This window comes from Streptomyces bathyalis (assembly GCF_015910445.1).
Lineage (GTDB): Bacteria > Actinomycetota > Actinomycetes > Streptomycetales > Streptomycetaceae > Streptomyces > Streptomyces bathyalis.
Genome location: NZ_CP048882.1, coordinates 6,507,974 through 6,731,839, shown reverse-complemented (window position 1 = coordinate 6,731,839; position 223,866 = coordinate 6,507,974). Strand labels below are relative to the sequence as shown.

Here is a 223,866-nt window from a genome sequence, read left to right as displayed (position 1 = left end):
GGATACACCCTGCCTTCCATCCTCGGCGACTCCTCGTACCAGAGGGTCACCGGCAGCAGCATCGCCCCGGTCTGCTGTGCGAGCAGGGCCGGCCCCGCGGGCATCCGCGTGCGTTCGCCGAAGAAGGTCACCTCGACCCCGGAGGAGGACAGGTCCCGGTCGGCCACGAGGCACACCAGGCCGCCGTCCCGCAGCCGCCGCGCGAGCGTGCCGAAGGCGCTCCCGCCGGAATGCGGCAGCACCTCCATCCCGAGCCCTTCCCGGTAGGCGACGAAGCGGTCGAAGAGCGACTCGGGCTTGAGACGTTCGACGACCGTGCTGAAGGGCGTCTTCAGGGCGGTGGTGACGTACGCCCCCGCCAGGTCCCAGTTGGCCAGGTGCGGCAGGGCGAGGATCACTCCGCGGTCCGAGGCGATGCCGTCGGTCAGCAGCTTCACGTCGTGGATGTGCACGCTGTCCTGTATGTGCTGCTCACGCCACGCGGGAAGCCGGAACGACTCCATCCAGTACCGCAGGTACGAGCGCATCCCGGCCTGTGAGAGCTGCCTGAGGCCCTCCGGCGAGGCGCCGGGCACGACACGGGCGAGGTTCGCCTCGAGCTGGCTCACGCCCTTGCCACGCCGCCTCCAGACGGTGTCCGCGATGCTCCGGCCCAGGGCCGCCGCGGCCGGTTCCGGGAGCCGGCGCACGCCGGCCCAGCCCAGCCCGTACAGCGAGTCGGTCAGCCGCTCACTGGCTTTGCCGCTCACGCCGTGCCCGTCCCTTCCGCCTCGGCCGCCTCGCGCCGTACGGTCACCACCCGCTGCCCGAGTGTGACGAGACTGCCGAGCGCGACGATCCACAGCGCGATGGGCAGCAGCACGCCGATGTAGGGCACGCCGAAGGTCGTGAAGCCCGAGAACCCGGCAAGGACGAGCGTGATGACGAGCCGCTCGGCGCGCTCCACAAGGCCGTTGACGTTCACCGGCAGCCCGATGCTCTCCCCCCGCGCCTTGGTGTAGGAGACGACCTGGCCGCTCGCGAGGCAGAAGATCGTCACGCCGCACATCAGGACGCTGTCGCCGCCTCCCGCGTACCACAGCGCGATGCCGCCGAAGACGGCCGCGTCCGCGACGCGGTCGAGGGTCGAGTCGAGGAAGGCCCCCCACCGGCTGGAGCGCCCCAACTGCCGTGCCATGTTGCCGTCCACGAGATCGGAGAAGACGAACAGCGTGATGACCACGGTGCCCCAGAAGAACTCGCCGAGCGGGTAGAAGACCAGCGCTCCCGCGACCACTCCTCCGGTGCCGATCAGGGTGACCGTATCCGGGCTCACTCCCAGTCGCAGCAGCATCGTCGCGAAGGGGGTGAGGACACGCGTGAAGAACGCACGCGCGTACTTGTTCAGCATGGTCGTCCCGTTGATCGAAGGCGGGCCCGGCAGCGGATACGGCCACCGGCTGGCCCATGTTAGCCAGGCGCGCAGGCCCGCGGTTCCAGGGCCGGCGGCGCTGCCCTGCGCTACGTATGGACGCGTGCCCGGAGCGGTGGAAAGCTCGAAGTACCGCGTTGTTTATCGCGACGAAGCCAGACGGACACCGCAGGTGTCGACCGGAAGGCGGGACACATGGGCGACAAGGCGAGCACACACCCCGGAGCCGCCGGCAGGGCAGCGGCGGCCGACCACCCATCCAAGCTGCGGAACGTGGTACTGGTCGGCCACAGCGGATCGGGAAAGACCACCCTCGTCGAAGCACTCGCGCTGGCCTCCGGGGCAGTGACGAGAGCGGGAAGGGTGGAGGACGGCGGATCCCTCTCCGACTACGACGAGATCGAGCATCGTCAGCACCGCTCGGTGCAGCTCTCTCTGGTGCCGGTCGAGTGGGAAGGCATCCGGATCAACGTACTGGACACCCCCGGATATGCGGATTTCGTCGGGGAGTTGAGGGCCGGTCTGCGGGCAGCGGACGCGGCCCTTTTCGTTGTCTCGGCGGCCGACGGCGTCGACGGCGCGACGCGGCTGGTGTGGGAGGAGTGCGCGGCGGTCGGGATGCCGCGCGCCATCGTCGTGACTCATCTCGACGCCGCACGCGCCGACTTCGAGGAAATGGTCTCGGTCTGCCAGAGCGTCTTCGGCGGGGACGACCCCGACGCCGTGATCCCGCTGTACCTGCCGCTGCGCGGTGAGGAGGGCGCCGACGGACACGCGCCCGTCGACGGCCTCATAGGGCTGCTCTCCCAGCGCGTCTACGACTACTCCTCCGGAACACGCACCGAGCGGGACCCGGACCCCGAACAGCTGCCGCAGATCGAGGAGTCCAGGAACCGGCTCATCGAGGGGATCATCTCCGAGAGCGAGGACGAGACCCTCATGGACCGCTATCTCGGCGGCGAGGAGTGCGACGTCCCGACGCTCATCCAGGACCTGGAGAAGGCTGTCGCGCGCGGCGTCTTCCACCCCGTGCTGGCGGCGGCGCCCGCCGCGGAAGGCGCACGGCACGGACTGGGCACCCTGGAGCTGCTGGAGCTGATCACGGGCGGCTTCCCCTCGCCCCTGGAGCACGAGATCCCGGCCGTCACCACGCCGGAGGGCAAGCCGCGCCCGACGTTGACCTGCGACGCCGACGGCCCGCTGGCCGCCGAGGTCGTCAAGACCTCATCCGACCCCTACGTCGGCCGCATCTCACTCGTCCGTGTCTTCTCCGGCACGCTCCGTCCCGACGAGGTCGTGCACGTCTCCGGTCACGGGCTGGAGGACCGGGGGCATGAGGACCACGACGTCGACGAGCGGGTGGGAGCGCTGTCCGTGCCCTTCGGCAAGCAGCAGCGCCCGCTGTCCAAGGCCGTGGCCGGCGACCTCGCCTGCGTGGCCAAACTGAACCGCGCGGAGACAGGTGACACCCTGTCCGCGAAGGACGACCCGCTGCTGATGGAGCCGTGGGTGATGCCGGATCCGCTGCTGCCTGTCGCCATCGAGGCGCACACCAAGGCCGACGAGGACAAGCTCTCGCACGGGCTGTCCCGGCTCGTCGCCGAGGATCCGACGATGCGTCTGGAGCAGAACCCGGACACGCACCAGCTCGTCCTGTGGTGTCTGGGCGAGGCGCACATGGGCGTCGCCCTGGAGCGGCTGCGCACCCGCTACGGAGTCAACGTCGATTCCGTGCCGCACAAGGTGTCGCTGCGGGAGACCTTCGCCGAGGGCGCCGACGGCCGCGGCAGGCACGTCAAACAGTCCGGCGGGCACGGGCAGTTCGCTATCTGCGAGATCACGGTCGAGCCGCTGCCGGGCGGTTCGGGCATCGAGTTCGTCGACAAGGTCGTCGGAGGCGCCGTACCACGGCAGTTCATCCCTTCGGTGGAGAAGGGCATCCGTGCTCAGGCCGCCAAGGGCGTCGCCGCCGGCTACCCCCTGGTGGACTTCCGGGTGACGCTGCACGACGGCAAGGCCCACTCGGTGGACTCCTCGGACGCGGCGTTCCAGACGGCGGGCGCGCTCGCGCTGCGCGAGTGCGCCTCCAAGGCGCGCATCCATCTCCTCGAACCCGTCGCGGAGTTGCAGGTGGACGTCGAGGACGAGTACGTCGGCTCGGTGATGAGCGACCTGTCCGGAAGGCGCGGAAAGGTCTCCGGCACCGAGCAGGCAACCGACGGGCACACGCTCGTACGGGCGCAGATCCCCGAGATCGAGATCAGCCGGTACGCGGTGGAGCTGCGGTCGCTCTCCCACGGGACGGGCCGCTTCGCCCGCTCCTACGCGTGCCACGAACCGATGCCGCAGCAGCTGGCCGGCAAGATCCTGGAAGCCGCCCAGAACGGCGGCTGACTGCGGTTACGCTGGACAAAGGCACGTGAAGAGGTGTGCCGGCCACGGCAGTTGGGAATGTGCTGTGGTCGGCACCGCACGTGGGCGGGCAGCGCCGAAGCTTGACGAAGTGGGGGCTCAGTGGCCGGGTTCGAGGATTTCGAGGGGATCGAGGCCGCGTCCGACTTCAGTCCGGGCGCCCAGGTGCCCCTCTCGGGCTCGGGCGGGCAGACCGCTGCCACGCAGGCCCTCGCATCCGCCGCGTACCGGGACGGCCCGATCACGGACCTGATCGCCGCGAACGACGGCGCGAAGGTGAAGGCCCCGCGCGTCTCCCTCTTCGAGCCGAACCTGGGCGAGGCCTTCTCGCGCGCGGTACAGGCGCGCCTGCTGGGAGGAGCCCGCAAAGCACTCATCCAGTCCTTCGGCATCGAACCGCAGACGGTGGTCGAGCACTGCCTGGCGGCCACCCGCATCCGTAAGGACCGCGACACCCGGCTGACCGTCATCATGGTCATCTTCGGGGTGCTGTTCCTGCCGGGGACGCTGCTGTGGCTGCTGGCCTTCCAGCTGCGCCGCGCGATCGCCGGCGCGCAGGACAAGCGGATGGGCGCGTTCGGCATGGCCGCCATGGTCGCGCTGGGCGGCCTGGCAGTGCTGTTCATGCTCAAGCTTCCCTTCAGCGGGATCCTCGCCATCTATCTGCGGGCCATGTTGATCGTCCCGGTGGTCGGCTGGCTGTGGGCGAAGCAGGTCTGCGAGCGCTCCGCCAAGATGCTGCGCGGCCAGTGGGGGCAGCTGCTGGGTGGCAGCGGCGTGGGAGCGAAGATCCCCGAGGCCGTCCCGCAGGACCCGGGTGACAAGGGCGCCGAGCGCATCCGGCTCGGCCTCGCCAAGCTCAGCGCCGAGCAGGCCAGCAACCTCGTCTACTACGCGGGCCCCAAGGGGATACTCGGCATGGGCACCCGCTGGGGCAGCTGGCAGCTCGCCGAGGAGCTGATCCCCAAGGACCCCGAGGCCGACATCAACCCCTTCCGCAGCTGGGACGTGGTGCGCGCCATCCACGACCAGTTGCGCCGGCTCGAGCGCGGCCCGCTGCACACCGGCGGATTCCCCACGCCTTCGATACGGCACTGGGTCGTCTCCCCCATCGGCGAGGGCGCCACCGAGGTCACGCGTCCCGAGGGCCAGGAGGTCGAGGGCTACCGCATCAAGGACTTCGAGATACAGCGCATCTGCAACGAGCAGCAGTTCGGCAGCGGCAACAGGCACTATCTCGGCGTCCAGTTCGTGCTCTGGGACGGCCAGTTGGTGATCACGCTGCTGATCACCGTGACGGTGCTCCACCACACGCTGCGCATCGAGGTCACAGGCCATGCCCTCGGGCCCGTGCACCCGCTCTTCACCACGAAGCCCAAGGCGAAGACCAAAGAGGTCTCCAAGAGCGTGAAGTTCTGGGAGACCAAGGAGGTCAACCTGCCGCTGGTGGAGGCCAGGGAGGTGGTGCGGCTCTCGGCCCGCGCGCCCTTCACCTGGTTCCCCCCGGTGCTGGACTTCCTCGGCGGCAAGCTGACTCTTCCGGAGCCGTTCGGCCTGCGTCACGCCTGGGCGGACAAGCCGTGGCGGCACCGCTTCATGGCCGACGACGCGCTGCGCGCGGCCACTCCGGTGCTGCGTGTCGTGCACTCGGCGGCGATGCGCGTACTCGAGGAGAACGGCTGCGACGTCGAGCAGTTCGGCGCCCGCTCCCTCGTCCTCAGCGGTCTGGTGCAGGGCGCCGAGCCCAAGAAGGCCGACGCCTACGACGCATGAGGCGGCGGGACGGCGGCGCTCCGCACGGGCGCGCCGCCCTACGTGGCTCGCGTGTGTCCCCGCTCAGGTGGTTCGTCACCGGCTGCCAAGTACCGTGCGCGGAGGCGGGTGAAGGCCGTGGTCGCCGGCCGCCGCGGGAGGAACTCCTTGATCAGCTCGGCGCATTCGCGGGGGCCCGCCGTGCTGGTATCGCATTCGAAGTCGTAGTCGCCGTGCTGATGGACGATGTCGTACTGGAGCGCCGCCAGGCCCGATGGACGGTCGCCACGGGCCTCTTCGCGGCGGGCCAGTTCGGCCGGTGAGCAGCGGACGCCGACGAACAGCACGTCCTCCGGGCGCAGCACGGTCAGGCAGTCGATCAGCCGCCACGGCTCGCTGAGGACATGGTCGACGACGACGTCGTTGCCCACCTCGGCCATGGCCGCGATCGAGCGGTGGAAGCCCATCCTTGTCCGCCGCAGAGCGGTGTCGAGGTCCTCCTGCGTGAGGTTCCGCTTCGTGCGCATCGCATTGAAGCTGTCGACCGACAGGTGGAAGAAGACACCGTCGTCGAGGATGCCGAGCAGCTCCCGGGCGATGCTCGACTTCCCCGAACTGGACGTGCCGTTGAGAAAGATGATCCGGCCACCTGCCATGCGGACATGATCACATGACGACGCCTGGCAGAGGCCGGAACGGCTACGGCCTCGACCCCGGGTCCGTGGGTGAACAGCTGGTCCTCCCGGGCCCCTGCCGGCGCGGGCGGACTCCCGGACCGGCAGGGCGGTTTGAGCATCTGTATGAAGCGAGGCCGCTGACGTCGGACATCCGTCCATGGGCAACAGGGCGGTCCGCTTCTACCTTCTGCGTACGTGAGTTTCACGTGCCGGGCAATCCCCGTCACTCACTGCCGCCGTGCCCCCGCATTCCCGCAGGAAGACATCCGGCCCGGAGTGTGACGCACCGCCCGCATCCCGCGAGGGAGCGATTCCGGCGGTGCGGTCAGCCGGTTCCCGAATCGACCGGCCACGGCTGCGTGCCGCGTACTGCGTCCCCATGTCACGGCGTCTTCGGGGCTTCGTTCCCCGCAGACCTCCAATCTCCTACGCCCGTGCACGGCCTTGCGGCCGGCCCGCGGCCTACTCCGGCTCTGCACGCCCGAGGCCATCAGCTGATCAGGAGTAACCGATGAGTGTTCTCGACAAACCCGGTCCACGGACCGGCGTATTCCGCAGGCAACCGATCACTGACGATTCCGGTGGGGGCGAGTCCTCCGGGCTCAAGCGCACGCTGGGTCTGTGGCAGCTCACCGCAATCGGGCTCGGCGCGATCATCGGGGCGGGAATCTTCACTCTCGCCGGAACGGTGGCCAACGGCACCGCGGGCCCCGCCGTCAGCCTGTCCTTCATTCTGGCCGGTGTGGCGAGCGCCGCGGCGGCGCTCTCCTACGCAGAGTTCGCGGGACTCATCCCCCGGTCCGGATCCGCCTATACCTACAGCTATGCCGTGCTGGGTGAGCTCGTCGCCTGGCTCATCGGATGGGATCTGCTGCTGGAGTACACGGCGATCGTCGCCGTCGTGGCCATCGGCGTATCCGGCTACTTCTCGTTCCTGCTCGAGGGGCTCGGCGTCGATCTGCCCGCGTGGATGCTGGGCGCACCGGGCACGGGCGACGGACACCGCATCGACCTGTTCGCCGCGCTGCTGTGCCTGCTGATCGCCTGGCTTCTCAACCGCGGCATGAAGACCAGCGCCAGGGTCGAAACGGTTCTGGTGTTCGTGAAGATCGCCATCGTCATCGCCGTCATCGTCGTCGGAGCCTTCTACGTCAACTCCGGAAACCTCACCCCGTTCCTGCCGTACGGCTTCGGCGGTGTGGTCACCGGTGCGGCGACGGTCTTCTTCGCCGTGTTCGGCTACGACGCGATGAGTACCGCCGCGGAGGAGTCCAAGGACGCCCAGCGCAACCTGCCGAAGGCGATCGTGCTGTCACTGGCCATCGCGATGGTGCTGTACCTGCTCGCCTGCGCCGTGCTGACGGGCATGCAGCACTACAACAAGATCGACGCGGAAAGCCCGTTCGCGACCGTCTTCCAGTCGGTGGGCCTGCCCGTCTTCGCCGACATCATCGCGATCGGTGCGATCGTCGGCATCCTCACCGTGCTCTTCTCCTTCATGCTCGGCGCGTCCCGGGTGTGGTTCGCGATCAGCCGGGACGGCCTGCTGCCCGGTTGGTTCGCGAAGGTTCACCCGCGGACCGAAGTACCGCACCGGCCCACCTGGATCATCGGCATCGTCTCGGCGTGCATCGCGGGTCTGATGCCGATCGCCGAGGCCGCGGAGCTCACCAACATCGGCATTCTGCTGGCCTTCGTGGTCGTCTCGGCCGCGGTCATCGTTCTGCGTTACCGCTCGCCGGAGCTTCCGCGTACTTTCCGCTGCCCCGGAATGCCTCTCGTACCCCTCGTCGGCATCGGCTTCTCGCTGTGGCTCGTCGCGCAGTTGCAGACCATGACGTTCATCCGCTTCCTCATCTGGTTCGCGCTCGGCCTCGCGGTCTACGGCGTCTACGGCTACCGGCACTCCAAGCTCGGACAGGGAGCGGGGAAGGCGGGCGGCGCCGGCGGACCCTCCCAGCCCGCGACCGCCGCGGGCTCCGGTGCTGACGCCGCTCCCAAGGGTGGTGACTCGTGATCGTCAAAGCGGACAGGCTCGGCGGCGTCCGGCCCATCGGCTCCGACGGTGCCGACGGTGCCGACGGTGCCGGTGAGACCGCCGACCCCCGCCACTGCCACTGCCACTGCGGCGAGCCACTCCAGCAATGCGGCGACTGCCCGGATCTCCGCTGCCTGCGGTGCGACCCCTATCGTTCCGATGACTGCCGTTCCGACCGCTGATCACTCCCCTGCCGGTTCCCGTGACAGCCTCCGCACCGAGGAGGGGCATCCCCCCTCCAGGTGCGGGGGCCCGGCGGAATACCACGTGGTGATCGGCGGCGGGGATGTGGCGCGCAAGGTCTGCGGCTCCCTGGAGTCGTCGGGGCACCGCGTACGCCACCTCATGCACCCCACGGACGAAGCGCTGCGCGAGGCGCTCGATGGCGAAGTGGCGGGCGTCGCGGTCCTGTTCGACAGCGACGCCGAGTCCCTGCGCTATGCCCTCGCAGTCGAGCACATCCACCCCGACGTGACGCTCGTGGCGGCGGTGTTCGACCGCACGGTCGCCGATCAGCTCGTGCGCGTGGTCCCCAACTGCCAGGTCGCTTCGCCCGCCGAGGTCGGCGCTCCCTCCTTCCTGGCCGCCTGCCTCGAACCGGAGTTGCTGGCGATCACCCGCACACCCTCGGGCTTCCTCGGTGGCCGTTGGGACGGGGAGACCGTGCACCTCCAGCCCTACCGGCCACCGCGCTCGCTGAGGTACCGAGCACGGCTGGGGAAGGTGCGAGGACAGCTGAGACCGCACGACGGCAGTTCGCGGATCATGCTGGCCGGCCTGACGGGGATCTTCGGGGTGCTGCTGGCGGACTGGATCTGGTCGGTGGCACTCCGCCATCGCACACCCGTAGAGGCGCTCTTCGAAGCCGCGCGGACAGTTTCCGCCGTCGGCCCCGCAACCGCGCACGGGTCGGACGCCTATCTGGTGTTCGCCTCTCTCGCGATGCTCGGCACCATCGTCTTCACCGCCGTCTTCACGGCAGGCATGGTGGACCGCCTGCTGGCTCCGCGCCCCGTCGGAATCGTGGGTCCCAGGACCCTGCCCCGTGGCAGTCATGTGGTGGTCGTGGGGCTGGGCCAGGTGGGGCTGCGGCGTGCACCCAGTTGCAGGCTCTGGGCATCGGCGTGGTCGCGGTCGAGCGGGATCCGACGGCCCCGAATCTGCGCCTGGCAAAGGCACTTGGCCTGCCCGTCGTCGTCGCCGACGCGACGGACAGGTTCGTACTGCGCAAGCTCGGCCTCGGGCGGGCGACGGCAATGGCAGCCGTCGCCTCGGACGACCGGGACAACATCGCGGTCTCGGTTGCGGCTCTCGCAGTCGCGCCCGAACTGCGCGTGGTCATGCGCGCGGGCGACCACGAGGCCATCGCGGAGACGCGTTCACTGTTCAGGATCGGCCTGGTCCACGACCTCAACAGTCTGAGCGCCGCGTACACGACCGCGGCCATGTGCGGACTGCGGCCGTACGGTGTGATGGCGCACGGCAGACAGCTCCTGGTGGAGCGCGCGGCAGGGGATGTCGTGCCGTGGCCACAGATGGACCGGTGCGACCACCAGCCGACGGCGGCGAGCCTGGGCCGGTGACGCCCGGCACTCGCTCGCGCCGGCGCCGGACCACCGCGTGGCAAGGGGCACTTGGCGCATCGTCGGCCTGAGCGGCTCCAGCCTCAACCCCGGGTCCGTGGGTGAGCTATTCCTGCCAGGCGTCTGCCAGCATCGCGCGGGTCTCACCCAACAGCTGCGGCAGGACCCGCGTGTGCCCGACGACCGGCATGAAGTTGGTGTCGCCGCCCCACCTCGGCACGACGTGCTGGTGCAGATGCGCGGCGATCCCTGCGCCGGCGACCGAACCCTGGTTCATGCCGATGTTGAAGCCCTGCGCCGCGGAGGCGACCCGCAGCGTCTTCATGGCCCGCTTGGTGAACTCGGCGAGCTCGGTGGTCTCCTCGTCCGTCAGCCCCGGATAGTCCGCCACGTGCCGGTAAGGGATCACCATGAGGTGGCCGCCGTTGTACGGATACAGGTTGAGCACCGCGTAGACGTGCTCACCGCGGGCGAGGATCAGCCCGTCCTCGTCGCTCTTGGCCGGAATCGAGCAGAAGGGACAACCGTCGTCCTCGCCGGGGCCCGTGGGCTTGTTCTCACCCTGGATGTACGCCATGCGGTGCGGTGTCCACAGGCGCTGGAACGCATCCGGCGTCCCCACCCCGATCTGCTCTTCCGGCTCGCTCGTCATGCGGGCCAGCATAGGACTTACCAGGTACGGGGCAGGGCTCCAGGGTGTCTCCGGAGCCCCGCCCCGCACGGCGTCCGCGGGCGGGCGGGACGCGCCGCCGCGGCTCTACGAGCTGGGACGGGCGGCCTCCAGCAGCTCCGCCACGGCCTCGTTCTGAGGCACACCGTTCTTCTGCGTACCGTCGCGGTAGCGGAAGGAGACCGCGCCCGCGGAGACGTCCTCGTCCCCCGCGATGATCATGAAGGGGACCTTGGACTTCTGAGCGTTGCGGATCTTCTTCTGCATCCTGTCCGAGGACGAGTCGACCTCGATGCGCAGACCCTTCTTCCCGGCCTCCGCCGCGAATTCCTCCAGGTACGGAACGTGGGTGTCGCCGATCGGGATGCACACGGCCTGCACCGGGGCCAGCCACGCCGGGAACGCACCCGCGTAGTGCTCCAGCAGCACGGCGAAGAACCGCTCGATCGAACCGAAGAGAGCGCGGTGGATCATCACCGGCTGCTGACGCGAGCCGTCGGCGGCGGTGTATTCGAGCGCGAAGCGCTTGGGCTGCTGGAAGTCGACCTGGATGGTGGACATCTGCCAGGTGCGCCCGATGGCGTCCTTGGCCTGCACGGAGATCTTCGGCCCGTAGTAGGCGGCGCCGCCGGGGTCCATCACCAGCTCAAGGCCCTGCTTGCCCGCGGCGAGGCGCAGTTCCTCGGTGGCCTCCTCCCACTCGTGGGGCTCCCCGATGAACTTGGGGTTGCCCTCCTCGCGGGTGGACAGCTCCAGGTAGAAGTCGCTGAGCCCGTAGTCACGGAGCAGGTTCAGGACGAAGGTGAGCAGGCTGTCCAGCTCGTCGGCCATCTGCTCCTTGGTGCAGTAGATGTGCGAGTCGTCCTGGGTGAAGCCCCGGGCGCGGGTGAGTCCGTGCACGACACCGGACTTCTCATAGCGGTAGACCGTGCCGAACTCGAAGAGTCGCAGGGGCAGTTCGCGGTAGGAACGGCCGCGCGCCTTGAAGATCAGGTTGTGCATCGGGCAGTTCATGGCCTTGAGCCGGTAGTTCTGCCCCTCGAACTCCAGCGGCGGGAACATCGACTCCGCGTAGTTCGGCAGGTGACCCGAGGTCTCGAACAGCTGCTCCTTGGAGATGTGCGGGGTGTTGACGAACTCGTAGTCCGCCTCCTCGTGCCGCCGCCGCGAGTAGTCCTCCATGACCTTGCGTACGACGCCGCCCTTGGGATGGAAGACGGCCAGCCCCGAGCCCAGTTCCTCCGGGATGGAGAACAGATCGAGTTCGGCGCCGAGCTTGCGGTGGTCGCGCTTCTCGGCCTCGGCCAGGAACTCCAGGTGGGCCTTGAGCTCGTCCTTGGTCGGCCACGCGGTGCCGTAGATGCGCTGCAGCTGCTTGTTCTTCTCGCTGCCCCGCCAGTACGCGGCGGCGCTGCGCATGAGCTTGAACGCGGGAATCGCCCGCGTGGTCGGCAGGTGCGGGCCGCGGCACAGGTCCTTCCAGCACAGCTCGCCGGACTTCGCGTCCACGTTGTCGTAGATGGTCAGTTCGCCGGCGCCGACCTCCGCGGAGGCGCCTTCCGCCGCGTCGGCCGCCGAGCCCTTCAGGCCGATCAGCTCCAGCTTGTAGGGCTCGTCCGCCAGTTCCTCGCGCGCATCCTCGTCGGTGGTGACCCGGCGTGAGAAGCGCTGCCCCTGCTTCTGGATCTGCTGCATCTTCTTCTCGATGAGCTTCAGATCGTCGGGGGTGAACGGCTCCGGGACGTCGAAGTCGTAGTAGAAGCCGTCACGCACGGGCGGGCCGATGCCGAGCTTGGCCTCGGGGAAGAGCTCCTGCACGGCCTGCGCCATGACGTGAGCGGTGGAGTGCCGGAGGATGTCGAGCCCGTCCTGGCTGGCCAGCTCGACCGGTTCGACCTCGTCGCCGTCGGCGACCTCGTACGCCAGGTCCTTCAGCTGGCCAGCCACACGCGCGGCAACGACGGAACGCTCCCCCTCGAAGAGAGCGGCGGCAGTCGTGCCCGTCGTCACCACGCGCTCTTCCCGCTCGGAATCGCGTTGGATGATCACACGGACATCGGTCACCGGTCTCTCCTGACTCTTGTTTCGCTGAGCGCCGACGTGCGCCGAGCGCCGCTGGAATCGTACCGAGAGCGGTCCCCTTCCCGCGAAACGGTTACGGGCTCCTCGGCGCCCGCGACCGCCACCCCGGGCCGATTCCCGCGCGGGTGACCGTGATTGACGTGCCGCGGAGTGCGGTATCAGCAGCGCGGGCGCCCTTACCGACAGGAGTGCTGCCATGACCCAGTGGTACGAGGGACCCCTCGCGGCACTCGCGCTCCGGGCCCACCGCCCTGAGCCGGAGCCGGGCGCAGAGGGCGCCGACCCCGAACGGGACCGTCTCAGTGCCGCCGCGGTCGTCACCCAGCAGGCACCGGGCGCACCGGTGGAGCTGCACATCCCGCCCGGCGCCCCCGGGCTCCCGGCGGGACCGATGGCCGACTGCGTGGCGCGCTTCCTGGCGGCCCATGCCGCCGGCAGACCTCTGGTCGTCATGAATGCTCCGTACGATCTGACGCTGCTCGACCGGGAGTTGAGACGTCACAGGAACATGCCGCTCGCGAGCTGCCTGGGCGGCCGCGGCATGTGCGTACTCGATCCCGTGCTTCTCGACAGGCGCCTCGACCGCCCGTCGGCAGCAGCGGACCCGCACCGCGGGCTCGCGCGGCTCTGCGACCGCTACGGCATTTCCGCGCCCGTCGAGACCGTCCAGGACGAGGCTGCCGCAGCGTTGGCGCTCGCGAGAGCGCTCGGCCGCCACTTCGCGCCACGGCTCGCCGGACTCACACCGGCCGCACTGCACACCCTCCAGGCGGTCTGGTTCGCCGCCGAAGCGGGCGGCCCCACGGCCTGGTTCACCAGCGGCGCGCGGCGGGCGGCGGACCACATCTGGCCGCTGCGCCCGATGACGGCCGCCTGAGACGCGGACCTCCGGGGGCCAACGCACACGAAGAGGCCGACCCGTCGATGTGACGGACCGGCCTCTTGAACACGTGGGCGATACTGGGTTCGAACCAGTGACCTCTTCGGTGTGAACGAAGCGCTCTCCCGCTGAGCTAATCGCCCGCTCGCGGCACGTGCAGAACCATACAGTGCGGCTCAGTCATCATCCAAACCCCCTTCGAGCCACCGCTCCAGGCCTCGCCGTCCCGCCCGCATCATCAGCGCGTGGTTGGCCCGGAAGAAGGGGCGTGCGGGCACCGCCAGCTGACGCAGCAGCGGCTTGCGCACCTCCACTTGCTGCTCGTACACGGCGACGGTGCCGCCGGAGCGGGAGGCTTCGTCCCTCCTCAGCGCCCAGCGCGCCCAGCCGGCCACATCGCCGGTGATCTCCATCTCCAGGACGCCGGCGTCGGGATCGTGCCGCGTCGCCCTGCCCGTGATCCACAGGTCGAAGGGAAGGACGGAACGGATGCGCGCCGTGCCCGACATCCCGTCCAGCGCGTGCACCTCCCGCACTTGGGGCCACCAGAGGGGGTACTCACCGGCCCGCTCGAGCACCGCGTAGACCGCTTCGGGGGACTCGTCGAGCCGCCAGACGCTGCGGAAGACGAAGCGGTGGCGCCTGGACGTCATCGGCACACTCCTCACGATCCTCCGCACGGACCGCCGTTCGCGCCCGCGGTCCGAGGGCCTTCCCGCATCCTGTCACCAAGGCCGGCGCGGTACGCGAAGTGCCGGTCTTCGAATTCGCCTGTTCCGGCGGGACTTCACGGACCGGTCCCAGCGGAATACATCCATCCGTAATTACCGATGAAGTGAATTCCCGCCGTATCTCCACTCCGTCGAGAAACACCGCGGGCCCGCACAGAAGACAGGAACACTCGCGTGCGGCGGCACAAGAACGGGGCCCTGGGCTTTCACCCGGACCCCGCATGAAGCGGTGGGCGATACTGGGTTCGAACCAGTGGCCTCTTCGGTGTGAACGAAGCGCTCTCCCGCTGAGCTAATCGCCCGCTGCGCGCACCAGATTACCGCATGTGAAGTCGTGCTCCAGACCTCGCGGGAACTCCCCGCCCCTACCGCACGTACTGCTTCTCCTTGATCTCCTTGCGCCGCCGGCGCTCGTGCCGCCGGGCCTGGAACCGGTGCGTCCACTCCAGGACCTGTCGCTTCGTCCAGCGCAGCACACGCTGTGCCCAGGGGAACTCCGTCGCCCACAGACCGATGCCCGCGAAGATGATCAGCCAGCCGGGACCGGGAAGCGGAAGGAGCACCACCCCGCCGGCCACTATCGCCAGACCCAGAACGAAGATCAGCACCTGCCAGGTTCGGTGGAGGGGCCTCGATGCCTTGATGAACCGGGGGGCTCGAGACCCCAACGGTCGCTGGTCACTCTCTGCGTACATATCCCCAACGTAACCGAACTCGACGGCGTCACCGGAATAGCCGTACGCCACAAAAACGCCGCAGGCCATATCAAGGGCTGCATTACTCGCAAAACGGTCAGAGGGGTTTACAACCGACGAGTACGTGGCATGTCGATTTCGCCGACGTGCGAACCCCCGAGCGCACACTGAGCGAAAGGCCCTGGCGCTTATGAACACCACGGTCAGCTGCGAGCTGCACCTGCGCCTCGTTGTTTCGAGCGAGTCATCACTGCCGGTACCCGCGGGGCTGCGGTACGACACGGCCGATCCCTATGCCGTCCACGCCACCTTCCACACCGGCGCCGAGGAGACCGTCGAATGGGTCTTCGCGCGCGATCTCCTCGCCGAGGGGCTGCACAGGCCCACAGGCACCGGTGACGTCCGCGTATGGCCCTCCCGGAGCCACGGTCAGGGAGTCGTCTGTATCGCCCTCAGCTCTCCCGAGGGCGAGGCTCTGCTCGAGGCCCCGGCGCGGGCCCTGGAGTCCTTCCTCAAGCGAACCGACGCTGCCGTGCCGCCCGGCACCGAGCACCGACACTTCGACCTCGACACAGAGCTCTCGCACATCCTCGCCGAGAGCTGAGTCCACCGGTCCCGCGCAGCCGTCCGACTCGGGGCGACGGCTGCGCCTCCCTCGGCCCAGCAGGGCACGCAGGCAACGCCGTCACCCCCGGACCCGTCCTCAGCGGGCTCCGGCGGTGGCGGCGTCGCCGTGCGTCCCAGGCGTTAGTCTCTGCGCACCGGACCCCGCTGGGCTGACCCGAGGAGCGACCCGTGCAGATCAACCACGACACCCGGTGCGCACTCGATGACGTCGTGGACCTGCTCAACACCGCGGCCGACGGCGACCGCCCCGACCTGCTGGTCTCGGTGACGCACCTCAGGGCGTACGTGGAGCGCAACAGCCTCAGCGACGTCGGGACGCTCACCGACGCGGATCTGGACGCGGTGCGGTCGGTGCGGGAGCGCTTCACGGAGGTCTTCGGCGCGAGCGACGTCCGTACGGCCGCCGAGCTGGTCAACGCGCTCGTGGCCGAGGCGGGGACGACCCCGCAGCTGACCGATCACGACGGCTACGACTGGCACGTGCACTACTTCGCGCCGGGCGCCTCCGTGGCCCACCACCTGGCCGCCGACGGCGGCATGGCTCTGGCCTTCATCATCGTCTCCGGGGAGCGGGACCGGCTGCGCAGGTGCGCCGCTCCCGACTGCCGGCGGGCCTTCGTGGACCTCTCGCGGAACCGCTCACGGCGCTACTGCGACAGCCGTACGTGCGGAAACAGGCTCCACGTCGCCGCCTACCGTGCCCGGCAGCGGGAGTCCGCGGAGGAGACGGCTCAGGGCTGAGCGACCTCTCCGGGCCTCCCGCCGTGTCCGCCCCGCTCAGTCCAGGAAGAGATCATGCGCGCCCGTGATGGCGAGAAGCATGGCGATGAACGCCAGGAAGAACATCAGCGGCGGCTGGGAAAGGGCGTAGAGGCAGCCCTTCGGCTCCGGCAGCGGCACCTCGGGCAGGGCCGGGACGTGGACGGGCTGGGCGGTCGCGGCAGGCGCGGAGGGCGGCTCGGCGAGCTCGGCCGGGGGATTCGGCGTCATGTCCATCTCGCGGTGATGATGACGCAGCCCGCACCCCGGTGATGGTCAACACGCCCACGTCACGCTGGAGTTCATGGGTAAGCCGGTGCCGTGGTGAAGATCGTGGTAAGCGACCGCCCGGTGGGCGCGGCTGCGACGTACTGATGTTGCTGGCAGGAGCGTCAGATGCCGTGCTTCTTGAGGATGGCCTCGATGTCTGAGAAGTCGTCGGCGTCGCCGCCGGAGGAGGCCTTCCCCTGCTTGCCGGCGGCCTGTTTTCGCTCCTGTCCGCCCGAGGGTGCCGGTGTGCCGGAGCCGAGGGCGGGGGCGTTCGCCGTGCCGGGGGCGGCAGCGCGGCCGGGGGACGTCGCGGTGGCGCGGGGCGCCTCGCGGGACTTCCGGCGCGAGTGGCGGCTCGCGACGCGGCCGATGACGTACAGCACGAACGCCACGGCCAGAACAGCGAACCCCGCCCAGACGGAGGGCTTGAGCACGAGGTCCGCGGCCCAGGTGCCCACCGCCTTGACGATCTTGCCGCCGAGGCCGATCAGGCCGGACATCGCGAGCCCGACCGGTACGAGCGAGAACGCCGCGATACGGACGGCGGCGGCGAAGCGCCGCCGGAAGGCCGTCAGGAAGGCGACGGCCAGGCCGGCTGCGGAGAGTGCGGCGCACACGGTCGTGGTCAGCATGTGCACCATCTTGCTACGCGCGCACGTCACAGGCCATGCCCGTCCCTCCGATTCAGGGGAGATCTCCGGGTCATCGGCCTTCGGTGCGGCTGAGAGACTGTCGCCATGGACGATGTCTCCTCCCGCCCCGTGCTCGATTACTGGTGCGAGCTTCAATGCCCCGACTGTCACCGCGCTCAGGGGGACCTGGCCGCGCTGCGGGAGCGGTACGGGGAGCGGCTGGAGATCCGGCTGCGGCACTTCCCCCTGGAGAAGCACAAGCACGCTTACGCCGCGGCGCAGGCGGCGGAGGAGGCGTTCGCCCAGGGACAGGGCGATGTCTACGCGGCGGCCGTGCTGGCTCGCAACGCCGAACTCGCGAAGCGTGGCGAGGAGTTGCTGCTGGAGGTGGCGCGCGAGCTCGGGCTGGACGACGGGGAGTTCGAGAGCGCGCTGATCGACGGGCGGCATCTGCTGATCGTCGACGCCGACCAGGCGGAGGGAAAGGCGATCGGGGTCAAGGGCACCCCGACGTATGTCATCGGCGGGCAGCTGCTGGACGGCGGGAAGAGCCAGGAAGGGCTGAGGGCCCGCATCGAGGAGATCGCGGACGGTCTGGTCGGCGGCGCCTGACCCTCTCGGGCCACGGTCCGCACGTCTGGCAGGGAGGATCCTCCCCGGCCGTCAGAGCAGCGGCTTGCGGAAGTGGTGCTCGGCCACCTGGTAGCCCAGTGACGAATACAGGCGTATCGCCGGGGTGTTGGCGGTGAGGACGTGCAGTCCGAGCGTGTGCGCTCCGGCCGCCAGCGCTTCCCGCTCCGCGACGAGCATCAGGGTGCGGCCGTGGCCGTGGCCGCGCAGTTCCTCCTCGACCTCCACCTCGTAGACGTAGGCGTCGCAGTCGGGGCGTGGGCTGCGTTCGAGTTCGACCCAGACCCTGCCGACGTCCGTCCCTTCGTGGACGAGGACGCGCAGCGCCGCACCCGGCGTCGACGCCCCGCGGGGAAGCAGTTGCTCGAACGACGTGGCGGCTCTGCGCCCGGCCTCGTCGGCGGGCATGCCCCGCTCCGTCATCGTCTCCAGCAGCCGGGGCAGTCCGCTCTCGCGCCAGGCGGGGAACTCCGCGTCGGTCATGGGACGAACGGTGCTGCCGCGGGGAAGCGGCGGCTCCTCCCCCAGTTCCTTGAGCATGCTGCGGCTGCGTTCGCCGTAGCCGAGGCCCGCAGCGAGTCCGAGTGCCGCGCCGGCCTTCACCGGGACGCTGATCTCGACCGCCCGGCAGCCCCAGTCGCGCAGCACCTCTTCCGCGGCGAGGGCGGCGACCGCACCGCGCCCGCGCCGCCGTTCACGCTCTTCGACGACGAGCTGCGCCACCCGTCCCGTCACCGGGCCGTGCCTCGGGTCGACGGTCAGCCGGAGGAGGCCCACCGGGCGGCTGTTGACGCAGATGTCGTACGAGCGGGAGCGGATGCCGTCGGCGTCGTACTGGTCGGGGCCGGTCGGGCGCAGGGTCGTCGTCACGCTCGTGTTCTACCCGGCCGGGCGGCTCCCCGTCACGCGCCGTGCGGTCGGCGGCGACCCGCAGGGGTGCTCGTCACGGGTCGATGTCGGCCGCGGAGCGTTCGGCGAAGAGCTTCATCGCCTCGCGGGTGACCGGGCCCGGGGCGCCCGGCAGTTCGCGGCCGTCGACGCGGTTCACGGCCTGGACGTCGCGCAGGGAGGAGGTGAGGAAGACCTCCTCGGCCCGCTCCAGCGCGTCCAGCGGCAGGTCGGTCTCCCGCGCGCCCGACCACTCGGCGACCAGGGCTCGCGTGATCCCCGCGAGACAACCCGACTCCAGTGGCGGCGTGTGCAGTTCGCCGTCGAGGACGACGAAGACGTTCGTGCCGGTGCCCTCGCACAGGCGGCCCTGCGTGTTGGCGAAGAGAGCCTCACCGGCGCCCTGCCGGTGCGCGCGGGCGAGCGCGAGGACGTTCTCGCCGTACGAGGTCGTCTTCAGCCCGGTGAGCGCGCCCCGCTCGTTGCGTGTCCAGGGGACGGTGATCACGGCGGTGCTGTCGGGACGCCGGTGCGATTCGCTCAGGACGACGACGAGGGTCGGCCGGACATCACCACGGTCGGAGCCGAGCGGTGAGGGCCCGCCGGTATAGGTGATGCGGAGCCTGCCGAGCGGGACCACCTCGGCCTGGGTCACGGCGGCGCAGGCGCGACGCACCTCGTCGGGATCGGGTTCCGGCAGGCCCATGCCGCGGGCCGACCTGCCGAGGCGTTCGATGTGCCGCGTGAGGGCGAAGGGCGTGCCGTCGGTCGTCTTGACCGTCTCGAAGACCCCGTCTCCTACGGTCAGTCCGTGGTCCAGAACGGAGACGTGCGCGTCGTCGACGTCCCGGAGTCCGCCGTCGAGCCAGATCCTCACAGGGCTCCCCTTCCGTTCGTCGCCGTGGGGCCGGGCACCTCGTGGTGCCGCATGTCCGACGCTACCTTGAGCAGCCCGGATGCCTTGAGTTCCGTCTCCGCCCACTCCCCTTCCGGGTCGGATCCCCAGGTGATCCCGGCGCCCGTTCCGAAGCGGAGCACGGCGCTGGCGCCGGTCCGGGTTCCCGTGGCGCTTCCGGCGGGAGTGCCGCGTTCCATCCAGAAGGTCCGTATGCCCACCGCGAGCTCGCCCGTGCCGCGGTCGGCTTCGACCCAGCCGATGGCTCCGCAGTACGGGCCGCGCGGCGTGGGTTCGAGCTCGCCGATGATCCGCAGGGCACTGAGCTTCGGGGCGCCGGTGACGGAGCCCGGCGGAAAGGTGTCCCGCAGCAGATCCGGCCATCCCGCCCCGGCCGCCAGTTCGCCGCGCACGGTGGAGACGAGGTGGACGAGCCCGGGGTGCGGCTCGACCTCGCACAGGCCCGGCACGGTGACCGAGCCGGCTGCGCAGACTCGGCCGAGGTCGTTGCGTACGAGGTCGACGATCATCACGTTCTCGGCGTGATCCTTCTCCAGCAGCTCCTCGGCCGTACGGGCCGTGCCCTTGATCGGACCCGAGGTGACGGTGCTGCCCTCGCGGCGCAGATACAGCTCCGGGGAGGCCGTGGCCACCTCCACGCCGTGAGCGGGGAGACGGACGGCGCCGGCGTACGGGGCGGGGTTGCCGCGCGCCAGCAGGGCCGAGAGCCCGGCGAGGTCCGAGGCTTCCGGCGAGGGATCGGGCAGCGGCGCGCTCAGCACGCGGCAGAGGTTCGCCTGGTAGACGTCACCGGCGGCGATGTGCTCGCGTATGCGCCGTACCCCGCTGGTGTAGGCGGTGCGGTCCATGGAGCTGGTCCACGCACCGGGTACCGGGCCGCGCCATCGCGAGGCCGCGGGGGTGTTCGGTGCCCCCGCGTACGCGCCGGGCCTCGGTGTCTCCCGTACGTCGCCGAAGCGCGCGCACAGCACCCGGCCCTCGAAGTCGGCGACGACCGCCCACCACCCGGAGGATTCCAGGGCCGAGGGGTCGCTTGTGACGTCGCGCAGGTCGGTGGCGAGGAGAGAGCCGAAGCGGGCGAAGGGCGACGGAGCGTACACATGACCGAGTCTATGGTGCGGGTGCCGGAGTTCTGCGGGCGTCCCGTACGGGCACCTCTGAGCGGCCCCGGCGAGGCTCGAGGACGGGGTGCGGCGCTGCTCGGCGGAGCCGGCCGGACGGTCACGCAGGGCAAACAGAATTTGAGCTGGCAGGGATATCAGCTAGAGTTCAACCCGTCGCCGGGAACGCGTAAGCCGACCCGGACGGCAACACCTGCGGACGTGGCTCAGTTGGTAGAGCATCACCTTGCCAAGGTGAGGGTCGCGAGTTCGAATCTCGTCGTCCGCTCTGCGTGGGAGTTCGTGCAACTCCCACCTCGGTGGAGTGGCCGAGAGGCGAGGCAACGGCCTGCAAAGCCGTCTACACGGGTTCAAATCCCGTCTCCACCTCCAAGGACGATTAGCTCAGCGGGAGAGCGCTTCCCTGACACGGAAGAGGTCACTGGTTCAATCCCAGTATCGTCCACGCAGATCAGAGGCCGTCCCCCGACGAGGGGACGGCCTCTGGCATTTCGTGAGGATCCCCAACCGCGCGACTGCGGGGTGGACTTGGGGTCCTGGCGAGCGAACTCGGGCCGGAGTGGCCGTACTTCGGGTGCTTCGCGGCGCGATGTGGCCGAGGAACGAGGAGTTCACGTTCCGCTGACACCTGCTCGCGCCCGTAGCGGACCTCGCCCCTGTGGCGCGGTCGCCGAAGGCCCGGATGTTTCGGCCCGGATTCTCAGGAGGCGGCTGCCGGGTGCGGATCGCCGAGGTACGGGAACCGGTCCAGGATGTCGGTGTGCGGGCTCAGGCCGGTGGGAGGGGCCTCGTTCTTGGTGAGGAACGCGACGCGGATGTCGATGACGTCTTCCGTGAACATCCGGCCGTTGGGGTAGACGGCAGGCTTGGCGGGGTCGAAGTGGAGCACGTCCGGCAGGATGCCCTCCTCGTCGAGTGCCCTGATCGACTCCTCACGCGAGTAGTCGCCGGTGTGGCCCAGCAGATGCACGAACTGGTCCGTCCACCTCTCCCGGTCGTTGACCGGCTCGCTGGCGTTGTACTCCTCTTTGGTGTCGTCCGTGTTGAAGAAACTGCTGACCGAGGGGTGCCCTGCCCGGTCCGCATGGATGAGTTCGCCGTCGCGAAGAACGCTGCAGCGACCCCAGATGCGCAGCTCGGGGTCGGGGGCCAGCTCCGAGGTCGGCAGTTCGATGGCCATGGAGAAGACGTTGGCCGTGGTGTTGGAGTCGACGCCGGTCCACGGTGACTTCCCGTCGAGATGGGGTGCCGTGAAATTCCGCTTGCCGCTGGTGTCGAACAGATTCGTGATGCCGTCGAAGTCGAAGAAGAAGGCGTCACTGCGGCTGCCGGCGGCCACCTTGTAGTCGCCGTTGCTGACCACATTGGCATGTGGGCCGAAGGAGACGGCGGACTCCGACACGATCTTGGTTCCCACCGCCTCGGGCCTGCGGGATTCCGTGCCGGTCGCCATGAAGACGCTGTAGGTCTGGGAGCCGTCGGATGCTGCCGGGCTGAAGACCCAGCTGAAGGCGACGTCGGTCAGATAGTCGCCGTCGTTGTCGATGTTCAGCCGGTACACGGCATCGGGGTGAAGAGCATCGGCGTTGGGATTGGCGTTGAGGATGAGAACGGTCCTGCTGGAATCGCCGGGTGCCTGGAAGGCGTACAGGTCGCACAGGTCGAGCCGCTGGTCGCCCAGTGGTGATCCAAGGCTGAGGCCGGTGAAGTGGTTGGACATGTCGGGCCCTTCATCGATTGCTCCATGAACGCCAGAGCGCACGAAACGGCCACTCCGCAATTCACAAAGGCCCCTGCACCCTGGAAATTCAGACGCTAGCCCGCCACACCGGCCCGGCATCGGATAGAAAGGTTGCCGCTTTCAAACAACCCTCGAACAGCTCAGCCGCCCGCATTCCGACGGTCCCGGCCGCTGGTGTCCCGCGGCGCGGCAGGGCGGTCAACCGCGACGAACGGAGAAGTCCCGGACGGGTGGAGACGATGCACGAGGGCGCAAGCCACTGGGGCTCGTGGCGGCGCCGCTGGAGACAGCGGGGCGGGCGCGGGGCCGCGATGCCCGCTCCAGCCTCATGATGCCTTCGCTCATCGAGCAGTCGTAGGCGACGATCACCGGGCTCATCCCCGGCCGTGTCCGCGCGAGTCCCCGGGGTCTCATGCCTCGAACTCGTCGAGGGCCACGTCGAGTTCGCCCTGCATCGGCTCCGGTCCGAGCTCACGGACGCGTTCCGCTCGCAGGCCGTACCTCGCGCCGGGGGACGGAACAGCCCCGGACGCCCACGCACTCCAGCGGATTTGTCTTGCAGGTCAGAGCGTGACAATATCTCTGACGCAACAGCCCGCGCGGTTAGCTCAGCGGGAGAGCGCTTCCCTGACACGGAAGAGGTCACTGGTTCAATCCCAGTACCGCGCACAGTGAGAGTGCCCCGGCCGATGGCGGCCGGGGCATTTCTGTGTCTCACGCGACGGGCCTTGTGCCCGGATCAACCCCACGCCGGGGCTGGGCTCATGACGAGAAGAGCATGTGGCCGAAGCCGCGCTTGTGCCCGTGATGGCCGTGATGCCCGTGGTGCCCGTGGTGCGAGCCGCCCCAGGCGGGCGCGGCGGGGTATGCCTGCGGGGCGTGGCCCTGCTGGCCGTACGGGGCTGCCGGAGGCGGGCCCGAGGGCTGCGACCACTGACCCTCAAGGCGTGTGAGCGCCTCGAGTTCGCCGTAGTCGAGGAAGATTCCCCGGCAGCCGCCGCACTGCTCGATCTGGACTCCGTTGCGATTGAACGTCTGCATCGGCGCACCGCACTTGGGACACTGCATGGTCAACTTCCTCTCCACGTCGGTGTGATCACCGCTCGGCTACTGCGAATCAAGACTAAAGCCCGGGTCGCCGGGTTGTCCGGATGCGGCCGCGGCGATGCGGTCGCAGGCCGCGGCGCACTCCTCCTCGGCCTCGTCCAGTGGGCGCCGGGCAGCATGCGCCTTGGCCACGGCGATCGCGGCCGTCTGAACGGTCAGGGCCCGCGCCGGCGCATCGAGGCGGGGCCAGGGGTCCACCGCTTCCGTGCCGGATTCGGCCTGGTAGGCGTGCAGGAACGTGCTCCAGGACGCCGCGGGCAGCAGCCCCGTGGCGAACCAGGCGGCGGGCCTGGCGAGGTCCCACGCCGGATCGCCGAGGCCCAGATCGTCGACGTCGATGAGCTGCCACGGCCCGCCGCCGGCCGGGTGCCTGATCAACTGACCCAGGTGGAAGTCACCGTGGCAGAGAGTGCCCGCAGTTGACGGCTCCTGCGGCTCCTCGTCCCTGCACCAGGCGGGCAGCGTCGCCCAGGCGGCCTCGGCGGCGACGGCCGCAGCGGTGAGTGCGGGAGCGGCGGTGCCGTCGCCGAGCGCGGTCCGCATCCGCTCGACCGCTCGTGCCGCCTTCGCCGGGCCTCTCATCGCCGGCAGCGGGCCCGGGAGTTGTGCGGCCAGCGCGTCCGCGGGGACGGAGTGCAGGCGGGCGAGGAGCGTGCCCGCCGCCTCCCAGGGGGCGGCGTCGGGTGCATCCGGATCCACGGGCTCGCCGCGGGGCCAGACGGTCACGGGACGCTCCCCGTCCAGGAGCAGCGGACGTGTCTCCGTGGTGGGTTCCGCCGGGCTGCCGCCGGGAGCGAGCGGCGCCAGCATGATGCCCGTGAGGCGGGGGTGCGCGGCGACGCTCAGGCGCACGGTCAGTTCCCGCACGCCGGCTTCCGACGCGGCCGGGTGTGCCTTGGCGACGACGTCGCCCCATCCGACGACCGTGCCGTCCGGACGGTCGGCGAGCAGGGCCGCCGTGGCCTGAGCCGGGACGGCGGACCGGTCGCGCGACGCGGCCGCGTCCCGTGCGAGTTCGCGCAGCCGCTCCGTGAGCGAGAGTGTCGTCGGCACTGTCCCCCCAGCGACGGAAGCGGTTCGGAATCGGGGAACGGGGCCGGGTCCGTCGCTCGTACGGATCGCGGCGGCCACCCTTCGTGGGATCGTACGCGCGGACGCGCCCGCACAAACGTGAGGTCCGGGCAGCTCCCCAGCTGCCCGGACCTCAATGCCGTCCGTCGCACCCCCGTCCCCACGGGGCTGATCGCCGGGTTATCCCCGACTCGGGCCGCTCTCCCGAGCCTGGAGCACGGATCAGTGCCCCAGCATTCCGGCCACGGACGACGCCTGTGTGACCACCGCTTCCACCGCACCGAAGGCGATGGCCAGAACGATGGCCAGGGGCAGGACCATCGCGGCCGCCACCAGCGGGTGGCGCCGGCCGCTCCCACGGGTGCCGATGTCGGCGATGGCCGCCAACCGTCCCCGCGCTCTGCGTGCCGCGCGCTCTGCCGTGTGCGCCATGGTCCGCTCCCGTCTCCTCCTGGGGCGGCGGGCGACTGACCTCGGGGGACGAGTGCTTCGCCCGCCGCTTGCAGAAAGATTAGGCGCGGGGGCACCTGCGAAGCGTCATGCCCGCGTATCGACTGCGGGGCCTCCCCCAGGATGACGGCGGGGCCCGCCGGATACTCCCCAGGGTGGAGGCGGACGCCCCCTGTCCGGGGGTCTTCCCGGAGGGGTACCCGCGCAGCGGCGCAGCAAGGCCGCCGGAGCCGCGCCGGCATGCTCCGCCGCAGGGCACGCGCCGGTGGGAAGGGGTGTGGCACGGCGCTTGCGTCGGCGCGGGAACCCGGTCGTGTGAACAGGTGACATCGCTCACCATCGGTGCACCGGCTGCCGCACCGTCACCTCGTCAAGTCCCGTCTCCGGCCCTCCAGTACACCCGTCCGGGGATGGCACCCGTGACATTCAGACGTCTGCTCGCCAGGTGACTCCCGGGCCGTCAAGTCGCTTGCGAGAAGAGGACGTTGGGCCGTGTCGTGGAGGCTCCGTCCGGACGGTGCACGCCAGTTGAGCCGCTCGGACGGCGGGTTTCCCGCCCGGGCAACAGGTGAAGCGCCGCGTGCGCGGCCTGTCGTCGCCGCGTGGCAGCAGTCCGTAAGCTGTGCCTCGTCAGACGGACGCGCTAGGAAAAGACCAGGGGGTCCACCCGTACCGGTCGGGGTATCCCCGCTGGGGCAGGCAGACCTCACCACCGCAGGCAGGGGAACACATGGCGATGATGCGGCTCCGACGCGAGGATCCGCGAGTCGTCGGCTCGTTCAGGCTTCACAGGCGGCTGGGGGCCGGCGGGATGGGCGTCGTCTACCTCGGCTCCGACCGCCGGGGGCAGCGGGTCGCACTGAAGGTGATCCGTCCGGATCTCGCGGAGGACAAGGAGTTCCGCTCGCGCTTCGCCCGCGAGGTGTCCGCCGCACGGCGGATCCGCGGAGGCTGCACCGCCCGTCTGGTGGCCGCCGACCTGGAGGCGGACAGGCCCTGGTTCGCCACGCAGTACGTGCCGGGTCCGTCGCTGCACGACAAGGTCACCGAGGCCGGTCCCCTTCCCGCGAGCCAAGTCGCCTCCATCGGGGCGTCGTTGGCGGAGGGGCTGGTCGCCGTGCACGAGGCGGGCGTCGTGCACCGTGACCTCAAGCCGTCGAACATCCTGCTCTCCCCCAAGGGCCCCCGCATCATCGACTTCGGCATCGCATGGGCGACGGGTGCGAGCACGCTGACGCATGTGGGCACGGCCGTCGGCTCCCCCGGCTTCCTGGCGCCCGAGCAGGTGCGGGGCGCACTGGTGACCCCCGCGACCGACGTGTTCGCGCTGGGGGCCACGCTGGCGTACGCGGCGACCGCCGACTCCCCCTTCGGGCAGGGCAGTTCCGAGGTGATGCTCTACCGCGTGGTCCACGAGGAGCCGCAGCTGGAGAGTGTCCACGCGGCTCTCGCTCCCCTCATCCACGCCTGTCTGGTGAAGTCGCCGGAGGAGCGCCCCAGTCCCCTTCAGCTCTCCCTCCGGCTCAAGGAGATCGCGGCACGTGAGGCGCGCGGCCTGTCGGAACAGACGGGCGGTGCGGCAGGTACGGGTACGGACACGGCGGGCAGGGGCGGCGCCTCGACCGGCTCCCACGGCTCGTACGGCTCCGACCGGCCGGGCGGCAGGGGCGCCGCCGGCAGCGGGGCGGGCTCCGGCGGCGGGCAGGGCGCCGGCACGCGGCCCCCGGCCGCCAGGGCCACAGGCGTCAACACGAACGCCAACAGGCCGGGCTCGTCAGGCGGTTCGGCCGGGTCCGGCGCCCGGGGCGGAATGGTTCCCCGGTCGAGGCCGCCGGGCGACCGTCCCCGCCTCCGGCGGTCCGAGGAGCGCCGGCGGCAGCGTGCCGACGGCACCCGCAAGGACCGGCACCGCGAGCACCAGCGTGACCACGGCACCTCTGACGGCTCATCGTCCGGTGCCGGGGGCCATGTGGGCTCGCCGCGCGCCTCGACGCCCCGCACCGGCGAGCGTTCCGCGGCGTCCAGGACCGGGAGCCGTCCCTCTTCGCGGACCTCCACGCGTGCGGGCGGCAACTCCGGTGCCGGTCGCACCGGTCAGGCGCGGCGGCCGGGCACGGAAGGCCGCGACCAGGGGCAGGGCCCGGCGCGGCGCGTGGCGGACCGCAGGCTGCTGCGGCAGCGGCTCATCGTGTTCGTGACGGTGACCCTGCTCGTGGCGCTGGGGATCGCTGCGGCGCAGGGCTGCCAGGGGCCGGCGCGCGGCCTCGGCAAACAGCAGGGGACCGAGCGTCCGGCGTCGGTCGCCCCGGCGCACGAGGTTCAGGGCTCGGACGGGGCGCGGGCGGCACGCGAACTGCATTGATCCGGGCGGCAGTCGGGGCCTGCAGCGTCCCCGACGCACTGCTTCCGTTCCGTCAGGACCGGCTGCCCGTCGGGCTCGCCCTCTCCGTCCGGCCGGTTCAGGTCCTCGTCACGGCGTAGAAGGCCACGGCCGCGGCGGCACCGACGTTGAGCGAATCCACACCGTGCGCCATCGGGATGCGGACGCGTTCGTCGGCGACCCGCATCGCGCGCTCGGACAGCCCGTCCCCCTCCGCTCCCAGCAGCAGCGCCACTCGCGGCAGCCGGTGCGCGCCGGCATCGTCGAGCGGCACGGCCCCGGCCTCGGGCGTGAGCGCCAGCAGCCGGAACCCGGCCTCGCGGACGGAGGCGAGGCCGTGCGGCCACGCGGCGAGCCGCGCGTACGGGACGGAGAAGACGGCGCCCATCGACACCTTCACGGAGCGCCGGTAGAGCGGGTCGGCGCAGGACGGTGAGAGCAGCACACCGTCCATGCCGAGCGCCGCGGCGCTGCGGAATATCGCGCCGATGTTGGTGTGGTCGTTGACCGCCTCCATGATCACCACGCGCCGCGCCGACGCCAGCAGCGCCTCGGGCGCGGGCAGCGGCGTGCGTCCCATGGAGGCGAGCGCGCCGCGGTGGACGTGGTATCCGGTGACGCGCTCGGCCAGCTCGGGACTCACGACGTACGCGGGTGCCCGCGCCTGGTCGATGACGTCCCGCATGACGGGGACCCACTTCTCGGAGAGAAGCATCGAGCGCATCGGGTAACCGGCCTCCGCGGCACGGCGGATGACCTTCTCGCCCTCCGCGATGAACAAGCCCTCCGCGGGCTCTCGCCTGCGGCGGAGCTCGACGTCGGTGAGCCCGGTGAAGTCGGTCAGCCTGGGGTCGTCCGGATCGTCGACGGGGATGATTTCAGCCACGGTCGGCCCCGGTTCAGCTTCCGGTCCCTGAGTCCGCGCCGGGTCCGGAGGCCGTTCGGCCGTCGCTGCCGGTGGCGTCGTCGTCCGTTCCTGTGCCCGGTGGGTTCCCGGCCGACGCTGCGCGCGAGACGGCGGCGCCGACGGATACGACGTCCCCGACGACGATGACGGCCGGCGGACGCACCTGCTCCGCGGCGGCGCGCTCGGCGACGGTCGCCAGGGTGGCGTCCACACGGCGTTCGGTCGCGGTCGTCCCCTCCTGGATGACGGCGACGGGCGTGTCAGCGTCCCTGCCGTGCTGCATCAGGGTCTCGGCGATGGCGCCGATCCGCTCCACGGCCATCATCAGCACGAGCGTGCCACGCAGCCTCGCCAGCGCGGGCCAGTCGACGAGCGACCGCGGGTCGTCGGGGGCGACGTGGCCGCTGACCACCGTGAACTCGTGCGCGACGCCGCGGTGCGTGACGGGGATGCCGACGGAGGCGGGGACGCTCACCGCGCTGGTGATTCCGGGCACGACGGTGACGGGGACGCCTGCCTCCGCGAGCTGTTCCGCCTCCTCCATGCCGCGGCCGAAGACGAACGGGTCGCCGCCCTTGAGGCGTACGACGGATCTCCCTGCCTTGGCGTGCTCGATGAGGGCGTCGTTGATGGCCTCCTGCGCCATCGCGCGCCCGTAGGGGATCTTCGCGGCGTCGATCACCTCGACGTGCGGGGGCAGTTCGGCCAGCAGATCGCGTGGCCCGAGCCGGTCGGCGACGACCACGTCGGCCTCCGCGAGCAGCCGGCGGCCGCGCACCGTGATCAGCTCCGGGTCGCCGGGACCGCCGCCGACGAGGGCCACTCCCCCGCTGCGGCCGCGGTGCCGGGGCGCGCCGAGGGTGCCGGTGTGCAGCCCTTCGACGACGGCGTCGCGAACGGCTGCCGAGCGGCGCGGGTCGCGTCCGGTGAGGACGGCGACGGTGACGCCTTCGCTCTGGCCCGTGGCCGGGGTCCACGCGGTCGCTGCCGAGGCGTCGTCACTGCGCACGCACCACACCCGGCGGGACTCCGCTTCGGCGGAGGCGGCCGAGTTGGTCGCCGGGTCGTCGGTGGCGATCAGCACGTACCAGGCACCGTCCAGGTCGCCGTCGGTGTACGAGCGGCGCTGCCAGGTCAGTTCACCCGCGTCGGCCATGGCTTCGACGGACGGGGTCACGGAGGGCGAGATCAGCACCACGTCAGCGCCCGCGGCCAGCAGTGCGGGAAGCCGCCGCTGGGCGACGCTTCCGCCGCCGACGACCACGACCCGGCGCCCTGCGAGGCGGAGACCCACGGGATAGGCGGGGTGGTCGGTCCGGGCATCGGGCTGATGACCGGTCCCGGTGACGGACTCGGACTCGGGCATGCGGGTGCGGCTCCTTGCTTCCGGAACGGGCCGCTACGGCGCTGGAGCGGCAGATGAGGTGCGTGGGGGCGTCCCCGTACGGACTCGCGTACAGCCTATGGCTCGCGGCGTGCGGCCGCTGTTCCGCGGATCACTGCGGGACGATCACCACCGGAGGGCGCGGGCGGTGGGCGGCGGCGTACAGCGGGCCTGTACAGCCGTGCCCGCCCAGCCATGCATGCCCAGCCATGCATGCGCAGCCATGCATGCGCAGGGATGCACGACGCCGCCACGGACATGCGGTTCCGCGTGTGCGTGGCGCCGCGGGCACGGCGCGGTCAGCCCTTCCCGGTCACTCCGGCGGAGTCGAACGTCGCGACCTCGTGCATGGCACGCGCGGCGCTCTGCACCATGGGCAGCGACAGCAGCGCACCTGTGCCCTCACCGAGCCGCAGATCCAGGTCGACCAGCGGGCGCAGCCCGAGCTTGGTGAGCGCCGCGACGTGCCCGGGTTCGGAGCTGCGGTGCCCCGCGATGCACGCGGCCAACGCCTCGGGGGCGACGCAGCGCGCGACGAGGGCGGCGGCACCCGCGCTGACCCCGTCGAGGATCACGGGGGTACGCAGGGAGGCACCGCCGAGGATGAGCCCGACCAGCGCGGCGTGTTCGAGGCCGCCGACGGCGGCCAGCATCCCGAGAGGATCCTCGGGGTCGGGCTGGTGGACCTCGAGTGCGCGGCGTACGACCTCGACCTTGCGGGCGTGCGTCTCGTCGTTGATGCCAGTGCCACGCCCGGTGACCTCGGAGGGGTCGGTGCCGGTGCACGCGGCGATGAGGACGGCGGACGCGGTCGTGTTGGCGATGCCCATCTCGCCTGTGAGCAGCGCCTTGTTGCCGGCGGCGACCAGGTCGCGCGCGGTCTCGATGCCCACCTCGACGGCCCGCAGCGCCTCCTCCCGGGTCATCGCCGGGCCCTGCGTCATGTCGGCCGTGCCGGCACGGACCTTGCGGGGCAACAGCCCTGGCGTGGACGGGAGTTCGCTCGCCACGCCCACGTCGACGACACAGACCTCGGCCCCGACCTGATTGGCGAAGGCGTTGCACACCGCGCCGCCACCAAGGAAGTTGGCGACCATCTGGCCCGTCACCTCCTGCGGCCACGGGGTGACGCCCTGGGCGTGCACACCGTGGTCGCCCGCGAAGATGGCGACGGCGGCCGGCTCCGGCAGCGGTGGAGGGCACTTGCGGGAGAGCCCGCACAGCTGCGCGGAGATGATCTCCAGCATGCCCAGGGCACCGGCCGGCTTCGTCATCCGCTTCTGCCGCTCCCACGCCTCGCCGAGCGCCTTGGCGTCCAGCGGGCGGATGGCGGCGACCGTGTCGGAGAGCAAGTCCTGAGGTTCGGCGCCGGGCAGGACGCGACGCCCGTACGACTCCTCGTGCACCACCCAGGACAGCGGACGGCGCTTGGACCAGCCCGCCTGCGCCAGCTCCGGCTCGGGCGGGAACTCATCGACGTAGCCGACGCACAGGTAGGCCACGACCTCCAGGTGCTCAGGCAGCTCCAGCGCGCGGACCATCTCGCGCTCGTCGAAGAAGCTGACCCAGCCGACACCCAGTCCCTCGGCGCGGGCCGCCAGCCACAGGTTCTCCACGGCGAGCGCAGAGGAGTAGGGCGCCATCTGCGGCTGGGTGTGGCGGCCGAGCGTGTGGCGGCCGCCGCGGGTCGGGTCGGCCGTGACGACGATGTTGACGGGGGTGTCGAGGATCGCCTCGATCTTCAGTTCCTTGAACTGCTTCGCGCGGCCCTTCGGCAGGGACTCGGCGTAGGCATCGCGCTGGCGCTCGGCCAGCTCGTGCATGGCACGCCGGGTCTCCTCGGAGCGGATGACGACGAAGTCCCACGGCTGGGAGTGTCCGACGCTCGGTGCGGTGTGGGCCGCCTCGAGCACACGGAGCAGCACCTCGTGCGGGATGGGGTCGGGGCGGAAGCCGTTGCGGATGTCGCGGCGCTCGCGCATCAGACGGTGTACGGCCTCGCGCTCCTCGTCGGCGTATCCCGGGGCCGGGGAACCGGCCGGTTCGGGAGACTCGGCCGGGGCCTCTGCTTCCTGTGCGGGCTCCGGCTGCGTCCCGGACCCGGCAGCGGCCTCTGTGCCTGCCTCAGCCTCGGCCTGCTCGCCGGTCTTTGCTTCGGCCTCCTGCTCGGACCCGGGGGCGGATGCCTGGACGTCCGCCACAGGGGACGGCTCCGGTGTGTCCACGGCTCCTCCTGGGGTCTCGCCTGCCTCGGGGGCGGCTGCGGCCGCCGGCGGGCCCTCTTCCTTTGCGTCCGCGGCGGGTTGGGGCACTGTAGCGGAGTCCGCGCTCCCGTCCTCCTTCGCCGCCGTGACGGCCTGGGTCGCGGAAGCCGGCTCCGGCTCGGGCTCAGAAGCGGGAACAGGCGTGGCCTGGGCGTCCTGTGCTGCGGCGGGCTGCGGCCCGGCGTCGTGTGCTGCGTCGGACTGCGGACCCGCCTCGGCCTCCGCTTCCGGCTGTCCGCTGTGCTGGCCCTGTCTCGGGACGGTGGCACTGGCCTCCGGCTGCTCCGGCCGCGGACCGGTTGCTGCGCCGCCCTCACCGCTACCGGCGGCCTCCTGGCCCTGCTCTCCCAGGTTGTCCTGCTGGTCCTGCTGGTCCCGTCCCGCCGGGGAGTCCGCGTGCCGGGCCTGCTGCGCGGGGATACCGGGGACCGCGCCCGCCGGCTCGCCGTTGGCGGATCCGTCCTGCACCGCGTCCTGTGCGGGCAGGGTTTCAGCGGTGACGGGCTCCCCCGTGTGCTGGGCGGGGATCTTCGCTCCGTCCGACGAAGGGCCGGCGGCCTGTGTGTCCGACGCACTCTCCGGGGCTGGCGCGACGGCCCCGTCGGTCTCGACAGCCGTGACCGTGCCCTGCTGCAGGGGCTCGATGGCCTCCACGGCCGTCGAACCCGGCGACGAGACCCAGGTGTTGCCGGTGCCCGTGGTCTCGTTGGTGCTCGCACTCTTGGCACGGCGGTGCTTCCGCTTCCGGCCGCCGCCGGGCCGTGGCGCGGGCGTCTGTCCCTCAGGTGCTGCGGCTACCGAGCCCTGATCCGTACCGGGCGCCGGGGAACCCTCCGGCTGCGGTTCGGTGCCCTCGGGAACGACGGCCGGTGCCTCCGGAAGGGCAGTTGGCGCCTCCGGGGCAGGGGCCTGCGCCTCCGGAACGATGGACGGCGCATCCGGGGCAGAGGTCTGCGCCTCCGGAACGGCAGTTGGCGCATCCGGAACAGGGGTCTGCGCATCCGGGGCAGGAGTCTGCGCCTCCGGAACGGCAGTTGGCGCGTCCGGAACAGGGGTCTGCGCCTCGGGGGCAGGAGTCTGCGCCTCCGGAACGATGGACGGCGTCCGGGGGATCGCAGATGTGGTGGACGGAATCGACTCTGCGGGCGGTGCGGCCTGCCCGGGGATGGCGCCCGGCTGGAGGGCCTTCTCCTCGGGGACGGCGGCCGGTTGGTGACCCGCCTGCGCCGCGTCGTCCTGTGCCTGGGCGGGCATCTCCCCGGCACCGGGCTGCTGCTGCCCGGGTGCTACCGCCCACGTCTCGTTCTCCGGCGGGAGCGCCCCGAGTTGGGGACCTGGCAGCGAGTCGGCGTTCGCCTCGGTGAAGTCCAGGTACTCGAGACCGCTGGACGTCGCGCTCGCGTCCTGAGGCGCCACGGTGTCGTACTGAGGCGACGCGGTGTCGTATTGAGGAGCGAACTCGCCCTGTTGCGGGGTGGGTTCGGCCTGAGGCTGAGGCTGGGCCTGCGTCGGCTGCGGTTCCGGCTGGGCCTGCGGTTCCGGCTGTGCCTGCGTCGTGTGCGGTTCCGGCTGCGGCTGGGGTTGCGGTTGCGGCGAGGCCTCCGCGGACGCGCCAGGGCCGGAGGTCCCCTTCTGCGACGCGCCGCCGGCCCGGCTGCCGAGTCCGCGGTCGGAGAGCGGACGTACCGCTCCGGACTGTTCGGGCACGGGCGGGCCGAGGTGGAGCGGCCGGCGGGGAGGAGTCTGGGCGCGCCGGGTGCCCTTGGCGGGGGTCTCCTGGGCTTCGGGGTTCGCGGCACGCACGGCGCCGCAGTCGATGGCGCCGGAGTCACGTCCGTCCGTCTCATGCGGTCCCGGCACGTGGACGGGCTCCTGCGGCGGAGCGAACTGCCCCTGCGGCATGGCCTGTTGCTGCTGCACCTGACCGCCGTACAGGTCCATCTCCGCATAGGCGTTCTGCTGCGCGTACGGATCATGCTGCGTGTACGGATCGTGAGGGGCGTACGGGTCATGCTGGGCGTAAGCGCCCTGTCCCGCGTACACGTCCTGCTGGGCGGCGACCTGCGTATGGGCCTGAGCAGCCGCGGCCGCGTGCGGATCGTTCCACGCACCATGCGATCCCGGCAGGAGCAACTCCGGGTCCATGGAGGCGACTCCGGGAGCATGCGCGTCACCGAGGGCGTCACCATGGGCCGCGTAGGGGTAGCCGTTCACCGCAAACTCCGGCTGCTGGCCGTCCGGTTGCCCGCCTGAATTCTCCGGCTGCCCCTCACCCGGGATCCGGCCGGTGTCAGTCATGCGTACCCCTCGCCCCATCGGTAGTGCTTCTTCCAGCCCTGCGAACAGCCGCGGGGCCCCGCAGATGAAGAACGAGCGTGCACACGGTGCGGCACGTTCTCCAGCCACGCGCCATCCGGACATTGACGGACGAACCGTCAACACCGCATGGCGGCACATCGATCGGTCAGCCTACCCGGGGCGGAGCCGGCCTCCGTCCACGGAGGGGTGAGAAACAGCACTTCGTCGTGCTTCGTCACCCACTGGCCACAGAGATTCAGATCCGGACACCGGAAAGCAGGAAAACGACAGCACGTTCACTTTCCACCCACTGCGCGGTGTCCAGTTCCACGGACTGGAGCAAGGCGCACTCCACGGTGTAACCACCGTCCTTGAGCGCCCTTCCGATCGCCTCCGCCTCGTCCCGCGTCGCGGCGTGGGTGACGATGCGACCCGGCCGTCTGTCGACGACAGCAGTGACGGTGGGGACGCCTCCCCCGCCCACGCGCACCACGTCCGGTTCCGGCAGATCCTCAAGGACTTGCGGTGCCGTGCCGTGCACGGTGTCCACCTGTACGCCGAAACGCCGGGCGGCGGCCGCGACAGCGGCGCAGGCATCCAGATTCCGGTCGACGGCGATGACGGCGGCGCCGAAGCGAGCCGCCTCGATGGCGAGCGCTCCCCTGCCCGTGCCGATGTCCCACACGAGGTCGCCGATGCGGGGGCCGAGGCGGGCGAGCTGCCCGGCGCGCAGCTGCTGCGACTCGCTCGCACGCGCGGGTGCCGCCGGGCCTGCTTCGCCTCCGGCCGCCTCGCCGTCCGCGTAGTGCGACAGCGGGAGTGCCCAGCCGCGCACGGCGGGCGGGTAGTCCGGGCCGTGGGCGGCGAGCCATGCCCCGCCGTGACCGCCTTGTGCGGCTCCGGGGCCCGGGCCCGTACCGGTCGCGGCGCCCGCCGGACCGCGATGCGGTGCCGGACCCGACGAACCGCCCGCCACGATCACGACGTTCGGATCCCGCCAGGAGTGGTCGGCGACCTTGTCGGAGGTGAGGACGGTGACTTCCTCATGCGACGTGCCCAGCGCCTCGCAGATGACGAATGTGCGGTGCACCGGACCGAGCAGCAGCGCCAGTTCGGCCGGACCGGCGCCCGGCGACGTGAGCACGCCGACCTTGGTGTGGGCGCGGCAGACGTTCACCGCGTGGCGCAGCGTGCGGGAGTTGGCGACCACCAACTGCGCGTCGTCCCAGGGCATCCCGGCACGGGCGAAGGCGGCTGCCATCGAGGAGACCGCCGGGACGACCTCGACCTCGAGGCCGTGCTCGGGCGCGCGCAACGTCCGTACGACGCCGAAGAAGCCCGGGTCGCCGTCCGCGAAGACGACTGCGGTGCCGCGGTGGCGGGCGATGCGCTCCGCCGCGAGCGACACGCTGCCGAGCCTGACCTGCTCGGCGCGGGACGGCACTTCGGGCAGTTGCAGATGGTGTGCGGCTCCGGCGACGAGCGTGGCGGCACCGAGGGCTGAGCGGGCGGCGCCTGACAAGGGCGAACCGTCCCACCCGATCACGGTGACGCGGTCGGCCATCGGTCCGTCTCTCCTGGGCTCGTCGCAGGTCGGGGCTCATCGAGCGTACCTCTGCGGCGGCCGGACCCCGATGCCGGGTACCGACGGTTCCGGATATGCAGGTGTACGACGGGATTTGCACCCTGGGAGTGCCGCGCGCCCTGAGCCGGAACCTAGCGCGGCGAGTGCAGCCAGTCCGGGTACGGTGCGTAGCCGCCCGCGTCGGCGAGCTGTTCGGGAAGTCCGTCGAGGTCTTCGGGCAGCAGGCTCCACACGAGCAGATCGGTGCGGATCTCCGCCCAGCCGCCGTCCTCGGTGCGGGTGCGCGCTATCCAGGCGTTGCGCAGCACGCCCTCGCTGATGCAGCCGAGCTTCTGCGCGACCTGCTGCGCCGCGGTGTTGTCCGCAGCCGTGCGCAGCTCCATCCGCTCGAACTTGCGGTCATGGAAGAGCCATTGGGCCAGCGCCATCACCGACTCGGAGGCGTATCCCTCGCCCCGCGCCCAGGGCGCGGTGACGTAGCTGACCTCGGTCGCGAGGATGCGCCAGTCGGTGTGGTCGAGCCGGAGGAGACCGACGAGGCGCTGGGTGAGGAACTCGACGACGGCGAAGACGATGCCGTCACCGTCCATGCGCAGGGCCCGGGCCTGGCGCAGGATGAACTTGCGCGCGTCGGCCTCCCGGTAGGGCACCGGCACGGTCGTCCAGGCGGCAACGAGCTCATCGCGCATCATCTCCGTGAGCGAGTGCACGTCCGCTTCCTCGAACGGGCGCAGCACGAGACGGTCCGTGCTGATCGTGACGTCCGGAAAGATCGAAGTCATGTGCCGCTCCATACGGATCGAGGGGGCTGGGGGCGTCGCTCCCCAGAAGACCACCGCGGGGTCTGCCGGCCGCTCTGAGAGGACCGCCGGCAGGGGGTCCTGGGTGCACCAGACGATTGCCGCAGTGCACAGCATGCAGCATTGGACGGTGTGTGCGCAGTGTCAGAGAGCCCTTCGCAGGCGGGACGCGGCGCCGCATGCCGACTTGTCGATACAGGCACCTCCATCGGCTTCCCCGGACGCTTCGGACGTGGGTGCCCGGCGCCCGCCCGGAGCGCGGGAGGATTGGCCTTGCACTGGTCCTCGACGCGTTGCCTCAGGTGGGGCGAGTTGAGCGGCAATGCGAGTTTCCGCCCGCAGGGGTCGGTCCCGCGTTCTTTGCTTGACGACGACGCACCTCCGGCCCGGAGTCGCTGCCGGTGTGTGGGACGTGCCCGGGCCCCAGGGGGCCGATGAATCCACTCGTCCCAGGGGTGCTGCCGGTTACTCCTCGTGTTCGTGCGCACCCGGGTCGGAGAGGCATTCCGGGGTCCGATCAGCTGGTCCCCGTCCGGGTCCTGGACAGCCACCGGCCGGGGCGGGGCCCGCCGCCCGGCCGTGGGCGCCTGTCCCGGCCCCGGCAGGCAGGCAGGCAGGCAGGCAGGCAGGCAGGCAGGCGGTGCGTACGCCGTCCGGGCCGCCTCCTAGACTTCGCACCGTGTTCACGCCGCTCACCGTCGCCCTCGCCGTGACCGCGCTCGCCCTCGCCGTCTGGTGCGGCTGGGCGGCCTACCGTGACCAGCCAACGAAGGACTGGCACTTCATCGGCATGGCAGTGGTCTCGCTGCTCGCGCTCGTGCAGCTCGTCGTCGGCATCGTGCGGCTCGCGGGCGGAGAGGACGCCGACGAGGGCACGGTCATCTTCGTGTCCTATCTGGTCGCCGTCGCCGCCTGCATCCCGGTTGTGGGCCTCATCTCGCTGACGGAGCGGACCAGGTGGGGTTCGCTCACCGTCGCGGCAGGGGCACTTGTGCTGGCGGTGCTCCAGGCACGGCTGCACGAGATCTGGGGAGGCGGAAATGGCGCCTGACACATCACCACGGGACTCGCGGGAGTCGCCGGAGCCCCGGGAATCGCAGGATCCGGAGGGCCCCGCCGCCCGTTCACCGGAAGGGGCGACACCCGCGGCCCCGGCGCGGCAGGCCCCCATCGGCAAGGGACCCGGCACGCTGCTCGTCACGCTCTACGGCATCTTCACCGTCGGCGCGGCCTCCCGTTCGATCGTCCAGCTGACGACCCGGTTCGACGAGGCGCCGCTGGCCTATCTCCTGTCGGCCGTGGCAGCCCTCGTCTACGCGTTCATCACCTTCTCGCTCGTACGGGGCGGCGAAAGGGCACGTAAGGCGGCGTTCGGCTGCTGCTGCGTCGAGCTGCTGGGCGTACTGGCGGTCGGCACCTGGACGCTCGTGGAGCCGTCCGCCTTCCCCGACGCGACCGTGTGGTCGGACTACGGCATGGGCTATCTGTTCATCCCGGTGATCCTGCCGGTGACGGGCCTGCTGTGGCTGCGCCGTTCCCGCGCCGGCGCGGCCTGAGGCACCGTCAGGCGCTCGCCACGGCTGCCGCGGAGCCGCCCGCAGCGCCTGAGACGTCCTTCGTCATCGACGTCAGCTTCACCTTCCGGTCCCACTCGGGGGTGCCGGACGTGGTGTAACCGGACTTGCGGTACAGCCGCAGATTCCCTTCGCTGCGGTTTCCCGTGACGAGGTGGTAGCGCTTGGCGTCGCGCTCGGCCGCGAGCCGGTCCTCGATGGCGGCGAGGAGCCGGCCGCCGAGACCGTGCCGCTGGAGGCGCGGGTGGACGCAGAGCCGGTCGATGCGCGCGGTGCCGTCGGAGTCGACCGCGCCGCGTACGGAGCCGACCACCTCGTCACCGAGGCGGGCCACCATCATGCAGCCGGCGGCCATTTCGGCGCGCAGCCCGTCCAGGCTCTGGGTGAGGGGAGCGATGGCGTAGTCGCCGTAGGCCTCCGCCTCGCTCTGGAAGCACAGGTACTGGAGCTTGAGGATTTGTTCGGCGTCGCCGTCGGCCGCCGCGGAGATCGTCACGCTCATACCCATGTCCGCCTGCCTCCCCTAGTCATGATGCGTCCCGGGCACGGGCCGGTTCGAGGGTGGGCGTGCCCGGGTTGTCTGCCCTGGTGACGTCGAATTCCCCCCGCAGCATTCCCCCAAGTTCACGTGCCGCAATCCGACGCCGCGAGCATTGTGCGCAGGCAACCCAGACATCGGGAACGAACCGGGCCCAGGCTTCCCTGTGACATTCCCAACTCACCTGCGATTTCGGGGTAGGTGAGGTCCCTGCCGGAGAACAGCGCGCGCATCACTTCCGGGCACGGACCGGGAAGCCGTGCGACCGCCTCGGCGAGCAGATGCCGCTGCTCGGCGGCGAGAACGGTGATGTCCGCTCCAGGCGTGTCCGCCAGGACGCCGTCGGGCAGCGGGATCTCGCGTCTGACGCGGCGGCGGGCCCGCCGTGCCTCGGCACGGACGGCGCCGCGCAGCCATCGCGCCGAGGGCAGTGCATCGGCGTGCCCGCCGACGCCGGCCCGCGTGCCGAGACCTGCTGGTGCGGCCTGTCTGCCGGACTCCAGCCAGCGCAGCCAGACGGCCTGTTGCAGCTCCTCGGGGTCCTCGGCGGCGGCCGGTGCCTCTGCCGCACATTCGGCGGCGACCAGCCGTCGCAGCGCGGCGAACGAGGAGCCCGTCGGCGGTGCTTCCCGGACGGTCCCGCCGGCCCGGGCGCCGGCGGCGGAGCGGTGGTTCATGCAGGCCGGGACGTGCGGGAGACGGCTGCCGGTTGCCGGCCGGCGGCGATGCCACCCCTGCGGGTGACAGCGCCGCCGGCCGGTTGTCCGGACGTCCGGCCCGTCGTTCAGACGGCCGGGCCGATCGGGTCAGCCCGCGCGGAAGTCCGCCGCTGCGAGCAGCGCGGTGTCGGGGTTGTCGGAGAAGATCCCGTCGATGCCCGTGGCGAAGTAGGCGCTGAACGCGCCGAAGGCGTCGCCGTAGGCGTTGGGGTCCGTGCCCCGCCGGAACTCGGTGGGCAGGAAGGTGTTCTCGTTGCGCATCGTGTACGGGTGCAGGACCAGGCCCTGCGCGTGCGCGTCCCGCACGAGGGTCGTCGGCTCACCGAGGCTGCCGTCGGGCTTCTTCGGGATGACGAGGTCGACCACCGGCCCGATGCCGTCGGCGAAGCGCGCCATCCACTTCAGCCCTTCGGGCTTGACGAGATCGGCGACGGTCCTCGGGTCGCCCGCCTCCACGAAGTCCCAGGGCCGCGAGGTGGGCGCGTCCAGCAGGCAGACACCCGGGCAGTCCACGAGCTTCTTCAGCTTCTGGATGCTGCTGGGCTCGAAGGACTGCACGAAGTTCGGCGAATCCGCGCGGTGGCGCCCGTACTCGCGCAGCAGCTTCGCCAGCCGCGGCTCCAGTTCCAGGCCGAGCTTGCGGAAGTAGGTCGGGTGCTTGGTCTCGATGTGCAGCCAAACGGGGCGGCCGCGTCGCTTGCCCTGCTTCTGCGCCCACTTGAGGACGTCCTCGAAGAGGGGCACCTCCCAGCGCCCGTTGTAGAGGGTGTTGCGCTGACGGGTCTGCGGGATGCGCTCCTTGGCGCGCAGCGTGCGCAGTTCGGCGAGCGTGAAGTCCTCCGTGAACCAGCCCGTCAGCGCCTTCCCGTCGACGGTCTTGGTCGTCTTGCGGCCGGCGAACTCGGGGTGGTCCGCGACGTTCGTCGTCGCGGTGATGTCGTTCTCGTGACGGCAGACGAGGTGCCCGTCCTTCGTGGGCACGAGGTCCTGCTCGATCACGTCCGCCCCCATGTCGAAGGCGAGTTGGTAGGAGCCGAAGGTGTGCTCGGGGCGGTAGCCGCTCGCACCGCGGTGAGCGACGACAGCGGGCACAGGCAGCCGAGCGCCGTGCCGGTCCTTCCCGCGTCCCCCGTCCTTGTCCTCCGCGAGTGCGCTCCCGCCCGTGCCGACCGTGGCGGCGCCGGCGGCGCCCAGCACGGCTGCTCCGAGCACGAGTCTCCGACCCGGCTGCTGCTCCTGTCCCATGAACTCTCCTCAGCTCGTGTCCATCGGTTCCGTCTGCCTGAACGCGGCGGTCCTGGCGGACGACTGGCCGATCGTAGGTCGGCCGCCGGTACGGGAGGGAGGCTTAGGGCCGAACATGCGGGAAACACGGCCAACATGACACTCTGACGCACTCCGGCATGATGTACGAGAGACGGTGAAGAGACGGTATTCCGTGTCAACTCCGTGTATCGGTCTCATGACCCCGGTGTGCGGGCCGCTTCGAGCGGCAAGTATCGTCCTCACCTGCGCGGGTTCGCGCACAACCGTCACCGACCGGAGGAACCGTTGTCCCGTTTCCGTCTGATAAAGGCACTGCTCGGCCCGCTGCTGCGGGTGCTGTTGCGCCCGCAGGTGGAAGGGGCGGAGCGAATTCCCGGCTCCGGTCCGGTGATTCTCGCCGGCAACCATCTCACCTTCATCGATTCGATGGTGCTGCCGCTGGTCACCGACCGGCAGGTCTTCTTCATCGGCAAGGACGAGTACGTGAAGGGGCGCAGCCTCAAGGGCCGCTTCATGGCGTGGTTCTTCACCGGCGTCGGCATGATCCCCGTCGACCGCGACGGCGGACGCGGAGGAGTCGCGGCACTCATGACGGGCCGCCGGATCCTGGAGGAGGGACGGATCTTCGGCATCTACCCGGAGGGCACCCGCTCCCCCGACGGCCGCCTCTACCGCGGCCGCACGGGTATCGCCCGTCTCGCGCTGATGACCGGCGCACCCGTCGTGCCGTTCGCGATGATCGGGACCGACGCGTTCCAGCCCGGCGGCAAGGGCCTGCCACGTCCCGCTCCCGGCCGGCGCATCGCCGTGCGCTTCGGTGAGCCGCTCGACTTCACCCGCTACGAGGGCATGGACCGCGACCGCTACGTGCTGCGTGCCGTGACGGACGAGGTGATGAGCGAGGTCATGCGTCTCTCCGGCCAGGAGTACGTCGACGTCTACGCCACGAAGGCGAAGGCGGCCTGACGCCACGTCGGACGAACGGACTCCCCGGTCTCACCCGGGAGTCCGGACCGGGATACGCACGACGAGTGACCGGCGATCGGCAGAACGGCGAAGGACGAGAAGGGGGCGCCTCGGGCCCGCGGCCCGAAGCGCCCCTCCCCTCCGTCCGATGACATCCGAGCGGGGAAGCCCGGCCGGTCAGGCCGGCCAGGTCCCCGTCAGGCCGCGCACCCCGCTCGCGCCGCCCCGGTGGAGCACCGCCTTGACCACACCCGCGATGGCGCCCTTGAGCGCCGCGGCGGACAGGATCTCCTTCAGGCCGCGCTCCTCGTCGGAGGCGTCCGGGGTGTCGTCCTCGTGCGTGGCGGCCTTCCACACCTTGCTGAAGACCGCACTGGCGATCACTCCGCCGAGGATTCCGGAGAGGATCGCGAAGGGCTTGAAGAGGAGCTTGGCCACTCCCGTCACCCCTTCCAGTGCTTGAGGCACATCCAGTGATGCTCCTGCTTGGCGCGCTGCCGGTGCAGGATCATGTACACGGTCAGGGCGGCGGCGCCGAGGGCGCCCACGGCTGCGATGGCAGCACCGGGCTTGGTGAAGCCGCTGTTCGCGGCCTCCTCCGCCGTGTGCTGCATCCTGACCTTGGCCTCGTTCACCTCGAACAGGGCCTTGGACCTGGCGTGCGACGCCATCTCCCGCGCATGGGCCTTGACGTCCGCCTTGCCCGCCAGCTCGGCGACCGTACCGGCCAGCTGCTCACGGGCCTCTTCGACCTCCGCGCGCAGCTGCCGGCTGTCACCGGCGGTGCCGGACTTGCGCGTCATCGGTGGGCTCCTTCCCTGATCGCATCGACATCGGCCTTGACACTGTCGATGGTCTTCTCGGGTTTCGGTGGTCCGGCGGAGCCGAGCTCATGCTTCCCCGCCAGTGCCAGCCCACCGGCCACCAGCAGCAGCCCGCCGGCGACGATCAAGGCCGAGGCCCATACGGGCAGCGCCACGGCTATGCCCGCGATCGCCGCGAAGACCATCGCCCACAGGGCCAGCAGGCCCATGATCGCGGCTCCGCCGAACATGCCGCCGCCGAAGCCGGCGCGCTTGCCCTTCTCCTTCATCTCGGCCTGCGCAAGACGCATCTCGCTGCGCACGACGTCGCTGAGCTGCTCGGATGCACGCTTGGTCAGCTCGGCGACGGTCTTGTGGTTCGTCTCGTCGGGCCGGTGACGCACAGATCCGATCATCGCTTCGCCTCGCTTCGTTATCGGGAGGCCAACCGGGTGCCCGCCCCCGGCGCGGCTACGCCTACGACGGCATCAGCGCCGGTCAGCGGCCCATTCGCGCTGCGCGACAAGATCGTCCCGTACCTCCGCGAGCTGGACGGCCACCGCCGAGGGGGCAGTGCCGCCGCGGCCGTCACGTGCCGCCAGGGCCCCAGGGACGGTGAGGACCTCACGGACCTGCGGGCCCAGATGCGGGGAGATCGCGGCGAACTGCTCGTCCGTGAGCTCGTCCAGCTCGATGCCCTCGCGCTCGCAGACCTTCACGCACTCCCCAGCGACCTCGTGGGCGACGCGGAACGGGATCCCCTGCCGCACGAGCCACTCCGCGATGTCCGTGGCCAGCGAGAAGCCGGCGGGCGCCAGCTCGGCAAGGCGTTCACGGTGGACGGTGAGCGTGGCGAGCATGCCGGTGAAGGCGGGCAGGAGCATCTCCAGCTGGTCGCAGGAGTCGAAGACGGGCTCCTTGTCCTCCTGGAGGTCCCGGTTGTACGCGAGGGGCAGCGCCTTGAGCGTGGCGAGCAGCCCCGTCAGGTTGCCGATCAGGCGCCCGGACTTGCCGCGCGCCAGCTCGGCGATGTCCGGGTTCTTCTTCTGCGGCATGATCGACGAGCCGGTGGAGAAGGCGTCGTGCAGCGTGACGAAGGAGAACTCCTTGGTGTTCCAGAGGATGATCTCCTCCGCGATCTTCGAGATGTCGACGCCGATCATCGCCGTGATGAAGGCGAACTCGGCGACGAAGTCCCGGGACGCCGTCCCGTCGATCGAGTTGGCGGACGAGCCGTGCTCGAAGCCGAGATCCGCGGCGACGGCCTGCGGGTCGAGACCGAGCGACGACCCGGCGAGCGCGCCGGAGCCGTAGGGGGAGACCGCGGTGCGCGCGTCCCACTGGCGCAGCCGCTCCGCGTCCCGCGAGAGGGCCTGTGCGTGAGCGAGCACGTGGTGGGCGAAGAGGACGGGCTGGGCGTGCTGGAGGTGGGTGCGGCCCGGCATGGCCACATCGGGGTGAGCCTCGGCGAGACCGACGAGCGCTTCCTGGAGGTCCGCGAGGAGTCCGCCGATGATGCGGGCGTGGTCGCGGAGATACATGCGGAAGAGGGTGGCGACCTGGTCGTTGCGTGAACGGCCGGCACGGAGCTTCCCGCCGAGGTCGGGCCCGAGCCGCTCCAGAAGTCCTCGTTCCAGGGCCGTGTGGACGTCCTCGTCGGCGATGGTGCCGGTGAACGTGCCGTCGGCGACGTCCCGTTCGAGCTGGTCGAGTCCGTCGATCATCTGCCGCAGCTCCTCGGCGGTGAGGAGACCGGCCTTGTGCAGCACGCGGGCGTGGGCCCGGGAGCCCGCGATGTCGTAGGGCGCGAGGCGCCAGTCGAAGTGCACGGACGCGGAGAGCTTCTCCAGCGCTTCGGAGGGTCCGTCGGCGAAGCGCCCGCCCCACAGCCTTACGTCCTGGTCTGCGGCTGCGCCTGGGGTCCGCGGCGCCTCGTTCCCGGTCATGGGGTGTTCTCCTCGGTGCTCGTAACAGGACGCCTCCCCGCCGGATGCGACGGGGAGGCGGCTGAAGGGTGGTGCGTGCGGCCCTGGCCTGCGGGCCGGGAGGGCAGACTACTGGGCCTGGTCCCGCTTGGCGGCGATCTTGCTCGACATGCCGAACAGCTCGATGAAGCCCTTGGACATCGACTGGTCGAAGGTGTCTCCGCTGTCGTACGTCGCGAGGTTGAAGTCGTACAGCGACTGCTGGGAGCGCCGGCCCGTGACGACGGCCCGTCCGCCGTGCAGCGTCATCCGGATGTCGCCGCTGACGTGCTCGCTGGCCTCGTCGATGAAGCCGTCGAGGGCGCGCTTGAGCGGGGAGAACCACAGTCCGTCGTAGACGAGTTCGGCCCACCGCTGCTCGACCTGCCGCTTGTAGCGGGCCAGTTCACGCTCGACGGTGACGTTCTCCAGCTCCTGGTGCGCGGTGATGAGAGCGATGCCACCCGGGGACTCGTAGACCTCACGGGACTTGATGCCCACCAGCCGGTCCTCGACCATGTCGATCCGGCCGATGCCGTGGGCGCCCGCCCGGTCGTTGAGCTGCTGGATCGCCTGGAGGACGCTGACCGGCTTGCCGTCGAGCGCGACGGGGACGCCCTTCTCGAAGGTGACGATCACCTCGTCGGCCTCACGCGGGGTCGCCGGGTTCTCGGTGTACTCGTAGACGTCCTCGATCGGCCCGTTCCAGATGTCCTCGAGGAAGCCGGTCTCGACGGCCCGGCCGAAGACGTTCTGGTCGATGGAGTACGGGGACTTCTTGCTCGTCGCGATCGGGAGGCCCTTGTCCTCGCAGAAGGCGATCGCCTTGTCCCGGGTCATCGCGTAGTCCCGGACGGGGGCGATGCACTTCAGGTCGGGGGCGAGGGAGGAGATGCCGGCCTCGAACCGCACCTGGTCGTTGCCCTTGCCGGTGCAGCCGTGGGCGACGGTGGTGGCACCGTGCTTGTGCGCGGCGGCGACCAGGTGCTTGACGATGGTCGGCCGGGAGAGGGCGGACACCAGCGGGTAGCGGTCCATGTAGAGCGCGTTGGCCTTGATCGCCGGGAGGCAGTACTCGTCGGCGAACTCGTCCTTGGCGTCCGCCACTTCGGCCTCGACGGCACCGCAGGCGAGCGCACGCTTGCGGATGACGTCCAGGTCCTCGCCTCCCTGGCCGACATCGACGGCGACGGCGACGACCTCGGCCCCGGTCTCCTCGGCGATCCAGCCGATGCAGACGGAGGTGTCAAGGCCGCCGGAGTAGGCGAGTACGACGCGCTCAGTCACGGGGTTCTCCTTACAGTGCATACGCTGTTGGGCATAAGTATGCACTGCTCCGTATGCTTCGTCAACGTGGCTGGTCAGCGGCGTACAGGGGACCACGAGGCCGTCTCTTTTCGCGCCGCGCCGGGCGACGACCGTTCAGGCGGCGGTGGGGGCGTGCCGGGCGAGGGGCCGTTCAGCCGTTGCCGTCGAGCTCTTCCCTGAGCACCGCCGCGTGGCTGCGGTCCAGCTGCTCCTCCTTCACGGAGGTCAGCAGGGTCACCGTTCCGCCGTCCAGGCGCTCGCGAAGCCGGTCGAGCGCCTCGCGCGCCTCGGGCTCCGTAAGCTCGGCGCGGTAGCGCTCGGCGAACTCCCCGAACCGTTCCGGGTCATGGGCGTACCACTTGCGCAGCTCGGTGGAGGGGGCGATCGCCTTGGCCCACTCGTCCAGCCGGGCGTCTTCCTTCTTCATCCCGCGCGGCCACACCCGGTCCACCAGCACCCTCAGCCCGTCCTCGCGGGGCCGGGCCTCCTCGTACACGCGGCGCACCCTCACACTCTTCGGCTTCGTCATGCCTCAAGGGTGGAACACCCGCCGACGAGCCGCGCATCGGCGGCCCGGGGCCGGCGCGGCGGGCTCGATCAGCCTGGCGGGATCTTCCGGCCGTCCGGGTTGCGCGCCCCCTCCGACGGCGCCGGCAGATCCGCCTCCTCCGCCCGGAGCGCGGCGCGCAGGGCCATATGAAGGCGCTCGTCGTCCGCTCCGAGGCTTCGCCCCGCGGCGATGTAGGCCCGCGCGGCCTCCGCCAGCAGCTCCTCCTCGTGCCGTACGCGGTCCTGCGGGGGCGTGACCCGGGTGCCGGCGCCGCGCCGTGACCGGATCAGCCCCTCGGACTCCAGCTCCCGGTAGGCGCGGGCGACGGTGCCCGGCGCGAGGCCGAGGTCCGTGGCCAGCTGACGTACGGACGGAAGACGTGCGTCGGCCCGCAGATATCCGCCCATGATCAGGTCGGCGAGCTGGGCGCGGACCTGCTCGTACGGCGGAGTCGGGCTGGTGGTGTCCACATGGACCGTTTGCGGCTTCATCCGGCGGCCTTGCTCCCGCCGGGGATGCGGACGAGCTGCACCAGGAACTGCACAAGGCAGATGATCCCCGCCGCTCCCGAGAGGGTGGCCAGGATGCTCGGGAGGTCGGCCGAGGACGTGGGGCAGAAGCCGTCGAGGACACCCCCGGGGGCCAGCGCCCCGGCAGCGAGCGTCGCGGAGACGGCAGCACCCCAGGCGAAGATCACGGCGCGGGCCGACGTCTGACGCTGCCGCTCGTCCGCGTCCAGGGCATCGGGTTCCGAGTCGAGCGGTGGACGACCGGCGATGCGTCGCAGCGCGAGGAAGGAGAGGACGGCCCCCACCCCGAGCGCGACCAGGACAGGCATCGCGTACGAGAATCCCAGCCCGTCCGACATGTAGAGCACCAGGCTGTGCCGGTTGCCGCACACCCAGCCGGCCGCCGAGATCCCCGCGAAGTGCAGATGCGTGAGCGTCAGCATTCCCGCGAGAAGCACCGTCAGCGCGGCAAGACGGATCACGAGGCGGCGGGGGAAGTAGTCGCGGACACGACGGTGACGCAGCGCCGCCGCACGCACCGGCGCCTTCGGCGCGGGCAGCCACAGTTCACCCGCCAGGCAGCCGGCCAGCACGCAGACGCCGAGCGCCGGGCCGGCCAGGAAGGCCGCAACGTCGTTGCCGCCGGTGCTGAGTTGCGTGAGAGCGGCGGCGGCGACGAGTCCGGCAACGAGGCTCCCCCGGCGCCAGTAGGCGATGCGACGGGGCTGCGGCGGCGTGGACCCGGGCGGATCCGTCGCCGGTGTGCGGGTCGGTATCAGGAGAAGCAGCAGCCCCGCGACGATCGGAACGGAAACGAGCAGGACCACAGGGACGTTGAGCATCGGATTCCCCCTTGAGAGCCGTTCAGGCTCGCTTGTATCAGGTCGTTGGTACAGTAAGCAGCCGCAGCTGAATGTGTCAAACAGTCGATACATTGAACAGCGGAGGGTGCGGTGCTCGGCTACGAGGGGGCCACGGGGCCCAGCGGTGCCGAACGCAGCGTGAAGTACCAGGGCCAGCCCCGCAGTTCGCGTAGAGGCATGCCAGCTGGATCAGTTCACACTCGAAGCGTGCCGGTCGGGTTGACCAACCGCCGTGGGCAGAAAGTCATTTGACGCCCCGTGGTCTCCGCTGTTCGGTGACATGCATGAACACGGGGCAGATGCATCCCGGTATGCATCCCATCGACGACGACCTTGTACGCCGGCTGCTCGCCGGGCAGTTCCCCCGGTGGGCGGGGCTGGCGGTGGAGCGGTGGCCGTCCGGCGGCACGGTCAATGCCATGTACCGGCTGGGCGACGACATGGTCGTACGCCTGCCGCTGGTGCAGGGCGGGGCCGGAGACGTGTTGCTGGAGCGGGAGTGGCTGCCCCGCGTCGCGCATCAACTGCCCACGCGCGTCCCTGAGGTGCTCGGCGCCGGGGAGCCCGCTCAGGGGTATCCGTGGCCGTGGTCGGTGTACCTGTGGCTCGCGGGCGAGCATCCCGAACCGGGTGCGCTGAGCCAGCCGGTACCGCTGGCCGAGGATCTGGCCGCGTTCGTGGCGGCGATGCGGAGCATCGTCCTGCCCGACGCGCCCCAGGCGCACCGGGGCGGGCCTGTCGCCTCCCTGGACGACGAGACCCAGGCGGCCATCAAGGAGCTGCGCGGTATCCCCGAAGAGGACGTGGACTGCGATGCCGCAGCCGCCGTATGGGAGGAGGCGCTGAGGGCTTCCGGCTGGGAGGGGCCGCCGGTGTCGTTGCACGGCGATCTGATGCCGGGCAACCTGCTGGTCGAGGGCGGCAGGCTGACCGCGGTGATCGACTTCGGGTGCATGGGGACGGGGGATCCGGCCTGCGATCTGTTCCCGGCGTGGAATCTGCTGCCGCGCGATGCGAGAGAGGTCTTCCGCAAGGCGCTCGGCGTGGACGACGCGGCCTGGATCCGGGGCCGGGGCCGGACACTGTCGCAGGCACTGATCGCGCTGCCCTACTACCGGAGTACGAACCCCGCGATGGCGCACAACGCCCGGCACGTCATCCGGACGGTGCTGGACGAAGGGTGAGCCGGCCTCCGCCTGGATCCGGGCCAACGGCGGCTCCGGCCGCTGCGACTGGTGCCCCGTCAGACCGTCGGACCAGCCTGATCCGTGATCCTCCGCGAGCCGACAGGGCCTGATCGTCCACGACCGCGCTCCACCTTCGCGGCAGGGCCCCTAGTGCTCCTTCTGAGCCAGGTTCAGCAGATGTCCCGCCAGGGCCTGCCCGCCGTCGGGGGCGCGGCTGATGAGCAGGAGCGTGTCGTCACCGGCAATGGTGCCGATGATGTCGTGGACGCCCGCCTGATCGATGGCCGAGGCGAGGAACTGCGCGGCGCCGGGCGGTGTCCGCAGGACGACCAGATTGGCCGACGCCTCGGCGGAGATGAGGAGTTCGCCCGCGAGGCGGGCCATGCGCGCCTCGCTCGCCGACTCGCCCAGCGGTGCCTTGGGCGTACGGTCGCCGCCCTCGCTGGGGACGGCATAGATCAGCTCACCGCCGGTGTTGCGGATCTTCACCGCGCCCAGCTCGTCCAGATCGCGGGAGAGCGTGGCCTGCGTGACGGAGAGCCCGTCGTCCGCGAGGAGCTTGGCGAGCTGGCTCTGCGAGCGCACGGGCTGCCGGCTGAGGATGTCGACGATCCTGCGATGCCGGGCCGTGCGGGTCTGCGGTACGGCCTGGCCCCCGTAACCGCTGCCCAGCTCCTGCTCCTGCGCGTAACCCTCGGTCATCGGCGCGGTCCCCTTCGGCTCATCGGCTCTGCTTCCCGCCGTCCGCGGCGTCCAGGATGGCGGGGAGGGCGCGGACGAGAGCATCCACTTCGTCCTCGGTGACGATCAGCGGCGGCGCGAGCCGTACGACATCCGGCGCGACCGCGTTGACCAGGAACCCCGCATCCTGAGCCGCCTGTTGCACATGCGGTGCGACGGGCTCGGTGAGCACGATACCCAGCAGCAGTCCCGCTCCGCGGACCTGCTCGACGAGCGGATGTCCGATCGACCAGATCCCGTCACGCAGCCGGCCCCCGAGCCGCCCCGCGCGCTCGGGCAGTGCCTCCTCTTCGAGGGTCCGCAGCACGGCGAGCGCCGCAGCGCACGAGACCGGGTTGCCGCCGAACGTGGAGCCGTGCTGACCCGGTGTCAGCAGCCCCGCCGCCTCCCCGAAGAACATGGTCGCGCCGAGAGGGAGACCGCCGCCCAGGCCCTTGGCCAGGGTGATGATGTCCGGTTCCACACCCTGCGCCTGGCAGGCGAACCAGTGGCCGGTACGTCCGATACCTGTCTGAATCTCGTCGATGACGAGGAGCGTCCCGGTGGCACGCGTGATGTCGCGGGCGGTCGCGAGATATCCCTCGGGCGGCACGACGATGCCGTTCTCCCCCTGCACCGGCTCGACGATGACCAGCGCCGTGTCCGTGGTGACGGCGGCGCGCAGCGCCTCGGCATCGCCGTAGGGCACGTGTGTGACGTCACCGGGCAGCGGCTCGAACGGTGCCTGCTTCGCGGGCTGTCCGGTCAGTGCGAGGGCGCCCATGGTGCGGCCGTGGAATCCGCCCTCGGTGGCGACCATGTGCGTACGTCCCGTGCGCCGCCCGGCCTTCACCGCGGCTTCGACGGCTTCGGCACCGGAGTTGCAGAAGAAGACGCGGCCCTGACGGCCCGACAACTCCAGGAGCCGCTCGGCGAGTTCGACGGGCGGCTCGGCGATGAAGAGGTTCGAGACGTGCCCGAGGGTGGCGATCTGGTCGGACACGGCCCGTACGACCGCGTCGTGCGCCGTTCCCAGCGCGTTGACGGCGATGCCTCCGACGAAGTCGGTGTAGGCGGTGCCCTGCGCGTCCCACAGCGTGGAGCCGTGACCGTGCGTCAGGGGTATCCGCGGCGTGCCGTAGTTGTCGGTCAGGGAGGACTGCCAGCGGCCGGTGAGCGCGGAGTTGGCGGTGGCCGTCCTGTCCGGGGTGCCGGCCCTTCCTTCCGTGGTGGTCATGGCGTCGGCTCTCCCTCGCGCTTGTCCGGCACGACCATCGTGCCGATGCCCTCGTCGGTGAAGATCTCCAGCAGGATCGAATGCGGTACGCGGCCGTCGAGGACGCGTGCCGTGCGGACCCCGTTGCGTACCGCGTGCAGACAGCCCTCCATCTTGGGGACCATTCCGCTGGCCAGCTCCGGCAGCAGCTTCTCCAGCTCCGTGGCGGTGAGTTCGCTGATGACCTCGTCGCTGTCCGGCCAGTCCGCGTACAGCCCCTCGACGTCGGTGAGGACCATCAGCGTCTCCGCACCGAGCGCGGCGGCCAGCGCCGCTGCGGCGGTGTCGGCGTTGACGTTGAAGACTCCCCCGCCCTCTCCCGCGGCGTCCTCGCCGTCGGACGGGTCGGCACTGCGCGCGATGGAGGAGATGACCGGGATGCGGCCGTCGTCCAGCAGAGCCCGCACGGCTCCCGTCTCGATGCTGTCGATGTCGCCGACGCGGCCGATGTCGACCACTTCGCCGTCGACGCGGGCGTAGCGCTTCGTCGCGGCCATGAGGTGGGCGTCCTCGCCCGTCATGCCGACGGCGAGCGGACCGTGCCGGTTGAGGAGGTTGACCAGCTCGCGCTGGACCTGCCCGGCGAGGACCATCCGTACGACGTCCATCGTCTCCGGCGTGGTCACGCGCAGGCCCGCCTTGAACTCCGACTCCAGGCCGAGACGGGTCAGTTGGGCACTGATCTGCGGGCCGCCGCCGTGCACCACGACGGGACGCAGGCCCGCCTGCCGCAGGAAGACGACGTCCTGGGCGAAGGCGGCCTTCAGCTCCTGGTCCACCATGGCGTTGCCGCCGAACTTGATGACGACTGTCTTGCCGTTGTGCCGCGTGAGCCACGGCAGGGCTTCGATGAGCGTCCGCGCCTTGGGCAGCGCGGTGTGCCTGCGGGTGGGATGCACCGAATCGGTCATGAACTGTACGCGCTGTTCTCGTGGACGTAGTCGGCCGTCAGGTCGTTGGTCCAGATGACGGCGGACTGGGAACCGGCGGCGAGGTCGGCGGTGATGCGCACCTCGCGGTAGCGCATGTCGACCTTGTCGCGGTCCTCTCCGACGGAACCGTTCTGGCACACCCACACGCCGTTGACGGCGACGTCGATCCGGTCCGGTTCGAAGGTCGCGCCGGTCGTGCCGATCGCGGAGAGCACGCGGCCCCAGTTGGGGTCCTCCCCGTGCACGGCGCACTTGAGCAGATTGTTCCGTGCGATGGAGCGTCCGACCTCGACGGCGTCGGCCTCGCTCGCCGCTCCCCTGACCTCGACGCGGATGTCCTTCGAGGCACCCTCGGCGTCGCGGATGAGCTGCTGGGCCAGGTCGTCGCAGACGGACCGCAGGGCCTCGGCGAACTCCCCCCGGTCGGGGACGACTTCGGCGGCGCCGGAGGCGAGCAGCAGCACCGTGTCGTTGGTGGAGAGGCAGCCGTCGGAGTCGATGCGGTCGAACGTGGTGCGGGTGGCCTCGCGCAGCGCCTCGTCGAGAGCGGCGGAGTCCAGGTCGGCATCGGTGGTCAGCACCACCAGCATGGTGGCCAGGGACGGTGCGAGCATGCCCGCTCCCTTGGCCATCCCGCCGACCGTCCACCCGCTGGAGCCCTGCGCCACGGCCGTCTTGTGCACCGTGTCGGTGGTCTTGATCGCCAGGGCGGCCTTCTCCCCGCCGTGCTCGGAGAGCCGGCCCGCGGCGGCGTCGACTCCCGGCAGGAGCTTGTCCATCGGCAGCCGCGTGCCGATGAGACCCGTCGAGCAGACGGCCACCTCGGCCGCGCTGTGGCCGAGGGCGGCGGCGGCCTGCTCCGCCGTGGCATGCGTGTCCTGGAAGCCGAGCGGGCCCGTACAGGCGTTGGCGCCACCGGAGTTGAGCACGACGGCCGAGACGCGGCCGCCCTTGAGCACCTGCTGCGACCAGAGCACCGGCGCGGCCTTGACCCTGTTCTCGGTGAACACGCCGGCGGCCGCACGGCACGGCCCGTTGTTGACGACCAGCGCCAGGTCCTCTCCCCCGCTGTCCTTGATACCGGCCGCGATGCCCGCAGCCGTGAACCCCTTCGCCGCTGTCACGCTCACTCTGCTTCTCCGTTCGCTTCGCTTCCGCCGGGCTGCGGGCCGGTGCCGTCGCTTCCGTCGCGCTGCCGGCGTGACGTACCGCGGACCTCGCTCACGGCGCGATCCCTGCCGCGGGCAGCCCCAGCCCCTCGGGCAGCCCGAGGGCGATGTTCATGCTCTGCACGGCGCCGCCCGCCGTGCCCTTGGTGAGGTTGTCGACGGCGCTGACGACGAGGACGCGGCCCGCGTCCTCGTCGAGGGCGAGCTGCATCAGGACGGTGTTCGAGCCGTATACGGACCCCGTCGACGGCCACTCCCCCTCCGGGAGCAGCGTGACGAACTGCTCGTCCTGGTAGGCCTTTTCATACGCGGCACGCAGCTCCTCCGGCCCGGTGCCCGGCTTGGCCCGTGCGCTGCACGTGGCGAGGATGCCGCGTGACATGGGGGCGAGCGTCGGTGTGAAGGAGACGCTGACGCGTTCCCCGGCCGCCGCCGAGAGGTTCTGCACCATCTCCGGCGTGTGCCGGTGTACGCCGCCGACGCCGTACGGGCTCATCGAACCCATCACCTCGCTGCCGAGAAGGTGCGGCTTGAGCGACTTGCCGGCACCCGAGGTGCCGGTCGCCGCGACCACGACGGCCTCCGGCTCCGCCAGCCCTGCCGCGTAGGCGGGGACGAGCGCCAGGGAGACGGCGGTCGGATAACAGCCCGGGACCGCGACGCGCTTGGACCCCACCAGCGCGGCTCGGGCCCCGGGCAGCTCAGGAAGGCCGTACGGCCAGGTGCCGGCGTGAGGTGTGCCGTAGAAGCGCTGCCACGCCTGTGCGTCGGAGAGGCGGAAGTCGGCGCCGCAGTCCACGACGAGCACGTCCTCTCCCAGCTCGTTCGCGATCTCGGCGGACTGTCCGTGCGGCAGCGCGAGGAAGACGACGTCGTGGCCCGACAGGGCCGAGACCGTGGTCTTCTCCAGCACCCGGTCCGCGTACGGCGTCAGGTGCGGCTGAAGCGTGCCGAGCCGGCTGCCAGCGTTGGAATTGCCGGTGAGCGCCCCCACCTCGATCTCGGGATGTGCGGCCAGCAGACGCAGGATCTCGCCGCCCGCGTATCCGCTCGCCCCCGCGACCGCTGCTCGTACTGCCATCGATCCCTCCTCGTCGATAGCATGACTATACGTGGCACGGCACTTTTATGCAAAGAGATGGATAGCGATGCCCGGGTGCATGCGGGACATCGGGATCACGGGGCTCTGCGGCCCGTCGAGTGGCGTGGCTCAGCGTGGCCCGGACCACCACGCGGCGGCGAGGACCCCGATGCCGGCCGAGCGCGAGTGCCCGGCGGCTTCAGGTGAGCTCGACGAGCAGGTCTCCGCCTTCCACCTGCTGGATGGCGTTGCTGGCCAGGCGTGAGACCGTCCCGCCCATCGGGGCGGTGATGGCGGCTTCCATCTTCATCGCTTCGATGGTGGCCACGGTGGCCCCGGCCTCGACCGTGTCGCCCTCGGCGACCGCGAGCGTGACCACGCCGGCGAATGGCGCGGCGACGTGGCCCGGGTTGGACTTGTCGGCCTTCTCCGTCGGCGGGACGTCGGATGCCGCGGAGGTGTCCCGCACCTGGATCGGCCGCAGTTGACCGTTCAGGGTCGACATCACGGTGCGCATGCCCCGTTCGTCGGCGTCGCCCACCGCTTCCAGCTCGATGAGCAGCCGGACCCCGGGCTCAAGGTCAACCGCATACTCCTTCCCCGGGTGCAGGCCGTAGAAGAAGTCCCGGCTCTCCAGCACGCTCGTGTCGCCGTACGCCTCGCGGTGCGCTTCGAAGCTCTTCGTCGGGCCGGGGAACAGCAGCCGGTTCAGCGCCGCTCGCGGGTCCTCCTTCAATTCCTTGCGGTCCTCTGCGGACAGCTGCTGTACCGGCTTGGGATCGGCGCGGCCTTGCAGCGCCTTGGTGCGGAACGGCTCCGGCCATCCGCCCGGCGGGTCGCCCAGTTCGCCGCGCAGGAAGCTGATGACCGAGTCCGGGATGTCGAATGTGTGCGGCTCGGCCTCGAATGCCTGCGGCGAAACGCCTGCTCCGACCAGGTGCAGCGCGAGATCGCCCACCACCTTCGACGAGGGCGTGACCTTCACGAGCCGTCCGAGGATCCTGTCAGCGGCTTCGTACATCGCCTCGACCTCCTCGAAACGCTGGCCCAGACCGAGTGCGATCGCCTGCGTACGCAGGTTGGACAACTGCCCCCCGGGGATCTCGTGGTGGTAGACCCGTCCGGTGGGTGACGTCAGTCCGGCCTCGAAGGGCGCGTAGATCTTCCGGACGCTCTCCCAGTACGGCTCCAGATCACCGACCGCCCGCAGGTCCAGCCCTGTCGGCCGGTCGGAATGATCAGTTGCCGCGACGATCGACGACAACGACGGCTGGGACGTGGTCCCCGCCATGGAGGCCACCGCCCCGTCCACCGCGTCGGCACCCGCCTGGATCGCGGCGAGATATGTGGCGAGCTGGCCACCTGCGGTGTCGTGGGTGTGGATGTGGACCGGCAGGTCGAATCCCCTGCGCAGCGCGGAAACGAGACGCGTGGCGGCCGGGGCGCGCAGCAGGCCGGCCATGTCCTTGACCGCCAGCACCTGTGCGCCCGCGTCCACGGCCTTTGCTGCCAGCTTGAGGTAGTAGTCCAGGGTGTACAGCTTCTCCGCGGGATCATTGAGGTCCGAGGTGTAGCACAGCGCGACCTCGGCGATCGCGGAACCGGTCTCGCGGACGGCCTCGATGGCGGGCCTCATCTGCCCGATGTCGTTGAGCGCGTCGAAGATCCGGAAGATGTCGACGCCGGTGGCTGCCGCCTCCTTCACGAATGCGCTGGTCACTTCTGTCGGATACGGCGTGTAGCCCACGGTGTTGCGGCCGCGCAGGAGCATTTGCAGGCAGATGTTGGGCACGGCTTCGCGCAGCTGGGCCAGGCGCTCCCACGGGTCCTCGGCGAGGAAGCGCAGCGCGACGTCGTATGTGGCGCCGCCCCAGCACTCCAGGGACAGCAACTGCGGCATGGTGCGTGCGAGCACCGGGGCCACGGCAAGGATGTCCTTCGTGCGCACGCGGGTGGCGAGCAACGACTGGTGTGCGTCCCGGAAGGTGGTGTCGGTGACGCCGACGGTGGGCTTCTCGCGCAGCCATCGGGCGAATCCCTCCGGGCCGAGTTCCACGAGCTTCTGCTTGGTGCCGGCCGGCGGCTCGCCCTCGGGCAGTTGCGGCAGTTTGGTGGCCGGGTCGATCAGCCGCGGCCGTTCGCCGTTGGGCTTGTTGACCGTGATGTCGGCGAGGTAGGTGAGCAGCTTCGAGCCCCGGTCGGCGGAGGGGCGCGCGGTGAGCAGGTACGGGCGTTGCTCGATGAAGGATGTGGTGATCTGCCCGGCTCGGAAGTCCGGATCGTCGAGCAGCGCCTGCAGGAACGGGATGTTGGTGGCCACCCCGCGGATGCGGAACTCGGCCGCGGCGCGCCGGGCGCGGCCGATCGCGGTGGTGAGGTCCCGGCCTCGGCAGGTGAGTTTGACCAGCATCGAGTCGAAGTGCGCACTGATCGCCGTACCGGCGTGGGTGGTGCCGCCGTCGAGCCGGATGCCGGAGCCGCCCGGCGAGCGGTAGGCGCTGATCGTGCCGGTGTCGGGGCGGAAGTCGTTGGCCGGGTCCTCGGTGGTGATGCGGCACTGCAGCGCGGCACCGCGCAGTTGGACGGTCTCCTGCGACAGTCCGAGGTCGGCCAGTGTCTCGCCGGCGGCGATGCGCAACTGGGCCTGTACGAGATCGATATCGGTGACTTCCTCGGTCACCGTGTGCTCGACCTGGATGCGCGGGTTCATCTCGATGAACACGTGCCGGCCGTTGCGGTCGAGCAGGAATTCCACGGTCCCCGCGTTGCGGTAACCGATCTGCCGCGCGAAGGCCACCGCGTCCTTGCAGATCTGCTCGCGCACCTGGGGGTCGAGGTGTGGGGCGGGTGCCAGCTCGACCACCTTCTGGTGGCGGCGCTGCACTGAGCAGTCACGCTCGAACAGATGGATGACGTCGCCCTGACCGTCGGCGAGGATCTGCACCTCGATGTGCCGGGGCTGGACCACGGCCTTCTCCAGGAAAACCGTCGGGTCCCCGAACGCGGATTCGGCCTCGCGGGCTGCCGTCTCGATGGACTCGCGCAGCATTCCGGGGTCTTCGACCCTCCTCATGCCGCGCCCTCCGCCTCCGGCGACAGCTTTGACGAAGAGGGGGAAGCCGAGACCCTGCCCCGCACGTACCAGTTCGTTCACGTCCGTGGAAGGTTCGGAGGAATCGAGCACCGGCACCCCTGCCGCGCGGGCCGCGGCCACTGCTCGGGCCTTGTTACCGGTCAGCTCCAGGATCTCGGCGCTGGGGCCGACGAACGTGACACCAGCCTCCTCGCACGCACGGGCGAGGTCGGGATTCTCGGACAGGAACCCGTAGCCCGGGTAGATCGCATCCGCACCCGCCGTGCGCGCCGCCTGGACGATGGCCTCGATGGAGAGATAGGCCCGCACCGGGTGTCCGGGCTCGCCGATCTCATGGGCCTCGTCGGCTTTCAGCCGGTGCAGCGAATTGCGGTCCTCGTGCGGGAAGACCGCGACGGTACGCATGCCCAGTTCGTAGCCCGCACGGAACGCGCGAATGGCAATCTCACCACGGTTGGCGACCAACACCTTGCGGAACATTGCGCGATCCTCTTCTGTCTGCCCGTCACGAACACAGTCCTGCCGGCGACGCTACTGCTGTACACCGCGAAGGCAAGGCGCGCCGCCGGTCAACCGGACGCCGATGCGGGGCCCGGGAGAGCGTTCAGTTCGGCGCAGCCGGCACGTACGCCTCACGCGTGCTGGTTCTCCGTGCTTCCGGACGGTGGGTTCGAGCGGCTGATCACCAGGCGATGCAGTCACTGTTCCCGCCCGGCTCAGGCCCGGTATCGGCGAAGCGCCGGCATCGTGACCGCCAGGGCCAGCATGGTGACGACGACCAGAAGGCCGCCGACGGTGACGGCCGTACGCGTGCCAAGGGCGGCGCCGGCCATGCCGTGCACCAGGTCGGCCACTCGCGGGCCGCCCGCCACCACGACCAGGAACACCCCCTGCATGCGGCCCCGCATGTCGTCGGTGGCCACGGACTGGAGGATGGCGCCGCGGAAGACCATGGCGACCATGTCGGCGACGCCGCCCGCCACGAGGAAGCCGGCCGCCCACCAGAGGTTCGAACTCAGGCCGCTGCCCACGACGGCGACCCCCCAGGCGACCACGCCGGCGATGACCATGACGCCGTGGTTGCGCGCCCGGGAGAAGGTCCCGGAGAACAGCCCGCCCGCGACCGCTCCGATCGGGATCGCCGCGAACAGCAGACCCAGGGCGAGCCCTTCGCCCCACGGCGAGTAGGTCGTGGCGGCGAGTTGCGGAAAGAGAGCGCGGGGCATGCCGAAGACCATGGCGACGATGTCGGCCACGAAGGAGAGCAGCAGCACCCGGCTGGCGGTGATGTACCGCAATCCGGCCGCCACTTCACGCCAGCCCGCGAGGCGCGGGGCAGCGGCCGCGGTCTCCGTCCCGGTCCGGGGCAGCGGCGGCAGGGCGGGCAGCCGCCATACCGCCCACATCGCCGCGCACAGTCCCACCGCATCGATGAGATACAGCTCCGGCAGCCCGATGACCGGGATGAGTGCGCCTGCCAGCAGGGGGCCGAAGACCATGCCGACGGACCCCACGGTCGACATCAGCGCGTTCGCGGCGGGCAGTTCCTCCATGGGCACGAGCCGGGCGACGGAGGCACCGCGCGTGGTCTGGTTCATGCCGAAGAACGCCTGCTGCGACGCCAGCAGCACCATCAGCACCAGGACCGACTCGGCGCCGGTGGCCGCCTGCACCCAGAACAGCAGCGAGGTGACGGCGATGCCGGTGTTGGTGACGAGCAGCAGCTTGCGCCGGTCCACGGTGTCGGCGATCGCGCCGCCCCAGAGCGCGAAGAGTACGAGCGGGATCAGTCCGGCGAAGCTGGCGTAGCCGACCCAGGCCGAGGAGCCGGTGATGTCGTACACCTGCTTGGGCACGGCAACGGCGGTCAGCTGGCTGCCGACGGCGGTGACTGCCGTGGAGGACCACAGCCGGCGGAAGGGCAGGTGGCGCAGCGGGCGGGTGTCCATCATCAGCCGCCGCCAACCGGTGTGCGGCAGCGGGCCCTTGACCGGTGCGTCCCGTGCTGCCGGCACGTCCGGCCCGGCCCGTCTGCTCTCCGCCCGCGCGGTGTCCTCGCCTGCGGTCTCCGCGCCGTCCACGGCAACTCCGGTTCCTGGTACATCTGCTCGGTCGCGGACCAGTATCGCCCGCCGCTCCCGACGCTCTGGCGGCGGCGGAGTTCGTACGGGCCAAGTGCCGGCCGTGGTTCGAGAGCGGATTGCAGCGGCCGCTGAGGACCCCCTGCTCATCCAGCGCGCTTCGGTGAACTCCCTCCAGCTGAGCGCCACCGAAGCTCTTCCCGACGCCGGACGGTCTTGACGGCTCCTGGCAGCGCTTGCGAGGTCCACAGCAGATCGCCGAACGGGGCAGAGATGATCGGCACGTTCATGCCCTGCTGCTTGCGCTCCCCGGAGTGGAAGTGCCGGTGGGTGGCGATTCAGGGGGACGGCGCGCCATGGCCCAGCGGATCACGGACGTGATCCCTGAACCGGCCCAGCGCACACCCGTCTTCTCCACCACCGGGAGGTACGGAAGACCCAGCGGTCCTCGGGCCCACGCAGGCAGCAGCGAGACCGCGCCCGCGGCGATCGCGGCGTAGGGAAGGCGGGCGGCCAGCGGAACCGGGGGATGCCGGAGCAGGAAGCGCGCTGCCTCCTCGGCCTCCGGCGTGGCCCGCAGTTCGGAGCGGTACGTCTTGATCCGCTCGGCCAACTCCCCGCGGTCGCGCGGTGGATCGACGACGCCGAGGGCAGTGCCGACGCGCGCCATGTCGGCCACGTAGCCGTCGTAGTCGGCCGGCGTCAGCGGATTCGCTCCGTAGAGACGGTGGGCCCGCCAGAAGCTGTCGACCTCTGCGACATGTACCCAGGCAAGGAGGTGCGGATCCGCCGCGTGGTACTCGGCTCCCGTGACGGTCCGTCCCCGCACACGCTGGTGAACGCCTTTCACCCTGTCCACGGCGCGCTGCGCATCGTCCGCCGTGCCGTACGTCGTCGTGGCGAGGAAGAGACTGGTCCGCTGGAGGCGCCCCCACGGATCGCCCTTGTATCCGGAGTGCGCCGCGACAGCGGTCATGGCCAGCGGGTGCAGCGACTGCAGCAGCAGCGCGCTCAGGCCCCCTATGAACATCGAGGCGTCACCGTGCACGATGCGGACGGGCCTGTCCTCGCCGAACCATCTCGGCCCGGGCGTCCCGTGGATCCGTGCCCGGTTCTCGCCCCCGGACGGGCCGGCCACGCGTTGGAAGAGGCTGCTGCCCAGCCGCTCCCGGACCGAAGACATGCCAGGTATCCACCGCTCCATCTCGTCATTGTCCGCGCTGCGGGGACGGCGCCAAGGCACCGGGGCGAAATCGTGCAAGCCTGCCGGCCGGAGCCCTCCGTGGGACCGGATCGCCCTACGCCTGCTCGACGGATGGCGTGTCCGTCATCGCGGATTCGGCCTTGTCCTGGGCGCCCTTGTCCCACGGTTCGCCCATGATCCCATCGTGGCTGCAGTGGAGTGCAGTGAGCGCGGCGAGCATCCGCGGGTCCCAGTCCGCCGTCTTCGCGGTCAGGTGGAAGTGGTCCTGCATACCGCTGCCGTAGTCCAGCACCCGGGTTCCGCCGCTGCGGTAGCCGATCCGCCGGGGCATCCGGAACACGTCACCGTCGAAGGCCAGGACGGCGGCCACCCCGAGCACGCACTGCACGGGGAAGATCAGCCACCACACGCACCACCAGAACCACCGGCCCTTGTACCCCACGGCGGTGGGCCCGCCCGCCTGCTCCACGGTCCAGCGGGTGCGCACGTGCCCGCGGGTGAAGCCGGGCTCGCGGGTGGCGCTCCCCACGAACTCCCCCATGCCGCCGTACACCTCGTACCGCATGGGCTTCCCGTCACCCGCCGGGGCGGTGACGACGCGGGCCCAAAGGTGCCGCCGGTGCGCATCGGTCCACATCGCGAAGGAACGCACGCCCTTCTTGCGCGCCGCGTTGTACTCCTGGGCTCCGCCGCGCGGCAGTTCACGGTCGAGGTGGATCACCTGCCCGGCAGCCTCCAGGGGCGCCCCCAGGAGTTCGTACCGGGCCCGGCCATCCTCGGCTTCCGGCGCCGCTTTCCGCCCCCGGCGGCGGCCCTTCCTCCCTGATGGCCCGCCCCTGTAAGGATCTGCAGCGCGTCGCAGCGTGACGGTCAAGTCCATGCTCCGGTCCCCCTGTTGCCGTGCGTGCGGTCCACGAACCGGCAACGTAACAGCACACGCGGCCACTTGATGCGGAGGCCGGTGGGCGCTCTCGCCCGGTGCGGGAAGCCGGATTCCCGGCGAATCGAGTCTGCCGCACCGCTCACTCGCACCCACGGTGCGAGTCGTCACAGGGGCAGGAATTCCGTTCCGGCACCGAGGAGAAGCGATGCGAGAACCGGTCCCCCATCATGCTGCGCGGCAGCTCGAAGTCCTCGTGGGCGATTGGGACATGTGGGCCCTTGGCCGCCGAACCGGCCCGGTCCGGGGCTCGTTCACCTGGGCGGAAGGCGGTGCCTTCCTGGTCCAGCGCACCGATGTGGTCCCGGAGACCGTTGTTCCGGCCGACTGGGAGGGGCATCTCCCCTTCCCGACCGTCACGATGACCGGCTACGACGACTCGGCGGGCGGGTTCACGACCCTGTACGCCGACGGGCGTGGCGTCGCCCGCGTCTACGGAACGGCCGTGAACGACGGCGTGTGGACGATGCGGCGCGCCGCTCCGGGTTTCCATCAGCGCTTCACGGCCACCGTGGAACACGACGGCGGCGTGATGACCGGCGGCTGGGAGCACTCGGCCGACGGCGCGGACTGGGCGCCGGACTTCGACGTGACGTACGTCCGCCGGAACTGATCCTCCTGCCGGCCAGGCGCTGCCGCGTCACGCTCCTCCGGGAGCGGAGCCCGCGGCTCGGGCCAGCAGCAGCTCCTTTTCCCGGGCGTTGCCGGCCAGGGACGCGGCGCGCTCGAACTCGGCGCGCGCCTCGTCCGTCCGCCCCAGACGCTCCAGGAGGTCCCCGCGGACGCTCGGCAGCAAGTGGTAGCTCTTCAGGGCGGGTTCGTCCGCGAGGCCGTCCACGATCTCGAGGCCCTCGGCGGGGCCGTGCGCCATGGAGACGGCGACCGCCCGGTTCAGCTCCACCACCGGCGAGCGCGTCAGCTCGACGAGGCGCCCGTACAGCGCCGCGATCGCCGCCCAGTCCGTCTCCTCGTAACGGGCGGCCTGCGCGTGGCAGGCGGCGATCGCCGCCTGGAGGGAGTACGGCCCGCGGCCCGCGCGGTGCAGGGCGTCCACGCCACGCCGCATCAGCATGCGGTTCCACTTGGCGCGGTTCTGGTCGGCGAGCAGCACCGCCTCGCCGGAGGGCCCGGTCCTGGCGGGGATGCGGGAGGCCTGGAACTCCAGGAGCGCGGCGAGGCCGTGCACCTCGCCCTCGCCGGGCATGAGGCTTTCGAGGACGCGCGCAAGCCTCAGCGCGTCCTCGCACAGTCCGGGGCGCACCCAGTCGTCGCCGGAAGTCGCCGAGTAACCCTCGTTGAAGATCAGGTAGATCACTTCGAGCACGGAGGAGAGCCGCTCGTCGCGTTCGGGGGCGCGAGGCACCTCGAAGGGCACACCCGCCGTGGCGAGTGACCGCTTCGCCCGTACGATCCGCTGGGCGACGGCCGGTTCGGAGGTCAGGAAGGCGCGGGCGATCTCGGGGGTCGTCAGGCCGCCCAGCAGCCGCAGCGTGAGAGCGATCCGTGCCTGCGTCGGCAGCACGGGATGGCACGCGGTGAAGATCAGCCGCAGCAGGTCGTCGTCGATGCCGCCCTCGGCGTCGGCGGCGTCGAGGACGTCGGCCGGGTCCGCGGCGCCGGCGGGCCGCACGTCCTCCATCGCCCGCCCGACCTCCGCGAGCTTGCGCGCGTAGGTCTCCTTGCGGCGTACGAGATCCACCGCGCGGTGCCTGGCCGTGGCCGTGAGCCAGGCGCCCGGCCTGTCCGGGACGCCCGACTCCGGCCACTGCTCGAGTGCGGCGACCAGAGCGTCCTGCGCGATCTCCTCGGCGATGCCGACGTCCCGCACGACGCGGGTGACGGCGGCGATGATTCGCGGGGATTCGATCCTGAATGCCGCTTCGACCGTCTCTGTCACACTTCCTGCCGTCACGGCCACCCATCACAGCAGCCGCGGCCGCGCAGGACAAGCGGTGACGGGGTCAGCCCTCTTCGATCTCCCGGACCTCGGCCGTGACCTCCCAGTGGGCCGGGTGGATCTCGAGGAACCGCCTCGCCCACTCCATGGCTTCGGCCTTGTCCTTGGCCTGGATGAGGGAGTAGCCGCCGACGACCTCCTTGCTCTCCGTGAAGGGCCCGTCCGTGTAGCTGACCCGTCCGCCGGACCAGGTGAGCCGGGTGGACTCGGAGGTCGGGGTGAGCCCAGCGGTGTCCAGCATGACTCCCGCCTTGGTGATCTCCTCCAGCAGCGCGTTCATGCGCTCCTGGAACTCGGGCCCGGGGTCGTCGGTGGGTGCGTTCTGCTCGTCGATGCGGATCATCGTCAGATAGCGCGGCATGGTGACTCCTCGGTCTGCGGCGGGGCTGTCCCCCGCCTCTCACCCTCACGTCGATCGGGAGACGCCGGGATCGACATCCTCGCCGGAGATTTCCGGAGATTCCTTCCCGGGCGGCCGCGACGCCCCGTCCGCCGGTGCGGTTCCGGTGGGCCGCCCGGCGCCCGTTGGCGTCCACCGCCGGTGAGCGCCGGGCACTGCTCCGGTACGGCGCCCGGGCCGTCATCTCCCAGCACGAGCAGTTCTTCGCCCCCCTGGGCGCCGCCGGACTCGGGTGCCACCGTGCGTGCCTTCCCCCGCGAATGCGGCCGGACGGGTTGCACGGAGGACGTGGAGCCGCCCATCGCCGAGATCCCGCCGCCGCCGGACGCCGCCTCGCCGCCGGTCCTCGCCCCCGGCCACGTGGCCGCCGCGTGGGGGGTCAGTTCTCCAGGCTCAGACTCCAGTCCCCCACCCGTCCCGAGAACGTCACGACGGAGAGCGGCTGTGCGTCGATCTGCCAGTACGCCTTCGGCGGCGCCTTCAGCACGTAGCACACCGCGGCCTTCATCACTCCGGGCTCCGTGACCGCGACGATCCAGCTGCCGTCGTTGACCGGCCGGGTGTCGAGCCACCCTCCGATGCGCTGGATGAAGGTCATCAGGGACTCGCCGCCGTGCGGTGCCGAGCGCGGATCCGCGAGCCATGCCTGCACGGCCTGCGGCTCGCGGGCCGCGATCTCGCGGAGGGTGTAGCCGCTCCAGCGGCCCATGTCGCAGTCGCGCAGCGCCGGCTGTGCCACCGGGGTGAGGCTCAGGGCGTGGGCGGTCTCCCGGCAGCGCACCGACGGCGAGCAGTAGCGCAACTCGGCGGCGGCAAGGTGGGAGAGGGACGGCCCCGCCCGCTTCACCTCGTCCCAGCCCGCGGCGTCGAGCGATCGGCTGTCCGCAAACCGGACGTCGAGTACGGACGAGCTGCGGCTTGATGCGAGCAGGGTGAGGCGAAGGGCCATTCGGCGATCGTAAAGCGACCGGTGCCGGTCTTGGATAGGACTTTCGTCATTCCCGTCCCTGCACAGGGCCCCTTTCGGATGGACACCTCTGCCCGAGAGCGGTGGAATGAAAGCGCACGTCACCAACCGGTCATTGCGGTCACAGTGGATGAAACCGCACCGGGCATCAGCGGGCACGGGAGAGTGCGGGTCGTGGAACTGGACGACGTGGCGGACGAGTTGTACGGGCTGCGGCCGCAGGAGTTCACCGCCGCCCGCGACGACCGGGCCCGGCGCGCCCGCGCCGGCGGACAGCGGGAACTGGCGGCGAGCATCCGCGCCCTGCACCGGCCCACGCTGGCCGCCTGGGCGAGCAATCTTCTGGTCCGGGAACAGGGCCAGCAGGTCGCCCCGCTGCTGCGTCTCGGTGAGGAACTGCGCGGCGCGCACCGGAATCTGGACGGAGCTCAGCTGCGCACCCTCTCGCACCAGCAGCACCAGTTGGTGAACGCCCTCACCGAGCAGGCCGGGCGGCTCGCCGCGGACGCCGGGCAGCCGCTGAGTCCTCAGGCGCGGCACGAAGTGGCGCAGACGCTCCATGCGGTGCTGGCCGATCCGGATGCCGCGCAGGAGTGGGCGGCCGGGCGCCTGGCGAAGCCGTTGACCGCCACCCCGGGGTTCGAGGCGGCGGCACGCGAAGCGGCCGCGACGCCGACGGCACGCAGAGAAACGAAGGCCGCGGCGGGCACCCGACCGGGTACGGCCCGGAAGGGCACGGACGCGCGGCCTCGGAAGCAGACCGAGAAGGCCGGGAAGGGCCAGAGGACCCGGAGAGACCAGAAGGCGGACAAGGCGGCGAAGGCGAAGCAGGCCGAGGACGCCCGGAAGGCGGCGCGGGCCGCCCGGGAAGCCGCCGATCAGGCACGGCGCCGGCGGCGGGAGGCGGACCAGGCGTCCAAGGAGAAGGCTGCCGCGCGTGCCGCACGGGAGGAGGCCGAGGAGCGACTCGGCAGGCTGCGTGCGGAGGTCCGGGAGGCGGAGGAGGCCCGCAAACACTCACGCAGTCGCGAGAAGGAAGCCGAGCGGAGCGAGCGGGAGGCACGCCGGCGGGCCGAAGACGCCGAGGCGGCTGAGGAACGCGCGCGCCGGAGGGCCGATGCGCCGGCCACGAGGCGCTGATCCTTGGCCACTGCCGTCCCGTGCGGCCGGTTCCGGCCCATGGGTCGCCGGGGCCGCTGGCCTGCCACAGGGGATCAGCACGCGTCGGTGCCGTCCTGTCCACGCCGTCGCTGCCGTCACGCCGTTTGCGGTCGTTCGCGGACCACCTCTCGCGGATTCTTGTCCTCCCGCAGCCCGAGGAAGCGCGGATGCCGCAGCTTCCCCTCCCGCGTCCACTCCGTGAAGCCGATCTCCGCGACGAGTTCGGGCGAGGACCAGTGGGCGCCCTTCTCCCGCACGGGCTCGGCGAAAGGGGAACGCTGCGCGGCCAGTTCGTCCAGCCTGCGCCGCAGGTCGAGCAGCGTGGCCTGGTCGTAGCCGGTGCCGGCCTTTCCCGCGTACCGCAGGCATCCGTCCTCGTAGTAGCCCAGGAGCAGCGCGCCGAATCCCGCTCTGCTGCCGGACGGTTCGGTGAATCCGCCGATGACGAACTCCTGTCCCTTCGCGCACTTGAGCTTCAGCCAGTCCGTGGACCGGCGGGTCACATACCGCCCGTCGGCCAGCTTGGCGATCAGCCCCTCCCACCCGCGACGGCACGCCTCGTCCAGCAGCAGCTGCCCGCCCTCGTTGCGGTGGGTCGTGAAGCGCAGGGGCCCGTCGAACTTCAGGGCGCGGCGCAGCAGTGACTTGCGGGTGCGCAGCGGCAGCGGCCGCACGTCCTTGCCGTCCAGCCGCAGCACGTCGAAGACGTAATAGAAGACGGCGACGCCGCTGGCGCGCGCTTTGGCCGGGTCGGTCAGCTGGAGGCGCTGCTGGAGTCGTGAGAAGTCGGTTCGGCCGGCGCTGAACGCGACGATCTCTCCGTCGATGGTGAAGTCGGAGCACTCCTGGGCGGCGAGGGAGTCGGCGACCTCGGGATAGGTGCCGTTGAGGGGCTGTCCGGTGCGGGAGAGGAGCCGGACACGGCCGCCTTCGCGGACGGCGAGGAGGCGGACGCCGTCAAGCTTGCGCTCGAAGATCCAGCTGTCCGCGGGGAAGTCGCGCCGGTCGCTGAGCGTGGCCAGCATGGGACGGGCGGCCAGATCGGCACCGGAGGGCGCGTCCCGGAGCCCGTCGCGGTACTCGGCGGGCAGCCCTTCCAGCAGTGTGCTCATCGCTCCGCTCCTCCCGGCTCGGGCGTGGCAGGTACCCAGGTGTGTGCGGGCCATGCTGCTGCGGGCGTCCGTGCTCCCGCGCATCGCTCGCCCTCCCCGGCCCCGGTCCCGGCGCCCCGATCCCCGTATCGAACGAACCGGGTGGACTCAGGCGAGCACCTCGTCGCAAGCCGTCCGCAGGCGCCGTACCCCTTCCGCGATCTCGCTGTCCCCCGCCGCTGGGGCGAAGCTCAGACGCAGATGACGGGCGGCGGGTTCGGCGGCGAAGTACGGCCGTCCCGGGGCGACGGAGACCCCGGCGCGCAATGCCGCTCCGGCGAGCGCGTCCTCGTCCGTTCCGTCCGGCAGGCGGAGCCACAGGTTGTGACCTCCGCGCGGTGCGTGCGTCACGCACAGCGCGGGCACCTCCCGCGCCAGCGCGGTGAGCATCACTTCGCGACGCTCCCTCAACCGGGCGGCCACGGCGCGCAGATGACGCGGCCAGGCCGGGGCTCCGACGAGTTCCAGTGCCGCCTCCTGCAGCGGGCGGGAGACGAAGAAGCTGTCCACCGTCTGCACGGCGCGCAGGCGCTCCAGGACCGGTCCGTGCGCCGCGAGCGCTCCCACGCGCAGGCTGGGCGAGGTGACCTTCGTGAGGGAGCGCAGGTGTACCACCCTGCCGTCGGGATCCGCCGAGCGGAGCGTGTCCGGCAGCGGCCCCGCGTCCTCGTGCACGAGCTGCCGCGCGAAGTCGTCCTCGACGACGAACGCGCCTGCCTGCCGGGCCGCGTCCAGCACCGCCGTTCGGCGCTCCTTACTGAGCACCGCGCCCGACGGGTTCTGGAAGAGCGGCTGGCAGATGAAGACGCGTGCGCCGCTGGCGCGGAAGGCGCCCTCGAGGAGGGCCGGCCGCACCCCGTCGGTGTCGACGGGCACGGGCACGGGACGCAGGCCCGACGCGCGTGCGGCGGCGAGCAGGCCGGGATAGGTCGGCGACTCCACGAGGACGGCGGCACCGGGTGCGGCGAGGGCGCGCAGCGCGGTGGTGATGGCGCTCTGGCCGCCGGCGGTGATCAGTACGTCCGCGGCGGAGACGCTTCCCCCGTGACCGCCGATCTCGCGGGCGAACCAGCCGCGCAGCTCCTCCACCCCTTCCGTCGGGGGGCGCTCCCAGGCGCCGGGACGTCGTCCCGCCCGGGCCAGCGCGGCGGAGAGGGCCTTCTCGGGGCGCAGGTTCGGCGGCAGGTAGCCGCCGCTGAGTTCGATGACGCCCGGCGGCGGCGCGGTCAGCGTGGCGAGTACACCGCCGGCGTCGACGCTGCGGGGCACCTGGTCCGCGGAGGCGTCGGCGCTCAGCGCGACCTCCTGCCAGGAGGTGTCGCCGGGTGCGGCCGGGGCGGTTCGCGGAGCCGCCCGGTAGGCGCCGGCGCCGGGTCTGGTGACGACCAGCCCCTCCACGGCGAGCTGAGCGAGCGCGCGGGAGACGGTGACGGGGCTGACGCGGTGCGTCTCGACCAGGTCCCGACTCGACGGCAGCTTCTCACCGGGAGAGTAGCGGTCCACTTCCTGACGGAGTCTTCCTGCCAGTTCAGCCACACTGCTACGCTCGTACATGGAAGCCAACAATAGCGCTATCGACAGTGGTTCGATAGCGGTTCCCGACGGGGCTCCCGTCCGCGCGGGCACCGGCACGGCCTCGTCCTCCGCCCGGCTTGGACACCCGGGCGGCCGCGGTCTCGTCCTCGCCGCCCTCGGCGTCACCTGCTTCTCGCTCACGTTCCCCGCGACGGCATGGTCGCTGGAGGGCTTCGGCCCCTGGTCGGCCACGTCACTGCGGGTCGTCCTCGCCGGGCTCGGCGCATGCCTGCTGATCGCCGTGCTCCGGATCCCCCCTCCACCGCGGCGGCACTGGCCCGCTCTGGCCCTCTCCGCCTCCGGGGTCATGATCGGCTTTCCGCTCCTGACGACCCTTGCGCTGCAGACCTCCACCACCGCGCACGCAGCGGTGATCGTCGGACTCCTGCCGCTGACGACGGCGCTCTACTCCTCGCTGCGCACCGGCTCCCGGCCCTCCCCCGTCTTCTGGGGCGCGGCGCTCACGGGCGCCGCCGCCGTCGTGGCCTTCACCCTGCACGAGAGCGGAGGTGCCCCCGCCGCGGGCGACCTCTTCCTCGCCGCAGCTCTGGTCCTCTGCGCGGCGGGGTACGGCGAGGGCGGGCGGCTGGCCCGCGAGCTGTCCGGGCGCCAGGTGGTCTGCTGGGCGATGGCGGGCTGTCTGCCGCTCGGCGTGACCGGCGCCGTGGCGGCCCTGCTGGCGGAGCCCGCACACCTCACCGTCCACGCGGTGACCGGTCTGGTGTGGGTGGCGACGGGCTCCCAGTTGCTGGGACTGCTTCTGTGGTATCGGGGCATGGCCGTCGCGGGAGTGGCCAGGGCCAGTCAGACGCAACTCGCCCAGCCGCTGCTCACCCTCGTCTGGTCGGTGCTGCTGCTCGGGGAGCATCTGCCGCCCGCCGCTCCGGCGACCGCCCTCGCCGTTCTGGCATGCATCGTGGTCGTGCAGAGAGCCCGCACGTAGTTCCCGCCCCTGGATTCCGCACCCCGAGCCGTACCGGACGGAGGCACGGATGAGCCATCCGGCTTAGACTTATCGGTACGGACAGGACAGTGCGGACTGTACCGACTTTCCGCTGCATCCCTGCGAACAGGAGGGCTCTCCTGATGCGAGCGAACACGGGCGACCGTCTGCTGATGCACGGCCGGGTCGTGGGTGAACACGACCGCGAAGCGGAGATCGTCGAGGTGCTCGGCCACAACGGCGAACCGCCGTTCCGGGTGCGCTTCGACGACGGGCACGAGGCAGTTGTCTCACCGGGCCCCGACTCCGTCGTGCAGGAACGCAAGAAGAGCAAGCGCCCCGCCTGACAAGGCCGGGCCTGACAGGGCCGGGCCTGACGGGCCGCCGCCGTCGGCGTCGGCCCATGATCACCGTTTTCCCGAACTCGCCGACCGCTACCGCCGCGGCGGATAGTGGTCGGCGACGACGCGGTCCATGGCGCCGATGATGTCCTCCGAGACCTCCTTGGCGGAGAAGAACGCGTGCCCCCGCACCTCCGGCAGCGCCTCGCAGTACGTGAGGTGGCGGGAGAGTTCCGCGGGGTCCTGCCACGGAGCGGGCTGGGCGGGGTCGCCCGCCTTGTAGAGAGCCTCTCCGATGTAGAGGCGTGTGCGGGTGCCGCGTACCGTCTCGGCCCACCACGGCGCCAGCTTCGCGTAGTCCGCGACCTCGAAGCCCATGTGCCAGTAGATCTGCGGGATGACGTAGTCGAGGCGGCCCTCGCGCACCCATTTGCGGGTGTCCGCGTACAGGTCGTCGTAGGTCTCCACTCCCGCGGCGCTGTCCGAACCCGCCGGGTCACTGGACTTGTTGCGCCACACGCCGAAGGGACTGATCCCGAAGGACAGTCCGGGCTTGATCCGGCGGATGCGCTGCCCGGCCTCCGCGACGAGCAGGTCGATGTTGTTGCGGCGCCAGGCGGCACGGTCGGGGAATCCCTTGCCGTACTCCTCGTACGCGGCGTCGTCGTCGAACGTCTCGCCGTCGACCGGGTAGGGGTAGAAGTAGTCGTCCCAGTGGACTCCGTCGATGTCGTAGCGGCGGACCGCATCGAGCATGGCGTCCTGGACGAAGCGCCGTACCTGCGGCAGCCCCGGGTTGTAGTAGAGCTTGCCGCCGTAGGTGACGACCCAGTCGGGGTGACGCCGCGCCGGATGGGAGGGGACGAGGCGGCCCGGGTCGTCGTGCAGCGCGATCCGGTACGGGTTGAACCACGCCTCGACGGCCAAGCCGCGACGGTGCGCCTCGCGGACCACGAAGCCCAGAGGGTCCCAGCCTGGGTCCTTGCCCTGGACGCCTGTGAGCCACTGCGACCAGGGCTCGTACCGGGACGGCCACAGCGCGTCCGCCGTCGGTCTCGCCTGGAACCAGACCGTGTTGAGCCGCCGGCGGCGAGCGGCGTCAAGGTGAGCGAGCAGCTCGGTCTGCTGCTTCTGCGGGCTCAGGCCGGGAGCGCTTGGCCAGTCGCGGTTGTCGACCGTGGCGAGCCACATGCCGCGCATCTCCCGGTGGGCGCCGCTCCGGCCCGGGCCGCTGCGGTCCCGGGCGAGCTGCCGCTCCTGCGCGGCGGCGGCCTGATTCGAGGAACCGGCAACACCGGTCAGTGCTCCCACCGAACCTGCCGCGAAGCTTCTGCGTGTGACCCGCCGCATCGTCTCCCCTTCCCCCTTCGTGGTCACCGGTTCATGAGGGCGGTTCGTGGCCGCCCTCTCCCGGCCTACCTTCATGGTCCCCCCGACGGGGCCGATCGCGGTCTTCCCGGCCCGTGGAGCGAGGGTGGTGGAGACCAATTCGCCGATGTTGCCGCGTCCGTGGCGCCCGTACAAGTCCCCGCGCGCGCTTTCGCCCCCGGCCCCCAAGGTGTGCGCGCTCGGGGGTAACGTCGTGGGCGGCGTGGGAGCACCCCCGGTACTCACTCCGGGGGAGGGAGGAACAGGGCTGTTCCTCCGGGGGCCGTTCCTCTGCGGGCCGTTCCTCCGGGGATCCCCGCCCGTCACGCCTGAGACCAAAGGATCAGCGAAAGGCACGAGGTGACGGACATCGAACGCGTCGGAGTGGTGGGCTGCGGCCAGATGGGCTCGGGCATCGCCGAGGTGTGTGCACGGGCCGGGCTGGAGGTCATGGTCGCCGAGACCACCGGCGAGGCGCTGGAGCTGGGCCGCACACGGCTGGCGAACTCCCTCGGGAAGGCCGCGGAACGCGGCAAGATCACCGAGCAGGAGCGGGACGCCACGCTCGGCCGGCTCACCTTCACCACGGACCTGGGCGACTTCGCGGACCGTGACCTCGTCGTCGAAGCGGTCATCGAGAACGAGCAGGTCAAGACGGAGATCTTCCAGGTCCTCGACCAGGTCGTCACCAGGACCGACGCCATCCTCGCGTCCAACACCTCGTCGATCCCCCTGGTCAAGCTCGCGGTGGCGACGTCCCGCCCCGATCAGGTCATCGGCATCCACTTCTTCAACCCGGCACCGGTGCAGAAGCTCGTCGAGCTCATCCCCGCGCTGACCACCAGCGAGGAGACCATCAAGCGTGCGGAGACCGCCGTTTCCGGTCTGCTCGACAAGCACACGATCCGGGCCCAGGACCGTTCCGGTTTTGTCGTCAACGCGCTGCTGATTCCGTATCTGCTCTCCGCCGTCAGGATGTTCGAGTCGGGCATCGCGAGCCGTGAGGACATCGACAACGGCATGGAGCTGGGCTGTGCGCACCCGATGGGGCCGCTCAAGCTCACGGATCTCATCGGTCTCGACACGGTCGCCTCGGTCGCCGACTCGATGTACTCGGAGTTCAAGGAGCCCCTGTACGCCGCTCCCCCGCTGCTGCAGCGGATGGTGGACGCGGGACGCCTCGGGCGCAAGGCGGGCGCGGGCTTCTACGCCTACTGACGGCTGCTCACCACCTCACAGGGAGGCTGCGAGAAGCCGTCCGGCCCGGGGCGCGGGGACCGTGGCGCTACGGGCATGAGCACAGCAACGACGCATCCGGCGCCGCCAGTTGCGACGGCGGCTCCCGCGTCTGCCCGTGCACGCGGCAGCGGTCGTTGCGAAGGGCGAGCAGCGCGACGTCGTCGGGCAGCCGCCCGCCCGCGTGGCGCAGCAAGGCCCGGCGCACAGAGTCCACGATGTCCGCCGGCTCCACCACACCTGCCGCATCGGTCTCGCCGCGTCCCTTTCCCCGCTGGGCGAAGAGGGCTGCCGTGAGGACGTCGGGCAGCGGGAAGGAGCGTCCGTCGGCGTCGCGGGCGTCCTCCGCTCCGTCGGTGTACAGGAACAGCCCTTCTCCCGGCGGCAGTTGCATGCGCCGGGGTGACGGGCCGCCGGACGGCAGCGGCAACATGCCAAGAGGAGGCAGCGGTTCGGCGGTGGTGACCGGTTCGCTGCGGCACGGGCCGTCCTGACCGATGGTCAGGCGGTAGGGCCAGGGGTGGCCGCAGTTGACGGCCGTGACCTCGCCGTCCGCACGCACCTCCAGCAGGAGCACCGTCACGAACTCCTCGTCCACCTCGACGGATTCCGCCGCTGCCCCGCTCTCCGGCGAGCCGGACGGTGCGTGGCGGCGGTCGTCCAGGTGCCGCTCCAGCGCCCGCTCCAGGCGGTACGGCACCCGCTCCAGCCGCGGTTCGTCGTGTGCGGCCTCGCGGAAGCTGCCGAGCACGGCGGCCACCGTGCCGACGGCGCCGAGCCCGTGCCCGCGTACGTCGCCGATCACGATGCGCACGCCGTGCGCGGTGGCGACCGCGTCGTACAGGTCACCGCCCACCGCGGCACCACGGGCCGACGAGAGATAGCCGGCCGCGACGGTGAGCCCCTCGATGTGCGGCGGCAGTGGCCGTATCAGCGCCTGCTGCGCGGCGGTTGCGACCTCCCGGATACGCGCGAGCTCGTCGGTCAGGCGCACGCGCCGCCGCATCGTGAAGCAGCTGGCCATCGCGACGGAGATGATCGCCCCGCACATCCCGGCTCTGCTGCCGATCTCCTCGTAGACGGGGACGCTCCCCACCGGGTACAGCGCGAGGAGCGCGCATCCGCCGCCGAGCCACACACCGCTGCGTGCCCCCGTGCCGGCGCAGGCCAGCGCGGGCGTGGCGGCCAGCAGCGCGAGAGCGTGGGTGTTCACGGGCAGCAGCAGCTCCCACACGACCACGCCCGCCGCCCACAGGGCGGGCACGGCGAAGCCCACCGCTCTTCGCACGCTCCAGTTCCGCGAATCGTGAGTGGCCCTCGTTCCGCGGTCGGCAGTGTCCGCTCCCGCCGGGCCGGAGCTGCTCACGCCGACGCGCGTTCGCTGGTCTGCGGTCATGCCGATCGGTCCCTCCGGCCTCCGGGCGGTCCCCCGCCCCTCACGTGCTGCTGTCCTGCCCCCCTCCCTCCGGCTCCACCGGAACCGTGCACCCCGTGCCATCCCCCTGCGACCAGCACGATGGTGTCCGAAGCGGCGGCCGGAACGACCCAGGTCCCGCATTACTCACACGATTGAGTGAGTCGACGCGTGGCTGTGCGGCCCGCTCCGGCGCATGCGCCTACTCGGTGGCCCCGAATGTTCCAGGACGCACGGAGGCCCGGCCCCGGGCGATTCCGGGACCGGGCCTCCGTGAGCGTCAGGCCCCTGCCGGGGACTCCGCCCCACGCAGGGTCGCGCCCGTGCGTTCGACGGCCGAGGCGACCGCGGCATCGCGTGCCGCCGAGGCCTCCTCTGCGGTCAGCGTGCGGTCGCGCGCACGGAAGCGCAGCGCGTACGCCAGGGACTTCTTGCCGCTGCCGAGCTGTTCGCCCGTGAAGACGTCGAACAGGCGCACCGATTCGAGGAGTTCACCGGCACCCTCGCGCAGCGCCTTCTCCACCCGCGCCGCCGGAACGGACTCGTCCACGACCAGCGCGACGTCCCGCGTCGCCACCGGGAAGCCGGAGATCCGCGGGGCGGGCACGACCGATCCGCCCGCCTCCTCTACGGCGTCGAGGTCGAGCTCCATCGCGCAGGACCGCGGCGGCAGGCCGAGCGCCTTGACGACCCGCGGGTGCAGTTCGCCCGCGTGCCCCACGAGCGTCTCGCCACCCTCGCCGTCGCCGACGAACAGTGCCGCGCACCGGCCCGGGTGCCAGGGCTCGAACTGGGCGCTGCGGACGGTGAGTTCCACCCGCGCGGCGCCCGCCACACAGCGGGCGGCCTCCACGGCGTCGGCCCAAACCGCGGGGTGGCCCTCGCCCCACCAGCCGGGCCGTTCACGGGGGCCGGCGAGGACGGCCGCCGCGTACCGGGGCTGGCGCGGCAGCGCCGAGTCCAGCGAGGCGATCTCCTCGTCCCCGGGCCGGGCGTCCACGCGCAGCCGTTCCGCACGGGACTCGTCCCCTGTCGGCAGGAAGACCAGGCCCGTCTCGAAGAGGGCCAGGCCGCCGTGGCTGCCCTGGCTGCCACGGCCCTCGTTGCGGCGCAGCGCCGCGAGAAGGCCCGGCAGCAGCGTCGTGCGCAGCGACGGCTCCTCGTCGGAGAGCGGGTTGACCAGCGTCACCGTACGGCGGCGCGTGTCGTCCTCGGCGAGGCCGAGCTGGTCGAAGGAATCCGGCCCGACGAAGGGGTAGTTGAGCGCTTCGACATAGCCGGCGCCCGCCAGCGCACGTCCGACCCTGCGGTGCAGGCGCTGCCGTTCGGTCAGGCCCCGGCCGGCGGGCGGCCTGGGCAGGGTGGAGGGCAGGTTCTCGTAGCCCTCCAGCCGGATGACCTCCTCCGCCAGGTCGTTGGGGTCGGTCAGGTCGGAACGCCAGGACGGCACGGTGACGGTGAGCTCGTCCTGCCCGTACACGTCGCATCCCACCTGGAGCAGGCGGTGCACGACCGTCTCGCGGTCGTATTCGACGCCCGCGACCCGGCCCGGGTGGGTGACGGGGATCTTGATCGTGTGAGGCCCGTGCGGTGTGACGAACTGGGTCACTCCGGCCTCCGCCCTGCCTCCGGCGAGCAGCACCAGCAGGTCCACGGTGCGCTGCGCCGCGGCCGCGGCGGCCTCGGGGTCGACGCCTCGTTCGAACCGCCGCGAAGCCTCCGAGGAGATCCTGTGCCGCCTGCTGGAACGCGCCACGGTGACCGGGTCGAAGTGGGCTGCTTCCACGACGACTTCGGTCGTCCCGCGCCACTCGCCGCTCTCCGGGTCCTGCTCGGGGTCGGCGATTTCGCTGTGGATGCCGCCCATCACACCGGCGAGGCCGATGGGCCCGGCGTCATCGGCGATGACGAGGTCTTCTGCGTCCAGCTTCCGCTTCGTCCCGTCGAGGGTGGTCAGCAGCTCGCCCGGGGTGGCCCGGCGGACCGTGATCGGGCCCTCCAGCCGGGAGCGGTCATAGGCGTGCAGCGGCGAACCCAGCTCCAGCATCACGTAGTTGGTGATGTCCACGGGCAGGGAGACGGGCCGCATGCCCGACTTCTGCAGCCGCCGCTGGAGCCACAGCGGGGACGTGGCCTCCGGCCGCAGCCCCGTGACCGTGCGGGCGGCGAAGCGGTCGCAGCCCTTCGGGTCGGAGACGTTGACCTGGAAGCCGTCCGCGTTGGGTGTGGGCACGTCCAGCAGCGCGGGGTCGCGCAGCTGGAGCCCGTAGGCCGTCGCCGTCTCGCGGGCGATGCCCCGCATGGACAGGCAGTAGCCGCGGTCGGGCGTGACCGCGATGTCCAGCACCTCGTCGACGAGTTCGAGCAGCTCGATCGCGTCGGTGCCCGGCTCGTACTCCGGCGGCAGGACGATGATCCCCGAGTGGTCGTCACCCATGTCCAGCTCGGCGGCCGAGCAGATCATGCCCTCGGAGACCTTGCCGTAGGTCTTGCGGGCGCTGATGGCGAAGTCGCCGGGCAGCACCGCGCCCGGCAGCACGACGACGACCTTGTCGCCGACGACGAAGTTGCTCGCGCCGCACACGATGTTCTGCGGCTCGCCGGTTCCGTTGGCCTGGCCGACATCGACCTGGCAGTAGCGGATCGGCTTCTTGAACTCCGTCAGCTCCTCGATGGCGAGCACCTTGCCGACGACGAGCGGACCCTTGAGGCCGGAACCGAGACGGTCGACGGTCTCGACCTCCAGACCGGCCGCGATCAGTTTCGCCGCGACGTCACGGCCGGTCTCGCCCGCCGGCAGGTCGACGTACTCTCGCAGCCACGAAAGCGGGGCGCGCATCAGATCTCCATCCCGAACGGCCTGGTGAAGCGCACGTCACCCTCGACCATGTCTCGCATGTCCTCGACGTTGTGGCGGAACATCAGCATCCGCTCGATCCCGAACCCGAAGGCGAATCCGCTGTACTTCTCCGGGTCCACGCCGCAGGCGGTCAGCACACGCGGGTTGACCATGCCGCAGCCGCCCAGCTCGATCCAGCCCTCGCTGGAGCAGGTGCGGCACGGGCGGTCCGGGTCGCCGACGGACTCGCCGTGGCAGCGGTAGCAGACCATGTCCATCTCGGCGGACGGCTCGGTGAAGGGGAAGTAGTTGGGACGCAGACGGGTGTGCACGCCCTCGCCGAACAGCTCCCGCACCATGTGGTCGAGCGTGCCCTTCAGGTCGGCCATGGTCAGGCCCTCGTCGACGGCCAGCAGCTCGACCTGTGTGAAGACAGGCGTGTGCGTCGCGTCCAGCTCGTCGGTGCGGAAGACCCGGCCGGGGCAGATGACGTAAACGGGGGGCTCGCGGTCGAGCATCGTACGGATCTGCACGGGCGAGGTGTGCGTGCGCAGGACGACGCCGCTGTCCTCGCCGTCCTTCCCTTCCGCCACGCTCTCCTTGCCGGGGCGTACGAAGAAGGTGTCCTGCATCGTGCGCGCCGGGTGGTCGGGCGCGATGTTGAGGGCGTCGAAGTTGAACCACTCCGCCTCGGCCTCGGGGCCTTCGGCGACCTCGTACCCCATGGCGACGAAGATGTCCTCGACGCGCTCGCTGAACGTCGTCAGCGGATGGCGGGCGCCTTCGGGCAGACGGTCGTAGGGCAGCGTGACGTCGACGGCCTCCTCGACGAGGACTCGCTCGTCGCGTTCGCGCTCCAGCTCCTCCTGCCGGTTCTTCAGCGCCTGGCCGACAGCGCCGCGTGCCTGGCCGACGCGCTTGCCGGCCTCGGCCTTGGCGTGCGGCGGGAGGGCGCCGATCTCGCGGTTGGCGAGAGCCAGCGGGGAGCGGTCGCCTGCGTGTGCGGCCTTCACCTCTCGCAGCGCTTCGAGATCACCGGCCGCGGCGATGGCGGCGAGCGCCTCGTCCTTCGCGCGGTCGACGACTTCCGGTTTGAGTGCCTCGACCTCGACGGGGTCGTAGGACTTATTGGGTGCGGACATCTTTTCCCGTACTTCCGATTGGATCCGGCTGCGCAAGGGTGCCAGCAGCCGAGTCTAGATGGAGGGGCGTGCTGCCCCGCACACGGCCGTGATCGGCCGATCACGCGGAGGGGCCACGCTCCCGCGGGCCGCGGAGAAGCCCGTGCGCGCCACTCAGGCCATGAAGGCCGGGGCGCCCACGGGCAGGGTAAATCGGAACCGGGCACCGCCGGCGACCGCCCGGTCCACGGTGATCGTCCCGCCGTGCGCCTCGACGATGCCCTTGACGATGTACAGGCCCAGGCCCGTGCCGCCGCGCTTGCTGCCCCGCCAGAAGCGGGTGAAGACGCGGCTCATCGACTCCTCGGGGATGCCGGGGCCTTCGTCGCTCACGGTGACTGCCGTTCCTTCTTCGTCGCTGCGGGAGGGTGCGGGTGCCACTTCAATGGTGACAGTGCCCTCGCCGTGCCGCACCGCGTTTTCCAGCAGGTTGCCCAGCACCTGGTCGATCTTGTCCGGGTCCGCCCACAGGCCGGGCAGGGGCTCGCTGATGCGTGTGACGAAGCGGTCCGCGGTGCGTCCGGCCGCGATGTGTGCCTCGACGTGACGGCGCACGGCCGCGGCCATGTCCACCGGCTGGCGCCGCACCTCGAGGCGTCCGGAGTCGATGCGAGATATGTCGAGCAGTTCGGCGATGAGCCTGGTGACGCGGTTGGCGTCGGAGTCCACGGTCTCCAGCATCAGCCGCTTCTGGTCGTCGGTGAAGCGTTCCCACTTCGCCAGCAGCGTCGCGGTGAAGCCCTTCACGGAGGTGAGCGGCGAGCGCAGTTCGTGCGCGACCGTCGCTATCAGCTCGGCATGGCTGCGCTCGGCACGCCTGCGCGCCTCGGTCCCGCGTACGGTCACCACGAGCCGCTGCACGGGGCCCTTCGGGCGGGCCCGCACGTAGCGTGCGGCGACCATGACTTCGCGGCCGCCGGGCAGGAGCAGGTTCCGTTCGGGCTGGCCGGTGCGGGTGGCGAGGCCGCCGTAGGGGTCGGTCAGCTGCCACCATCGGCGGCCGTCCATGTCCTCCAGAGGCAGCGCCTGCTGGAGGGGGCCGCCGAGGACGTCGGCGGCGCTGAGCCCCGTGATGCGGGCCGCGGCGGCGTTGAAGCAGACGACCCGGCCGGCAGAGTCGGCGACGACGAGGCCGTCGGGCAGATCGTCGGGGTGTACGCCGGGTCCGGTGGCCGCTGCGCGGGGGGCCGGGCCGGAGTTCGGGATGCCGCCCTCGGAGTCCTGGGCGTGCTGCTCGTCGGAGCTGTTGGTTGCGGCCGGTCCGGCGGAGGCACCGGATGACGGGGAAGGGGCGCCGCGCGGCTGAGTGCGCTGCGTCCGCACCTCCATTTCCGCTGCACCCCCCTCGTCTGGCCTCACTGGTCCACCGGCCCCAACTGGCTCGACTGGCTCCGCCCCGGGCCCGGCCACCCTACTAGTGCGGCGTCCACGATGTCCCTCCCCGCGACGTGGGGCGGAGCCGCACGCGCCGGCGGGGGACGTGCCGTGAACACGGGCCGAGCGGGCACATGTTGCCGGTCCACTTCCGCGCGCCCGCCGGAGGATTCCCTCGCCCCGTCCCGGGTGGCGCCCGTTCCGGGGCGTGCGGCCCCGGGCGGGCCTTACGCGCCGTCGCCGTTCGCGGCCCCGCCGCGCCCTGCGACGCTGCGCTGTGCACGGGCCGAGGCATACAGGCAGACTGCCGCCGCCGTCGCCAGATTGAGGCTCTCCGCCCGGCCGTGGATCGGCACCCGCACCACCTCGTCCGCGAGGGCACGGGTCTCCTCGGGCAGGCCCCATGCCTCGTTCCCGAAGATCCAGCCGGTGGGGCCGCTCATGGTGCCGGCGTCGAGTTCGGCGTCCAGGTCCCGCTCGCCGCTTCCGTCGGCGGCGAGCAGGCGTACACCGGCGGCGCGCAGTCCCTCGGCGGCCTTCCCGGCGGGAACGCCGACGGCGACGGGCAGATGGAAGAGCGAACCCGCGGACGCCCGTACGGTCTTGGGGTTGTAGAGGTCGACGGACGCGTCGGTCAGGACGACGGCGTCGGCCCCCGCGGCGTCGGCGCATCGCAGCACGGTGCCGGCGTTCCCGGGATCCCGTACGTGCGCGAGGACGGCAACGAGGCGAGGCCGGGCGGAGAGGACGGCCTCCAGCGGGGAGTCGACGAAACGGCAGACCCCGATCAGTCCCTGCGGGCTGACCGTCTGGGCGATGCCGTCGAGCGTCTGCGGATCGGCGAGATGGACCCGGGCGCCCGAATCCCGCGCCTCGCGCAGGATCCCGGGGTGACGGTCAGCGGCCTCGGGCGTCGCGAACAGCTCGACCAGGGCGGGACCGGCTTCCGCCCCCGCGCCTGCGTCTCCTCCGCCCGCCTCGGTGTGGGAGGGCCGGTGTGCCACGGCCTCCCGCACGGCCTGCGGTCCCTCGGCGAGGAAACGGCGGTCCTTGGCGCGGAAGTTGCGCCGCACCAGGCGCCGCGCCGCGGCGACGCGTGCGGAGCGTGGCGAGATCAGGTCGGGGGTGCCCATGGGCGGCGGCTCACTTCCCAGTTCGTGACCGTGCGGCACGCGACAGCAGCGGACCCGCGGGCGCGATGCCCGCGGGTCCGCTGCAGTGCGTCATACGTCCTGCGTGCTTCAGGCTGCCTTCGGGGCGTTGACGTCGCTCGGCAGGGCCTTCTGCGCCACCTCGACGAGAGCGGTGAACGCGCCCGCGTCGTTGACCGCGAGGTCGGCCAGGATCTTGCGGTCCACCTCGATGTTGGCGGCCTTCAGACCCTGGATGAAGCGGTTGTAGGTGATGCCGTTGGCGCGGGCAGCGGCATTGATGCGCTGGATCCACAGCTGGCGGAAGTCGCCCTTGCGCCGCTTGCGGTCGTTGTAGTTGTAGACGTAGGAGTGAGTGACCTGCTCCTTCGCCTTCCTGTACAGACGCGAGCGCTGGCCGCGGTAACCGCTGGCCTGCTCGAGGATCGCCCGGCGCTTCTTGTGTGCGTTGACTGACCGCTTGACGCGTGCCACTTGATAACTCCTTGGTACACGGGGCCGGTCTGGTGGGACGACCACCCAGCCCGAATCGATTGGGTCCCGGCCGGGCCGGACTTACTTGCCGAGAAGCTTCTTGGCCTTCTTGGCGTCGGCCGAGGACGCCTCGGTGCTGCCGGCGAGGCGGCGCGTCAACGTGGACGGCTTGTGCTCGAGATAGTGGCGGCGACCGGCACGCTGGCGCATCACCTTGCCCGAGCCTGTGATCTTGAAGCGCTTGCGGGCACCACTGTGCGTCTTGTTCTTCGGCATGTCGCCGTTCACTCCTCGTCGGTGGCGCCTCGCGCTCGGCCGGGGGCCGGCGGCGGAGGCGCCGTCTGTCGCTTACGGGTTGTCCAGGGGGTCCCGAGGCCGGGGCCCCTTGAGGGCTCACGCCTCAGCGGGCTCCTCGGCGGGGCTGCTCTCCTGCTGGCGGCCGGCCTTGCGGGCGGCCTGAGCCTCGCGGGCTTCGGCCATGGCCTCGGTCTTCTTCTTGTGCGGACCGAGGACCATGATCATGTTACGGCCGTCCTGCTTCGGGTTGGATTCCACGAAGCCCAGGTCGGCGACGTCGTCCGCGAGCCGCTGGAGCAGCCGGAAGCCCAGCTCGGGGCGGGACTGCTCGCGTCCGCGGAACATGATCGTGATCTTGACCTTGTCACCCTGCTTGAGGAACCGGACGACGTGACCCTTCTTGGTGTCGTAGTCGTGCGGATCGATCTTCGGCCGGAGCTTCATCTCCTTGATGACCGTGTGCGCCTGGTTCTTGCGCGCCTCACGGGCCTTCATGGCCGACTCGTACTTGAACTTTCCGTAGTCCATGAGCTTGCACACCGGCGGACGGGCTGTCGCGGCCACCTCGACGAGGTCGAGGTCGTATTCCTGTGCGAGCTCCAGGGCCTTGGCAAGCGGCACGATGCCGACCTGCTCGCCACTGGGACCGACGAGTCGCACCTCAGGGACGCGAATCCGGTCGTTGATGCGGGGCTCGGCGCTGATGGGGCCTCCTCGGGTACACGACGCGGCGGTCTGGCGGACGGCCGCGCAAGTGATGTCGTCTTAGTGACCACCGCGCCGGAGACGCAAAAAACGCCCCTGACGGACACAGGCGGTGGCTCCTCAAAGACCTGGAGCACCGTCGCGCGATCCGCGGGGCGCAGCCTGACCGTTGACCCGCGGCCCGGCGGGGCCGTCAGGTGGGAGTTCGGAGCCTCCACTTGCGGGCTGAAGCACTTACTCTCCAGCCGGTCGATATCCCAGCATACCAGGGGTCACCGAAGGTCCCCACCGGGGTCACCTGGGCGGGAGCCCTCACGGCTCGGGGGCCTAGGGTGGCACGCATGAGCGACACCGAATCGAATCGCCCCGCGGGGGCCGGCGGCCAGGGCCCCGGTGCTCCCGACTTCGACAGCTTGACCCGCGACATCGCGGACGTCCCGGCGGTCGAGGTGATCACCACGGTCGCTGTGCATCTGATGAGCTCGGCCGCGGTCAACCTGGGCCTCTCCGAGGACGGCGAGCAGCACCGTGACCTGGACGAGGCGCGGAAGCTCATCCACTCCCTGGCCGGCCTCGTCACCGCGAGTGCCACGGAGATCGGCACGTACCACGCGGCGCCGCTCCGCGACGGTCTGAAGTCCCTGCAGCTGGCCTTCCGCGAGGCGTCGGCCGTGCCGGACGAACCCGGGCAGGGCCCCGGCGAGAAGTTCACGGGCCCCGTATTCAGCTGAGCACACGGTGGCCGGACCGGAGATGTTCCGGCCCGGCCCGTTCCGTCCGTTCAGCGGGGCGACCCCGAGGGCTGAAGGTTCCGGTGCAGTTCCGCGCCGGCCGGCGGGTGCGTGACGCGGTGCACCGCCGCCGCGAGCAGGCCCCCCACGAGCGGGGCCACCAGGAAGAGCCAGAACTGGGTCAGTGCGGCACCGCCGGCGAAGATGGCCGGACCCAGGCTGCGGGCCGGATTGACCGAGGCGCCCGTCAGCGGGATGCCGATCAGATTGACCACGGCCAGCGTGAGGCCGATGGGGATACCGCCGAAGCCCGCGATGGTCACCTTGTGGGTCATGCACAGGTAGACGTAGACGAGCAGCGCGGTCATCATCAGCTCCGCCAGGAACGCGCCGCCCAGGTTGATCTGCACCGCGGAGCGGTCACCGAAGCCGTTGCTGCCGAAGCTCTCGCTGGTCTGCAGTCCGGGGACCTGCTTGGCGAGCAGGAAGAGCAGTGCGGCACCCGCGATGGCGCCGGCGATCTGCGCGACCCAGTACCTGATCGCCGTCGGCAGGTCCATGCGCTTGGCCGCCACCATCCCGAGGGTGACCGCGGGATTCACGTGGGCGCCGGAGACCGGTCCGAAGACGTAGGCCAGCGCGAGCAGCGTGAACCCGAACGCGAGGGCGATACCGAGCGTCCCGATGTACTCACCCGACAGCACCGTGGCGCCCACCGCGAAGAACACGAGGACCAGGGTTCCCAGGAATTCCGCCGCAGTGGTCTGCAGCTCCGTCTCGGTCGACATGGCACTCCTGACACGTCGGGAATGGTCGTCCACCATCCTCCGCCGCCTGCACCGGGCTCGCATGTCGAGTGGGAACAGGCCTTCCACCAGCGACGATGCGCTTGACCACCCTGCTTCCACCGCGGCCGGGCCACCGTGGGCCGCCGCGCGGCGGGTGGGCCCGCCCGGTCAGCAAGCCCCGGACAGAAGACAGTCAGCGCCGGTGGAGAGCGTTCTCGGGCAGGGTGCTGCCGGGCGGGAGCAGCGCCAGTTCGAGGCCCCGGACGAGACGTGAGCGCAGCGTCTCGTCGGACGCGAGCGCGCCGGCCAGCCGCCGCACGGTCGCGGTGGCTGCCGCGGCATCGGCGGCGGCGTCCGGGGTGAGCGTTATGGCGAGGGTAGCGTCGGCCGTGGGACCGCCGAGCGCCAGATGTGCGCCTGCCACATCTGGCTCGGCCTCCAGCAGGGCTCGCAACGCGGCCGTGACGTGGGGATCGGCGGCAGGGTCGGCACTGGTGCGGCCCTCGGCGAGCGCACGCAGTGCGGCGCCGGTGAGCTGATACGTCACGGGCCCGGCGAGGTCCAGGACGAGGGTGTCGGCCTTCTCCTGGGCGAGCGCCCGCAGCGCCTGGCCCAGCGCCACGGCCACCGGCCGTGCCTCCGCGTTCCAGCGGGCGAGGGTCTCGGTGCTCGTGAACGCGGGGAGTGCCCGGCGCCCTCCTGGAGAGGTGAGCGTCGGCACGGCCATGTCGCTCGTCTTGTCGCGGCGCAGCCCCGACTCGTCGGTCTCGGCCTCGCCCAGGACCGCGACGACGGGGACCAGCAACCGCGCCCCGGCGAGGGCTTCGAGCACACACTGCTCGGCGCCAGGTTCCCCGGGGGCGGCCTGCCAGGCGGCGAGCGCCCCGGCGAGAGCGGGGTCGGCCGAGCCGGTGTCGGCTGCGAAGCCGGGGTCGGGGATGTTCTTGAGCGGCGCCACGGACGGCAGCTTAGTTCCGAGCCGTGGCGGTCTCCGACGCCGGGGCGCGGCCGGGCCCCGGCGCTCGGCGCACCCCGACCGTCCCGTCGCGTCCCTCACGGCGGGAGCCACGGAGCTCCGCCCGTCAGCGCTCACGTGACCCCGAGCCCAGGCCGCGCAACGTCTCCAGGTTCACGCCCTTGTGCACGGCCACCGCGCCGCCGACGAGCAGCAGCCCGAGCACGGCGGCGATGGTCGCCAGCCAGCCCGCGCTGGGTCCGTCGTCCGGGCCGGTGCCGAAGAACTCGCTCCGGTACGGCGGATGACTGGGCTCCTGTTTGCGGGGCTTGATGTTCGAGCCCATCTCGATGGCTGCCGCGGGGTCGACGACGCCCGTGCCCAGGGCGTCGCTGCGTCCGCCCTCCGGGGTGTGGCGTGCCGTGTCGGAGATGAGGTCCTTGATCTGCGCGGGGCTGAGGTCCGGGTGGGCGGCCCGTACGAGCGCGACCGCCCCGGAGGCGAACGCCGAGGCGGCGCTGGTGCCCCAGCCCTCGTAGTAGTGCCGGTCAGGGTCGGCGATCAGCACCCCCTTGCCGGGGGCGGCGACGGTCGCGTACCAGCGCCGGGTGGAGAAGGAGGCCCGTGCACCGCGGCGGTCGACGGCGGTGACCGCCATGACGCCGGGATAGGCCGCCGGGTAGGAGACGTGGTCGCCCTCCTCGCCGCCGTTGCCGGCGGAGGCCACGACGACGGAGCCCCGGCGCTGCGCGTAGCGGACGGCGGCGTCCTCGCCGGGCTCGGGGTGAGCCGAGCTGCTGTCGTCCCCGAGGGAGAGGTTGATGACGTCCGCGCCCTTGTCGGCGGCCCAGCGGATGCCGTCGGCGAGGGCGGTGGCGCGGGAGTTGCGGGCCTCCTTGCGCTTGGGGTCGCTGTCCTCGAGGAGGACCCGCACGGGAAGGATCTTCGCCTCGGGTGCGACGCCCATGACGCCGAGCTTGTCGCCCTTGCCATGACCGTGGCCGGCGATGATCCCCGCCATGGCGGTGCCGTGCCGGGCCCACGCGCGGTCGCCCTTCTTGGCGCCGATGCGGATGAAGTCGCGGCCCTCGCGGACGCTCCCCTTCAGGTCCGGATGGCCGGAGTCGACCCCGGTGTCCAGCACGGCGACGGTGATGCCCTTGCCCTTGGTGGTCTTCCATGCGTCCGCCACCTGGATGGCCTTCAGGCCCCACTGCTGGCGCTGGACGCCCTCTCCCTCGGCCGCCTGTGCGCTCCCGGCTGCCGGGAGCAGTCCAAGCGCCGCCGCCAGTGCCACGACGGCCACGCGCCGCGGCCCGATGTGCCGGGCCGGACCTCCCATGGGACTTGTATGCGTCACTGGTCGCCCTCTTCCCCCGCCGCATTGCGCAGCCGGCGCTCGATGCGGTCCGCGATGCCCTGTGCGTCGTGGCCGAGACCGGCCTGCGCGGCCGCCGAGGTCTCGCCCTTCTCGGTGGCCTCCGCTGCGGCCTGCGGGTCGCTGACGATCCGTCCGTCCGCGAAGCCGCTCACGGCGTAGACGACGACGGGTGCGTCGGAGAGCACCCGCATCGTCCAACTGGCACGCTGCGCATCGCCGAAGTCGGCCGAGACCGTGCCGCGTGATCCGTACGGACGGGGCATCAGATCGGTGCGCTCGCTGAGGTTTTCGACCGCGAACCGCTTGCGGAGCGCGCGCATGCCCGCACCTTCGGAGCGGGTGAAGAGCAGTCCGACGGTCGTCACGGAACTGGTCGTCTCGTCGGCGTACGTGGCCCGCACGAGACGGCTGCAACCGACGGGCAGGAGGGCCTTGGCGAGCAACGGGTCGAACGCCTCACGGCAGTTGCTGTCCGGCGCGACCGCGACGCGGAGCCAGCGGCGGTCGGCTCCGCCCGGGCCGGCGCCCTTCCCCTCGAGGACGCGGGGGAAGAGGGCGTCGACCGAGCTGTTGTGCCACGCGGCACGCATGTCGTCGAACGAACCCTCGGTGGCGGCCTGTTGGCCCGGATCGTCGGTGAGGAACGTACCCGCGGCCGCCCCGCCCAGCAGACCCACTCCAAGGACGAGACAGACGGCGGCGGCGACGGTACGGGGCGCCGGCCGGTGGTGGGCGGGCTCGTCACTGATGGGCCGCAACTGCCACGTGGGAGGTCCGGGGTCGGGATAGTCGGGCTGCCGCGACGGAAGGGGATTCCCGGCCGGTCCCGCAGGTCCCAACGGACGCTGGGGCGGGACGGTGCTCGCAGGCGGAAGCGGTGCGCCGGGACCGGTGCCTCGGGTGTATCTGTCCCCGGCCGGGCCGGCATCACGGGCCCGCCCGGTGTCGTCGGGGTGAGGCGGGCTGCGGCGCGGTGGCCAGGACGTCAGCGGCTCACCTGTGGGCGGCGGAGGCTGGGGAATCGCGGCGACCCGGGGAAGCTGCGGCCCGCCTGACGGGGACGACGCGCCGGGCCGGCCGGGATCGGCAGAAGGGTCTGACGGGGCGGACGAGGACTCCGGTTCGGAGGGCCTGGATGCGTCCGATTCCGTGTCGTGCGGCATGTGTGCGGTGGGCTCGTCTCTCTGTGCATGCTCCACGGGCCCGCCCTGGCGCGGAGGCGCAGACGGGCGCGGGGGAAAGGCGGGGCGTGGCGGGACCTGGGGACGTCCGGGATATGAGCCCGGGGAAGGGTCCTGGGAGTGTGTGCGGTCGGCATCAGTGCTCATCTGCACCCCTCCCGCGCGCAGTGCCACCCCACACGATCCCTTTCGGGGCATGCCGGTTCTAATCGGACAGCACGCCGCTGGTCCAGACTCATGGCAGCGTGCGGCCGTCACTCTACGGGGCGAACTGGTGGTCACGGCAACCCGGTCGAGCAGATGGGAGGACTGTCCCGCACGCCTTCGCTCTGGCAAGCTGCCCGCGTGCCCGACGCCTCTTCAGACCTCGCAGCCGACCGCAGCCGCTACGACCGGGCGACGGCGCATCTGGACCCGCCGCTGGCCGTCGTCGACCTGGACGCGTTCGACGCCAACGCCTCCGACCTGGTGCGCCGCGCGGGCGGCAAGCCGATCCGCGTGGCCAGCAAGTCGGTGCGCTGCAGGGCGCTGCTGGAGCGGGTGCTCTCCCGTGACGGTTTCGCCGGTGTGCTCTCCTTCACGCTCGCCGAGTCGCTGTGGCTGGCGCGCTCCGGAATCGACGACGTGCTGCTGGCCTATCCGTCCGCGGACCGTTCCGGGTACGCCGAGCTCGCCTCGGACCCGAAGCTCGCCCGGAGCGTGACCGTGATGGTCGACGACACCGACCAGCTGGACCTCATCGACGCCGCGAGGGAGGGCGGCACGCAGGAGATCCGGGTCTGCCTCGAACTCGACACCTCCCTGCGGCTGTTGGGCGGCCGTGTCCGCATCGGTGCGCGCCGTTCACCGGTGCACTCCCCCACCCGGCTCGCGGAGCTCGCCCGCTCTGTCACCCGCCGCGAGGGCTTCCGCCTGACGGGACTGATGGCCTACGAAGGTCACATCGCCGGGGTCGGCGACGCAGCGCCCGGCAACTGGGCACGCTCGCGCGGCGTACGGCTCATGCAGGCGGCGGCCAAGCGGGAGCTGGCCGCGCGCAGGGCGGCGGCCGTGCGGGCGGTGCGCCGCGTCGCTCCCGGCCTGGAGCTCGTCAACGGGGGCGGCACGGGGAGCGTGCAGCACACGGCCGCCGAGGAGGCGGTCACGGAGATCGCGGCGGGCTCCGGCCTGTTCGTGCCGCGCCTGTTCGACCACTACACGTCGTTCACCGGGCGCCCGGCCGCGCTCTTCGCCCTGCCGGTCGTACGCAGACCGGGCGTGGGCGTGGTGACGGTCCTGGGCGGGGGCTATCCGGCTTCCGGAGCGCCCGGTCCGGACCGTCTGCCGCAGCCCTACCTTCCCGAGGGGCTTCGCTACGACAAGCAGGAGGGGGCGGGCGAGGTGCAGACGCCGCTGCTCGGGCCGCCCGCCGACGACCTCCTCGTGGGAGACCGGGTCTGGTTCCGGCACGCCAAGGCCGGGGAGCTGTGCGAGCGGTTCGACACGCTGCACGTGATCGAGGGCGACCGCGTCACCGGCACGTTCCCGACATACCGGGGCGAGGGTCACACATTCCTCTGAGGATCGTGCGGCGGGTCCCCGGACCTACCCGCACCACGGTCCACGACATGGCGCGCACCGCCGGCACCCCTGCCCCCGGGGCGGTCACGCCGTCCGCTCTCAGACGTCTTCGCTCGGGCTGTCCTGATCCGATTCGCGCTCGGTGACTCCTGCGGCGAGCTTGTCCATGTCGCTCAGCGGCGGAGCTGACTTCGCGATGTCGAAGCCGGTGCGCAGCAGCAGCATCTCCCCCGACCCGTCCGGGTGTGTGAAGGCCACGGACTCGACGTAGGCGTCCGGCTTGGTGCGGTTGACGATCTTCCAGCGCACCCGGTACGCGTCCTGGCCGGCCACCGAGGTCTTCTCGGAGGCCACCGCCCTGTGCGAGGTGATGCCGCCGTAAGTGCCCTTGCTGTAGGCGAGTTGCGCGAACCGCCCGATGTCCTTCTTAGCGGTGTCCTCGGCGCTGCTCTTGCCTGCGGGCGCCACGACGATGACGGACGAGCCGCGCAGGCAGCTCTCCTCCTTGCTCCCGGGGCACTTGTACTCCCCGGTCGTGACCATCGGCCCGAACGGGTCGTGGTCCCAGCCCTTCAGAACCGGCAGGTCGACTCCCGACGCGGGGACGTCGCCCTCAGGCCCGCCGGGCGCCTCCGGGTCCTCCTCCGGCGCACCGGGGTCCTCTTCGGGGGTCTCGGGCTCGCCCGCTCCGGCCTCGTCGCGCGTAAGACCGGAACCGGGGCCGGTGCCGAAGGCCAGAACCACGCTGACGACGAGGGCGGCTACGAGGACCACCGCACCGACGATGCCCGCCACGAGAGGGCCGCGCACGGCAGCCTTGGTGCGGGTCTGCCCGGTCCAGGAGGTGCCGTCCCACCAGCGTTCCGCGGAGGGCGAGTTGGCTCTCTGCGCGGGGTCGGGATCGGGGTACCAGCCGGGCGGCGTCGTCATGCTCACGCATCGCACTGTAGGGCAACGTGTGTGCGAATCACACAGTCACCGCCCGGCCGGAGGCGTCCCCGCAGGGCATGGTCAGACGGGCGTCACGTACGCCCCGGAGATACCGCCGTCCACCATGAAGTCCGTCGCGTTGACGAACGAGGCGTCGTCGCTGGCCAGGAAGGCCACGGCGGCAGCGATCTCCTCCGGCTCGGCGAAGCGGCCCGGCGGCACGTGCACGAGCCGGCGCTGCGCACGCTCCGGGTCCTTCGCGAACAGCTCCTTCAGCAGCGGGGTGTTGACGGGCCCGGGGCAGATCGCGTTGACCCTGATGCCCTCCCGGGCGAACTGCACGCCCAGCTCCCGGGACATCGCGAGCACGCCGCCCTTGGAGGCCGTGTAGCTGATCTGGGAGGTGGCCGCGCCGAGCACGGCGACGAAGGAGGCGGTGTTGATGATCGAGCCGCGTCCCTGCCGCTGCATGTACGGGATGGCGTGCTTGCAGCACAGGTAGACCGAGGTGAGGTTGACCTGCTGCACGCGCTGCCACGCGTCGATGCCGGTGGTGAGGATCGAGTCGTCGTCCGGAGGCGAGATGCCGGCGTTGTTGAAGGCGATGTCGACCGAGCCGTAGGTCTCGTGCGCAGTGCGGAAGAGCGCCTCGACCTGCTCGGAGTCGGTGACGTCCGTCTCCACGTACAGACCGCCGGTCTCCTCGGCCGCCTTCTTGCCGCGCTCGCCGTCGACGTCGGCGCAGACCACCTTGGCGCCCTCCGAGGCGAGGCGCCGCGCGGACGCGAGGCCGATGCCGCTGCCCGCACCGGTCACCACGGCGGTGCGGCCGGTCAGGCGCCGGCACTGGGGCGTTGCCCCCTCGGGGCCGGTGAGCGATTCGGTCACGGCTGTACCTCCGTACTGATGAAGACGTTCTTGGTCTCGGTGAAGGCGGACAGCGCGTCGGGGCCGAGTTCACGGCCGAGCCCCGACTGCTTGTAGCCGCCGAAGGGAGTCGTGTAGCGCACGGCGCTGTGGGAATTGACCGACAGGTTGCCTGCCTGGACGGCGCGCGAGACGCGCAGCGCACGGCCCACGTCGCGGGTCCAGATCGAGCCCGACAGGCCGTAGTCGGAGTCGTTGGCGATGCGGACGGCCTCCGCCTCGTCCGCGAAGGGGATGGCCACGGCCACCGGTCCGAAGATCTCCTCTGCGCTGCGCCGGTCGCCGGGCCGCCCCTCCAGAACGGTGGCCGGATACCAGAAGCCCTTGCCGCCGGGGGCGTCTCCCCGGATCAGGGCGGGCTCGTCCTCGGGGACGTAGCCGCGCACGCGCTCGCGCTGGCGCTCCGAGATGAGCGGGCCCATCTGTGTCGCCGGGTCAGCGGGATCGCCGGCCGTGAAGGCCTTCACCGCCGGCTCCAGCAGCTCCAGGAAGCGGTCGTAGACCTCGCGTTGCACGAGGATGCGGCTGCGGGCGCAGCAGTCCTGGCCTGTGTTGTCCAGGAACGAGCCGGGGGCGGCGGTGGCGGCCAGTTCGAGGTCGGCGTCGGCGAAGACGATGTTGGGGCTCTTGCCGCCGAGTTCGAGCGTCACCGGCTTCACGCTCGCCGCGCACCGGGCCATGATGTCCCTGCCGACGGCGGTCGAACCCGTGAAGACGACCTTGGCCACCCGCGGATGCTCCACCAGCGCGGTGCCCGCCACCGGTCCCTCGCCGGGCAGCACTTGGAAGAGGCCCTCGGGAAGCCCCACCTCCAGGGCGAGTTCACTCAGGCGCAGCGCCGTCAGCGGCGTGGTCTCCGCGGGCTTGAGCACGACCGCGTTGCCGGCCGCCAGCGCGGGCGCCGTGCCCCAGGCGGCCACCGGCATGGGGAAGTTCCAGGGCGCGATGACGGCGACGACGCCGAGCGGTTCGGCGAAGGTGACGTCGATGCCTCCCTCGACCGGGATCTGACGTCCGCTGAGCCGCTCCACTCCCCCGGCGGCGTAGTCGAGGAGATCGCGGACGTTGCCCGCCTCGAACCGGGCGTTGCCGAGGGGGTGTCCGGCCTCCTGGACCTCCAACCCGGCCAGTTCCTCGAGGTGTTCGTCGACGACGACGGCGAACCGGCGCAGCAGCCGGGCGCGTTCGCCCGGAGCGAGCGCCGCCCACACGCTCTGCGCGCTCACCGCCCGCCGCACGGCCGCGTCGACCTCCGCCGGGCCGGCGGCGGTAACGGTGGTGATCAGTTCCTCGGTCGAGGGGTTGATGACCGGGAGTTCGTTCACGTGGTGCTCGTCCTGCAAAACTCGTTCCTCACATGCGCTCGAAGGAGCGGAAGCGCTCCCAGTCCGTGACGGCCGTGTCGTACGCCTTCTGCTCGACGTGCGCCATGTTCAGGTAATGAGTGACGACTTCCTCGCCGAACGCCTCGCGCGCGATGGCGCTCTGCTCCCACAGTTCTGCCGCCTCGCGCAGCGTGGAGGGCACGTGCGTGGCGTCGCCCGTGTAGGCGTTGCCGGTACAGGCCTCCTCGAGCTCCAGCTTCTGGTCCACGCCGTGGAGGCCCGCCGCGATCATCCCGGCGGTGGCCAGGTACGGATTCACGTCGCCGCCGGGCACACGGTTCTCCAAGCGGTGGCTGTGTCCGTGCCCGACGATGCGCAGCGCGCACGTGCGGTTGTCCGGGCCCCAGGCGACGGCCGTGGGCGCGAAGGAACCCGGCTGGAAACGCTTGTAGGAGTTGATGTTCGGGGCGTAGAGCAGCGTGAACTCCCGCATGGCCGCGAGCTGTCCGGCCAGGAAGTGCCGCATCGTGGCGGACATCCCGTACGGGCCGTCGTCGTCGGCGAGGACAGGGGCACCGTTCTCGTCGCGCAGCGAGAGATGGATGTGGCAGGAATTGCCCTCGCGCTCGTTGAACTTGGCCATGAAGGTGAGCGCCTGGCCCGACTGGGCGGCGATCTCCTTGGCGCCCGTCTTGTAGACGACGTGCTGGTCGCAGGTCGTGAGCGCCTCGTCGTAGCGGAAGGCGATCTCGTGCTGGCCCAGGTTGCACTCGCCCTTCGCGGACTCCACCTTCATCCCGGCCGCACCCATCTCGTTTCGGATGCGGCGCAGCAGCGGCTCGACGCGGCCGGTGCCGAGCATCGAGTAGTCGACGTTGTACTGGTTCGCCGGGGTCAGGTCCCGGTACGCGCTGTCCCACGCCTGCTCGTAGGTGTTCTGGAAGACCATGAACTCCAGCTCGGTGCCGGTGTACGCGCTCCAGCCGCGCTCGGCGAGGCGGTCGAGCTGGCGGCGGAGGATCTGCCGCGGGGAGGCGACGACGGGAGAGCCGTCGTGCCACGCCAGATCGGCGGTCAGCATCGCCGTGCCCGGGTTCCAGGGGACGAGGCGCATGGTGCTGGTGTCGCCGTGCATGGCGAAGTCGCCGTAACCGCGCTCCCAGGAGGACATGCTGTAGCCGTCGACGGTGTTCAGGTCGACGTCCACGGCGAGCAGGTAGTTGCAGCCCTCGGTGCCGTGCTCCAGGACCTCGTCCAGGAAGTGGCGGGCCGCGAACCTTTTGCCCTGCAGCCGCCCTTGCATATCGGTGAAGGCCAGGGCGACGGTATCGATCTCCTCCCGTTCGACGAGCACCCGCAGCTCGTCGACGGAGAGCAATGGTGTGCGTTCTGCCACGTCTGGCCTCCTGTCGGTCCACCGGAAGTCATAAGGTAGTCCCAGAGACCATTGGTTCGGAAGGGGTTCGATGAGGGAGGGGCAGTGAGAGCCGATCACACAGCCGCACCGGGGACCACCGGCGGGCGGCCCGGGAACGACCGGCTCGCCGCCGTGCTGCGCCCGGTGCGGGCCGGCAACGGCTTCGAGGAGGCTCTGGAGCAGATACTCCAGATCGTCCGGCTGGGCCTGGTCCCCGACGGCGAACGGCTCCCCGCCGAACGCGAACTCGCCGAACGCCTCGGCATCAGCCGCGTGATGCTCCGCGAAGTGCTCAAGGTACTCGCCGAACAGGGCCTGGTGATCAGCCGGCGCGGCCGCTACGGAGGCACCTTCGTGCAGCACCCGCAGCCTCCCGCACCCGACGCGGACACACCGGAGAATCCGCCCGGCGTCGTCGCGGCGCCCGAGGGCGTGGACGTGCGGGACACCCTGCGCTTCCGCGAGGTGCTCGAGACGGGCGCGGCCGAACTGTGCGCCTCCCGCGGGCTGGAGAAGTCCGAGGCCGCACAGCTGCGCGCGGCCTTGGACGCCACCCGGAACGCAGCCCTCGCCGACTACCGCCGCGGCGACACCCTCTTCCACCTCACCCTCGTCGAACTGGCCGGGTCCCCCACACTCACGGCCCAGTACGCGGCCGTGCGGGCCAAGGTCAACGACCTGCTGGGCCGCATCCCGCTGCTGGTGCGCAACCTGGAGCACGCGCAGCGCCAGCACGCGGAACTCGTCGAGGCCGTCCTGGCCGGCGACCCGGAGCGGGCGCGCACCGTCAGCCGCGAGCACTGCGCGGGTACGGCCGCACTGCTGCGGGGGTTCCTCGCATGACCGTCCGGCGTGACGGCGGCACACACACGAAATCCCCGCGTGACGCACCAGGGGTTGCGCTGCGCCCCACCTCGGCGCAAAGGTATGTAGCCACACCAATATGCCGAGGGTAGGAGCGGTCATGGCCGATGGAACCAAGTCCTCGCAGTCGTCCCCCGATACCGGCCCGGAAAGCGCGGAGGCCTATCTCCAGGCGCGGTCGCTGCGGCGGGGCAGCGCGGGGTGGCTGCTGCTGACCGGTCTGGGCGTCGCATACGTCGTCTCGGGCGACTACGCGGGCTGGAACTTCGGCCTCGCCGAAGGCGGTTTCGGGGGTCTGGCGATAGCCACCGTGCTCATGGGTACGATGTACACCTGCCTGGTCTTCTCCCTCGCGGAACTCTCCTCGATCCTGCCGACCGCCGGCGGCGGCTACGGCTTCGCCCGCCGGGCGCTGGGGACTTGGGGCGGCTTCCTGACCGGTACGGCCATCCTCATCGAGTACATCCTCGCCCCGGCGGCCATCGCCGTCTTCATCGGCGGCTACGTCGAGTCGCTCGGCCTCTTCGGCATCGAGGCGGGCTGGCCGGTCTATCTGGTGTGCTTCGCGCTCTTCATCGGCATCCACCTGTGGGGCGTCGGTGAGGCGCTGCGCTTCAGCTTCATCGTCACCGGCATCGCGGTCGCGGCCCTGCTGGTCTTCTGCATCGGCGCGTTCACGCACTTCGGCGACGCCTCGCTCAACGACGTCGCCGTCGACGGCTCCGCCTTCGGTTCCAGCGCGTGGCTGCCGCTCGGACTGCTGGGCATCTGGGCGGCGTTCCCCTTCGGCATGTGGTTCTTCCTCGGCGTCGAAGGCGTTCCGCTCGCCGCGGAGGAGGCCCGCGACCCGGTCCGGGCCATGCCGAAGGCTCTCGCGTGGTCGATCGGCATCCTGGTGCTCCTGGCCCTCCTGACGCTGATCCCCGCTGCCGGAGCGGCCGGTTCGGACGCCATCAAGGACGCCGACAACCCGCTCGTCGCTGCTCTGCAGACGGCGACCGGCGGCGAGCCCACGATGCTGAGCAGGGTCGTCAACTACGCGGGCCTGGCAGGCCTGGTGGCGTCCTTCTTCTCCCTCATCTACGCCGGGTCCCGGCAGCTGTTCGCCCTCTCACGCGCCGGATACCTGCCCCGGTTCCTCTCCCTGACGAGCCGTCGCAAGGCCCCCTACCTCGGTCTGCTGGTACCCGGCGTGATCGGCTTCGGGCTGGCGGCGTACACGGGCGACGGTGCGCGGATGCTGAACATCGCCGTCTTCGGCGCGGCCATCAGCTACGTGCTGATGTCCCTCTCGCACATCGTGCTGCGCCGCCGCGAGCCGGAGCTGCCCCGGCCCTACCGCACGCCCGGCGGGCTGGTCACTTCGTCGGTCGCCTTCGTTCTCGCCTGCTCGGCCGTCGTCGCCACGTTCCTGGTGGACCCGACCGCGGCCGGGATCGCCCTGGTCCTGTACGTCGTGGCCGTCGCCTACTTCGCCCTCTACAGCCGGCACCACCTGGTGGCCGCTGCCCCCGAGGAGGAGTTCGCGGCGCTCGCGGCCGCCGAGGCGGAGCTCGAGCGGGACTCCGACGGCGACGACCCCGCTCCCGCCCCGCACGCACGCTCCTAGACACCGTCCCGCCCGTCCTCGTTGACCGCCGGCCGGCTCCGTCCGGCCAGTGCCCGCCCGGCCGCCACCTCGCGCGCCGGGCGGGCATGCGGGCGTACGCGCGGCGGCCCGGGGCACGTCACGCCCGTACGCTGGAGCACCGGACGGGACCGGGTCCCTGGAGATGAGGACCGGGCACCGTGCCCGACGGAACGCCCGGAGACGACGAGATCCGCAGCCGGAGGCCTTACGCCATGCAAAGCCCGCTGATCGGCGTCAGCACGTACATGGAGACCGACGTCCGCTGGGGCGTCTGGCAGCACCAGGCCGCGGTGCTGCCCGCCGGGTACCACCGCCTCGTTCAACGAGCGGGCGGATGCGCGCTGCTGCTGCCGCCGGACGTCGACGAGCACGCAGACCGGATCGTGAGCAGGCTCGACGGCCTGGTCGTCTCCGGAGGCCCTGACGTCGAACCGTCCAGGTACGGGGCGGAGCGAGGGCCCGACTGCGGCCCGTCCGACCCCGAGCGCGACGCCTGGGAACTCGCCCTGGCCCGGGCCGCCCTGGAGCAGCGCGTGCCGTTGCTGGGGATCTGCCGGGGGATGCAGATCCTCAACGTCCTGCTGGGCGGCACCCTCGTCCAGCACATGGAGGGTCATCGCGGCCGCCCGGGCGTCTTCGCCGAGCACACGGTCCGGCCCGTGGCCGGCACGCGGCTCGCGCAGGTACTGCCCGAGCCGGTGTCCGTGCCGACGTACCACCACCAGGCGGTGGCGAGGTTGGGTGAGGGCCTCGTGCCGGGCGCTCACGCCGAGGACGGCACGGTCGAGGCGCTCGAACTGCCGGGCAGCGAGCATCCGTTCGTCCTGTCCGTCCAGTGGCACCCCGAGGAGGGCCAGGACGTGCGTGTGATGCGCGCCCTGGTGGAGGCGGCACAGGCGGCGCCGGCGGAACGGACGGCTCCAGCAGCAGGATGAGGCGGACCTCCCGGGACACCCGGCTGTTCCGGGAGGCCTTGCGGACGTCCCGTCATCCGAGCGCGGTGCGCAGTGCTCCCGCCAGTGCCGCCGGCGCCTCGGTGAGCGAGGGCCCGTACCAGGTCAGGAAACGCCCGCTGACGAGCGCGGCGGGCAGGCCGGGAAACGCCTCCGGGCCGTCCTCGCCGGTGAAGAGATAGGGCTCGTCCGGCAGCACGACGAGATCGGCGCGGCCGTGCCCGTTCAGCTCCTCGATCGGCATCCGCGGATAGCGCTCGCCGTGCCGCTCGTAGATGTTGTGAACCCCGAGATGCGCCAGCAGCGCGCCCGCGAAGGTGTCACGGCCGAGAACCATCCACGGCTTGCGCCACACCGGCACCACGGCCCGCGCGTCGAACTCCGCGCGCACCTCCCGCCAGGCGGTCTCCGCCTCGTCGAGCCAGACGGGACGGGCGAGCCCGCAGCCCACGGTCAGTACCCGGTCCAGTTCGGCGAACGCCTGCGGCAGCGTGCGCACTTCGGTGACGAGGACGTCCAGACCGGCGGAGCGCAGCGCGGCGAGATCGACCTCGCGGTTCTCCTCCTCGTTCGCGACGACGAGGTCGGGCGCGAGGGAGACGATCCGCTCGACGTCCGGATTCTTGGTGCCCCGCACGCGGGTCACATCCAGCCCGGGCGGGTGGCTGCACCAGTCGGTGGCGCCGATGAGGAGTTCGGGTGCCGTCACCGCCAGAGCCTCGGTCAGGGAGGGGACGAGGGAGACGACGCGTCGCACGGTGCCGGTACGTCTGTGCGCCATACCGGCACCGTACGCCCCCCGTGCGGCTCAAGGTGCCGCAGCCCCGTACGGCGGCCCCGCCACCGGTGGTCGTCCGCCGGGGGTCGCCGACGGGCCGGAGGCGCGTTCCTCGTACGGAGAAGAGAGTAGACCGGTCTCGGCCGATGAGGCAGGCCAATTTGCGCCACCCGCGCACATGGACTGCGGGTCGCGCAGCGCCTCGGCAGCGGCGGCGGAGCCGTGCGTCCCGGTCCTCCGGGGTCGGTCACGGTTGCGGGGCCGTGCGTCCGGTCCGCCCGGTGCCTCTTCCGCGTCCGCTGTCGGAGGCGTACGGCATCATCGTGGCGTGACTACGACGACGGCACGACGCCTGATGCTCCTGGACACCTCGTCCCTCTACTTCCGTGCGTACTTCGGCGTGCCGGACTCGGTGAAGGCGCCCGACGGCACCCCGGTCAATGCGGTGCGCGGCCTGCTCGACTTCATCGCACGCCTGGTGAGCAACCGTCATCCGGACTCGCTCGTGGCCTGCATGGACTTCGACTGGCGTCCCCAGTGGCGCGTCGAACTCATCCCCTCCTACAAGGCGCACCGCGTCGCCGAGGAGGTGGCCTCCGGCCCCGACGCCGAGGAGATCCCGGACACGCTGAGCCCGCAGGTGCCGGTCATCGACGACGTGCTCGACGCGGTCGGCATCGCCCGCGTCGGCGCGGCCGGCTTCGAGGCGGACGACATCATCGGCACGCTCACGGCCCGTGCGGACTCGCCCGTCGACATCGTCACGGGCGACCGCGACCTGTTCCAGCTGATCGACGACGACCGGGGCGTGCGGGTGCTGTATCCGGTCAAGGGTGTCGGCACGCTCGACGTCTACGACGGTGCCGCTCTCCGCTCCAAGTACGGCGTGGACGGCGGGGGTTACGCCGATCTGGCACTGCTGCGCGGCGACCCGAGCGACGGGCTCCCCGGCGTACAGGGCATCGGCGAGAAGACCGCCGCGAAGCTGCTGGAGCGCTACGGCGACCTGGCGGGAATCATCGCCGCCGCCGAGGATCCCGGGTCGGCGATCACACCGGCACAGCGCAAGCGTCTGGCCGAGGCCGGTCCGTATCTGGCGGTGGCGCCGAAGGTGGTGCGGGTCGCGAGCGACGTGGCCCTGCCGGAATTCGACGCCTCTCTGCCGTCCCGCCCGCGCGACCCGAAGGCCCTCGACGCGCTCGCGGAGCGCTGGGGCCTCGGCGGCTCCTTGGAGCGGCTGCTGAACGTGCTGGCGGAGCGGGAGCGCTGACAGCGGCGGCACCGGAGGCGGGGCCCGGGGAAGGACTGGCGAGCGGACGAGCGGGGCGAGCGGCGCCTTGCACCGGCCGAAGTGGTACGTTGAGAACTTAGGCAACCCTAACCACGCCGCCCCTCTGCTTCCGCCCAATCCTGGAGTCCCACGTGGCAGACCGCCCGGCCCGCAGCAAGAACAAGGTCCACCACGCGCACGTGGTCCGCACCGAGCAGCTGACCCCTCACATGGTGCGCGTCGTGCTGGGCGGGCCCGGTCTGGCGGAATTCGAGGCCGGCGAGTACACGGACCACTACGTCAAGCTGCTCTTCCCGGTCCCGGGCGTGGAGTATCCCGAGCCGTTCGACATCGGCGCCATCCGCGCGGATTTCCCTCGCGACCAGTGGCCCGTCACCCGCACGTACACGGTGCGCTCCTGGGCGCCCTCGGCGCGCGAGCTGACGCTCGACTTCGTCGTGCACGGGGACGAGGGGCTGGCCGGGCCGTGGGCGCGGAGCGCCCGGCCGGGCGACGAGATCCGCTTCCTCGGCCCGGGCGGCGCCTACGCCCCCGCTCCGGAGGCCGACTGGCACCTGCTCGCCGGCGACGAGAGCGCCCTGCCCGCCGTCGCCGCCGCGCTCGAGAGCATGCCCGCGGACGCCACGGTGCGGGCCCTGATCGAGGTCGAGGGCCCGCAGGAGGAGCAGAAGCTGAGCGTGCCGGACACGGCCGGCGTGACGTGGCTGCACCGTGGAACGGTCCGGGTGGGACAGAAGCTCATCGAGGCCGTGCGGGCGATGGAGTTCCCCCCGGGAACGCCGCAGGCGTTCGTGCACGGCGAGGCCGGCTTCGTCAAGGAACTCCGCCGCCACCTGCGTCTCGAACGCGGCCTGGAGCGCGACCAGTTGTCCATCTCCGGCTACTGGCGGCTCGGCCACGACGAGGACGGCTGGCAGGCGTCGAAGAAGGACTGGAAGGCGCAGGTCGAGGCCGAGCAGGAGGCGGGCGCCGGTCAGCAGCCGTGACCCCGCCCCCGCCCCCTCCGCTCGTTGCTCCACGCCTCCCGTCGGACGTCAGCGCTCCATCCGGCCGCCCGGGCATTCCCGCCCCGGCGCGGTGACCGGATTGCATCTCACCGGGCCGCTGCCGCGCGGGAGTTCGGCCACGTAGTCGGAGCCGTAGCGGGCGGCGAGGCCCGGTACGGGGAAGTCCGTCGAGACCATCTGCGCCCCCGAGACCAGAGCGTCGCGGAGCATGCCCGTGTCGCCGCCGGCGGCCTGGTCGAGGGGCACGTCGGAGCGTGTCCGTACGAAGTACCCCTGCCGCGCAAGGTCCTGGATGACGGCCTTGTTGGGCCCGGTCGGGTCGTTGACCTTCATGAACGCGGCGTCCGGGCGGCCCGGTTCGGAATCGGTGAACAGGACCCTGCCTTGCAGGCTCTCCCGGCCTCCCGCCCGGTAGGCGTCCTGAAGCTTCTGGTCGTCGTTGTCCATCAGAAACATCACCTTTCCGCGGGCGGCGGACAGCCGCGGCCAGCCGTGCTTGCGCACCGATTCCTCCAGCGTTTCGCCGGGGCGGCGGATGTCGTCGGCGGTGACGGTGGCCTCGTCGGGGAAGACGGTGCGGATCTCCGCGTCCAGCGCGTCCAGCATCCCGGTGTCCCAGGGCGGGCTCTTCGCGCCGCCGCGGGCCTCCATCTCCGGGTCCGTCTCCTTGAGTTCGAGGAGCACGGGCACGGGCACATGGCCGGGGCGCCGCTCGGACCACTTCTTCACCTGCGTCAGGCAGCGCCTGAGGGTGACGCAGCTGCTGTGGTAGTCGAAGTCCGCCCAGTGCATCACCTTGAAGCCGGGCTCGCTCAGATCAGGATCGTCCTGCGGCGGCAGGCCGGCGCCCTTGCGGATCAGCGGGTCGGCGTAGAGACCGCCGTCCGGGTCGGGAAAGACGTCCAGTTCGATGCCGCGGGCCTGCTGCCGGGAGAACTGAACGGGCAGCGACGCGTGACTGTAGAGCAGCGTACGGAAGTCGGGATCGTGCTGTGCCATCAACTGCTGCTCGGCGAACGGCGCTTCACGGTGGTAGCTGTTGTGGGTCGCCATCGCCTGGATCTGCGTGACACGCAATCCGTCCGCCGCGGACCGCGTCTTCGCGGGCTGCGGGGCGGGCGCCGCCGACGAGAGAGCGACGGCCGCGGCCAGGGCGGCGACGGACGCGGCCCATCGGCGGCCTCTGGATCCGGACGGGAACGCGGAGCGGGGACGGGGTCTGGAAGCGGATCCGGACGTGGTGCGCACATCGACCTCCCGCGGGCACGAGAACTTCGGGCGCGATGTACATGCCCACGCGGCGCACGGAGCCAACACTCCCGCACAGCACGGCCGTTGACGCGGGCGCGGGCCGGCTCCCCTGCCGCGGCGGTCAGCCCACGCTCGTGTACGCCACGACCCCGCGCCGCATCGATTCCAGCGCCCTGTGCGCGTTCTTCGCCACATCTCCGCCTTCCGGCGCGGCGACCGCGATCTGCCCCAGCACGTCGATGCACTGCTTGCACCAGCGCACGAAGTCGCCGGCGGGCATGTCGGCGTCACGCAGCACCGAGTCCAAGCCGTGGCCCTCGGCCCACCGGTAGGCGGCCCACGCGAAGCCCAGGTCCGGCTCGCGCTGGCCTACGCCTTCGGTCTGGCTGATGCGGTGCTCCTCCTCCAGGGCGTCCAGACGGCCCCAGATGCGCACCATCTCCTGCAGGGCGCCACGCGCCCCTCCGCTCGGCAGCTTCGGGGGCAGCGCGTCGTCGGCGGCGCGCGACTCGTACACCAACGCCGAGACGCAGGCGGCCAGCTCGGAAGGCGGCAGGCCCTCCCAGACGCCGTCACGCAGGCATTCGCTCGCCAGCAGGTCCAGCTCGCCGTAGAGCCTCGCCAGCCGCCGCCCGTCCTCCGTCACCTCGTCGCCGCGGAGGTAGCCCAGCTCCGTCAGCAGCGCGGAGACACGGTCGAAGGTGCGGGCGATGGTGTTCGTGCGGCCCTCGATCTTGCGCTCCAGCTGACGCGTGTCCCGCTTGAGCCGGTGGTACCGCTCGGCCCAGCGGGCGTGGTCCTCCCGCTCGTCGCAGCCGTGGCACGGGTGGCGGCGGATGTCGGCGCGCAGCTGTGCGATCTCGTCGTCGTCGGCTGCGTCCGCTCGCTGCTTGCGGTGCCGCGGAGGCGCGTGGTGACCGGCCTTCGTGCGCAGCGCGGACGCGAGGTCCCGACGGGACTGGGGGCTGCGGGCGTTGAACGACCTCGGGATACGCATCCGCTCCAGCGGCTCCACGGGAACGGGGAAGTCGATGGAGCCCAGCCGCTTCACCTGCCGTTGCGCCGTCAGCACCAGCGGACGCGGCCCGTCCTGCTGGTGCCAGCCCCGGCGCTCGACGGGACCCCGGCCGCCCGCACCCGTTCCCGGGTCGAGGACGAGCGCCAGCCCGGCGAACTTGCCCGTCGGCACATGGATGACGTCCCCGGGCTTCAGCTTCTCCAGCGCCGCGGCGGCCTGTGCCCTGCGCTGCATCGCGCCCTGCTTGGCGAGTTCCGTCTCACGGTCCTTCAGGCGCCGGCGCAGCCGCGAATACTCCTCGAAGTCGCCGAGGTGGCACGTCATCGACTCCCGGTAGCCCTCCAGGCCCTCCTCGTTGCGCTGGACCTGCCGGGAGATGCCCACCACGGAGCGGTCGGCCTGGAACTGGGCGAAGGACGTCTCCAGGAGCTCACGCGAGGTGTGCCGCCCGAACTGCCCGACGAGGTTGACCGCCATGTTGTACGAGGGCTTGAACGAGGAGCGCAGCGGATACGTGCGCGTACCGGCCAGGCCGGCGAGCGCGGCCGGATCCATGCCTCGCTGCCACAGCACGACCGCGTGGCCCTCGATGTCGATGCCGCGGCGCCCGGCACGGCCCGTCAGCTGCGTGAACTCGCCGGGCGTGATGTCCGCGTGCTGCTCGCCGTTCCACTTGACGAGCTTCTCCAGCACCACCGACCGCGCCGGCATGTTGATCCCGAGGGCGAGGGTCTCCGTCGCGAACACGGCCTTGACCAGGCCTCGTACGAACAGCTCCTCGACGACCTCCTTGAAGGTGGGCAGCATGCCCGCGTGGTGCGCGGCGATGCCCCTCTCCAGCCCCTCCAGCCATTCGAAGTAGCCCAGGACGTGGAGGTCGGTGTCAGGGATGTCCGCAGTGCGCTGCTCGACGATCTCGCGGACCCGCGCCCGCGCGGAGCTGTCGTTCAGCCGCAGCCCCGCGTGGAGGCACTGCTGCACGGCGGCCTCGCAGCCCGCGCGGCTGAAGATGAAGGTGATGGCGGGCAGCAGCCCTTCCGAATCCAGCCTGTCGATGACCTCCGGGCGGCTCGGCGTCCAGACGCGGGAGCGCCTGCGCCGCTCACGTTCCCGGTCCGCCTCCCTGCGAGGGCTTCCCCGGCGGCGGTCGCGCGGGCCGGACAGGCGGCTGTTCTCCATGCGGGCCATGCGCACCAGGTCGGGGTTGACCTCGCGCTTGTCGCCCTTCTCCTCGAACAGGTCGTACATGCGGCGGCCGCCCAGCACGTGCTGCCACAGGGGTACGGGGCGGTGCTCGGAGACGATCACCTCGGTGTCGCCGCGGACGGTGTCCAGCCAGTCCCCGAACTCCTCGGCGTTGGACACCGTCGCCGAGAGGGATACCAGCGTGACCGACTCGGGCAGGTGAATGATCACCTCTTCCCAGACCGCACCCCGGAACCGGTCGGAGAGGTAGTGCACCTCGTCCATGACCACGTATCCGAGCCCGACGAGCGCCTGCGAGCCCGCGTAGAGCATGTTCCGCAGGACCTCGGTCGTCATGACGATGACGGGAGCATCGGCGTTGACGCTGTTGTCCCCGGTCAGCAGGCCGACCCGGTCCGCGCCGTGGCGCTTGGCCAGGTCGTTGTACTTCTGGTTCGACAGAGCCTTGATCGGCGTCGTGTAGAAGCACTTGCGCCCCTGCGTGAGGGCGAGATGCACGGCGAACTCGCCGACGATCGTCTTGCCGGAGCCGGTCGGCGCCGCGACCAGCACTCCCTTTCCGGCTTCGAGGGCTCGGCACGCCTCGATCTGGAACTCGTCGAGATCGAAGTCGTACAGGTCACGGAACGGGGCGAGAGCGGTGGCCTGCTCGGCGGCGCGCAGCCGCGCCAGTGCATATCGCTCTGCGGGGGACAGATCCTCGGTCATCGTGACTACGAGCCTACCGGCCGCCTCCGACACCGCTCACGATCATTACTCCCCCACGAGCAGCCGGACGGCCCTCGGGACCACCCGCGCCGTCAGCGGCAGCGGCCCGAGCGGCTCACCGTCCGCGTATCCCGTCACGTCCGGCGCCTCCAGGCGCACGCTGCGCGCGCGGTACGTCGTGACGACGGGATGGGACAGATGGGTGCCCTTGTAGACACGGGGAAAGACGCGCAGCAGCGTCGCACGGCTGCACTCGCCCACGACCGTCACGTCGAAGAGCCCGTCGTCCATCTCGGCGCCGTGGCAGATGCGCATGCCGCCCCCGTACGAGGGTCCGTTGCCGACCGCCACGAGCGTGGCCTCGGTCTCCATCGGCTCGCCGTCGTCGAGCGTGATCCGGTACGGAATGGTCTTGAAGGCCGCCAGTTCGGCGAGGATCGCGAGGTCGTACTTGATCTTGCCGGCGGGCCAGCGCATCCGGTTGCCGCGGTCGTTCACGCGGGAGTCGAAGCCCGAGGCGAGCACGGACCCGAACCAGCGCTCCCCCGCTCTGCCCAGGTCGATGCGGCGCTCGTGCCCGGCCTTGAGGGCCTCCGCGATGAGGCGCCCGGCCTCGGCGGGCTCCCTCACGGGCAGGCCGGTGGCGCGGGCGAAGTCGTTGCCGGTGCCCACGGCGACGACGCCGAGGGGGGTGTCCGTACCGGCGACCGCCTGGAGTCCCAGGGAGGACATGCCGTCACCGCCCACGGCCACCAGCGCCCCGGTGCCCGCCTGCACCGCCTCGCGCGCTCTCACCAGCGCGTCGTCGGCGTCGTTGCCGACGACGGTGCGTACGGCGAATCCGGCCTGGCGCAGGGCGTCAGCGGCGGGCTGTGCGGCGCCGGCGCCACGGCCACGGCCCGCTGTGGGATTGACGAAAAGAGTGATCTCGCTGGTCACGCGCGGACCTTACCCGCTCAGGTCGCGTCGCCGTAACCGTCCCGTCCCTGCGGACCGCTTCCGTTCGCGCCCGGGCCGCCGGACTCCGCCTCCGGGAGCGCGCGCGGCGCGGGGACGCTCTCACCCTCCTCGAGGGCGTCAGGGGTGTCGATCTGCGAGGCCTCGTCGTCGTCCAGCTCCGCGTACGGATCGCTCCGCCTGCGGCGGCGGTCGTTCAGGAGGCAGATGCCCACGGCCCCGAAGTAGAGCAGCACGATGGGTGCCGCCAGGGCTCCCATCGTCAGCGGGTCGCCCGTGGGTGTGGCGATGGCGGAGAAGATCGTGATGCAGAGCACCATGACCCGCCACCAGCCCAGCAGCTGGCGCCCGCTGAGGATGCCGGTGAGATTGAGCATCACCAGCAGCAGCGGAAGTTCGAAGGCAAGACCGAAGACGATCACCAGCCGCGTGACGATGTCGATGAAGTCGTCCAGCGGGATCAGGTTGCCGGTGCCCTCCGGGGTGAAGTCGAGGAGCGCCGCGGCAGCCTGGGGCAGGATCAGGTACGCGAGGTAGGCGCCGCCGACGAAGAGCGGGACGCCGGCGCCCACGAAGGCGCGCGCGTACTTCTTCTCGTGCTTGTGCAGACCGGGGGCGAGGAAGGCCCACAGCTGGTGGAGCCAGATCGGGGAGGCGGCGACCACGCCGACCATCAGCGCGACCTTGAGCATGATCGTGAAGGGTGCGATCAGGCCGTTGATGGTGATCTCGGCACATGTCTCGCCGTCCTCGGCGGCGCGCCCGAAGCCCTGCGTGCAGCCGACGGAGTCGCGCACCGGGTCGGTGAGGAAGTCGGCGACCGGCTTGTAGTAGATCATCGCCACGACGGTGACGACGAGGATCGCCAGCACCGACTTCATCAGCCGGTTGCGCAGCTCCCGCAAGTGCTCCGCGAGGGGCATCCGCCCCTCGGGGTCCTTCTCGCTTTTGCCCTGTCTACGGGCTGACTTGAGCAACCCAGGTCCTCGTTGTCTGAAGTGTCGGAAATGCCGGGATTGCCGTGCTGCCGGCGCACGGCGGAGTCACTCAGCGGTCAGGACTGGCTCTGCTGCTGGTTCTTGGCCGGCTCGGTGACGGGCCGGGAGCTGGCGACATCCCCGGGAGCGGCCTGGATGGTCTTCGGCGCCTGCTGGGTGTCGGGGGTGCCGGCGTCGCTGTCGTCGCCGCCGTCCTTCTTCATCTGCTTCGCCTCGCTCTTGAGGATGCGGGCAGATTTGCCGAGCGAACGGGCCATGTCCGGAAGCTTCTTGGCGCCGAACAGCAGCAGGATGACCAGGACGATCAGAACGATCTCCATGGGCCTAAGGTTGCCGATCATGTGCCACTACCTTCTCGCCGGGGCCGGCGTGTGTCCTTGCCTGCCGTATGAATCGGACGGGCTGCGTCAAGCGAGTGCTCTCAGCGATCGTAACCCTGAGCCGTGAACGACGGGCAATGCCCGTACTTACACGAGGTTGCGCTCTTCGACCGTCATGACGCGGCTCTGTGCAGCCTACCGCTCAAAGGTACGGGCCAGGCAGGGCGCGTCTGGCCCCGGCGCACATCACGGCCGCCCACGGCCCGGCTGCGCCGCGTCCGCCTGCCCGTCGCCCCGTGCGTCACCGCTGCCGTCGCCCCGGGCTTCGCCTCGCAGGTCTGCGTGTGCGTCACGCGCGGAACCCGCATGGCCGGCCAGCGGTACAGCGGCACGCTCCAGGTCCTCGGCGGCCCGGGTGATGCGTTCCGAGCTGTCGCCCACGGCACGGGAGAACCGGCGGACCTCCAGCCCGACCCGGACGGTCAGCACACCGAGCACGGCGATTCCGCAGAAAGCGAGCGCGAGAAAGAACATGGGCCAGAGCATGGGGCGAGCCTAGTGGGAACAGCGGGGAGGCTCCGCACGCACTCTCACTCGCCGTAGGCCGCGAGCGCCGTGCGCGCCGCCTCTCGTGCGCTGTCGGCGAGTTCGCGCGGTGCCACGATCCTGCCGTCGCGTCCGAGCCGCAGCGCCAGCCGCTTCAGCGAGGCCGGGTCGGGCGTGCGCAGGGTGACCCGCAGCCCGCCGTCGGGCAGTTCCTCGGCGCTGTCGTACGGGTAGTACTCGGCGACCCAGCGGCCGCCGGGGCCGACCTCGACGACGACCTCGGGGTCCTCCGCGGAGGGCTGGACGAGTCCTTCGCTCAGGTCCCGCAGCTCGACCGGCGGCGGGTCCGCCGGCTCATCCAGCAAGCGGATCTCGGCGACCCTGTCCAGCCGGAACGTACGCCGGGCCTCCGAGAGGCGGCACCAGGCCTCGAGGTAGGTGTGCCCGACGGCGAAGAGCCGGATGGGGTCGACCTCGCGCTCGGTGAGTTCGTCGCGCGCCGGCGAGTAGTAGCGCAGCCACAGCCTGCGCCGCTCGGCGATGGCGCGGTCCACATCCGCGAAGACCCCGCCCTCCGACTCGAAGGTGACCGACAGCCGCGAGCTGGCGCCCGCGTTCTCCCCCGCCGCCTCCTCCAGCTTGGCGGTGGCACGCCGCAGCGCGTCCCGGTCGCTCTCGCGCAGCCCCGGCAAGGTGGCCACGGCGCGGGCCGCGACGAGCAGCGCCGTCGCCTCGTCGGAAGCCAGGCGCAGCGGCTGCGCGGTGTCGCTGCCGAGAGCGTCCGCGTTGCGCCACCAGATGCGCTCGCCGTCGGTGTCGATCTCCAGAAGGTCGCCGCCGCGGAAGCTGGTGCCGCACATCGGCAGGACGTCGAGATCGGAGATCAACTCGTCGGCGGTGATGCCGAAGGCGCGGGCGACGTCGTCGATGCGCGCGCCCGGCCGGTCCCTGAGATAGGTGACCAGGGACAGCATCCGGCGGGTCTGGTCGATGGCGTTCGGTGCCACGGTCTGTGCTCCCCCTCAGCCCTTGGCGACGGCGCGCAGCCGGTCGACCACTTCGGCCCGCAGTTCGGCCGGCTCCAGCACGATCACGTCGGGCCCGAACTCCACCAGCCAGGCGTCCAGCCCGTGTCCGTACGGGATCTCCAACTCCTCCCAGCCGCCGGGCAGTTCCCGCACCTCCGTGGCGCGGGCCCGCAGCGGGTACCCGGCCCCCGCGCGCAGCCGGATGCGCGCCGTGCGCGACGCGCTCTCCCCGGCCCAGCGCTCGACCGTCTCCCGTACGGTCACCTGATCGGGCACGACGGCGGTGAACGCGGTGGCCCGCGACCGTACGGGCCCGGTGATCCGGGAGAGGCGGAAGACGCGCTCGGCCTGCCGCTCGCGGTCGAAGCCGGCGAGATACCAGTGGCCGCGCCAGCACTCCAGCGTCCAGGGCTCGACCTGACGGCGCTCGGGGCGGGCCGCATTGGACTTGCGGTAGTCGAAGACGACGGGACGGCGGTCCCGGCAGGCGAGCATCAGCGGCTCGAAGGCGGCCTCGCGGACGGGGATGTAGGGCTCCAGCGTGCTGTGCGCGACGGCCGGTTCGGCCTCGCCCCCGTCCTCGTGCTGCGGCATGCCGCCGGCCGCTCGCAGCTTCTGGAGGGCGCCGCTCGCTGCTCCCGCGAGGCGCGCCTGCTGCCAGACGCGGGCGGCCAGGCCGAGGGCGGTGGCCTCCTCGGCGTCGAGGGCGACGGGCGGGAGCCGGTTGCTGTCGCGCTGTGCGCGGTAGCCGATGTCACCGTCCAGGCTCTCCACGGTGTCGATGACCAGGCCGAGCTCGCGCAGGTCGTCCTTGTCGCGCTCGAACATCCTGTTGAAGGCCTCGTCGCTGCCGGCCTCCATGTATGCCTCGATCGAGGTACGCAGCTCGCGTTTCGTCAGCGGGCGCCGGGTCCCGAGCAGGCACAGCGCCAGATTCATCAGCCGCTCGGCCTTGGCAATCGCCATGGGCTCCCTCGTGCTCCCGTACTTCTCGTACTGCTCTGTGCTCTTCTCGGCAATTGACCGTACCGCTAGCGGGGTTCCCCGCAAAAGCAAAGACCGAGGGCCCCGCCCGCAGGCGGGACCCCCGGAAGAAGCCGCGTCGCGGCCCGGCTCAGACGGAGACGAGGTCGCAGACGAAGATCAGGGTCTCGTTCGGCTTGATACGGCCGCCGCCCGCGCCCTGCTCCCCGTAGGCGAGGTGCGCGGGGATGGTCAGCCGGCGGCGCCCGCCGACCTTCATGCCCTGCACACCGCGGTCCCAGCCGGGGATGACCTGGCCGGCGCCGAGCTGGAACTGCAGCGGCTTGCCGCGGTTCCAGCTGGCGTCGAACTCCTCGCCGCTGGAGAAGGAGACGCCCACGTAGTGGACGGAGACGTTGTCGCCGGCCTTGGCCTCGGGCCCGTCGCCCTCCCAGAGATCCACGATCTCCAGATCGGCAGGCGGCGCGCCCTCGGGGAAGTCGACCTCGGGCTTGTCGATGCTCACGAAATGGCTCCTAGCAACGAATCATTCGGACAACCGCGCCAGTCTTTCACGGCACACGGACTCAGTTGACGTCGAGCACGTCCACCGAGAAGACCACGCCCGAGGAGAACTGCTTCTGCTGCTGCTTGGGGAACTCGCCCTTCGGCACGGAGATCACGACTCGGCTGCCGGCCTTCTTGCCCTTGAGCGCCTCGGCCCAGCCGGGGATCTTGGCGACGGGGATCTCCTGCGGCCCGCCCTGGGCCCAGGTGTCGTCGAGCTGCTTGCCGCCCTTCCACAGCTTGGCCGTGAACTGGCTCAGGACGGTGCTCTTCTCCGTGACCGTCTTCCCGTCGCCCTTGATGATCGTCTCGTCGAGCAGCTCGTCCGGAGCCTTGTCCTTGCCCTTGGGCATGGTGATCTTGGGCGCCTTGTCCTTCTCGACCTTGGTGCTCACCTCGGGCAGCTCGGGGTTGTGGTCGAGCTTCGCCACCTCGCCGTCGATCTTGTTCGGCATGATCTTCTTGAGGTCCACGACGAAGACCAGCGTGGAGTTCTTGGGGATCGTCGGGGGCTGGCCCTGCTTGCCGTAGCCCTTCGACGGCGGCACCACCATCTCGACGCGGCTGCCGAGCTTCTTGCCCACCAGGGCCTCGTCCCAGCCCTTGATGACCTTGCCGGTACCGATCTGGAACGTGGCCGGCTGGCCCCGCTTCCAGCTGCTGTCGAACTCCTTACCGTTCCACAGCTGACCGTGGTAGTTCGCGTTGAGCGAGTCGCCCTTCTTGACCTTCTGACCCTTGCCCTCCTTGAGGACCTTGACCTTCAGGTCCTTGGGGGGCTTGCCCTTCCCCTTGGCCACCTTCGGCTTCTTGTCCGCGGCACCGGTGACCTGAGGAGGCTGCCCGTTCTGGTCCTCCTCGCTGCCGCAGGCGGCGACGGAGACGATCAGTGCCGGCACGGCGAGAGCCGCGACGAAGCGGCGCAGGGAGGTCTTCCTGGGGTGGGGGGTCGTTCCCCGGGGGGTCTGCAGCATTGTGTCCAACTCGCGGTATAGGGATGTCCGGACGGTCGGGCCAACCCTACGGCCCCGCCCGGACATCCCGTCCCCGGTCGACACTTCTCACATTCCGGCGATGAGCTTCTCCACGCGCTCGTCGACCGACCGGAAGGGGTCCTTGCACAGGACGGTCCGCTGCGCCTGGTCGTTGAGCTTGAGGTGGACCCAGTCGACGGTGAAGTCCCGCCGCTGCTCCTGGGCCCGCCTGATGAAGTCGCCGCGGAGCCGCGCACGGGTCGTCTGCGGCGGCACCGACTTGCCCTCGAAGATCTTCAGATCGTTGCAGATGCGGGCGGCCTGGTTGTTGCGCTCCAGCAGGTAGTAGAGGCCACGGCGACGGTGGATGTCGTGGTACGCGAGGTCTATCTGCGCGATGCGCGGGTGCGACATCGTGATGTTGTTCTTGGCCCGGTACCGCTCGATCAGCTGGTACTTCATGACCCAGTCGATCTCCGTGTTGATCTTGTCCAGCTCCTGGGCGCGGATGGCTTCGAGGGCCCGGCCCCACAGCTCCAGCACCCGCTCCACGCGGCCCGTGCGGATGCCGCGCCGGTCGCAGAAGTCCAGCGCCTTCTCGAAGTACTCCTGCTGCACCTCCAGCGCCGAGGCCTCACGGCCGCTGGCCAGGCGCACCTTGCGCTGCCCCGTGATGTCGTGGCTGACCTCCCGGATGGCCCGGATCGGGTTCTCCAGGGTCAGGTCCCGCATCACCGTGCCCGCCTCGATCATGCGCAGCACGAGATCGGTGGCCCCGACCTTGAGCAGCATGGTCGTCTCGGACATGTTGGAGTCGCCCACGATGACGTGCAGGCGGCGGTAGCGCTCCGCGTCCGCGTGCGGCTCGTCACGGGTGTTGATGATCGGACGGGACCGGGTGGTCGCGGAGCTGACGCCCTCCCAGATGTGCTCGGCACGCTGGCTGACGCAGTAGACGGCCCCTCGGGGCGTCTGCAGCACCTTGCCGGCACCGCACACGAGCTGACGCGTGACGAGGAACGGGATGAGTACATCGGCGAGACGCGAGAACTCCCCGTGCCGCGCGACGAGATAATTCTCGTGGCAGCCGTAGGAGTTGCCCGCCGAGTCGGTGTTGTTCTTGAAGAGAAAGACGTCGCCTGCGATTCCTTCCTCGTGCAGGCGACGTTCGGCATCGACGAGGAGACCCTCGAGGATGCGCTCGCCGGACTTGTCGTGGGTGACCAGCTCGGTCACGTTGTCGCACTCGGGAGTCGCGTATTCGGGGTGGGAGCCAACGTCCAGATAGAGGCGGGCGCCGTTGCGCAGAAAAACATTGCTGCTGCGGCCCCATGACACGACACGGCGGAAGAGATACCGCGCCACTTCGTCGGGGGACAGGCGGCGCTGACCCCGGAACGTACACGTGACGCCGTACTCGTTCTCAAGCCCGAAGATTCGGCGGTCCATGACTGAACATTACGCCTGACGGCCTGTTCTGAAACCGGGTTCGGGGGCACCATTGCGATCATTTTCCGCCTCCGTGACCGGGGGCGACGCATGTCCCTGGCCCGATGCCGGGCCCGCGACGGGAGCGCTGCGGGAGGTCGCGGAGGCGACTGAAAAGGCCCGGCCGGTCAGCAGCAGCACGACGAACGCCGCCAGTCCTCCCCCGCCCACGACGGCGAAGCCCGCGGCGGCGCCGCCCCACTCGATGACGGGGCCCACGACTCCCGTCCCGGCTGCCGCTCCGACGCCGAACGTCGTGACCAGCCAGGAGAATGCCTCGGTGACCGTCCCGGACGGTGCGTGACGGTCCACGACCACGAACGCACAGGCGAGCGCCGGCGCCAGGAACACCCCTGACAGTCCGGCAAGGGCCGTCATCGCGATCACACCGGGGACGAGGACCAGCGGCATATAGCCCACGGCAAGGGCGAGAACAAGCCACACCAGCCTGCGTTCCGGGACGCCCGCCCAGTGCCGCGCTCCGTAGACGACACCGCCCGCCAGGGCGCCGAAGCCCAGCGCCGAGAGCAGATGGCTGGAGATCAGGGCCTCACCGTGCTCGTCCGCGTAGCTCACGGACGCGACGGCGACGGCGCCCAGCGCGAGCCCGACGAAGAAAAAGGTGGCGAGCAGGGCCAGCAGTCCCGCGGAGCGGAGCGCGCCCAGCCAGTGCGGCTCCCGCGGCTCGGAGCGCCACGCTCGCGAGGGCGGCGAGACGACGACCCACAGTGCGCCGAGGACACCCATCGCGTTGATAACCAGCAGTGCCGCGGCCTCGCTCCAGAGGGCCACGAACACGGTCACCAGCAGCGGCCCGACGGCGAACATCACTTCCTGGGCCACGGCATCCAGCGCGTACGCCCGGTGCACCTTCTCCGGACCCTTGAGCACGCTGGGCCACAGAGCACGCAGGCCGCCCTCCAGCGGCGGGGTGCACACTCCGGCGACGAACACGCCCGCGGTGGCCACCCACACCGGGTCGGTGCCGACGGCTGTCAGCAGCAGCATGCCCAGCGCCGAGAGCACGGCCGCGGGGAACATCACGCGCGGTTGTCCGTGGAGGTCGACGAGACGCCCGAGCATCGGCTGACCGACGGCGGTCGCGAGTCCGTACACGGCGGAGAGGACGCCGGCGAGCGTGTAACTCCCGCCCTCGGCACGGGTGAAGAGCACGATCGCCAGTGGACCTGTGGCGTTGGGAAGCCTGCCCGTCAGCGTGCCCGCGAGCAGCCGCATCGCGTGCCTGGCACGCAGCAGTTCGGCGTAACCCATCGCCACGGCTCCCACTCTCCTTCCGGCGCCCAGCGTTCCAGGCAAGCACGTTGTACGTATAACTAACGCCGTCATACGTACCATGTCGCTGACCCCACGGTCCACCCCGGGCACCGGCCACGGGCGGCGAAGGAGCGGAAACGGATGGCGAGCAACCGGCGGCCCGGCACTGCGGAGCAGCCGCGCACGGGGACCTCCAGCGGGCGTCCCACCAGCCGTGACGTCGCGCGGCGGGCCAGCGTCTCGCAGGCGACGGTCTCTCTCGTGCTGGGCGGCAAGTGGGAGGGACGGGTCTCTCCCCGCACGGCGGAAACCGTGAGGGACGCCGCACAGGCACTCGGCTACCGCCCCAATCTGTCCGCCCGGAGCCTGCGGCTCGGACGCACCCGCACCGCCCTCCTCGTCGTGCCCGCCCTCACCCACGACTACTTCGCGCGGGTCCACGCCGGTGCCTCACGGATCGCGGCCGAGCACGACTTCGGCGTGGTCCTCTATCCCTCGCCCGAGGGCATCGGACCGGCCGTCGACCCGTTCGGCTCGGCCCGCGCCGCGCTGGACGGCGTGATCGCCTCCTCGATGGCTCCCGACGCGCTGGCTGCGCTGCGCGAGGGCGGACTGCCACTGGTGATGCTGGACACCGACCCCGAGGGCGACCGGGCAGTGGCCACCGTCAATCTCGACATCGCCGACGGCATGCGGCAGGTGGCCGGGCATCTCCTCGGCCTCGGCCACCGGCGTCTGGCCCATCTCGCGGCGGCAGTGGACACCTGGACCTTCGGCGTGCGAGCCCACTCGCTGGCGCAGGCGGTGGCCCTGGAGCCCGGAGCGGAACTGCGGACCGAGCCCAGCGACCTCAGCGTCGAGGACGCGCTGCGCGGAGCCACGCGTGCCCTGACGGCCGATCCGCGGCCCACGGCCGTGATCTGTGACGACGACCTGCTGGCGGCCGGGGCTTGCAAGGCGGCGCGGCGGCTCGGACTGCGTGTGCCGGAGGACGTGTCCGTGACGGGCTTCGACGATCTGAGCCTGGCGACCGCGCTGGAGCCGGAGTTGACGACCGTGCGCCTCCCCGCGGAGGCGGTCGGCGCGGCCGGCATGCGCGCGCTGCTGGACGTCCTGGCGGGCCGGGAGGCGAATGCACCCGTGCTCCCCGTCCAGCTAGTGCGCCGCGGTTCCACGGCTGAACCGCCCTCGGAGTCCTGAGCGGGACCGGGCACTCTCCAGCGGGGGCCGGCACCCGGCCGAAGATCTCAACCGGCGCTCAACAGCGCGTGCCCCGCAGGGTGTTGGCCCTGCGGGGCACGCGGATGAACCGACGGTGAGGGTCGCTACTCTTCCGAACCGCCCTCGGAGGACTCCTCCGTGTCGTCGCCGCCCGAGGAGGACGAGGAACTCGAGCCGCCCGTGCTCTCGTCCTCTCCCAGCAGGCGCTGCAGCTGAGTGCCCAGTACCCGCTTGAACTTTCGCTGCTGGACGCGGGTGCGGTCGAGGAGCGCGACCTCCAGCTGATCGGCGGTCACTTCACGCTCGCCGCCGTTGTTGTCGCGCGCCAGGGACTCCTTGCCGAGCTTGACCGCCTCCGCCAGCGTCATGTCGTCACGGTGGCGCTGTTCGAGATAGCTGTTGATCTGGTCCGAGTTGCCGCCGACCGCGAGCGAACCGTGCTCGTCCACGATGGAGCCGTCGTGCGGCAGCCGGTAGATCTGGTCGTCCTCGGGGGCGGCACCGACCTCGGCGACGATCAGCTCCACCTCGTACGGCTTCTCGGCGGCGCTGGAGAAGATCGTCCCCAGCGTCTGGGCGTAGACGTTCGCGAGGCCACGGCCCGTCACATCGGCGCGGTCGTAGGTGAATCCACGAAGATCCGCGTAACGGACGCCGCCGATGCGCAGATTCTCGAACTCGTTGTACTTGCCCACCGCCGCGAACGCGATGCGGTCATAGATCTCGCTGATCTTGTGGAGCGACCGCGAGGGATTCTCCGCGACGAACACGATGCCATCGGTGTACTGCAGCACGACCACGCTGCGGCCCCGAGCGATGCCCTTGCGGGCGTACTCGGCGCGGTCCGCCATGGCCTGCTGTGGTGAGACGTAGAACGGCGTCGACACCGGCTATCCGTCCCTTCCTTCTCCTGTCAGAGGGCGCTGAAGGCCCCGTGGCCTTCGTCAGGTGAGCGGGGCCTGCGGCCCGTTGGGATGCTGCAGCCGGCCCTCGTGCATGGTGCGTACGAGCGCGGAGACTTCCTCCTCGGACAGCTTCCGGCAGCCCTCGTCGGAGATGACCGTGAGCGTGGGGTAGATCTTGCGTGTCATGTCGGGGCCGCCCGTCGCCGAGTCGTCGTCGGCCGCATCGTAGAGCGCCTGCAGCGCCACCGTGCAGACCTGCTCCTCCGTCAGGTCGCTCCGGTGCAGCTTCTTCAAGGAGCCGCGGGCGAAGACCGATCCGGAACCGACGGCGGTGAAGCCGACCTCCTCGGAGCGGCCGCCCGTCACGTCGTAGGAGAAGATGCGCCCCTTTTCGTGCTGCACGTCGTAGCCCGCGAAGACCGGGACGACGGCGAGGCCCTGCAGGGCCATGCCGAGGTTGCTGCGGATCATGGTGGACAGGCGGTTGGCCTTGCCCTCCAGCGACAGCGTCGAGCCCTCGACCTTCTCGAAGTGCTCCAGCTCCAGCTGGAAGAGCTTCACCATCTCCACCGCGAGACCCGCCGTGCCGGCGATGCCGACGGCCGAGTACTCGTCGGCCGGGAAGACCTTCTCGATGTCACGCTGGGCGATGACGTTGCCCATCGTGGCACGGCGGTCGCCCGCGAGCACCACGCCGCCCGAGTACGTCGCAGCGACGATGGTCGTCCCGTGCGGAGCCTGCACGGCGCCCTCGACGGCAGGCAGGGGCCGGCTGCCGGGCAGCACCGCAGGAGCGTGCTCGGACAGGAAGTCCATGAACGAGGACGAGCCGGGCGTCAGGAAGGCAGCCGGCAGACGCCCTGTGTCACGAGTGTTGGCTTCCACACGTTTCCTTCCACAGATCGGAAGTCGGTTCAGAAGAGATCTTGGAATTGCTTCACGGACCATACCCGCAGGCCCGGAAGTCATCCGTCCTGCGCCCCCGCTGCCGGGGACGCAGGACGGTGATCACGCGACTACTCTCCGCCCTTCTGAACGAAGGACCGCACGAAGTCCTCGGCGTTCTCCTCAAGGACGTCATCGATCTCGTCCAGGACGGAGTCCACATCGTCCGAGAGTGCTTCCTGGCGCTCCTTGAGGTCCTCGGAGACCTGCGTCTCGTCAGTCTGTTCCTCGGTTTCCTCGGTCTGGCGCGTGGCCTTCTGCTGCCCGCCGCCGGTGTCCTTGGTCGCCATATCCTCACCCCGCTCGGTTCGGTGTACGCGTGACGTACAAGATCAGACCCTACAAGCAGGGACTGACATCGGCCCTTCACTTCTCCAACGTCGGAGTACCACCCCGGTGATTCCCGCATGCGGCACGGAATAGCCGTATCTCAGCCTCCGGAAAGCACCCTCACCAGGTCCTCCGCGGTGCGGCAGCGGTCCAGAAGTTCCTTGACGTGGTCCCGGGTGCCGCGCAGCGGCTCCAGCGTGGGAACTCGTTGCAGAGAGTCACGACCCGGCAGGTCGAAGATGACGGAGTCCCAGGACGCGGCGGCCACGTCGTCCGCGTACTGCTCCAGGCAGCGGCCGCGGAAGTAGGCGCGGGTGTCCTCCGGCGGCTTGCCGACGGCCCGCTGGATGGCCTCCTCCTCGAGCAGCCGCTGGATGTTGCCCCGGTTGGCCAGGCGGTTGTAGAGGCCCTTGTCGGGGCGTACGTCCGCGTACTGCAGGTCCACCAGGTGCAGCCGTGCCGCGTCCCAGCCGAGCTGGTCACGGCGGCGGTAGCCCTCCATGAGCTCGCGCTTGGCGACCCAGTCCAGCTCCCCGGAGAGGCTCATCGGGTCCTGCTCCAGCCTCGTCAGCACGTCCTCCCATCGGGTGAGGACGTCCTGGGTCTGCTTGTCCGCGTCGGCGCCCCAGCGCTCCTCGACGTACTTGCGCGCGAGTTCGCAGTACTCCATCTGGAGTTGCACACCCGTGAGCGTGCGGCCGCTGCGCAGCGTGATCAGCCGCCCCAGCGTCGGATCGTGCGAGACCTGGTGCAGGGTGCGGACGGGCTGGTCCACGGCGAGGTCCACCGCGATGAAGTTGTCCTCGATCATCGACAGCACGAGCGCCGTGGTGCCGAGCTTGAGGTAGGTGGAGATCTCCGAGAGGTTCGCGTCGCCGATGATCACGTGCAGACGGCGGTACTTCTCGGCGTCGGCGTGCGGCTCGTCCCGGGTGTTGATGATCGGCCGCTTCAGCGTCGTCTCGAGGCCGACCTCGACCTCGAAGTAGTCGGCTCTCTGGGAGAGCTGGAACCCGTGCTCGCTGCCGTCCTGGCCCAGGCCCACGCGGCCGGCGCCGCAGACGACCTGGCGGGAGACGAAGAAGGGCGTCAGATGCCGCACGATGTCCGAGAACGGCGTCTCCCGCTTCATCAGATAGTTCTCGTGCGTGCCGTAGGAGGCGCCCTTGTTGTCGGTGTTGTTCTTGTAGAGGTGGATCGCCTGCGTGCCGGGGACCTCGGCGGCGCGGTCGGCGGCCTCCGCCATGATCCGCTCACCGGCCTTGTCCCACAGGACGGCGTCCATGGGGTTGGTCACCTCGGGCGCGCTGTACTCGGGGTGGGCGTGGTCGACGTAGAGACGGGCGCCGTTGGTGAGGATGACGTTGGCCAGGCCGATGTCCTCGTCCGTGAGCTGGCTCGCGTCGGCGGACTCGCGTGCCAGATCGAAGCCGCGGGCGTCCCGCAGCGGGTTCTCCTCCTCGAAGTCCCAGCGGGCACGGCGTGCCCTGTGCATCGCCGCGGCGTAGGCGTTGACGATCTGGGATGAGGTGAGCATCGCATTGGCGTTGGGGTGACCGGGTACGGAGATGCCGTACTCCGTCTCGATGCCCATCACTCGCCGTACGGTCATGCGGCCCTCCTTGCCCGGTGGTGGCCCGGCTGTGGGCCGCCACTCAAGTCCCGCTGCGCATCCGCCCCGTCTGCGGTCCTTCCCTCAGCACTGCGCGTAGCGGCACTACGGACGAGCCTAGAACGCACGGCCTGAAGTCGGGAGATCACTCAGCGGACTTCCTAGGACTACTCAAAAAGGATCCGGCCACGGAACGCCCCCTCCCCTGCCTTCGGCGGGGGTCCACCAGGGGCGTCCGCAGCCGGATCGCTGTCTGCTTACAGGTACTGACCGGTGTTGGCCACGGTGTCGATGGAACGGCCCGTGTCCGCGCCCTGCTTTCCGGTGACCAGCGTGCGGATGTAGACGATCCGCTCGCCCTTCTTGCCGGAGATGCGGGCCCAGTCGTCGGGGTTGGTCGTGTTCGGCAGGTCCTCGTTCTCCTTGAACTCGTCCACGCAGGCGGCGAGCAGGTGGGAGACGCGCAGACCCTTCTGGTTCTGGTCCAGGTAGGCCTTGATCGCCATCTTCTTCGCCCGGCCCACGATGTTCTCGATCATGGCGCCGGAGTTGAAGTCCTTGAAGTAGAGCACTTCCTTGTCACCGTTGGCGTAGGTGACCTCCAGGAAGCGGTTCTCCTCGGACTCGGCGTACATCTGCTCCACGACGGACTGGATCATGGCGTCGCATGCGGCATTGGCGTTGCCGCCGTGCTCCGCGACGTCGTCCGAGTGCAGCGGGAGGTTCGCGGTGAGGTACTTCGAGAAGATGTCCTTGGCGGCCTCGGCGTCCGGGCGCTCGATCTTGATCTTCACGTCGAGACGGCCGGGGCGGAGGATCGCCGGGTCGATCATGTCCTCACGGTTGGAGGCACCGATGACGATGACGTTCTCCAGGCCCTCCACACCGTCGATCTCGGAGAGCAGCTGCGGAACGATCGTGTTCTCCACGTCCGAGCTGACACCCGAGCCGCGGGTGCGGAAGAGGGAGTCCATCTCGTCGAAGAAGACGATGACGGGCGTGCCCTCGCTCGCCTTCTCCCTGGCCCGCTGGAAGACGAGGCGGATGTGCCGCTCGGTCTCGCCCACGTACTTGTTGAGCAGCTCCGGGCCCTTGATGTTGAGGAAGTAGCTCTTGCCCTGGGGCTTGCCCGTGACTTCCGCCACCTTCTTGGCCAGCGAGTTGGCGACGGCCTTGGCGATCAAGGTCTTGCCGCAGCCGGGAGGCCCGTAGAGCAGGACGCCCTTCGGCGGCCGCAGTTCGTGCTCCTTGAAGAGATCCGGGTGCAGGTACGGCAGTTCCACCGCGTCGCGGATCTGCTCGATCTGACCGCGCAGACCACCGATCTTCTGGTAGTCGATGTCGGGCACCTCTTCGAGGACGAGCTCCTCGACCTCGCTCTTGGGCACGACCTCGAAGACGTAACCGGAGCGCGGCTCCAGCAGCAGGGCGTCGCCCGCACGGAGCGTCGTCTCCAACAGGGGCTCGGCGAGACGCACGACCCGCTCTTCGTCGGTGTGACCGACGACCAGGGCGCGCTCACCGTCCTCGAGGACCTCCTTGAGCATCACGATGTCGCCGGCGGTCTCGAACTCCATGGCCTCGACCACGTTGAGCGCTTCGTTGAGCATCAGCTCCTGGCCGCGCCGGAGCTCCTCGAGTTCGACGCTGGGGCTGACGTTCACACGGAGCTTGCGTCCGCCGGTGAAGATGTCGGCTGTGCCGTCCTCATTCGACTTCAGGAAGACTCCGAAGCCGGCCGGCGGCTGCGCGAGGCGGTCGACCTCTTCCTTGAGGGCCACGATCTGATCGCGCGCCTCACGGAGAGTGTTGGAGAGCCTTTCGTTCTGTGCTGAGACCCCGGCCAGATTCGTCTGAAGCTCGACGATCCGCTCTTCAAGAATCCGAGTGTGCCGCGGAGAGTCGGCGAGCTTGCGGCGCAGGACGGCGATCTCCTGCTCCAGATACGCCACCTGGCCGGACGGGTCTTCGGAACCCCGACCGGGCCGGATGCCGCGGTTGATGTCGTCGTCGTGGGCTGCCACGGTCCTCACCTCCTCCAGGGGGAGCTGGACGCTTCCTGACCCTACCTGGGCGGGTACAGGTTGAAACCCTAGATCACAAAGACGGACACGGTGTGTCTGATCTTCACCCTTGCGCGCTCCCTCACGCCAGGGGAATACCCACCCATGACCATCCGAAAGCGGCCGGTTGTAGGGTCGGAACCGTCAACACCCCACATGGACAGCAGCTTTCCATCACGAACGCAGGAACGGCAGGCGACAGGATGAGCACCGGGGACGAGGCACTCGAGGTCTGGATCGACCAGGATCTGTGCACCGGCGACGGCATCTGCGCGCAGTACGCACCCGAGGTGTTCGAGCTGGACATCGACGGCTTGGCCTATGTGAAAAGCGGCGACGACGAGCTCCTCCAGGACAAGGGCGCGACGACCCCCGTACCGCTTCCACTTCTCGACGACGTCGTGGACTCCGCCAAGGAATGCCCCGGCGACTGCATCCATGTCCGCCGTGTTTCGGACAGTGTTGAAGTGTACGGCCCCGACGCCGATTAGCGCGTGGAGTGACGGACGCTCACGGTGAGTGCCCGAAAAGGCGGGCGTGACACGGCCTGTTACGGCTCAGATGCTCTTCGGGCTGCCGGCGGTCGGGGCGGCCTCGAGCGCGAACTTGCCGTCCTTCCACTCCCACTTCACCTTCCGCTGCTTGTCCGGGCAGCAGCTCGGCACCGAAGGTGAGGAATAGCCCAGCAGCTTGGCCGAGACCGTACGGCCGCTGACGCGGAGGTCCTGGACGGTCATCCGTTCCTTGGTGCGCAGCATGGTCGCGACCACGCGGGGCGGCTGGCCGGGGCGGGCCGCGGCGGCCAGGACGAAAAGCGCGTTGGGCGGCGATCCCGTACCGGAGTGGCAGCGCACGGACGCGACGGTTTCCTTGCGTCCGTCGCCGTCGAAGTCCGCGGAGCCCTTGTCGACGACGTCTATCGGGACGGACGGGCTGCCGCAATCGACGGGGAAGTCGGCCTTCTTCGGATCCGGTGCGGGGCCCGAGGAAGCCGTGGTGAGCGTGGGCTGTGCGCTGGCGTCCGCGGGCTGGACGAGGGCCGAGACCCCCACGACTGCGGCGAGGGCCACGGCGGTGCTCATCCAGTGCACCATGCGGGTACGGGTGTGCGGCAGTTCCAGTTCGAGTTCCGGTTCCGTCACGCCGGGTGACTCCTGTGAGAGGTGTGCTTTGGGGTGCACAGCATCGTGCCACAGGTCACACCGCGCCGGAACGGGCGGGACCGCGGTTATGTGCAGGGTTTCTGACGCTCCGTCAGCTTCGGCGCCTCAACAGGCGTGTTCCGTCATCGAGTTGGGGCGTCGTACGGGCGGGAAGGGGAGACTCGCCCAGTGCTCGGGCCGGGCGCCGCGCAGCGCCCGCGGCCCGACGGGCCGTCCCAACGGGCAGTTCAGGAACGGCCCGACGTGCTGCCGGGGCCCGTGTAGTCCTCCCCGTAGGCGCCCTTGGCGGGACGTCGCCGGCGCAGCGGCGGTTCGACACCGTCCGCGAGGCGGCGCGCGGTGAGCAGGAAGCCTGTGTGCCCGATCATGCGGTGGTCGGGGCGTACGGCCAGGCCCTCCACGTGCCAGTTGCGCACCATGGTCTCCCACGCCTGCGGCTCGTTGAACGTGCCGTGCTCGCGGATCGACTCGACCATGCGGGCCAGTTGCGTCGTGGTGGCCACGTAGCTGCACAGGATGCCGCCGGGCACGAGCGCCTTGGAAACGGCCTCGAGGCACTCCCAGGGGGCGAGCATGTCGAGGATGACCCGGTCGATGTCGCTGTCCGAGAGCTGGTCCTGGAGGTCTCCGACGGTGAGCGTCCAGGCGGGGTGCGGTTCGCCGAAGTAGCGCTCGACGTTCTGCCGGGCGATGTCCGCGAAGTCCGCGCGCCGCTCGTAGCTGTGCAGCATGCCCATGTCGCCGATGGCGCGCAGCAGGAACGTGCTCAGCGAGCCGGACCCGACGCCCGCCTCCACGACGCGCGCACCCGGGAAGATGTCGGCCATGGCGAGGACTTGGCCCGCGTCCTTGGGATAGACGACGGCGGCGCCGCGCGGCATGGACAGGACGTAGTCGGGGAGCAGGGGGCGCAGCGCGAGGTAGGCGACGTTTCCGGTGGTACGGACGACACTGCCCTCGGGAGCACCGATCAGCTCGTCGTGGGGGAAGGCTCCCTTGTGGGTGTGGAAGCTCTTTCCCTCTTCGAGCGTGAACGTGTAGTGGCGTCCCTTGGGATCGGTGAGCTGGACCTGGTCCCCGACCTTGAAGGGCCCGCGACGGCGGGCGGCACCGGTCGGTTCGGACATGCGCACAGACTAACGGGTCTGGTCAGGGCCTCACGCCGAGGGCTTGGCCATGGCTGCGACGAAGGCGCGCTCGACGTCGCCCGTGGAGAGCACTCCGTAGATCTCGCCTGTCTCCTCGACCACCAGGTACTCGGTCGCCGGGGTGGCACGCAGATGCTCCAGCAGCTCCTCGCCGGCCAGCTCCGCGGGGACGCGCATGCCGTCCTTCAGCTCCTGGGCGAGGCTGGAGACCGCGACCCAGGGGCGGCGGTGCGAGGGGACCCCGGCGATGGCGGCCTCGCGCACGAGCGAGACGGGGCCGCCCGCGCCGTCCACCACGACCAGGGCGCGGGCTCCGGCGTCGTTGGCGCGGCGTAGCGCCTCGGAGAGCGGGGTGTCGGTGGGTACGGGGACGGCACGCCTGGTGAGGTTGCGCGCCCGCAGTTCCGGGAGATGTTCGCGCAGCCGGGCCATGCGGAGGCTGTTCCCGGCGCCGGTCCAGATGATGGCGGCCAGGATGGCGGCGAGCAGCGCGTCCATGATCGAGTCGACGCCGCCGATGGTCTCCTGCGTGAATCCGCCGGCGTGAGTGGCGAGCGGCAGCCCGATCAGCACCGCGAGCGCCAGGGCCCGGCCGATCCAGGCGGCGAAGACGGTGCCGGTCATCGGACGGCCGCTCAGCTTCCACACCAGAGCACGCAGCATCCGGCCGCCGTCCAGGGGCAGTCCGGGGAGAAGGTTGAACGCGGCCACGATCAGGTTGGAGATCATCAGGCCGGCCAGCAGCACGCCGGGAACGGTACCGGGCCGCACGGCCTGCATCCCCGCGTAGAAGACGCCGGCGAGCACGAGGGAGAGCAGCGGCCCGACGAAGGCGAGGATGAATTCGCGGCCGGGGGTCTCGGCTTCCTTCTCGATCTCGGAGACGCCGCCGAAGAACTGGAGCTGGATGCGGCGCACCGGCAGCTTGAAGCGCAGCGCGGCGACGGTGTGGGCGAGTTCGTGCACGAGGACCGAGGCGTAGAAGGCCACGGCGAAGAAGAGCGCGATCAGGTAGCGCACCGTGCCGAGATGAGGCAGGACGCGGTCGAGCTGACCGCCGAAGACCCAGGTGATGAGGGCGGCGACGAGGAACCAGCTGGGTGCCACGTAGACGGGCACGCCGAACGGCCGGCCCATCAGGATGCCGCCTCCGAAGGGACGGGCACGCCGGGGCTTGTCGGGGCCCAGGGCCCGCGGTCCGGGACCGGGGGTGCCGGGGCGCGGGCGGCCCTGACCGGTGTCGGCGTCGGAGGCCGGGGCGCCGCCGGGGGCGGTGCCGGACGCGGGTACGGGGCTCGGCTCCGGCTCCGCCGTCGCGTCGTTCCCAGTGCCCGGTCCTGAGGGGTCGGCGGGTGCCGCGTCAGGGCCGGTTGCGGGCCGGGGGTCCGGCGAGGCCGGTGCGGCGGGCTCGCGTTGCTGTGCGGTGTCCGTCGTGTCCTCTGCCGTGCTGTCCGTCTTTTCTCCCGTTTCCTCCGGGGCCGCGGCGGCGGCCGGAGGACCGTCCGGGTACAGCGTGGCGTCCGGACGGTCCGGGAGGGACGCCGTGCCCTCCCCCGCCGTTCCGGAATCCCCGGAGCCGCCGGAGCCGCCCGAACGCGGCCTGCCGCCGTTTTCCGTCTCCGCCACGGGTTCCCCTCTGCCGCTTCCTCGCACTCCGCTGTGCTGCCGTTTCCCCTTCGGGTGTGCAGGGCGGGTGCGCCGTCCTCGATGGTATGCGTCCGTTGTCAGTGCGGGGCCCTAGGGTCGTACGTCATGACCACCCGCGTCGCCTCGCCGCCGAACTCCCTATCGCCGTCCCGCGCCAGCGACTTCATGCAGTGCCCGCTGCTCTACCGCTTCCGGGTGATCGACAAACTGCCGGAGAAACCTTCGGCGGCCGCCACACGGGGAACTGTCGTGCACGCCGTCCTCGAGCGGCTCTTCGACTCCCCCGCGGAGCAACGCAGTCTGCCGCGTGCGCGATCTCTCGTCACCCGTGAGTGGGCGCGTCTGCTCGCCAAGAGGCCGGAGCTGAAGGAGCTGTTCGCGGAGGACGGGCAGGAGGAGGTCGACGCCGGCCGGCTCGCGTCCTGGCTCGCGGAGGCGGAGTCGCTCGTCGAGCGATGGTTCTCTCTGGAGGACCCGACCCGGCTGGAGCCCGCGGAGCGGGAGTTGCTGGTCGAGGCCAAGCTGGAATCGGGGCTGCGGCTGCGCGGCATCATCGACCGCGTCGACGTCGCCCCGACCGGCGAGGTGCGGATCGTCGACTACAAGACGGGCAAGGCACCGCCTCCGCAGTTCTCCGACGGACCGCTCTTCCAGATGAAGTTCTACGCGCTGGTGGTGTGGCAGCTGCGCGGGGTCGTGCCCCGCCGTCTCCAACTGGTCTTCCTGGGCAGCGGAGATGTGCTGACGTACGACCCGGACGAGGAGGATCTGCGCCGCGTCGAGCGCAAGCTGCTGGCGCTGTGGGAGGCCATCAAACGGGCGACGGAGACGGGCGACTGGCGGCCGAGCCCCGGCAGGCTCTGCGACTGGTGCGACCACCAGGCACACTGCCCGGAGTTCGGCGGCTCTCCCCCGCCGTATCCGCTGACGGTGCAGCCACGGCTGCCCGAGCCACGCGAGGACGGGGCACAGGAATCACCGGCCCGCGCTTAGGCAACAATGGTGCCCGTCCCGTGCCGCCCGCCCGAGGAGATCCCGTGGCCATCCGCGTCCTGTTGGTCGATGACCAGCCACTGCTGCGCACCGGCTTCCGCATGATCCTGGAGGCGGAGCAGGACCTCGCCGTCGTCGGCGAGGCGGGTGACGGACTTCAGGCGCTGGACCAGGTGCGGGCGTTGCAGCCCGACGTGGTGCTGATGGACATCCGCATGCCGCGGATGGACGGGGTGGAGGCCACGCGCCGCATCACCGGGCCGACGAAGGACGGGCCCGCGAAGGTGCTCGTGCTGACCACGTTCGACCTCGACGAGTACGTGGTGGAGGCGCTGCGCGCGGGCGCCAGCGGCTTCCTGCTCAAGGACGCGCCGGCGGCCGAGCTCGTGCAGGCGATCCGCGTGGTCGCCGCCGGCGAGGCCATGCTGGCTCCTAGCATCACGCGCCGTCTGCTCGACAAGTACGCGGGGAAGCTCCCCTCGGGCGAGGAGCCCGTGCCGGACACCCTTCACCAGCTGACGGAGCGTGAGGTGGAGGTTCTGAAGCTGGTGGCGCGCGGCCTGTCGAACTCGGAGATCGCCGCCGACCTCTTCGTCAGCGAGACGACGGTGAAGACGCACGTCGGGCACGTGCTGACCAAGCTGGGGCTGCGCGACCGCGTGCAGGCCGCGGTCTACGCGTACGAGAGCGGGCTGGTACGGCCCGGCACGTGATACCCCGGCACGTGATGCCCCGGCAGGGCACCCCACGAGCGGGGCGCACCCGCGTTCCGCCCGGCCCTCGGCTGCGAGCGGTCCCCTCGGCCGTCAGCTCTCGGTGCTGCGGCCCAGCTCCCACAGCTGCAGCACCGACGAGGAGTTCAGCGCCCACTCCGCGCCCGTGATGTCGTCACGCGCCGCGATGAACTGCTTGCCCTGCCACAGCGGCAGCACCGGCACCTCGTCGGCCACGATGTCCTGCGCGCGGGCGAAGCCGGCCTCGGTGCGGACCCGGTCGGTCTTCTGCCGGGTCTGCGGGATCACCTGATTCCGTATCTCGGAGCTGATGTACGGGGTGTTGAGGAAGTTGTTCTTCTCGAAGAAGGGGGCGATGTAGTTGTCGGCGTCAGGGAAGTCGGGGAACCAGCCGTAGCCGTAGACCTGGTACTTCCCCTTGAGGGCGTCGGTCCGGTAGGTGTCCCACGGCAGGCCCTTCATCTCGACGGCGAACAGGCCGGTGTCCTCCAGCTGCTTCTTCAGCTGCTTGAACTCCTTGGACGTGACGCTGCCGTAGTGGTCGGTCGTGAAGGCGAGTTCGACCTCCACCGGGGGGATCAGGCCCGCGGTGCGCAGGGTGCGGCGCGCGGATTCGATGCCCGACTCGCCGTACTTGTTGAAGAAGGAGTTGCGGTGCCCGGGCACGCCCGAGGGCACCAAGGAGTACAGCGGGTCGGCGGTGCGTTCGTAGACGTCGCGTACGAGTGACTCGCGGTCGATGACCTTCGCCATGGCTTTCCGCACGGCGAGGCGGCCCGCTGTCGCGTCGTCGGTGTTGAAGACGAGGTAGCGGATCTCCTGGCCCGGCTGCTGCACGAGGTCGATGTTGTCCTCGGGTGCGGACTCCAGCCTCTCGATCTGCTTCGGGGAGATCGTGCGGTTCATCAGGTCGATGTCGCCGGCGCGCAGCGCCTTCTCCATGGCGGCGGAGTCGCGGAAGGAGCGCAGTTCGACCTTCTCGCTGTGGATCCTGAGTCCGCCCTTGTAGTCGGCGTTACGGGTGAAGACGGTCTTGCCGGCGTCGGCGTCGACTTCGAGCGTGTACGGGCCGGAGCCCACCGTCTTGAAGCCCTTCAGGAAGCCGTCCTTGGGATAGCTCTCCTGGTCGACGATCGAGGCGGCCGGAGTGGCGATCTTGTACGGGAAGGTGGCGTCCGGCTTGCGCAGCTGGAAGACGATCTCGCGGTCGCTGGTGGCCTCGACCTTGGATATCCCGCTGAGCAGCGACGCGGGTCCATTGGCGAAGCGGATACCCAGGATCCGGGATATGGAGTACTCGACGTCCCGCGCGTCGAGCTTGTGGCCGTTGGAGAAGGTCAGGCCCTTGCGCAGGGTGCAGCGGTACTGCTCGTTCCGCGCGTCGGTGAAGCCGCAGCTCTCCGCCGCGTCCCGGACGGGGCGAGTGCCTGAGCGGGGCATGCGCAGCAGGGTCTGGAAGGCGTTGCGCATGACGTTCCAGGAACTGACGTCGTACGCGGCCGCCGGGTCGAACGGCGCGGGCGAGGCCTTCGAGACCGCGAAGGTGTCCGTGGTGCCGACGACGACGGCCGGGGCGTCGTCCCCGGTCACCTGTCCGCACGCGGTGAGCATGGACGCCAGCAGCCCGGCGACAGCGGTCATCGCCTGGGGTTTGCACTTCATCGGGCACGGTCCTCTCGTCCGCCCGGAACGGTCACGCTACGGAGGGCCTGACGGACCGTTAACGGACGCAGCCGGCCGTTCCTGAACGTGCCCTCCTCACAACGGACTCGGAGCCCTATGAGGATCACCTCCGGTGTTTGCCGTACGGACCGCGCGGCGCCGAGGACCCGGGCACGGATTGCCAGGGGAGGCGGAGACAGCGGCAGCCACGGCACACCGGCGGAACCCGCCGCGTACGCAGAGGCCGATGGGCCGGCACCGACGCGAAGTGCGTCGTGAATGTCACAGCGCCGGTCACGCCGCGTCAAGAGGGCGGAGCCACGTATTCACCAACTGGCCCCGCCGTCACATCCGTTACTGCGGCGGCAGGAGCCCCGCTGAGCGCCGCGGAGGAGTCCGGCGTCCCTCGGGGCCGGTAGGCGTCGGCGAGGCGTCAGGAGACGCTCTGGTGGGCCATGAGGACCATGGAACGCAGGAAGGCGAGATTCACTTCTTCGAGCGATTCCACGACGGTGCGCCCCTCGGCGGCCTCGATCGGGGCGACGGAGGGCACCGCCACCACCCGGCACCCGGCCGCCTCCGCCGAGGCGACTCCGGTCACGGTGTCCTCGATGACGGCGCAGCGCGCCGGGTCCGCGCCCAGGCGGGCCGCGGCGGTCAGATAGGGGTCGGGGTGCGGCTTGGTGCGGGTCAGCTCGTCCCCCGCGACGGTCAGGTCGAAGTACTCCCGGCCGAGGGAGACGAGCATCTCGTCCACCACCTCGCGGTGCGACGCGGAGACCAGCGCGGTGGGCACACCGTGCAGAGACAGCTCGGCGAGCAGCCGCCGGGCACCCGGCACCAGCTGCACGCCGCGCCGCAGCCGCTCGATGAACTTCTGGTTCAGCAGGACGGTCAGCTCCTCGACCGTGATGTCTGCCTCCGTCGCCTCGATCAGGAAGCCCGCGCTGCGGGTCATCGGGCCGCCCACGACGACCTCGCGCCATTCGTCCTTCAGTACGTGACCGAGCTCCGCGAATGCCTCGCTCTCGGCGTCCCACCAGAAGCCTTCCGTGTCGACCAGGGTGCCGTCCATGTCGAGGAGCACCGCCTGCAGCGACGAGCCTTCGGCCGTCAGAGTGCCGAGCGCGGGGATGGAGCTGGTCATCCGCGTACACCTCCGTGAGGGACAACAAGGCCGGCCACCCGCCCCACAGGAGCGAACGACCGGCCTGTACCGGATCGACCATTCTACGACGGTCCGGTGGGACCCGTTATCGGGCGTTGAAGTACTTGGCCTCCGGATGGTGGATCACGATGGCGTCCGTGGACTGCTCGGGGTGCAGCTGGAACTCCTCCGAAAGCTCCACTCCGATGCGCTCGGGCTGCAGCAGATCCGCGATCTTCGCCCGGTCCTCCAGGTTGGGGCAGGCGCCGTAGCCGAGGCTGAAGCGGGCTCCGCGGTACTTCAGGGCGAACATGTCCGCCATCGCGGTGGGGTCCTCCGCGGAGATGTCCAGTTCGGCACGGACCCGGGCGTGCCAGTACTCGGCGAGGGCCTCCGCGAGCTGGACGGACAGGCCGTGCAGCTCCAGGTAGTCCCGGTAGGCGTCGTTCGCGAAGAGCTCGGCCGTGGCCTCACCGATCTTGGAACCGACGGTGACGACCTGCAGCCCGACGACGTCCTGCTCGCCGGACTCCTCCGGACGGAAGAAGTCCGCGAGGCACAGCCGCCGGCCCCGGCGCTGCCGCGGGAAGGTGAAGCGGGTGCGCTCGCTGCCGTCCTCGTTGAGCAGGATCAGGTCGTCGCCCTTGGACACGCACGGGTAGTAGCCGTAGACGACGGCCGCTTCCAGCATGTTGTCCGTGTGCAGCCGGTCCAGCAGGCCGCGCAGCCGGGGACGTCCGTCGGTCTCCACCAGTTCGTCGTAGCCGGGGCCCTCGCCCGTGCGGGACTCCTTCAGGCCCCACTGGCCCTTGAAGAGCGCGCCCTCGTCGATCCATGAGGCGTAGTCCTTCAGGCCGATGCCCTTGACCACGCGGCTGCCCCAGAAGGGCGGCGTCGGCACCGGGTTGTCGGTTGCGACGTCGGAGCGCACCGACCCGTCGTTGATCTCCTCCTCCGGCACCTCACCGGCGGCGGACGAGGGGCGCTTGGGCACGCGGCGCTGCTTCAGCGGCGGCAGCTCCGCCCCGGGGACGCCGCGCTTGACGCCGATGAGCGCGTCCATGAGGCGCAGGCCCTCGAAGGCGTCGCGGGCGTAGCGGACCTCGCCCTCGTAGATCTCGTGGAGGTCCTGCTCGACGTACGCGCGCGTGAGCGCCGCGCCGCCGAGGATGACCGGGAAGTCCGCGGCCATCTGGCGCTGGTTGAGCTCCTCCAGGTTCTCCTTCATGATCACCGTGGACTTCACCAGCAGGCCGGACATTCCGATGACGTCGGCCTTGTTCTCCTCGGCCGCGTCCAGGATGGCGCCGACGGGCTGCTTGATGCCCAGATTCACCACGTTGTAGCCGTTGTTGGACAGGATGATGTCGACGAGGTTCTTGCCGATGTCGTGCACGTCGCCGCGGACCGTGGCCAGGACGATGGTGCCCTTGCCCTCGTTGTCGGACTTCTCCATGTGCGGTTCCAGGTAGGCCACCGCGGTCTTCATCACCTCTGCCGACTGCAGCACGAACGGCAGCTGCATCTGCCCCGAGCCGAAGAGTTCACCGACGACCTTCATTCCCGCGAGCAGCGTCTCGTTGACGATGTCGAGCGCGGGACGCTCCTCCAGCGCGGCGTCCAAGTCGGCTTCCAGACCGTTGCGTTCGCCGTCGATGATGCGCCGCTGAAGGCGCTCCTCCAGCGGCAGCGCGGCCAGCTCCTCGGCCTTGCCGGCCTTCATCGCCTTGGTGTCGACGCCCTCGAACAGCTCCAGCAGCCGCTGCAGCGGGTCGTAGCCCTCGCTCCGCCTGTCGTAGATCAGGTCGAGGGCGGTGGTGACCTGCTCCTCTTCCAGGCGGGCGATCGGCAGGATCTTGCTGGCGTGCACGATCGCCGAGTCCAGGCCCGCCTTGACGCACTCGTCGAGGAAGACGGAGTTGAGGACGATGCGCGCGGCCGGGTTGAGCCCGAAGGAGATGTTGGACAGACCGAGAGTGGTCTGCACGTTCGGGCGGCGCTCCTTCAGCTGCCGGATCGCCTCGATCGTGTTGATGCCGTCCTTGCGGGACTCCTCCTGGCCGGTGCAGATCGTGAACGTCAGGCAGTCGATGAGGATGCTCGACTCGTCGATCCCGTAGTTGGTGGTCAGGTCGTCGATGATGCGCTCGGCGATGGCGACCTTGTTCTCGGCCGTGCGGGCCTGGCCCTCCTCGTCGATGGTCAGCGCCATCAGGGCGGCGCCGTGCTCACGGGCGAGGCTGGCGACGCGGGCGAAGCGGGACTCGGGGCCGTCCCCGTCCTCGTAGTTGACGGAGTTGATGACGGCGCGGCCGCCCAGCTTCTCCAACCCCGCCTGGATCACCGGGACTTCGGTGGAGTCGAGCACGAGCGGCAGGGTGGAGGACGTCGCGAAGCGCCCGGCGAGTTCCCGCATGTCGGCGACGCCGTCGCGGCCCACGTAGTCGACGCACAGGTCGAGCATGTGGGCGCCCTCGCGGATCTGGTCCCTGGCCATCTCCACGCAGTCGTCCCAGCGGCCGTCGAGCATCGCCTCGCGGAACTTCTTCGAACCGTTGGCGTTCGTGCGCTCGCCGATCGCCAGGTACGAGGTGTCCTGGCGGAAGGGGATCATCTGGTACAGCGACGCCGCGCCCGCCTCGGGCTGAGGCGTGCGCGCGGCCGGCTCCTTGCCTCGCACGCGCTCGACCAGCTGGCGCAGGTGCTCCGGCGTCGTACCGCAGCAGCCTCCGACGAGGGAGAGCCCGTAGTCGCGGACGAAGTTCTCGTGGGCGTCGCACAGCTCCTCGGGCGTGAGCGGGTAGTGGGCGCCGTCCTTGCCCAGTACGGGCAGACCCGCGTTGGGCATGCAGGAGATCGGCACCTGCGAGTGCTGTGCGAGGTAGCGCAGGTGCTCGCTCATCTCGGCGGGGCCGGTGGCGCAGTTGAGGCCGATCATGTCGATGCCCAGCGGCTCCAGGGCCGTGAGGGCGGCACCGATCTCGGAGCCCAGCAGCATCGTGCCGGTCGTCTCGACGGTCACGGAGCAGATCAGCGGCAGGTCGTGGGCGCCGGTGGCGTCCATGGCGCGGCGGGCGCCGATGACGGCAGCCTTGGTCTGCAGCAGGTCCTGCGTGGTCTCCACGAGGAGTGCGTCGGCACCGCCGGCGATCATGCCCTCGGCGTTCTGCTGGTAGGCGTCGCGCAGCGTGGTGTACGGGGCGTGACCCAGCGTCGGCAGCTTGGTGCCCGGCCCCATGGAGCCCAGCACCCAGCGGGGGCGTCCGTCGGCCTCGAACTCGTCCGCCACGTCGCGGGCGATGCGGGTGCCCTTCTCGGAGAGCTCGAAGACGCGGTCTGTGATGTCGTACTCGCCCAGTGCGGCGTGGTTGGCGCCGAAGGTGTTGGTCTCGACACAGTCCACGCCGGCCTGGAAGTACTCGGTGTGGACCGACCGCACGATGTCGGGACGGGTCACGTTGAGGATCTCGTTGCAGCCTTCGAGCTGCTGGAAGTCGTCGAGGGACGGGTCCTGCGCCTGAATCATTGTGCCCATCGCGCCGTCCGCGACGATCACGCGCTCCGTGAGCGCCTTGCGGAGAGCTGCTCCGCGCGGGAAGGCGGAATCGGGCGTACTGCTCGGCGAGGCCATGAAGGGTTCTCCCTAAAGTGCGACGGCTGTCGGCTATGCGCGGTCCCATCACTCCGCTGAGGACGGCGCACCTGATCAGGGTATCGGGCGAGCACAAGAGCGCAGCCGGGCATTCCACGCAGCGGACATGACGGAGGTGTGCGGAAGCGCGGCGTCGCACCCCGTCACCTGGCCCTGAGCTGCCTCGCAGGGGCGCGAGGACGAGCCGGTGCGCTCACCCGGGCGTGGGACCGGGCTACCGTCCGTCGACATCAAGCGATACCGTTCGGCATTGTCGAACCCGATTCAGAGCTGCCCGTTGCAAGCAGGTCAGGGAGGTGCCCGGTGGCCCGGTCCATCCAGTCCCTCGAGCGCGCTGCAGCCGTGCTGCGCCTCCTGGCGGGCGGTGAACGCAGGCTCGGCCTGTCCGACATCGCCTCGTCCATGGATCTTCCCAAGGGCACCGCACACGGTCTGCTGCGCACCCTGCAGCAGGAGGGCTTCGTCGAGCAGGACGAGGCCACGGGCAAGTACCAGCTGGGCGCGGAGCTCCTGCGGCTCGGCACCAGCTACCTGGACGTGCACGAGCTGCGTTCACGGGCCCTGGTCTGGGCGGACGACCTGGCACGGTCCAGCGGGGAGAGCGTCTACCTCGGCGTTCTCCATCTGCAGGGCGTGCTGATCGTGCATCACGTCTTCCGGCCGGACAACAGCCGTCAGGTGCTGGAGGTCGGCGCGATGCAGCCGCTGCACAGCACGGCACTGGGCAAGGTGCTCTCCGCCTTCGACCCCGTGGCGCACAGCGAGGCGGTCGACGGCGAGCGCCGGCGCTTCACGGAGCGCACGGTCACCTCCCACGAGGAGTTCGAGGACGTGCTGGAGATGACGCGGGCACGCGGCTGGGCCGCCGACGTCGAGGAGACGTGGGAAGGGCTGGCGTCGATCGCGGCGCCGATCCTCGACCGACGCCGCATGCCGGTGGGCGCGGTCGGAGTCACGGGCGCGGTGGAGCGGGTCTGCGAGGAGGCCACCGCCGGGGCGGTCGGCGTCGGCGCCACCGCTTCCCCCGTCGGCGCCAACGGAGCGGGCGGGACCGCCGGCGAGCCCGAGCTGCGGCCGATGCTCGTCGCCGCCGTACGGGACTGCGCTCGCGCCGTCTCGAGGGATCTGGGCGCCCGCCGCTTCTGAGAACGGTCGTTCCCGTGCAACGACGCACGGCCCGCCCGGTGTTACGCGCAGCCCCTGTGCGGCACCGTCGATGCCCCCTGCCCGGAGATGATCTCCCCTGCGTATAAGGACTTCGGGAGTCCTGAGTCACACCCCTTGACGGGACGACGACCAGGGACAAAACTGCCGAGTCGGCGGTCGGCATTGTCGAACGATGGACGGAACCGACCCGCCCTCCCCATCTGGACAAGACAAAGGAGTCGCGGGTGTCCAGCTCCGACATCTTCTTCAGCGAAGTCACAGGTACCGCTCTGCTGATCCTGCTAGGCGGCGGCGTCTGCGCCGCCGTGACCTTCAAGCGCTCCAAGGCGTTCAACGCCGGCTGGGTCGCCATCGCCTTCGGCTGGGGCTTCGGCGTCCTGACCGGCGGCTACGTGGCCCAGATATCCGGCGCCCACCTCAACCCGGCGGTCACGCTGGCCCTCGCGATCGAGGGAACGACCCCGTGGGGCGACGTACCGATCTACTGGGTCAGCGAAATGCTCGGCGCGATGATCGGCGCGGTGCTGGTGTGGCTCGTGTACTACGGCCAGTTCCACGCGGACCTCAAGGACCCGGAGATGGCCGAGCGCAGGGGCGAGAACCCCGGCCCGGTGCACGGCGTCTTCTTCACGTCCCCCGAGATCCGCAACACCTGGCAGAACGTCGTCACCGAGACGATCGCCACGTTCGCCCTCGTCATCGCGATCCTCAACCTCGGGCTGACCAAGGGAGTCGGGGTCAGCGGCACCGGCGTCCTGATCGTGGCGCTGGTCGTCGTGGGCATCGGCCTCTCGCTCGGTGGCCCGACGGGATACGCCATCAACCCGGCCCGTGACCTCGGTCCCCGTATCGTGCACGCCCTGCTGCCGCTGCCCAACAAGGGCGGCTCCGGCTGGGCCTACTCATGGATCCCGGTCGTGGCCCCGCTGCTCGGCGCAGCGCTGGCCGCCGGCCTGCACCAGGTCGCATTCGCCTGAGCCCGTTGCTGCCGGGCCGCGAGGCCCGGCAGCCTGCGGGTACGGCCCGGGACGCGCCCGGGCCGCCCCCGGCGGCCGAGAGCCCTATCCCACCCAGAACCCCTTGGAGCAGGACATGAGCGAGACCGAGAACCAGTCCGCGGGCGCTTCCACGCACGGCGAGGGCCCCTTCATCGCCGCCATCGACCAGGGCACGACCTCCAGCCGCTGCATCGTCTTCGACAAGGACGGCCGCATCGTCGCCGTCGACCAGAAGGAACACGAGCAGATCTTCCCCAAGCCGGGCTGGGTCGAGCACGACGCCGCCGAGATCTGGACCAACGTCCAGCAGGTGGTGGCGGGCGCCCTCGAGCAGGCCGGCATCACGAAGGCCGATGTGAAGGCCCTCGGCATCACCAACCAGCGTGAGACGACGCTGCTGTGGGACAAGGCCACCGGCGAGCCCGTGCACAACGCGCTCGTCTGGCAGGACACCCGCACCGACACGCTCTGCCGCGAACTGGGCCGCAACGTCGGCCAGGACCGCTTCCGCCGCGAGACCGGCCTGCCGCTCGCCTCGTACTTCTCGGGCCCGAAGATCCGCTGGCTGCTCGACAACGTCGACGGACTGCGTGAGCGCGCCGAGCGCGGCGAACTCCTCTTCGGCACCATGGATTCCTGGGTCATCTGGAACCTCACCGGCGGTCCCGACGGCGGACGCCATGTCACCGACGTGACCAACGCCTCCCGCACCATGCTCATGAACCTGCACTCGATGAGCTGGGACGAGAAGATCTGCCAGTCCATGGGCGTGCCCATGTCGTTGCTGCCCGAAATCCGTTCCTCCGCCGAGGTGTACGGGGAGGCGAAGGGCGAGCTCGCCGGTGTGCCGGTGGCCTCGGCGCTGGGTGACCAGCAGGCGGCGCTGTTCGGCCAGACCTGCTTCTCCGAGGGCGAGGCGAAGTCCACCTACGGCACGGGAACGTTCCTCCTGCTCAACACCGGCCACGAGGCCGTCAACTCGTACAACGGCCTGCTGACGACCGTCGGTTACCGCATCGGCGACGAGCAGCCCGTCTACGCGCTGGAAGGCGCCATCGCCGTCACCGGCTCGCTGGTGCAGTGGATGCGTGACCAGATGGGCCTCATCAGCACCGCGGCCGAGATCGAGACCCTCGCCAGCTCCGTCGAGGACAACGGCGGCGCCTACTTCGTACCGGCCTTCTCCGGCCTGTTCGCACCGTACTGGCGCGACGACGCACGCGGCGTCATAGCCGGCCTCACCCGGTACGTGACCAAGGCGCACCTCGCCCGCGCGGTCCTGGAGGCGACCGCCTGGCAGACCCGCGAGATCGTCGACGCGATGCAGAAGGACTCCGGCGTCGAGCTGACGGCCCTCAAGGTCGACGGCGGCATGACCTCCAACAACCTGCTGATGCAGACGATGTCGGACTTCCTCGACGCACCGGTCGTACGGCCGATGGTCGCGGAGACCACCTGCCTCGGCGCGGCTTACGCGGCAGGGCTCGCCGTCGGGTTCTGGTCCGACGTCGACGAGCTGCGCGCCAACTGGAAGCGGGCGGCGGAGTGGACGCCCGACATGGACGCGGCCGATCGCGACCGCGAGTACAAGAACTGGCTCAAGGCCGTCCAGCGGACCATGGGCTGGATCGAAGAGGAGAACTGAACGAGATGAACACCCTGCAGAGCGTTCCGACCCTCGGGACGCATCCGGCTGCCGGCGGCAACCCGAGCCGTGCCGAGACCAGGGAGCTGCTCGCGGGAGCGACGTACGACCTGCTCGTGATCGGCGGCGGCATCCTGGGAACCTCGGTGGCCTGGCACGCCGCGCAGTCGGGACTGCGGGTGGCGATGGTGGACGCCGGCGACTTCGCCGGCGCCACCTCCTCCGCCTCCTCCAAGCTGGTGCACGGCGGGCTGCGCTATCTGCAGACCGGCGCGGTGAAGCTGGTGGCGGAGAACCACCACGAGCGGCGGGTACTGGCCAAGGACGTGGCCCCGCACCTGGTCAATCCGCTCAAGTTCTATCTGCCCGTTTACAAGGGCGGCCCGCACGGCGCGGCGAAGCTGGGTGCCGGCGTCTTCGCCTACAGCGCGCTCTCCGCGTTCGGCGACGGCGTCGGACGCCTGGTCTCGCCGTCACGTGCGGCGGCCGACAACCCCGGCCTGCGCACGGACAACCTGAGGGCCGTCGCGGTCTACGGCGACCACCAGATGAACGACTCACGCATGGCCGTCATGACCGTGCGTGCCGCCGTCGACTCGGGTGCCGTGGTGCTCAACCACGCGGAGGTGACGGGTCTGCGCCGCACCTGCGGCCGTGTGACCGGCGCCGAGCTGCGCGATCGCAGCGACGGCAGCGAGTTCGGCGTCGACGCCCGCCTCGTCCTCAACGCGACCGGGCCGTGGGTGGACCACCTGCGCAAGCTGGAGGACAAGGGCGCCGCGCCCAGCGTCCGGCTCTCCAAGGGCGCGCACCTGGTGCTGCGCCGCAAGTCGCCCTGGCGGGCGGCGATGGCGACGCCGATCGACAAGTACCGCATCACCTTCGCGCTCCCGTGGGAGGACCAGCTGCTGCTGGGCACCACCGACGAGGCGTACGAGGGCGACCCGGGCGACGTCCGCGCAACCGAGGCCGACATCCAGCAGATCCTCGACGAGGCGGCCTTCTCCGTTCGCGACGAGCACCTCTCACGCGACCTGATCAGCTACGCGTTCGCGGGACTGCGCGTGCTGCCGGGTGGCCCCGGCGGCGTGACGGCTGCGAAGCGGGAGACGGTCGTCAGCGAGGGCATCGGAGGGATGCTCTCGGTCGCGGGCGGCAAGTGGACGACGTACCGTCACATCGGCCGTGCCGTCATGGACAAACTGGCGAAGCTGCCCGGAGGTTCGATCGGGCAGGACATGGAGCCGGTGGGGGAACTCGTGCGCCGCACTCCCCTTCCCGGCATCTCCAACCCGAACGCCGTCGCCCACAGGCTGCTCGTCGACCGCGAGCGCGAACCGGGCCCGCGCATGGACCCGTTGACGGCACGCCATCTGGCGACCCACTACGGCTCGCTCTCCTTCGACATCGCACGGCGGGTCAACGAGGACCCGTCGCTCGGCGAGCGCATCCATCCGGACGGGCCGGAGATCTGGGCCCAGGTCGTGCACGCGCGGGACCGCGAATGGGCGGAGACCGTCGACGATGTGCTGCGGCGGCGCACCACCCTCACCATCCGCGGTCTGGACACCGAAGAGGTGCGTGAGCGCGTCGCGAAGGTGCTCGCGGAGCGCAGCAGCTGAAACGCCGGGGAGCGGGGGGCGGGGAACGCGTCCTCGTGCGGCCGTGACGGGACCGCACGGGGAACGCAGGCGGGCGGGCCGAGCCCGAGGGCGGGCCCGCCCGCCGTCTCCCCGCCGGCGGCTTTGGGCCGGGCCCCCCGACGCTCCTCCTCGGCCGCCTCGACGGGCTCCGGGCCGAGTTCCGCGCTGCGCCTCGCCAGTTGCTCCCGCTGCTCCGCCGTGAACGCGCCCAAGCACGGTCGTGCCCGTGGCACGCGCCAACTCGCCGACGCTGCAGCGGCGTTCGTCTCCCCTCGCCCGATCACATACGGCCCGCCAGCACCCGACGGGGCAAGATCAGCCCTTGCCACCGCCCGGTGCGAACCACACCGCGGCGTCGGGCCCGAGTACGCCCGTGCGCGCACCACCAGGGCCGACCGTGGAACCGTCGCTCACGAGCAACGGCACGGCGCCGTCCGGCAGCGCCCAAGTACGGTCATGCCCCGTGGCACGCGCCAACTCGCCGACGCTGCAGCGGCGTTCGTCTCCCCTCGCCCGATCACATACGGCCCGCCAGCACCCGACGGGGCAAGATCAGCCCTTGCCACCGCCCGGTGCGAACCACACCGCGGCGTCGGGCCCGAGTACGCCCGTGCGCGCACCACCAGGGCCGACCGTGGAACCGTCGCTCACGAGCAACGGCACGGCGCCGCCCGGCAGCGGAACGGGCCCACCGGAGAGATTGACCCGGCACTCCAGGAATCCGCCCCTGCGGAAGGCGAGTTCGCCCTCCGCGGCGTCCAGCCACTCCAGGCGGTCACCGCCCGGCCTGCCGCGGAAGCGGCGCCGCAGTTCCAGCGCGCTGCGGTACAGCTCCAGGAAGGAGCCCTTCACGCCGCGCTGTGCCTCCGCACTGTGGGCCCCCCACCCTTCCGGTTGCGGGAGCCAGCTTCCGCCGGGGCCGAAACCGTACGAGGGCCCCTCGTACCGCCACGGCAGCGGCACGCGGCAGCCGTCCCGGCCCTTCTGCGTGCGGCCGGTGCGTTCCCACATCGGGTCGCGCAGCGCATCGGCGGGCAGGTCGGCGACCTCGGGCAGGCCCAACTCCTCGCCCTGGTAGAGGTATGCGGTCCCGGGCAGCGCCAGGGTGAGCAGCGCGGCCGCGCGGGCGCGGCGCCGGCCGAGTTCGTGATCGGGAGCGGGCTCGCGACCGTCACGGACCAGCCACTCGGCAAGGTCCGTGCCCTCGGGGAGGCCGTAGCGGGTGGCGTGCCGCACCACGTCGTGGTTGGAGAGCACCCAGGTCGGCAGGGTGCCGACGGACCGTGCGCTCCGGAGGGACTCGTCGATGACGCCGCGGAAGGACTCCGCGTCCCAGGGGCAGCGCAGATGGAAGAAGTTGAAGGCCTGGTGGAGTTCGTCGGGCCGGGTGTAGAGCGGCAGCCGGGCGGCGCTCACGCCCGCCTCGGCGACGGCGATGCGGGGCGGCTCGTAGGAGTCGAGGATCTTCCGCCAGGAGCGGTAGACCTCGTGGACCTCGTCGCGGTCCCAGAAGGGGTGATCGTCGCCCTGCGGCGGTGAGTTGAGCGGCGCCGCGTCGTTCCCGAAGGTGTTGCGCAGGGGCGGTTCGAGGTCCTTTCGCAGACCGTGCGCCACGTCGACGCGGAAGCCGTCGACGCCGAGGTCCAGCCAGAAGCGCAACGTGCGCTCGAACTCGGCGGCGACCTCGGGGTTCTCCCAGTTCAGGTCCGGCTGCTCGGCGGCGAATATGTGCATGTACCACTGCCCGTCGGGGGTCCTGGTCCAGGCGGCGCCGCCGAACTTCGACTGCCAGTCCGCCGGCGGCTCGTCACCGTCACGGAAGTGGAATCGGTCGCGGGCGGGTGAACCGGCCGGGGACGCCAGCGCCTCGACGAACCACGGGTGCTGGTCGGAGCAGTGGTTCGGGACGATGTCGATGATGATCTTCAGGCCGTTCCCGTGGGCGCGTGAGAGCAGGTCGCGGAAGTCGTCGAGGGTTCCGTGGCGCGGGTCGACGCCGCGGTAGTCGGAGACGTCGTAGCCTCCGTCCGCCCATGGCGAGGGATAGAAGGGCGTCAGCCAGATCGCGTCGACGCCGAGCGCCGCGAGGTGACCGAGACGGTCGGCGACACCGCGCAGGTCGCCCATGCCGTCACCGTCGGAGTCGGCGAAGCTGGGCACGTAGACCTGGTAGACGACGGCCTCACGCCACCAGTCTTCGGTTGTTTCCATGGGCTGCCTGGGCGTGCGGGCTGTCACGGTGTCCTCTCACGAAGTGGCGCAGTCGGCGGCCCGCTCGTCCGTAAAGACACGGGCGACGCCGACAGGCACTGTACGTACACCGGCGCCGTCCGCCGGAACAGGTTGCCGCGTCCGAGCCTCGTGAGGAATACGGTGCAGGTCAAGGAGACGGACGGCACCGAGGCCGGCGTTGCTGACCCGCGCGTACGGGTGCGGCCATGGCTGCGGCGTGCGCGGGCTCACGCCGTAGGCTGGTTGCCGCACGGAACGGAACGGCAGCCGGGTGCGCGTCATCGCACACCACCCGGCCGGAAGGAGGCGCTGGGTGATCGAGCTCGAGGGAGTTCCCGAGCTGGTCGACCCGGTCATGGTGGCCGCGTTCGAAGGCTGGAACGACGCCGGCGACGCCGCCTCCACCGCGGTCGGGCACATGGAGCGGGAGTGGAAGGGCGAGGTCTTCGCGGCGCTGGACGCGGAGGACTACTACGACTTCCAGGTCAACCGGCCGCAGGTGTGGCTGGACGGCGGCTCACGCAAGATCACATGGCCCACGACCCGGCTTTCCGTCGTACGCCTCGACCACGCGGGCGGCAAGGGAAGACCACGCGACCTGGTACTGGTGCGCGGCATCGAGCCGAGCATGCGCTGGCGCTCCTTCTGCAACGAGATCCTGGGCTTCGCACACGAGTTGGGCGTCGAGATGGTGGTGGTGCTGGGAGCGCTGCTCGGCGACACCCCGCACACCAGGCCGGTCCCGGTGACGGGTGTGACGTCCGATCCGGACCTGGCCCGCACCATGAATCTCGAGGAGTCGCGGTACGAGGGACCGACGGGCATCGTCGGCATTCTCCAGGAGGCGTGCACCCACGCGGGCGTTCCGGCGGTGAGCCTGTGGGCGTCGGTGCCGCACTACGTCTCCCAGCCGCCGAACCCGAAGGCCACCCTGGCCCTGATCAACCGGCTGGAGGATCTGCTCGAACTGAACGTGCCCCTGGGCGAACTCCAGGAGGACGCGCGTGCCTGGCAGCTGGGCGTGGACCAGCTGGCCGCCGAGGACAGCGAGGTCGCCGAGTACGTGCAGTCCCTGGAGGAGGCCCGGGACACGGCCGAGCTTCCGGAGGCTTCGGGAGAGGCCATCGCGAAGGAGTTCGAGCGGTATCTGCGGCGGCGGGACGGCGGCCCGGGAGCCGGGCTGGGCGGCAACGCCCGCGAATCCGGGACGAGTTCCTCCCCCGCGTTCGGAGGCGACACCCCGAAGCGCGGTCCGGGCGGAGGACGCTCCCGTCCCTCGAAGCCGTCTGCCAAGGACGGTGCGACGGACGGCCGGAAGGACGACGCCGAGACCGAGGACGACGACGGCCCGGGCGGCGAGCAGGGCACGCGCGGTAAGCGGGACGAGCCGGAGCCGGAGCCGGAGAAGCAGGGCGAAGAAGGCCGCACCGCGGAGACAGGCAAGGACGCAGGCACGGGCAAGGACGCACGCACCGGCAAGGACGCAGAGGACGGCGCCGCCGCCGAGCCCGACAAGCCGGTCAAGCCCGCCAGGCGCACCCGCAGCACAGGCACCCGCACCGGCAGCACCGGCGGAACCCGCAGGAGCGGCGGCAGCAGCAGCGGCACGAAGGGCACCCGGAGCACCGGCCGGGGCAGCGGCACCCGCAAGCCCGCCGAGGACGACGGCAAGGGCGAGGATCAGGGCGGGAGCGCGAAGAACGGGAAGGCGAAGCCGTCCTCCGGCAAGGACCAGGACGAGAGCGGCGACGGAAGCAAGGGCGGCAAGGACGCCAAGAACGGCAGGGACGGCAGGGACGGCAAGAGCGGCGGGCAGAGCAACAGCAAGGACGCCGACGAGGAGTAAGAGCCGTGATGCACCGGAAGGGCCGTCCCGCACATCAGGCAGGGCGGCCCTTCCGTGTGATGGGCGAGGCAGATGCGCCGGCCTCGCACGACGAGCGCGCTCATCCGCCGCGCCCGGCGGTCACCGCGTCTACAGCGCGACCCCCAGGAGGGCGTCCACCGCACGCGAGACCATGCCGGGCGCACCCTCGTCCGTGCCGCCGCCGGCTTCCTGCGCCGCGGCCCAGCGGTCGACGGCGGCGAGCGCGGCCGGCGAGTCGAGATCGTCCGCGAGCGCGGCGCGGATCTCCTCCAGGACGGCGTCGGCGGGTGGACCGTCCGGACGCGAGACGGCGGCACGCCAGCGCGTGAGCCTCGCACGGGCCTCGTCGAGCGTGGCCGTCGTGTACTCCCAGTCCGACCGGTAGTGGTGGGCGAGCAGCGTCAGCCGGATCGCGGCCGGGTCCACGTCCTCACGGCGCAGCTGTGAGACGAAGACGAGATTCCCCTTGGACTTCGACATCTTCTCGCCGTCAAGGCCGACCATCCCGGCGTGCACGTAGGTCTGCGCGAAGGGGTATTCGCCGGTCAGCGCCTGCGCGTGCGAGGCGCCCATCTCGTGGTGGGGGAATGCGAGATCGGAGCCGCCGCCCTGTACGTCGAAGCCCATGCCCAGGTACTCGAGGGCGATCGCCACACACTCGATGTGCCAGCCGGGGCGGCCGGGACCGAGAGAGGCGCCGTCCCACTGCGGCTCACCGTCACGCGCGGCGCGCCACAGCATCGGGTCGAGCGGGCTCTTCTTGCCGGGGCGCTCCGGGTCCCCGCCGCGCTCGGCGGAGAGGATCCGCATGGTCTGCGCGTCGAGTCGGGAGACCTCGCCGAAGTGGGTGTCCGCGTCGACGGAGAAGTAGATGTCCCCCTCCAGTTCGTACGCGGCACCCTGCTCCCGCAGCCGCTCGACCAGCGGGACGACGCGCGGAATCGATTCGACAGCACCGATGAACTGACGCGGGGGCAGAATCCGCAGAGCCGTCATGTCCTCGCGGAAGAGCGCGGTCTCACGCTCCGCCAGAGCCGCCCACTCCTCGCCGGTGGCATCGGCCCGTTCCAGAAGGGGATCGTCGATGTCGGTGACGTTCTGGATGTAGTGAACCTGCCGCTTGGTGTCGAGCCACACACGCTGTACCAGGTCGAAGGCGTTGTAGGTGGCCGCGTGCCCAAGATGGGTGGCGTCGTACGGGGTGATCCCGCAGACGTATATGCGGGCGACGGGACCGGGGGCCAGAGTGGTGCGGCCGCCCGTCTCGGTGTCGTGGATCTCGAGGTCGCGACCCTGACCAGGCAGGGCGGGGACCTCGGAAGCGGGCCAGGCATGCATTCCTTGAGCCTAACCCGGACAGGAATCCGCCATTCGGACGGGACGGGCTCACGCCGTCCCCGGCCTGCGGCAACGGCCGGATACGCCCTGTTGACCGGCCACGGGCGCGCGCCTTCGCCTCACACGGGCGGCCACGGGATCGCCGGCCAGTCACCGCTGGGCAGCGGGTGGCGGCCGGAGCTGATCAGTCCGTCGACCCGCTTGCGCAGAGCTTCGAGTTCGGCCGCGGTGATCAGCTCCGCCAGGCGGACGGCGAGAGGCGCGCCCTCCGCGAGCGCCGTGGCGAGCCCGCGCAGCGTGGCCGTCGCCTCCGCCGTCAGTTCCTCACCCGCCCAGCCCCACAGCAGGGTGCGCAGCTTGTCGTCCACGTGGAAGGAGACCCCGTGGTCGATGGCGTACAGGGCGCCGCCGGGGAGGGTCAGCAGATGACCGCCCTTGCGGTCCCCGTTGTTGATGACCGCGTCGATGACGGCCAGCCGTCGCAGCCGGTCGTCGTCGGCGTGCACGAGGAGCGCGGGCCGGGCGCTTCCGGTGTCCACGTGCCCGACGGGCTTCCAGCCCTCCCCCGGCTCCTCGCCCTCCACGATGGCGAGCAGTTCCTCGCCGCCGTGGTCTCCGGCCTCCTCGTCGGCGCGGCTGCCGCTCGGCTCGCCCGTGCCGGCGGCTTCGGCGGCGCCGGCGCCGACTTCGGCGTCCTCACCGTTCTCCCGGTCGTCCTCGTCCCCGTCCCCGTCGGCCGGTTCGGTCCCCGGCAGCGGCCCGACCCACGCCTGGCACATGCCCTCGCCGTACGGTCCGTCCCGCAGCACGGTCGCCGGGATCAGGTCCCATCCGGTGGCGCGGGAGATCTCGTACGCGGCGACCTCGCGCTGTGCGAGCGTGCCGTCGGGGAAGTCCCACAGCGGGCGTTCACCCGCCACCGGCTTGTAGACGCACGGCATTCGCCGGCCCTCGTGTTCGACCTCACCGAAGAGGACTGCGTTGGACGCCTGCCGGATCTGCCCTAGTACGGACAGCGTGCCGAGCGCGAGAAGAGTGCGTGTCTCCTCGGCCGCGGGAGGGGCGGCCGGTACCTCCGGAGGCGGCTGATGAACGGAATCGGCTGCCTGGTTCATTCGCCGCGCCGGTATCCGTTCTGACGCGGGCACACATGGCCTTCCGGGTCGAGCGGGAGGCTGCACAGCGGGCACGGCGGGCGGCCTGCGTTGACGACCTCGAGCGCGCGCTTGGCGAACGACCGGGCCATGGTGCCCTCCAGCCGTACGCGCAGCATCGGCGGCCCGTTCTCGTCGTCCTGGAGCAGCCGTTCCTCGGCGTCGGCGAGATCCTCGTCGGAGTCGGCCTCCAGTTCGACGACGGCCTGTGCCTCGACGACCATCCGTTCGCCGTCGCCGTCCCACGCGAGCGCCATGGTGCCGACGCGGAACTCCTCCTCGACGGGCGTCTCCAGGGGCTCCGTGTCGTCGAGTTCGGCAGGCGCGACGGCCGGCACGGGTGCGTTGCCGCCGGAACGGCGCACCACCTCGTCCAGCAGTTCGTCGATCCGTTCGGCCAGTGCCTCAACCTGTGCCTTCTCCAGAGCGACACTCGTGGTGCGGCCCGAGGCCGACGCCTGGAGATAGAAGGTGCGCCGTCCTGGCAGCCCGACGGTACCGGCGATGAATCGGTCCGGCGGGTCGTAGAGGAACACCTGACGGGACACGTCCTGCTCCGTTGTCGTCGACGTCTGTTCGGTCTAAGGCACCCTACTGCCCGCGCCGATCTTCCTGCTCAGGCTCCGCCCCCGACGGTGGCGTCGCTGCTGTGGCCCGGCCCCGTGTCCTGCGTACCTGCGCGGCCGTCCGGTGAATCGTCCTCACGGTCCTCGTCCGCGGACGGCTCCGGCGGTACGAGAGAGCCGAGTTCGCCGGTCTCGCCCAGCCGCAGCAGGAACGGCCTCAGCGGCGTGTAGCGGATGACCGTGAGCGAACAGGGGCCGACGGCGATGCGCTGGAAGAGGTCGAGATGCATGCCGAGGGCGTCCGCGACGACCGACTTGATGATGTCTCCGTGCGAGCACATCGCGTACAGCGCGTCGGCCCCGTGCTCGGCCTCGATGCGTACGTTCCACTCGCGTACGGCCTCAACGGCCCGCGCCTGCATGCCCCGCATCGACTCACCGCCGGGAAAAGCCGCCGCCGAGGGATGCTGCTGCACGGTCGTCATCAGCGGCTCCTCGGAGAGCTCGGCCAGTTTGCGGCCGCTCCAGTCGCCGTAGTCGCACTCGGAGATGCGCTCCTCGGTGTGCACGGTGAGGCCGGGACGGGCCTCGGCAAGGGGCTCGACGGTCTCCTGGCACCTGAGCAGGGGGCTGCTGACGACGGCGGCCAGCGGGAGGGCCTCCAGCCGCCCGGGCAGGGCTCCGGCCTGGGCGCGGCCGTGCTCGTCCAGGGCCACTCCCGGCGTGCGGCCCGCGAGCAGTCCCGAGGTGTTGGCGGTGGAACGGCCGTGCCGTACGAGGATGAGCGTGGGCATGCCTGCCAGCGTAGGCGAGGGTTCCCCGGCCCCGGGCGGTGGTTGCAAGTGCGGCATCGGGGCACAATGACCAGTCGTGATCGTGGACTGCGCCATCTACCGGGACGGACGCCGCATGGAGCGGCCGTCCGACTACTCCGACGCCCTCGACGAGGCCAGGGCGACGGGGGACGCCGCCTTTCTGTGGATCGGCCTGCACGAGCCGACCGAGGCCGAATTCAATCTGGTGACCAGCGAGTTCGGGCTGCACCCGCTCGCCGTCGAGGACGCACTCCACGCGCATCAGCGCCCCAAGCTCGAGGTCTACGCGGACTCGCTGTTCCTCGTTCTGAAGCCCGTCTCCTACGACCAGGACACCGCCACCCTCTCCGCCGGTGAGCTGATGCTGTTCGTCGGCGACTCCTTCGTCGTCACGGTGCGCCACGGGGAGGCCAATCCGCTCGGTGCGGTGCGCGAGCGGCTGGAGCTCGAACCGGAGGTCCTGAAGCACGGCCCAACTGCCGTGATGTACGCGATCAGCGACGCCATCGTGGACCAGTACATGGAGGTGGCCGCCGATCTCCACGTCAGCCTCGACGGGCTGGAGGAGGACGTCTTCTCACCCGAGGCCCAGGCCGCACGGGACACCGCCGGCCGCATCTACAACTTCAAGCGGCAGGTCCTTGGCTTCCGCAGGGCGACGGGGCCGCTCTCCGAACCGCTGGAGCGGCTGATGCGTCCGGGGCTCCCCTTCGTCCACGAGGAGGCGAGCCCCTTCTTCCGCGACGTGAGCGACCACCTGACCCGCGTCAACGAGCAGGTGGACGGGCTCGACCGGCTGCTGTCGGACATCCTCAACGCGAACCTGGCGCAGATGAGCGTCCGGCAGAACGACAACATGCGGAAGATCTCGGCGTGGGCCGCCATGTTCGCGGTCCCGACGGCCATCGCCGGGATCTACGGGATGAACTTCGAGCACATGCCGGAGCTGCACTGGGTGTGGGCCTATCCGGCCGTGCTGGCCGTCATCGTGACGGCATGTCTGCTGCTCTTCCGCGTCTTCAAGCGCCGCGGCTGGCTGTGACGGCGCGTCCGCGACACCGGCGGACGGCCGCGCCGTGGACGACTCGCGGGCAGGACGGCGCATGGGTGCGTAACCCTTGCGCAGGTGGCGCGTTGAGATGCGTAGCGGCCGTGGCGGGGAAGACCCCCGAGCCCCCTCCACGGCCGTCGGCATGCCCGCAGGGGCCTTTGCTACGAGGCCACTCCGGCCTTCTCCAGCGCTTCGACTCCCGCCCGCAGTCCGGCGATGCGCTCGTCGAGCGAGAAGCCCGCGGGGGCGAGGGAGAGAGTGGTCACTCCGGCCTCGGCGTAGGCGCGCATCCTGTCGGCGATGCGGCCGACGGGACCGAGGAGCGTGGTGGAGTCGATGAGTTCGTGCGGCACCGCCGCGGCCGCCGCGTCCTTCTCGCCCGCCAGGTACTTGTCCTGGATCTCGGCGGCCTCCCGCTCGTAACCCATGCGCTGCGCCAGCCGGTTGTAGAAGTTCTGCTTTCGGCTGCCCATGCCGCCGACGTACAGCGCCGTGTACGGGCGGAACGTGTCGGCCAGCGCGTGGATGTCCTCCCCCACCGCCATGGGGACGGTCGGGCAGACGTCGAAGCCCGCGAGCCCTCCGCCCTCGGCGGTGCCCTTGCCGGCCTTCTCACGCCCGGCGCGCAGATGCCGCAGCGTGGTGTCCTCGGCGTGCTCGGGCGAGAAGAAGATCAGCAGCGCGCCGTCCGCGATCTCGCCGGTCTGCTCCAGGTTCTTGGGGCCGATCGCGGCTATGTAGAGCGGGATCTCCTCGCGCACCGGGTGCACGGTGAGCTTGATGGGCTTGCCCGGTCCGTCGGGCAGCGGCAGGGTCCAGTGCTGGCCCTGGTGGCTGAGGCGCTCGCGGGACATGGCCTTGCGGATGATCTCGGCGTACTCGCGGGTCCGGGAGAGCGGCTTGTCGAACTTCACGCCGTACCAGCCCTCCGAGACCTGCGGGCCGGAGACGCCGAGGCCCAGCCGGAAGCGCCCCCCGGAGAGGGAGTCGAGCGTGGCCGCCGTCATGGCGGTCATCGCGGGTGTACGGGCGGGGATCTGGAAGATGCCGGACCCGACGTCGATGCGCTCGGTCTGCGCGGCGACCCAGGACAGGACGGTGGGGGCGTCGGAGCCGTAGGCTTCGGCCGCCCAGCAGACCGAGTAGCCCAGACGGTCCGCTTCCTGGGCGACGGCGAGGTTGTCCGCGTCCATCCCCGCACCCCAGTAGCCGAGGTTGATACCGAGCCTCATACGGGCCCCCTTACTGATCAGTAACGTCGCTGTCCCGGGGACTCTAGCGCGCGCCCGCAAGTAACCTCAACGCCCATGGAGGCAAGGCACCTCGGCCGTACCGGCCTGCGCGTATCCCGAATCGGCCTCGGCACCCTCACATGGGCCCGGGACACCGGCGAGAGGGACGCGGCAGATCAGCTCAAGACGTTCTGGGAGGCCGGCGGCACGCTCGTCGACACGGCCGACGTCTACGGGGACGGCGGTGCCGAGTACCTCCTGGGCAGGCTGCTGGAAGGGCTCGTGCCGCGGCGGGACATCGTGATCGCCACCAAGGCGGGAAGCGTTCCCGACCCCGACCGCCGCTTCGACTGCTCGCGCGGGCACCTCCTCGCCGCACTCGACGCGTCGTTGGAGAGGCTGCGCACCGACTACGTCGACCTGTGGCAGGTGCACGCGTTCGACCCGGCGACACCGCTGGACGAGACGCTCCAGGCCCTGGACATCGCGGTCAGCACCGGCCGCGCGCGCTACGTGGGTGTCTCCAACTTCAGCGGCTGGCAGCTCGCCAAGGCCGCGACCTGGCAGCTCGCCGCCCCCGGTGTGCGCGCCCGGCTGGCGAGCACCCAGATGGAATACTCGCTGCTCCAGCGTGGCGTTGAGCGTGAACTGCTGCCCGCCGCCCTCGACTTGGGCCTCGGGCTGCTGCCCTCCTCACCGCTGGGAAGGGGCGTGCTCACCGGCAAGTACCGCCGCTCCGAACCGCCGGAGGACTCGCGCGGAGCCTCCGAGCACCTGGCACCGTTCGTCGCGCCCTACCTCGACGAAACCGCCGGCCTGATCGTCGACGCCGTCTCCACGGCGGCCGACGGCCTGGCCGTCTCACCGCTGCAGGTCGCTCTGGCCTGGGTACGGGACCGGCCGGGAGTCACGGCACCGATCATCGGTGCGCGCACGGCCGCACAGCTCACCCAGGCACTGTCAGTGGAGGCCCTTACTCTTCCTGATGAGATCTGCCGCGCGCTGGACGATGTCTCGGCGCCGGTGCACCGTTACCCCGACCAGGACTGGAGCGAGCTGTGACGGACGACAAGGCAGCCGAACTCCTCGCGGCGGTAAGGGCGGTGGAGAGCGGCGAGCGCTCCGCCGCGTCCTTCTTCACCGAGTCCGCTCAGCCGCAGGCCGCACCCCGCCCCGCAGCACCCACCGCTCCAAGGCCGGCACCGCCGGGCGCCGTTGCCCGGCGCGGCCCCGTCACCGTCCCCGACGAGCTGCCCGAGGTGCTGGCAGAGGGCGGCGCACCGGATGCGCTGGCCCCGCGCGTGGCCGAGGTTCTCGGCGAACAGGCAGCCGAACTGCTGCGCTCCGACCCGTGGCAGCTGCTGGCCGTTCCGGGCGTGCGGCCCGAGCAGGCTGACGGATTCGCCCGCGCACTGCTCGGCGAGGCGGGCGGCCCCGGGGACGAACGGCGCACCCAGGCGCTGGTGTTGTGGCTGCTGGAGCGTGCGGCGCTGGCGGGGCACACGGCCCTGGAGCCCGCCGCCCTCTCCAAGGGCCTCTCCGGATACGCGGTTCCGGAGCCGGACGAGGCGGTGCGTTCGGCCGTCGACGCGGGTGCCGTTCTCGTCTTCGAGGACGCACTGGACGCCATGCCACAGGGCGGGGTTCCGGCACCGGGCCAGGACGAGCCGGAGGAACGGCCCGTACGGCTTCTGCTGGGCCTGGACCGCTATGCGCTGGCGGAGGAGAGCCTTGCGGACGGGCTCGGGCGGGTGATCAGCGCCGCCGCCCAGCAGAGCACATCGGACGAGGAGTCCGCTGCGGGACCCGAGGCTTGGGAGGCCGTCGCCGCGGCTGCGCCCTCGCCGTCCGCCGCGGAACTGATCCGCGCGGTGGCCGGACACGGCCTGGTCGCGCACACCGGCGGCGAGGCCGCCCGCGCCGAACCGGCCGCTCTGCTCGCCGCCGCCGGGCAGTTGGGGCTCCGCGCCTGCGCCGCGACGCACAGCACGAGCGGACGAGACCGGCTCCGGCGCCTGCTGCCGGGCTCCGGCGACACGGACGGGAGCGGAAGCGAACAGGCGCGCCCGGCGGTCGTCACGGTCCCCGGGCTGCTCGACGGCCGCGAAGGGCCGGGCCGGGACGAGGAGGGAGCCTGGGCGCTCGATCTCCTGATCGTCTGCGACGCCCCGCAGCTCGACGCGGAGACCGCCGCGGCTCTGGTGGAGTCCCTGCCGGACGGGGCACGGCTGGTGCTGAGCGGGGATCCGAACGTCCTCGGCTCCGCCGGACCGGGCCAGGTCTTCGCCGACGTCCTCTCCTCCGGCGCCTGTCCGCGCATCGCCTCGCGCACGCCGGACCCGGGCCCCGTCGGCGAACTCGTCTCCGGCATCGGCATCGGCGAGCTGAACCAGGTCGACGCCCCCGGCAAGGAGGTCGTCATCGTTCCGGTGCGTGACGCGGGTGAGGCCGTGCACCGCACCGTCCAGCTGGTCGCCGACTCGGTGCCCCGGGCGATCGGTGTCCCCTCCGGCGACACCCAGGTGATCACCACCGGGCACGGCGGATCCGCGGGCACCCGGGCGCTGAACGCCGCCCTCAAGGAGCGGCTCCATCCCGGCCCCGGGCGCTTCGACGGCTTCGACCCCGGAGACCGCGTCGTCCACACGCCCTCACGCGGCCGGGTGACACCGGCGGTGGTCGTCTCCGGCGAGGAGGACGGGCTGCGGCTGGAGCACACGGCCACGGGAGAGAGCGTCGTCGTCGCGCGTGAGCGTGTCACGGAGGAGGTCCGGCACGGCTGGGCGGTCACGGCCCATCAGGCGGTCGGCATGAGCTGGCCCGCCGTCGTTGCGGTACTGCCGGGCGACGCGGCCTCGGATCTCTCCCGGGAGTGGGTCTACACCGCCTTCGGGCGGGGTGAGCGGCATCTGTCCGTCGTCCACGGCGTGGAGGACGCGCTCCCGAAGGCTGTCGCCTCGGTGACGGCGCCGGCCCGCACGACGCGGCTGCGGGCCCTGCTGACGCAGTCCGCCCGCGCGGCGGAGGCCGCCCGGACCGCCGCGGCGGAGCCGGCCGGGTCCAGTGGCCAGGAGGATCAGGCGCAGGACGGCCCGGCGTAGAACGGGCCGTCACAGCACGAGCGGACGCAGCGGTGGCGGCAACCCTTGCGGGGCCTCTTCACCGCGGCGCCGCCCCTGCGGTCACTCTTCGTCGTCCAGCTCGATGTCGGCCTCGTCGAAGACGGCGCTGACGTCGAAGCGGCAGATCACCCGTTCGGGGTCGGCCTGCTCGAACGGCGCGGTCAGCCACTCCCCCGGTTCAGCCGGTTCCTCGGCTGCCGCCACCCACAGCGTCGAGTCGCCCTCCTCGAGGCCGAACTCCTTGTGCCGGGTGGCGATCTCGTCGGCCTCGTACTCCCCGAAGAGGACGCCGAGCGCGGCGGGCACGCTGCTGCCCGCCGATGCTGCCGCGGGGCTGTCCTCGTCCGCCGAGTCCGGGTCGAGGTCGGTGACGCGCTGGGCCTGGGCGAGCAGCCGCTGCGGTTCCAGGACGGTGTAGTCGCGCCGGATCAGCACTGTCAGCGCGCTGGGGATCTCCGGACCCGTGTAGGCGGGCATCGAATCGCCGCCGGGGATCTCGAATGGAGTGACCTCGTCGTAGGTTTCGTAGAGCAGCTCGTCGTAGGCCTCGCCCGCCGCGGCCAGTTCGTCGAACGCGGCGTAGACGGCGCTGTCGGCGGCGCCGTTCCCGGCGTCTTTCCCGGCGCCCTCCGCCCTTCGCTCGACCGCTTCGAGGTGCCGGTCCAGCGCGTCTTTCACCGCTTCGGCGGCGGCGCGTACGTCGGCAGCGGTGGGCTGCTCAGCATCAGACATAGTGCAGACGCTATCCGGATCGGTCCTCTGCCCGCACAATAGATGAGATGCCGGAATACGAATTTCGCGATGTGTACGTACCTCGCGGGGTGTCCCGCAAGGCCGCGACCCGACTTCTGACCGACCATGCCGAGTACGGGCACTGGGAGTTGGCCCGCACACGGCTTTATCCAGACGGCAGCCGCAGAGTGCGGCTGCGCCGCCGGATCATCCGCCAGCTGCACGCGACCTGGTGAGCCTCCTGACCGGGGGAGGCAACGGGACTGGGCGGCGGAACGGGCCCCACCCGTGTGGTGCCCGCTCCGCCGCCTTTCAGGCTGTCTCTACTCAGCGCCGCGCAAGCCGCGCGGCACGACGGTAGAGGACGAAACCGCCGACCAGCAGACCCGCGCTGACCGGCAGGCCGATGCCGACCATCTCGCCGGCGCCGGTGTGCGCCAGCTCGCCCGGCTCGGACTGGGTCCGCACGTCTGAGGTCTGATCGACGCCGTCAGAGCCCCCGGAGCCGTCACCGGGGTTGCCGGGACCGTCATCGCCCGGGTTGCCAGGGCCATCGTCGCCCGGGTTGTCCGGCCCGGGGTCGCCCGGGTTCTCCGGCTCGTCGTCGCCGGGCGGCGTCGTGTCGGAGGCGCCACCGCAGTCAGCCGATGCGTAGCTGAGCGCACTGATCGCGCTGATGCCGTTGCCGCACACGTTGACCGGGACGTCGACCGGGGCCTGGATGTTGTTCCCGGAGCCGATGCCCTGCGAACGCCCGCTGCTGCCGCTGACCCGTGTCGACCCGCTGTCGCCGCAGCTGGTGCCCGACGCCGGGTTGAGCGCCCCGATGACGCTCACGGTGTTGCCGCACACGTTGACCGGCACGTTGACGGGCGCCTGGACGTTGTTGCCCGAAACCGCTCCGGGCGAGTTCCCGGCGTTTCCTTGAACCGCCGAGTCCGCGAACGCCGTACCTCCCGAGAACGTGGCGAGCACGCCGCCCGCCGCGGCCACGGTGATCAGGCCTTTTCTTGTGACCTGTCGCATGGTTCTGATTCCCCTGCCTTGCTTTCTGCCAGTGGGTGTTACAAGGGCACACAAAGGGGGAGTGGATTCGTTGATCTCTCGCATCCGCCCCCCGGAAAGGCCGGACGGGACGCAGGCTGCGCATACGACGCGCCTCGCCGTCCGGGCTTCACTTCCTCATGCTGTTGAGGGATGACCTCAGTCGGTGCAGGTGGTGCCGTCGGCCGGGTTCATGTACCCGATCACGGAGACCGTGTTGCCGCAGGCGTTCGCGGAGACATCGACCGGGAGCTGGATGTTGTTCCCGGAGACCAGACCGGGCGAGTTCCCGGCGGCCCCCTGCAAGCCCTGGTCGGCGGCGGCGATGCCCGCACCCGCGAGCACCAGACCGCCTGCGGCAGCCGCGACAGCGGCAACCTTCTTGATCATGAATTCCTCCTCGTTGGCATGCAGTTCAAACCTCGAACCGCACCACCTGTAACGAAGATGGGGGAATCGGGGTACGAGCCGACGCGGGCATTCACCCTTTCCGGGCGCGCCCGCACAGGAGGCCGAATTCAATTGCGGCAGGGGCGGGCGGGAGAGAGTACGCAGCTCCCGAAGGCTGCGGTCTCCCCCGCCCATGGCGATGGTTCAGCTCAGCATCGGACCAGCAACGGTCGGTTCAGCACTGGTCGAGGAAACGGTCGAGCACGCGCACACCGAACTTCAGTCCCTCCACCGGCACCCGCTCGTCGACGCCGTGGAACATCCCCGCGAAGTCGAGCTCCGGCGGCAGCTTCAGCGGTGCGAAGCCGAAGCAGCGGATTCCCAGGTCGTCGAAGGACTTGGCGTCCGTGCCGCCGGAGAGCATGTACGGGACCGCCCTCGCAGCGGGGTCCTCGGCCTTCAGGGACGCCTGCATCGCGTCCACCAGCGCACCGTCGAAGCTGGTCTCCAGCGCCTTGTCGGAGTGGACGTCCTCGCGCTGCACGCGCGGCCCGAGGACCGCATCCAGGTCGGCGAGGAACTCCTCCTCGTGTCCGGGCAGGAAGCGGCCGTCGACGTGGGCGGTGGCCTGTCCCGGGATGACGTTGACCTTGTAGCCCGCGCCGAGCTGGGTGGGTGCCGCGGTGTTCTGCAGGGTGGCACCGATGATCTTCGCGATGCCGCCGAGCTTGGCGAGCGTCTCCTCCATGTCCTCGGGGTCGAGTTCGGTGCCGAGGGCGTCGGAGAGTTCGTCCAGGAAGGAACGCACGGTCTTGGTCACGCGCACGGGGAACTTGTGCCGTCCCAACCGGCCCACGGCTTCGCACAGTTCGGTGATGGCGTTGTCGTTGTTCGTCATCGAGCCGTGCCCGGCGGTGCCGTCGACCGTGAGCCGCATCCAGTGCATGCCCTTCTGGGCCGTCTCCACCAGGTAGAGGCGCAGGTTCTCGTTCACGGTGAAGGAGAAGCCGCCGACCTCGCCGATCGCCTCGGTCACGCCGTCGAACAGGTCGCGGTGATTGTCGACGAGGTGCCGTGCCCCGTAGATGCCGCCGGCCTCCTCGTCCGCGAGGAAGGCGAGCACTACGTCGCGCGGGGGCCTGCGACCGCTGCGCAGCCGCTCCCGCACGACGGCGAGGGTCATGGCGTCCATGTCCTTCATATCGACGGCGCCGCGCCCCCACACGCAGCCGTCGGCGATCTCCCCGGAGAAGGGGTCGTGCGTCCAGTCCTCCGCGTTGGCGGGCACGACGTCCGTGTGTCCATGGATGAGCAGAGCGGGCCGGGAGGAGTCCTCACCGGCGATACGGGCCACCGTGGAGGCGCGTCCGGGCCGGGACTCGAAGATCTCCGGTTCCAGACCCACCTCCGCGAGCTTCTCCGCGACGTACTCGGCGGCCGCCCGCTCCCCGGGGCCCTCGTTGCCGCCGTAATTGCTGGTGTCGATCCTGATGAGGTCACGGCAGAGGTCGACGACCTCACTCTCGGCGCTCGTTCCGCCACCGGCCGGTGCAGGGGTCGACTGGTTCACGCTGCCTCCTCGTATCGCCGCGGGGTCCGCCCCCATACTCCCGCTTACGGTGCCCCTCCCCAAGGGCGGGGAGCAGGAGGCGCGGTGATCGGAGCCTCCGGATCCAGTGTTAAAGTTGCCTCTGGCCGCACGCCTATGGCGGGCGGCACACCTTGTCGGGGTGGCGGAATGGCAGACGCGCTAGCTTGAGGTGCTAGTGCCCTTTACAGGGCGTGGGGGTTCAAGTCCCCCTCCCGACACAGAATCGCCGTGAGACATCGGCGGAACGGGCCCCGGCCAGTGGCGTCATCACTGGCCGGGGCCCGTTTTCATGGGCCGGGCACAGGGTGTTGTCGCGCCCTCACCATCATGGGTGCGCCCTCGGTCCCCCGTGCGCAGGGGCGCGGCGCCGGGTGTGATTCGCCCGTCGTTCGAGGAGCCTCAAGGGGTGAAGTGGTCGGGGTCGGCGGACTTCCAGTCGGCCGCCCACTCCCGCGGAGGGCTCTCCAGCAGCTCTCCCGGAACCAGCCGTTCGTAGAACTCTTCATTGGTGCGGATGTGGCGGGGTTGAGCCGGTGCCGCAGCATGTGCGGCCGCAGCCCTTCCGGGCCGTCGACCCCCATCGCGGCCATGATCTTCATCGCGCTCTCCACGGTGGCCCGCTGGAAACGATGCACACGCGGCGCCTTGTCGCCGACGTCGAGAGCCTTCGCACGGCGCGGGTCGTGGGTGGTGACGCCGGTGGGGCAGGTGTTGGTGGCAGCGCTGCGCCTGTATGCACCCCACGGCGAACATCATGGCCCGGGCGGAGTTGGTGTAGTCGGCGCCCTGGATCATCCGCTTGACGATGTCGGAGCCGGTGGCGATCTTGCCGCTCGCGCCGAGACGTACGCGCTCCCTCAGCCCGGTGCCGACCAGAGCGTTGTGCACCGTCAGCAGACCTTCGGTCAGCGGGTGACCGAGGTGGTCCGCGAACTCCAGCGGTGCGGCCCCCGTGCCCCCTTCCGAGCCGTCGATGACGATGAAGTCGGGCGTGACGTCCTCCGCCAGCATGGCCTTGCACACGGCAAGCACCTCGCGCCGGGAGCCGACGCACAGCTTGAGACCGGTCGGCTTCCCGCCGGCCGACTCCCGCATGCGCGCGACGAAGAGGACCAGCTCACGCGGCGTCGAGAACACCTGGTGGTAGGGCGGGGAGACGACCGTCTCGCCGGCGGGCACGCCCCGCACGTGGGCGATCTCGGCGTTGACCTTCTCCCCCGGCAGCACTCCGCCGATGCCGGGCTTGGCTCACTGCGAGAGTTTCAACGAGACGCACCTGACCTGATCGAGGGCGGCCTTCTCCGCGAACTGAGCCGGATCGAAGCCGCCGTTCGCGGTCCGGCACCCGAAGTAGCCCGTGCCGAGCGCCGAGTGTCTCCGCTGCACCAGAGACGAGCACCGCCGACGCGGTCGCTGCGAGGGACGTGACCGCGAGAGCTGTCACCCAAGCAAGTCTGATCACAATTGAGGCTAACCCCGTGGCGCGGAAGGGCAGTTGGAGGCGCGAGGGCAGCGGCTTCCGGCCTGGTCGCGCTGGCGATCGCGTCCTCCCGCGTACGGGGGGGGAGTTGACGGCGGGAGAACGCGATCGCTCAGAGGACTGCCGGTCCGTCCGGCGGCGGAGGTGCGTTCAGCGGGTGCCGTAGGGCAACAGGGCCATCTCGCGCGCGTTCTTGATCGCCCGTGCCAGTTGCCGCTGTTGCTGGGCGGACACCCGCGTGACGCGACGGCTGCGGATCTTGCCCCTGTCGGAGATGAACTTCCGCAGAAGGTCGGTGTCTTTGTAGTCGATGTAGGTGATGCCGGCCTGGTCCAGGGGGTTGCGGCGGGACTTGAGGGGCTTGCGGGAGGCGTGGTGACGGGGCACGGGATCTCCATGGGTACGGTCGGGGGCCGGGTGGCCACGGTGGGGTCAGGTCGCGTGATCGAGAAGCGGAGCGAAGGCGGACGACAACTGCCGCCACGCATCGGGGCCTTCGGCGTATTCGGCGTCGGTCAGCAGGCAGGACTCCAGCACTTCCTCGAGTCCGTCCCGGTCGAGGGCCGGTGATGTGAAGACCAGGTGCTGGCAGCGGTCGCCGTGCTCGGGATGCCAGTCGACCGCTGCGGCGGCTCTGCGCTCCGGCATCACCATCTCCCAGGCGGCGTCCGGGAGCGCGGCCAGCCATGGGCCTGCGCTCTCGACGCCGAGTGCGCCACCGGCGGCGTCCCATGCCAGCAGGGTGTCGGGGCGGTCGGCGAGCCAGAAGCGTCCCCGACTGCGGGCAGCGGCGCACGTCAGGTCCTCCAGCGCCTGGTAGAGACGTTCCGGGTGGAAGGGGCGGTCGCGGTGCCAGACGTAGGTGCTCACTCCGCATTCGTCCGCCTCCTGCGGGAGCAGAGCACAGCCGGGATCCTGGGCCGCGGCGGCAGCCCGTACGTCGAATCCGGCAAAGGCTGCGGTGGCCAGCTCGCCGGATGCCGCGTGCACGTGGTGTGCCGTTGGGTGCAGTTGATTCAGCAGCGCGGCGTCCTCCTCGTCCGCGTCCTGACTGTCGACGAGAGCGAGCACGGAGGCGTACTCCAACTGGCGCGCGAAGGTGTCGGCGACGGTCCTCTGGTCGCTGGGAGCCGCCGCGAGTCCCGCGTCGGCCAGGTCGTCGCCGTTGCCGAGGCAGGGCAGGAGCAGCGCCGGGTCGACGGCCGTGAACACACCGGTGAGGACTACGTCTTCGCCGTGTGCGGCCACGACTTCGGCCATCGCCCTGGGCTCCACCGAATCCCACAGTTCCACGACGGCGAGCCGGGTCAGCCCGTCCGCGGCAAGCCTCTCCAGCTCGGGGATCAGGTCCTCACGCAGGGCGCAGCAGGCACAGTCGTTCACCAACGGTGCGTCTCCGGCGCTCAGTTCACCGGAGGCGCTCCGTACGGTCCGCCGCACCGTTCCCTCCGAGGCCGTCGAATGATCGTGGTGCAGTGCGACGCTGCCGGGCACGGCCCGCAGCAGGCGCTGTACGACCTCGGTCCGAGCCTCGGAGTTCAGCCCGCACACGATGACGGCGGGAAGCTTCGGCCTGCCCTCCATCAGCGGGCCTCACGACGGCCGTAGCGGCGCTCGAAGCGCTCCACCCGCCCGGCTGTGTCCAGGACGCGGGCTGTGCCGGTGTAAAAGGGGTGGCTCCTGGAGGAGATCTCGACATCGATGACGGGGTAGCTGCTGCCGTCCTCCCAGTCGATCGTCGTGTCGCTCGTCGCGGTCGAACGGGTGAGGAAGGCGAATCCCGCGGCCTTGTCCCGGAAGACGAAGGGACCGTAGGCGGGGTGTATGCCCGGCTGCATGGCGGTGTCCTTTGCGTTGAGGGTCAGCGGGTCTCGCGGAAGTCGACGTGGCGGCGGGCGACCGGGTCGTACTTGCGCAGGGTCAGGCGATCCGGGTCGTTCCGGCGGTTCTTGCGGGTCACGTAGGTGTAGCCGGTGCCGGCCGTGGACCGGAGCTTGACGATCGGGCGGAAGTCGTTGCGAGCCATGACTGCTACTATATGAAAATGGTTCCCATTAACAAAACGATCCCCGATCTTCGAGAGGCAGGTCACTCGTGTCCGCCCGCTGCCAACTGACCGGTGCCGAGCCCGGCTTCGGCAACACCGTCTCCCACTCGCACCGCCGCTCCCGCCGGCGCTTCGACCCCAACATCCAGCGCAGGCGCTACTGGTTGCCGAGTGAAGGCCGTCATGTGCGGCTCACCCTCAGCGCGAAGGGGATCAGGACGGTCGACGCAGTCGGCATCGAGGCAGCCGTTGCCAGAATCCGAGCCCGCGGAGGGAAGGTCTGACGGCGAAGAAGAGCAAGATCACCAAGAACGAGGAACGGAAGGCCGTGGTGGCGCGCTACGCAGCCCGACGGGCCGAGTTGAAGGACGTCCTTCGCCGCCCCTCGTCGACGGAGACGGAAAAGGCAGCCGCGCTGCGTGAGTTGCGGCGTCAGCCCCGCGATGCCAGTGCCACACGCGTGCGCAACCGCGACGCTGTCGACGGGCGCCCCCGTGGGCACTTGCGGACGTTCGGGCTGTCACGCGTGCGCATGCGCCAGCTCGCGCACCAGGGATACCTGCCGGGAGTGACCAAGTCCTCCTGGTGACCACGGACTTGAGCAGGGCGGCCCGCTGCCCGTCCGCACGCCGACCGCGCGTCAGGCCGGACCGGCGGCGGGCCGTCCGCCCCCCACCGTCAATGCGCCCAGCTTTCGTACAGCCCGCTCACCAACCTGAGGAGGACACCATGGCTGTCCCCAAGCGGAAGATGTCCCGCAGCAACACCCGCCACCGGCGCGCCCAGTGGAAGGCCTCCACGCCGCAGCTCGTACCGGTCACCGTCGACGGTTCCACCCGTCTCGTGCCGCAGCGGCTCGCCAAGGCGTATGCGCGTGGGTTCCTGCGGCCCGGCGGCTGAGCCCGTACGGCAGGGACGGGGGCTCGTCCGCGTCCAGGAGACGACATCGGGCCGGGAGTTGAAGACCCCGGCCCGGGACCCGGGCTCAGGCGAAGCGGCCCGGTCGGTACCCGGCGAGCGCCTCGGCCCGCCGGCCGTGCAGTACCTCTTCTGCGATCAGTCCGGCCAGATGGAGGCTGAGGGTGATGCCGCTGTGCGTGACCGCCGTGTAGAGACCGTCGACTTCGTCGTGCCAGCCGACGACAGGGTGGTCGTCCGGAGGAAGGGGACGGATGCACACGCGCCCCTCGGTGAGGACGGCGCCACCGGCGGCTCCGGGAAGGATGTCCCGGGCACGGTCGAGGAGTTCGCGGGAGAGTTCGCCGATCCGGTGCTGCGGAGTGTGGGCGTCAACCAGGTCGTTGAGGTCGAGCGCTTCCAGGTAGAGCCGCCGCCCCGGCAGCGGGCGGGCATGCAGGCCGGGTGCCAGGATCAGCCGGTCCAACGGCCGGTCGTGCGGGCCCTGTTGGACGTGGGCGAGCAGCGTGGGTGCCTCCGAGCCCGGCGCGTCGCCGGGGACCAGCACGACGCGGGCTCCGGCCGTGGCCGCGACCCGTGGCGTGTGCCAACCCGCGCAGCAGATCACCACGTCTGCGGGCAGGTGGTCTCCGCCCGCCAGCGCGACGCCGCTGATCCGCGTGCCCGCGGTGGTGAGCTCCACGACCCGCGCGTGCGGACCGGTGAGCACGCGGACTCCCGACGCCTCGGCACTGTCGATCAGCGCAGCGACGAGCGGCTCGGTGTCGACGAGCGCCTCGTCCGGGAAGCAGGCCACGCTCCCGACGTGTGCGGGGAGCCTCAGCGAGGGCTCCTCCCCTGCCGCCGCCGATGCGCTGATCCACTCCGCCGGGCAGCCCCACTCCGCGAGCCGGTCGACGGTCTCCCGGAGGTCCCGGCCTCCCGCATCGTCCTCCGCCCACTGGAGGGTGCGTGCCGGCCGGTACCACGAGCCTCCGGACCGCTCCGCGAAAGCGGCGTGCGCGCGCATGCCGGCCCGGGCGAAGTCGAAGTAGGAGCGGGGCTTCTTGTTGTGGGCGTTGATCCACGCCATCGACGACTTCGAGGTTCCGCTGCCGGGCGGGCCGGCGTCCACGAGGCAGATGTGCGCGGCTCCCTCACCCAGCCGGGCAGCGATGGCTGCGCCGATGATTCCCGCGCCGACGATCACGATGCGCATCCGCGGTCCTTCCCGCCGGAGGCAGTACCGCCCTTGGACTACCCCGTGCGTCCCGCCGGCAGCCCGCGGCAGTCACCTGGGCGCCGCCGGATGTGTGAACGGGCATGGAGGGCCAGAGCCTTCGGGTTCCCGGGCCTCGAAGACCCGGGAACCGCAGTACCGCCCCGCTGCGCGCGGGATCAGCGCTGTGCGAGGCCGGCCGTCAGCAGCGTCGAGGCCGCACGTCCCGCACGGTGGGCCCGATGGAGCGAGAAGAGCGCGGCGGCGCCGGCGAACAGGGCGAGCGCGGGCTCGACCATCAGCAGTCCGCCGCCGACGACGACACCGACGGCGCCGAGGATCTGCCACTGCCGAGCCGATGTGCGGTACCCCGCCAGCGAACGCTCCACCTCGGCCCTGTCGGGGTCACGCACCGTCGGCGGACCTGCCTGACTGGAAGAGACACCCGCGGAGCCGGACCTCGCCCCTTCGTGCACGCCCAGCCAGAAGTTCACGGCCGCCGCCACCGCGAACACCGCGGCCCATACCGCTGCGTCCTGTGTCGCTCTGACCCCCGCGAGTCCGAGGAACCCGAGGCCGATGACCACGTAGCGCCATTTCAGCGGGCGGTTCATCAGATCACCTCCGCGTACGAGAGCATCGCGACGACGCCGCACACCGTGAGGAACGCCGAGCCGAGGGCGACCAGCGTTCGCACCAGCGGGCTCATCCGGTATTCCTTCGGCAGGTTGATCTTGTCGACGTAGAGCAGTCCCGCACCGTAGATGCCGCATGCGAAGACACCGCCCACGATCGACGCGGGCGTGATCAGCGCGAGGAAGCTCGCCCCGGTGGCGATCATCAGCAGGGCGCCGATTCCGGTCCAGGCGTAGACGAACGGCCTGATGCCGCGCTGACCCCTGAGGCGCACCTTCTCCGAGACGGCCGACAGGCTCTCGTACGTCGTCCACGAGTACGCCTCCCACAGGGCGTAGACCGTGCCGAAGAGGACCATCACGATGGCGACGATGTAGAAGTACTCGAATGTCTGGGCGATCGAGGCGAGGAACTGCGACTGGTATGTCAGCACGTCGTTGCCCTCGGGCACCAGTTGCTTCTCCCCGAGTATCGCAGCGCCGTTGATCATGAACGCCGCGGCGATGATCGCCAGGGCGAGGAATGCCGCGATCATGTCGAAGAGCGGAGCGCGGCTCCACGCACGAGCCTTCGCCACGTCGTCGGGACCGGTTGCCAGCGGGATCGGATCGCGCGCCTTCATGACGGCAAGCCTCCGGCCGATCGCGTCGACCTCCTCGTGGCCGAGCATCCCCCACTTCTTCTCGCGGAGCATGCCTGTGTAGCCGATGTAGTCGTACATGCCGCCGCCGAGACCGCCCATGAAGACCACGAGTTCGACCCACACCGAAGTGGTGGCGATGTCGGGGTACTTCTGCGCGACGAAGGGCTCGTAGTCGAAGCTGCCGGGTATCAGACCGCGCAGCACGCCGAGCCACTCGGGCTGTGCGACGAAGACAGCGACGAGGACGAGAACGACCATCAGGCCCGCGATGACGATCTGCACCCGTTCCAGGAGTGCGTACCCCCCGACCCACGACAGGACGGCCGCGAAGACCAGAATCCCGACGGCGTAGGCGGTGGCGTTGCCCGCCCCCTGGGATGCGAGGAAATCGCCGAGGGCGACCGCGACACCGCTCGCCCAACCCGGGAACGACGCCAGACAGATCAGCGCGAGCAGCACCGGGAACCAGCCGCGCGGCCCGGGCAGCACCTTGGCGAAGCGCATCATGGGGTGTTCGCCGGTGAGCGTGATGTGCCGGTTGGAGGCGTAGACGAGCGCGCCCTTGGCGACCGCCCCGATGAGCACCGCCCATATGACGGTGTAGCCGAAGACCGCACCCTCGCGTGAGGCGAGGATGGATTCGCCGGTTCCGATGGTGAGCGAGGCGATGATCGCGCCCGGGCCGAAGAACTTGAGGACCGTGGCGACGCTGAAGCGTCCCCGTCGCAGCTCCGTCGGCGGTTCCGGGAGGCGCAGTGCTGAGTCCGCGTTGCGACCGATTTCTTCTGTGGCCATATCAGTCCAGACGATCGGCTCGTATATCCTATAGGATACGTTCGGAAGTCCGGACGATTATTCGAGCGGGTCAGTGCGGCGTCAAGGGAGTGGACCGCTCTCGTTTCCGCCACGGCAGGACCCGCCTCAGGAAGTCCAGGGGGACACGATGGATCGGCCACCTGCGAGAACGGCGCCCGGAGCTGCCTCTGCGGCACCGCTGCCGCGCCGTCAGATGCTCACGGACGACGTCCATGAAGCGATCAAGGGCCTGATCATGGATCACGCCATCGCTCCGGGTGCACGGGTTTCCATCGACGGCCTGGCCCGCCAGCTCGGCGTCTCCCCGACTCCGGTGCGCGAGGCACTCGCCCGCCTGGAGACGGCGGAACTCGTGGTGAAGGAACCGCTGCGCGGCTACCGGACCACTCCCCTCCTCGACCGGGAACAGCTCGCGGATCTCTACCGGTTCCGGCTGCTCATCGAGCCGTGGGCGGCGGCACGCGCGGCCGAGAACGCGGACGAGCGGGGCCGCGAAAGGCTGAGGACCGAGATGGCCGCGTGCGACGCCCCCAGCGAGGCGACGTACGACGCATACAAGGCGTTGACGGCACACGACACCCGCTTCCACGTGCTCGTCGCGGAGCTCGCCGGGAGCGCACAAGTGCGGCTGGCGTTCGAGCGCACGCACTGCCATCTGCACATTTTCCGGCTCTACTACGACCGCGGGATAGGGCAACGGACGCTGGAGGAACACCGGTTGATCACCGACGCCGTCCTGGCAGGGGACCCCGAGGCCGCCGAGGCGGCCATGCGGAACCATCTCGAGACGGCCTACTACGAGCGGTTGAAGCCGGTCACGGAAAGGCCCGGGTGATCGCCCCCTCCCAGGCCCGGTCCGATGTCGCCGGCGGGATCGACCGTCGACGCACGCTCAGCCCGAGTCCGGCGAACGGGCAGCACCGGCCTGCGGTGGCGTCGCGCGCAAACCCAGGTGACGGGGTGGTAGTCGTACGCCCGGGGCCGAGTGGCTTGCTGGTGTCGATCTCCATGCGGCCCCAGCGGACATTGGGCCAGTGGTCATCGGGCCTTGCGTGTATGGGAGTTGAGGCGGGGAGTCACCTGCTGTACTCCTCGCGGAGGCCGGTCAGGTAGGTGCGGGGGTCGGGGATGTACTTCGCGGCCAGCTGGGAGATGCGGGTGTGCGTCTCCAGGTGCGGCACGACATCCCGCCGCTGGTCGTAGTAGAGCGCGCTCGTCAGTCCCACCTCCGTGTAGACGATGTCCTGCAACTCGCGTTCCTGGAAGCGGAAGTACGTGAAGTGGCTGCCGGCGCCGGAGTGCGCTCCGGCGGCGAGCGGCAGGATCCGCAGGGTGATCCGGGGGTGGTCCAGGGCCTCCAGGAGCCTTCCGATCTGAGCCCGCATCACCACGGGGCCGCCGACCAGCCGGCGCAGCGCCATCTCCTCCATCACGACCCACAGTGCCGGGACGTCCGGGGAATCGAGAAGGGCCTGCCGCCGCAGCCTGAGGTCGACGCGCTGTTCGAGGGCCTCCTCCGGCGCGTCGGGGAAGCCGGCACGTATGACAGCGCGCGCGTAGTCGCGGGTCTGCAACAGCCCGGTGACGTAGTGCGGTTCGTACACACGCAGCACCTGCGCGGAGGTCTCCAGGCTGACGTAGGCGCGGAACCAGTCCGGCAGGGCCTCACGGAAGGAGTGCCACCATCCGGGGCGGTTGGCCTGCTCGGTCATGACCGCGAACTCGTCCGCCTCTGCCGAGGAGACCTCGTACAGGTCCAGCAGCGTTCTGACGTACGGCAATTTGAAGCCCACCTGGCCGCTCTCCAGGCGGCGCACCGTCAGCTGATTGACGTCCAGCGCGCGTGCCGCGTCGGACAGGCCGAGCCTGCGTTCCTCGCGCAGTTCGCGCAGCCGCCGCCCCAGGACGATACGGAGCACCGTCGGCGCACTCTGACCGCTCGGCAGCGGGCTGCTCACGCCGGACCTCCCCACTGGGTGAGAACTATGTGCGGATACACCTCAGTTGGACGGCGCGTTCCTTGTTGACCTTGTGAACTTCACCTCGATGCCGTCGAGTTGAAAATATCAGGAGGCCACTCGGCCGTTGAAGGGGCAAGCACATACGGAATCGGTTGGACCGGCACTCATGCGGGCAGTGCGGTCTGTCCGGGCGCCTCGTCCGAGTCCAGGTGGTCGAGCCAGCCGGTGGTGATGAGGTACTGCCCGAGGATGTAGCCGGCCATGATCAGCAGTTCCTGCGAAGGCACCTTCCGGCCTGCGGCCTGCAGCCCGATCAGCAGGTCCGATCCGACGAAGGCCGCAGCGCCGGCGCCCACCCGGCCACTGACTCCGAGCCCGGCGACGCCCATCAGCGTCAGAGCGAGGCTGTAGCCCGCGACGGGAAGCCGCAGATGCTTCTCCAGCGAGGGCGCGAGCACGGCGTTCACGGCGGCCCAGCCCGCGAGGCAACCCGCTGTCCGCCAGGGCCTGCTCCGCATCGAACGCAGGGCGCCCATGCGTGCGTAGCCCGTGGTGTAGCTGACCTGGGTGCCGAGGAAGGCCGCCATGCCCAGGAGGAAGGCCGGCTCGCGCTCGTCGAAGAGGAGCGCGGTGTCCCCGGCGGCGGCGAAGGCGAGACCGGTGACGAGGGGGGCGGGCGCGGGTGTGCTCGCGTCGGGGCGGCGGCGCAGGACGTACGAGGCGAGGGCGGGCATCAGCAGCGGCTTGGCCGCACGGCTCAGCCCCCGCGTGCGGTCCCCGGCGACGGCGGCCAGGTCCGCGGCGGCCAGCGCGCCGAAGGCGACGAGCGCGCCGCGGCCGTTCCCGTCGGGGCGAGTGGCTCGCGCGGCCGCCTGTGACACCGCTCTTCGGATTCTGTGCCGGGTCGAACGTCCTGTGATCATCATGCCGGGCAGTCTTGTCGGGCCCCGCGCTGCTGGTCAACAGGGCAAGGGCGGGGCCGGTGGTGCGCACCTGCGGTGCATTCGGTCGAAGGCGGCGAGTGGCGCGGCCCGGCCGGGTCGGGCGTTCCTACCGTTCGTCGTGGAGGGCCGGAAGGGCCGCGCCCAGTCCACGGATCGGAGCCGCAGATGACTGATCCCCTGCGAACGCCGGAGCCCGGCCTGCTGCCCAGACGCAAGGCGGTCACCGGCCTCGCGGCGGGGGCCGGCGTGCTGGCTGCTTCGGCGACATCGGGTTGCTCCGGAAAGGCCGTCGCCGCACCGTCCCCGCCCGCGTCCCCCGGCCGCACCGGGCCGCGGGCCGACGGCCCGGCACCGGGTGCGATGCAGCTCTTCGCGGATTCCTCGTTCAACTACAGGGCGCTCTCCGCGCTCGGCGCCGCGCAGCGGTCGGCCGCGGAGCCCGGCGAGGTCCTCACGGCCGTCAACGCCGTCAACAGCGCCGGGGTCGGCTACCAGACCTACAGCGCCACGTTCCGTTCCTGGGGCGAACGGCTGGAGGCCCAGGCCACCGAGGCCGGCCGCGCGGGGCGCAAGCAGACCCGGCGCTTCCGGGCGCTGCGCTCCGCCACGTACTACGAGCAGGCCCTCTTCCACGTCCTGGGTGGCGACAAGCCGGAGGACGAGGAGAGCGTCTACCGGGCGTGCCGCCGCCAGTGGGACACCTTCGCCCGACTGTGCACGCCCGCCGCGGAGTTCGGCGGCGTGCTCCACGGCAAGGACCGGATGCCGATCTGGTTCTTCCGTCCGGACACCTCGCAGCGGCGTCGTCCCACCGTGATCCTCACCAATGGCTTCGACACCCAGGACGCGACGATGTGGACGTACGGCGTGGCGGCCGCGCTGGAGCGCGGCTGGAACGCCCTGATCTACAACGGTCCCGGCCAGGGGCAGATGCTCTTCGTGGGACAGGTGCCCCTCACCACGCGCTGGGAGCGGGTGGTCGCGCCGCTCGTCGACCGTCTGATGCTGCGCAGGGACGTCGACCCGCGGCGCATCGCGCTCGTCGGGGTCGGCCTGGGAGGCGTGCTCGCCGCGCGGGCCGCGGCCTTCGAGCGGCGCCTCGCCGCCCTCGTCGCGGGCCCGGGTGTCCTCTCCCCCTGGCTGTCGCTGCCCGCCGCGACCCGTGCGGTCCTCACGTCCACCAAGGCCGGCACCAACAAGACCTGGAACGACGACATCGTCCCGGACCTGACCGCGAGCGAACGCTTCGCCCTCTCCAAGCGCTTCGAGCCCTGCGACGCGGCCGTGATGCGCGCCGCACGCATAGGGAAGACGTTCACCGACTTCTGGACCCCGGCCCGCACGCTCGCAGGTATGGACGTCACCGAGGTCGTGCCGCGCATCACCGCCCCCTCGCTCGTCGTCGACTTCGACGACGAGCAGTTCGTCCCCGGGCAGCCGCGCCGGATGTACGACCTGCTGCGCTCCCCCAAGGACTACGTCAAGATGTCCCGGGCGGACGGCGCACAACTGCACTGCTCCCCGATGGCTCCGCAGCGATACTGCGAAGTCGTCTTCGACTGGCTGGAGAAGACCGTATGACGCCGCCGATCGTCGTTCATCCGCCCGCCGCCGCAGGCGGCCGCCGGGTCACCGCGCACGCAGAACAGCTGGGTGTCGCCTTCCGCCAGGAGGACGTCACCGAGTTCCTGCGTCACGCGGGTCTGAGCGAGGACGAGATCCAGCTCGACGACCCGAACCTCATCGAATGGCGCGGAGGCGGCCCCGACGTGTGGGGCTGAACCGGCTCCGCTCGGCGCGCTGGGCGCTGCCCTCAGACACCGACGTGCCTACCCATCACACACCGTCAGAACGTGACCGGCTCCGATGCGATGACTCCGGATTCCGCGGACGGTCGGTCCATGCAACGGCAATCGCGCCCACTGTGGCCGAGGAGGACGGAACAGCCATGCAGAAGATCACCACTTTCCTCTGGTTCGACGACAAGGCCGAAGAGGCCGTGGACCACTACACCTCGGTCTTCCCCGACTCCCGGGTGATCGACGTCCAGCGGTACGGGGAGGCGGGGCCGGGCGAGCCGGGGACCGTCATGACGATCGCCTTCGAGCTCGCAGGCCAGCGCTTCACCGCGCTCAACGGCGGCCCCGAGTTCACCTTCAACGAGGCCATGTCGCTCTACGTGGACTGCGCCGACCAGGCCGAGGTCGACATGTACTGGGAGAAGCTCGGCGAGGGAGGTGAGGAGGGCCCGTGCGGCTGGCTCAAGGACAAGTACGGCCTGTCCTGGCAGATCGTTCCGCGGGTTCTGACCGAGCTGCTGAGAGATCCCGATCCGGCCACGTCGGCGCGGGTCATGAAGGCCATGTTCGGGATGAGGAAGCTCGATGTGCAGGCGCTGGAGGACGCGGGCAGACAGTGACCGCCGGCTCGACGGGTGCGGCTTGGGGCAGGGGCCCCGCGCCGCACCCGTACGCTGCCGGGGGCGACGCCGCACATCTCCGGGCGGCACGGGGCACTGCGCACGGAAGGAGCGACCGATGACGCCTGATCAGTGGGCGACGATCCGGCGGCTCGTGGAGTGGCTCGACTCCGCCAACGGCGAAGGCGAGCAGGAGACCGCGATGCGGCTGATGAAGCTCGCCGAGGAGTCCGGCGAGGTGATGCAGGCGTACATCGGCACGACGGGCCAGAACCCGCGCAAGGGACGCACGCACACCTCCGAGGACGTGGCCACCGAGCTGTGCGACGTCATCCTGACCGCCGCGGTCGCGCTGCACCGCTTCTCCGGCGATCCGGCCGCCGCCCTCGACGCCAGGATCCGCGAGGTGGAGCGACGCTCCCTGCCTCCGGGGGCACCGGGGCTCCCGCAGCCGCCGCACCCGCCCGGGCAGGCCCGCGTGTGACAAGGGGCGGGCGTGCGCCTTCGGACGGACACGGCGGATGAGGGGCTGTCAGGGCTGCGTCAGGGCTGGGGCTCCCGCTTCTGGGCTCCGGGGACCGCCTGCCCCTGGCCGCCCGTCAGAACGGATGCGGCCACCCCGGTGTCGGGGCGCGGCGCGGCAGGGTCTGCCACGTCCACGACGTCCTCGGGGGCAGTGGATGCCAGCGCGCCCTCCGTGTCCGGGGAAAGCGACTTCTGGGCGCGACCCATGGCGAAGAGCACGACGATCATGATGGCGGGGCACAGCGCGAACGTGGTGAACGCGCCGGACGTGCCCAGGCCCGCGTCGAGCAGCACCCCGCCGAGCCAGGGCCCGACCATGGCCCCGACCTTGGCGACCGAGGACGCCCAGGCGGCGCCGTTGGCGCGGATCGCCGTGGGATAGAAGGTGCCGGCGATGCTGGTGATGCCGCCGTGGCCGCCGTTGATGAACATCTTCGCGGAGATGATCACGCAGATGTACAGCACCGGACCCGGTGCCCCGAGCCCCAGCATCAGCATCGCGGCCGTCGCCATCAGCGGCATCCACAGGATGCTGCCCACGCCCTTCTTGTCCACGAACCGGCTGATCGCGAGCTGGGCGCAGGCACCGGCGACGCTCGCCGCGGCGGCGATGAGGGCAGCGGAGCTGACGCTGAAGCCCATCCGCTCGTTGATCATCGGCGTCCAGAACACCATGAAGTAGATCAGCGCCGACGAGCACATGTACACGATCCACAGCAGCGGCGTGATGCGTGCGAGCGAGCCCTTGAACAGCGTCACGGGAGTGAACTTCTTCCCGGCGGCGGGCGGTTGGGGGTCGCCGGCCACGAAGTGCGTGCCGGGGGCGACGGTGTGGCCGGGCCACAGCCGGGTGAGGATCGCGGCGATGCGTCGGTCAGCGCCCGGACACCCGCGCTGGGCAAGGAACTTCACGGACTCGGGCAGGAAGATCATCACCGGCGCGAGGGCGAGCAGCGAGCAGACACCGCCCGCGACGAAGACCGAGGTCCAGCCGTAGTCGGGCACCAGCAGGTTCGAGATGGGCCCGCCTGCCGCCCCGCCCAGCGTGTAGCCCACCATGATCACGGAGATCGCCGTGACACGGAACCTCTTCGGTGCGTACTCCGCGGTCAGCGCCCAGGACAGCGGCAGCACTCCGCCGAGGAAGAAGCCCGAGACGAAGCGCAGCACGAACAGGTGCTCGTACGTCTCCGCGAGGGCGAAGGCCATCATGAAGACGCCGAAGCCGGCGACGCACGCCACGATCGAGGGTTTGCGCCCCAAGCGGTCGCCCAGGTAGCCCATGCACAGGCCACCCACGAGCGTTCCGAAGAGACCGACCGTGCCGAGCGTGCCCAACTGGGTGTCGGTGAGGCCGAAGTCGCCCTTCAGGTACGTGGCGGTGAAGGAGAGGATCTGGAAGTCGAAGCCGTCGAGGAAGGTGATCAGACAGCAGACGGCGAAGACCCGGTACCAGGCCCTTCGGCCCTGCTGCTTCTCGATGAGCGGGGCGAGTTCGACGACGGGTGGTGACGCTGTCCCGTCCGGGGACGGCTGTGCGGATGACATGGGAATCTCCTCGTCATTGAGGGGGCGCGGGATACACGCAGATCAAGCCGTTGTCGGCGTCGACCCGGACGCGGTCACCGGTGCGGATCACGGTGAGCGGGTCCTGGTCCAGCCCGGTGACGGTGGGGACCCGGGTGACAACCGCCCCGAGGGCGGCCTTTGTTGTGGTGGTGACGTAGATCATCGCGAGCGGTGCGGTGCCGAGCAGCCGCGTGGACTGGAAGAAGCCGGCCCAGCCGGAGGAGCCCTTGGCACCGGGGAAGACGAGCACCTTGCCCGCGAAGGACTGGCCGTGCAGGGGGTGGCGGCGTTCGGTGATCACGCCGCGGGCGGGGTCGATCCCGCCCCATCCGGAGATCGTCTCCGGTGAGACGAGTGCCTCTCCCTCGGCCGTGCCGGGGACGACCGTCCTGCCGCGCAGCTCCAGCGGTACGCGGGGCTCGCCGCCCGCCGTCGCGTGCGCGGTGACGGTCCCGTTCTCGTGCGGGTCCGGGCTCAAGGAGGCCAGGGACGCCGAGAGGGCGGAGGCATGACGGGGATTCATCGCAGTTCTCCCTTCCAACGGCCGGTGACCGCGGCCGAGATGCAGTCCTGGAGCGTGCCGAACCAGGCCTCGATGCCGAGGATCGCGGGCAGGTAGTGCGCCTGCTTGGCAGAGTCGGTGGCGAAGACCCTGGTACCGGGCGGTGCCGAGCGGGACATCGCGGGGCAGGAGTCGGTGAGCACGCGTCCGCCTGCCCGTTCGATGGTCTGCGTCCATCCGTTGCGGTCGGCGGTGGTGCGCAGCGCACGGGGCACCATCAGCCACAGCTGCGTCCCGGAGTGCAGATGGCGCCCTTCGAGAAGGTGTGCCGTCTCGCGCACCTGGTCCAGGGAGGCGTGCGGGCAGCCGAGCAGGACGAAGTCGACGTCGGTGCGGTCGCCTTGGGAGTTGAGGTCCTCATAGACGCCTCGGCGTTCGCGCTCCCCGTACGGCACCGCCTCGGGCGGGTCCGCGCCGAACGCGGCCTGCACGGTGGGTGCTTCGGGTGTGATGCCGGGCAGGTGGTAGATCTCCACTCCCCCGGACGAGGCCGCGGCCGCGCCGAAGTGCTTCAGGTCGAGCAGGTCGGGCTGCTTCAACTCTCCCGTGACGACCGGGCGTTCGTCCTGGACGAGGCCGCCCGCGAAGTAGCCGAGCATGCCCCACTCCAGCGGCCCGTGCACGGGCGTGCGGGCCTCGATGAGATGGGTGCCGCGGCGGTTGGCCTCGTGGTGGTTGCCCCAGCAGGGAATCCGGCCGGTGAGCGACGCCGCTCCGGTGGAGGCGGTGCCCTCGCAGTTCGTGCGGGCGCCGAGCACGGAGTTGGCGTACACCACGGCGGAGGACTCCATCCACGCGACGTGCTCTCCGCGTACGGGGATGTTGCCGACCTGGTAAGGCGTGCACGTGGCAAGGATGTTGACGCCCTTGCGGCCGTAGAAGGACTCGGCGTCGCTCTGCAGCTCGATCATTTCCTTCGGGTACGGGGCGATGCCCTCGGAGTCCGGGCCGAAGGACTGCTGGAGCTGACAGGTGGGGACGCGCATCGCCGGGATCTCCAGATCCTCGTCGCTGTCCAGGTTGATCACGGAGTACGCCTTGTCCCAGCCCCCCTCGCGCACCAACTGCGCCTTGACGGGCGAGGGCTGGGTCATCGTCCCGGCGACGTTGCGCACGTCGCACAGCCTCTCGGCGTCGAGGGCGCGGCCGTAGCGGACGAGGAGGTCCATGGCCGCCGCGGTGGCCGGGCCCTCGGCGCCGTCGAGCATCGCCTTGTCGGAGTCGGTGAGCAGCATCAGCGGCGGTCTCCTTGCGCGCGGGGTGAGAGGACGGCCCCCTCCTGGAGCGGACGGACGGTGCGCCGGTAGACCGAGAGCCAGCCCCGGGACGCGTGACCGTCGGGGGTACCGGACGTCCCGGGTTCCGGTGATCCGGCCAACTCCTGCCTGCGCCGGTCGAGTTCACCGTCCGGTACGAGGAGGTCGGCGCGGCGCGAGGTGAGGTCGATCGCGATGGTGTCGCCGTCCTGTACGAGCGCCAGCGGCCCGCCGTCGGCGGCCTCCGGTGACACCTCGCCGACGACGACTCCCTTGTTGACGAGGCCGGACAGCTGCCCGTCGGTGACCACGGCCACCTGCCCGGTAAGCCCCGCGCCGTCGAGGGCGAAGACGGGCCGGGAGGCCATGCCCATGCCGGGCGTGCCCTTGGGGCCGAGTCCGCGCAGTACGAGCACGTCCCCTGCCTGGACCTCGCCGCCGCGCAGACCGTCGAGGGCCGAGTACGGGTCCTCGTAGACCTTGGCTGGACCGGTGAACGACGTCTGGCGCTGCTCGTCGACGGAGAGTTTGACGATGCCGGTCGCCGGGGCCAGGCTGCCGCGCACGAGGACGATGGTGGGGTGCCGCCCGAGCGGCCTGTCGGCAGCGCGTATGACCCGTCCGTCGGCCGGGACCGCCGCCTCCAGGTTCTCGCCGACGGTGCGGCCGGTGACCGTCCTCGCATCGGTGTGCAGCTGCCCGCCGAGGCTCCGCATCACGGTCGCCGCACCCCCTGCGGCGTCGAACTCCTCGATGGAATCGGGTCCGTTGGGGCGTACGGCCGCCAGCAGCGGTACCTCGTCGGCGAGTTGCTCGTACAGGCCGTACACGTCGACTCCGGACTCGGCCTCCTCGGCAATTGCCTGGAGATGCTTCACCGAGTTGATCGACGCGCTGAGCGAGAGCATCAGCGTCACGGCGTTCTCGAACGCGTGCGGTGTGAGCAGATCTCGGGGGCGCAGGTCCTCGTGGACGAGCGAGACGGCACGGCGTGCGGCGGCCCGTACGTCTTCGAACATCTTCGGACTGTCGGCGAGGACGGGCGTGGATCCGGGCAGAGCCATGCCGAGGGCTTCGCACGCCATGTGCATCGAGTTGGCGGTGCCCATGCCCGCGCACACGCCGGGGCCCGCCACGGCGTTCTCGCTCATGCCGGTGAGATCCTCGAGGGAGAGCCGCCCCTGAGCGTGGTGGCCGGCGCCGAGAAAGACGTCCTCGATGTCGCAGTGCTTGCCCTGGAAGGTGCCGCACGCCTGGTAGCCGCAACCCACCATGACCGTCGGCAGGTTGATCCGGGCGGCGGCCATCAGCTGGCCGGGAGCGGTCTTGTCGCACGAGGCCAGGCAGACCATCCCGTCCAGCTGCGCCCCCTCCACGGCTGCCTCGATGTCGTGGCTGATCAGGTCGCGGGCGGAGAGGATGTAGCCGCCGCGGCCTCCCGCGCTGTGGATGAAGTCGCTGGGTGCGACGGTACGGATCTCGAAGCCGAGGCCGCCCGCCTCCGCGACCGCCTCCCTGGCGGCCTGTGCGATGCCGTCCAGGTGGCTGTAGCAAGTGGCAAGTGAGGACGAGGAGTTGACGATCGCGATCTTCGGCTTGGCCATGTCCTCGTCGGTGAGCCCGAGGGCGCGCCACTGTGCGCGGCGCACGGCCCAGGGAGATGTGCCGGGCCGGTAGTTGCTGCGCAGTTCGGTCATGGTCTCCTCCTCTTCCTGATCCCGGTCCGCTCGGTCGCTCGTGTCGGCTTCTCTCGTCCCTCGCGGCCGGCCGTCCGGGGCCGCCGGTCCTCGCGCTCCCGCATCGCGTCAGTCGTCGAGGTTGGCCGCGAGCCGTTCACGCAGTACGGGGATGTCGATGTCGTGCACGCTGCCGTCACCTCCCGCGAGGTCGAGGGCGTGGGCGGCGGCGGCGCCCATCGCGGCGCAGGGGCCCATGACGCGGACGCTGGAGAGGGCGGCGGCGTCACCGTCGGCGCAGCGGCCCGCCGCGACGAGGTTGTCCGCCTGCGGCGAGAGCATCGAGCGCAGCGGCACGTAGTGCACGTGGTCGGCGTCGAACATCTCCCACACGTAGCCCTCGGCACGGTCGTGGAGTTCGATCGGCCACGCCGTGCGGGCCACGGAGTCGTGGAAGCGGGTGCCTTCCCGCACTTCGTCGAGGCTCAGCGCGTGAACTCCCTTGATCCAGCGGGTCTGGCGGCGGCCGGGCAGCCCGTAGGAGCGCACCCGTGCCTGCCCGAACGCCTTGGGGTATTCGGCGCGCAGGAACTCCACGACCAGGTCGGCCTGTTCGCGCCCTTCGAGCTGGGCGCTCGCGGCCCGCACCGGGTCCAGCGGCGCCTCGATGTGGGTCATGTTCATCACGGCCGTGTTCCTGCCGGGGAAGAAGAACGCGAGTCCGTCGCGGCGCAGGAGCCCGTACTCCTCGGCCTTGCGGGCGACGTGCTCGGCGAGTTCCTCGCGCCCGGGCTGATGGGTCTCGTCCAGGTGCTCCAGCACGATCTGCTGCGAGCCGTAGATGGTCCGCTCGGGGACCCGGCACGGCAGACCCGCCTCCCAGGCGAGGGCGGCGTCGCCGCTGGCGTCGACGAAGCCGCGGGCCTGGACCCGTACGTCGCCGAAGCGCGTCGCGAAGGTGACGGCCCCGATGCGGCGTCCGTCGCGCTCGACGCCCGTGATCGAGGCGCCCAGGACGACTCGGATGCCCAGTTCGCGGATCCTGCGCTCCACCCACCGGCCGAGGGCCACCTCGTCATAACTGACGGTGATGGTGTGTCCCTTGTTGAAGTGGATGTCGTCGCTCGCCCCGAGGCGGGCGAAGATGTCGTCGAACATGCCGTGGGTCAGCTGCCGGTAGTCCGGTGCGTTGCCGAAGACACCGCAGAAGAGGCCGATGAGGGAGTTGACCATCTGCCCGCCCAGCACGGGCAGGCTGTCGACCACGACGACGTCCCGTCCCAGCTGCGCCGACTCGATCGCGGCGGACAGCCCGGAGACGCCGGCCCCCACGATGCACACGTCCGCGTCCAGGGCGTGAGCCACTGGGTCCGGCGCCTTGGTGACGGTGTGCAGCGTGAGCTCGGTCAGCGCGTGGGGCATGCGGCCTCCCTGGTGAGTTGCGGGGGCGCCGTGGTCCCGGGGTGAATCCGGGCGGAACACGGCGTCGCGGGCAGGTTAGGGAAGCCACATCCGGAAATGGAACGTCCGGTTCAATAGGGTCTTCGGCTGGTGGTCATCAACGGCATTTATGAAGGCCGCTCAGCAGCAGGTCAGAGCCGTACGGGGCGGACCGTCACGCGTCTGCGTCGGCCGCCGCCCTGGCCACCAGGCCGCGGAGCCAGACGTTCGCGGGATCCTTGTCGTAGACGGTGTCCCACCACAGCAGCTCGTCGATCTCGTCGATCGGGACCGGCCACTCCAGGGCCCGCACTCCGCGCTCGGCGGGCAGCCGCGCCGCGAGCCTGGCCGGGTAAAGGGCAACCCTTCGGGTTCCGGCGATGAAGTCCGGGACGGCCCGGTAGCTTTCCACGCGTACGGCGATCCGCGGGCGTATGCCCAGCGCCGTCAGCTGCCGGGTCGCCGGGGAGGCGGAGGGGTAGCCGGCGTCGCGGTGGTACGGCACCACCCAGGGCAGCGGCGTGAGGTCCTCCAGCCCGAAGGAGTCCGCCTCGCACAGCGGATGGTCCGCGGAGAGCAGGCACATCCAGCGGTCCTTGAACAGCGGCTGCGAGCTGACCGGCGTACGGAAGTGGCCCAGACGCGGGGAGACCATGCCGTCGACGAGCCTGATGGTCTCGACGATGTCGCCGCCGATCGTCTCCCGTACGAGCCGCATGTGCAGGGCCGCTCGCGGTGCCTCACGCGCCAGCAGCCGCGAGAGCCGGTCGCCGAGGACGGTCGCGGGGTAGTCGGACATCAGCAGCGTGAACTCGCGCCGGGAGCCGGCCGGCTCGAAGGCGCTGCCGGTGGCGAAGAGCCGTTCGGTAGCAGCGCACACCGTCTCCACCTGGTCGGTCAGCTGCGTGGCCAGCGGTGTGAGGACGTACACGCCGCCGGAGCGCAGCAGCAGTTCGTCCCCGAAGTGGCGGCGCAGCCGGGAGAGCGAGGCGCTGACGGCGGGCTGGGAGACCCCGAGCCGCCGGGCCGCCCGCGTCACGTTGCGCTCCCGGAACAGCTCGCGCAGCGTGACCAGGAGGTTCAGGTCGAGATTGGCGAGGTGTGCGGGCGTGCGCTCGGGCGGGGTGGCCATGCGGGCAGCCTGCGCGGTGCCCCCTGCGGGCGGCAAGGCCCCGGCGGTGGAAAACGGAAGAAGGCACTCCATTCCGGACCTGTCGAGCCCTCTGCGGACACCGCGGTTCCGGACGGACGCGTTGACGGACGAGATGAGTCTGTCTAGCTTTCGCCAGGGCGGCGGGTCCTCTCCGTCCGAGGGAGAGCAGCATGCGCGCAGGGAATCAGGCGAGGAGCACCGGGTCGGTCACCGGCAGGGCGCTGCGGGTGCTCGAGGCGTTCTCGCCCTCGGCCCCGGTGCTCACCCTCACGGAGATCTCCCGGCGTACCGCCCTTCCGCTCACCACCGCCCACCGTCTCGTGAATGAACTGGCCGACTGGGGAGCGCTGGAGCGGGACCCGGGCGGCGGCTACCGCATCGGCCTGCGGCTGTGGGAGATCGCGGCCCTCGCCCCGCGCGGACTCGGACTGCGCGAGATCGCCCTCCCCCACCTGTCGGACCTCGCCCGTGTCACGGGCGAGAACGTGCAGCTGGCCGTGCGCGAGGAGATGTCGGTCGTGTACGTGGAGCGGCTCGCGGGGCGCCGTTCGGTCCCGGTGCTCACACGGGTCGGTGGCCGGTTCGCGCTGACGCCGACGAGCGTGGGGCGCGTCCTGCTCGCCTACGCACCGCCGGACGTTCAGGAAGTCGCCCTCGCTCAGCGCCCCGTCCGCTACACCGAACGCACCGAATGCGATCCCGTACGGCTGCGTCAGGCCCTGGCCGAGGTGCGGCACACGGGAGTCGCCGTGTGCGAGCGGCAGGTGACGATGGACAGCGTGTCGGTGGCCGCACCCGTGCACGGGGAAGGGAACGAGGTCGTCGCCGCCGTGTCGGTCGTGGCGCACATCGACTCCGTACAGGGCCACAGCCTGGTGCCCCTGGTGCAGGTCGCCGCGTCCGGGATCTCGCGTGCCCTTGGTGCGACGCCGCCCGGCTCCCCCGCGTCCCTGCCGCTCGGTGCGGTCCGCGGCTCCGCGCGGCGCTGAGCCGGTGCCGGACGGGCCCCCGCGGGGAGTCCGGGCAGCGGAAGGTCACCGTCCGCGGCTCCCGTGAGCGGGGCCCGGGGGGCCGGATCCAGCGCTCACAGATCCAGCACGAGCCGATCGCCACGACACCGTGACACGCAGACGAACATCACGTCTCCGGCGGCGCGTTCGTCCGGCGTGAGCAGCGAATCCCTGTGCTCGGGCTCACCGTCCAGCACTCCCGTCTCGCACGTGCCGCAGGTGCCTTCCCGGCACGACGAGAGCACCTCGATCCCGGCTTCCTCGACCGTCTCGAGCACCGAACGGTCAGCCGGTACGGTCAGCTGCCGCCCGGAACGGGCGAGTTCGAGCTCGAAGGAGGCGTCCGGCTCCTCGACCTCCCGGACGCGCGGGGTGAAGCGTTCGGTGTGCAGCGCGCCCGGCGGCCACTCGGCGCACCGCTGCTCGACCGCGTCGAGGAGCGGAGCGGGGCCGCAGCAGTAGACGGCGGTGCGCGGGCTCGGAGACGCGAGCAGCCCGTCCAGGTCGAGCAGGCCGCTGCGGTCCTGCGGACACAACTGGACGCGCGTGGGCCAGCGTTCGGCCAGTGGGCCGGCGAACGCCATGGAGGAGAGCGTGCGTCCGCCGTAGACGAGCTTCCAGTCGGCGCCGCGGCGGTCGGCCTCGGCGAGCATCGGAACGATCGGAGTGATGCCGATCCCGCCGGCGATGAAGAGATAGGCGGGGGCGTCGGCAAGTTCGAAGTTGTTGCGCGGTCCGCGGACGCGGACCGTCGCGCCTTCGGCGAGTTCGTCGTGCACATGCCGCGACCCGCCGCGGCCGTCGTCCGTGCGCAGAACGGCCACCTGGTACGCGGAGGTCTCCCCCGGGTCGCCGCACAGCGAGTACTGCCGCTCGAGCCCGGCGCCGAGCAGCAGGTCCAGATGGGCGCCGGGCGTCCAGGCGGGCAGGGGCCTCCCGTCGGGCAGGGCGAGAGTCAGGCGCACGACGGCGTCGGCGAGGACTTCCCTGCGCGTCACGGTGAGGGTCAGGACCTGCTCGCCGGTCGTCGTCGCTGCGCGCAGTTCCGGGACGCTCAGCAGGGCGGTGTCCGCAACGTTGCTGTTCACGGGTGCTCTCTCTCACTTCGCCGCGGCACGAGGCGGTCGTGCGCGGAGCGTCCGTCTTCTTCCGGGTGGCCGAGAAGCCAGTCCCACATCTGCACCGGGTCGTCGAACTCCCGCTCGCGGCCGCAGAAGCAGCGCGCGAGAAGCAGATCGGAGCCGGGGATCCAGTGGATGCGCCGGACTTCCGCCCCGGACGGGGCGGGCGTGGTGTGCGGGACCATCACACTCACCGCGTGGCCGGCTCGGGGCGGCGCTCGCCCTCCTCGCGCAGGCGGCCGAGGATGCGCCGCGCGGCGAGACCGCCCGTGTCGATGTTGATGCTGAGCTCCTGCCGCCCGGGTGGCTCCGACGCCACCGCCTTCTCCAGGACCTCGAGGGCGACGACGTCCTGCAGAACCACCGTGCGGTTGTTCTCCCGCAGGAAATCGGTGACCTTCTCGTCCTCGAGCGCGAAGTCCCGTGCGACGGCCCAGAAGTCGTGGGTGCTCCCGTCGGTCTCCGGCGTGATGGCGTAGACGACCTCCACGTGGAAGGCGCCGGGATCGCTGCCGTCGGAGCGGGGCGGTGGTGTGCCCACGGGAGCGATGCGGCTGTGCAGCAAGTACAGGCAGGGGGCGTGGTATTCGATGTCCTGCCAGCGCGTGATGCGTCCTTCGATGCCGGTCGACTCGGCGTAGAAGGGAGGGCAGGCGGCGTCCTCCATGTGACGGCTGACCCGCACGATCCCGGCGGCCTCGTCGACCTCCGTGGTGATGGGGGTCTCCGCGACCTCGGGTGTGCCGATGTAGCCGCCGTGCAGATAGGTCTCGTGGGAGAGGTCGAGCAGGTTGTCCACGAGCAGGCCGTAGCGGGCCGCCAGCGGCTCCATCCCGCTCACGACGCTCCAGCCCGGACGGTCCAGCCACGGTGCGCGCGGAATCAGCTCGGCATCGGCCCCCTCGGGCTCTCCGATCCAGACCCAGACGAAGGAATCCTGCTCGACGACCGGGTACGTCGCCAGACGCGCCGTGCGCGGAATCCGCTGCTGACCCGGTACCGAGACGCACGCTCCGTCCGCGCCGTAGGTGAACCCGTGGTATCCGCAGACCACTTGGTCGCCGTCCAGTCGGCTCGGCTGCTGCGACAGCGGGAAGCGGCGGTGCACGCAGCGGTCCGCCATGGCGGTCACCGCACCGGCCTCTGTGCGCCAGAGCAGCAGCGGCTCGCTGCAGACCGTACGGGAGAACAGCGTGCGGCCGATCTCACTGCCATAGGCCGCTACATACCATTGATTACGGACAAAAGATGTCATGGTGCCTCCTGCCCGTCACAGGCCGTAGGAGAGGTATGGGAGGCACCACCGTGCGCCCGGCCGGCGGAGACGGACCAGAGGCGTTTCCGTTCACCGGAAGAAGGCCTGCAGACAGGGCCCTTCGTGGCGATCCGCGGCGACCCCTACGGCCACGCGGGCTCGGGCAGGTCGCGCAGCCGTACCGACAGGCAGGTCACGCAGCCTTCCAGCTTCTCGAACTCGCCGATGTCCACGAGGACCGGCTCGTACCCCAGCCCCGACAGCAGTTCCGCGCTCCGCGGGGCGCTCGCGGCCATGAGCAGCCGGTTCCCGCCGAGCAGGACGACGTGGGCGCCGGCCTCCTCCGGTACGGCGCGGAAGGCGGGGAAATGCGACGGGTCGTCGACGAGGGGCGGGTGGCCGATGACCGTGCCGTCGGGCAGTGCGGTGACGGCGGACTTCAGGTGCAGCACCCTCGTGACGGGTACGGGCACGACGCGCGCGCCCAACGGCTCGAAGGCGGCGCGCAGTTGGCGCACGCCTTCCTCGTTGGTGCGTCCCCCGACGCCGACGTACACGGTCTCGCCGCTCTTGAGCACGTCTCCGCCGTCGATCGTCGCCGGGGCCTCGACGCGGCGGACCGTGTAGCCCAGCACCCGCACCGACTCCTCCACCGCGGCGGTCTCGGAGCGCCGCGAGAGCGCTCCGGAGCGGCAGATCAGCGCGGTCCCGCGCAGGACGACCACGGCGTCCTCCACGAACACGCTGTCGGGGCACGTCTCTTCGGCCGGCACCTCCAGGGTCCGCCAGCCGTTGTCCCGCAACGCCCGTACGTAGCCCTCCCATTGGCGCACGGCGAGGTCGCGGTCCACCGGCACCCGCTCCACATGGGTGACCAGACCCTCGGCGAGTCGCGAGGAGGGCGGGCGTACGAGTGCCTTCAGCTCGGGCACGGGATGTCTCCGTCTCTGATGTCCGGCCGCTCGGGCCATTCAGGCCGTCGGCGTTTGTGGTGGTCCTCGGCTGCCACCGCCGATCCGCGGCGGTTCACGGAGGCGTGATCGCGCCCAGCAACGCCCGTGCACACAGGTCCCGTACCTGGTCGCGCGGCATCCGGGGCTCCTCCTCCAGCCACTCCAGGCACACCGTCACCATGAAGGAGAGCCATCCGCGCACGGCGATGCGGAGCGTGGGAAGGTCGGCGGCCATGCTGGCGGCCTCGGGGTCGGCGGCGAGCGCGTCGAGGATCTGCCGCTCCTGCGCGGCAAGGCCCTCCCGGTAGACCCTCCGCACGACCGGGTCGCCCGCCGCCTCCGCCCGGTGGAAGGCGCGGAAGCCCTGGGCGTGGCTCTCCACGTATTCGAGAAAGGACTCCAGACCGGTGGTCAGCTGCTCCCGTACGGGCACGCCCGGAACCGCGGCCGTCAGCTGCAGCATCCGGCGGCTCTCCCGCTCGACCACGGCGGCGAAGAACTCGTTCTTGGTCGGGAAGTAGTGGTAGAGGAGCCCGCGCGAGACACCCGCGATCTCGGCGACCCGATCGATCGAGACGTCCTCGTGGGGGCTGGCGGCGAACAGCCGCGCTCCCACGGCCAGAAGCTCCTCGCGACGCTCCTCGGTGCTCAGCCGGCGGCGCGTACGCTCCCCGTGCTTCTCGCCCATGGCCCGTCACTTTACTTGACGCCCGCAGGAGGCCGTGCTCAGACTGGAAGCCCTATTGAACCGATGTACAACAAGCCGGACGGGCGTACAGCACGGGGAGTTGAGGCGGATGGCTCAGGCACAGGCGTCGGAGCGCGGTGCCAGGCGCAAGGGGTTCCGAAGTGCCCGTCTCGACTGGCCCGAACTGCACCGCATTCCGCATCCCCCGCGCCGAGTGCCCCTGCTGGGTGACGTGATCGGCTCCAGCGTGCAGTCGCCCGTGCAGGACTCGATGCGCATCGGGCGCGAACTCGGCCCGATCTTCCGGCGCAAGGCGTTCAACAGGGAGATCGTCTTCGTCTGGGGCGCGGACCTCGCGGCCGAACTCGCCGACGAGTCCCGCTTCGCCAAGCACGTCGGCCTCGGTGTGGCCAACCTGCGTCCCCTCGCCGGCGACGGCCTCTTCACCGCCTACAACCACGAGCCCAACTGGCAGCTCGCGCACGACATACTGGCGCCGGGATTCAGCCGGGCGGCCATGGAGGGCTACCACCCGCTGATGCTCGACGTGGCCCGGCAGCTCACCGCGCACTGGGACGAGCGCAGCGGCGCGGGCGACGCCGTCGACGTGCCGGGCGACATGACCAAGCTGACCCTGGAGACCATCGCGCGCACGGGCTTCGGACACGACTTCGGCTCCTTCGAACGCTCCCGTCCGCACCCGTTCGTGGACGCCATGGTCGGGGCGCTCTCGTACGCGCAGCGCCGCAACGCCGCCCCTCCGCTCGTCGGCCCGCTGCTGCAGCGCGGCGCCGCGAAGCGCAACGTCGCCGACCGCGAATACCTCAACTCCACGGTCGACCAGGTCGTCGAGGCCCGCCGCGGCTCCGACGGCAGCGGCGCCCGCGGCGACCTGCTGGACCGCATGCTGGAGACCGCACACCCCGAGACGGGCGAGCGGCTCTCGCCGGACAACATCCGCCGGCAGGTCATCACCTTCCTCGTCGCGGGGCACGAGACCACCTCCGGGGCGCTCTCGTTCGCCCTGCACTACCTCTCCCGCAACCCGGACGTGCTGGCGCGGGCGCAGGCCGAGGTGGACGAGGTCTGGGGCGGGAGCGAGGAGCCGGCGTACGAGCAGGTGGCGAGGCTGCGGTACCTGCGGCGCGTGCTGGACGAGTCGCTGCGGCTGTGGCCGACGGCCCCCGCCTTCTCCCGCGAGGCGCTCCAGGACACGACGCTCGGCGGCGTCCACCCGCTGCGCCAGGGCGCCTGGGCGCTGGTGCTGATCATGCTGCTGCACCGCGACCCGGCCGCCTGGGGCGAGCACGCGGAGGTCTTCGACCCGGACCGCTTCGAGCCGAAGGCGGTGCGCGCACGGCCGGCGCATGTCTTCAAGCCGTTCGGCACGGGCGCCCGCGCCTGCATCGGACGGCAGTTCGCGCTGCACGAGGCGACGCTGGTCCTGGGGCTGCTGATCCGCCGCTACGACTTCACCTCGGATCCGGACTACCGGCTGCGGGTCGACGAACGGCTCACCCTCATGCCGCGCGCTCTCAGGCTGCACCTCACGCGGCGCACACCGGCGCAGGCGCCGGCAGCGGCCCCCGCCTGACCCCGCAGGGGGCCTGCGAGGGCTCGTCGCGTCAACTGCCCTGCACGGCGGGCGAGTCGAGAGGCAGGGGCGTGTCCCAGTCCAGATGCCGCGCCAGTTCCTCGTCCGCGGCCGAGGAAGACGCGGAGGCGGAGTCGCCGGTGCGGCTCTTCCACTTCGCCCGGTAGTCGTTGAGCCTCTTCTGCAGCCGTCCCGGGGCGGGGCGGCGGGCCGTCAGCCGGGCGCTGTTGACGATGTTGCGCTCGACGCGCGGCCTGCGGAGCGTCTCGTAACCCTCCAGCGCGGTGCGCGTATCGGGGGCGTCCCGCAGGGACTTGGCGAGCACCACCGCGTCCTCCAGCGCCATCGACGCCCCCTGTCCCGTCGCGGGTGAGGCCGCGTGGGCGGCGTCACCGATGAGGAGCATGCGCGGGGTGCGCCAGCGGGTGACGGTCGACAGATCATGGGCGTTGGTCACCATGAGCTTGCTGCCGGTCGCCGCGACGATGTCGGCGGCGGGTGTCGCGTCGGGACGCAGCAGCGGCAGGAGACGCTCCCGCCACTGTGCGGGCGTGGTCTCCGCGATCTCGGCGTCACTCAGCTCCTTCGCCGACACCCGTGCGAACCAGAAGGTCTCCCCGCTCGGGGAGACCGTATAGCCCATGGCGGCGCCGCTTCCTCGCAGCATGTCGATCCGCCCGGGTTCGCCCGGCGGTGCCGCCTCGGTCGTGTATCCGTAGAAGACCCGCTGGCCCGCGTAGCGCGGCCCAGCGGCCTCGGGATCGGTGAACGGCCTCACGACGGAGCGGATTCCGTCGGCGCCGAGCAGCAGATCACCCCGCGCGGTGCTGCCGTCGGCGAACTCGGCGGTGACACCGGACTCGTCCTCGGTGGCCGTCACGAAGCGCTCGCCGTGCCGGACGGAGATTCCGCGCCGCACCGCCTCCTCGCGCAGTACGGCACAGAGTTCCGCGCGGCGCAGGCACCTGAAGCGCGTGAGCGGATCGTCCGTCTCGCCCAGCGGAACGGTGGAGACCACGGTCCCGGTGTCGCCGGTGAGGCGCATCGTCGTCAGTTCGAAGCCCACGCCCGCCACCGCCCGCGCGGCGCCGAACTGCGCCAGCGCGAGCATCCCGTTGCTCGCGAGCGTGAGGAAGGCACCGATGTCCGCACCGCTGTCCGGGTGCGCCTCGTGGACGGTGACCTCGAAGCCGGCCTTGTCCAGCGCCAGCGCCGCGGCGGTCCCGGCGATGCCGCCACCGATGATCAGGATCCGCATCTTCGAAGCCCTCATTCGCTGGTCGGTGCGCCGGCTGCCGCGGCCCGTCAACGAGTCGTCATCACGCACGGGACGCTCCGGCACCGCTCATGGCCGTGCAGACCGTACCGCCCGGGTGAACGGTACCCGCTGCCCGCCCTCCGCATCCGGGAAGCGGCAGCCGGTCGCCCCTCGCTCCGGAAGGTCCACCAGATCGGTCACACACGCGAGATACGTCGCCAACGCCCGCTTCGGGTCCCGTACATCGGCACCGGACAGCCTGCTGATCTTCTCGAGCCGGTATATCAGGGTGTTGCGGTGCACGGGCAGTTGTTCTGCCGCCCGCACCAGGCTGAAGCCGCTCTCGGCCCAGCCGGTGAGCGTTGCGCGCAGCGTGGGCCGGGCCGGCTGATCGAGCAGCTCGCCTTGTCGATCTGTGCCAAATTCACTGCGAGGAGTCATACCCTCCGCGGCGCTGGATACGGTGAGAGAGAGCGTGAGGACATGCCAACCGCAGTCCAGGCGGGGTACCACCTCAGCAGAGACGACTAGCTGAATCGCGGAAAGCGGCCCTCGCACCCCTGGGCGTCGTGCGGGGCCAACCCGCAGCGGCCGCCGCAACTGACCATTCGCCGGCCGGTCCGTGGGCTTCCGCTCTTCATGCCACGCCTTGACCGATGGGGGTTGGACGGGATGGAACCCGAGCGGCTGTCCGACATCGAACTGGTCGAACTCGCACGTGTCGGCGGGGAGTCGGCCCATGGGGCCCTGATCGAACTGGCGGGCCGCCATTTCGGCGCTGTCCGCACATTTGCTGCTTTGTGCGTGAGCAACGGAGCGGCAGCGGATCACCTGGCGGAGCGCGCCTGGCAGCTGGCCCTGTGGCAGCACAGCCCGGGCGGGCCCGGTGCCTTGCGCCCCCACGCGCTGGCGTCGGTGCTGCAGGCGGCGGCCGAGATCGCAAGTTCAGGTCAACACGCCGCGATCGACGCCGACTTGGCCTGGTGGCTGGGTGTTCCCATGAGCCATCCGGAACAGGGCTCCTGGGTGCATGACGTCGCATCGCTCCGCGGTGGATCGACGATCACGGGGGCGTTCAGCACTCTGCCGGCCAATCTGCAGACGGTGCTGTGGCATCACTTGGTGGAGCACGCCGACGGCAGCTCGATCGGGCGGCTCGTCGGCTCGGACTCCCCTGACTCCCAGGAGATTTCGTCGCTGCTCAGGCGCGCGTACAGGGACTTCTACTACGCCTACGAGCAACTTCACCATGACGGCCTGACGGACGACTGCCGCCGTTTCCACCGGATGGTCATGGCCTATGCCGACCACAGGGGCGGCAACACCGCGGACGTGGTCCCGCACCTTCAGCAGTGCCACTACTGCTCCCGCGCGGTCGCCGACCTTCAGCGCATGTACACGGACCTCGGCGGGCTCCTGGTCGAAGCGGTGCTGCCCTGGGGAGGAGCCCACTACGCCGCCTCCCGGCAGGAGGAACGGACTTCCGCGACCGTCGCCGTCGCCGCGGAAGGAGCCGCGGCTCCTGTCTGGGGGCTTGCCGCAACGGAGGCTTCCCCGCCTGCCGATGACCACCGGGGTGCGCTCGGCAGGGCCACCTGGGATGTGCTGGGGAGGACAGGGTTGGCCGAGCGGAAGAACGGCGGGTTCCGGGTCCGCGCCGGACGTCTCGGGCTGGCCGTCGGGGTCCTGGGCGCATGTTCCCTGGTGGCGGCGGCCGTCTATGTGCCGGGCCTCAGCTCGTCGCTGCCCGTGAGCAGTGGGGCGCCACCGGCGAAGAAGGTTCCGACCGAACCGTCACAGTCGCAGTCCCGTGCACCCGGACCTTCGGCATCGGCCCCCGGCTCCCCGTCACCGAGCGGACCGGCGAACAGATCCCCCCGGAAGCCTCCCGGCGACGGCGACGGACGCGCCGCCGGCCCAGCGGTGAAGGGCGCGGCCTTGGAGTGGCTCTTCGACGACGTCGAAGAGGGCGTGACCCGCGACGGTACGGACAACGACCGCGACGGGACACTCGTCGGCGATCCGCCGCCGGAACAGGTCAAGGACGGCGGGCTGGCGTTCTTCGGGCAACAGTCCGTGAGCTCGAAGGACGCGGTGCTCGACACCGACCGCAGCTTCTCGGTCTCGGCCCGGGTGAAGCTCCGGAACCTGGACGAGTACCAGACCGTCGCCAGCCAGGACGGAGCCGAAGTCAGCTCCTTCCAGCTCCAGTTCGACCCGGTGGAGGACCGCTTCGAGATGCGGATGCACCGGGAGGACACGCAGACCTCGCGAGCGGACGAGGCGGAATCCGACGCCGCCCCGCGTGCCGGCCGTTGGACCTCTCTCGTCGGTGTCCATGACGCGGCCGAGGGCGAGATCCGCCTGTACGTCGACGGGAAGCTCCAGGACTCCGTCTCCAGGGAGGGCGACCGGAGCTCGGAGGGGGCCTTCGCCATCGGCCGGGCCAGGTTGGGCGACCAGTTCATCCGCGGCTTCGAAGGGACCATCAAGGACGTACGGGCGTTCCCCAAGGCACTCACGAGTGCGGAGGCCAAGAGGCTCGCACCCGGGAAGTGAGAGGCCCGGCGCGGGGCTGCGCCGGAGGAACGAGTTGAGCCAGCGCCGGTCGACGGGCCGCGGAAGTCAGGCCGCAGCGCGCGGCGTTGCCGCGACGCCGCGGTTGGAAGTCGGCGCGCCACGGATCGGTGGCCGAGGAACCGGCACGGTCGTACGGGGTCATGCCCCGAGCGGACGACGGGCTGCCGCTCCCGGACCGCTTCGCAGGCCGCAGCGAAACAGATCCGGGAGCGACGCCCCTTCGCGGGCCGAATTGCGCTTGGACGACATCGAGCTCCCCCGCAGAACGACATCGCACCCCCCAAGCTCGGCCCTGCCCCGGCAGGTTGAGGGGCTGAACTCCGGGCACCCGGTGTTCAGCATCACGTTGACACTATGTCGTTGTGGGCTTCAAGCCGCAAGCATCGTTCTGATAATTTCAAACAAGTCGCAAGGAAAACGCTTGTGCTGACGCTCACACAGCTGCTTAGTGCGGTCTGTCCGGATCGGCGGCCCGGTGTGTCTGTTCGTCTGGAAGCGCTCACATGTGTCTCGTTGCCGGCCGCACCACAGGTACGTGCTCCGACCGCGCACGTACCCGATCCACCTGCGTAAGGAGTTCGGACGATGAACCCTGCTGCTGCAACCGGCCCTGCCGGCCGCCTCCGCAACGGGATGCCCGCACGTGAACTGGGAACCGAAGGCTGGCACAAGCCCTGGAGCGGGCAGAACGGCGGCGCCTGCGTGGAGGCGAAGAAGCTCCCGGACGGCCGGGTGGCGCTTCGCCAGTCGACCGATCCCGAGGGGCCCGTCCTGCTCTACACCCCTGAGGAGATCACTGCCTTCATCGAGGGAGCCAAGGCCGGAGCGGCCGACTTCCTCACCGCATGAACGGGCGTGCCCAGCGGCGCCCCTTAGGAGGAGACGGGAGGCGCACACGGAAGCGGCAGCCGGGCTGCGGGAGGAGAAGTGCCCGCAGCCCGGTGCCTTGCGTTGGAGCGCACTCGAATTCGTAGCGTGCACTCCATGAGCACACCCACACCTCAGCAGAGAATCGGCTCGGGCTTCGGAGCCGGCTCCACCGCGTCCGAAGTCCTGAGCGGCGTCGACCTGTCCGGGAAGCTCGCCGTCGTCACCGGCGGCTACTCCGGTCTCGGTCTGGAGACGACGCGCGCTCTCGCCGCGGCGGGCGCCCACGTCGTGGTGCCCGCCCGGCGGCCCGAGGCTGCGCGGGAAGCACTCGAAGGCGTCCCCGGCACCGAGATCGGCACGCTGGACCTCGCCGATCTCGACAGCGTGAGCTCGTTCGCCGACGGCTTCCTGGCCGCCGGCCGCGGCATCGACATCCTGATCAACAGCGCCGCTGTGATGGCCTGTCCGGAGACCCGCGTGGGCCCGGGCTGGGAGGCGCAGTTCGCGACCAACCACCTCGGCCACTACGCACTGGTGAACCGGCTCTGGCCCGCCCTCACTCGGGACGGTGGCGCGCGGGTGGTCTCCGTCTCCTCCAGGGGCCACCACCGCTCCCCGATCCGCTGGGACGACGTCCACTTCGAGCACGGCTACGACAAGTGGCAGGCGTACGGGCAGGCGAAGACGGCGAACGCCCTGTTCGCGGTCGAACTCGACAGGCTGGGCCGCGATTCGGGCGTGCGCGCCTTCTCGCTGCACCCCGGCGGCATCCTCACCCCGCTCCAACGCCACCTGCCCACCGAGGAGATGGTCGCCAACGGGTGGATCGACGAGGAGGGCAACCCGCTGCTGACGTCGTTCAAGAGCCCCGAGCAGGGCGCGGCGACGCAGGTGTGGGCCGCCACGTCCGCCCAACTGGAGGGAATGGGCGGCGTCTACTGCGAGGACTGCGACATCGCCCCGTACGCCCCTTCCGACCAGACGTCGGTCACGGCCCCCGGCTCGGCCTCGGGCGTCCGGGAGTACGCGACGGACCCGAAGGAGGCGTCCCGGCTGTGGGCGCTCTCGGCCGAACTGACCGGTCTCGACGCGTTCGCGGGGAACGACGGGTCCTGAGCGCCGGAGTTCCGGCTGTCCCAGGTGCGTGGCCCGAGTCGCCGCCGCGTCCGTCCGTGACCGGGAGGGTGGCGCCCGAGGTCAGCTCCCCGTCCCGGGGCCACCTGGACCGTGCACAGCGGGTCCTCCTGGAACGGCGCCAGCTGCTCCCGGCTCGCGACCGCGTCGGTGATGAGGGTCCAGGGCCGCTCGAGGACCGGCGCCGCCCTCCGAGCGACGGCGGCGCACACGGCCGCGGCGTCGGACGCGGGCAGACGGCGGCTGTCCGTGTCGACGGCGACGACGTCCGCGTCCGGCCGGTCCTCCTCCGCCCGCAGCGCCACTGCCGTGGTGGCATGCGGGGCGAGCGCGGCGGCGCTGTCGGCGACACCTGACAGATCGTCGGCGACGATCACGACGGCCGGGGCGGTGCTCATCGGGACTCCGTGGCTGCTTCCTCCGGGCTGCCCGGGCTCGCGGCTCCGCCTCCGGTTCCGGTCCCTGCTCCGGCTCCGGTTCCGGTCCCTGTTCCGGCGCCCTTCTCCGTACCGGTCCCTGCTCCGGCATCCGGCTCGCGGTCGCTGCTCCGGCGCCCTTCTCCGTACCGGTCCCTGCTCCGGCATCCGGCTCGCGGTCGGCCCGGGCTCGCGTCCGGCCGCGGCATCCTCGTCCGTCTGCCCCTTCCGGCCGCCCTGCCCCTCCGGAACGGCCCGGACTCGAGGCTCATCAGGGAGCGGGACGAGCCGCGGTCCCAGCGGTCGCGGGACACGGATGGCGCAGTGAGGGTGGATGCGCTTCGTCTGACGGACCGTCCGGTATCGGACACGGACCGGCAGTCCCGGCGCCGTCCCATGAAGTGGGGAGCGAGCGCGGACCGAACCGCTCGGCTCGCAAGGGATCTGCCGGGGCGTCAGCTGACGGCGCCCGGCAACCTGCCGTCTTCAGTGGGCGAACCACGGGAGGCGGAGCCCGGTTCGCTCTGCTACAGGTGATTCGTGGCCCGCGTTTCTTTCAGAACTCCGAGAAAGTCGCAACGCGTTGCCCCCACGGGGTTGTCGCGTTCATGGCGCAATGCCTTTACTGGCGAAGCGCGGAATCCGATTTCAGCCCGTGCGGGGAGCGGCGTTCTGCCTTCTCCCCGCACGGGTCGCTTCCACGCATCGGTGACCGAACTCCGAGCGCGGGAGTCCCCACTTCCTTCCCACTCCCGAAGGAGACCGAGATGGCAGCACAGCCAGGCTTCGACCGACGTGCCCTGCTGCGCGGCGGGGTGGCGGCCACGGCCGTCGGCGCGATCGGCCTGACCACCACCGGGACCGCGCACGCCGCCGCATCGCCACGCCCCCACAAGAAGGCCCGCGCCAAGGCCGCCGCCGAACCGCGCATCTACAGCACCGAGGAGTGGGGCGCGCGACCCGCGTCCAGTGAGATCGTCGTCGAAGACCACAAGCCGACCTTCATCGTCGTCCACCACACCGCGGAGCCCGGCAACAGCGAGGACTACTCGCTGGAGCACGCGAAGCAGATCTGCAGGGACATCCAGAACCACCACATGGACGGCAACGGCTGGGCCGACACCGGCCAGCAGTTCACCAACTCCCGCGGGGGATTCCGCCTGGAGGGGCGCCACAAGAGCCTGTCCGTCGTCCGCGGCGGCACCCAGCACGTGCAGGGCGCCAACGTCGGTGGCCACAACAGCGAGGTCATCGGGATCGAGAACGAGGGTCTCTACACGGACGTGGACGTACCCGTCGCCCTGTGGGACTCCCTGGTCCAGCTCGTCGCGTGGATCGCGTCCCAGTACGGCACGGATCTGAAGAACATCCAGGGCCACCGGGACTTCAACTCGACCGAGTGCCCCGGCGACGTCCTCTACGGCCGCCTCCAGGAACTGCGCGACGCCGTCGGCAGCGTCCTCGGCGTCTCCCGCCCGTCCTCCGACGACGTGCTGGCCTGGCCGCTCCTGAAGCCCGGAGCCGCCGGCAGTGACGTACGGGCCGCGCAGCATCTTCTGCGGAGCAAGGGGTTCAAGGTGCCCGCGGACGGCGTCTTCGGCAAGGACACCAGGCGCGCCGTGGCCGAACTGGCCGACCGGAGCGGCATCAAGCGCCACACGTGCTCGGCCACGTACCACTGCGACACCGACGAGACCGGCTACCTCGGCTCCGACATCTGGCCGCTGATCACCCCGTCGTCCCGCGCGGAGGGTGGCCACGAGGCGGACGACGCCGTCACCACGCTCATGCGCAGCAGCCGGCGCCGCATCGAGCTCCCTTCCGACGGGCGGCTCACAGAGACCGACTGGAAACGGCTGCTGTCCTGACGCAGCAGCCCTGACGCGAGGGATGCGGCCGGGTCGCTCTCCCCGGCCGCATCCCTCGCGCTTCTTCCTCCACCGGCGACGCGCCGCCAGTGGTCTGCGATGCTGACCCGGTGCCCCACACAGCCCGGGAACCCCAGCCCGTCACGCCCGAGCCGCCAGGCTCCACGTCGCGGCCGCTGCTCACGCAGTCCTGGCTCGACCTGGCCTTCGTGCACTGGGCGGCGGACCCCTCGGACGTGGCGCCGCTGCTGCCGCCGGGCACCGTCCCGGACGTGCTGCACGGCAGGACCTACATCGGCCTCGTCGCCTTCCGCATGCACCGTGTGGGCTGGTTCCGGCTGCCGGGCATCCCGTATCTGGGCAGCTTTCCCGAGACGAATGTCCGCCTGTACTCGGTGGACGAACACGGGCGGCGAGGCGTGGTCTTCCGCTCCCTCGACGCCTCGCGGCTGATACCGGTGACGGTCGCGCTGACCGCGTTCCGCATGCCCTACCGGTGGGCGCGGATGTCGGTGCGGCGGCAGGGCAGGAGCATCACCTACGCCAGCAGGCGCCGCTGGCCCGGACCGCGGGGCGCGCGCTGCCGGATGACCATAAGGACCGGTGAGCCGGTCGAGGAGCCCACGGAGCTCGAGCACTTTCTGACGGCCCGCTGGGGCATGCACTACACCTTCTTCGACAGGGCCGTGTACCTGCCCAACGACCACCCGCGCTGGCCGCTGCACCGCGCCGAACTGACCGAGTGCGACGAGGACTTGGTCACGACGGCCGGTCTGCCTGCGCCCCGGGGCGACCCGTTGAGCGTGCTGTATTCGCCGGGTGTGCCCGTGCGCTTCTCGCGCCCGGCGCGGCCGGCAGGGGTGCCCACGCCCTGAGCCCCGGCCACGCCCTCGGCCCCGGCCCGTCGGCCGTCGGCCGTCGTACGGCCCCGCGTCAGAGCGGCCCGCGTCGCAGCCGCACCCTGTAGGAGTACTGCTCCGGCAGGAAGTGACTCACCGCCAGCTCGACGCGCTCGCCCGTGGCCGTTGCGTACAGCCGGTCGATCCTCAGCACGGGATGGTGCGGCTCGCAGCGCAGCTCCGCCGCCACCTGCTCCGGCGCGGCCGCCACCGTGATGCTCTGTTCCGCGTCCGTGATGGGCGCGGGCAGCCGCTCGTCCAGCAGTCCGATGACGGTGACGGTGCTGACGCTTCCCTCGTCGGTGAGTTCGGGCACGGACTGCACCGCCCCGGCGACGTGGGGCGGCAACCATACGGCGGTGTGGCAGAACGGAACGTCCTCGTGGAGCCGCAGGAAGCCCGCGGTGTGCACGACGTCGCTCTCCAGGCCCAGCCTGCCCGCTGCGTCGACGTCGACCTGACGGCGGAGCGGCGCCGACAGCCGCATGGTCGTATCGACGGCAAGGCTCATCAGGTCGTCCACCGAACCGAACTGGCGCAGATAGGGGCCGCCGCGTGGCGCCGCGAACGTTCCGCGACCGGGCACGCGGTGCACCAGCCCTTCGGCGACGAGGTCCTGGAAGGCACGGCGAACGGTCTGCCGGCTGACCCGGTACGTGCGGGCCAGCTCCGCCTCCGTGGGCAGCCGCGTGCCCTCCGGGTAGCTGCGTGAGAGGAGCCCCGCGCGCAGATCGTCGGCGAGTCCGCGGTAGGCGGTGCGGGCGCGGCCCGGGACCCCCGGTGTCGCGGAGGCGGCGGCGCCCGCAGCTCTGCCGGAACCCGTTCCGGTGCCGTTGCCGCTGCCCGTCACGCGAGGGTCACCTCCGCGGTGGCGTGCGCGTCCTCGCGGCAACTGGCCACCCACAGACGCACGTTGCCGCCGCCGACGTTGTTCCCGGAGTGCGGCTTCTCGTCCTCGCCGCACGTCAGCAGCCGTTCACCGCAGAAGACCGGCTTGCGGAGCCTGTACGACAGGGTGCGCACCGTACGGTCCGGTGCCTCGCGCCTGACGAGCTCCAGCATCGACAGGACCAGCAGCGGCCCGTGCACGACCAGCCCCGGATACCCCTCGGTGCCCGTGGTGTAGGGGGCGTCGTAGTGGATGCGGTGGGCGTTGGCGGTGAGGGCGCTGAAGCGGAAGAGCAGGGTGGGGTCGGTGCTCCACGGCGACTGCCAGGGCGCACCCGCCTCCGGCGCCGTCTCCGTGTCAGGAACGAGGCCCTCGGGGACGGGGGCTCCCCCGCCGCTCCGGTAGACCAGGTCCTGTTCCTCCGTCAGGCACAGCGTGCCTTCCTGCCGGTACTCGCCGCGTACGGTCACGAACAGCAGCGCGCCGCTGCGTCCCTCCTTGACCTCAACGCCGGTGACGGAGCTGGTCAGTTCGGCGGGCCGGCCCAGCGTGAGCGGTGCGCGCACCTCGAGGCGTCCGCCGGCGAACATCCGCCGCCGTTGGGGCAGCGGCGGCAGAAAGTGCCCGTCGCGCGGGTGCCCGTCGGCGCCGAGGCGGTGCTGGGGTGGCCAGCGCAGGAAGTGCAGCCACTGCCACAGCGGGGGAAGCGGCTGTCCGGCCTCGGCGGCGGGCGCCGGCAGACCGAGCACCGCCGACAGCGCGGCGGACGGCCCCGGGTCGAGGGCGTCGGCGCTGTGTTCGGGACCGGGCCGCCACGTATCGGCGACCTCCCTGAGGACGTCTGCGCCGCCGCGGCCTTCGGATCCGCCTGATCCGCCGGAGCCGCCGGAGCCGGACTCGGACACGGGTATCCCCTCGCTCTCACGCTCCCGCCCGAGGGCGCACCGTGCGCTGTCCCGGTACGTACAAAACAGGGGAATTCTGTGGAGTGGGCGGCCCTTTGGTCAAGGCCGGGAAGAGTTCTAGCAGTTCACAGCGGCATTGACATCCCGAGCGAATTGGCCGTACAAATCGTCCCGGTACCCCGGGCTTGACGAGGGTCCGACGGAGCACGCGGAGACGAACGGAGAGCGTCCATGACCGACGTCCGGCCGCTGGACGGCATCACCGTCGTCAGCCTCGAACAGGCCGTGGCAGCCCCGTTCGCCACCCGTCAGCTCGCCGACCTCGGCGCCCGCGTTATCAAGATCGAGCGCCCCGGCGGCGGTGACTTCGCCCGGCGCTACGACACGACGGTGCACGGGCACTCCAGCTATTTCGTCTGGCTCAACCGCTCCAAGGAGTCCCTGAGCCTGGATGTGAAGGACGAGCGCGGGCGTGCCGTGCTGGGTCAACTCCTCGGCCAGGCCGATGTGTTCGTCAGCAATCTCGCACCGGGGGCCGCGGCGAGGCTGGGCCTCTCCCCCGAGGAGGTCACCGCCGCGCACCCGCGTCTGATCCCCTGCACCATCTCCGGGTACGGCACGAGCGGCCCGTGGTCGGACCGGAAGGCGTACGACCTTCTCGTGCAGTGCCAGACCGGTCTCGTCTCGCTCACCGGCACCGACGACGAGTCGGCGAGGGCAGGGGTCTCCGTCGCGGACATCGCTGCGGGCATGTACGCCTACAGCGGGGTCCTGACGGCCCTGTTCACCCGGGCGACCACCGGCGTGGCCCGCCCCGTCGAGGTCTCCCTGTTCGAGGCTCTGGCCGAGTGGATGGGCCAGCCCGCCTATTACACCGCCCACGCGGGAACGCAGCCGCCGCGTCTGGGCACGCAGCACCCCACCATCGCCCCGTACGGCGCCTACACCGCGGCCGACGGCAAGGAGGTGCTCTTCTCCATCCAGAACGAGCGCGAATGGGCCGCCCTGTGCGCGGAGTTCCTCGAGGACCCTGCCCTGACGGACGACCCTCGCTTCGCCACGTCCTCCGCCCGCGTGCAGCACAGGGCGGAACTCAACGCCGTCGTCGCCGAACGCTTCGCCCGGTCCGGGTCCGAGGACATCATCGGCACCCTCGACCGGATCGGTGTCGCCTGCGCTGGCGTCAACTCGGTCGCCGAGTTCCTCGCACACCCGGTGCTCAGCGGCCGCGACCGCTGGCGCGACGTGGGCGTCCCCGGCGCATCGGTGCGTGCCCTGCTCCCGCCGGTCGACATCGCCGGTACGAGCGCCCGCATGGATCCGGTCCCCGCGCCCGGCGAGCACACCGCGGACATCCTCGGCGAGCTCGGCCACTCCGCCGACGCCGTCGAGGCGCTGCGGGCCGACGGCGTCGTCTGAAGCCCTCGACCACCGGCTGCCCGCGCGGCGGCCACGACCTCGTCCCGACTGGTCCCGCGCTCCCGCCCCGCGGGAGGCGCCCGGCCGCACACGCGCCTATCGTCGAAGACATGCGCCCTGGTGAAGCCAGCTACGACATCCTCCTCCAGCCGCAGACCGCCGACCTCGAAGGCCACCCGGACCACGGCCCCGTGCTGCGGGTGATCACGGTGCACGCGACGGGGGCCATCGGTGAGAGCGGCTATCCGCGCTACGCGGGCGAAGGCGTGGAGGCCGACGTCGACCCCCGGACCCGCACCGTCGAGGCGATCACCGTCGACGGCGAGGAACTGCCTTACGGATGGGTCGCGTTGATCGCCGACGAGAGCGGCGCCGCGGCGGGCTGACGGCCCGTCGCGACCACCCTGCGGCCGTGACGGACGGCGAGCTGACGCCCGCCCGTTCGGGGGCTCCCCTACCGTCCCGACCTGTCGGCCCGCACCCGTACCTGCTCGGCGAGCCGGTCCAGGCTCTCGTCGAGCGCGACGGTCACCTCGTTGTCCGGGGGCGCATGCCCCTCGTCCAGGAAGGACAGGTGGACGGTGACCGAGCTGGCGCCCCCGTCGATGCCCTCCACCTGGAGCCAGCCCGCGTAGCTTCCGCCGTCCCGTGTGCTCCACTCCAGGCGGAGCTGGTCCGGCCTGGCCTTCAGCAGTGCGGGGGCGTCCCTGCCGGTGCTGTCGTCGTGCACGGTGACGGCCGGCGGGTCCTCGCGGCGCACGTGCAGGTCCCGGGGAAGCCACGCGTCGATCTGGCCGAGGTCGCCGGCCTGCGCGAATACGTCCTCCGGGGGCGCCGCCACGGTACGGGATCGCTCGTGTTCGCTCATCGGCTCCAGGTTCCCGTCCACGGTCGGACAAAACGGGCAGAACGCAGTACGGGACACGGTGTGCGGACGGCCGGATCCGGAACGGTGGCGGTCCGCCGGGAGCCCCGGCGGTCAGCAGGCCGGAGTTCCGGACGTCAGGCCGCCCGCACCCCTGCCAGGGTGAGGTCCGTGATCCGCTGCGCGGCGTCCGCACGGAAGAGTTCACGGCCACGGTATATGCGCCTCTCACGCGCCGCGCCCGGCCGGACGACGCTCTCCAGCGCGGCCGCCAACTCCTCATGTCCGGTGGTCAATTCGGTCAGACCGGCCTCGGCCATCTCCCGTATGCCCTCGGCGCCGTGCCCGGGGAGCGGCCGGTATCCGATCACCGGGACCCCGGCGGCGAGCGCCTGAGCGGCGGTCTGCCCCGCCGCGTTGTCGACGAGCGCGTCCGCGGAGGCCATCAGCCCGGCCATGTCCTCGACCCAGCCCAGCGCGAGTGCCCCGGGCAGCGTCGCCGCTCGCCGGCGCAGCTTCTCGTCCCGTCCGCACAGCAGCACGGGGAAGAATCCGCGGGCCGCCAACTCCCTTGCCGTCTCCGTCAGTCCGGACCCGACACCCCAGGCTCCCGCGGAGAGCAGGACCACCGGCCTGCCGTGAGCGAGCCGTTCGAACTCGCCCCGCCAGTACGGGGAATCCACCCCTCTGCCCCGGACGCCGCTCCCTCCGCCGAACCGTTCGGGTACAACCGGGCCGGTCGCCTCCGCCGGGCTGCCCGTGACGGCCGCCGCGGTGCGCGCCGCGGACTCGGTGACGCACAGGTACACGTCGTTGCCCGGATGGAGCCATCCGCGGTGCACGGCGAAGTCGACGACCGTCACCACGCTGGGAACGCGCAGAGCTCCACGTCGGCGCAGCCGCCCCGTCACCTGGGCCGACAGATGGAAGGTGGAAATCACCGCATCGGGCTGCCAGCCCTCGACGACGTTCATCAGCGGCCGCTCCGCGAGCGCCGCCAGAGGCGCGCTGCCCGGCCTCGGCACCGACGCCCCGCCCCGTCCGACCGGCGCGAGGAACGCGGCGTAGATCCACGCGTAGAGCTGCGGAACGTGACGGACCGACCCCCGGTAGCCCGAGCGGAGCGCGGGCCCTACCCCCGAGGGGAGCAGTGCCAGCACATCCTGGATGCGGGCCGAGTGGCCACGTGCCCGCAGACGCTCGGCGATCTCGCCGGCGACCGCGTCGTGGCCCGCGCCCATGCTGGCGCTCAGGAGCAGAAACCGTTGCCGCACAGCGCTCCCCCAGGTCCGGTGATCGGCTCCGGACGCGCGGTCCGTCGCCCGTACGGACCTCTTGGGTGCCGCGTTACGGCTGAGGCGAACCGGGCCCGATCGGGTGATTCGGGCTGCCGTGCGATCAAGGCCCCACAGGCGGCTGCGGCAGATAGCCAGCATTCTGGGAGTCCTGCTCCTGATCACCCGGAGGGTGTCATGTTCGAGGGTTCTGGCCAGCTCGTGACGCGCGGCACGCAGCGGCCGGTGGCGCTCATCACCGGTGCCTCGTCGGGCATCGGCACGGCGGTCGCCGAGAAGCTCGCGGCGGAGGGCAGCTGGCGCCTGCTGCTGAACGGGCGTGACGAGGAGCGGCTGGGCGACGTCGCGGTACGCACCCGGGGCACGGCTCTGGCCGCCGACGTCACCGATCCGCAGTCGCGCGCACGCCTGGCCCGCGAGGCACTGGCGCACGGCGGCCGGGTCGACGCGCTGGTCGCCGCGGCGGGAATCGGCTGGGCAGGGCCGTTCACCGCGCAGCCCGTGGAATCCATCGACCGGCTGCTGTCGGTCAATCTCTCCGCCGTCATGCACCTGGTACGGCTGCTGCTGCCCGGCATGGTCGCCCGCCGCAGGGGCCGCATCGTCCTCATCGGCTCCATGGCCGGCACCGTCGGCGTACGGGACGAAGCGGTGTACGCAGCGACGAAGGGCGGCCTGATCGCGTTCGCCGACAGCCTGCGATACGAGCTCTCCTCGACCGGTGTACGCGTCTCCATCGTGCTGCCGGGAGCAGTGGACACCCCCTTCTTCGGGCGCCGCGGTGCCCCTTACCACCGGACGAGGCCCCGGCCGGTGCCGCCCGCACAGGTGGCGGACGCCGTGCGCAGGGCGCTGGTACACGGAAGGCCCGACGCGTACGTCCCCGGCTGGCTCGGCATGCCTGCCCGGCTGCACGGCGCCGCGCCCGGTGTCTTCCGCTCCCTCGCCCAGCGCTTCGGCTAGGAGTCAATGCGACGTGTTGCTCACGGCGGTAAGTGTCTTCCTCGCGCTGCTGGCTGCCCTGGCCAACGCGGCGGCGTCCGTACTGCAGCGGCGTGCCGCGGCGACGGAGCGGATCACCTCCAGCGGCAGGCGCTTCTCCTGGCTCACGCACCTCCTTCACCGGCCCGTGTGGATGTGGGGCACGGGGATGCTCGTCTTCTCCGGAATCTTCCAGGCGGGCGCTCTGGCCACGGGCCCGCTGGCGGTGGTGCAGCCGGTGATGGCGACGGAACTGCTCTTCACGCTGGTCGTGGGCAGCTTCTTCTTCCACCGCCGGCCGGACAAGCGCGCCTGGTGGGCGTTCCTGTCGATGGTGACGGGGCTGGGCGTCTTCCTCGTCCTCATCGACCCCTCCACGGGTACGACACGGGTGCCGGTGGGGCGGTGGGTGGCGACGGGAGCGGTGCTGCTGGCCCTGGTCCTGCTGCTGCTCCTGCTCGCCACGCGGCTGCCGTCCTCGCCCCGCGCGACGGTTCTCGGTACGGCCACGGCCTTCGGATTCTCCAGCACCGCGGCGCTGATGAAGGACGCGGTCGCCCGGCTGTCCGACGGCCTGGTGGCGCTGCTGACGGCATGGCAGACCTACGGCGTCGCCGTGATCGGGCTGGCGAGCTTCCTGCTACTCCAGATGACGCTGCGCGCGGGAACGCTGGTCGCGTCCCAGCCCGCGCTGACACTGGGGGACTCGCTGATGAGTCTCGTGCTCGGTGCGGTGCTCTTCGAGGAGCACCTGCGGCTCGGGGTGCTCGTCTTCCCTGAGCTGGCGGCGCTGGCGCTGGTGGGCCTCGGCAGCTTCCAGCTGGCGAGGACTCCTGAGGTCTCGGGCGACCACAAGGGAGAAGTGTGGTGAGCGCAGTCGCTTCGAGCCGTGGCCAACGGAGCACCCGGCCCTTCCCTGCCGTCCGGACCGCCCGGACCGCCCGGGACACAGCCGTGTGGGCGGGCGCGACCGCGCTGACCGCCGCGGCCTGGCATCTGGGACCGGCCGCGAGCTGGCTGCCGGGCGTGCGCAGAGCGGTCAGTCCGGCTCTGGACGGCCGCGGCGACCCGGGCCACGTTGCGCTCACCTTCGACGACGGTCCCGATCCGCTCAGCACGCCGTACTTCCTGGAGGAGCTGTCGCGGCTCTCGGCCCGGGCCACCTTCTTCGTCCTCGGCAGCCGGCTGGAGCGGTACTCGCAGTTGGGGCGGCGCATCGTGGCGGAGGGCCACGAACTGGCCGTGCACGGCTGGCAGCACGAGAGGTTCTGGCATCCGCGGCCACGCGGCGACGTGCGTGACCTGGCGCGCGCCACGAATTCGGTGCACCGCGCGGCCGGTTCGCGGCCACTCTGGTACCGCCCGCCCTACGGCGTCCTCACCACCAGCCGGCTGGCGGCGGCGCGACGCGTGGGACTGCGCCCGGTGCTGTGGACGGCGTGGGGTCGCGACTGGACGGCGAAGGCCGATGCGGACAGCGTCCTCGCGGAGCTGGCGAAGCGGATGTGCGGCGGGGCGACCGTACTTCTGCACGACTCCGACCACGCCTGCGCCCCGCACGCGTGGCACTCGGCTCTGGATGCGCTGCCGCACCTGGTGATGCGGTGCAGGGCCGAGGGACTGACGGTGGGTCCGCTGGCCGAACACGGCCTGCGCTCCACGTGACGTCCTGCCCCCGGCCCTCCGCTCCGGTGCGCACCACGATGCACACCGCTCCGATGCGCACCGCCGGCTGAGGTGGTGTCAGCAGATGCGCGGCAGCTGCTCCCCCACGGGCAGGTCCACCACGCGGGTGCCGCCCAGTCCCGTACGGGCGACGACCATCCCGGGGTGCGTCTCGACACACTCCCCGATGATCGCCGCCTCCGCACCCAGCGGGTGCTCCCGCATGGCCGCCAGCACCGCGTCCGCGTGCGCGCGGGGGACGAACGCGACGAGCTTGCCCTCGTTCGCCACGTACATCGGGTCGAGTCCGAGCACGGCGCACGCGTTGGCCACCGGCGGGGGCACCGGCACCGCCTTCTCCCGCAGGACTACACCGACGGTCGCTGCGACGGCGATCTCGTTGAGCGCCGCCGCGAGGCCGCCGCGCGTGGGGTCGCGCAGCACGTGGAGATCGGGCGTGACGGCGAGCATCGCCTCGACGAGACCGCCGAGTGCGGCGCAGTCGCTCTCGACCTCCACGCCGAACTCCAGGCCGTCGCGCACGCTCATCACGGCGACGCCGTGCACGCCGATCGCTCCGCTGACGATGACGACGTCACCCGGCACGGCGCGCTGCGGGCGGATGTCCACGCCCTCGGGGATGAGTCCGATACCCGCGGTGTTGAGGTAGATGCCGTCGCCGCGTCCGGCCTCGACCACCTTGGTGTCGCCGGTCGCGACCTCGACGCCGGCGGCGCGGGCCGCGGCTCCCAGCGCCTCGGCGACCCGCGAGACGAGCGGCACCTCGACCCCTTCCTCCAGGATGAAACCGCAGGAGAGGTACGCGGCCCGTGCCCCGCTCATCGCCAGGTCGTTGACGGTGCCGTTGACAGCGAGGTCGCCGATGCTGCCGCCGGGGAAGAACAGCGGCCGTACGACGAAGGAGTCGGTGGAGAAGGCCAGTCGCGTTCCCCCGAGCGTGAGGGCCGCCGAGTCGGCGAGCCCAGCGAGCAGGTCCCCGCCGAAGGCAGGCGCGAAGATGTGCTGGACGAGTTCGGAGGAAAGAGCTCCGCCGCCGCCGTGGCCCATGACCACGCGCGGCTGGTCGCGCAGCGGCGCGGGGCACGTCCAGCCGGAGAAGTCCGGTGCGTCGGCCTGGGTGTTCGGTTCGGCGAGGCCGGTGGTCTCAGACAACGGGGCTTCCCTCCAGCGGTGCGGATGCGGGTGCGGTGCTCGTTCCGTCCGGGGTGCGGGGGGCGTTGACGGCGGCCGGCGCGGTCGCCTGCGCGGGCTGCTTCGCGCCCGTGCCCGAAGTCTCCAGCCGGCGGTACAGGTAGTACGCGGCGCAGGCGCCCTCGCTGGAGACCATCGTCGCCCCGAGCGGCGTACGCGGAGTGCACGCGGTTCCGAACGCCTCGCACTCGTGCGGCTTGAGGAGCCCCTGCAGCACTTCGCCCGCGCGGCACGCCTCGGGTTCGCGGGTGTCGATGTCCGCCACCGAGAAGCGGTGTTCGGCGTCGAACTCCCGGTGGCGGGCGGCCAGTCGCCAGCCGCTGTCCGGGATCACGCCGATGCCCCGCCAGGCGCGGTCGGTGACCTCGAAGATGTCGGCGAGCATCGCCTTCGCCGCGGGGTTGCCCTCCGGCGGCACCACGCGCGCGTACGCGTTCTCGACGGTGTGCTCGCCGCGCTCCAGCTGCCGCACCGTGCGGCGCACGCCCTCGAGCACGTCGAGCGGCTCGAAGCCCGTCACCACGATCGGCACCCGGAACCGCTCGGCCAGGGCGGGATATTCACCGGTGCCCATGACGCTGCACACGTGCCCGGCGGCGAGAAAGCCCTGCACCCGGCACGACTCCGACTGCATGATCGCCTCGATGGCCGGTGGCACGCGGACGTGCGAGACGAGCATGCTGAAGTTGCGGATGCCCAGCTTGCGTGCCTGATGGACCGTCATGGCGTTGGGAGGCGCGGTCGTCTCGAAGCCGATGCCGAAGAAGACGACCTCCCGTCCGGGGTTCTGCTGCGCGATGCGCAGCGCGTCCAGCGGCGAATAGACGACACGGACGTCGCCGCCCTCACCGCGGACCTGGAAGAGGTCACGTCCCGTGCCCGGCACGCGCAGCATGTCGCCGTAGCTGCAGAAGATCACCTCGGGCCGGGAGGCGATCTCCAGCGCCTTGTCGATGACCTCCAGCGGCGTGACACACACCGGGCAGCCCGGGCCGTGGATCAACTCGACCTCGTCGGGCAGCAGTTGGTCGATCCCGTGCCGGATGATGGAGTGCGTCTGGCCGCCGCAGACCTCCATCAGCGCCCAGGGCCGGGTGACGGTCGCGTGGATGTCCTCCACCAACTTGCGTGCGAGCTCGGGGTCCTGGAACTCGTCGATGTACTTCATTTCGCCGCCTCCTGAGCAGCCAGCTCCCAGGGGTCGCCGAACTCCTCCTCCAGCAACCCGAGTTCCTCGAACAGCGCGAGCGTCTGCCGCGCCGACTCCTCGTCCAGCCGCTGCAGCGCGAAGCCGACGTGGACGATGGCGTACTCGCCGGGCTGCAGGTCCGGCAGGTATTCGCAGCACACTTCCTTCGCCATCCCGCCGAAATCGACCGTGGCCATGCGGGTGCCGTCCCGCTCCTTGATCTCCAGCACCTTGCCGGGTACCGCCAGGCACATGGCTCTCTCCTTGCTCTGTGGGGCTTCGGGCTGTGGCTCTGCAGGGGGTCGGGGTGTGCCCGCTAGCGGACCGCCGCCGTGTGGCCGGGCATCGTGCCTCGTGCGCCGTCCGCGGCCGGTGCCTCCTCCGTCCGCGATGCGTCCGGCGGCCCGGACGCATCCGTGCGTGCCGCGATCATCAACTGGCCCAGGGCGAGGCCCCCGTCGTTGGGCGGCACGAGGCGATGGCGGAGCACGGTGAAACCGTCCTCGCTCAGCAGCCGCGCACAGGCCGCGGACAGCAGGGAGTTGGCGAAGACTCCGCCGCTGAGGGCGACCGTCGTGAGCCGGTGCCGGTCGCGGGCCGCACGGCAGACGCGCAGGACCAGCGCCGCGACCGACCGGTGGAAGCGCGCAGCCGTCGCCGCGGAGGGCACACCCGCCCGTACGTCAGCGATGATCCCCGCGAGTACCGGTGACGGATCGCAGGCGAGGGTCTCCGCGGCCGTCGTGCGGAGCGTGAACGCCCACTCGCGGCCGTCCTGTTCGTCCTCGTGGCCGACGGCCACCGCCTCGAGTTCCATGGCGGCCTGGGCCTCGTATCCGGCGTGGTGGCACACGCCCGCGAGGGAGGCCGCCGCGTCGAAGAGCCGTCCCATGCTGGAGGTCGGCACGCATCCCAGCCCCCGCTCCAACTGGACGGCGAGGGCCTTGAGTTCGTCCTCCGGGCAGGCGGCCGTGCACGGCAGGTCGGCGTCCCAGCGCAGGCCGGCCGCGTACAGATGGGCCAGCGCCATCCGGTAGGGGCGCCGCACGGCCGCCTCGCCGCCGGGCATGGGCACGGAGCTCAGATGCGCCAGCCGTCTGTATCCGTCGTAGTCGGCAAGGAGGAATTCGCCGCCCCACACGGTCGCGTCGTCGCCGTATCCGGTGCCGTCGAAGGCGACACCGATGACGGGACACGTGCCGTCCAGTCCGTGTTCGGCCATGACGGACGCGATGTGGGCGTGGTGGTGCTGGACGCGGTGCACCGGTCGTCCCCCGGCGTTGCGCTCGGCCCAGCCGGTGGAGCGGTAGCCGGGGTGCCGGTCCGCGGCCAGCAGCGCCGGGCGCACCCCGGTGATCTTCTCCAACTGCCGCTCCGCGCCGTCGAAGGCGGTGAGTGTGGCGAGGTCGTCCATGTCGCCGATGTGCGCGGAGAGCCAGGCGTGGTGGCCCTCGCCGACGCAGAAGGTGTTCTTCAGGTCGGCGCCCACAGCGAGCGCGGCGGTCACGGGCCTCGGCAGATTGACGGGGAACGGCGCGTATCCGCGCGAGCGGCGCACCGGCAGCTGCTCCCCTGCCACGACCCTCACGACGGAGTCGTCGCAGGGCACTTGGATCGGCCGGTCGTGCATCAGCCAGGCGTCGGCGAGCGGGGCGAGCCGGTCGAGCGCCTCCTCATCCGAGGTGACGATGGGTTCCCCGCCGAGGTTGCCGCTGGTCATCACCAGCAGCCGTGGTCCGGGCGGGTCGCCGGGGAGTCCGAGGAGCAGGTGGTGCAGCGGCGTGTACGGCAGCATGATCCCCAAGTCGGCGCTGCGCGGCGCCACTTCGTCCGCCACTCGTGGTGCGTCCGGGCGTCCCGGCTCGTCCGTACGCCTGCGCAGCAGCACGATGGGCCGGCGGCCCCCGCTGAGGAGACCGCGCGCCACGGCGTCGAGATGCACAAGCCGTTCAGCCTCCTCCAGGTCACGGACCATGAGGGCGAACGGCTTGTCACCGCGCGCCTTGCGGCGGCGCAGCAGGCGCACGGCCTCGGCGTCGGACGCGTCGCACGCGAGGTGGTAGCCCCCGAGGCCCTTGACCGCCACGACGGCGCCCTCGGCGAGCAACTTCCGTGCGGCAGCGACCGGTTCACCGCTCTCCGCGCTCGCTGCGCCGTCCGCCCCCGGCACGTGCAGCCGCAGCCGTGGACCGCAGTCGTGGCACGCGACGGGCTGCGCGTGGAAGCGGCGGTCGCCGGGGTCCCCGTACTCGTGGGCGCACCGCTCGCACATCGGGAAGCGTTCCATCGTGGTGTGGGCACGGTCGTACGGAAGGCCGGTGACGATCGTGAAGCGCGGCCCGCAGTGCGTGCACGTGATGAAGGGGTGCCGGTAGCGCCGGTCGCCCGGATCGCTCATCTCGGCGAGACAGCCGGCGCAGGTCGCGGTGTCCGGCGCGACGAGAGTGCGTACGGTGCCGCCGCTTCCGCGCGACTTCCCGATGCTGAATCCGTGGCCGCCGGCCGGGTCCATGGGCTCGTGCGTCACCGACTGGACGACGGCCAGCGGCGGTGCGTCGGAACTGATGCGGCCGCAGAAGGCGGAGAGCGCGTCCGGTCCGCCCTCGACCTCGGCGACGACTCCGTCCCCGGTGTTGGCGACGTGCCCCGAGAGCCCGAGTTCACCGGCGAGCGCGTAGACGAAGGGCCGGAAGCCGACGCCCTGGACCACTCCCCGAACGGTGACCTTGCGGCGCTGCGCCCCCTCGGCCTGCTCCGCCCCGAGGGCGCCGCCAGATCCCTCCGTACCGGTGCGTGCCGCTGTGGCGGTGCCGTGCTGCGGGTTCACGAGTGGCTTCTGGCCGGCACGCCGGCGACAGGTGTGTGCAGGTGGAGGTCTTCGTGCCCATGACCGTGCAGGTGCTCGTGACCGAGGTCCTGCGCATGCGGGTGTGCGTGCGTGTGCCCGAACCCGGTGACGTCCCCTGAGGCGGAGCCGGTGCGCGCCATCACCGGCCGGTGCGCCCGCTCGCCTCCGGCGACGGCTAGCGCCCGTTCCAGCACCATGCCGACGCCCGTCCCCCGCCGCGCCGAGGTCAGCACCACCTCGACACCCGGGTTGACCTGGCGGACGTTGGCCCTGAACGCATCCTCGTCGAAGCCCACCGCCTCGGCGATGTCGTCCTTGGTGACGACGACGAGCTGCGCCAGGCCGAACGCCGTGGGGTACTTCAGCGGCTTGTCCTCGCCCTCCGTCACCGACGCGAGGACGACGCGCAGCGACTCCCCCAGGTCGTAGGAGGCCGGGCAGACGAGGTTGCCCACGTTCTCCACGAACAGCAGCCGGGTCTCGTCGGGCAGCCAGCCATCGAGCTGTGCCCGGAGCATGTCGGCCTCCAAGTGGCAGAGCCCGTCGGTGAGCACCTGCTTGACGGGAACACCCGCCCGGGAGAGGCGCTCCGCGTCGTGCTCGGTGGCCAGGTCCGCCGTCAGTGCCGCGACGGGCACCCCGCGCGAGGCGGCGAGCGCGAGTTCCGCTTCGAGCAGCGCCGTCTTGCCGCTGCCGGGGCTGGAGAGGAGATTGACGACCGTCGTTCCGCGGGCGGCCAGTTCCGTGCGCAGCGTGCCGGCGCGCTCGTCGTTCTTCACGAGCACCGCCTGCTGCAGATCGACGACTCGGCACATGCGTCTCAGCTCTCCTTGACCTGTACGGATGCGGGATGGGCGGCGCCGTCAGCGGTGTCGCTGCGGGTGTGGCGGAGGCCGACGATCTGCAGTTCACGACCCTGCACCAGCTCGGCCCTGCCGCCGTCGCACTGCGGGCAGCACAGCTGGGGCGGCATTCCGGTGGCCCACTCCGCCCCGCAGGGGCCGCACCGCGCTCTGCCCGGTACGTGATCGATGAGGAGTTCGGCGCCGTCGAGCACGGTCCCGGCGCACGCGAGCGAGAAGCAGAAGCGCAGGGAGTCGGCCACCACACCTGCCAGTTCGCCGAGCCGCAGCCGCACGGCGGACACCGTTCCGTACCCGTCAGCGGCGGGGCTCTCGGTCACCTGCTCCACCATCGCCACGGCGATGGACATCTCGTGCATCTCATCCCTCCGCTTCGCGGTTCATTACAGGCCGGGCCGAGCAGGGCACTCCCCTGACACGCCGCCCCCGGGGGGCAAGGTGAGCCGTTCGGCTCACGTGCCCCGGCGCGCTTACGTTGTGACATATCTACCGATATGTCAGATTTTTGAACTGGCATTGCTCTGAGAGCTGTACGAGCGGTCGGCGACGGTGCGAAGGGATCGGTCCCATGGGCGACGAGGCGACAGCGACAGCGACGGCACCGGAGACGGCGCTCGACGAGATCCACATCCTCTGGACCTCGGAGGGCATGAGCTGCGACGGCGACACGGTCTCGGTGACCGCGGCGACGTTGCCCAGCCTGGAGGACGTGGTGCTCGGCGCCGTCCCCGGTCTCCCCAAGGTCCATCTGCACAACAAGGTCCTGGCGTACGAGACCGGCGAGGACTTCCTGACGGCGTTCCGCAAGGGAGCTAGCGGCGAGCTGGGCCCGTTCATCCTCGTCGTCGAAGGGTCGATCCCGAACGAGAACATCAACGGTGACGGCTACTGGACCTCGATGGGCAACGACCCGGACACCGGGGAGCCGATCACGCTCAACACCTGGCTGGACCGTCTCGCCCCGCAGGCCTGGGCCGTCGTCGCGATCGGCACCTGCGCCACGTACGGCGGCATCCACGCGATGGCGGGCAATCCGACCGGCTGCATGGGGCTGGCCGACTATCTCGGCTGGGACTACCGCTCCAAGGCGGGTCTGCCGATCGTCAACGTCCCGGGCTGCCCCGTGCAGCCGGACAACTTCATGGAGACGCTGCTGTGGGTCCTCCACATGGCCTCCGGGCTCGCCCCCACCATTCCGCTCGATGAGAACCTGCGGCCGACCTGGCTGTTCGGCAAGACCGTCCACGAGGGATGCGACCGCGGCTCGTACTACGAGCAGGGCGACTTCGCCAAGGACTACAACTCCCCCAAGTGCCAGGTGAAGCTGGGCTGCTGGGGACCGGTCGTCAACTGCAACGTCACCAAGCGCGGCTGGATGGACGGCGTCGGCGGCTGCCCCAACGTGGGCGGCATCTGCATCGGCTGCACCATGCCCGGGTTCCCGGACAAGTTCATGCCGTTCATGGACGAGCCGCCCGGCGGCTCGCTCTCCTCGTCGCTGATGGGGCTCTACGGGCCGTTCATTCGCAGCCTCCGGTCGATCACCAACCGGTCGGCGAACCGCGAACCCAAGTGGCGGCACGACGAGCCCGCGCTGACATCCGGCTACCAGCCCCGCTGGACCGGCCGCAACCAATCCGTGTAGCGACCTGCGAGAGGAACGAGAAGTGGCGACCGCCCAGCAGACCACCAAGGCCCCCGGCAAAGGTGAGCGCGAACTGACCGAGGTGGCCTTCGATCCCATCACCCGGATCGTCGGCAACCTCGGCATCTACACGAAGATCAACTTCCCGGGCAAGGAGGTGGTCGAGTGCCGGAGCACCTCGTCCATCTTCCGCGGCTACAGCGTCTTCATGAAGGGCAAGGACCCGCGGGACTCGCACTTCATCACCAGCCGGATCTGCGGCATCTGCGGCGACAACCACGCCACGTGCTCCGTCTACGCCCAGAACATGGCGTACGGAGTGAAGCCGCCGCCCCTCGCCGACTGGATCATCAACCTCGGCGAGGCGGCCGAGTTCATGTTCGACCACACGATCTTCCAGGACAACATGGTCTTCGTCGACTACTGCGAACGCATGGTCAAGGAGACCAACCCCGGTGTGCTGGAGCGCGCCGAGCGGACCGCCGCCCCCCGCGCCGAGGCCCACGGCTACCGCACCATCGCCGACATCATGCGCTCCTTCAACCCGTTCGAGGGCGAGACGTACAAGCACGCGCTGGTCATGAGCCGGCTGACCCGCGAGATGTGCTGTCTGATGGAGGGCCGCCACGTCCACCCGTCGACGCTCTACCCGGGCGGCGTCGGGACGGTGGCGACGCCGCAGCTCTTCACCGACTACCTGGTGCGGCTGATGCGCTGCATGGACTTCGTCAAGCGCGCGGTGGCGATGAACGACGACGTCTTCGACTTCTTCTACGAGGCGCTGCCCGGCTACGAAGAGGTCGGCCGCCGACGCACGATGCTCGGGTGCTGGGGCAGCTTCCAGGACCCCGAGGTCGTCGACTACGACTACCGGACGATGAACACCTGGGGCAATTCCATGTTCGTCACCCCCGGGATCGTCGTCGACAACAAGCTGGTCACCACCGACCTCGTCGACATCAACCTCGGCATGCGCATCCTGCTCGGCAGCAGCTACTACGAGGACTGGACCTCCGAGGAGACATACGTCGACCGGGATCCGCTGGGCAACCCCGTGGACCGGCGCCACCCCTGGAACCAGACCACGCTGCCGCAGCCGCAGAAGCGCGACCTGGACGGCGGCAAGTACAGCTGGGTGATGAGCCCGCGCTGGTACGACAAGCGCACGGGCGACCATCTGGCGCTCGACACCGGCGGCGGTCCGATCGCGCGGCTGTGGGCGACCTCCCTCGCCGGCAAGGTCAACACCCCCTACGTGCGCTCCACCGGGCGCAGCGTCCAGATCGACCTGCCGAAGACGCCGATGTCGCCGGAGACGCGGCTGGAGTGGAAGCCGCCGGGCTTCCCCAACACCCTGGAGCGCAACCGCGCCCGGATGTACTTCGTCGCGTACGCCGCGGGCATGGCGCTCCACTTCGTCGACCAGGCGCTCGCGGAGGTGCGCGCAGGACGCACGAAGGTCTTCGAAGACTTCAAGGTCCCGGAGGAGGCCATCGGCGTCGGCTTCCACGAAGCGGTGCGCGGGGTGCTCTCCCACCACCTCGTCATCCGCGACCGCAAGATCGCCAACTATCACCCCTACCCCCCGACCCCGTGGAACGCGAGCCCGCGCGACCACTACGGCACGCCGGGCCCCTACGAGGACGCCGTGCAGGGCATGCCGATCTTCGAGGAGAACAGCAAGGAGAACTTCAAGGGCATCGACATCATGCGCACGGTCCGCAGCTTCGACCCCTGTCTGCCCTGCGGCGTGCACATGTACCTCGGCGGCGGGCAGACAGTGCGGGAGACCCACTCGCCCACGTTCGGCGCCCTCGCGTGAGGCCGCGGAAATGACGTGGAACGAGCGCGAGGCGCGTGAACACGTGGCCCGCACCGAGAAGTTGCTCTCCGGACTGGACACCGTCGCCGACACCGCCGTCCGCGAGCAGGCCCTCGACGCGCTGCACGCCCTGGCGGAGATGTACGGCGAGTGCCTCGCCCGGGTGATGAGCGGCGCCGACGACGCGACGAGATCGGCGATGGCGGACGACGAACTGGTGAGCCATCTGCTGCTCGTGCACGGGCTCCACCCGGAGGCGGCCGGGCAGCGCGTCCGCCGTGCCCTGGAGGAACTGCGAGGCGTCACGGTGGTGGCCGCCGACGAGGCGGAGGTCCGCGTGCGGATCGCCCCGCAGGGGTGCGGAGCCCCGTCGCCGGAGCAGCTGGCGCAGACGGTACGGGACACGGTCGCCTGGGCCGCGCCGGAGGTCGGCCGGGTGGAGACCGAGGACGCCGCGCCCGAGTCGGCGCTGATCCCGGTGGACTCCCTCTTCCGGGGCACCGCCGCACAGCCCGCCGGGAACCGGTGAGCGGCGTGGGTCCCGCGACGCCGGTGCAACCGGTGACCGGTGCGGCACCGGGCGTGGCCGACGTACCGGGCGGCCGGCTCCGGGCCCTGCTGGAGCGGCCGGCCACTGGCACCTCGGGGACCCCCGCAGCCGCGGAATCAGCCGAGGACGAGCGGTGCGACCTGTGTGCCGAGCCGGTGCCGGAGGGGCACCGGCACATGCTGGACGTCCAGCAGAGCTCGGTGCTGTGCACCTGCGGGCCGTGCTCCCTCCTCTTCGGGCAGAGCACGGCGGGCGGCAGGCACTACAAACTGCTGCCCGAACGCAGGACCTCGCTGGAGGGCTTCCGTATCGACGGGATGCTCTGGGCCAGGCTCCGCGTGCCCGTCGGCCTGGCCTTCTTCGTACGCGACGGCGCGTCCGGCGAGGTCGGCGTGGGGTATCCGAGCCCGCTGGGCGTGACCCGTTCGGCCGTCGGCCCGGAGGACTGGGAAGAGCTCGCACGGGGGTACCCGGAGCTGGCAGAACTCGCGGACGACGTGGAGGCGCTGCTGGTGCACCGCTCGGACGGCGCGGACGAGCACTGGATCGTCCCGCTCGACGACTGCTACCGGCTCGCGGCTCTCGTCCGCACCCATTGGCGGGGGCTGTCCGGCGGCCCCGAGGTGCGCGAGCACATCGAGGCGTTCTTCGCGGGACTGGCCGGGCCGTCCCCGCGGTCCCGCACCAGCTGAGCCGCTGTGCTGCCGAGCACAGCAGACGAACCGAGGAGTCAGCATGGCTGAGATCAAGGTCGGCAAGCCGCACGCACGGCCCGACAAGGCGGCGCACGTCCCCGGCGTGCGTCAGGGCAACCACGAGGGCCTCTACAAGCGCCAGCCGGGACACCTGCCCGACGACACCTCCACGGCGCGCAGGTCCACGGGCGTCAACGCCAAGGCGCAGGACCCGATTCTGCCCGGCATGCCGAACCTCTCCCCCGCGTGAAGGCGAACACCGCCCCGAGCGCGACCGAAGCGCCGCCCGGTGCCGGCACCGCGCGGCGCACGGACCTGCCCGACCTGGACTTCGCCGTCACGGGCGCACGCGCCATGGCGGACGCGGCCGTGCCGACGCTGCTCTTCCGGCTCGCGCTCAGCCGCGCCGGCGGCGGCAGGGTCCGCTCCGTATCCCTCAACGCGGACGTACGGATCGCGGTGGACCGGCGCGGCTCCGACGGGGTCGACCGGCTGGTCATGGCCAGGATCTTCGGTCAGCCGGAGCAGTGGGCCACCAGCATGCGCCCGCTGACCTGGGCCAGGATCAGCACCGTCGTCCCGCCCTTCGACGAGCGCACCGAGACCGACCTGGCGGTGCCCTGCAGCCGGGACATGGAGCTCGCCGTCACGTCCTACTTCCACGGAGTCCGCGACGGTGAGGTCCCGCTGGACTTCCTCTTCAGCGGGACCGTCTTCCACGACGGCCCCGACGGCCGGCTGCGCACCGCGCAGATCTCCTGGGCCAAGGACGCCACGTGCCGGGTGCCCGCCGCCCTCTGGCACGAGGTGACCGGCCGCTACGACGGCGGCACGAGCTGGCTGCCGCTCTCCCCCGGCGCCTATCGCGAAATCACGGCCCACCGGGACCGCCACGCACTCACGGGATGGGACGAGACGGTCTCCGACCTGCTCGCCCGCGCACGGAACACCGCAGGAGGTACGGCTTGGACGCCGTAGAGAAGATCGCCCGCGCCTGTCTCTACGAGGGGTACCTGCTGTGGCCGTACCGCAGGGGCGCGCTGAAGAACGCCCAGCGCTGGACCTTCGGAGGGGTCTACCCGCGGCGCTGCGGTGGGCTGATCGGTGAACAGTCGCGCATGCGCACGGAGGTGCTGCTGCGCGGGAGCCCGGCCGCGAAGCTCACGGTGCACGTGCGGTTTCTGCAGGTCATCGACCGTCAGGTGTACCGCAACGCACCGACGGGGCCGGTCCCCGTCGACGAGCTGCGCGTGGAGGGGCACAGCCATCTGACGTGGCAGGAGGCGACCGAGCGGCGCTGGGTGTGCCCGCCGTGGTCACCGCGTCGCGGCCCGCGCACCAGCACGGTCGACATCGCGGCGGGTTCGGACCGCGAGGCGCTGCGCGCCGAGTCCGGCAGCGTCGCGGGCACGCTCGTACGGAACTGGCAGCGGCTGACCGGAAGCGTCCGTCTCTCCTCCGTGCCCGTCACGGACACGGTGATGCGCGTGACGGTGGACATCGAGAACACCTCACCGTGCCCGCTCCCCACCGCCGGTGCCCGCGGGGCGCGGGACGCGATGGCGCCGTACGCCTTCGTCTCCACGCACACCGTGCTCAACACCGACTCCGGTGAGTTCGTCTCGCTGACCGATCCGCCGGCGGAACTGCTCGAGGCCGCGGCGGCCTGCGAGAACGTCGGCGTGTGGCCCGTACTGGTGTCGGAGGACCCGCAGGCGGCCCAGCACAGCCCGCACTACTCGTCGGAAGTGCTCTCCTCGCCCATCACCCTGTACGACTACCCGGCCGTCGCGCCGGAGAGTCCCGGTGACCTCTTCGACGGGGGCGAGATCGACCAGCTGCTCATCCTCAGCGTCCTCAGCCTCACACCGCGCGAGCAGGACGAGGCGCGGGCCACCGATCCGCGTGCCAGGGAGATCCTGGACCGCTGTGCCGCCCTGGAACCCGAGGAGCTGGCAGCACTGCACGGCACGATCCGCGCCTTCCGGCCGGTACTGGAGAAGCGATGACGACGGCTTCGGGACGCACGGTCCAGGTCGGGGACGTACGGCTGGGCCGCGGAAGCCGCGTGCGGCTGCGGCCCCGCCAGTCCGCGGACGTGCTCGATCTGGCGCTCACGGGACGCACTGCGGAGGTCGATGCCGTCGAGGAGGACCTGGAGGGCCGCATCCACGTCGTCGTGACGCTGGACGGCGACGACGGACGGGACTTCCGCACCGGCCTGGGCCACCGCTTCTTCTTCACCCCGGAAGAGGTGGAGCCCGTCGAGGACGCCCCCGCGGGCCCGCGGATCCTCATCGCGGGCATCGGCAACATGTTCATGGCCGACGACGCCTTCGGGCCGGAGGTCGTGGGCGCCATGCGCGGACGGACCCTCCCGGAGGGCGTGCACATCGCGGACTTCGGCATCCGCGGCATGGACCTGGCCTACCGGCTGCTGGACGGCTACGACGTCGCCGTACTCGTCGACGCGGCGCCCCGCGGCAAGGAGCCGGGCACGGTCCACGTGATCGATCCCGGGCCGCTCGGCGCGCTGCCGGACGCCGCCGAGCGCGCCGTGCCGCAGGCGCACGGCATGGACCCCGTACAGGTGCTGGCACTGGCGCGGCAGCTGGCGGACGGGACGGAGGAACTACCCCGCGTGCTCGTCCTGGGGTGCGAACCGGCCGTGCGGATGCGGGGCGACGAGCCCGACGTGGTGGTGGGGCTGAGCGAACCGGTGCGGGCGGCGGTGACCGTGGCCGCGGACATGCTGGAGTCGCTCACCGGCGAACTGCTGCGCGATCCGCAGGCCGACCTGAGCAGACCGGCAGTTGGGAGGTGAAGGACATGAGGAAAGGGATCTTCATTCCGGCGGTCGCCGTACGCGTCGCCGTGGGCACCGCCGTGGTGGCGGTGGCCGCGATGACCGCGATCAGCGCACCGGGGATCGTGCGCTACATGAAGATGAAGTCGATGTAGGCGCGAGCAGCCCCCGGCGCGAGGCCGGGCGCCGCGGCCGGGGGCGGCTGGTCACCTCTCGCGGGAGTGCACGGTGAACAGGCCGCCCTCGGGGTCGACGAGCCCGGCCGAACGCCCGAAGGGGTTGTCGCTCGGGCTCGTCGCGATGGCGCCGCCGGCAGCGACGGTGGTCTTCGCCGCGTCGTCGACGTCGTCCACCGTGAAGGAGACGTGCCAGCGCGGGCGGATGTGCGGGTCGGGTGCCGACTCGATCGCTCCTCCCCGCAACGTGGCCACGGCGCGGCCGTCGACCCGTACGACCACCGCCTCGTACTGGTAGTCGACCTCGCAGCGTCCCCCATCGGAGGCCCAGTCGAAGACCTCGGCGTAGAAGATGGCGGCGGCGAAGGCGTCCCGGGTGCGCAGCTCCAGACGGGCCGGCAGATCGCGCCGCGCCGCGTCCCAGCTGGAGAGCACCGCGCCCTCCCAGAAGCCGAACGTGGCGCCGGCGAGATCGGCCGCCAGTGCCGTGCGTCCCTCGCCCATGCGGATGGGGCCGACCGCGACCGTGGCGCTCCGCTCACGCACGCGTGAGGCCGTGGTGTTCGCGTCGGGGACCGCGAAGAAGGGCGTCCACTGCACGGCCACGCCCATCGTGCGGGCGATGGCGCCCAGGCCCACGACCGGCACGTCCTCGGAGTAGGCGACGCTGAACTCCTCGCCGAGGCTGCCGCGCCGGAAGGACCAGCCCAGCACCTCGCCGTAGAAGCGCTGGGCGCTCTCCAGGTCACCCGTCGCCAGGCTCACCCAGCACGGCGCTCCGTACACAGGTGAGACCTCGGAGGCCATCCCGGCTCTCCTCGCGGCTCCCGCGTAGCCGATCAGCGTCCCAGCGCCTTCTGGAGCTGGCGCTTGTTCATCGAGGAGCGGCCCTCGATCCCGCGCTGCCTGGCCTCGTTGTAGAGCTGGTCCCTGGTGGGACCGGCCTTGGGGCCCATGCCCCTGCCCGAGCGCGCACCTCCGCGCGCGGAGGCGGAGCTGCCCTTCGTGGAGGTCCGGCTGGCGCGCTTCGCCTCGCCCGTGCGGGCCCGCTCCTTGTTGACCGTCCGGGAGGCGATCTCCTTGGCCCGGCCCTTGGAGGCTCCGCGCTTCTCAGCGCCCTCCTTGATGTGCTCGTACTGCCGCTCACGCTTGGCGTTCGACCCTGCAGGCATGGCGCCTCCTGTCTCACGTTCGGACCAGTGCCCCGGTACCCGTCCGCCACGATTGCTAACAAGTGTGCGCGAAACGGGACCGGTGGTCACCGCCACAGGTGAGGTTGAATCCGCAACGGGTGCGGCAGGGCCGTCCCACGTCCGGAGCGCTCAGGGCTTGCGGGCCACCGCGGCGTAGCACGTCGCTTCCGCGTCGGTGACCTGGGACAGGTCGTGCTCGGCATCGGGACGCCAGCGGTGGGTGACGGTGAGGCCCGGGTCGAGCAGCTCCCAGCCGTCGAAGAACCGGGTGACCTCCTGACGCGTGCGGGCCTGTACGGGAGTTCCCGCCGCCGCATAGGCCCCGAGGGCGCGTGTGATGGGCTCCGGATCGAAGTCGGGGGTGACGTGGCTGATCGTGAGAGTGCTGCCCGAAGGCAGGGCCTCGCGGAAGTACTCGACGATCTCGTGGGCGGTGCGCTCCCCCGGAACGAAGTGGAGCAGCGCGATGAGGCTCAGGGCGACGGGGCGGCTCAGGTCGAGGGTCTCGAGCACCTCCGTGGACTTCAGCACGGCCTCGGGGTCGCGGGCGTCGCACTGGGCGTAGGCGGTTCGGCCCTCGGAGCTGCTGCGCAGCAGGGCCTGCGCGTGGGTGAGGACGATGGGGTCGTTGTCGGTGTAGACGACGCGTGCGTCAGGGGCGACCCCCTGGGCGATCTCGTGCAGGTTGGGCGATGTGGGTATGCCGGTGCCGACGTCCAGGAACTGGCGCATTCCCATCTGAGTCAGGTGCCGCACCGAGCGGTGCATGAACTGCCGGTTGGCACGGGCGGCGACGAGCACCCCGGGGAAGGCGGCCATGGCCTTGCCGGCGTTCTCGCGGTCGGCGGGGAAGTTCGTCGTGCCGCCGAGGAAGTAGTCGTACATCCTCGCCGAGTGCGCCCGGTCCAGCTCCAGGTCCACCGCGCCTCCGTCAACGGCCACAGCTTTCCGCCTTTCTCGATTTCCGCATCACATACGGCAGTTGTGGCCGCTATCGTGCGCCACTCCGGTGAACTTGCCCAAGGCACATGGGAGTCGGCGGCCGGGACCGGTCGCCCAGTGGCACGAAAGTGGCGTGAAAGCAGCACCCGCGAACCGGCGCGGTAGCAGCGCTTTCACTCTGTGTAGTATTTTGGCCGGACTTTCGCGGACACGCGCGTTTCCAGCTGTTCGCGCCTTCTGACAGACGCTTTCCGATTGACGTTCTCCCCATGAGAGGGCCACTCCATGACGGCCGAGGCCGACAGGCCCCGCGGTCCCGCCGCCCGGGCGACGGCAGCGACCGCAGCGACGGACGAGGCACGCCACGACGGCGACCGCCGGCGGCTGATGCTCTCCTTCGACGCGTTCGACGCCTCCCACCACCGCCTCTGGCTGCGCTACGCGCATACGCAGGCCGGCAGCCGAGAGGCAGCGGAGCGCATCGTGGAAGACGCCTGCCGTCATCTGCTCGCCCACTGGGAACACGCACTGCGGCAGCAGTCGCTCACCGAGTATGCCTGGACGGTGCTCAAGGAGCACGTCGCGCACTGGCTCGGTGAGCGCGGGCTGCGGCCGCAGCTCGCCGAGACCGCGGCCTTCCACACGGCGGTGCGCAAGGCGCTCCTGCACGAACTGCGCGACGAATTCGCGGTGCTGGAAGGCGAGATCGGGCTGTACGCGGCGATCGGGCGACTCCCTGAGCGGCAGTACGACGTGGTCGTGCTGCGGTACGTCCTGGGCTGCTCGGAGGAAGAAGTGGCCGGCTATCTCGGTTTCGAGACAGCCACGGTGCGCTCCCACATACGCTATGCGAAACGGAGGCTCGCCCGGGAGCTGCGCACGGCACCGGGGCCCGGCACGGGGGAAGGCTGATGCGGGGGAGGTACGAACACCGCACCATCGACGCGCTGTTGAGCGGCGCGGAGGTGCTCGCCGACGACTACGACGAGGGCGATGTGGCCGCGGTGCGCGAGCGGGTGCTCGCGGGCATCGCGGGAACGGGAGCCGGAGATTCACCGGCTCCCGCGGCTTTTGGCACTGCCGCGGAGGCCGCCGCGCCCCCCGCGGACCCGGCGGCGGTACCTGCGCGTCATTACCCGACCGAGTGCGAACAGGCCGCCCACGACCTGGACTTGGCGGTCAGCCTCGTCATCAACGCCCCGGAGGCGGCGGCAAGTCTGACGCGTCTGGTCGACGACCAGGAGTCCATCGCACCGGAGGGTGCGCTGGTGTTCGCGTGTCTGCTGCATCTGGCGCGCTACCGCGAAGCGGCCCAGTTCTGGTGGCAGTTCGCCGCCGGCGGCGGTTCCAGGACCGCCGCCTTCTGTCTGTGCCTCCACCACCGGAAGCACGGGGAGTTCCGCGACGCCGGGTACTGGCGCGCCCAGTCGGCCCGCCTGGCGCAGCGCGCACGCACGGCCGACGCGCCGGGGCCGGGGGCACCGCAGCGGCGGTCCGCGCGCCCCCTCCTGCCGGACGGGGTGCGGCACGGGCTGCTGAGCGTGTGCCACGAGGGCGGACATCCCCGCCTGCCGAGCGCGCTGGAGGCCGTCATCCACCGGCTTCCCGTGCTGGACGACGACGAGGACTTCGGTGAAATCCCCCAGCCCGCACGGGACTTGGCGGGATACCTGACCGCCACCTGAGAGCGCCCGGTCAGGCCCGGCCGTGCTGACGGTGGATCTGGTGCACCCGGCAGGCGCCCGCCTGCCCTGCCAGGCGCCTGCCGGGTGAGCTGACGCTCAGCCGCACGGCGAGTTCTACAGCCGTCCGCCGGTGAGCCTCGTGAACGGGCCCGTCCTGCGCTTGGCCGAGTAGCGGCCGGCCGCGAAGGACGCGGCGACAGCCGTGATCGCCCCGGTGCCGACACCGGCCGCGACGGCCTTGCGGTTCTTCACCACGGTCCACGTCGCGGACGCCGCTGTCGCGGCGGTGCTGGATGCGGAGACCAGCTTCTGGCGCCCGGCCTCGGCACTCCTGCTCGCGACATGGCCCGCACGCCTGGTGGCATCGCCGAAGCTGCGGCCACCGCCCTCGACGGCGTTCCCCACCGAGTGGGTGGCCGAACTTGTCTTCTCCGCGGCCTTGGTGATGCCACGGTCCGCCTTCTCCCCTGCGGCAGCGGGCTTCTTGGTGCTGGCTGCGGCCCTTCCTGCGTTGCTTGAGGTCTTGCCGTTCTCAGTCATGGCCATCGAGTTGCCGTGTGTGGCGGCTTGAAACATTCGGTGTGGATACTGTGCGCGTCCTTGCCGGGCGAACGCCGCTCTGCCGACGCGACCGAGCGCGCACAGCAGTTCACGGGTGCAGCGGAAGCGCGGCGACTATCCGTCCTGGCGCGGCAGGAGCGAACCGAGCGGCCCCAGATCGAGGTTGAGGTCCTCCATCGTCAGCCCGTAGCGCTCGCACAACTCGGTCATGCGCTCATGGAGGATCATCAGCGTCATGCCGATCCGCTCCTCCTGGTCCTCGCTCAGGTCACCCTGGTCGACCCTGTTCAGGGCGGTGCGTTCCATGAGCTGACGCAGCAACTCCACGATCGTCAGCACGAGTTTCATCAGGTCGCGCTCGACCGAGTCCGGGTCCGTGCGCAGCCGCTGGGCCAGTCTGCCGTCGCCGCGGGGGCTGTGTTCGTCCGGTCCGGCGGGCAGCAACTCGAACGCGCGGGCCGCCGAGCGCGCCACGTCGTCCAGTGCGACGCCGTCCGGCAGCCCCGCCGGTGGCTTGCCCGACTCCGGCCGCGCGGGCCCGCGTTCGGCCTCGGGCTCCGGCTTGGGCCGGGGTTCGTGCTGGGGCCCGCTCGCGGGCCCGGGCTCGCTCGTCATGCCTGGCTGTCCGTCCGTCCTGTCGGTCCGGTCCGCCGGTCCGTGCCGTCCCCCACCGGCGCCCGGCGCGTCCGCGCTCACCACGGCGCCGGGTCGTCGGGGGTGACCGAGTGGATGACGGCGCGCAGGTTGATGCGCACCAGGTCGACGTCCGCGATGGACAGCACGAGGTCACCGGTCAGCACGGCGCCGCCCGACAGCAGCCGGTCCAGCAGGTCGATGAGGGCGACCTGGCGGCCGGCCAGTCCGTTCTCCTCGGCCATGCCCTCGCCGAAGCCGTCCGAGGCCGAGCGGGTGCCCGCTGCGACAGCGTCGGCGAAGCCGCTGCCGGGCAGTTCAGGTTCCATCGTCGGCGGTTCCCGCGTGCTGAGGCCGCTGTGCCGAGGCCGTTGAGGGCGGCGTCGCGAACGAGTACGGCGCCCACGGCCCCGTCAGCACGACACGGACACCCGGGACGTCCTCTGCGAGACCGCCGATCGCGGCCCTGAAGTCGTCGCTGCGCGCCGCCGGAACCAGATAGGCGTCGTTGGCGATGTTCTCTCCCGGCCCGGAGGCCAGTTCGCCCTGCTGCGGCCGGTGCGCGACCTTGGCCGTGGCGATGCCGTCCGCGAGCGCCGTCACGCGTTCGCCCACCGCCCCGGCGGCCCGGTAGGTGTCGCGGTGCGTGCTGCGCTGCTGCCTGCGCCGCTGGAGGTATGCGCGCCCGGGGCTGCCGGACGCCTGCGCCGCCGTACCGGAGTCGGACGAAGCGGCGGCGCCGGACGCTGCCTCGCGGGGGTCGGCGTAGACCTTCACGCCCCACTCGACATGGCCCTCCAGCCGGGAGAGCAGGGCGACGAACTCGCCTTCCCGCTCGGTCAGCATCTCCGCGACCCGTCCGTCGTCGAGGTACACCGTCGCCAGGCGCATGGGCAGCACCGTGGTGTGCTCGTACGCCGTGGCGACCACCGCGTGGTGGGAGCGGGCCATCGCCTCCAGCCGCTCCATGTCCTCCAGTTGGGCCTTCAGCCCGGCCTCGTCGTACAGGCCCGCCGGGACATCCGAGACGAGCGCGCTCAGCTCCCCGGCGTCCACGGTGCGCACCGGCGAACCGGACGGACCGGCCAGCCCGTCGGCCGCGGCCACGAGCTGTTCGCCGCTCCGGCCGACCGCGAAGACGTAACGGACCCGGGCCCGTTCACCGTCCTGCTCGTGCTGCGGCACTCCGGGCTCTCCTTCCGGGATCGGCATCAGTCCGGTCACCTTCCGCGCTTGCGCGTGCCGTCGCCGCCGCTCTGCCGTGCGGCGGTCCCCTTCCGGGCGCTCCCCTTGCCGGCGGAGCCGCTCTCGCCGGTCCCCTCACCGGCCGGGAGTTCCGCGGACGAGCGCAGCCGTTCGATCTCCCGGCGCAGCCGGTCATTCTCCTCGGCCAGGGCATTGTGGTTCTCGCCGCCGTTGAGAGCGGCGTCGGACTGCTGCGACCGCACGGCGGCACGTGAGGAGAGCGACGGATCGTTCTCCCACCAGTCGATCCCCATCTCCTTCGCCTTGTCGACGGAGACCACGAGCAGCCGCAGCTTGATCGTCAGCAGCTCGATGTCGAGCAGGTTGATCTGGATGTCGCCGGCGATGACGACGCCCTTGTCGAGCACCCGCTCGAGGATGTCCGCCAGGTTGGCGGAGGAGGAACCTTGCTGGCCGTACGGGACCGCCCTGCTGGGGGTCGGTCCCATACGGCCGGCCAGTGAATCGGACACGTGGAATCAGCCTTGCCTGCTCAGTCGGAGTGTTGCTTCGGGCAGTCAGCGGCCGGCGGAGACGGTTCGGCGGCCACGCTCGTCTTCCTCGGCGTCTTCCGCCTCTTCCTCCTCGTATTCCTCCTCGGGTTCGAGCTCCTCCTCGTACTCGCCCTCGGGGTCCACCTCCGCGTCTTCCTCTTCTCCCTCGTACTCGGCTTCGGGCTCCTCGTCCTCGTCGTACTCGCCCTCGGCCTCTTCGTCCTCGTCCACCTCGCCGGAGGGACGGTCCTCGTCGTCGGCCTCCGCCTCGGCCTCGGGGTCCTCCGAGTTCTCCGACTCGGCCTCGGCGCGCTCTTCCTCCTCGACGGCGTCCTCGTGCTCGACGACGACCTCTCCGTCCCGGATCTCACCACGCCAGCCGTCGGTGGCCTCGCCCCGCATCATGATGAACTTGCGGTACAGCTTCAGGTCCAGCCGTGCCCGGCGGCCCTGTGCCCGCCAGATGTTGCCGGTCTTCTCGAAGAAGCCGCCGGGGAAGTACTCCAGGACCAGCAGCACACGCGTCAGGTTGTCGGTGATCTTGTGGAAGGTCACGACACCCTTGACAGTGCCCTTGGCCCCGTCGGTCGTCCAGCTGATGCGCTCGTCAGGGATCTGCTCCGTGACGTTGGCCTTGAGGCTCCGCGTGGACTTGGCGACCTTCACCTTCCAGTTGCTGCTGGTGTCGTCGGACTTCTCGACGCTGACGACACCCTTGGCGAAGCTGCTGAACTCCTGGAACTGCGTCCACTGGTCGTACGCCTCGCGAACCGGCACGCCCACGTCGATGTCCTCGACGATCGTCACGCTCTTGGACTTGCCGCCGCCGCTCTTGCCCTTGCCCTTGCCGAACAAACCCTTGACCTTGTCCTTGACCATTTCCTTCATGTGCGAGGTGCCCGCCGTCATGGCGGCCTGCGCGGGGGACTTGCCCTCGCTCAGCGCCTGGCCGCCCTTGGCGAGGCTGCCCATGAGGGCGCTCGGACCCGCGCCGGGGTCGGCCAGCTTGCCGACGCCCTCGCCCAGCTTGCTGCCCAGTCCCGACACGGCCTTGACGGCGCGGGCCTGCAGATAGGACTGCAGCTCCTGCTTGAGGCGGTCGGTGGCCGGGTCGTTCGCCAGATCGTCCTTGAACTTGCTCAGAGCAGAGTCAGCCATTGCCGCCTCCTCGGCTGGTCACCTTTCGCGCGCCACCCGACGCGGTCTTCGCGGCGGTCTTGCGCGTGCCGCCGGTGGCCTTGCGCGTGCCGGAGGAGGCCGTCTTGCGGGCACCGCCTCCCGAGCCGCTGCTGCGGCGGGCGGGCGCCGGCTTGCCGCTGGCGGAAGCGGAGCTCCCGGTGGACCTGGCGGTCCTTGCGGTCTTCGCGGTCCTGCCGCTCGCGGCAGCGGTCTTGCGTGCCCTGGGCCGCTCCTCGCGCTCCTCACGCTCGTCGCGTTCATCACGCTCATCGCGCTCGTCGCGGCTTTCCTCGGCGCGCTCCTCGCCGTCCTCGGAGCCCTCGGCACCCTCGGACCGCTTCGCGCGCCGCGAAGGATCGTTCATGTCGAGCGTGCGCTCGTGGAGGGTGTCGGCGATGCTGCCGGCCCGCTGGGTGACCGCCGAGGTCAGTGCGGACTTGGTGTTGTCGACCAGATCCTTGCGGACCTGGTCGCTCAGCTGACCGACGACGGGCGAGTCCGCCACCATCTTGACCAGCTGCTGCGGGTTGATGTTGAGCTTCTTGCCGGCCAGGAACATGCCCAGGCCGATGGCCATTTTGGCCTTCCTGGTGCGCCCAAGGAGGTAACCCCCCACGAGCGCCAGTCCTATCTTGCTGTTGTTCATCATCTTCCGGTCACCTTCCGTCTCCCCGTCGATCCCGACGGGGGTCTCGGAGCAGTCATGAGCGCTCCTGATGTTGTCGCTGCCAGGCCTTACGCCACTCCAGCTCGTCCAGGAGCTCGTCCTCGACCCGGTCGAACTCCTCCTCCGTGATGCGGCCGTCGAGCAGTTCCTGCTCCAGCTCGGCGAGCTGCCGGCGCACGGGTTCCGGGTCGTAGTACTGCCGCTCAGCGGTGAGAACGACCTGGTCCATGACCCACAGCGCTCCGCGCACCGGGGCGAGCGGCAGGGTCAGCAGTTGTGTGATGAGGCCCATGCTCAGGCCCTCCGGTCACGTGTCAGACGAAGCTGTACGGGGGCAGTGGGCCGTGGAGGTTGAGGGAGTAGGCGTCGCCCCTGCGCTCGGCCTCCTCGTGAACGGCCTGTGCGAAGGCAGCCGCGTCCTCCCGCCGCACCAGGAACGAGGCGTTGAGGAAGTGCGCCTCCGTGGGCTCGGCGACCGCGTGGCGCTGGGCGCCGCCGGACAACCGCTCCAACAGGTCCGTGCCCTCGGCCTCGTGACGGGCCTGAACCTCGCCCGAGACCAGCTCGCCGAGCCGCATCTTCTCGCCCTGGGCCTCCGGGTGGTCCTTGGTGACCTCGCGCAGACGCTGGATCTCCTCGGATCCGGCGACGATCTCGCGCAGCAGGTCGTCCTCCTCGCGGGCCGCCTTGAGGTTGTACTCCACGCAGCCGTCGAGCTCCGAGAGCCGCTCCGCGTAACTGTCCTGGTTCTCCTCCAGCACGGTCTCCACGGCCCCGTCGTCGGGACCGACGAGACCGAAGCGCATCGGCAGCGTCGCACCGTCCGCCATCAGCTGCTCCAGGACGGCCTGGTGCGCGGCGAGATCACGGCGCTTGGCACGCAGGTCTCCGGGAGCGTCGCTGACCACGGCGCTCAGGGCATTCGACTTGACCGTACGCAGCGATCCTGCCGGAGACCCGACGCCGCTGAGCCCCTGCAGGTTCTGCGGATGGTCGGCGGACGTGATCGCGTAGATGTAGGTCGACACCGGCCTCAGTCCTCCTTGCGACGGGTGGTGCGACGGCTGCCGGACGAGGCGCTGGCCTTCCTCGGCTCCCGCTCACGCTCTTCCTCGTCGCCGTCGCGTCCCCTCTGGAAGGACTCGCTGAATGCCTCGACTGCACCGGTCAGCGCACCCTTGGACTTGCCCTTCGCGCCGCTCTCCGTGGCGTCGCCCACGATCTCGGTGAGCTGGGTGGGGGCCTTGCGCCCGGCCTCGAGGTCCAGCCTGTTGCAGGCCTCGGCGAAGCGCAGGTAGGTGTCCACGCTGGCGACGACGACACGGACATCGATCTTGAGTATCTCGATGCCGACGAGAGAGACCCGTACGAACGCGTCGATGACGAGACCGCGGTCCAGGATCAGTTCGAGGATGTCGTAGAGATTTCCCCCGCCGGAACCGGTGTTCGGCTGGGATTGAGTCGTCTGCGCAACTACCGTCACGTTCAATCATCCTTTCGGGATGGCATTGCAGGCGGGGACCGCCGGTCCGCAATCAGTTGCCAAGGATCGCGCCGGGATCACTTCCGCTGATCGATCTGACCGCGCGCGTAGCGGCGGGTGCGCTCGTAACCGAGCAGATTTCCCTGGCCGTCCAGCTCGACGCGGTAGGAACCCATCACGCTGGTGGTCTCGGGGATGCGTTCCA

213 protein-coding genes, 7 tRNA genes and 3 pseudogenes (2 of these 223 only partly in view) are annotated in these 223,866 nt (G+C 70.9%); 75 read left to right on the top strand and 148 right to left on the bottom strand.

Going from position 1 to position 223,866, the window contains the following annotated elements; all coding sequences use genetic code 11:
* Both G4Z16_RS29315 and pgsA read right to left on the bottom strand, forming a co-directional pair.
* Positions 1-749, bottom strand: partial view of a phosphatidylinositol mannoside acyltransferase gene (locus G4Z16_RS29315; protein WP_197353591.1) — the 5' portion only. The gene continues 235 nt to the left of window position 1, outside the view; the window shows 749 of its 984 coding nt (coding positions 1-749); it begins with the start codon at positions 747-749; its stop codon lies off the left edge, out of view.
* Positions 746-1,390: a phosphatidylinositol phosphate synthase gene (gene pgsA, locus G4Z16_RS29310; protein WP_197353590.1), complete on the bottom strand. Its 645-nt coding sequence runs from the start codon at positions 1,388-1,390 to the stop codon at positions 746-748. The genes G4Z16_RS29315 and pgsA overlap by 4 nt, the downstream gene beginning before the upstream one ends.
* Positions 1,391-1,606: 216 nt before the next feature.
* On the opposite strand from pgsA, the gene G4Z16_RS29305 reads away from it, so the two are divergent.
* Positions 1,607-3,805 (top strand): elongation factor G-like protein EF-G2, encoded by a 2,199-nt coding sequence (locus tag G4Z16_RS29305; RefSeq protein WP_197353589.1) that lies wholly within the window; start codon positions 1,607-1,609, stop codon positions 3,803-3,805.
* Positions 3,806-3,925: 120 nt separating this feature from the next.
* The gene (locus G4Z16_RS29300) at positions 3,926-5,596 is read left to right on the top strand and encodes a hypothetical protein (protein WP_197353588.1); all 1,671 of its coding nucleotides are present in this window, start codon (positions 3,926-3,928) and stop codon (positions 5,594-5,596) included.
* A gap of 38 nt (positions 5,597-5,634) precedes the next feature.
* Here G4Z16_RS29300 and G4Z16_RS29295 read toward each other — a convergent pair whose 3' ends face one another.
* Entirely contained in the window at positions 5,635-6,231 is a 597-nt protein-coding gene (locus G4Z16_RS29295) for a chloramphenicol phosphotransferase CPT family protein (RefSeq protein ID WP_197353587.1), read from the bottom strand.
* 532 nt (positions 6,232-6,763) lie between these two features.
* Between G4Z16_RS29295 and G4Z16_RS29290 the strand changes: the two genes are divergently transcribed.
* On the top strand, positions 6,764-8,269 hold the full coding sequence (locus tag G4Z16_RS29290; protein ID WP_197353586.1) for an amino acid permease: 1,506 nt from the start codon (positions 6,764-6,766) through the stop codon (positions 8,267-8,269).
* Between the two features lie 1,124 nt (positions 8,270-9,393).
* Positions 9,394-9,873 (top strand): NAD-binding protein, encoded by a 480-nt coding sequence (locus G4Z16_RS32820; protein WP_246531130.1) that lies wholly within the window; start codon positions 9,394-9,396, stop codon positions 9,871-9,873.
* 106 nt (positions 9,874-9,979) lie between these two features.
* Here the strand turns inward: G4Z16_RS32820 and G4Z16_RS29280 are convergent, their stop codons facing one another.
* Positions 9,980-10,537 (bottom strand): HIT family protein, encoded by a 558-nt coding sequence (locus G4Z16_RS29280; protein ID WP_197353585.1) that lies wholly within the window; start codon positions 10,535-10,537, stop codon positions 9,980-9,982.
* Positions 10,538-10,630: 93 nt separating this feature from the next.
* Positions 10,631-12,607 carry a threonine--tRNA ligase gene (gene thrS / locus G4Z16_RS29275; RefSeq protein ID WP_197353584.1) on the bottom strand — a complete coding sequence of 659 codons (1,977 nt, stop codon included), beginning with the start codon at positions 12,605-12,607 and terminating at the stop codon, positions 10,631-10,633.
* A gap of 214 nt (positions 12,608-12,821) precedes the next feature.
* Here thrS and G4Z16_RS29270 point away from each other — a divergent pair, with 214 nt between their 5' ends.
* Positions 12,822-13,502, top strand: a complete 681-nt coding sequence (locus G4Z16_RS29270; protein ID WP_197353583.1) for a 3'-5' exonuclease family protein — start codon at positions 12,822-12,824, stop codon at positions 13,500-13,502.
* 74 nt (positions 13,503-13,576) lie between these two features.
* On the opposite strand, the gene G4Z16_RS29265 is transcribed toward G4Z16_RS29270, so the two are convergent.
* From G4Z16_RS29265 to G4Z16_RS29250, 4 genes are all read right to left on the bottom strand, one after another.
* Positions 13,577-13,648, bottom strand: a tRNA-Val gene (locus tag G4Z16_RS29265).
* Between the two features lie 33 nt (positions 13,649-13,681).
* Positions 13,682-14,158 carry an SRPBCC family protein gene (locus G4Z16_RS29260; protein WP_197353582.1) on the bottom strand — a complete coding sequence of 159 codons (477 nt, stop codon included), beginning with the start codon at positions 14,156-14,158 and terminating at the stop codon, positions 13,682-13,684.
* A 308-nt stretch (positions 14,159-14,466) separates the two neighbouring features.
* Positions 14,467-14,538: transfer RNA gene (locus tag G4Z16_RS29255), tRNA-Val, on the bottom strand.
* A 63-nt stretch (positions 14,539-14,601) separates the two neighbouring features.
* The gene (locus tag G4Z16_RS29250; RefSeq protein ID WP_197353581.1) at positions 14,602-14,931 is read right to left on the bottom strand and encodes a TIGR02611 family protein; all 330 of its coding nucleotides are present in this window, start codon (positions 14,929-14,931) and stop codon (positions 14,602-14,604) included.
* Positions 14,932-15,121: 190 nt separating this feature from the next.
* Here G4Z16_RS29250 and G4Z16_RS29245 point away from each other — a divergent pair, with 190 nt between their 5' ends.
* On the top strand, positions 15,122-15,535 hold the full coding sequence (locus G4Z16_RS29245) for an SsgA family sporulation/cell division regulator (RefSeq protein ID WP_003959770.1): 414 nt from the start codon (positions 15,122-15,124) through the stop codon (positions 15,533-15,535).
* A 191-nt stretch (positions 15,536-15,726) separates the two neighbouring features.
* A complete protein-coding gene (locus G4Z16_RS29240; protein ID WP_197353580.1) occupies positions 15,727-16,299 on the top strand; it encodes a CGNR zinc finger domain-containing protein in 573 nt (190 codons plus the stop codon).
* A 36-nt stretch (positions 16,300-16,335) separates the two neighbouring features.
* Here G4Z16_RS29240 and G4Z16_RS29235 read toward each other — a convergent pair whose 3' ends face one another.
* Both G4Z16_RS29235 and G4Z16_RS29230 read right to left on the bottom strand, forming a co-directional pair.
* Positions 16,336-16,554, bottom strand: a complete 219-nt coding sequence (locus G4Z16_RS29235) for a hypothetical protein (protein WP_197353579.1) — start codon at positions 16,552-16,554, stop codon at positions 16,336-16,338.
* A 155-nt stretch (positions 16,555-16,709) separates the two neighbouring features.
* On the bottom strand, positions 16,710-17,219 hold the full coding sequence (locus tag G4Z16_RS29230) for a hypothetical protein (protein WP_197353578.1): 510 nt from the start codon (positions 17,217-17,219) through the stop codon (positions 16,710-16,712).
* Positions 17,220-17,324: 105 nt separating this feature from the next.
* Here G4Z16_RS29230 and G4Z16_RS29225 point away from each other — a divergent pair, with 105 nt between their 5' ends.
* Positions 17,325-17,831, top strand: a complete 507-nt coding sequence (locus tag G4Z16_RS29225) for a DsbA family protein (RefSeq protein ID WP_197353577.1) — start codon at positions 17,325-17,327, stop codon at positions 17,829-17,831.
* A gap of 51 nt (positions 17,832-17,882) precedes the next feature.
* Here G4Z16_RS29225 and G4Z16_RS29220 read toward each other — a convergent pair whose 3' ends face one another.
* The 3 genes from G4Z16_RS29220 to G4Z16_RS29210 all read right to left on the bottom strand — a co-directional run bounded on the left by G4Z16_RS29220 (position 17,883) and on the right by G4Z16_RS29210 (position 20,753).
* Positions 17,883-18,719: a GNAT family N-acetyltransferase gene (locus tag G4Z16_RS29220; protein ID WP_197353576.1), complete on the bottom strand. Its 837-nt coding sequence runs from the start codon at positions 18,717-18,719 to the stop codon at positions 17,883-17,885.
* Positions 18,720-18,792: 73 nt separating this feature from the next.
* Positions 18,793-19,614: an aminotransferase class IV gene (locus G4Z16_RS29215; RefSeq protein WP_197353575.1), complete on the bottom strand. Its 822-nt coding sequence runs from the start codon at positions 19,612-19,614 to the stop codon at positions 18,793-18,795.
* On the bottom strand, positions 19,611-20,753 hold the full coding sequence (locus G4Z16_RS29210; RefSeq protein ID WP_197353574.1) for a chorismate-binding protein: 1,143 nt from the start codon (positions 20,751-20,753) through the stop codon (positions 19,611-19,613). The genes G4Z16_RS29215 and G4Z16_RS29210 overlap by 4 nt, the downstream gene beginning before the upstream one ends.
* 216 nt (positions 20,754-20,969) lie before the next feature.
* Between G4Z16_RS29210 and G4Z16_RS29205 the strand changes: the two genes are divergently transcribed.
* The 3 genes from G4Z16_RS29205 (at position 20,970) to G4Z16_RS29195 (ending at position 21,219) form a co-directional block, all read left to right on the top strand.
* Positions 20,970-21,042, top strand: a tRNA-Gly gene (locus tag G4Z16_RS29205).
* A gap of 30 nt (positions 21,043-21,072) precedes the next feature.
* Positions 21,073-21,146, top strand: a tRNA-Cys gene (locus G4Z16_RS29200).
* Position 21,147: 1 nt separating this feature from the next.
* Positions 21,148-21,219 (top strand) — tRNA-Val (locus G4Z16_RS29195).
* 255 nt (positions 21,220-21,474) lie between these two features.
* Here G4Z16_RS29195 and G4Z16_RS29190 read toward each other — a convergent pair.
* Positions 21,475-22,494 (bottom strand): DUF4331 family protein, encoded by a 1,020-nt coding sequence (locus G4Z16_RS29190; RefSeq protein WP_197353573.1) that lies wholly within the window; start codon positions 22,492-22,494, stop codon positions 21,475-21,477.
* A 618-nt stretch (positions 22,495-23,112) separates the two neighbouring features.
* Here G4Z16_RS29190 and G4Z16_RS29185 point away from each other — a divergent pair.
* Positions 23,113-23,184 (top strand) — tRNA-Val (locus G4Z16_RS29185).
* A 93-nt stretch (positions 23,185-23,277) separates the two neighbouring features.
* On the opposite strand, the gene G4Z16_RS29180 is transcribed toward G4Z16_RS29185, so the two are convergent.
* From G4Z16_RS29180 to G4Z16_RS29170, 3 genes are all read right to left on the bottom strand, one after another.
* Positions 23,278-23,583, bottom strand: a complete 306-nt coding sequence (locus G4Z16_RS29180) for a TFIIB-type zinc ribbon-containing protein (RefSeq protein WP_197353572.1) — start codon at positions 23,581-23,583, stop codon at positions 23,278-23,280.
* Positions 23,584-23,622: 39 nt separating this feature from the next.
* Positions 23,623-24,675, bottom strand: coding sequence for a phosphotransferase family protein (locus G4Z16_RS29175; protein WP_246531129.1), 1,053 nt, complete (start codon positions 24,673-24,675; stop codon positions 23,623-23,625).
* A gap of 240 nt (positions 24,676-24,915) precedes the next feature.
* The gene (locus tag G4Z16_RS29170; protein WP_028435861.1) at positions 24,916-25,125 is read right to left on the bottom strand and encodes a hypothetical protein; all 210 of its coding nucleotides are present in this window, start codon (positions 25,123-25,125) and stop codon (positions 24,916-24,918) included.
* A gap of 748 nt (positions 25,126-25,873) precedes the next feature.
* Here G4Z16_RS29170 and G4Z16_RS32815 point away from each other — a divergent pair.
* On the top strand, positions 25,874-27,505 hold the full coding sequence (locus G4Z16_RS32815; protein WP_246531128.1) for a serine/threonine-protein kinase: 1,632 nt from the start codon (positions 25,874-25,876) through the stop codon (positions 27,503-27,505).
* A 97-nt stretch (positions 27,506-27,602) separates the two neighbouring features.
* Here the strand turns inward: G4Z16_RS32815 and G4Z16_RS29160 are convergent, their stop codons facing one another.
* From G4Z16_RS29160 to G4Z16_RS29140, 5 genes are all read right to left on the bottom strand, one after another.
* Positions 27,603-28,409 (bottom strand): TrmH family RNA methyltransferase, encoded by an 807-nt coding sequence (locus G4Z16_RS29160; RefSeq protein WP_197353571.1) that lies wholly within the window; start codon positions 28,407-28,409, stop codon positions 27,603-27,605.
* A 13-nt stretch (positions 28,410-28,422) separates the two neighbouring features.
* Complete coding sequence (cobA, locus tag G4Z16_RS29155) at positions 28,423-29,796, bottom strand: uroporphyrinogen-III C-methyltransferase (protein WP_197353570.1); 1,374 nt, start codon at positions 29,794-29,796, stop codon at positions 28,423-28,425.
* A gap of 317 nt (positions 29,797-30,113) precedes the next feature.
* Positions 30,114-34,376, bottom strand: coding sequence for a nicotinate-nucleotide--dimethylbenzimidazole phosphoribosyltransferase (cobT, locus tag G4Z16_RS29150; RefSeq protein ID WP_197353569.1), 4,263 nt, complete (start codon positions 34,374-34,376; stop codon positions 30,114-30,116).
* A gap of 256 nt (positions 34,377-34,632) precedes the next feature.
* Positions 34,633-35,940 carry a precorrin-6y C5,15-methyltransferase (decarboxylating) subunit CbiE gene (gene cbiE / locus G4Z16_RS29145; RefSeq protein WP_197353568.1) on the bottom strand — a complete coding sequence of 436 codons (1,308 nt, stop codon included), beginning with the start codon at positions 35,938-35,940 and terminating at the stop codon, positions 34,633-34,635.
* A gap of 152 nt (positions 35,941-36,092) precedes the next feature.
* Positions 36,093-36,743, bottom strand: a complete 651-nt coding sequence (locus tag G4Z16_RS29140; RefSeq protein WP_197353567.1) for a GNAT family N-acetyltransferase — start codon at positions 36,741-36,743, stop codon at positions 36,093-36,095.
* 697 nt (positions 36,744-37,440) lie between these two features.
* Between G4Z16_RS29140 and G4Z16_RS29135 the strand changes: the two genes are divergently transcribed.
* Entirely contained in the window at positions 37,441-37,812 is a 372-nt protein-coding gene (locus tag G4Z16_RS29135) for a hypothetical protein (RefSeq protein ID WP_197353566.1), read from the top strand.
* Entirely contained in the window at positions 37,802-38,317 is a 516-nt protein-coding gene (locus tag G4Z16_RS29130; RefSeq protein WP_246531127.1) for a hypothetical protein, read from the top strand. Before G4Z16_RS29135 ends, G4Z16_RS29130 begins: the two co-directional genes overlap by 11 nt.
* A gap of 7 nt (positions 38,318-38,324) precedes the next feature.
* On the opposite strand, the gene G4Z16_RS29125 is transcribed toward G4Z16_RS29130, so the two are convergent.
* The 3 genes from G4Z16_RS29125 to G4Z16_RS29115 all read right to left on the bottom strand — a co-directional run bounded on the left by G4Z16_RS29125 (position 38,325) and on the right by G4Z16_RS29115 (position 40,837).
* Complete coding sequence (locus G4Z16_RS29125) at positions 38,325-38,843, bottom strand: GNAT family N-acetyltransferase (protein WP_197353565.1); 519 nt, start codon at positions 38,841-38,843, stop codon at positions 38,325-38,327.
* A 116-nt stretch (positions 38,844-38,959) separates the two neighbouring features.
* Complete coding sequence (locus G4Z16_RS29120; protein WP_246531126.1) at positions 38,960-39,550, bottom strand: sigma-70 family RNA polymerase sigma factor; 591 nt, start codon at positions 39,548-39,550, stop codon at positions 38,960-38,962.
* Between the two features lie 129 nt (positions 39,551-39,679).
* A complete protein-coding gene (locus G4Z16_RS29115; RefSeq protein ID WP_197353564.1) occupies positions 39,680-40,837 on the bottom strand; it encodes a glycerophosphodiester phosphodiesterase in 1,158 nt (385 codons plus the stop codon).
* A 306-nt stretch (positions 40,838-41,143) separates the two neighbouring features.
* On the opposite strand from G4Z16_RS29115, the gene G4Z16_RS29110 reads away from it, so the two are divergent.
* Complete coding sequence (locus G4Z16_RS29110; protein WP_197353563.1) at positions 41,144-41,824, top strand: lysophospholipid acyltransferase family protein; 681 nt, start codon at positions 41,144-41,146, stop codon at positions 41,822-41,824.
* Positions 41,825-42,001: 177 nt separating this feature from the next.
* Here G4Z16_RS29110 and G4Z16_RS29105 read toward each other — a convergent pair whose 3' ends face one another.
* From G4Z16_RS29105 to G4Z16_RS29070, 8 genes are all read right to left on the bottom strand, one after another.
* Positions 42,002-42,292 carry a DUF4235 domain-containing protein gene (locus tag G4Z16_RS29105; protein WP_246531125.1) on the bottom strand — a complete coding sequence of 97 codons (291 nt, stop codon included), beginning with the start codon at positions 42,290-42,292 and terminating at the stop codon, positions 42,002-42,004.
* Positions 42,268-42,627 carry a DUF3618 domain-containing protein gene (locus G4Z16_RS29100; RefSeq protein ID WP_197353562.1) on the bottom strand — a complete coding sequence of 120 codons (360 nt, stop codon included), beginning with the start codon at positions 42,625-42,627 and terminating at the stop codon, positions 42,268-42,270. Before G4Z16_RS29100 ends, G4Z16_RS29105 begins: the two co-directional genes overlap by 25 nt.
* Entirely contained in the window at positions 42,624-43,043 is a 420-nt protein-coding gene (locus G4Z16_RS29095) for a phage holin family protein (RefSeq protein WP_197353561.1), read from the bottom strand. Before G4Z16_RS29095 ends, G4Z16_RS29100 begins: the two co-directional genes overlap by 4 nt.
* A gap of 72 nt (positions 43,044-43,115) precedes the next feature.
* On the bottom strand, positions 43,116-44,573 hold the full coding sequence (gene argH / locus G4Z16_RS29090) for an argininosuccinate lyase (protein WP_197353560.1): 1,458 nt from the start codon (positions 44,571-44,573) through the stop codon (positions 43,116-43,118).
* Positions 44,574-44,681: 108 nt separating this feature from the next.
* Entirely contained in the window at positions 44,682-45,878 is a 1,197-nt protein-coding gene (locus tag G4Z16_RS29085; protein WP_197353559.1) for an argininosuccinate synthase, read from the bottom strand.
* A gap of 172 nt (positions 45,879-46,050) precedes the next feature.
* Entirely contained in the window at positions 46,051-46,428 is a 378-nt protein-coding gene (locus G4Z16_RS29080; RefSeq protein ID WP_197353558.1) for a DUF488 domain-containing protein, read from the bottom strand.
* 68 nt (positions 46,429-46,496) lie between these two features.
* Positions 46,497-46,940: a GntR family transcriptional regulator gene (locus G4Z16_RS29075; protein ID WP_197353557.1), complete on the bottom strand. Its 444-nt coding sequence runs from the start codon at positions 46,938-46,940 to the stop codon at positions 46,497-46,499.
* Positions 46,937-47,800 (bottom strand): hypothetical protein, encoded by an 864-nt coding sequence (locus G4Z16_RS29070; protein ID WP_197353556.1) that lies wholly within the window; start codon positions 47,798-47,800, stop codon positions 46,937-46,939. The genes G4Z16_RS29075 and G4Z16_RS29070 overlap by 4 nt, the downstream gene beginning before the upstream one ends.
* 305 nt (positions 47,801-48,105) lie before the next feature.
* Between G4Z16_RS29070 and G4Z16_RS29065 the strand changes: the two genes are divergently transcribed.
* The gene (locus tag G4Z16_RS29065; protein ID WP_197353555.1) at positions 48,106-49,005 is read left to right on the top strand and encodes an aminoglycoside phosphotransferase family protein; all 900 of its coding nucleotides are present in this window, start codon (positions 48,106-48,108) and stop codon (positions 49,003-49,005) included.
* A 150-nt stretch (positions 49,006-49,155) separates the two neighbouring features.
* Here the strand turns inward: G4Z16_RS29065 and G4Z16_RS29060 are convergent, their stop codons facing one another.
* From G4Z16_RS29060 to G4Z16_RS29020, 9 genes are all read right to left on the bottom strand, one after another.
* Positions 49,156-49,710 carry an arginine repressor gene (locus G4Z16_RS29060; RefSeq protein ID WP_197353554.1) on the bottom strand — a complete coding sequence of 185 codons (555 nt, stop codon included), beginning with the start codon at positions 49,708-49,710 and terminating at the stop codon, positions 49,156-49,158.
* A gap of 19 nt (positions 49,711-49,729) precedes the next feature.
* Positions 49,730-50,965, bottom strand: a complete 1,236-nt coding sequence (locus G4Z16_RS29055; RefSeq protein WP_197353553.1) for an acetylornithine transaminase — start codon at positions 50,963-50,965, stop codon at positions 49,730-49,732.
* Positions 50,962-51,915: an acetylglutamate kinase gene (argB, locus tag G4Z16_RS29050; RefSeq protein ID WP_197353552.1), complete on the bottom strand. Its 954-nt coding sequence runs from the start codon at positions 51,913-51,915 to the stop codon at positions 50,962-50,964. Before argB ends, G4Z16_RS29055 begins: the two co-directional genes overlap by 4 nt.
* On the bottom strand, positions 51,912-53,066 hold the full coding sequence (argJ, locus tag G4Z16_RS29045) for a bifunctional glutamate N-acetyltransferase/amino-acid acetyltransferase ArgJ (protein ID WP_197353551.1): 1,155 nt from the start codon (positions 53,064-53,066) through the stop codon (positions 51,912-51,914). The genes argB and argJ overlap by 4 nt, the downstream gene beginning before the upstream one ends.
* A gap of 91 nt (positions 53,067-53,157) precedes the next feature.
* Complete coding sequence (gene argC, locus G4Z16_RS29040) at positions 53,158-54,186, bottom strand: N-acetyl-gamma-glutamyl-phosphate reductase (RefSeq protein WP_197353550.1); 1,029 nt, start codon at positions 54,184-54,186, stop codon at positions 53,158-53,160.
* A 199-nt stretch (positions 54,187-54,385) separates the two neighbouring features.
* Positions 54,386-57,760 (bottom strand): pyruvate carboxylase, encoded by a 3,375-nt coding sequence (locus G4Z16_RS29035; protein ID WP_197353549.1) that lies wholly within the window; start codon positions 57,758-57,760, stop codon positions 54,386-54,388.
* Positions 57,761-57,996: 236 nt separating this feature from the next.
* The gene (locus G4Z16_RS29030) at positions 57,997-59,295 is read right to left on the bottom strand and encodes an MFS transporter (protein ID WP_246531391.1); all 1,299 of its coding nucleotides are present in this window, start codon (positions 59,293-59,295) and stop codon (positions 57,997-57,999) included.
* Positions 59,296-59,647: 352 nt separating this feature from the next.
* Positions 59,648-60,565: an oxygenase MpaB family protein gene (locus G4Z16_RS29025; protein WP_197353548.1), complete on the bottom strand. Its 918-nt coding sequence runs from the start codon at positions 60,563-60,565 to the stop codon at positions 59,648-59,650.
* A gap of 94 nt (positions 60,566-60,659) precedes the next feature.
* Positions 60,660-61,286, bottom strand: coding sequence for a hypothetical protein (locus tag G4Z16_RS29020; RefSeq protein WP_197353547.1), 627 nt, complete (start codon positions 61,284-61,286; stop codon positions 60,660-60,662).
* A 367-nt stretch (positions 61,287-61,653) separates the two neighbouring features.
* Between G4Z16_RS29020 and G4Z16_RS29015 the strand changes: the two genes are divergently transcribed.
* Entirely contained in the window at positions 61,654-62,118 is a 465-nt protein-coding gene (locus G4Z16_RS29015; RefSeq protein WP_197353546.1) for a hypothetical protein, read from the top strand.
* A 27-nt stretch (positions 62,119-62,145) separates the two neighbouring features.
* Here G4Z16_RS29015 and G4Z16_RS29010 read toward each other — a convergent pair whose 3' ends face one another.
* From G4Z16_RS29010 to G4Z16_RS29000, 3 genes are all read right to left on the bottom strand, one after another.
* Positions 62,146-63,402 carry an RNA polymerase sigma factor gene (locus tag G4Z16_RS29010; RefSeq protein WP_246531124.1) on the bottom strand — a complete coding sequence of 419 codons (1,257 nt, stop codon included), beginning with the start codon at positions 63,400-63,402 and terminating at the stop codon, positions 62,146-62,148.
* Positions 63,403-63,466: 64 nt separating this feature from the next.
* Entirely contained in the window at positions 63,467-63,823 is a 357-nt protein-coding gene (locus G4Z16_RS29005; protein WP_197353544.1) for a YciI family protein, read from the bottom strand.
* Positions 63,824-64,241: 418 nt separating this feature from the next.
* A complete protein-coding gene (locus G4Z16_RS29000) occupies positions 64,242-64,811 on the bottom strand; it encodes a histidine phosphatase family protein (RefSeq protein ID WP_197353543.1) in 570 nt (189 codons plus the stop codon).
* Between the two features lie 192 nt (positions 64,812-65,003).
* Between G4Z16_RS29000 and G4Z16_RS28995 the strand changes: the two genes are divergently transcribed.
* On the top strand, positions 65,004-65,969 hold the full coding sequence (locus G4Z16_RS28995; RefSeq protein WP_197353542.1) for a hypothetical protein: 966 nt from the start codon (positions 65,004-65,006) through the stop codon (positions 65,967-65,969).
* A gap of 116 nt (positions 65,970-66,085) precedes the next feature.
* On the opposite strand, the gene ligD is transcribed toward G4Z16_RS28995, so the two are convergent.
* Positions 66,086-67,102, bottom strand: a complete 1,017-nt coding sequence (gene ligD / locus G4Z16_RS28990; protein ID WP_197353541.1) for a non-homologous end-joining DNA ligase — start codon at positions 67,100-67,102, stop codon at positions 66,086-66,088.
* Positions 67,103-67,249: 147 nt separating this feature from the next.
* The gene (locus G4Z16_RS28985; RefSeq protein ID WP_197353540.1) at positions 67,250-68,695 is read right to left on the bottom strand and encodes an aminotransferase-like domain-containing protein; all 1,446 of its coding nucleotides are present in this window, start codon (positions 68,693-68,695) and stop codon (positions 67,250-67,252) included.
* Here G4Z16_RS28985 and G4Z16_RS28980 point away from each other — a divergent pair.
* Together G4Z16_RS28980 and G4Z16_RS28975 are read left to right on the top strand one after the other, a co-directional pair.
* On the top strand, positions 68,694-69,659 hold the full coding sequence (locus G4Z16_RS28980; RefSeq protein WP_197353539.1) for a DMT family transporter: 966 nt from the start codon (positions 68,694-68,696) through the stop codon (positions 69,657-69,659). The genes G4Z16_RS28985 and G4Z16_RS28980 overlap by 2 nt on opposite strands.
* A 143-nt stretch (positions 69,660-69,802) precedes the next feature.
* Positions 69,803-70,006, top strand: a complete 204-nt coding sequence (locus G4Z16_RS28975) for a DUF1918 domain-containing protein (protein WP_197353538.1) — start codon at positions 69,803-69,805, stop codon at positions 70,004-70,006.
* 87 nt (positions 70,007-70,093) lie between these two features.
* Here G4Z16_RS28975 and G4Z16_RS28970 read toward each other — a convergent pair whose 3' ends face one another.
* Positions 70,094-71,350 carry a glycoside hydrolase family 10-like protein gene (locus G4Z16_RS28970; protein WP_197354995.1) on the bottom strand — a complete coding sequence of 419 codons (1,257 nt, stop codon included), beginning with the start codon at positions 71,348-71,350 and terminating at the stop codon, positions 70,094-70,096.
* Positions 71,351-71,728: 378 nt separating this feature from the next.
* Between G4Z16_RS28970 and G4Z16_RS28965 the strand changes: the two genes are divergently transcribed.
* On the top strand, positions 71,729-72,586 hold the full coding sequence (locus G4Z16_RS28965; protein WP_197353537.1) for a 3-hydroxybutyryl-CoA dehydrogenase: 858 nt from the start codon (positions 71,729-71,731) through the stop codon (positions 72,584-72,586).
* Between the two features lie 67 nt (positions 72,587-72,653).
* On the opposite strand, the gene G4Z16_RS28960 is transcribed toward G4Z16_RS28965, so the two are convergent.
* The 8 genes from G4Z16_RS28960 to infC form a co-directional block, all read right to left on the bottom strand.
* Entirely contained in the window at positions 72,654-73,892 is a 1,239-nt protein-coding gene (locus tag G4Z16_RS28960) for a PP2C family protein-serine/threonine phosphatase (RefSeq protein ID WP_246531123.1), read from the bottom strand.
* A gap of 406 nt (positions 73,893-74,298) precedes the next feature.
* Positions 74,299-76,857 (bottom strand): phenylalanine--tRNA ligase subunit beta, encoded by a 2,559-nt coding sequence (gene pheT / locus G4Z16_RS28955; protein WP_197353535.1) that lies wholly within the window; start codon positions 76,855-76,857, stop codon positions 74,299-74,301.
* Complete coding sequence (gene pheS / locus G4Z16_RS28950) at positions 76,857-77,999, bottom strand: phenylalanine--tRNA ligase subunit alpha (protein ID WP_197353534.1); 1,143 nt, start codon at positions 77,997-77,999, stop codon at positions 76,857-76,859. The genes pheT and pheS overlap by 1 nt, the downstream gene beginning before the upstream one ends.
* 153 nt (positions 78,000-78,152) lie before the next feature.
* Positions 78,153-79,367 carry a sensor histidine kinase gene (locus tag G4Z16_RS28945; RefSeq protein ID WP_197353533.1) on the bottom strand — a complete coding sequence of 405 codons (1,215 nt, stop codon included), beginning with the start codon at positions 79,365-79,367 and terminating at the stop codon, positions 78,153-78,155.
* 272 nt (positions 79,368-79,639) lie between these two features.
* Complete coding sequence (locus G4Z16_RS28940) at positions 79,640-80,545, bottom strand: TrmH family RNA methyltransferase (RefSeq protein WP_197353532.1); 906 nt, start codon at positions 80,543-80,545, stop codon at positions 79,640-79,642.
* 108 nt (positions 80,546-80,653) lie between these two features.
* Positions 80,654-81,037 carry a 50S ribosomal protein L20 gene (gene rplT, locus G4Z16_RS28935; RefSeq protein WP_189036097.1) on the bottom strand — a complete coding sequence of 128 codons (384 nt, stop codon included), beginning with the start codon at positions 81,035-81,037 and terminating at the stop codon, positions 80,654-80,656.
* Positions 81,038-81,118: 81 nt separating this feature from the next.
* Positions 81,119-81,313, bottom strand: a complete 195-nt coding sequence (rpmI, locus tag G4Z16_RS28930) for a 50S ribosomal protein L35 (RefSeq protein WP_197353531.1) — start codon at positions 81,311-81,313, stop codon at positions 81,119-81,121.
* Positions 81,314-81,430: 117 nt separating this feature from the next.
* Positions 81,431-82,093, bottom strand: coding sequence for a translation initiation factor IF-3 (infC, locus tag G4Z16_RS28925; protein ID WP_197354994.1), 663 nt, complete (start codon positions 82,091-82,093; stop codon positions 81,431-81,433).
* A 287-nt stretch (positions 82,094-82,380) separates the two neighbouring features.
* Between infC and G4Z16_RS28920 the strand changes: the two genes are divergently transcribed.
* Positions 82,381-82,770, top strand: coding sequence for a DUF1844 domain-containing protein (locus tag G4Z16_RS28920; RefSeq protein WP_028436553.1), 390 nt, complete (start codon positions 82,381-82,383; stop codon positions 82,768-82,770).
* Between the two features lie 50 nt (positions 82,771-82,820).
* Here the strand turns inward: G4Z16_RS28920 and G4Z16_RS28915 are convergent, their stop codons facing one another.
* The 4 genes from G4Z16_RS28915 to G4Z16_RS28900 form a co-directional block, all read right to left on the bottom strand.
* The gene (locus tag G4Z16_RS28915) at positions 82,821-83,558 is read right to left on the bottom strand and encodes an MIP family channel protein (protein ID WP_197353530.1); all 738 of its coding nucleotides are present in this window, start codon (positions 83,556-83,558) and stop codon (positions 82,821-82,823) included.
* A 193-nt stretch (positions 83,559-83,751) separates the two neighbouring features.
* Positions 83,752-84,516 (bottom strand): SseB family protein, encoded by a 765-nt coding sequence (locus G4Z16_RS28910; protein WP_197353529.1) that lies wholly within the window; start codon positions 84,514-84,516, stop codon positions 83,752-83,754.
* A gap of 124 nt (positions 84,517-84,640) precedes the next feature.
* The gene (mycP, locus tag G4Z16_RS28905; RefSeq protein ID WP_197353528.1) at positions 84,641-85,855 is read right to left on the bottom strand and encodes a type VII secretion-associated serine protease mycosin; all 1,215 of its coding nucleotides are present in this window, start codon (positions 85,853-85,855) and stop codon (positions 84,641-84,643) included.
* Positions 85,856-85,869: 14 nt separating this feature from the next.
* A complete protein-coding gene (locus G4Z16_RS28900) occupies positions 85,870-86,652 on the bottom strand; it encodes a hypothetical protein (RefSeq protein WP_197353527.1) in 783 nt (260 codons plus the stop codon).
* 768 nt (positions 86,653-87,420) lie between these two features.
* Here G4Z16_RS28900 and G4Z16_RS28895 point away from each other — a divergent pair.
* Positions 87,421-88,635: an amino acid deaminase/aldolase gene (locus G4Z16_RS28895; protein ID WP_246531122.1), complete on the top strand. Its 1,215-nt coding sequence runs from the start codon at positions 87,421-87,423 to the stop codon at positions 88,633-88,635.
* Between the two features lie 99 nt (positions 88,636-88,734).
* Here the strand turns inward: G4Z16_RS28895 and G4Z16_RS28890 are convergent, their stop codons facing one another.
* The 4 genes from G4Z16_RS28890 to G4Z16_RS28875 form a co-directional block, all read right to left on the bottom strand.
* A complete protein-coding gene (locus G4Z16_RS28890; RefSeq protein WP_246531390.1) occupies positions 88,735-89,565 on the bottom strand; it encodes a DUF2510 domain-containing protein in 831 nt (276 codons plus the stop codon).
* Between the two features lie 81 nt (positions 89,566-89,646).
* Positions 89,647-90,453, bottom strand: a complete 807-nt coding sequence (locus tag G4Z16_RS28885) for a 3-oxoacyl-ACP reductase (RefSeq protein WP_197353524.1) — start codon at positions 90,451-90,453, stop codon at positions 89,647-89,649.
* On the bottom strand, positions 90,450-91,817 hold the full coding sequence (locus tag G4Z16_RS28880) for an aldehyde dehydrogenase family protein (RefSeq protein WP_197353523.1): 1,368 nt from the start codon (positions 91,815-91,817) through the stop codon (positions 90,450-90,452). Before G4Z16_RS28880 ends, G4Z16_RS28885 begins: the two co-directional genes overlap by 4 nt.
* Positions 91,818-91,845: 28 nt before the next feature.
* Entirely contained in the window at positions 91,846-93,213 is a 1,368-nt protein-coding gene (locus G4Z16_RS28875; protein ID WP_197353522.1) for a glutamine synthetase family protein, read from the bottom strand.
* 84 nt (positions 93,214-93,297) lie between these two features.
* Here G4Z16_RS28875 and G4Z16_RS28870 point away from each other — a divergent pair, with 84 nt between their 5' ends.
* The 3 genes from G4Z16_RS28870 to G4Z16_RS28860 all read left to right on the top strand — a co-directional run bounded on the left by G4Z16_RS28870 (position 93,298) and on the right by G4Z16_RS28860 (position 96,663).
* The gene (locus G4Z16_RS28870; RefSeq protein WP_197353521.1) at positions 93,298-94,077 is read left to right on the top strand and encodes a FadR/GntR family transcriptional regulator; all 780 of its coding nucleotides are present in this window, start codon (positions 93,298-93,300) and stop codon (positions 94,075-94,077) included.
* Positions 94,078-94,198: 121 nt separating this feature from the next.
* Complete coding sequence (gene eat, locus G4Z16_RS28865) at positions 94,199-95,707, top strand: ethanolamine permease (protein ID WP_197353520.1); 1,509 nt, start codon at positions 94,199-94,201, stop codon at positions 95,705-95,707.
* A gap of 233 nt (positions 95,708-95,940) precedes the next feature.
* Positions 95,941-96,663: a gamma-glutamyl-gamma-aminobutyrate hydrolase family protein gene (locus tag G4Z16_RS28860; protein WP_197354993.1), complete on the top strand. Its 723-nt coding sequence runs from the start codon at positions 95,941-95,943 to the stop codon at positions 96,661-96,663.
* 52 nt (positions 96,664-96,715) lie between these two features.
* Here G4Z16_RS28860 and G4Z16_RS28855 read toward each other — a convergent pair whose 3' ends face one another.
* Positions 96,716-97,462, bottom strand: a complete 747-nt coding sequence (locus G4Z16_RS28855) for a helical backbone metal receptor (protein WP_197353519.1) — start codon at positions 97,460-97,462, stop codon at positions 96,716-96,718.
* Between the two features lie 352 nt (positions 97,463-97,814).
* Between G4Z16_RS28855 and G4Z16_RS28850 the strand changes: the two genes are divergently transcribed.
* Together G4Z16_RS28850 and G4Z16_RS28845 are read left to right on the top strand one after the other, a co-directional pair.
* Positions 97,815-98,729 (top strand): 5'-3' exonuclease, encoded by a 915-nt coding sequence (locus G4Z16_RS28850; protein WP_197354992.1) that lies wholly within the window; start codon positions 97,815-97,817, stop codon positions 98,727-98,729.
* 152 nt (positions 98,730-98,881) lie between these two features.
* Positions 98,882-99,736: a siderophore-interacting protein gene (locus G4Z16_RS28845; RefSeq protein ID WP_197353518.1), complete on the top strand. Its 855-nt coding sequence runs from the start codon at positions 98,882-98,884 to the stop codon at positions 99,734-99,736.
* Between the two features lie 48 nt (positions 99,737-99,784).
* Here G4Z16_RS28845 and G4Z16_RS28840 read toward each other — a convergent pair whose 3' ends face one another.
* Entirely contained in the window at positions 99,785-100,810 is a 1,026-nt protein-coding gene (locus tag G4Z16_RS28840; protein WP_246531121.1) for a phosphatidylinositol-specific phospholipase C1-like protein, read from the bottom strand.
* A gap of 13 nt (positions 100,811-100,823) precedes the next feature.
* On the opposite strand from G4Z16_RS28840, the gene G4Z16_RS32810 reads away from it, so the two are divergent.
* The gene (locus G4Z16_RS32810) at positions 100,824-101,096 is read left to right on the top strand and encodes a hypothetical protein (RefSeq protein ID WP_246531120.1); all 273 of its coding nucleotides are present in this window, start codon (positions 100,824-100,826) and stop codon (positions 101,094-101,096) included.
* Between the two features lie 33 nt (positions 101,097-101,129).
* Here G4Z16_RS32810 and G4Z16_RS28835 read toward each other — a convergent pair whose 3' ends face one another.
* From G4Z16_RS28835 to G4Z16_RS28785, 11 genes are all read right to left on the bottom strand, one after another.
* Entirely contained in the window at positions 101,130-103,940 is a 2,811-nt protein-coding gene (locus G4Z16_RS28835; RefSeq protein WP_197353516.1) for a DEAD/DEAH box helicase, read from the bottom strand.
* 45 nt (positions 103,941-103,985) lie between these two features.
* Entirely contained in the window at positions 103,986-104,879 is an 894-nt protein-coding gene (locus tag G4Z16_RS28830; protein WP_197353515.1) for a diacylglycerol kinase, read from the bottom strand.
* A 17-nt stretch (positions 104,880-104,896) separates the two neighbouring features.
* A complete protein-coding gene (tatC, locus tag G4Z16_RS28825; RefSeq protein ID WP_197353514.1) occupies positions 104,897-105,874 on the bottom strand; it encodes a twin-arginine translocase subunit TatC in 978 nt (325 codons plus the stop codon).
* 77 nt (positions 105,875-105,951) lie between these two features.
* Positions 105,952-106,236 (bottom strand): Sec-independent protein translocase subunit TatA, encoded by a 285-nt coding sequence (gene tatA, locus G4Z16_RS28820; RefSeq protein ID WP_197353513.1) that lies wholly within the window; start codon positions 106,234-106,236, stop codon positions 105,952-105,954.
* Positions 106,237-106,461: 225 nt separating this feature from the next.
* The gene (locus tag G4Z16_RS28815) at positions 106,462-106,761 is read right to left on the bottom strand and encodes a hypothetical protein (RefSeq protein WP_197355076.1); all 300 of its coding nucleotides are present in this window, start codon (positions 106,759-106,761) and stop codon (positions 106,462-106,464) included.
* Positions 106,762-106,805: 44 nt separating this feature from the next.
* Positions 106,806-107,768, bottom strand: coding sequence for a helix-turn-helix transcriptional regulator (locus G4Z16_RS28810; RefSeq protein WP_197353512.1), 963 nt, complete (start codon positions 107,766-107,768; stop codon positions 106,806-106,808).
* A 15-nt stretch (positions 107,769-107,783) separates the two neighbouring features.
* Positions 107,784-108,755, bottom strand: a complete 972-nt coding sequence (locus G4Z16_RS28805) for a helix-turn-helix transcriptional regulator (RefSeq protein WP_197353511.1) — start codon at positions 108,753-108,755, stop codon at positions 107,784-107,786.
* A 148-nt stretch (positions 108,756-108,903) separates the two neighbouring features.
* Entirely contained in the window at positions 108,904-109,278 is a 375-nt protein-coding gene (locus tag G4Z16_RS28800) for an FKBP-type peptidyl-prolyl cis-trans isomerase (RefSeq protein ID WP_055488325.1), read from the bottom strand.
* 61 nt (positions 109,279-109,339) lie between these two features.
* Positions 109,340-110,293, bottom strand: a complete 954-nt coding sequence (locus G4Z16_RS28795; protein ID WP_197353510.1) for an FKBP-type peptidyl-prolyl cis-trans isomerase — start codon at positions 110,291-110,293, stop codon at positions 109,340-109,342.
* Between the two features lie 87 nt (positions 110,294-110,380).
* Positions 110,381-111,742: a Pup--protein ligase gene (pafA, locus tag G4Z16_RS28790; RefSeq protein ID WP_197353509.1), complete on the bottom strand. Its 1,362-nt coding sequence runs from the start codon at positions 111,740-111,742 to the stop codon at positions 110,381-110,383.
* A 9-nt stretch (positions 111,743-111,751) separates the two neighbouring features.
* Positions 111,752-113,059 (bottom strand): MFS transporter, encoded by a 1,308-nt coding sequence (locus G4Z16_RS28785; RefSeq protein WP_197353508.1) that lies wholly within the window; start codon positions 113,057-113,059, stop codon positions 111,752-111,754.
* 138 nt (positions 113,060-113,197) lie between these two features.
* Here G4Z16_RS28785 and G4Z16_RS28780 point away from each other — a divergent pair, with 138 nt between their 5' ends.
* The gene (locus G4Z16_RS28780; protein ID WP_197353507.1) at positions 113,198-114,256 is read left to right on the top strand and encodes a LacI family DNA-binding transcriptional regulator; all 1,059 of its coding nucleotides are present in this window, start codon (positions 113,198-113,200) and stop codon (positions 114,254-114,256) included.
* Between the two features lie 125 nt (positions 114,257-114,381).
* Here G4Z16_RS28780 and prcA read toward each other — a convergent pair whose 3' ends face one another.
* From prcA to arc, 5 genes are all read right to left on the bottom strand, one after another.
* Complete coding sequence (prcA, locus tag G4Z16_RS28775; RefSeq protein ID WP_197353506.1) at positions 114,382-115,164, bottom strand: proteasome subunit alpha; 783 nt, start codon at positions 115,162-115,164, stop codon at positions 114,382-114,384.
* 57 nt (positions 115,165-115,221) lie between these two features.
* A complete protein-coding gene (gene prcB, locus G4Z16_RS28770) occupies positions 115,222-116,067 on the bottom strand; it encodes a proteasome subunit beta (protein WP_197353505.1) in 846 nt (281 codons plus the stop codon).
* A 131-nt stretch (positions 116,068-116,198) separates the two neighbouring features.
* Positions 116,199-116,417, bottom strand: coding sequence for a ubiquitin-like protein Pup (locus tag G4Z16_RS28765; RefSeq protein WP_028436527.1), 219 nt, complete (start codon positions 116,415-116,417; stop codon positions 116,199-116,201).
* A 140-nt stretch (positions 116,418-116,557) separates the two neighbouring features.
* Positions 116,558-118,069, bottom strand: coding sequence for a depupylase/deamidase Dop (gene dop / locus G4Z16_RS28760; RefSeq protein WP_197353504.1), 1,512 nt, complete (start codon positions 118,067-118,069; stop codon positions 116,558-116,560).
* Positions 118,070-118,326: 257 nt separating this feature from the next.
* Complete coding sequence (arc, locus tag G4Z16_RS28755; RefSeq protein WP_197353503.1) at positions 118,327-120,093, bottom strand: proteasome ATPase; 1,767 nt, start codon at positions 120,091-120,093, stop codon at positions 118,327-118,329.
* Between the two features lie 242 nt (positions 120,094-120,335).
* Here arc and G4Z16_RS28750 point away from each other — a divergent pair, with 242 nt between their 5' ends.
* The gene (locus tag G4Z16_RS28750; protein ID WP_028436524.1) at positions 120,336-120,623 is read left to right on the top strand and encodes a ferredoxin; all 288 of its coding nucleotides are present in this window, start codon (positions 120,336-120,338) and stop codon (positions 120,621-120,623) included.
* Between the two features lie 66 nt (positions 120,624-120,689).
* Here the strand turns inward: G4Z16_RS28750 and G4Z16_RS28745 are convergent, their stop codons facing one another.
* The 3 genes from G4Z16_RS28745 to G4Z16_RS28735 all read right to left on the bottom strand — a co-directional run bounded on the left by G4Z16_RS28745 (position 120,690) and on the right by G4Z16_RS28735 (position 124,069).
* Complete coding sequence (locus G4Z16_RS28745; RefSeq protein WP_246531119.1) at positions 120,690-121,274, bottom strand: hypothetical protein; 585 nt, start codon at positions 121,272-121,274, stop codon at positions 120,690-120,692.
* Positions 121,275-121,522: 248 nt separating this feature from the next.
* Complete coding sequence (locus G4Z16_RS28740) at positions 121,523-122,422, bottom strand: tRNA (adenine-N1)-methyltransferase (protein WP_197353502.1); 900 nt, start codon at positions 122,420-122,422, stop codon at positions 121,523-121,525.
* A 30-nt stretch (positions 122,423-122,452) separates the two neighbouring features.
* Positions 122,453-124,069, bottom strand: a complete 1,617-nt coding sequence (locus G4Z16_RS28735) for a site-2 protease family protein (RefSeq protein ID WP_197353501.1) — start codon at positions 124,067-124,069, stop codon at positions 122,453-122,455.
* A gap of 126 nt (positions 124,070-124,195) precedes the next feature.
* Between G4Z16_RS28735 and G4Z16_RS28730 the strand changes: the two genes are divergently transcribed.
* Together G4Z16_RS28730 and G4Z16_RS28725 are read left to right on the top strand one after the other, a co-directional pair.
* Complete coding sequence (locus tag G4Z16_RS28730) at positions 124,196-125,083, top strand: RecB family exonuclease (RefSeq protein WP_197353500.1); 888 nt, start codon at positions 124,196-124,198, stop codon at positions 125,081-125,083.
* 44 nt (positions 125,084-125,127) lie between these two features.
* Positions 125,128-125,796 (top strand): response regulator, encoded by a 669-nt coding sequence (locus G4Z16_RS28725; protein ID WP_028436520.1) that lies wholly within the window; start codon positions 125,128-125,130, stop codon positions 125,794-125,796.
* A gap of 93 nt (positions 125,797-125,889) precedes the next feature.
* Here G4Z16_RS28725 and G4Z16_RS28720 read toward each other — a convergent pair whose 3' ends face one another.
* From G4Z16_RS28720 to metH, 3 genes are all read right to left on the bottom strand, one after another.
* Positions 125,890-127,479 carry an ABC transporter substrate-binding protein gene (locus G4Z16_RS28720; protein ID WP_246531118.1) on the bottom strand — a complete coding sequence of 530 codons (1,590 nt, stop codon included), beginning with the start codon at positions 127,477-127,479 and terminating at the stop codon, positions 125,890-125,892.
* Between the two features lie 433 nt (positions 127,480-127,912).
* Positions 127,913-128,626 (bottom strand): HAD family hydrolase, encoded by a 714-nt coding sequence (locus G4Z16_RS28715; protein WP_197353499.1) that lies wholly within the window; start codon positions 128,624-128,626, stop codon positions 127,913-127,915.
* A gap of 106 nt (positions 128,627-128,732) precedes the next feature.
* Positions 128,733-132,257: a methionine synthase gene (metH, locus tag G4Z16_RS28710; RefSeq protein WP_197353498.1), complete on the bottom strand. Its 3,525-nt coding sequence runs from the start codon at positions 132,255-132,257 to the stop codon at positions 128,733-128,735.
* Positions 132,258-132,581: 324 nt separating this feature from the next.
* Between metH and G4Z16_RS28705 the strand changes: the two genes are divergently transcribed.
* The 4 genes from G4Z16_RS28705 to G4Z16_RS28690 all read left to right on the top strand — a co-directional run bounded on the left by G4Z16_RS28705 (position 132,582) and on the right by G4Z16_RS28690 (position 137,710).
* Positions 132,582-133,424: an IclR family transcriptional regulator gene (locus tag G4Z16_RS28705; protein WP_197353497.1), complete on the top strand. Its 843-nt coding sequence runs from the start codon at positions 132,582-132,584 to the stop codon at positions 133,422-133,424.
* 245 nt (positions 133,425-133,669) lie between these two features.
* Positions 133,670-134,422, top strand: coding sequence for an MIP/aquaporin family protein (locus tag G4Z16_RS28700; protein WP_197353496.1), 753 nt, complete (start codon positions 133,670-133,672; stop codon positions 134,420-134,422).
* A gap of 115 nt (positions 134,423-134,537) precedes the next feature.
* Entirely contained in the window at positions 134,538-136,088 is a 1,551-nt protein-coding gene (gene glpK, locus G4Z16_RS28695; RefSeq protein ID WP_197353495.1) for a glycerol kinase GlpK, read from the top strand.
* Between the two features lie 5 nt (positions 136,089-136,093).
* A complete protein-coding gene (locus G4Z16_RS28690) occupies positions 136,094-137,710 on the top strand; it encodes a glycerol-3-phosphate dehydrogenase/oxidase (RefSeq protein WP_197353494.1) in 1,617 nt (538 codons plus the stop codon).
* Positions 137,711-138,046: 336 nt separating this feature from the next.
* Here G4Z16_RS28690 and G4Z16_RS28685 read toward each other — a convergent pair whose 3' ends face one another.
* Positions 138,047-138,208: a hypothetical protein gene (locus tag G4Z16_RS28685; RefSeq protein WP_197353493.1), complete on the bottom strand. Its 162-nt coding sequence runs from the start codon at positions 138,206-138,208 to the stop codon at positions 138,047-138,049.
* A gap of 75 nt (positions 138,209-138,283) precedes the next feature.
* Positions 138,284-139,942, bottom strand: a complete 1,659-nt coding sequence (locus tag G4Z16_RS28680) for a glycoside hydrolase family 13 protein (protein WP_197353492.1) — start codon at positions 139,940-139,942, stop codon at positions 138,284-138,286.
* A gap of 334 nt (positions 139,943-140,276) precedes the next feature.
* Here G4Z16_RS28680 and G4Z16_RS28675 point away from each other — a divergent pair.
* Positions 140,277-141,249, top strand: a pseudogene (locus G4Z16_RS28675) (PAC2 family protein); the annotation flags it as partial.
* Positions 141,250-141,938: 689 nt separating this feature from the next.
* On the opposite strand, the gene mshC reads toward G4Z16_RS28675, so the two are convergent.
* The 4 genes from mshC to G4Z16_RS28655 form a co-directional block, all read right to left on the bottom strand.
* Complete coding sequence (gene mshC, locus G4Z16_RS28670) at positions 141,939-143,168, bottom strand: cysteine--1-D-myo-inosityl 2-amino-2-deoxy-alpha-D-glucopyranoside ligase (protein WP_197353491.1); 1,230 nt, start codon at positions 143,166-143,168, stop codon at positions 141,939-141,941.
* A gap of 119 nt (positions 143,169-143,287) precedes the next feature.
* A complete protein-coding gene (locus G4Z16_RS28665; protein WP_197353490.1) occupies positions 143,288-144,283 on the bottom strand; it encodes an SCO1664 family protein in 996 nt (331 codons plus the stop codon).
* The gene (locus tag G4Z16_RS28660; protein WP_028436509.1) at positions 144,280-144,870 is read right to left on the bottom strand and encodes a DUF3090 domain-containing protein; all 591 of its coding nucleotides are present in this window, start codon (positions 144,868-144,870) and stop codon (positions 144,280-144,282) included. Before G4Z16_RS28660 ends, G4Z16_RS28665 begins: the two co-directional genes overlap by 4 nt.
* 68 nt (positions 144,871-144,938) lie before the next feature.
* Positions 144,939-145,682, bottom strand: coding sequence for a histidine phosphatase family protein (locus G4Z16_RS28655; protein WP_197353489.1), 744 nt, complete (start codon positions 145,680-145,682; stop codon positions 144,939-144,941).
* Positions 145,683-145,758: 76 nt separating this feature from the next.
* Here G4Z16_RS28655 and corA point away from each other — a divergent pair, with 76 nt between their 5' ends.
* A complete protein-coding gene (gene corA, locus G4Z16_RS28650; RefSeq protein ID WP_343070923.1) occupies positions 145,759-146,745 on the top strand; it encodes a magnesium/cobalt transporter CorA in 987 nt (328 codons plus the stop codon).
* 170 nt (positions 146,746-146,915) lie between these two features.
* Here the strand turns inward: corA and G4Z16_RS28645 are convergent, their stop codons facing one another.
* Positions 146,916-147,986 (bottom strand): LLM class F420-dependent oxidoreductase, encoded by a 1,071-nt coding sequence (locus tag G4Z16_RS28645; RefSeq protein WP_197353488.1) that lies wholly within the window; start codon positions 147,984-147,986, stop codon positions 146,916-146,918.
* A gap of 75 nt (positions 147,987-148,061) precedes the next feature.
* On the opposite strand from G4Z16_RS28645, the gene G4Z16_RS28640 reads away from it, so the two are divergent.
* Together G4Z16_RS28640 and G4Z16_RS28635 are read left to right on the top strand one after the other, a co-directional pair.
* The gene (locus tag G4Z16_RS28640; RefSeq protein ID WP_197353487.1) at positions 148,062-149,048 is read left to right on the top strand and encodes an aldo/keto reductase; all 987 of its coding nucleotides are present in this window, start codon (positions 148,062-148,064) and stop codon (positions 149,046-149,048) included.
* The gene (locus G4Z16_RS28635; protein ID WP_197353486.1) at positions 149,045-151,087 is read left to right on the top strand and encodes a helix-hairpin-helix domain-containing protein; all 2,043 of its coding nucleotides are present in this window, start codon (positions 149,045-149,047) and stop codon (positions 151,085-151,087) included. Before G4Z16_RS28640 ends, G4Z16_RS28635 begins: the two co-directional genes overlap by 4 nt.
* An 81-nt stretch (positions 151,088-151,168) precedes the next feature.
* On the opposite strand, the gene G4Z16_RS28630 is transcribed toward G4Z16_RS28635, so the two are convergent.
* A complete protein-coding gene (locus G4Z16_RS28630) occupies positions 151,169-151,840 on the bottom strand; it encodes a hypothetical protein (protein ID WP_197353485.1) in 672 nt (223 codons plus the stop codon).
* A 47-nt stretch (positions 151,841-151,887) separates the two neighbouring features.
* On the opposite strand from G4Z16_RS28630, the gene G4Z16_RS28625 reads away from it, so the two are divergent.
* A complete protein-coding gene (locus G4Z16_RS28625; protein ID WP_037976561.1) occupies positions 151,888-152,076 on the top strand; it encodes a DUF5703 family protein in 189 nt (62 codons plus the stop codon).
* 91 nt (positions 152,077-152,167) lie between these two features.
* Here G4Z16_RS28625 and G4Z16_RS28620 read toward each other — a convergent pair whose 3' ends face one another.
* From G4Z16_RS28620 to G4Z16_RS28610, 3 genes are all read right to left on the bottom strand, one after another.
* Positions 152,168-152,866, bottom strand: coding sequence for a chaplin (locus G4Z16_RS28620; RefSeq protein WP_197353484.1), 699 nt, complete (start codon positions 152,864-152,866; stop codon positions 152,168-152,170).
* A gap of 177 nt (positions 152,867-153,043) precedes the next feature.
* The gene (locus G4Z16_RS28615; protein ID WP_197353483.1) at positions 153,044-153,274 is read right to left on the bottom strand and encodes a chaplin; all 231 of its coding nucleotides are present in this window, start codon (positions 153,272-153,274) and stop codon (positions 153,044-153,046) included.
* A gap of 235 nt (positions 153,275-153,509) precedes the next feature.
* A complete protein-coding gene (locus G4Z16_RS28610) occupies positions 153,510-154,844 on the bottom strand; it encodes a M20/M25/M40 family metallo-hydrolase (RefSeq protein ID WP_197353482.1) in 1,335 nt (444 codons plus the stop codon).
* A 154-nt stretch (positions 154,845-154,998) separates the two neighbouring features.
* Here G4Z16_RS28610 and G4Z16_RS28605 point away from each other — a divergent pair.
* Positions 154,999-155,083, top strand: a tRNA-Leu gene (locus tag G4Z16_RS28605).
* Between the two features lie 181 nt (positions 155,084-155,264).
* Here G4Z16_RS28605 and G4Z16_RS28600 read toward each other — a convergent pair.
* The 5 genes and pseudogenes from G4Z16_RS28600 to rpmG all read right to left on the bottom strand — a co-directional run.
* Positions 155,265-156,230, bottom strand: a pseudogene (locus G4Z16_RS28600) (glutamate synthase-related protein); the annotation flags it as partial.
* Between the two features lie 265 nt (positions 156,231-156,495).
* Positions 156,496-156,732 (bottom strand): 30S ribosomal protein S18, encoded by a 237-nt coding sequence (gene rpsR, locus G4Z16_RS28595; protein ID WP_197353481.1) that lies wholly within the window; start codon positions 156,730-156,732, stop codon positions 156,496-156,498.
* A gap of 45 nt (positions 156,733-156,777) precedes the next feature.
* A complete protein-coding gene (locus G4Z16_RS28590) occupies positions 156,778-157,929 on the bottom strand; it encodes a CobW family GTP-binding protein (protein WP_197353480.1) in 1,152 nt (383 codons plus the stop codon).
* On the bottom strand, positions 157,929-158,183 hold the full coding sequence (locus tag G4Z16_RS28585; RefSeq protein ID WP_197353479.1) for a type B 50S ribosomal protein L31: 255 nt from the start codon (positions 158,181-158,183) through the stop codon (positions 157,929-157,931). The genes G4Z16_RS28590 and G4Z16_RS28585 overlap by 1 nt, the downstream gene beginning before the upstream one ends.
* Positions 158,184-158,206: 23 nt before the next feature.
* A complete protein-coding gene (gene rpmG, locus G4Z16_RS28580; protein ID WP_197353478.1) occupies positions 158,207-158,371 on the bottom strand; it encodes a 50S ribosomal protein L33 in 165 nt (54 codons plus the stop codon).
* 68 nt (positions 158,372-158,439) lie between these two features.
* Here rpmG and rpmB point away from each other — a divergent pair, with 68 nt between their 5' ends.
* The 3 genes from rpmB (at position 158,440) to rpmF (ending at position 159,292) form a co-directional block, all read left to right on the top strand.
* The gene (rpmB, locus tag G4Z16_RS28575; protein ID WP_197353477.1) at positions 158,440-158,676 is read left to right on the top strand and encodes a 50S ribosomal protein L28; all 237 of its coding nucleotides are present in this window, start codon (positions 158,440-158,442) and stop codon (positions 158,674-158,676) included.
* Positions 158,673-158,981, top strand: coding sequence for a 30S ribosomal protein S14 (rpsN, locus tag G4Z16_RS28570; protein WP_197354988.1), 309 nt, complete (start codon positions 158,673-158,675; stop codon positions 158,979-158,981). The genes rpmB and rpsN overlap by 4 nt, the downstream gene beginning before the upstream one ends.
* Before the next feature lie 140 nt (positions 158,982-159,121).
* On the top strand, positions 159,122-159,292 hold the full coding sequence (gene rpmF / locus G4Z16_RS28565; RefSeq protein WP_197353476.1) for a 50S ribosomal protein L32: 171 nt from the start codon (positions 159,122-159,124) through the stop codon (positions 159,290-159,292).
* An 85-nt stretch (positions 159,293-159,377) separates the two neighbouring features.
* On the opposite strand, the gene G4Z16_RS28560 is transcribed toward rpmF, so the two are convergent.
* The 3 genes from G4Z16_RS28560 to G4Z16_RS28550 all read right to left on the bottom strand — a co-directional run bounded on the left by G4Z16_RS28560 (position 159,378) and on the right by G4Z16_RS28550 (position 162,582).
* Positions 159,378-160,508: an NAD(P)/FAD-dependent oxidoreductase gene (locus tag G4Z16_RS28560; protein ID WP_246531117.1), complete on the bottom strand. Its 1,131-nt coding sequence runs from the start codon at positions 160,506-160,508 to the stop codon at positions 159,378-159,380.
* A gap of 179 nt (positions 160,509-160,687) precedes the next feature.
* On the bottom strand, positions 160,688-161,122 hold the full coding sequence (locus G4Z16_RS28555; protein WP_197353475.1) for a hypothetical protein: 435 nt from the start codon (positions 161,120-161,122) through the stop codon (positions 160,688-160,690).
* Entirely contained in the window at positions 161,122-162,582 is a 1,461-nt protein-coding gene (locus G4Z16_RS28550; protein ID WP_197353474.1) for an Nramp family divalent metal transporter, read from the bottom strand. Before G4Z16_RS28550 ends, G4Z16_RS28555 begins: the two co-directional genes overlap by 1 nt.
* 148 nt (positions 162,583-162,730) lie before the next feature.
* Between G4Z16_RS28550 and G4Z16_RS28545 the strand changes: the two genes are divergently transcribed.
* Complete coding sequence (locus tag G4Z16_RS28545; RefSeq protein ID WP_281393735.1) at positions 162,731-163,438, top strand: GntR family transcriptional regulator; 708 nt, start codon at positions 162,731-162,733, stop codon at positions 163,436-163,438.
* Positions 163,439-163,679: 241 nt separating this feature from the next.
* Here G4Z16_RS28545 and G4Z16_RS28540 read toward each other — a convergent pair whose 3' ends face one another.
* Together G4Z16_RS28540 and G4Z16_RS28535 are read right to left on the bottom strand one after the other, a co-directional pair.
* A complete protein-coding gene (locus G4Z16_RS28540; protein ID WP_197353473.1) occupies positions 163,680-164,561 on the bottom strand; it encodes a DUF5753 domain-containing protein in 882 nt (293 codons plus the stop codon).
* Positions 164,562-164,728: 167 nt separating this feature from the next.
* Complete coding sequence (locus G4Z16_RS28535; RefSeq protein WP_246531116.1) at positions 164,729-165,445, bottom strand: lysoplasmalogenase; 717 nt, start codon at positions 165,443-165,445, stop codon at positions 164,729-164,731.
* A 228-nt stretch (positions 165,446-165,673) separates the two neighbouring features.
* Here G4Z16_RS28535 and G4Z16_RS28530 point away from each other — a divergent pair, with 228 nt between their 5' ends.
* The 4 genes from G4Z16_RS28530 to G4Z16_RS28515 all read left to right on the top strand — a co-directional run bounded on the left by G4Z16_RS28530 (position 165,674) and on the right by G4Z16_RS28515 (position 168,411).
* Positions 165,674-167,089, top strand: a complete 1,416-nt coding sequence (locus tag G4Z16_RS28530) for an alpha/beta hydrolase family protein (protein ID WP_197353472.1) — start codon at positions 165,674-165,676, stop codon at positions 167,087-167,089.
* Positions 167,086-167,289 (top strand): hypothetical protein, encoded by a 204-nt coding sequence (locus G4Z16_RS28525; protein WP_197353471.1) that lies wholly within the window; start codon positions 167,086-167,088, stop codon positions 167,287-167,289. The genes G4Z16_RS28530 and G4Z16_RS28525 overlap by 4 nt, the downstream gene beginning before the upstream one ends.
* A gap of 167 nt (positions 167,290-167,456) precedes the next feature.
* Positions 167,457-167,927 (top strand): VOC family protein, encoded by a 471-nt coding sequence (locus G4Z16_RS28520; RefSeq protein ID WP_028436487.1) that lies wholly within the window; start codon positions 167,457-167,459, stop codon positions 167,925-167,927.
* Between the two features lie 118 nt (positions 167,928-168,045).
* Entirely contained in the window at positions 168,046-168,411 is a 366-nt protein-coding gene (locus G4Z16_RS28515) for a MazG-like family protein (RefSeq protein WP_197353470.1), read from the top strand.
* A 59-nt stretch (positions 168,412-168,470) separates the two neighbouring features.
* Here G4Z16_RS28515 and G4Z16_RS28510 read toward each other — a convergent pair whose 3' ends face one another.
* The 6 genes from G4Z16_RS28510 to G4Z16_RS28485 form a co-directional block, all read right to left on the bottom strand.
* Positions 168,471-170,000 (bottom strand): MFS transporter, encoded by a 1,530-nt coding sequence (locus G4Z16_RS28510; protein WP_197353469.1) that lies wholly within the window; start codon positions 169,998-170,000, stop codon positions 168,471-168,473.
* 13 nt (positions 170,001-170,013) lie between these two features.
* A complete protein-coding gene (locus G4Z16_RS28505; protein WP_197353468.1) occupies positions 170,014-170,544 on the bottom strand; it encodes an aconitase X swivel domain-containing protein in 531 nt (176 codons plus the stop codon).
* Complete coding sequence (locus G4Z16_RS28500) at positions 170,541-171,818, bottom strand: aconitase X (RefSeq protein ID WP_197353467.1); 1,278 nt, start codon at positions 171,816-171,818, stop codon at positions 170,541-170,543. Before G4Z16_RS28500 ends, G4Z16_RS28505 begins: the two co-directional genes overlap by 4 nt.
* Positions 171,818-173,536: a dihydroxy-acid dehydratase gene (ilvD, locus tag G4Z16_RS28495; protein ID WP_197353466.1), complete on the bottom strand. Its 1,719-nt coding sequence runs from the start codon at positions 173,534-173,536 to the stop codon at positions 171,818-171,820. The genes G4Z16_RS28500 and ilvD overlap by 1 nt, the downstream gene beginning before the upstream one ends.
* A gap of 108 nt (positions 173,537-173,644) precedes the next feature.
* On the bottom strand, positions 173,645-174,937 hold the full coding sequence (locus G4Z16_RS28490) for an FAD-dependent oxidoreductase (protein ID WP_197353465.1): 1,293 nt from the start codon (positions 174,935-174,937) through the stop codon (positions 173,645-173,647).
* A 193-nt stretch (positions 174,938-175,130) separates the two neighbouring features.
* Entirely contained in the window at positions 175,131-176,087 is a 957-nt protein-coding gene (locus G4Z16_RS28485) for a LysR family transcriptional regulator (protein WP_197353464.1), read from the bottom strand.
* Between the two features lie 191 nt (positions 176,088-176,278).
* On the opposite strand from G4Z16_RS28485, the gene G4Z16_RS28480 reads away from it, so the two are divergent.
* Positions 176,279-177,097 (top strand): IclR family transcriptional regulator, encoded by an 819-nt coding sequence (locus G4Z16_RS28480; protein WP_197353463.1) that lies wholly within the window; start codon positions 176,279-176,281, stop codon positions 177,095-177,097.
* A gap of 95 nt (positions 177,098-177,192) precedes the next feature.
* On the opposite strand, the gene G4Z16_RS28475 is transcribed toward G4Z16_RS28480, so the two are convergent.
* From G4Z16_RS28475 to G4Z16_RS28455, 5 genes are all read right to left on the bottom strand, one after another.
* Positions 177,193-178,161, bottom strand: coding sequence for a PDR/VanB family oxidoreductase (locus tag G4Z16_RS28475; protein ID WP_425508187.1), 969 nt, complete (start codon positions 178,159-178,161; stop codon positions 177,193-177,195).
* Positions 178,162-178,202: 41 nt separating this feature from the next.
* Complete coding sequence (locus G4Z16_RS28470) at positions 178,203-178,424, bottom strand: hypothetical protein (protein WP_197353462.1); 222 nt, start codon at positions 178,422-178,424, stop codon at positions 178,203-178,205.
* Between the two features lie 5 nt (positions 178,425-178,429).
* Complete coding sequence (locus G4Z16_RS28465) at positions 178,430-179,494, bottom strand: aromatic ring-hydroxylating oxygenase subunit alpha (protein WP_197353461.1); 1,065 nt, start codon at positions 179,492-179,494, stop codon at positions 178,430-178,432.
* A gap of 143 nt (positions 179,495-179,637) precedes the next feature.
* Entirely contained in the window at positions 179,638-180,426 is a 789-nt protein-coding gene (gene ddaH / locus G4Z16_RS28460) for a dimethylargininase (RefSeq protein WP_197353460.1), read from the bottom strand.
* Positions 180,427-180,520: 94 nt separating this feature from the next.
* Positions 180,521-181,135: a TetR/AcrR family transcriptional regulator gene (locus G4Z16_RS28455; RefSeq protein WP_197353459.1), complete on the bottom strand. Its 615-nt coding sequence runs from the start codon at positions 181,133-181,135 to the stop codon at positions 180,521-180,523.
* A gap of 109 nt (positions 181,136-181,244) precedes the next feature.
* Here G4Z16_RS28455 and G4Z16_RS28450 point away from each other — a divergent pair, with 109 nt between their 5' ends.
* Positions 181,245-182,729 carry a cytochrome P450 gene (locus tag G4Z16_RS28450; protein ID WP_197353458.1) on the top strand — a complete coding sequence of 495 codons (1,485 nt, stop codon included), beginning with the start codon at positions 181,245-181,247 and terminating at the stop codon, positions 182,727-182,729.
* A 31-nt stretch (positions 182,730-182,760) separates the two neighbouring features.
* Here G4Z16_RS28450 and G4Z16_RS28445 read toward each other — a convergent pair whose 3' ends face one another.
* A complete protein-coding gene (locus tag G4Z16_RS28445; protein ID WP_197353457.1) occupies positions 182,761-183,987 on the bottom strand; it encodes an FAD-dependent oxidoreductase in 1,227 nt (408 codons plus the stop codon).
* 87 nt (positions 183,988-184,074) lie between these two features.
* On the bottom strand, positions 184,075-184,428 hold the full coding sequence (locus tag G4Z16_RS32800) for a helix-turn-helix domain-containing protein (protein WP_246531115.1): 354 nt from the start codon (positions 184,426-184,428) through the stop codon (positions 184,075-184,077).
* Positions 184,429-184,659: 231 nt separating this feature from the next.
* Here G4Z16_RS32800 and G4Z16_RS28435 point away from each other — a divergent pair, with 231 nt between their 5' ends.
* The 3 genes from G4Z16_RS28435 to G4Z16_RS28425 all read left to right on the top strand — a co-directional run bounded on the left by G4Z16_RS28435 (position 184,660) and on the right by G4Z16_RS28425 (position 188,553).
* Positions 184,660-186,546 carry a LamG domain-containing protein gene (locus tag G4Z16_RS28435; protein ID WP_246531114.1) on the top strand — a complete coding sequence of 629 codons (1,887 nt, stop codon included), beginning with the start codon at positions 184,660-184,662 and terminating at the stop codon, positions 186,544-186,546.
* 606 nt (positions 186,547-187,152) lie between these two features.
* Positions 187,153-187,416: a DUF397 domain-containing protein gene (locus G4Z16_RS28430; protein WP_197353454.1), complete on the top strand. Its 264-nt coding sequence runs from the start codon at positions 187,153-187,155 to the stop codon at positions 187,414-187,416.
* A 135-nt stretch (positions 187,417-187,551) separates the two neighbouring features.
* The gene (locus G4Z16_RS28425; protein ID WP_197353453.1) at positions 187,552-188,553 is read left to right on the top strand and encodes an SDR family NAD(P)-dependent oxidoreductase; all 1,002 of its coding nucleotides are present in this window, start codon (positions 187,552-187,554) and stop codon (positions 188,551-188,553) included.
* Between the two features lie 212 nt (positions 188,554-188,765).
* Here G4Z16_RS28425 and G4Z16_RS33370 read toward each other — a convergent pair.
* Positions 188,766-188,969: pseudogene (locus tag G4Z16_RS33370) on the bottom strand (four-carbon acid sugar kinase family protein); the annotation flags it as partial.
* Between the two features lie 785 nt (positions 188,970-189,754).
* Between G4Z16_RS33370 and G4Z16_RS28420 the strand changes: the two are divergent.
* Complete coding sequence (locus tag G4Z16_RS28420; protein WP_197353452.1) at positions 189,755-190,855, top strand: peptidoglycan recognition protein family protein; 1,101 nt, start codon at positions 189,755-189,757, stop codon at positions 190,853-190,855.
* 110 nt (positions 190,856-190,965) lie between these two features.
* Complete coding sequence (locus tag G4Z16_RS28415; RefSeq protein WP_197353451.1) at positions 190,966-191,730, top strand: YqjF family protein; 765 nt, start codon at positions 190,966-190,968, stop codon at positions 191,728-191,730.
* 58 nt (positions 191,731-191,788) lie between these two features.
* Here G4Z16_RS28415 and G4Z16_RS28410 read toward each other — a convergent pair whose 3' ends face one another.
* Both G4Z16_RS28410 and G4Z16_RS28405 read right to left on the bottom strand, forming a co-directional pair.
* A complete protein-coding gene (locus G4Z16_RS28410) occupies positions 191,789-192,604 on the bottom strand; it encodes a GntR family transcriptional regulator (RefSeq protein WP_197353450.1) in 816 nt (271 codons plus the stop codon).
* The gene (locus G4Z16_RS28405; RefSeq protein WP_246531113.1) at positions 192,601-193,548 is read right to left on the bottom strand and encodes an HTD2 family dehydratase; all 948 of its coding nucleotides are present in this window, start codon (positions 193,546-193,548) and stop codon (positions 192,601-192,603) included. The genes G4Z16_RS28410 and G4Z16_RS28405 overlap by 4 nt, the downstream gene beginning before the upstream one ends.
* Before the next feature lie 231 nt (positions 193,549-193,779).
* Between G4Z16_RS28405 and G4Z16_RS28400 the strand changes: the two genes are divergently transcribed.
* Positions 193,780-194,967, top strand: coding sequence for a CaiB/BaiF CoA transferase family protein (locus tag G4Z16_RS28400; protein ID WP_197353449.1), 1,188 nt, complete (start codon positions 193,780-193,782; stop codon positions 194,965-194,967).
* Positions 194,968-195,077: 110 nt separating this feature from the next.
* Positions 195,078-195,353 carry a hypothetical protein gene (locus G4Z16_RS28395; protein ID WP_197353448.1) on the top strand — a complete coding sequence of 92 codons (276 nt, stop codon included), beginning with the start codon at positions 195,078-195,080 and terminating at the stop codon, positions 195,351-195,353.
* Positions 195,354-195,421: 68 nt separating this feature from the next.
* On the opposite strand, the gene G4Z16_RS28390 is transcribed toward G4Z16_RS28395, so the two are convergent.
* Entirely contained in the window at positions 195,422-195,835 is a 414-nt protein-coding gene (locus G4Z16_RS28390; RefSeq protein ID WP_197353447.1) for an SRPBCC family protein, read from the bottom strand.
* Positions 195,836-195,969: 134 nt separating this feature from the next.
* A complete protein-coding gene (locus tag G4Z16_RS28385; RefSeq protein ID WP_197354983.1) occupies positions 195,970-197,073 on the bottom strand; it encodes an MGDG synthase family glycosyltransferase in 1,104 nt (367 codons plus the stop codon).
* Between the two features lie 231 nt (positions 197,074-197,304).
* Here G4Z16_RS28385 and G4Z16_RS28380 point away from each other — a divergent pair, with 231 nt between their 5' ends.
* The 3 genes from G4Z16_RS28380 (at position 197,305) to G4Z16_RS28370 (ending at position 199,773) form a co-directional block, all read left to right on the top strand.
* Positions 197,305-198,090, top strand: a complete 786-nt coding sequence (locus tag G4Z16_RS28380) for an SDR family NAD(P)-dependent oxidoreductase (RefSeq protein WP_197353446.1) — start codon at positions 197,305-197,307, stop codon at positions 198,088-198,090.
* Positions 198,091-198,103: 13 nt separating this feature from the next.
* Entirely contained in the window at positions 198,104-198,979 is an 876-nt protein-coding gene (locus tag G4Z16_RS28375; RefSeq protein ID WP_197353445.1) for a DMT family transporter, read from the top strand.
* Between the two features lie 104 nt (positions 198,980-199,083).
* Positions 199,084-199,773 (top strand): polysaccharide deacetylase family protein, encoded by a 690-nt coding sequence (locus G4Z16_RS28370; RefSeq protein ID WP_197354982.1) that lies wholly within the window; start codon positions 199,084-199,086, stop codon positions 199,771-199,773.
* A 78-nt stretch (positions 199,774-199,851) separates the two neighbouring features.
* Here the strand turns inward: G4Z16_RS28370 and hypE are convergent, their stop codons facing one another.
* The 6 genes from hypE to G4Z16_RS28340 form a co-directional block, all read right to left on the bottom strand.
* Entirely contained in the window at positions 199,852-200,946 is a 1,095-nt protein-coding gene (gene hypE / locus G4Z16_RS28365; RefSeq protein ID WP_281393733.1) for a hydrogenase expression/formation protein HypE, read from the bottom strand.
* Positions 200,939-202,153, bottom strand: a complete 1,215-nt coding sequence (gene hypD / locus G4Z16_RS28360; protein WP_197353444.1) for a hydrogenase formation protein HypD — start codon at positions 202,151-202,153, stop codon at positions 200,939-200,941. The genes hypE and hypD overlap by 8 nt, the downstream gene beginning before the upstream one ends.
* Positions 202,150-202,428: a HypC/HybG/HupF family hydrogenase formation chaperone gene (locus G4Z16_RS28355; RefSeq protein WP_197353443.1), complete on the bottom strand. Its 279-nt coding sequence runs from the start codon at positions 202,426-202,428 to the stop codon at positions 202,150-202,152. The genes hypD and G4Z16_RS28355 overlap by 4 nt, the downstream gene beginning before the upstream one ends.
* 62 nt (positions 202,429-202,490) lie before the next feature.
* On the bottom strand, positions 202,491-204,884 hold the full coding sequence (gene hypF / locus G4Z16_RS28350; RefSeq protein WP_246531386.1) for a carbamoyltransferase HypF: 2,394 nt from the start codon (positions 204,882-204,884) through the stop codon (positions 202,491-202,493).
* A 113-nt stretch (positions 204,885-204,997) separates the two neighbouring features.
* Positions 204,998-205,837, bottom strand: a complete 840-nt coding sequence (hypB, locus tag G4Z16_RS28345; RefSeq protein ID WP_197353441.1) for a hydrogenase nickel incorporation protein HypB — start codon at positions 205,835-205,837, stop codon at positions 204,998-205,000.
* Positions 205,838-205,842: 5 nt separating this feature from the next.
* On the bottom strand, positions 205,843-206,244 hold the full coding sequence (locus G4Z16_RS28340) for a hydrogenase maturation nickel metallochaperone HypA/HybF (protein WP_197353440.1): 402 nt from the start codon (positions 206,242-206,244) through the stop codon (positions 205,843-205,845).
* Between the two features lie 209 nt (positions 206,245-206,453).
* On the opposite strand from G4Z16_RS28340, the gene G4Z16_RS28335 reads away from it, so the two are divergent.
* The 9 genes from G4Z16_RS28335 to G4Z16_RS33020 all read left to right on the top strand — a co-directional run bounded on the left by G4Z16_RS28335 (position 206,454) and on the right by G4Z16_RS33020 (position 213,558).
* Complete coding sequence (locus G4Z16_RS28335; RefSeq protein WP_197353439.1) at positions 206,454-207,530, top strand: NADH-quinone oxidoreductase subunit B family protein; 1,077 nt, start codon at positions 206,454-206,456, stop codon at positions 207,528-207,530.
* Positions 207,531-207,603: 73 nt separating this feature from the next.
* Positions 207,604-209,352: a nickel-dependent hydrogenase large subunit gene (locus tag G4Z16_RS28330; protein WP_425508186.1), complete on the top strand. Its 1,749-nt coding sequence runs from the start codon at positions 207,604-207,606 to the stop codon at positions 209,350-209,352.
* 10 nt (positions 209,353-209,362) lie between these two features.
* A complete protein-coding gene (locus tag G4Z16_RS28325) occupies positions 209,363-209,881 on the top strand; it encodes a NifU family protein (protein WP_197353437.1) in 519 nt (172 codons plus the stop codon).
* 32 nt (positions 209,882-209,913) lie between these two features.
* Positions 209,914-210,594, top strand: coding sequence for a DUF5947 family protein (locus tag G4Z16_RS28320; RefSeq protein WP_246531111.1), 681 nt, complete (start codon positions 209,914-209,916; stop codon positions 210,592-210,594).
* A gap of 43 nt (positions 210,595-210,637) precedes the next feature.
* A complete protein-coding gene (locus G4Z16_RS28315; protein WP_197353436.1) occupies positions 210,638-210,847 on the top strand; it encodes a hypothetical protein in 210 nt (69 codons plus the stop codon).
* On the top strand, positions 210,844-211,575 hold the full coding sequence (locus tag G4Z16_RS28310; protein WP_197353435.1) for a DUF6084 family protein: 732 nt from the start codon (positions 210,844-210,846) through the stop codon (positions 211,573-211,575). The genes G4Z16_RS28315 and G4Z16_RS28310 overlap by 4 nt, the downstream gene beginning before the upstream one ends.
* On the top strand, positions 211,563-212,606 hold the full coding sequence (locus G4Z16_RS28305) for a hypothetical protein (protein ID WP_197353434.1): 1,044 nt from the start codon (positions 211,563-211,565) through the stop codon (positions 212,604-212,606). The genes G4Z16_RS28310 and G4Z16_RS28305 overlap by 13 nt, the downstream gene beginning before the upstream one ends.
* Positions 212,603-213,421, top strand: a complete 819-nt coding sequence (locus tag G4Z16_RS33140; protein WP_197353433.1) for a hydrogenase maturation protease — start codon at positions 212,603-212,605, stop codon at positions 213,419-213,421. The genes G4Z16_RS28305 and G4Z16_RS33140 overlap by 4 nt, the downstream gene beginning before the upstream one ends.
* 5 nt (positions 213,422-213,426) lie before the next feature.
* Entirely contained in the window at positions 213,427-213,558 is a 132-nt protein-coding gene (locus G4Z16_RS33020) for a hypothetical protein (RefSeq protein WP_281393731.1), read from the top strand.
* 51 nt (positions 213,559-213,609) lie between these two features.
* Here the strand turns inward: G4Z16_RS33020 and G4Z16_RS28295 are convergent, their stop codons facing one another.
* From G4Z16_RS28295 to G4Z16_RS28285, 3 genes are all read right to left on the bottom strand, one after another.
* Complete coding sequence (locus G4Z16_RS28295) at positions 213,610-214,386, bottom strand: VOC family protein (RefSeq protein WP_197353432.1); 777 nt, start codon at positions 214,384-214,386, stop codon at positions 213,610-213,612.
* Positions 214,387-214,418: 32 nt separating this feature from the next.
* Positions 214,419-214,751 carry a plasmid stabilization protein gene (locus tag G4Z16_RS28290; RefSeq protein WP_197353431.1) on the bottom strand — a complete coding sequence of 111 codons (333 nt, stop codon included), beginning with the start codon at positions 214,749-214,751 and terminating at the stop codon, positions 214,419-214,421.
* Between the two features lie 150 nt (positions 214,752-214,901).
* On the bottom strand, positions 214,902-215,657 hold the full coding sequence (locus G4Z16_RS28285) for an SAM-dependent methyltransferase (RefSeq protein ID WP_197354979.1): 756 nt from the start codon (positions 215,655-215,657) through the stop codon (positions 214,902-214,904).
* Between the two features lie 342 nt (positions 215,658-215,999).
* Between G4Z16_RS28285 and G4Z16_RS28280 the strand changes: the two genes are divergently transcribed.
* Both G4Z16_RS28280 and G4Z16_RS28275 read left to right on the top strand, forming a co-directional pair.
* A complete protein-coding gene (locus G4Z16_RS28280) occupies positions 216,000-216,626 on the top strand; it encodes a sigma-70 family RNA polymerase sigma factor (protein ID WP_197353430.1) in 627 nt (208 codons plus the stop codon).
* On the top strand, positions 216,626-217,399 hold the full coding sequence (locus G4Z16_RS28275) for a hypothetical protein (RefSeq protein ID WP_197353429.1): 774 nt from the start codon (positions 216,626-216,628) through the stop codon (positions 217,397-217,399). Before G4Z16_RS28280 ends, G4Z16_RS28275 begins: the two co-directional genes overlap by 1 nt.
* Positions 217,400-217,513: 114 nt before the next feature.
* On the opposite strand, the gene G4Z16_RS28270 is transcribed toward G4Z16_RS28275, so the two are convergent.
* The 11 genes from G4Z16_RS28270 to G4Z16_RS33135 all read right to left on the bottom strand — a co-directional run.
* A complete protein-coding gene (locus tag G4Z16_RS28270; protein WP_197353428.1) occupies positions 217,514-217,945 on the bottom strand; it encodes a hypothetical protein in 432 nt (143 codons plus the stop codon).
* 129 nt (positions 217,946-218,074) lie between these two features.
* The gene (locus tag G4Z16_RS28265; RefSeq protein ID WP_197353427.1) at positions 218,075-218,575 is read right to left on the bottom strand and encodes a gas vesicle protein K; all 501 of its coding nucleotides are present in this window, start codon (positions 218,573-218,575) and stop codon (positions 218,075-218,077) included.
* Between the two features lie 77 nt (positions 218,576-218,652).
* On the bottom strand, positions 218,653-218,922 hold the full coding sequence (locus G4Z16_RS28260; RefSeq protein ID WP_425508129.1) for a gas vesicle protein: 270 nt from the start codon (positions 218,920-218,922) through the stop codon (positions 218,653-218,655).
* Complete coding sequence (locus G4Z16_RS28255; protein ID WP_197353426.1) at positions 218,912-219,805, bottom strand: GvpL/GvpF family gas vesicle protein; 894 nt, start codon at positions 219,803-219,805, stop codon at positions 218,912-218,914. The genes G4Z16_RS28260 and G4Z16_RS28255 overlap by 11 nt, the downstream gene beginning before the upstream one ends.
* A gap of 8 nt (positions 219,806-219,813) precedes the next feature.
* Positions 219,814-220,287: a gas vesicle protein gene (locus G4Z16_RS28250; protein WP_197353425.1), complete on the bottom strand. Its 474-nt coding sequence runs from the start codon at positions 220,285-220,287 to the stop codon at positions 219,814-219,816.
* A gap of 69 nt (positions 220,288-220,356) precedes the next feature.
* Positions 220,357-221,490, bottom strand: a complete 1,134-nt coding sequence (locus tag G4Z16_RS28245; protein ID WP_197353424.1) for an SRPBCC family protein — start codon at positions 221,488-221,490, stop codon at positions 220,357-220,359.
* Positions 221,483-222,160, bottom strand: a complete 678-nt coding sequence (locus G4Z16_RS28240) for a hypothetical protein (RefSeq protein WP_207794554.1) — start codon at positions 222,158-222,160, stop codon at positions 221,483-221,485. The genes G4Z16_RS28245 and G4Z16_RS28240 overlap by 8 nt, the downstream gene beginning before the upstream one ends.
* A 52-nt stretch (positions 222,161-222,212) precedes the next feature.
* Positions 222,213-222,470, bottom strand: coding sequence for a gas vesicle protein GvpG (locus G4Z16_RS28235; RefSeq protein ID WP_197353422.1), 258 nt, complete (start codon positions 222,468-222,470; stop codon positions 222,213-222,215).
* A gap of 22 nt (positions 222,471-222,492) precedes the next feature.
* The gene (locus G4Z16_RS28230; RefSeq protein ID WP_197353421.1) at positions 222,493-223,206 is read right to left on the bottom strand and encodes a GvpL/GvpF family gas vesicle protein; all 714 of its coding nucleotides are present in this window, start codon (positions 223,204-223,206) and stop codon (positions 222,493-222,495) included.
* Between the two features lie 5 nt (positions 223,207-223,211).
* On the bottom strand, positions 223,212-223,661 hold the full coding sequence (locus tag G4Z16_RS28225) for a gas vesicle structural protein GvpA (RefSeq protein WP_197353420.1): 450 nt from the start codon (positions 223,659-223,661) through the stop codon (positions 223,212-223,214).
* A gap of 77 nt (positions 223,662-223,738) precedes the next feature.
* Positions 223,739-223,866: the end of a gas vesicle protein GvpO gene (locus G4Z16_RS33135; protein WP_197353419.1), read on the bottom strand. Its footprint extends 319 nt past the window's final position; only the last 128 of its 447 coding nucleotides appear in the window; its start codon lies beyond the right edge, outside the window; its stop codon occupies positions 223,739-223,741.

What these genes read in the sequence shown, in the direction of transcription:
- G4Z16_RS28355 (WP_197353443.1), bottom strand. Translation starts at nt 202,428, where the DNA reads ATGTGCCTGGCGGTACCCGGCAAGGTGCTGGAGATCAAGGAGCGGGAC.
- G4Z16_RS28245 (WP_197353424.1), bottom strand. Translation starts at nt 221,490, where the DNA reads ATGGCTGACTCTGCTCTGAGCAAGTTCAAGGACGATCTGGCGAACGAC.
- G4Z16_RS28750 (WP_028436524.1), top strand. Translation starts at nt 120,336, where the DNA reads ATGAGCACCGGGGACGAGGCACTCGAGGTCTGGATCGACCAGGATCTG.
- G4Z16_RS28690 (WP_197353494.1), top strand. Translation starts at nt 136,094, where the DNA reads ATGAACACCCTGCAGAGCGTTCCGACCCTCGGGACGCATCCGGCTGCC.
- G4Z16_RS29100 (WP_197353562.1), bottom strand. Translation starts at nt 42,627, where the DNA reads ATGACGCGCAAGTCCGGCACCGCCGGTGACAGCCGGCAGCTGCGCGCG.
- G4Z16_RS29060 (WP_197353554.1), bottom strand. Translation starts at nt 49,710, where the DNA reads ATGACCGAGGGTTACGCGCAGGAGCAGGAGCTGGGCAGCGGTTACGGG.
- G4Z16_RS29180 (WP_197353572.1), bottom strand. Translation starts at nt 23,583, where the DNA reads ATGCAGTGTCCCAAGTGCGGTGCGCCGATGCAGACGTTCAATCGCAAC.
- G4Z16_RS28290 (WP_197353431.1), bottom strand. Translation starts at nt 214,751, where the DNA reads ATGCCTGCAGGGTCGAACGCCAAGCGTGAGCGGCAGTACGAGCACATC.
- ilvD (WP_197353466.1), bottom strand. Translation starts at nt 173,536, where the DNA reads ATGACCGAACTGCGCAGCAACTACCGGCCCGGCACATCTCCCTGGGCC.
- G4Z16_RS28285 (WP_197354979.1), bottom strand. Translation starts at nt 215,657, where the DNA reads ATGTACGACTACTTCCTCGGCGGCACGACGAACTTCCCCGCCGACCGC.
- pgsA (WP_197353590.1), bottom strand. Translation starts at nt 1,390, where the DNA reads ATGCTGAACAAGTACGCGCGTGCGTTCTTCACGCGTGTCCTCACCCCC.
- G4Z16_RS28315 (WP_197353436.1), top strand. Translation starts at nt 210,638, where the DNA reads ATGGCTGAGATCAAGGTCGGCAAGCCGCACGCACGGCCCGACAAGGCG.
- G4Z16_RS28855 (WP_197353519.1), bottom strand. Translation starts at nt 97,462, where the DNA reads ATGGCGCACAGACGTACCGGCACCGTGCGACGCGTCGTCTCCCTCGTC.
- G4Z16_RS28560 (WP_246531117.1), bottom strand. Translation starts at nt 160,508, where the DNA reads ATGCGCATCGTGATCGTCGGCGCGGGAATCATCGGCGCAGCCATCGCT.
- G4Z16_RS29280 (WP_197353585.1), bottom strand. Translation starts at nt 10,537, where the DNA reads ATGCTGGCCCGCATGACGAGCGAGCCGGAAGAGCAGATCGGGGTGGGG.
- G4Z16_RS28380 (WP_197353446.1), top strand. Translation starts at nt 197,305, where the DNA reads ATGTTCGAGGGTTCTGGCCAGCTCGTGACGCGCGGCACGCAGCGGCCG.
- G4Z16_RS28860 (WP_197354993.1), top strand. Translation starts at nt 95,941, where the DNA reads ATGCAAAGCCCGCTGATCGGCGTCAGCACGTACATGGAGACCGACGTC.
- G4Z16_RS28520 (WP_028436487.1), top strand. Translation starts at nt 167,457, where the DNA reads ATGCAGAAGATCACCACTTTCCTCTGGTTCGACGACAAGGCCGAAGAG.
- cbiE (WP_197353568.1), bottom strand. Translation starts at nt 35,940, where the DNA reads ATGGCCGACCGCGTCACCGTGATCGGGTGGGACGGTTCGCCCTTGTCA.
- G4Z16_RS28715 (WP_197353499.1), bottom strand. Translation starts at nt 128,626, where the DNA reads ATGACCAGCTCCATCCCCGCGCTCGGCACTCTGACGGCCGAAGGCTCG.
- G4Z16_RS32815 (WP_246531128.1), top strand. Translation starts at nt 25,874, where the DNA reads ATGGCGATGATGCGGCTCCGACGCGAGGATCCGCGAGTCGTCGGCTCG.
- G4Z16_RS29170 (WP_028435861.1), bottom strand. Translation starts at nt 25,125, where the DNA reads ATGGCGCACACGGCAGAGCGCGCGGCACGCAGAGCGCGGGGACGGTTG.
- tatA (WP_197353513.1), bottom strand. Translation starts at nt 106,236, where the DNA reads ATGATCGGCAACCTTAGGCCCATGGAGATCGTTCTGATCGTCCTGGTC.
- G4Z16_RS28480 (WP_197353463.1), top strand. Translation starts at nt 176,279, where the DNA reads ATGCGCGCAGGGAATCAGGCGAGGAGCACCGGGTCGGTCACCGGCAGG.
- G4Z16_RS28730 (WP_197353500.1), top strand. Translation starts at nt 124,196, where the DNA reads ATGACCACCCGCGTCGCCTCGCCGCCGAACTCCCTATCGCCGTCCCGC.
- hypD (WP_197353444.1), bottom strand. Translation starts at nt 202,153, where the DNA reads ATGAAGTACATCGACGAGTTCCAGGACCCCGAGCTCGCACGCAAGTTG.
- G4Z16_RS28940 (WP_197353532.1), bottom strand. Translation starts at nt 80,545, where the DNA reads ATGGGCACCCCCGACCTGATCTCGCCACGCTCCGCACGCGTCGCCGCG.
- G4Z16_RS28270 (WP_197353428.1), bottom strand. Translation starts at nt 217,945, where the DNA reads ATGGCCATGACTGAGAACGGCAAGACCTCAAGCAACGCAGGAAGGGCC.
- argB (WP_197353552.1), bottom strand. Translation starts at nt 51,915, where the DNA reads ATGACCGATTCGGTGCATCCCACCCGCAGGCACACCGCGCTGCCCAAG.
- G4Z16_RS28325 (WP_197353437.1), top strand. Translation starts at nt 209,363, where the DNA reads ATGACGTGGAACGAGCGCGAGGCGCGTGAACACGTGGCCCGCACCGAG.
- G4Z16_RS29005 (WP_197353544.1), bottom strand. Translation starts at nt 63,823, where the DNA reads ATGCCGCGCTATCTGACGATGATCCGCATCGACGAGCAGAACGCACCC.
- metH (WP_197353498.1), bottom strand. Translation starts at nt 132,257, where the DNA reads ATGGCCTCGCCGAGCAGTACGCCCGATTCCGCCTTCCCGCGCGGAGCA.
- G4Z16_RS28470 (WP_197353462.1), bottom strand. Translation starts at nt 178,424, where the DNA reads ATGGTCCCGCACACCACGCCCGCCCCGTCCGGGGCGGAAGTCCGGCGC.
- G4Z16_RS28450 (WP_197353458.1), top strand. Translation starts at nt 181,245, where the DNA reads ATGGCTCAGGCACAGGCGTCGGAGCGCGGTGCCAGGCGCAAGGGGTTC.
- G4Z16_RS28915 (WP_197353530.1), bottom strand. Translation starts at nt 83,558, where the DNA reads ATGTCGACCGAGACGGAGCTGCAGACCACTGCGGCGGAATTCCTGGGA.
- G4Z16_RS33140 (WP_197353433.1), top strand. Translation starts at nt 212,603, where the DNA reads ATGACGACGGCTTCGGGACGCACGGTCCAGGTCGGGGACGTACGGCTG.
- G4Z16_RS28890 (WP_246531390.1), bottom strand. Translation starts at nt 89,565, where the DNA reads ATGACGACGCCGCCCGGCTGGTACCCCGATCCCGACCCCGCGCAGAGA.
- G4Z16_RS32800 (WP_246531115.1), bottom strand. Translation starts at nt 184,428, where the DNA reads ATGACTCCTCGCAGTGAATTTGGCACAGATCGACAAGGCGAGCTGCTC.
- G4Z16_RS28260 (WP_425508129.1), bottom strand. Translation starts at nt 218,922, where the DNA reads ATGGAACCTGAACTGCCCGGCAGCGGCTTCGCCGACGCTGTCGCAGCG.
- dop (WP_197353504.1), bottom strand. Translation starts at nt 118,069, where the DNA reads ATGACCGTACGGCGAGTGATGGGCATCGAGACGGAGTACGGCATCTCC.
- G4Z16_RS28530 (WP_197353472.1), top strand. Translation starts at nt 165,674, where the DNA reads ATGACTGATCCCCTGCGAACGCCGGAGCCCGGCCTGCTGCCCAGACGC.
- G4Z16_RS29025 (WP_197353548.1), bottom strand. Translation starts at nt 60,565, where the DNA reads ATGGAGCGGTGGATACCTGGCATGTCTTCGGTCCGGGAGCGGCTGGGC.
- glpK (WP_197353495.1), top strand. Translation starts at nt 134,538, where the DNA reads ATGAGCGAGACCGAGAACCAGTCCGCGGGCGCTTCCACGCACGGCGAG.
- G4Z16_RS28340 (WP_197353440.1), bottom strand. Translation starts at nt 206,244, where the DNA reads ATGCACGAGATGTCCATCGCCGTGGCGATGGTGGAGCAGGTGACCGAG.
- G4Z16_RS28970 (WP_197354995.1), bottom strand. Translation starts at nt 71,350, where the DNA reads ATGCGGCGGGTCACACGCAGAAGCTTCGCGGCAGGTTCGGTGGGAGCA.
- G4Z16_RS28985 (WP_197353540.1), bottom strand. Translation starts at nt 68,695, where the DNA reads ATGTACGAGCGTAGCAGTGTGGCTGAACTGGCAGGAAGACTCCGTCAG.
- G4Z16_RS28235 (WP_197353422.1), bottom strand. Translation starts at nt 222,470, where the DNA reads ATGGGCCTCATCACACAACTGCTGACCCTGCCGCTCGCCCCGGTGCGC.
- G4Z16_RS28780 (WP_197353507.1), top strand. Translation starts at nt 113,198, where the DNA reads ATGGCGAGCAACCGGCGGCCCGGCACTGCGGAGCAGCCGCGCACGGGG.
- G4Z16_RS28515 (WP_197353470.1), top strand. Translation starts at nt 168,046, where the DNA reads ATGACGCCTGATCAGTGGGCGACGATCCGGCGGCTCGTGGAGTGGCTC.
- G4Z16_RS28835 (WP_197353516.1), bottom strand. Translation starts at nt 103,940, where the DNA reads ATGACCGAGGATCTGTCCCCCGCAGAGCGATATGCACTGGCGCGGCTG.
- G4Z16_RS28250 (WP_197353425.1), bottom strand. Translation starts at nt 220,287, where the DNA reads ATGGGACCGACCCCCAGCAGGGCGGTCCCGTACGGCCAGCAAGGTTCC.
- pheS (WP_197353534.1), bottom strand. Translation starts at nt 77,999, where the DNA reads ATGTCCGCACCCAATAAGTCCTACGACCCCGTCGAGGTCGAGGCACTC.
- G4Z16_RS29115 (WP_197353564.1), bottom strand. Translation starts at nt 40,837, where the DNA reads ATGGGACAGGAGCAGCAGCCGGGTCGGAGACTCGTGCTCGGAGCAGCC.
- rpmG (WP_197353478.1), bottom strand. Translation starts at nt 158,371, where the DNA reads ATGGCTCGCAACGACTTCCGCCCGATCGTCAAGCTCCGGTCCACGGCC.
- G4Z16_RS29015 (WP_197353546.1), top strand. Translation starts at nt 61,654, where the DNA reads ATGCGAGAACCGGTCCCCCATCATGCTGCGCGGCAGCTCGAAGTCCTC.
- G4Z16_RS29120 (WP_246531126.1), bottom strand. Translation starts at nt 39,550, where the DNA reads ATGAACCACCGCTCCGCCGCCGGCGCCCGGGCCGGCGGGACCGTCCGG.
- G4Z16_RS29235 (WP_197353579.1), bottom strand. Translation starts at nt 16,554, where the DNA reads ATGGACATGACGCCGAATCCCCCGGCCGAGCTCGCCGAGCCGCCCTCC.
- G4Z16_RS28795 (WP_197353510.1), bottom strand. Translation starts at nt 110,293, where the DNA reads ATGCTGCAGACCCCCCGGGGAACGACCCCCCACCCCAGGAAGACCTCC.
- G4Z16_RS29290 (WP_197353586.1), top strand. Translation starts at nt 6,764, where the DNA reads ATGAGTGTTCTCGACAAACCCGGTCCACGGACCGGCGTATTCCGCAGG.
- G4Z16_RS29035 (WP_197353549.1), bottom strand. Translation starts at nt 57,760, where the DNA reads ATGTTCCGCAAGGTGTTGGTCGCCAACCGTGGTGAGATTGCCATTCGC.
- G4Z16_RS29270 (WP_197353583.1), top strand. Translation starts at nt 12,822, where the DNA reads ATGACCCAGTGGTACGAGGGACCCCTCGCGGCACTCGCGCTCCGGGCC.
- G4Z16_RS29000 (WP_197353543.1), bottom strand. Translation starts at nt 64,811, where the DNA reads ATGGCCCTTCGCCTCACCCTGCTCGCATCAAGCCGCAGCTCGTCCGTA.
- G4Z16_RS28740 (WP_197353502.1), bottom strand. Translation starts at nt 122,422, where the DNA reads ATGTCCGAACCGACCGGTGCCGCCCGCCGTCGCGGGCCCTTCAAGGTC.
- G4Z16_RS28490 (WP_197353465.1), bottom strand. Translation starts at nt 174,937, where the DNA reads ATGCCCCACGCGCTGACCGAGCTCACGCTGCACACCGTCACCAAGGCG.
- G4Z16_RS29070 (WP_197353556.1), bottom strand. Translation starts at nt 47,800, where the DNA reads ATGCTCAACGTCCCTGTGGTCCTGCTCGTTTCCGTTCCGATCGTCGCG.
- G4Z16_RS28295 (WP_197353432.1), bottom strand. Translation starts at nt 214,386, where the DNA reads ATGGCCTCCGAGGTCTCACCTGTGTACGGAGCGCCGTGCTGGGTGAGC.
- G4Z16_RS29190 (WP_197353573.1), bottom strand. Translation starts at nt 22,494, where the DNA reads ATGTCCAACCACTTCACCGGCCTCAGCCTTGGATCACCACTGGGCGAC.
- G4Z16_RS29245 (WP_003959770.1), top strand. Translation starts at nt 15,122, where the DNA reads ATGAACACCACGGTCAGCTGCGAGCTGCACCTGCGCCTCGTTGTTTCG.
- G4Z16_RS28500 (WP_197353467.1), bottom strand. Translation starts at nt 171,818, where the DNA reads ATGCTGCTCACCGACTCCGACAAGGCGATGCTCGACGGCGCCGAGGGC.
- G4Z16_RS28550 (WP_197353474.1), bottom strand. Translation starts at nt 162,582, where the DNA reads ATGGCCACAGAAGAAATCGGTCGCAACGCGGACTCAGCACTGCGCCTC.
- G4Z16_RS29080 (WP_197353558.1), bottom strand. Translation starts at nt 46,428, where the DNA reads ATGACGAAGCCGAAGAGTGTGAGGGTGCGCCGCGTGTACGAGGAGGCC.
- G4Z16_RS28805 (WP_197353511.1), bottom strand. Translation starts at nt 108,755, where the DNA reads ATGGCGATTGCCAAGGCCGAGCGGCTGATGAATCTGGCGCTGTGCCTG.
- G4Z16_RS28265 (WP_197353427.1), bottom strand. Translation starts at nt 218,575, where the DNA reads ATGACGAGCGAGCCCGGGCCCGCGAGCGGGCCCCAGCACGAACCCCGG.
- G4Z16_RS28335 (WP_197353439.1), top strand. Translation starts at nt 206,454, where the DNA reads ATGGGCGACGAGGCGACAGCGACAGCGACGGCACCGGAGACGGCGCTC.
- G4Z16_RS28435 (WP_246531114.1), top strand. Translation starts at nt 184,660, where the DNA reads ATGGAACCCGAGCGGCTGTCCGACATCGAACTGGTCGAACTCGCACGT.
- G4Z16_RS28445 (WP_197353457.1), bottom strand. Translation starts at nt 183,987, where the DNA reads ATGCGGATCCTGATCATCGGTGGCGGCATCGCCGGGACCGCCGCGGCG.
- G4Z16_RS28485 (WP_197353464.1), bottom strand. Translation starts at nt 176,087, where the DNA reads ATGGCCACCCCGCCCGAGCGCACGCCCGCACACCTCGCCAATCTCGAC.
- G4Z16_RS28620 (WP_197353484.1), bottom strand. Translation starts at nt 152,866, where the DNA reads ATGCGACAGGTCACAAGAAAAGGCCTGATCACCGTGGCCGCGGCGGGC.
- G4Z16_RS29095 (WP_197353561.1), bottom strand. Translation starts at nt 43,043, where the DNA reads ATGATCGGATCTGTGCGTCACCGGCCCGACGAGACGAACCACAAGACC.
- G4Z16_RS28680 (WP_197353492.1), bottom strand. Translation starts at nt 139,942, where the DNA reads ATGGAAACAACCGAAGACTGGTGGCGTGAGGCCGTCGTCTACCAGGTC.
- G4Z16_RS28945 (WP_197353533.1), bottom strand. Translation starts at nt 79,367, where the DNA reads ATGGAGGTGCGGACGCAGCGCACTCAGCCGCGCGGCGCCCCTTCCCCG.
- G4Z16_RS28665 (WP_197353490.1), bottom strand. Translation starts at nt 144,283, where the DNA reads ATGAACCAGGCAGCCGATTCCGTTCATCAGCCGCCTCCGGAGGTACCG.
- G4Z16_RS29250 (WP_197353581.1), bottom strand. Translation starts at nt 14,931, where the DNA reads ATGTACGCAGAGAGTGACCAGCGACCGTTGGGGTCTCGAGCCCCCCGG.
- G4Z16_RS28240 (WP_207794554.1), bottom strand. Translation starts at nt 222,160, where the DNA reads ATGATGAACAACAGCAAGATAGGACTGGCGCTCGTGGGGGGTTACCTC.
- hypB (WP_197353441.1), bottom strand. Translation starts at nt 205,837, where the DNA reads ATGTGCCGAGTCGTCGATCTGCAGCAGGCGGTGCTCGTGAAGAACGAC.
- G4Z16_RS28645 (WP_197353488.1), bottom strand. Translation starts at nt 147,986, where the DNA reads ATGAGGCTCGGTATCAACCTCGGCTACTGGGGTGCGGGGATGGACGCG.
- pheT (WP_197353535.1), bottom strand. Translation starts at nt 76,857, where the DNA reads ATGCGCGCCCCGCTTTCGTGGCTGCGAGAGTACGTCGACCTGCCGGCG.
- G4Z16_RS28815 (WP_197355076.1), bottom strand. Translation starts at nt 106,761, where the DNA reads ATGCTCTGGCCCATGTTCTTTCTCGCGCTCGCTTTCTGCGGAATCGCC.
- G4Z16_RS28720 (WP_246531118.1), bottom strand. Translation starts at nt 127,479, where the DNA reads ATGAAGTGCAAACCCCAGGCGATGACCGCTGTCGCCGGGCTGCTGGCG.
- G4Z16_RS29075 (WP_197353557.1), bottom strand. Translation starts at nt 46,940, where the DNA reads ATGAAGCCGCAAACGGTCCATGTGGACACCACCAGCCCGACTCCGCCG.
- G4Z16_RS28640 (WP_197353487.1), top strand. Translation starts at nt 148,062, where the DNA reads ATGGAGGCAAGGCACCTCGGCCGTACCGGCCTGCGCGTATCCCGAATC.
- G4Z16_RS28455 (WP_197353459.1), bottom strand. Translation starts at nt 181,135, where the DNA reads ATGGGCGAGAAGCACGGGGAGCGTACGCGCCGCCGGCTGAGCACCGAG.
- G4Z16_RS28975 (WP_197353538.1), top strand. Translation starts at nt 69,803, where the DNA reads ATGCGAGCGAACACGGGCGACCGTCTGCTGATGCACGGCCGGGTCGTG.
- G4Z16_RS29225 (WP_197353577.1), top strand. Translation starts at nt 17,325, where the DNA reads ATGGACGATGTCTCCTCCCGCCCCGTGCTCGATTACTGGTGCGAGCTT.
- mshC (WP_197353491.1), bottom strand. Translation starts at nt 143,168, where the DNA reads ATGCATGCCTGGCCCGCTTCCGAGGTCCCCGCCCTGCCTGGTCAGGGT.
- G4Z16_RS28400 (WP_197353449.1), top strand. Translation starts at nt 193,780, where the DNA reads ATGACCGACGTCCGGCCGCTGGACGGCATCACCGTCGTCAGCCTCGAA.
- rpmI (WP_197353531.1), bottom strand. Translation starts at nt 81,313, where the DNA reads ATGCCGAAGAACAAGACGCACAGTGGTGCCCGCAAGCGCTTCAAGATC.
- cobT (WP_197353569.1), bottom strand. Translation starts at nt 34,376, where the DNA reads ATGACTGACACCGGCCGGATCCCGGGTGAGGGGCAGCCGGAGAATTCA.
- G4Z16_RS28425 (WP_197353453.1), top strand. Translation starts at nt 187,552, where the DNA reads ATGAGCACACCCACACCTCAGCAGAGAATCGGCTCGGGCTTCGGAGCC.
- G4Z16_RS28920 (WP_028436553.1), top strand. Translation starts at nt 82,381, where the DNA reads ATGAGCGACACCGAATCGAATCGCCCCGCGGGGGCCGGCGGCCAGGGC.
- G4Z16_RS28590 (WP_197353480.1), bottom strand. Translation starts at nt 157,929, where the DNA reads ATGGAGGGCAGGCCGAAGCTTCCCGCCGTCATCGTGTGCGGGCTGAAC.
- G4Z16_RS28765 (WP_028436527.1), bottom strand. Translation starts at nt 116,417, where the DNA reads ATGGCGACCAAGGACACCGGCGGCGGGCAGCAGAAGGCCACGCGCCAG.
- eat (WP_197353520.1), top strand. Translation starts at nt 94,199, where the DNA reads ATGGCCGATGGAACCAAGTCCTCGCAGTCGTCCCCCGATACCGGCCCG.
- G4Z16_RS29295 (WP_197353587.1), bottom strand. Translation starts at nt 6,231, where the DNA reads ATGGCAGGTGGCCGGATCATCTTTCTCAACGGCACGTCCAGTTCGGGG.
- G4Z16_RS28585 (WP_197353479.1), bottom strand. Translation starts at nt 158,183, where the DNA reads ATGCAGCCGGGCATACACCCCGCCTACGGTCCCTTCGTCTTCCGGGAC.
- mycP (WP_197353528.1), bottom strand. Translation starts at nt 85,855, where the DNA reads ATGGGAGGTCCGGCCCGGCACATCGGGCCGCGGCGCGTGGCCGTCGTG.
- G4Z16_RS28850 (WP_197354992.1), top strand. Translation starts at nt 97,815, where the DNA reads ATGCTCCTGGACACCTCGTCCCTCTACTTCCGTGCGTACTTCGGCGTG.
- G4Z16_RS28510 (WP_197353469.1), bottom strand. Translation starts at nt 170,000, where the DNA reads ATGTCATCCGCACAGCCGTCCCCGGACGGGACAGCGTCACCACCCGTC.
- G4Z16_RS28615 (WP_197353483.1), bottom strand. Translation starts at nt 153,274, where the DNA reads ATGATCAAGAAGGTTGCCGCTGTCGCGGCTGCCGCAGGCGGTCTGGTG.
- G4Z16_RS33020 (WP_281393731.1), top strand. Translation starts at nt 213,427, where the DNA reads ATGAGGAAAGGGATCTTCATTCCGGCGGTCGCCGTACGCGTCGCCGTG.
- G4Z16_RS28505 (WP_197353468.1), bottom strand. Translation starts at nt 170,544, where the DNA reads ATGAATCCCCGTCATGCCTCCGCCCTCTCGGCGTCCCTGGCCTCCTTG.
- G4Z16_RS29305 (WP_197353589.1), top strand. Translation starts at nt 1,607, where the DNA reads ATGGGCGACAAGGCGAGCACACACCCCGGAGCCGCCGGCAGGGCAGCG.
- G4Z16_RS28275 (WP_197353429.1), top strand. Translation starts at nt 216,626, where the DNA reads ATGCGGGGGAGGTACGAACACCGCACCATCGACGCGCTGTTGAGCGGC.
- G4Z16_RS28255 (WP_197353426.1), bottom strand. Translation starts at nt 219,805, where the DNA reads ATGCCGATCCCGGAAGGAGAGCCCGGAGTGCCGCAGCACGAGCAGGAC.
- ligD (WP_197353541.1), bottom strand. Translation starts at nt 67,102, where the DNA reads ATGAGCACACTGCTGGAAGGGCTGCCCGCCGAGTACCGCGACGGGCTC.
- G4Z16_RS28555 (WP_197353475.1), bottom strand. Translation starts at nt 161,122, where the DNA reads ATGAACCGCCCGCTGAAATGGCGCTACGTGGTCATCGGCCTCGGGTTC.
- G4Z16_RS29055 (WP_197353553.1), bottom strand. Translation starts at nt 50,965, where the DNA reads ATGACCACCACGGAAGGAAGGGCCGGCACCCCGGACAGGACGGCCACC.
- G4Z16_RS29065 (WP_197353555.1), top strand. Translation starts at nt 48,106, where the DNA reads ATGAACACGGGGCAGATGCATCCCGGTATGCATCCCATCGACGACGAC.
- G4Z16_RS28385 (WP_197354983.1), bottom strand. Translation starts at nt 197,073, where the DNA reads ATGGGCGCGGGCCACGACGCGGTCGCCGGCGAGATCGCCGAGCGTCTG.
- G4Z16_RS28625 (WP_037976561.1), top strand. Translation starts at nt 151,888, where the DNA reads ATGCCGGAATACGAATTTCGCGATGTGTACGTACCTCGCGGGGTGTCC.
- G4Z16_RS29140 (WP_197353567.1), bottom strand. Translation starts at nt 36,743, where the DNA reads ATGACTTCGATCTTTCCGGACGTCACGATCAGCACGGACCGTCTCGTG.
- G4Z16_RS29230 (WP_197353578.1), bottom strand. Translation starts at nt 17,219, where the DNA reads ATGCTGACCACGACCGTGTGCGCCGCACTCTCCGCAGCCGGCCTGGCC.
- G4Z16_RS28430 (WP_197353454.1), top strand. Translation starts at nt 187,153, where the DNA reads ATGAACCCTGCTGCTGCAACCGGCCCTGCCGGCCGCCTCCGCAACGGG.
- G4Z16_RS28980 (WP_197353539.1), top strand. Translation starts at nt 68,694, where the DNA reads ATGGAAGCCAACAATAGCGCTATCGACAGTGGTTCGATAGCGGTTCCC.
- G4Z16_RS28545 (WP_281393735.1), top strand. Translation starts at nt 162,731, where the DNA reads ATGGATCGGCCACCTGCGAGAACGGCGCCCGGAGCTGCCTCTGCGGCA.
- cobA (WP_197353570.1), bottom strand. Translation starts at nt 29,796, where the DNA reads ATGCCCGAGTCCGAGTCCGTCACCGGGACCGGTCATCAGCCCGATGCC.
- G4Z16_RS29130 (WP_246531127.1), top strand. Translation starts at nt 37,802, where the DNA reads ATGGCGCCTGACACATCACCACGGGACTCGCGGGAGTCGCCGGAGCCC.
- pafA (WP_197353509.1), bottom strand. Translation starts at nt 111,742, where the DNA reads ATGGACCGCCGAATCTTCGGGCTTGAGAACGAGTACGGCGTCACGTGT.
- G4Z16_RS28525 (WP_197353471.1), top strand. Translation starts at nt 167,086, where the DNA reads ATGACGCCGCCGATCGTCGTTCATCCGCCCGCCGCCGCAGGCGGCCGC.
- argH (WP_197353560.1), bottom strand. Translation starts at nt 44,573, where the DNA reads ATGACCGGGAACGAGGCGCCGCGGACCCCAGGCGCAGCCGCAGACCAG.
- G4Z16_RS29260 (WP_197353582.1), bottom strand. Translation starts at nt 14,158, where the DNA reads ATGACGTCCAGGCGCCACCGCTTCGTCTTCCGCAGCGTCTGGCGGCTC.
- G4Z16_RS28390 (WP_197353447.1), bottom strand. Translation starts at nt 195,835, where the DNA reads ATGAGCGAACACGAGCGATCCCGTACCGTGGCGGCGCCCCCGGAGGAC.
- argC (WP_197353550.1), bottom strand. Translation starts at nt 54,186, where the DNA reads ATGGCAGTACGAGCAGCGGTCGCGGGGGCGAGCGGATACGCGGGCGGC.
- G4Z16_RS28420 (WP_197353452.1), top strand. Translation starts at nt 189,755, where the DNA reads ATGGCAGCACAGCCAGGCTTCGACCGACGTGCCCTGCTGCGCGGCGGG.
- G4Z16_RS28280 (WP_197353430.1), top strand. Translation starts at nt 216,000, where the DNA reads ATGACGGCCGAGGCCGACAGGCCCCGCGGTCCCGCCGCCCGGGCGACG.
- G4Z16_RS28655 (WP_197353489.1), bottom strand. Translation starts at nt 145,682, where the DNA reads ATGCCCACGCTCATCCTCGTACGGCACGGCCGTTCCACCGCCAACACC.
- G4Z16_RS29125 (WP_197353565.1), bottom strand. Translation starts at nt 38,843, where the DNA reads ATGGGTATGAGCGTGACGATCTCCGCGGCGGCCGACGGCGACGCCGAA.
- G4Z16_RS28395 (WP_197353448.1), top strand. Translation starts at nt 195,078, where the DNA reads ATGCGCCCTGGTGAAGCCAGCTACGACATCCTCCTCCAGCCGCAGACC.
- G4Z16_RS28465 (WP_197353461.1), bottom strand. Translation starts at nt 179,494, where the DNA reads ATGACATCTTTTGTCCGTAATCAATGGTATGTAGCGGCCTATGGCAGT.
- G4Z16_RS28840 (WP_246531121.1), bottom strand. Translation starts at nt 100,810, where the DNA reads ATGGCGACCCACAACAGCTACCACCGTGAAGCGCCGTTCGCCGAGCAG.
- G4Z16_RS28630 (WP_197353485.1), bottom strand. Translation starts at nt 151,840, where the DNA reads ATGTCTGATGCTGAGCAGCCCACCGCTGCCGACGTACGCGCCGCCGCC.
- rpmF (WP_197353476.1), top strand. Translation starts at nt 159,122, where the DNA reads ATGGCTGTCCCCAAGCGGAAGATGTCCCGCAGCAACACCCGCCACCGG.